Consider the following 200894-nt stretch of genomic DNA (forward strand, 5'->3'; position numbering starts at 1 on the left):
CGGTGGCGGCGGATGCGTGCATTGAGGCGCAGCGCAGTGAGCAGATCGTGAAAGTCGGCCTGCCAGAGCGTCCACATTTTTACGGCTAAGGCCAAATCTACATTTGAAATGCATTAAATGTGGGAGCGGGCTTGCCCGCGAATGCGGTGCATCAGTAAGCGAATCAGGTGACTGACCCACCGCATTCGCGAGCAAGCCCGCTCCCACATAAAGCAAATCCGGGAGCCTCTGAACATGCGTATCGCCTTAGACCCCTACATGTACCGCCATCTGCCCCTTGGCCAGATGGTCGACAAGGCCGCGGAGCTGGGCTACCAGCACATCGAGCTGTCGCCCCGCGAAGACTTCCTGCCGTTCTACAAAGCCGCTCGCGTTGACCGTGCGCGCATCAAGGAATTTCGCAAGGCCTTGAGCGACGCCGGTGTGCACTTGTCATCCCTGCTACCGATGTACCACTGGGCCGCGGCCGACGAAGGCCTGCGCGTCGCCGCCGTGCGCAACTGGAAGCGTGCGATCCAGATCGCCGTGGAAATGGACTGCGAGCTGGTCAACACCGAGTTCACCGGCCAGTCCGACAACCCGCTGGTGTGCGAAAACCAGTTCATGCGCTCCATGGATGAGCTGATCCCGGAGTTCGAGCGCGAAGGCATCAAGCTGGATATCCAGGCGCATCCGTATGACTTCTGTGAGCGCAACAACGAATCGGTGGACATCATTCGCGGCCTCGACCGCGACTGGATCAACTACCTCTACGCCGCGCCGCACACCTTCTTTTATGACGACGGCCAAGGCGATATCGCCTCGATGCTCAAGTACGCCGGTTCTAAGCTCAGCCACTTGATCATTGCCGACACCTATAACCACCGCGCGTCGTCGAACCTGCGCTACATCGTCAACCCGCCGGGCGTTACTGCCACCGTGCATCAGCACCTGGACATCGGTCAGGGCGAGGTCAACTGGGAGGCGTTTTTCGGCACCTTGCGCGAGATCAAGTTCGACGGCATCGCTACGGTTTCGGTGTTTGCCTGGGAAGACCGGCCGGATGAGTCCAACCGGATGATGCTGGAGCGGGTGACCCGCGAGCTGTGCCAATAAGAAATCGATCATTCCAAGGTGGGAGCTGGCTCGCCTGCGATAGCGGTGTTTCAGTGATGGGTTCATTGACTGACACACTGCTTTGGCAGGCAAGCCAGCTCCCACACTTGATTGGGTTTCCAGTTCCAGAAGGAGTGTATGTATGCGAATCGGACTAGTCGGCTACGGCCATGGCGGCCGCTTCTTTCACGCGCCGTTGATTGCAACGCTGCCCGGCGCAACCTTCGTCGGCGTGGTGACGCGTTCCCCGGAGCGCCGCCAGCAACTGGCGACCGATCACCCAGGCCTCAAGGCCTACGACTCCATCGGCCAGATCGTCGAGGCCGGTGTCGACGTGTTGGTGATTTCCACTACCCTCAAAGGCCGCCCGGCCTTGGTATTGGAAGCCATCGAACACGGCGTCGCCGTGGTCAGCGACAAACCCTTCGCCAGCAATGCCGAACAGGCCCAGGCACTGATCACCGCTGCCGAACGCCAGGGCGTGTTGCTCAGCGTCTACCAGAACCGGCGCTGGGATTCGGATTTCCTGACCTTGCGCAAACTGGTCGACACCGGCGCGCTGGGCGAGATCACCCGGTTTGAATCGTGTGTGGAGCGCTACAACCCGCAATCGGTAGGCAATGCCAGCGGCGGCGGCTGGCTGCGTGACCTCGGCAGCCACCTGGTGGACCAGGCACTGCAACTGTTCGGCCCGGTGGATCGGGTGTTCGCGCAATTACACTTCAGCGCGGAATACCCGACGCTGGACCACGGTTTTTTCGTTTCCCTGACCCACGCCAACGGCGTGATTTCCCACCTGTGGGGCAGTGCGCTGCAGAACAGCCAGGCCCCGCGTTTTCGCGTCAGCGGCACCCTGGGGTGTTACACCGTGGACGGGCTTGATGGCCAGGAAGAAGCGCTGATGGCGGGCAAGACGCCGAAAACCGAAGGCGAGCACTGGGGCGCTGAAGAGCACCGACGCTGGGGCTGGTTTGAGCAAGGCGCGGAACGCGAGCGTGTGCCATCGGAGAAAGGCTGCTGGACGCAGTTCTATCGCCAGTTGCACAGTGCCGTGCAAGGGCAGGGAGCGCTGCCGGTCAACGCCTATGACGCACTGGAAACCACCCGTATATTGGACGCCGCACGCCTTAGCAGCGAGCGCCAGCAGGTGGTTTCAACAAAAATAGAATAAAATTCTAAAACAGGTTGATATGGAAATTATTTTCCAATAAAGTCTTTTCCAGGTTGCAAAAAGTACGCTTCGGGCTTGATCCAGGCGACTCAACAAAAACAAGATCAAAAACAACCAGGTACCGTCAGATGAAAATCTTCAACGCTGTACTGCGAGTTTTACGCCCTGCCCAGCAAGCGCCACGCGGTCTGCCCCGCGCCCGGCCGTTTTATTTCTCCTTCCTCAATGTGCTGTGCGTCGAAAACAAAGACGCCCTGGTGTGCTGCATTCCGGGAGCACCGATCGTGCGGCTGCCGACTTCCTCGCTCTGAAAAACGCAACGTCCACAAAACCAACAAGAAATTGGAGACAGACCGTTCATGAAGACCCCGATCCGTTTCACCGCGCTGGCCTTGTCCATGCTGCTTGCCAGCGGTTTTGCCTCGGCTGCCGATATCAAAGTAGGCGTGAGCATGTCCGCCTTCGACGATACCTTTCTGACTTACCTGCGCGAGGACATGGACAAGCAAGCCAAGTCCTACCCCAAGGGCGATGGCGTGCAGCTGCAGTTTGAAGACGCCCGCGCCGACGTGGTCAAGCAACTGAGTCAGGTCGAAAACTTCATCAGCCAGAAAGTCGACGCGATCATCGTCAACCCGGTGGATACCGCGTCGACCAAGAACATCATCAGTGCGGCGACCAAGGCGGGCATTCCGCTGGTGTTCGTCAACCGCCGGCCCGATCAGAAAGACTTGCCTAAAGATGTGGTGGCCGTGACTTCTGACGACGTCGAGGCCGGTCGCCTGCAAATGCAGTACATCGCCGACAAACTCGGTGGCAAAGGCAAGATCGTGATCCTGTTGGGCGACTTGGCCAACAACTCCACCACCAACCGCACCAAAGGCGTGAAAGAGGTCCTGGCCAAGTACCCCGGCATCACCATCGAACAGGAACAGACCGGTACCTGGCTGCGTGACCGCGGCATGACGCTGGTCAACGACTGGCTGACCCAGGGCCGCGAATTCAATGCGGTGCTGGCCAACAACGATGAGATGGCCATCGGCGCCTCCATGGCGCTGAAGTCGGCGGGCACCAAACCGGGCAGCGTGTTGATCGCTGGGGTCGACGGTACGCCGGACGGCTTGAACGCGATTACCAAGGGCGACATGGCCGCGTCAGCGTTCCAGGACGCGAAAGGGCAGGCCGTCGGCTCGGTCGAAGCGGCGCGCAAGATGGCCAGGCACGAGCCGGTCGAGCAGAACGTGATCATTCCGTTCAAGCTGATCACGCCGGACAACGTCAAAGACTTCAAGTAGCCCTTCATAACAACAATAAGCGAGCAGGTCGGCCACGGTCGTCCTGCTGATGGAGTACCCGATATGCTTGCTCAAGCGGTTGTCTCGCAGCCTCCCGGCATCCAGCCCCTGGCGCCGGAAGAACCCTACCTGCTGGAAATCCTCAACATCAGCAAAGGCTTTCCCGGCGTCGTGGCCCTGGCCGATGTGCAACTGCGCGTTCGCCCTGGCTCGGTGCTGGCGCTGATGGGCGAGAACGGTGCAGGCAAGTCGACGCTGATGAAGATTATCGCCGGCATCTACCAGCCCGACGCCGGTGAAATACGTCTGCGCGGCAAGCCGATCGTGTTTGAAACGCCACTGGCGGCGCAAAAGGCCGGGATCGCGATGATCCACCAGGAACTCAACCTGATGCCGCACATGAGCATCGCCGAAAACATCTGGATCGGCCGCGAGCAGCTCAACAGCCTGCACATGGTCAACCACCGCGAAATGCACCGTTGCACCGCCGAGTTGCTGGCGCGTTTGCGCATCAACCTGGACCCTGAAGAACACGTCGGCAACCTGAGCATCGCCGAACGGCAGATGGTCGAGATTGCCAAGGCGGTGTCCTACGACTCCGACATCCTGATCATGGATGAACCGACGTCGGCCATTACCGAAAAGGAAGTGGCCCACCTGTTTTCGATCATTGCCGACCTCAAGTCCCAGGGCAAAGGCATCGTCTATATCACGCATAAAATGAACGAAGTGTTCGCCATCGCCGATGAAGTCGCGGTGTTTCGCGACGGTCATTACATTGGCCTGCAGCGCGCCGACAGCATGAACAGCGACAGCCTGATCTCGATGATGGTCGGCCGTGAACTGAGCCAGTTGTTTCCGGTGCGTGAGACGCCCATCGGCGAGCTGCTGCTGTCGGTGCGCGACTTGCGCCTGGATGGCGTGTTCAAGGGGGTGTCATTCGACCTGCACGCCGGGGAGATCCTCGGCATCGCCGGGTTGATGGGCTCGGGCCGCACTAATGTGGCGGAGACGATTTTCGGCATTACCCCAAGCTCTGGCGGGCAGATCACCCTTGACGGCAAGCCGGTGCGCATCAGCGACCCGCACATGGCCATCGAGAAAGGCTTTGCGCTGTTGACCGAGGACCGCAAGCTCAGCGGCCTGTTCCCGTGCCTGTCGGTGCTGGAAAACATGGAAATGGCGGTGCTGCCGCATTACTCGGGCAACGGTTTTATCCAGCAAAAGGCGTTGCGCGCGTTGTGTGAAGACATGTGCAAGAAGCTGCGGGTGAAAACCCCGTCTCTGGAGCAGTGCATCGACACCTTGTCCGGCGGTAACCAGCAAAAGGCCTTGCTGGCGCGCTGGCTGATGACCAACCCGCGCCTGCTGATTCTCGATGAGCCCACCCGTGGCATCGACGTCGGCGCCAAAGCCGAGATTTATCGCTTGATCTCTTTTCTCGCCAGCGAAGGCATGGCGGTGATCATGATTTCCTCCGAGCTGCCTGAAGTGCTGGGCATGAGCGACCGGGTGATGGTGATGCACGAGGGCGACCTGATGGGCACTCTGGACCGTGCGGAGGCGACGCAGGAAAAAGTCATGCAGCTGGCTTCCGGTATGACCGTAGTCCACTGACGAACAGCAGCGCAGGCCTGCGGTTGGCCTGTGCCACAGAACAAGAAGGTGATCGGCTATGAACGCAATAACAGACAACAAGCCTGCCACGGCACCGGTCAAGCACCGCAGGCGCTTGCCCACCGAGCTGAGCATCTTCCTGGTGCTGATCGGCATCGGGTTGGTATTTGAACTGTTCGGTTGGATCGTGCGCGACCAGAGTTTTCTGATGAACTCCCAGCGTCTGGTGCTGATGATCCTGCAAGTGTCGATCATCGGCCTGCTGGCGATTGGCGTGACGCAGGTGATCATCACCACGGGCATCGACTTGTCCTCAGGCTCAGTGCTGGCGCTGTCGGCGATGATTGCCGCCAGCCTGGCGCAAACTTCGGATTTTTCCCGCGCGGTGTTTCCCAGCCTGACGGATTTGCCGGTGTGGATACCAGTGGCAATGGGCTTGGGGGTCGGGCTGCTTGCAGGGGCGATCAACGGCAGCATTATTGCCGTCACGGGGATCCCGCCATTTATCGCGACACTGGGCATGATGGTCTCGGCCCGCGGCCTGGCGCGTTACTACACCGAAGGCCAGCCGGTGAGTATGCTGTCGGATTCGTACACGGCGATCGGCCATGGCGCGATGCCGGTGATCATCTTTCTGGTGGTGGCGGTGATCTTCCATATCGCGCTGCGCTACACCAAGTACGGCAAGTACACCTACGCCATCGGCGGCAATATGCAGGCGGCGCGCACGTCGGGGATCAACGTCAAACGCCATTTGATCATCGTCTACAGCATCGCCGGGTTGCTCGCGGGCCTGGCTGGCGTCGTCGCCTCGGCACGTGCCGCGACCGGCCAGGCCGGCATGGGCATGTCCTATGAGCTGGATGCGATTGCCGCAGCGGTGATCGGCGGCACCAGCCTGGCGGGCGGGGTGGGGCGCATCACTGGCACCGTGATCGGCGCGTTGATCCTGGGCGTGATGGCCAGCGGGTTTACCTTTGTCGGCGTGGACGCGTACATCCAGGACATCATCAAGGGACTGATCATCGTGATCGCGGTGGTGATCGACCAGTACCGCAATAAGCGCAAGCTCAAACGATAAATGAATTAAGGCTTGGCGCGGAACCCAATGTGGGAGCGGGCTTGCTCGCGAATGCGGTGTATCAGTGCCAGATGTATTGACTGACACTCGGCATTCGCGAGCAAGCCCGCTCCCACATTTGAACCTTCTCCAGCCAGTTTCAACCGTCTGTCTTCTATATAGCTCCACAACACTGAATTTCTTGCTATAAACGCACTCCGATGACCATTCGCCAAGCCCGTCCTGGTGCCTTTGGGGGTTAATTGGGAAAAAATGCCTGTCTTTTCAGTTGCTGAGCCCTCAAGTCGGCCTTAGACTGCCGCCCCTCGTAAATTGAGTGCCGGGTGGCGCTTGAAATGGACGGCGCCTTTCCGAGGCCTGCAGAGGTCTGCCGGAACGCTCCCTTATTCGCCTTAATGCACGTATTTTTTATAGAGAAATCAATGACAAAGGAAAAGTTGCTGGCCATGCCGGCGGATGACTACATGAATGCCGAACAGCACGCTTTTTTCGAGCAGCTGCTGCAAGACATGAAAGTGGAACACCACGAGCGCATTGAACAGAACCGTATCGCCATCGAAAGCCTGGATACCCCGGCTGACCCGGCTGACGCGGCTTCCGTTGAAGAAGAGCGCACCTGGCTGGTCAATGCCATCGATCGCGACCAGCGCATGCTGCCGCAGCTTGAGCGTGCACTGGAACGCATCAAGGAAGACTCCTTTGGCTGGTGCGACGACAGCGGCGAGCCTATCGGCCTCAAGCGCCTGTTGATCAGCCCGACCACCAAGTACTGCATCGAAGCGCAAGAGCGCCACGAGCAGATCGACAAGCATCAGCGTCAAGCCTGATGTGCTGAAGTTGGGCGCTGCTGATGCGGCGCTCAAGAGCAATACCGGTTACGCCCCTGTCTATTGATCTGCTGCAAGCTTCCCACTAACGGCCCATGGATAATGGCCCGATAGTGGCGTTTAATGCAGAAACAATAACGACAAGCAGTGGGGTAACGACGATGGCTGGGGACGGATCTCTGATGGGCGCAGCAGTGCCCGTGCACACGCGGGTGCGCGCGCTGCCCGGCTGGCTGACGCCGCTCTTGCAGAGCACCGCCCTGGTGCTGGTTCTGCTGGGCCTGGCGTTGGCTGGCTTGCCGCTGTACCTGTGCCTGCCGCTGGCCTTGCTGGTGATATGGCTGCCCACCCTTAAAAGTCGAACGCACCGCGTGGCGCCTGCCCCAGTCGCCGATACGATGGGCGAACTGACTCGCGATCTTTCCTACACCACCAGCCATAACGCGCTGTCTGCTGCCGGCGTGGCCTATTCGGTCAAGCAATTGGCGGCCCGTTTGCAATCGCAGTTGAGCGCAGCCAGGCAAATCGTCAGCAGCGCCGAAGTCATGATCGGCACTGAGCAGGTCACCTCCCAACTCAGCCGTCAAGCCTTGGGTGCGGCCAGCCAGGCGCATCAGCACAGTACGCAGGGCCGCGAAGTGCTGGCCGAGTCAATCGCGCGCATGCGCCAGCTCAGCCAGCGTGCCGACGCCAGTCGCCAGTTGATTGAAGCCTTGAGCCTGCGCAGTGAAGAAATCCAGCGCGTTACGCTGGTGATCCAATCGATCGCCAGCCAGACCAACCTGCTCGCCTTGAACGCGGCCATTGAAGCGGCGCGAGCCGGTGAGCATGGGCGCGGATTTGCCGTGGTTGCCGATGAAGTGCGCGGCCTGGCCGGGCGTACTGCTACGGCGACCGATGAGGTTGGAGTGATGGTCGCCGATATCCAGCAACGCACGGCGCAAGTGGTGGAGCAGATTCGACAGTTGTCGGCGGACCTGCACACGGGCGTTGAACAGGTGGAACACGCCGGCGAACAACTGGAGAGCATCGCCAGCCTGGCGGCGGACGTGGAAGGGCAGGTGAATGAAATTGCGCAGGGCACCGATACCAACCGCGCGCAACTCGACAGCCTGTTCCATGCGGTGGAGCAGATGCGCAGCGATCTGACCGTGAGCGACCAGCAAACCCGCCAACTGGCCGACGCCGCCGTGCAAATGGAAGGGCAAGCCGAAACCATCAGTGAGCGCTTGGCAGAAGTCGGCCTGGATGACTATCACCAGCGCATCTACGATTTGGCCCGCGAGGGCGCACACCGCATCGCCGAGCAGTTCGAAGCCGATGTATTGCAAAACCGCATCAGCCTGCAGGACTTGTTTGACCGCAGTTACACGCCCATCCCGAATACCAGCCCGAGCAAGTACCACACGCGTTTTGACCGTTACACCGATCAGGTTTTGCCGGCGATCCAGGAAGCGCTGCTGCCGCGTCATGAGGGATTGGTGTTCGCCATTGCTTGCACGCCTCAGGGTTATGTACCGACACACAACAAGGCGTTTTCCCATCCGCTCACCGGCGACGCCCACGTCGATGCGGTGCAGAACCGCACCAAGCGCAAGTTCGAAGACCGTACCGGCATCCGCTGTGGCAGCCACCAACAAGCAGTGCTATTGCAGACCTATACCCGCGATACCGGCGAGTTGATGCACGACTTGTCGGTGCCGATCATGGTCAACGGACGGCATTGGGGCGGGTTGCGGCTGGGCTATAAACCGGAGGCGGCGAAGCCGGCGCGCTAGCGATTGTTGCTGTTTGTGCAATGGAGCTATTCCGGGGATAGCTTTTTCCAACTGGAGAAAAACCGTAGCATAGCCAACATTGTTAGGTAGCTAACTAATGTGGCGGAGAAGCTCCATGCAAAACAAAGTCGATGTCGCCGTGATGATCGGCAGTGGTGTGCCCGAAACCCTGCGCGCGCTGGGTCAGAAAGCCTGCTGGGTTGTGCTGCTCAATGGCGAGCAACGCGGCACGGCGTTCGCCAGCCGCGAAGAAGCGCAGGAGTGCAGGGCTGCCTGGGAGGCGTTATTACGCCTGGAGCAATCCGACAGCCTGCATTGAGGCTCGTTAGTGGGGTTGATGCAGGCGCTGGTTCAGTTCGTCCACGGGGATAGCCCATTCGGCGTCCTCACGCAGTTCTTCTTTCAGAAACGCCGCTTGTTGCGGCGTCCAGAAAGGCGCATCGATCAGCTTAACGTCTTCAGCCAGCGGGTGCGCATCGATGAATGCGTCGATTGCCTCCGGGGTTGAATCCAGGCCCAATTGTTCAAACAGCGTTTCGAGAGTGGGGATTGGCGCGTCCATTGTGTTCTCCATGCAAGGTGATGGTCGTTGTGCATGTGAGGCGCAGGAGGCGGCAGAGTTCTATCGGATTGTCAGGAATTGAGTGCACCTGAATCCACGGCGGATTTAAGTGCCTTGGCGGCATCTTTTGCCGCCGTTGCAGCGGCATCGACAGTTTTGAACCAACGATCTTTTTCTACCTGGTGTGTTGTGACCGTGGTCAGCGGTGGTTTGGCCCGCATGATGATCACCGCTTGAAACTCACCGTCAACTTCCCTCGCATCGCCATGGATGAAAAATTCGCCAATATCAAATTCCGTCACGTATAGCCTTCCCTTCAAGGTAACTGCACTGATAAAACCTGACCCAATAGGGGCAAACTTCAATGGACGGGCCAGTATGGCAGTTGTTGAGGGGCGGCGGCGCAGTAAACTCATCCAGATGACGAAACGATTCCCGGGTGAAAGGTCAGCGGGTTGGCTTCGAGCTTTTTGGCCAATTCGCAGGCCCGGATGTGGTTGCTGCGAAAGCCTCTGATCCTGCCGCTGGTTACTTCCAGAATATGAAAGAAATCGCGGCCCGCCGGTACAACTTGGTAAAGAACGGAATTGGAGTACCCGTCGGGGCTGTCCAGGCAGTAGTATTGACGCTCCTCTGGACATGATGAACGAGTGCGGGAAGACGTAGCATTGAGTTGACGTGTGTGCATGGCCGGCTCCTGTCGGTCGATCTTGTTTGACTTGCCCGTAGCGTTTTCAGGTGGTTTTGACCCGCGTTGCTGTTTTAGTATTGTCGTCCACAGCGTTGGCCTGGTTCCATGGCCAGGTATTTTGTGATGTGTAAGCTGTCGGAAACTGCGTTTTTTATTGGGTTATTCTCTGAAGCTGATCGGCCTGTATTCTCAGGTCCTTGAACCTGTGATTTCCTGTGGCGCCTGATGACTTGCATAAGGTTCATCGCGCATCTGTGTACTAGTCTTACAGCGCAGCAGCGGGTTCTCTTCAGTTTTTTAATGAATGTGTGATCGAGCCGTTACGGCCGTTTTTTGTGCTGTCCGCTGCGGCGGTCCGTGCTTTTTTGATGTGGGGGCGTTTCCTTGGCAGTCAGTAATCTGGATATGCACGCGTTATTCGTGCTGGGTGATTTGCGCGCAAAGTTGGTCAAGCAGTTTCAATCCCGTTTTGTTTACATCACCGAACAGACGCCGGAAGGCATCTACATTGCCGAAATCGACACCGAAGCGGCGATGGTGGTGGATGACAAGCCGCGCCTGGAGCTCAAGGTCGGCGACCATTTTCGCGCGGCGGTGCTGCCGAGCCGTGAAGGCGGCAAATTCGAATTGAAGTTCCGCGATATCAAGTTGACGGTGTATGGCCTGGGCGATTACGCCTTTGTTTCTTCAGCCGAAGGCCAGGGCATCGTATTCAAGGAAGGCCACAGCGTAATGCTGGTGTTTGCCGCTCACGAACAACTGCAGGAAAACCTCACCAAAACGCTCAAGGCCGTGACCGGCAAGGCCGCCAAGTGGCGCAAGGGTGAACTGGTGACCTTCAAGGCCAGTGAGTAGTCGATAAACCTCGCGTGTATTTCTGCTCTTCCGGAACCTCTACTACAGTTGAGTTGACTTAACTAATCAGAGGCTTCGCGCATTGGCAGCAAAGCCGTCCGCTATGGCTGCGAAAACGCGAGGTGCAAAAGGCATGAAAGGATTGAGAACCCTGTTGGCAGCGTCCCTGACGGCGTTGAGCCTGTCGGTGGCTTCATTGCCGGTATCGGCCGCCCAGGCTCCGGTGCATTTCGCCGACCTGAACTGGGAGAGTGGCAGCCTGATCACCGAGGTGCTGCGCTTTATCGTTGAGAAGGGCTATGACCTGCCCACCGATACCTTGCCCGGCACTACCATCACCCTGGAAACCGCGCTGGCGAAAAACGACATCCAGGTGATTGGCGAAGAGTGGGCCGGCCGCAGCCCGGTGTGGATCAAGGCTGAGGCCGAGGGCAAAGTGGTAGGCCTGGGCGACACGGTCAAGGGCGCCACCGAAGGCTGGTGGGTGCCGGAGTATGTGGTCAAGGGCGACCCTGCCAAGGGCCTCAAGCCTCTGGCGCCAGACCTCAAAAGCGTCACAGACCTGGCGCGTTACAAGGATGTGTTCAAAGACCCGGAATCTCCAGGCAAGGGGCGCTTCCTCAACAGCCCCATCGGCTGGACTTCGGAAGTGGTCAACAAGCAGAAGCTCAAGGCCTACGGCCTGGACGACAGCTACGTGAATTTTCGCAGTGGTTCGGGCGCCGCTCTGGATGCCGAGATTGCGTCATCGATCCGTCGTGGCAAACCGGTGTTGTTCTACTACTGGTCGCCGACGCCGCTGATGGGGCGTTACAAACTGATCCAGCTGGAAGAGCCGCCGTTTGATGCCGATGCCTGGAAGACCCTGACCGACGCGGATAACCCCAACCCGAGGCCCACTCGGTCATTAGCGTCCAAGTTGAGCATTGGCGTATCGACGCCGTTCCAGCAGGCAAACCCGCAGATTGCCGAATTTTTTACCAAGGTTCAGTTTCCCATCGAGCCGCTGAACAAGGCCTTGGCGACCATGAGCGAGAATCATACGGCGCCACGCGAAGTGGCCCAGGCGTTTCTCAAAGAGCATCCTGAAGTGTGGAAGGCGTGGTTGACGGCGGATGTGGCGCAAAAGGTTGAGGCCAGTCTGAAGTAAGCCGACATTCTTTCTATTCGATGCAGATTCAAATGTGGTCTTGTGTGGGAGCCGGGCTTGCCCGCGATGCAGGCACCTCGGTTTATCAGGTAGACCGAGGTGATGCTATCGCAGGCAAGCCAGCTCCCACATTTTTATTGTATTTCAGGCTTAGAACTTGGTTTGAACGGCCACCTCGAAGGTCCTTGGCGATCCTAGGTAATACGCCGGCGACACATGTGCAAACTCCGCATACACCTGATTCGTCAGGTTGCGCACCCGGCCGGTGACCGAGGTGTGTGAGTCCACCTTGTAGCGCAGGAACGTCCCGAACAGCGTGTAGGCCGGTACCGTCAGGGTATTGGCATTGTCCGCATACACCTGCGCGACATACCGCGCATCCACGCCGCCTTGCCAGTCTTGCGTAAAGTCATAAGTCAGCCACACGTTGCCCACGCGCTTGGGTACGTTGGTGGGCGTATTGCCCTTGCGTGAGACCACCGCACCGCTGGCGATTTTTTCGTTGAAGTCATCGTATTCGGCGTCCACCCAGGCGAAATTGCCCTCGGCAAGCAGCGTTGGCGTGATGCGCAATGAGCTGGCCAACTCAATGCCCTTGGAGGACTGCGCGCCCACTGGAATGCTGTTGTTCGGGTCCAGCGGGTCGGTGACGGCAAAATCCTTGCGTTCGATCTTGTAGGCCGCGACGGTGGCCGAGCCGCGACCGTCCAGGTAATCGAACTTGCTGCCCACTTCCCACTGTTTGCCGGTCGACACGTCGAACACTTGGGTGGTGGTCGACGGCTGCTCGGCCGCGGTGCTGTATTGCACATACACATTGGCCGATGGGATGAACTGGTAAGTCAGGCCCACGCGACCGGTCACCGGCTCCCAACTGCGCTTGAAGTGACGTGGGTTGGTGGCCGTCACCGTTCTGTGGTTGGTAACGTCCAGGTCGATAGCGTCGTAGCGCAGGCCGGTCAGCAGCGAGAGTTTGTCGGTGAGGCCCAGACGGTTTTCGGCGAACAGTGCCTTGGTGGTGACCGCATTGGTTTTGTCCTTGACGAAGCCCGGCCGGGTGCCCGGTATATCGTAGAAGTGCCCCGGGGTGTAATGGTTCGGGTCCACGCTACTGTTACCCGGCACGTTCAGTGGGTTGTTGGTGGTACTGTTGACCTTGTACTCGAAGCCGCCGGACCAGGTGGTCGACAAACCGAAGAACGTATCGTCGTGGCGCAGTTCGAACTGGTTGCCGTTCTGTTCGCCCTGATGACGCACCTGGTAGGCCGTTGAACGGTTCACCGCGCTGTTGTCGGCGTTGTATTGGTAGGTCTCCAGGTTGCGGTAGTCGCGCTGGCTGTCCAAGTGATAGAGCGTGTTCTTCAGTGTGGTGTTGTCATTGATCCGATAATCAATGATCGAACGCGCCCAGATCGTGCGCTGCTCGTAACGACCATCGGCAACGTTGTAGTTGTTGAACCGGTTGTGCCGGTCGATTTTCAACTCACCCGCCTTGGGGTTGAGCACCGGCGTGCCCCAGTACGGGCTGTCCTCATGTTCATCCTGATATTCCAGCGCCAAGGTGTGGGACAGGTTGGGCGTCAGGTCGCTGAGCAGGGAAAACGCCACACTCCAGGCATCCCGCTGGTCGCGGTCGATATAGCTGTGGTTGGTGTTGCGGCTCACGTCCAGACGCGCGTAATGCTGCACCTCGGCACCCGGTTCCGTCAGCGCATGGTTGACGCCAAAAGCCATGCCGGCGGTGTCGTAGCTGCCGTAGGTGAGCTGGCCTTCTGCCGCTTGCTCCTCGCGGGTCGCCAGCTTGGTCACATAGTTCAGCGAACCGCCCACGGAGCCGGCACCATTGATCAAGGAGGAGGGGCCGCCGACCAGTTCGACGCGGTCATAGATCCACGCATCCACCGGCCGGGCCAAGCCGGTGGCGACGTTGATGCCGTTGAACATCTGAGTGATCTGGCTGCTGGTGAATCCACGGTAGGACACAAACCCGCCAAACCCCGGCGGCGCGCTGGCGTTGACGCCAGGCAAGGTGTTGGCCGCATCGCGGAAGGTCTTGGCGCCATGGCGCTCAATGTCGTTGCGAGTCGCAATGGCCACCGACGCCGGGGTTTCCCGCACGCTTAAGCCCAGCCGCGACGCCATGCCACTGGATTGATCCAGAGCCAGGCCCGGCTCAGCGGTTTGCTCACCATCAATGGTGGTGGGGGCCAACTCAAGCGCCCAGCCACAGACAGGCAGGCAGCCGAACAGGCCCGCCAACAGGGGTAAATGTTTCATGGTTGAATCCTGAAAAACTTGGCTTGAAAACAACGCACAGCCGCGCGTATTCCCCAACGGGAACGGAGGCCGGTGCAGATCGGAAAGCGAAGGGATCAGGCGAAAGCGGGCGGCGCGCGCGGGTTGGCCGCAGGCCAGGTGAAGCGGGCAGGGATGTCAGCGGCAAGCACCACCGCCGGTGGTGGCGCATGGGGTTGTGGCAACACCGCCACATTCAGGCTGGAACTCAGTGCCGGTCCCATACCGCCGGTCGAACACAGCGGGCAACCAAACGCCTTCGACAGCGTCGGCAGGTTCTCATCCGTGGAGTTGCTCTGCTTGGGCGCCTGGGTACGCGGGTCCACCGTACAGAACTGGCCGCCGATGCCGTTGAGCTGCATTCCCAGCATCTGCCCATGCCCAATACTGCACGCGAACACATTGAACAGGACGCAGCAGTAGAGCATCCAGGCAATGAGTGAGCGGTCGGCACGGGCGATTTTCATGGGGCGGCACTTTACCATCAGCCGCCGACGAAATGCCTACAAAAAATCTCAGGGCGACTATCATCATTCGCACATTTCAGGGAGCGCCCGCCATGAGCTTTGTCATCGCGCGATGGATCGTCGGGGTTTTTACCTGCATCAGCATGGTGCACTTGTACTGGGCCGCCGGCGGCAAACTCGGCAGCCTTGCCGCCATCCCCCAACTGCCCGGCGAATTCGCCCACGGGCCGCGGCCAGCGTTCAAGCCCTCCGCACTGGGGACATTTTTGGTTGCGATGGGGTTGGTGGCGATTGCGCTGCTCGTCTGCCTGCGGGCCGGGCTGTATTTCTCGCCGGTGTCCCATGGCGCGCTGCAGTGGGGGATCAGCGCGATTGCCGTGGTGATGTTTGCCAGGGCGATTGGCGATTCGGAGTTGGTGGGGTTTTTCAAAAAGGTGGGTGGGTCGAGGTTTGCTAGGTTGGATACGTATTTTTATTCGCCGTTGTGTTTGGTGTTGGGGGTGGGGTTGTTGGTGGTGGCGTGGGGGTGAGGGTGGGGCTGTGCGATGCTGAATGTAGCTAATTCGCCTCAGTTTTTATCTTTTTTAGCTCCAAAATTAAGAGTTGATGAAGCAATAAACGTCTTCAGCGTTTATTTTTGCAGGTGTTATTTTGTTCAGCGCTGTAATGACTTCGTTTTTATATTTGATCAAAAAATGAAAGCTGGGCTGCTGCGTGTGTTTCGCTATCGTAAAACCTACACAGAATTATGGATGGATGTGTTTTTAATAATCGTGGATTTTACAGCGGTGATACAGGTTTCAAAAATTGTCATACTGGTCCAATGATTACATCTTTCGGAACGGGATTTTTGAAGCAATAAAACAACGTCTTGCGGGGCTTCCAGAACCGGATGGTCTATTTTGCTCGGCGCGGTCGGTCGATTTTTAATAATAGAGTAAACCTTTCTTGCTTCATTTTTTTGAAAAAGCCTCCGCTTTTAAGTTCGTTGGGTAAACTTTTCTTCAATAGATGCTCTTCAGCTTTTGAGTTGAATTTCACTCCGTCTATCGATCACCACCCTTGCTGAATAGGCCAATGTTTTGAAAGCCTTTCTGCATCCTCGCGCCAAGAAAACCAAACACTAATGAAGTCGTGATCAATCAAAGTCATCGTACGGAAAACTGGGTCGTTTGTCTGGTCTCTACCTTCCCATGGTTTGACTTGAGGCTCGTCTATGTAGGCCGTTTTATTTCTATCCATTGAATAAGTGTGGGGGTTGTAGCCAACGTTCAATTGTGCCTGACGTGACGGTTTTGTTTTTTCTTGCGTGAAACCGGCAGCGGCTTTTAGTTTTTTATGTTAGAAAAAGAAAAACAATCCTGTGTTTCTATTAATTGCTAATGCATTTAATCTGATTATTTTATTTAACGTTTTTGAGTTTTTAGGTTTTAAATGAGTTTTCAGTATTTGCAGGCTTTCCTTTAGCTCCTGCGGAGTGGTTATGGCTTCATCCTCATATTCATCGATTATCTTTCCAGTGGTGTTGTTTATTTTTTCTAATGCGCGAGACTCTAAAAGTTGTTGGTATTCTTCTTCTGTAAGCGACGTGCTCTCAAGTAGATGGTCTGGGCAGTCGTTTATGTCTAGCAGTCTCATTGCTTCGATCGTGAGTGGCACACAGATTGTTTTCATTTTATTGGTGTCTTATTGGCGTGGATTGCGTCATTGTAAACTGAGGGGGCAGGCAGAGATGAATGCTTACCTTTGGGTTCAATAAAGGTTGATTTTGATTTTTGCAATGAGAAATGGTATCCGTTTTATTTCTGCGGCCTACGCTTAATACCTCTCTGTGAGGAAGGTTTGTTATTTGTAAGTCTCTTACTCTGGAGCGGGTCAGCCCAGTTCTGCCACATATTTTGATCTTCGCCTTTATATTTTTTGGGCAAGCAGGCAGGGGAGATCGGGTATGTCAAGGCCGACACCAAAGAGGCAGAATCATTTTATATAGCTCAGCTGTGTATGTAAGTGTAGACGTCTCTTTGCTGAATCTCTTTGATTTCCATCCTGCTAATTACATCGTTTAGGATGGGCAAATGCTCTGAGTGAAAAATAATCTGAGCTACTCCGTGTGTTTCTGCATCATGGAATCTGAAAGCTAGTAGGGTTCGGTCTGCCAATATTAGCTTGAAATCATCTGATGTTGATAAGTGGCTCAGATCGCTAAGTTTATTCCAAACGTCGCTGGGCTCGCTATTTTTTTTCTGCATGAGTGTCACAGTATAACGATAGCTAGTGAGTGTGGCCGGGTCTATCTGATCAGGTTTTGAACTCAAGTGCTCTATTCCAGAATAAATTGAAGTGGCTTCATTTTTTTTAAATATGTCTTTGGGGCTTGACGATTTCGCAAAACGTTTTAAAGCCAGATATTCCTGGGTTTTGCTTTCGTACGGGAATCCCATGGTGTACCAAATTGAGATTGTTGGCCATTCCGATGTCAGTGCGGATGCAAGTTCGCACCATGTTTTCCAAACGCTTTCAAAGTCCTGGTTTAGCAGGGAAATTGTCGAAAATTCGTGATCGTTGGTCGCGTATACTTGACCCCATGGGTGAATGCCGACTTCTTGGATGAAAACGGTTTTCATTAGTCATTTCTTAAAGTATGTGTGAGAGTCATCGCCGATTTTTAGTGGGACTTTACGATGGTTGATAGTTGTTTCAGTATTGAAGTGGGGTGCATGATTACCTTTATTGTGCCCAAGGGAATGTTCGCGAATCTCAATTTTTCGTTCGAGTAATTTAAATTCATATACACGTCCTTGTATATAGCGATTTTGATCGGTAAGTGTCTCTCGATAAACGCGTGCCGGATGCTGGTTTTTAGGGATTCCGCCAATTTCTTTCGCCCTTCTGAATGCTCCATTTCGGGAGAGTTTACTGTCGGCCCCTGTCGGCGTTTCTGGCTCTCGCTCGTTAACCCTAGCTGTGTAGGATGGCTCCTCGATTTTATGGGTAGATTTACATCCGTTTCCACCAGGGCACCGATTTAATCCCAGCGGATCTACCCACCCTATCGGGTTGGGCACGTACTGGTAAGCATTGATCCCACCCGCCAGCTTCACCGGGTCGGGCGTCAGGTAACGACCAATATCTGGATTGTAGTAGCGATGGCGGTTGTAGTGCAGTCCGCTTTCCGGGTCGAAGTATTGGCCTTGGAAACGTAACGGGTTGCCGATTTTTTCGATGTCGAGGCGGCTGATCTGGCCGTAGGCACGGTAATGCGCGGACCAGACGATTTCGCCGTCGGGGGCGGTGAGTTCTTGCGGGGTGCCGAGGTGGTCGAGTTGGTAGTGGAAGGGCTGGGTGTCTTGAGGGCCGAAGCCTTCCAGCAGAACTAACGGGCGGAAACTGTCCGGCTCGTAAATGTAACTGCGATGACGATCCGCGTGATGTTCCGCAATCAGCTTGTCGCCTTGCCAGAAAAACTCGGTGGTTATGCCTTCGACGGTTTTGCTGATACGCCGACCAAACGGGTCATAGCGATAGCTGGCCGTTTGTCCGTTCGGTTGGGTGATGCCGATCAGCCGATGCTGGCAGTCGTAGCGATACTCGGTGACGAGTTGGTGGCCTTTACCGCGCCGTTGACGGATCAGGTTGCCGAACGCGTCATAGTCATAATGATGATCGCCCTGAATCACCAACCGATTTCCCGCCACGATGTCCGGGCCGGCGCGGTCTTGCATCAGCAGGTTGCCGGCCGGGTCGTGGCCGAAGCGCTCCTGCTGGTCTTGCGAGTGATCGGCGCGGGTGAGGCGGGCGAGGGGGTCGTAGTGGTAGTGGTGTTCGCCTTTACGGGTGTCGAGCAGGCGGGTGAGGTTGCCGGCTTTGTCGTAGTCGTAGTGGCGGCGGTAGAGCTTGTGTTCCTCTTGGGTCACTGCATGCGCGTGCAGACGGTTTTGCTCGTCGTAGTCGTAGTGGCTGAGGAGTTCGCCTTGCTGGCGTTGGCGTTCTTTTCCGGTTTTGAACAGGTGTGAAGTGAGGGTTTTGCCATTTAGCTCGACGGTGGCGAGGTGGCCGCTTTTGTCGTGGTTGAAGGTGAGGCGGTTGTTGTCCGGCAGGCGCAGGTTCTTCAGTTGGCCGCAGGCGTCGTAGCCGTAGCGCAGGGTGCCCCAGCCTTGGTGGTCGGCGGTGAGGCGGTTTTGGCTGTCGTATTCGTAGGCGAGCGCCCAGTGGCCGTCGTCGACGCTGAGGAGGTTGCCTTGGCGGTCGTAGGCGTATTCAACAACGTTGCCATCTGGGAGAGTTTTTCGTACGAGGCGGCCGGAAGGGTCTCGCTCGTAGCGGGTGATTAGCTGACTGCCATCGTCGCCGTGTTCGGTTTTCTCCAGCAGGTTGCCGTTGAGGTCGTAGACGTACGCCGTACGCTGGCCGTCAAAACCGGTTTCCTGCTTGATCAACCCGTTGGGGTGGTAGTCGAGTTGGTAGGTTTCACCGACTTCGTTTTCGATCTCGGTCAGCAGCAACCGGGTGTTGTCGTAGCGGTAGTTGACCTGGGTGCCGTCAGAATTAATGCGGCGGCTGATGAGGTGCAGGCCGTCGGCGTATTCGTAGCGGGTGACGTGGCCTAATCCGTCACGTTCAGAGGTGATTTTTCCGTACGGGTTGTAGCTGTATTCTCGCGTCGCCCCATCGGGCTGGGTCAGCTTTAACAGGCGCCCGGCTGCATCCCGCTGATACTGAGTCAGCGCGCCATGCTCATCCTCACGCGCCGTCTGCCGACCAACATCGTCATATCGATACCGCTTAACCCCGCCATTCGGCAGTTGTTCTTCAACAAGCTGCCCACGCTCATTCCAAACCAGCCGATGACAGCCGTTATCCGGATACCAAACCCCAACCAGTTGCCCGTGTTTGTTGTAGGTGTAGTCCGTAACATAGCCGTCAGGATCTGTCTGACGCGTAATGTCGCCCTGATCATTACGCTCATACTTCCAAACCGCCTCTCCCCGCCGCAACCCGTACGAACCCGTTATCGTGCTCGTAGGCAGTCGGCTCATCCTCCCCCGGAAACAGCGCCACCAAGCGTCCCGCGTCGTCGTACTGATACGCCGTCACCGCTCCCAGCGGGTCCTGCTCAACCGTCAGCCGGCCCTTGTCGTCATAGGATTTGAAGTGTTCAGCGCCATCGGGATCAACCCGCTGCACCAGCCGCGCCCGTTGGTCATGGACATACACTTCCTGGCTGCCATCAACGTTGTGAACCGTGACCCTGCCGCCGTCCTCCCACACATACCGCGTGTCCATCTGCGAAAAACTGGCCCAGTGCCGAACACATCGCGCCGCCTTACCAGCTCGTTCCCACTCCCAAAAGAAACTCGCCCCACCGGCCAGCTGCCGTTCAAGAATGACGTGCTGCTCGTCGTACCGATAAACCTCGCTTTCACCTACGGCATTGGTCGCCGAAACCAGTCGCCCAGCGTCGTCATAGGCGTAGGAAACGACGTTCTGCTCCGTCACCCAGTCGTAGGGCTCACGGCCTTTGGCGCGATGAACCTGATAGTCCACCGCCACAATGCGGCCCAGTTCGTAACGCAAAAACAAACAACGGCCGACACCGTTATCCAGCCGCTCAATCCGCCCCAAACGATCACGAGAAATGCGCAACCGGTTGTCATACGCATCGCTGATCGCTGTCAGCTGACCGTCGCGAAAGTGATAAAAACGTGATGCCTGAGCCAACACCAGCTCATCAGGCAGGGCACCCAAGTAGATCGCCGCTTCGGCCAAGCTGTTGGTAATCGCAGGCCGAGAAACGGAAGGCAACGGAAACTCAGTACTGCGATTCTCATGATCCGTCCAAACCACCGAATCACCCGCAACCACCAACCGCTGCGCCAGCGCATGACTCCAACCAAACCCCAACCCACAATCCACTTCCGCCGCACTGGTGCGGTACAACCGCGTCCACTCAAACGGCAAAATCCCGTCCAGCGCGCCATCGGTAAGGGTCAGCAATTCTTCCCCGGTGACCATCGACACCGGGCAGCCATGGGTGGCGGTTTTATCCGCAGGCGCCGCCGCATCTCCACGGGGATTCTTCGCAGCCGCAGGCACATCATCCACATGTTCTTTCTGCTTCAGCACCGCGTTCTGCCGTGCCCGCCAGCGCATCTGCATCGTGCCTTGCTTCAGCCCACCGACTACGCCGCGAACTGCCACGGCCTTGTAGCGATCCACCGCCTGCATGAACTTGGTCAGAGTCCCAAGCAGGCCGCGCACAAAGCCAACTGCGGCATCGAGAACCTGTGCGCCATACTTGACCAACCGCAAGCTCAGGTACGCCACACCCGCCGCCGGCAGCGCGATCATCAACACCGTGCCAATCACCAGATCGATAAGCAGCGACACCACAAACCCCGCCGCCGCCTCGGCAATATCGCCCGGTGGCAACGCGTCCAGCCACAGCATCGCCGTGCGCACCATCAGGTACAGCGCCGCCTCGTCACTGGCCAGCAACATGGCCTTTTCCATGACCTGCGGCGCATCGGTGGCCAACTGCGCCAACTTGGCGGCCTCGGCACCCAGTTGCTCGCCGAACTTCATGGGGTCTGCAAGAATCGCCTGGACCAGCTTGATGCTGTCCCAGACCTCCTTGATTGCCGCCCAACTGCCCGCGAGCACGCCGCTGCCAATCGCGCTGGCGGTGGATTGCTGCCAAGACGGTTTGAAGCCGTTCCATTGCTCGCGCAGCCATTGCTCCAGGTCCGCCGTCAGCCCGGCGTAGGAGGCAAACAACGCGTCTACCTGCTGCGTGGAAACGCCGCCTTGTACCCGCACTTGATAGCGCCCACCGGCCACGCAGGTGTGGGAGGCCTTGCCATGTTCATCCAGCATGACTCGCGTAGAACTGCCGTCTTCCAGGCGAATCACCTCAACCGGGATTTCGCCGATCGGCACGTCGTACACCGACTCGAACTTGCTCTCGATCTTCAGCTCGCCACCCGCTGGGCAGCGCGCAACGGTGGAAAAATCCGCATCGGAAATGCTGAAGGAACGTTGCGAATCCCCCACCCGCAATACCCGATCCATCCCCAGCAACGACGGCATGTCCGCCGCATGGCTGACCGAGTCCATCGCCCGCGCATACCAGGCGCCCATCTGCTGGCGATACTCCGCCAGGCTCTGATGGAAGCCATTGAGCTCATGTTCGATAAAGGCAATGTGGGCGGCGTGGGTCATCCGTGACGTCTCGGCAAAAGGGCAAGGCGTCGGAGCATGCCGCAGGAAAAAGCGCCTGGATGAACGGCTGGAAAAATCAGAAAGGGATGACTTTAAGCGGGTAAAAACCGCGAAGAACTACCCCGAAGGCCTACACAAAAAAGCGACCTGGCTCATTGCGTAAAACCTCAGCAAATAAAAACCACTCTCATTCTTGCCCGATTTTCCGACATGGCCGTCATGGTTAATAGAACCTCTATTACGCAGGATTTCCCATGTCGCGCCTTGCTCGTCCCTTGCATCCACTGGCCCTGTCAGTGGCGTTTGCCTTTGCCGCCGTGCCATTGCTGAGCGTCCAGTGCTCGTTCGCAGAAGAAAGCAGCAGCGCGTTGCGCGGTTTCTCGATTCCCGCCGGTGACCTCAGCCAGGCCCTCAACAGCCTGGCCGAACAGGCCGGCCTGGTATTGGCATTCGATGCAAGTTTGACTCGCGGCAAGCGCAGCAACGGTTTGAACGGGCAGTACGACACCGACGTGGCGCTGACTCAGTTGCTTGCCGGCAGCGGATTGCAGGCGCTGAAGATCTCCGCCGACCGCTACCGCCTGGAAGCCATACCGGATAACGGCGGCGCCATGGAGTTGCAGGCCACCACCATCAGCGGCGCCTACCACAGCGAAAGCCCTACCGGGTCAGTCGCCGGTTATGTGGCCACCCGCAGCCTGTCGGGCACCAAGACCGACACCGCGCTGATCGAAACCCCGCAGTCGATCTCCGTGGTCACCAAGGACCAGATGCGCGCGCAGAACGCCGAAAGCCTCAACCAGATCCTGCGCTACAGCGCCGCCGTGGTTCCGGAAACCCGTGGCGCCACGGCCTCGCGTCTCGACCAGTTGACCATCCGCGGTTTCGCCCCGGCCACTTACCTCGATGGCCTGCGCATGCCGTCGAGTCGTGACGCGTTGCCGCAAAAAGACGCCTTTGACCTGGAGCGCGTCGAAGTGCTGCGCGGCCCGGCGTCGGTGCTGTACGGGCAGGGCACGCCGAGCGGGGTGATCAACATGGTCACCAAGCGTCCGTTGGACACGCCGTTTCATGAAGTCGGCGTCGAGTACGGCACCTTCAACAAGAAGCGCACCACCTTCGACCTCAGCGGCCCGCTGGATGATCAGGGCGTGTATTCCTACCGAGTAGCGGGGTTGTTCGATGATGCCGATGGCCAGGTCGAACACACCGAAACCCGTCGCCAGTCGCTGTCCAGCGCCTTCACCTGGCGCCCGGACGAGGACACCTCGCTGACCCTGCTCGGGCATTTCCAGAAGGACCCCAAAGGCGCGTCCTACGGTTCTATTCCCGCTTGGGGCTCGGTGTTGCGCAGCCCCACCGGGCGCAAGATCGACGTGGATTTCTACGACGGCGAAAAGAACTTCGAGAAGAGCGACCGCGAGTACTACTCCGTCGGGTACGCCTTCGAGCATCACTTCAACGATGTCTGGACTGTGCGCCAGAACGCGCGTTACCTGCGCGCCGAAGGCATCTACCGCAGCATTTACAACAGCAACCTGCAGGCCGATTACCGCACGTCCAACCGCTCGACCATCGCCACCGATGTCGACATGGACGCCTACACCCTCGACAACCAGGTGCAGGCCAAATTCGACACGGGGCCGTTGCAGCACACATTGCTGATGGGCCTCGACTACCAGAACACCCGCACCGACACCAAGGCCGGTTACGGCAAGGGGCCGAACCTCGACATCTTCGACCCGGTATACGGCGCGCCTGTGGTCACGCCGGCGTTCGCCACCGACGCAACCTCTCGCAGCGAGCAAACCGGGGCGTACCTGCAAGAGCAAATGAAGTGGGACAAATGGGTGCTGTTGCTCGGTGGTCGTTATGACTGGGCCAGCACCGACAGCACCACCAAAACCATCAGCTCCGGCGCCAAGAGCAAGTCGTCCCTGGACAGCAAGGCGTTTACCGGCCGTGTCGGCGTGGTCTATCTGTTCGACAACGGCCTGGCGCCGTATGCCAGCTATGCGGAGTCGTTCAACCCGCAATCGGGCACCGGTTATGGCGGGTCGGTGTTCAAGCCGACCGAAGGCAAACAGTATGAAATCGGCATCAAGTACCAGCCACCGGGCAGCAACAGCTTTATCACCGCAGCGATTTTCGACCTGCGCCAGAGCAACGTGCCGACCCTGGACCCGGACCCGAGCCATCTGTGTGGCAACGGCCGTTGCAGCGTCCAGGACGGCGAGCAGCAGTCACGTGGCTTTGAACTGGAAGGCAAGGCCAGCCTCAACGATAACCTCGACATCACTGCGGCCTACGCCTACCTGGACAACCGCGCGAGCAAGTCCAACAGCACCGTGCAGTACGCGCCGCTCACTGATAAAGGCATAGGTCCGGCGATTCCGGTTGAGGGCACCACCACCTACGGTGTACCGCGCCACACCGCCTCGGCGTGGGCCGACTACACCTTCCACGACGGCCAGCTCAAGGGCTTCGGCGTCGGCGCGGGGGCGCGCTATGTCGGCTCGTCCTGGGGCGATACCGCCAACACCCTGAAAGTGCCGGGCTACACCTTGGTTGATGCGGCGGTGCACTACGACATCCCGAATATCGCCAACCCCATGGACAACCTGCGCCTGGCGCTGAACGCAACTAACCTGGCGAACAAGGAATACGTGGCGTCCTGTTATTCCTATTCGTGGTGCTGGTATGGCTCGCAGCGTACAGTGCAGGCGAGCGCGACCTATCAATGGTGAACGGCAGATAAGGCAATTTAATGGCCCCCTTGTAACAAAATTCTCGCCAGAATCACTTTTATTTTCAGGTGGTTAGGTGAGGAAGCAAATGCGCACTGTTGGAATCATGCTGATCGCCTGCTCGTTGGCGGGCGGCGCAGCTGCCGTGCAGGCACGGGAGCTGCGCGAGGGTGACAAGTACATGTGCAGTTGGGGCGCCGGCACTGCCGCCAGGGCCCAGGAACTCAAACTGTCGGGCGTGTCGCTGTATGCCGCACGGCAAAAAATCCAGACCATCACGTTCAGCAAGTCATGGATGCGCATGATGGCCATGGGCATCACCGAGCAGACCTACGACAGCCGTTCCCGGCTCAAGCCCGAGGCGATTCGTCAGAGCTTTTATCAGGATTGCCTGCGCTATAAGGTGGCGCGTAAATAACCCGTTAACCTGCACCGGCCAGTGCAAAATCTGCGTCAGCCTGTCCAACTTTGCCCTGGCACGCCTCGTCATACTGGCGCCAGGCAAACCAAGAGGCGCAGGCCATGACTGATTATGTAATTACTCCTGAACCCACCCCATCCCTGGCCATCCGTGGCAGCGCGGCACGTTTTCCGCTGCGCCGCGTGTTCTGCGTGGGCCGCAACTACAGCGAACATGCCCGCGAGATGGGGCATGATCCGGATCGCGAGCCGCCGTTCTTCTTCATGAAACCGGCTGACGCGGTGGTGCCGGCCGAGGGCGTGATTGCCTATCCGCCGCTGACCGCCGATCTTCACCATGAAGTGGAGCTGGTGGTGGCCATCGCAAAGGGCGGGGTAAACATCACTCCCGAGGATGCGTTTTCCCACATCTGGGGTTACGGCGTCGGCATCGACCTGACCCGCCGCGACCTGCAGGCCCAGGCGAAAAAGCTCTCACGCCCGTGGGAATGGGCCAAGGCCTTTGATGAGTCGGCGCCCAGCACTGCGTTGCAGCCCGTGAGTGCGGTGGGGCACCCGTCTACCGGCAAAATCTGGCTGAAGGTCAATGGCGAACAGCGCCAGGTAGGCGACCTGGCCGACTTGATCTGGTCGGTCAGTGAAGTGATCAGCTATGCCTCGCAATCCGTCGCACTCAAGGCCGGTGACCTGATCTTTACCGGCACCCCTGCCGGCGTTGGCGCGCTGCAGCCGGGCGATGTGGTTACTGCCGGCATCGACGGCGTTGGCGAGCTGAGCTTCACCCTCAGCCAGGGTTGAGGCTACAGTGGTGCCCAGGCCACCCGAGATTTCGTTATGCCAGGCACCCGCGTCACCACTTATGGCATGGAACAACGCAGCGACCGTCCCGACTTTTATATCCGCGACAAGCGCGGGCGGGCGGCGCTGACCAGTCCGCATCGGCATGAATATTTCCAGATCCAGATCAACCTGGGCGGCGACACCGTGCAGCATATCGGCGGCGCGGTGCGGCCGTTTCCGCACAAGGCGCTGGCGTTTATCCTGCCCCATCGCCTGCATGTGATTCCCCATCCCGAAGACGGCGAGTTCATGCTGATCAACTTCAGCCAGGCGTTTTTTCTGCCGCAGCTGACCTGCGACCCGCTGGACCTGGAGGACATTCCCATCGGCCAAGCCCCGGAGTTGTCGCCGTTTCGTTTTCAGGAGCAGTTGGATTTCATCCTCAACGACGCGGCCTTCGACGACGTGAAATCCTGGCTGGCGCACATGCGCACTCTGGACGCCCAGCGCACCTTCGGCGCCCGTGAGCGGTTGAAAGGCTATCTCTTCCAACTGATCGGTCTGGTCTGCGAGCAGTACGCCGAACCGCTGCAGGCATTTGCCGCCAATAACGCGACCCGGCGCGGGCGCAAGGACGCCCTGGCGCGGGTGCAAGGCTACATTCGCGAGCATCTGCACGAGCCAACCCTCAACCTGACTGAGGCTGCGGCCGCTGCCTTCCTCTCGCCCAACTACCTCACGCATTTGTTGCGCAAGGAAACCGGCAAACCCTTTTCGCAACTGGTGCTTGATCGCCGCATGCAATTGGCGCGCACCTTGTTGCTCAACAGCGCGCAAATGATCGGCGTGATCGCCCAGCGCTGCGGGTTTACCGATGAGGCGTACTTTTCGCGCTGCTTTCGCAAGGCGCATGGCATGGCGCCGGGGCAGTATCGCCGCCAGCAGCAGGCGAATGCGGTGTAGATAAAGCGCGTGCTTGTCGGTGGCGCTCGACAGCGCTCACATACACCCGCAGGCTGGCTTTTTACAAATCCACGACAATGCTTATGTTTCTATGTGCATACAATTGCGCCCTTCAACAGGAGGCCCGTATGCAAATTCCGATACGCGTGGCGACGCCGGACGATATCGACACGCTCTTCGCTATTCGCACCTCGGTGGTGCAAAACCATTTGAGCCGCGAACAGATGACCGCGCTGGGGATTACCCCGCAGGTGCTGGCAGACAGCATTCGTGAAGCGCCCTGTGTGTGGATCGCCGAGGTTGAGGGCCGGCCTGTCGCCTTTTCCATGGTCGACCGGGCCGCAGGCGAGGTGTTTGCGATGTTTGTACTGCCCGCTACGAAGGCCTGGGCTTGGGCCGCCGCTGATGGCGGTGGCTGAAGCGGCACTGTTTGAACAGCATGAACGGTTGTTTTTGATCACCGATGGCCGCGATGAAATCCGTGCCAACGGGTTTTACCAGCGGCTGGGCTGGTCGATGGTTGCTCGGGTCGAGGGCGACGACGTCCGGTACGAGAAGAGCAGGGTGCCTTAGTGTCATGAACCCAACGGAACCCCCAGCGTCCTACGGCTTTCGCTACTTTGCGATCGGGGTTCTGTGCGTCGCGGTATTACTGGGTGGCTATTTCATGTGGCTCAATGCCCAGGTCGACCGGGCGCGCGTCGAGGCGGCCGAGCGGTTGGCACTTTGCAGGCAGGTAGAGCGTGTCGCCAGCGCGGCGTCGTCCAACAGCCTGGAACTTCGCGATACATGCCGGCAATTAAACGGGCAATCATCCAACAGTGTTGCACCTCTATGATTCATAACCCTTTTTAATATAAGGAGATAGAGGCGTAACTTGCACCAAACAGTGGCATTTATAATCCCGTCCTCCTTAAAAAATGTGTGGTTATTGAATGACTTACGGCGTTTTCAATCCGACGAAAGGATTAAAATCATCTTGTTACAGGTTTTTACAATCGGTACTATAGCCGGGCGTTCACCTCCCACGGTTTATGCACTTTTAAATCCCAAGTTTCCATCAGCTACTTGGGATTTTTTTTGCCCGGAATTTGACTGTGGAGTCAAAGTTCATCGTCGGCAAACTCTGCCCGCATACGCCCGTTATGTTTGGCCTTGTACAGCAACTTATCGACTGACTCGACAAACTCGAGCAGGTTGCTGTTGCGCGTCACCAGATGAGTGCCAACGCCCAGGCTCAGGGTCAGCAGTTTGGAAACCGCTGAAAAGCCATGTTCGATCTGTTGTTGGCAGATCAGGTGCAGGCAGCGTCGCGCCACTTGCCTGGCCGACGCCGCGTCAGTCTCCGGCAGCAGCCACACAAACTCCTCGCCGCCGATCCGCGCAATGAAATCCCGTGGACGGTTAGCCGCCAGCGACAAGGTGCGCGCTACCTGGCGCAAGGCTTCGTCGCCTTTGATGTGGCCGTAGTGGTCGTTGTACTGCTTGAAAAAATCGATATCGAGGATGATCAACGACAGCGGCAACTGGCTGCGCTGGGCGCTTGCCCATTCGCGCTCCAGCACGGTGTCGAACATGCGGCGATTGGCAATGCCGGTGAGGCCGTCCTGGAAGGAATATTCCTCCAGTTGTTTTTGCAGGCGAATCAAGTGTTCTTCGGTCTTCTTGCGCTCGCTGATATCGAACATGAAGCCGATCAACGCTTCGACTTCATCGCCCTTGCGCACCACATGCACCACATCGCGAATCCACACGTAGTCTCCGTTTACCGTCAGCGCGCGGTAATCGGCCTCGTGGTCAACGCCGGCGCGCGATTGCGATACGCAAAAGTTCACCACGTACTCACGGTCGTCCGGGTGCATGCGCTCGACCCAGTCGTCCACGCTGACCCAGCTTTGCGGGGTCCAGCCCAGCAACGCTTCGATCTGCGGACCGATGTAAGTGAACGTCATGGTCTGCCAATCGATGCGCCAGGGAATGGCCTTGGTCGACTCCAGCAGCGTTTTGTATACATCACTGTCGGGCAGTCTTGGGGGATCGATGCTCATGGCGGGCTGCTCTGGATGATGGCAAAGAGCCAAGAGCGTCTTGTGAACGCCGTGTAGAGTCAAGCGCTTGCCCAGGCAGCGGACGAGAGGTCGCGTGCTGGGTTTTTGGCGCCAGGGCGCCAGCGTCCACAAGGCAAAATGCGGCTCAGGTATCACTTTTGAATTAATTGTTCAGTGCTCGGCAAAAGCTTATCTATGCTGGATGCAACACACCTACAGGGTAGAACCCAAGGACGGGGGCTTGTCATGATGTCGATCATCGAACTCAACCGCATCATGGCCTCGGGCTTCCTGCCGCTTGTGTGTGAGTGCAGCCTCAACAGCGACGGCTCGCTGCGCATCAGCGTATTTGAACCGGCGTCCGGGCGTGTCGACCTGTTGCTGACCCGGGTGTCGCCCCAAGGTCTGGACAGCGTCCGTTCCATCGCAAACCTGATTGGCGAACTGCGCACCGAGATCAAGGCCGGGCGCCGTGGCTTTGCGGCAGTCGGTTAGCTGTTCACGGTGCTGCTGGGCGTGGACACAGCGCCGTAGTAGCGCCAGCAGCAATGCCGGTGTTCCGGCAGGATGACACAGCCGCTGAGGCTGGCGATCAGCAGGGCGGCGACAAGCAGAGTCAGGCGACGAGACATGGTTATTTCCTCATGGTGTGCATTGCGTTACACCTTGAACGCCGCCACTTGCGCAAATCCGTCGCCACGCTTTCAAACATTTCATCAAGCGCCGCCATCCCCTGAGTAATACTCGCCTTAACCAGCGTCGAGAAAAATTTTGTCGTTATCGCGACGGATTTTTCCTACCCCGCCGTTCAACCCATCAGCAGCGAACATTTTCGTCCGCCGTATGAAGGAGTTGCCATGAATCCACTGGCCAAATTGCGCTATGCCTTGCTGGTTCCGCTGGCGTTTGCCGCGCTTGTCAGCCCCCCGACCTTTGCCCAAACCGAAGTGATCATCCGCCAGGCGCCACCGGCGGAGCGTGTTGAAGTGATTCCCGCCGAACGCCCAGGCTTTGTCTGGGACCGTGGCCACTGGCAATGGATGCACGGCGCGTATGCCTGGGTGCCGGGCCACTGGCAGGAGGTGGTGCGCAATGCCCGTTGGGAACCTGGGCACTGGGAATCCCGTGGCCCGAACTGGTACTGGCGCGAAGGCCACTGGATCCGCTGAACCCTGAACCTTAGCCAGTGCATTGAGAACTGCCCGATTGAAAGACACTGATCCGGACGTTGAGCTACTGGCGCGTATCAGCAACAACGAGCCTGCTGCCGTCAACGAAATGGTGACGCGCAAGCTTCCGCGTTTGCTCGCGCTCGCCAGTCGGATCCTCGGGGATGCCGACGAGGCCAAGGACGTGGCCCAGGAAAGTTTCCTGCGCATCTGGCGCCAGGCGGCCAGCTGGCGGCCTGGCGAAGCGCGTTTCGACACCTGGCTGCACCGCGTGGCACTCAACCTGTGCCACGACCGGTTGCGTCGGCGCAAGGAGCGCCCGTTGAACGAAGACGAGGTGCTGGAACTGGCGGACAGCGCGCCGGCCCTTGATGAACAGTTGGAAACGGCCGACCGCAGTGCAAGGATGGCCGCCGCGTTGGCGACCTTGCCCGAGCGGCAGCGCGAAGCCATCGTGTTGCAGTACTACCAGGAGCTGTCGAATATCGACGCCGCGGCCCTGATGAACATCAGCGTCGAGGCACTGGAGAGCCTGCTGTCGCGGGCCCGACGCCAGTTGCGCAGTCAACTTGCCGACACACCCGGGCTCGCCCGCCCAGGAAGGGGAAAACCATGAAACCTGAACGATTTGCGCACCTGGCTGACGCCTACGGGGCCAGCCTGCACCGTTGGCCTCTGGCTGAGCAGGCGCCCGCCCAGGCGCTGCTCGACAGCGGCAATGTCCACGCCCGCGAGGCATTGCGTGAGGCCAGCTGGCTGGATGGGCAGTTGGACAGCCATCAGTTGGCATTCGCCGACCCGGCGCTGGCGCGCCAGATCCGTGAGTCTGCACCGCGACGGGCGTCGTTCTGGTCGCGTTACGCCCACTGGCTGTCGCCCGCAGGCCTGGTGGGCGCGGGCATTGCCGGCATCGCCGCCGGGGTGCTGGTGGCGTCGCTGAGCGTGCCGTTGCCGATGCTGTCATCCGACGTGCTGCCCAGCGTCTTCGATCAGGGCGATGCCGACGTCGTCTTCACCGTCAACGCCGAGGAAACCGAGCAATGACCCCAAAATCCCTTAAACCGTGGTTGCTTGTCTCGGTGCTGCTCAACGTGTTTTTGATCGGCGGCGTGGGTGGCGGCCTCTACCACTGGATGGCCACGCCCCGGCCTGCCGAAGCGGTGGTCAACCAGCACGGTTTGCGCCAGGCGATGATCAAATTGCCGCCAGAGCGACGCAAGGAATTGCGCCAGTTACTGCGCCAGAACCGTGCCGACAGCCAACCGCTGATCATGGCCGGTCGCGAAGCGCGGCTGGGCGTGATCAAACAGCTGGAAGCGCCGACCCTTGATCGCGAAGTGCTGGTGACGGAGCTGGCCAAGGCGCGCGAGGCCGACGCCGCGCTGCGGGCCTTGGTGGACACGACACTGGCGCAGTTCGCGAGCAATCTGCCCCAGGATGAACGGCAGAAACTGGTGGAGGCGTTGTACCAGCGCGGGCAGGCCAAAAGCCGCGAGAAACTTCCCCAGGTCGCGGGGAATAAACCGCGCTCTTGAGCTGTTATGCACTCACGATCACCCTCGAGAGTTGCATATGCCGGCTGCTAAAAAGAAACAAGCCTTTGGATTTTCCTGTGGGGCGGCCTCGTTGCTGTGCGCCGCCGTGGAACTGGGCGGCACCTTGCCCGCAGGCCTGACGGCGACTGACGCCCTGCGCACCAACATGTGTGAAGTCGAGCTGTACAAGATCACGTCCGGCGCCATTACGGGCGGAGTGGTCAAGCCTTTCGACCCGACCAAGGCGGGTTACTCTTACCCGCATAACGTGGCGTTGGCGGCGCGCTCGCTGGGGTTGAATGTGACGATCTACATGGATGGGTTTCTGGCCACGGCGCTGTCGGTGCTCTACCCGCAGTGCGAGGAGCAATGCATCAAGGCCGGGTTTCCGGTGATTCATGGCAAACCTCCGACGTTGGCGGCGAACCGGCGTGCGTTGATCGTGGTGACGACGTTTTTGATTGGCCTGCACTATGTGATGGAGCGGCCGGGCGGTGGGTACATGGACCCGAATGATGGTGAGGATTTTGCCGACTTCAAGGCCATGAATGGGGTGTCCAAGGCGTATGGGCAGACCGGGATTACCTTGGTGTTAGAGCGGGAAGTGGTGGTTTAGCGTTCACGGTCCTGTGCAGATCCAGTGGGGGAGCCGTCGAGCTTTAGCGAGGCCGCGAAGGCGCCAGTGCGGGCACAACAACCCGAGTGTCGGTCACCTTTTTGGGGCCGAGTCTCGATCAAAAGCAAAGCACCGCGCCCTGATGGGTTACAACAAAAGCGCTTCTTCGCTGTGCGGCGGCGGGTTGCAAGTTACCTGACGGTAGGGAAACCCAATGTGGGAGCGGGCTTGCCCGCGAAGACGGTGGGTCGGGTACGAATTCATTGACTGACATGCCGTCTTCGCGAGCAAGCCCGCTCCCACAACTTTCACCGCGCAAGGCTCTCAGGCTAACCGGCCCATCTTTCGAAGATGCCCTATTTGGCGACTCGCGCGCGGTTTCGGTAGCGCATGCGGCCGCTGCCGCGTTCGTCAAATCCTTTGTCGAACGGCAGAAAGCGAATGGCGTGGTGAAGCGAGGTTGGCTGGACAGCGTGCAGAGCGCGGAATTACAAGCGGCGCAGGAAGGATTTGACGATGTGGCGGGTGGCGTCGGTGGTGTCCAGTTCGTCCAGCGCGGCATAGGCGTGCCAGCGGCAATCGACGATCTCGTTGCAAGGTCGTGCCTCGGCGATATTCACCACCGAGGCTTCGAACACGTGGTGCACGGTGTCGCGGGCCTTCACTTCCTGCAAGTACAGCAAGCCGTCCACGTTCAATCCGGTTTCTTCTTCGAGCTCGCGTTCGGCCGCGCCGACCGGGCGCTCGTCACGCTCGACCTTGCCGCCGGGCAATGCCCATTTCGATCTGGCCTTGCGCACGAAGAGGATATGCCCCTCGTGTTCGCAAATGACCGTGGCCCTTATTTTCATCGTGTGTGCCCCCGCAGCGGGATGAATGTCATAAAAGTGTAATGCAATTGTCATGCTAAGTGCTTATGGCGCGCACGGGTGGGGATGTGGATACTGACCGATTGATGAAAACGGACGAGGAGAACAGATGACTACCGTACGTTGGGGCATGATCGGTTGTGGCAGTGTCACTGAATTGAAGAGTGGACCCGCTTTCTACAAAGCACCAGATTCGGCACTGGTGGCCGTGATGGGGCGTCGCGAGGAGGCGGTGCGCGATTATGCGGCACGCCACGGCATTGCGCGCTTTTATACCGACGCTCAGGCACTGATCGACGACCCTGAAGTGGACGCGGTGTACATCGCTACACCGCCTGACAGCCACCTTGAATACAGCCTGATGGTGGCGGCCGCCGGCAAACATTGCTGTGTCGAGAAACCCATGGCCCTCAACGCCGAGCAAAGCGCGTTGATGCAGCGCACCTTCGAACGCGCCGGGTTGCACTTGTTTGTTTCCTACTACCGCCGCTCGCTGCCGCGCTTTGAGCAGGTGCGCGACTGGCTGCGAGACGGGCGCATCGGTGAATTGCGCCAAGTGATCTGGACCTTGAGCAAACCACCGGCCGCCGCGGACGCCAGCGCCGCCAATTGGCGTACCGACCCGGCTGTTGCCGGTGGCGGCTACTTTGCCGACCTCGCCAGCCACGGGTTTGATTTGTTTCAGTTTCTGGCCGGCGATATCGTCGAAGTCACCGGGTTTACCGCCCGACAAGCCGGGGAATATGCCGCCGAAGATGCGGTGACGGCCTGCTGGACCTTCGGTTCCGGCGCGCTGGGCATGGGCTGCTGGAACTTCGTTGCGGACCGCCGCGAAGACCGCGTAGAGCTGATCGGCAGCCGCGGCCGCATCACCTTTGCCGTGTTCGAAGACCAGCCATTGCGCCTTGAAGGCGAAGTCGACGAAGTGCTCGAAGTACCTTGCCATGCGCATATCCAGTGGCACCATGTGCTGGCGATGAACGCCCACATTCGTGGCGAGGCCGAGCATCCTTCGCTGGCGATCGAGGCGTTGAAGACCGATCGGGTTCTGGACAAGGTACTGCAGCGCAATCCCAACCGCCCCGAGTAACCGTCCTGCGGTGCGCGGCGCCTATGTTTTCAAGGAACAGATGGATGAACTACAAGACAGCCTGGATAGCGCTGTGGCTGGTGCTGGCCAGCATGGTGGCGCAAGCGGCGCCACGCGAGCAGAGGCCCGCGGGAGATTTTGATTTTTACCTGCTGTCACTGTCGTGGTCGCCGACGTTTTGCCTCACGCACGCGGACAACCAACAATGCTCCGGCAAGGGCTATGGGTTTGTCTTGCATGGGCTATGGCCGCAATACGCCAAAGGCGGGTGGCCTGCATCGTGTGACCCGCAATCGCGGTTGTCGGCGCAGGAACTGGCCAAGGGCGCTTTGATATTCCCCACGCGCACGCTGCTTAAACATGAATGGTCCAGGCACGGCACGTGCAGCGGTCTGGATGCGTCGCGCTATCTGGACGCGACGGATGCGGCGCTGGCGACAGTGCAGATTCCGCCGCAGTTGCAGCCGTTCAATGTGCCCAACTACCTGGAAGCGCGCGACATCGAACACCTGTTTCGCCAGAGCAACCCGGCCATGGGCGACCATGGCATGGCTGTGATCTGCAAGGGCAAGGTGTTGTCCGAAGTGCGCGTGTGCCTGACCAAGGAATTGCGCTTTGCCGGTTGCCCCGCAAGCGTCAAGACTCAGTGCCGCAGCGGCGATATTCGGGTCCCGGTGCAGCGCTGATCAGGCGCCCGAGTGCATCGAAATGGCTGCAGGCGTGGTACTCGACGCCCCGGCGCGGTCCGCCAGGTAACGCGCCGGTGGCTGGCCCACGGCTTTGCGGAACATGGTGATAAAACCGCTGGCGTTTTCATAGCCCAGGTCCAGCGCCACGCGCTGCACGCTTTCACCCTTGGCCAGGCGTTGCAGGGACAGGATCACATGCAACTGCCTGCGCCAGCGACCGAAGCTCAAGCCCAGCTCCTCCAACAGCAAGCGCGTCATGCTGCGCTCGCTCATGCCGATGCGCACGGCCCATTGGCTGAGGGTGGCCTTGTCGCTGGGGGCGGCCAGCAAACTCTCCGCCAGGCGTCGCAGCCTCGGGTCCTGGGGCATGGGCAAATGCAGGGCTTCGACCGGTGCCTGGGCCAGTTCATCGAGCAGCGTGTTGATCAAACGTCCCTGGGCGCCGTCTTCGTCATACAGCTGCGGGAAACTCACCGCCTTGCCGATCAACTCATGCAACAGGCCCGACACAGCCAGGGTGCAGCATTGCGCGGGCAGGGCGCCGCTGACGTCGGGGTCGATCAACAGGCAATACACCTCGGCCTCACCTGAACCCCTCGCGGCGTGCGGCAGGCCACCGGGAATCCACAGCGCGCACTGGGGCGGCACGATCCAGATACCGGCCTCGATCTGACAGTGAATCACCCCGCGCAGGGTGTACATCAGTTGGCCTTTGCGATGTGAATGCGGCGTGTGCTCCCAGCGTTCGCTGGTGCTGCTGGCACTCACGGCCACCACCGCACGCGGGAATACGTCGGCATCCTTGGACATCGAGGGATGATGCAGATCGAGGCGGTGGTGCTTCATATTCGGTTCGCAGCTTGGCTGAATTGCGAAACAGTCTGGCTATTCTGTGCAATGCCGTCCAGTGGCGTGGTCACTATAGTGAGATCTACTCTCATTCAGGAGCTGTGCCATGCGACTCGACAGTACAACGTTCCCCGTGGTGAAAATCGTCTTCGACGCGCCCAACGAAAGCGGCCCGGAAGATGCCTTTGTGGTCTTTGAAGGGTTGTTGGCCAGAGAGCAGGCCTTCTTGCTGCTGCACGAAAAATCCGTGGACGAAAACGCCCACGAGCACTCTCACGAGGAGCGCAGGCAAGCCTCGATTTGGATGAAGAAAAACAAACGGGCGCTGCGCACCTTCGTCAAAGGCATGATCCAGATAGAACCCAGTGCCGCCCAACGCCTGGCCCTCAAGCCATTTGCCGCGATGTTCGGCAAAGCCTGGGGCTACCCACTGCTGGTCGTAGAGTCCAAGGACCAGGCATGGGCGCTGGCGCGGGATGTGCTGGATGAGCAGATATCCGACGTGGCGCACTTTTGACGTGTGCTCATTGAAAACGGTGGGGGCGGCTTGCTCGCGAAGGCGGTGGGTCAGCTACACCTTCAGTGACTGACACTGCGCCTTCGCGAGCAAGCCCGCTCCCACATTATTCGGTGGCGCCCTTTGGTTCAGGCACACCGTTCGGCCTACTGTGCTGGATGAGCCGGTTTCCAACGTCGCGCACTTTCCAGGTGTACGCAGTCAAAACGGTGGGAGCTGGCTTGCCTGCGACAGCGGTGGGTCAGCAACATTGATGTCAGCTGACACGCCCTCATCGCAGGCAAGCCAGCTCCCACATTATTCGGTGGCGCCCTTTGGTTCAGGCACACCGTTCGGCCTACGGTGATAGATGAACCCGCTTCCAACGTCGCGCACTTTCTAGGTGTACGCAGTCAAAACTGTGGGAGCTGGCTTGCCTGCGATAGCGGTGGGTCAGCTACACCTTCAGTGATTGACACTGCGCCTTCGCGAGCAAGCCCGCTCCCACATTATTCGGTGGCGCCCTTTGGTTCACGCACACCGTTCGGCCTACGGTGATGGATGAACCCGTTCAAACGTCGCGCACTTTCTAGGTGTACGCAGTAAAAACGGTGGGAGCGGGCTTGCTCGCGAATGCGGCGGGTCAGCGACACACCCGGTGACTGACACTGCGCCTTCGCGAGCAAGCCCGCTCCCACATTATTCGGTGGCGCCCTTTGGTTCACGCACACCGTTCGGCCTACTGTGCTGGATGAGCCAGTCTCCAACGTCGCGCACTTTCTAGGTGTACGCAGTTAAAACTGTGGGAGCGGGCTTGCTCGCGAATGCGGCGGGTCAGCGACACACCCAGTGACTGACACTGCGCCTTCGCGAGCAAGCCCGCTCCTGGACTGTTTTGGCGGCGCCCATCAATCCACACAAATCGCCCGGCCCAGCTTGCCTTTCTCCACCGTCGCCGAGCAGCCGAAGTGGCTGTTATCCACCTGGCACGTACCCGCTACAGGGCCGTTGCCCGATTGCGTGGTCACACTGGTCTGACACTCACCCTCGCACTGGCTCGAATCGGTGCACGCCTTGCCCGCGTCCCTGTACGGCGTGATGCACTTCCAGCTCTGCAACTTGCCGACCTGCCTCATCGTGCCACCGCCCGCCAGGCAGGTGGATGCGGCGGAATCCTGCGCCGGCGCAGCGGTGGGCGAGTGGGTCGAGCAGGCCGATACCAGCAACAGGGCGGCCAAGCCAATCATCAATTTCATGCAAAAGTCCTCGTGGAGTAAGCGCAGCGGCGCAGTGTACGGGCTATTGGACTCCTTTGATTGACGAGCGATCCCTACCTGGAAGTTGACCCATGCACACCCTATGAAAACGCTGTATTGCCCTGCTGGACTTCACGTTCTCTAGTGCGCCACCTGAGCGGCGCGTTTCAGGTATCCTGCGCGCCCCGTTTATCACTGATTCAAAGAAACAATGACCGGACAAGACATGCAGGCGCTGCTCGAGTCGATCCTCGACGAAGTTCGTCCACTGATCGGCCAGGGCAAAGTCGCCGACTACATCCCCGCACTGGCCGATGTGCCCGCCAATCAACTCGGTATCGCCGTGTACGGCAACGACGGCTCGGCGTACTGCGCCGGTGATGCCGACACGTTGTTCTCGGTGCAGAGCATTTCCAAGGTGTTCAGCCTGGTGCAGGCCATCGATCACGGCGGCGAAACCATCTGGGAACGCTTGGGCCACGAACCGTCGGGGCAACCGTTCAATTCCATGGTGCAGCTGGAATTCGAACGCGGCCGCCCACGCAACCCGTTCATCAACGCCGGCGCGCTGGTGATCTGCGACATCAACCAGTCGCGCTTTGCCGTGCCGATCCTGTCGATGCGCGACTTCGTGCGGCGCCTGTCGGGCAACCCGCAGATCCTGGTCAACAGCGTCGTCGCCGACTCCGAAGCCCAACACGGTGCACGCAACGCGGCCATGGCCTACCTGATGAAAGCCTTCGGCAACTTCCACAACGACGTGGACGCAGTGCTGCACAGCTACTTCAATTACTGCGCGTTGCAAATGAGCTGCCTGGACCTGGCCAGGGGCTTCAGTTTTCTCGCCAACGAGGGCGTGAGTGCCCACAGCGGCGAGCAGATTTTGACTGCGCGTCAGACCAAGCAAGTCAACTCGATCATGGCCACCAGCGGACTGTATGACGAGGCGGGCAATTTTGCCTATCGCGTGGGTTTACCGGGCAAGAGCGGGGTAGGTGGCGGGATTGTCGCGGTGGTGCCGGGCCAGTTCACCGTGTGCGTGTGGTCGCCGGAGTTGAATGCGGCGGGCAATTCGCTGGCCGGGATGAAGGCGTTGGAGTTGTTGAGTGAGCGGATTGGGTGGTCGGTGTTTTGAGGGCCTGGGGATTCAGGGTTGATGCCCTGAAATCCCCCTGCTGGTTAGGCGTTGCGCGGCTTGACGAACAAATCGAGCATCAAGAACAACGCCCCGGCCGTAATCGCGATATCGGCAATATTGAACACACCGGTATGCGTCGGCCCCACGTTCAGCACCATGTAATCCACCACATGCCCGTCGCGAAAAACACGGTCGATCAAGTTGGCGATACCACCCAGGGCAATCGCGTAAAGCGGCAAGACTTTACGCAATGGCTGGCTCCAGTTGGACAGCGACCACACCATCGCCCAGGCAACCACGATGGCCACGCCGACGATAAAGATCAGTTGTTTGACCTGCGGCGGCAACGCGGCGCCCAGGCTGAGGAAGGCGCCGGGGTTGAGGCTCAGTTCCAGCGCCAGGTTGATCGGGTTAGAGCCGATTTTGAAGCTGTTGGCGTGCAGTGAAACCAGGGCCAGCAGTTTGACCAGTTGGTCCACGGCAATAAAGGCCTGGCCGGCGAGGAGGGCGAAGGTGCGGCCTCGCAGTAGGGGCGACGTGCTCAAGCGGTAACTTCCTGTTTTGGGCTTTCGATAGAGCGCCCGAAGATAGCTCAGGCGCTCTACCTCGTCTATCTCAAGCCGTCGAGTGGGCCATGTTCAGGGCTTTGTCCAACAGCAACTGGACACCTTCGAGCTTTCGGCAGATGCCTAGCGCGACATCGCGTTGGGAGCCGTCGATTTCAAAGGCCATAGGGTTGGCAATATCACAGATGGACGCCAGGTCCCGGGCGGCGTTGACTAGCAAGGTTTCGGTACCTAGGTTGGCACGCACGGTGAAGAGGCCTTCGTCGGGTTCCGGGATGGGTTTGCCGGAATTGAGGTAGTGATTGATCGCGCGGTAGGCCACTTCATGCAGGGTGCTGGTGTCGAAGTCTTGCTGGCCTGGGAGATTGGGGCTGTCTTTAATCATGGTGAAACTCCAAGGGAAATGGAGCTGCCACGGTTCGCGGTCAAACGAATTAGGGTGGCAGCTATACGCGGGTTGACCGACCGGTCCCAAGGAGCCCGGCATACCCGAAGGTATCCCGCGTACAGCTGCCGCGACACGATACAGCGGACGTAAAAAGAACGCCTGATTCGATGTGGCACAGGTGCACTTGAGGGGCGGACGGTCAAATCCGGTCACTGAATTGGCAGCGACGATGAGAGGTTAATCAGCCCTTTTCCGAGCCATAACCTGAAACCCTTGTCGGAAACTTCCCAGAGTCGCAAGCCCGGCAAGTGTTGGTGTTTCACCTTCGAGCTGGGAGCTAAGCGCGGTCTTCACACCCTGCGAAAACCCTGTGGCAAGGGAGTAAACTCCCTCGCCACACGTGTTCACCACGCCTTTACACACCACCGCGTCCAGCCCACCTCTAACAGCATCAGCACGCCGACGCCCAGCAATTGGGCGTGCGCTGGCCGCACACTACGAATGCCCAGCGCGGCAGGCAGGCGGGCGGTGATGCTCAGGCGGTTTCGTCCTTTAGGCTTGAGAGGCGAAGTGTTGCGGTTTGAGATTTCGTGGGACGTCATGCACGAATTCTTTCGCACATACTGAGTGGGTTAGCCAATCGATGATTGAGCTCTTGACTGGCTAAGCTAACGGAGTTTGCGGGTTCGGTAACCTGTGAGAGCTGACAGTTTTTAGACTGTTTCGGCCGTCAGCGGATGTTCAATCTGTCCAGCAAGCTATACCAAACCACACCGATGCCTGTTTAGAGCTACTGTATCCCATGCAACAACGCAGTCAGACATCGATTCGATGGAGCAGGTAGGAAAAAAGCATTTTGTCTTCAGTTAAAACTGAATGAAGCCCGTGGCCCTTCACATTCTTCAGGCGTTGCTCGACAATGCGCGCTCTGTTCCGGAGTAGTTCAGCGGTAGAACACTCGGCTCTGGACCGGGTGGGCGCTGGTTCGAATCCAGCCTCCGGACCCATCACATTACACTGCAATCTGGACATCGCTCCGGATCACATGGAGTGACTGGCATGCACGCAGGATATGCAGTCTTCCAACTGTCGAAAGCGCTGCTCGCGCACGATTTGAGTGGCGGCTCAATCGCGCGCTTTAACGCCCGCAGACGTATCTCACGCTGGCAACAGGTCATTGAGAACCTGCTACAAGGCGCAGTCGAGTATGGCTCGCGCACACCGATTGCGCAGATGCCCGCCTGGGTTACCCTGGAAGTCGTTACGGGCGGCTTTGCGACCGGCAATTTTTTGGCCGGTGGCGAGTTGACGGCGTACGAGCGTGAACTCGCCGCCTCTATTCCGGGTATTCGCCCAGGCTTTGAACGGCTCGATATCAATGCCTGGCATCTCACAGATGACGGCCTTGAGGCCCTGCATTCACGTTTAGCCCGCTGTGATTATGCGGTCGATGTGCCGGAAGAGGCCGCGTTATTGACTGTCGCCTGGCTAGTCGGGCAGCAGCGCACCGAGCAAGCGCGTGCGCTGATAGACGTGATTGGGCCGTTCTTTGACCGGCTGCGTTTCTTTCCGTCGTTCTCTACGCAGCTGCCGGTTTCAGCCGCGCAGGTTCACATCGTGGACGCTGGCCAGATCAAGCAGTTGCTTACAACCTTGCAGCCTCAGGCTCAGATGGTTGTGCAGAAACAGACGATCGAAACGCGTTTGCCGCTTTATGATTCAGCTGTTTCGCATTTCCTCCTGACCTATGAGGCTGGTTGGCCGTGCCGTTATTACCCACGTCAGTGGCACGAGCAGGCAGCCGAGTTAGCGGCGCATTTCAACAGGCTCAGTATCGACAGGCGCTCTTCGAGTCGCGTGGAGGAACTGTTTTCTTTACTTGGGCAATGCTCGCGCGACTTGCAATCGCTCACTGGGCGTCAAGTCGGTCGCATACGGCAAATCGTCGATGATTTTGTGCGCAAGCATGGCGAGCCGGGTTCAGCCGCTCACCGTGCGTCGCGTGCGAATCAACGTAGTCAGGTGGCGGGGCCGGAGCATCACCTCATTGCCCGTATTGTGGCGAAGCGTCTTTCAAACTATCCCGAGCAAGGCGGTCTCGCGGATTTTGCTGAGTTGGAAGCGCCGATCACCGCTGAGGAGGCATCGGCATTTGGGCAAGGCGAGGGCATTGCCATTCCTCCGGCGGTCCAGCGCCGCCTTCAGCGATGCCGGAGTGGGACGATCAGCGAATTGATCGAGCATGGGCTGATTACTTCAGGCGATACCGTTGCGCGGTTGCTGCCCGCGATGACCGCGCAACTGAGTAGCTACGGGCTGCGCGATGAAGCGCTAAGGATGGTATACGCCTCGACCTATCGCGCGTTCTGCCGGCGGCGGTCGTTATTACTGTTGAACCTTCAACGTCAGGTTGGCCTCAGTGAGTTGCCTTGGGTTGCCGTCATTGAAGGCGACCGACAGTCCGGTGCTGCGGTGGCACAAGCGGCCCAACAGGCGCTGGTTGAGTCATCGGCGTTGACGCTTTCTGCCTTCCCCTACGCCATCTTGCCGAACAAGCTTCTCCAGGAATTTTCAGCGCTGGCGGACACTGCGGCACTGGACCTGCCCTTAGTGGAGGAGGTCGCTGCCGATATCTTCATGGGTGAGTTTTCCGATAAGTTTGCCGATGCCGCCAGGCGAACAGGCCCGGTGCTGGCAGGCTCCCTTTATGCACGTTATTACGCCATTGATACCGATGAGCTGGCGAGCCTTGTTACCCGAGGGCGACGACGTGCGCGAGTGGCAAGCGATGCCTTCGCGAAGTTGTGCGCAAAGCGTGCAGGAGCTGAGCTGGACACGTGGCACCCGGCAACCAATGGCACCATTCTTGAGCAACAGCAAATTTTAACCACGCAAAACCTCGCGTTACTGTTTGAAGAACTTGGGTTGAAGGTTTTGCTGCAGCCGAGACTGGGCAGCATGGTGCAGGCGTGTTTTGAGTGGATCTGCAAACGGCATCAGATGCGGATTGAGCACCATCATGCTCGGTTGATAATGCTCAAAAATACCGCTTATGCGTGGCGCCAGATGGTGTTCTACCTGACGATGCTTGATGATCCTGCGCGCACAGATGCCCTGGCGTCTGTCGAAGCGTACTTCGCCACTCAGCCGTTGGCTTTTCGAGGACGATTCCTGCCGCTCATGAGCGGTTTGCGCAAGGCTTTCGCCGGCGAAGTGTTGCCTCAGCAGGCTCCAGCGGAAGATGGCGCGAGAGTCTTTCTGGGATGGACAACCACGCGGCATTGGTTGCTACCGCCGCATGACTCCACTTCAAACCGGGCGGTTGAGCAGTAGTGACGCTGAGGATTCAAGTGTGGGAGCTGGCTTGCCTGCGATAGCGGTCGCGCGGTGATGGATGTGTTGGCTGACCCACCGCCATCGCAGGCAAGCCAGCTCCCACATTTAGATCCTTACTGTTCTGCGAATATCTATTTACACCCACAAAAAATGCGCCCCTGAGGGGGCATTTTTTTGTTCGGTCAACTACCGCCTATTCAGGCAATCGCATCCCACGCACGGTCACCGTTCTCGTCTTTGATCCGAGTCGGCAAGCCCATCACGTCCAGCGCTTTGAGGAACGGCTCGGCCGGCAGTTCCTCGACGTTGGCCATGTGCTTCACGTCCCACTCGCCACGTGCTACCAGCAGCGCAGCGGCCACTGGTGGCACGCCTGCGGTGTAGGAAATGCCCTGGCTGTCCGTTTCAGCAAAGGCTTCTTCGTGATCGGCCACGTTGTAGATGAACATCTCACGCGGCTGGCCATCTTTGGTGCCTTTGACCAGGTCGCCGATGCAGGTCTTGCCGGTGTAGCCAGGGGCGAGCGAAGACGGGTCGGGCAGTACGGCCTTGACCAGTTTCAACGGCACCACTTCCAGGCCTTCGGCGGTGGTGACCGGTTTTTCGGAGAGCAGGCCGAGGTTTTTCAGAACGGTGAACACGTTGATGTAGTGTTCGCCGAAGCTCATCCAGAAACGCACGTTGGGCACGTCGAGGTTTTTCGACAGCGAGTGCACTTCATCGTGGCCGGTCAGGTACAGGTTTTGCGAACCGACTACCGGCAGGTCGTCGGTGCGTTTGACTTCGAACATGGTGTTGCTGGTCCACTGGCTGTTCTGCCAGCTCCACACCTGCCCGGTGAATTCGCGGAAGTTGATTTCCGGGTCGAAGTTGGTGGCAAAGTATTTGCCATGGCTGCCGGCATTGACGTCGAGAATGTCGATCGAATCAATGCGGTCGAAATGCTGTTGCTGCGCCAGCGCGGCGTACGCGTTGACGACACCCGGGTCGAAGCCCACGCCAAGAATGGCGGTGATGTTCTTCTGTTTGCACTCTTCCAGGTGGTTCCATTCGTAGTTGCCGTACCACGGCGGGGTCTCGCAGATCTTGCCCGGCTCTTCGTGGATGGCGGTGTCCAGGTAAGCAACGCCGGTATCGATGCAGGCGCGCAGCACCGACATGTTGAGGAAGGCGGAACCTACGTTGATGACGATCTGCGAGTCGGTCTCGCGGATCAGGGCCTTGGTCGCTTCCACGTCCAGGGCGTTCAGCGCGAAGGCTTGGATGTCGGCGGGAACCTTGAGGCTACCCTTGGCCTTGACGCTGTCGATGATGGCCTGGCATTTGGAGATGTTGCGCGACGCGATAGCAATACGACCGAGTTCGTCGTTGTGCTGCGCGCACTTGTGGGCCACCACCTTGGCGACACCTCCTGCACCAATGATAAGAACGTTCTTTTTCAATTGCTTTATCTCTCCTTTATCCGCCAGCTTACGAAAGGCTGGACAGGTAGTCGTCGTAACCAAATTCACGAACCACCTCGACGGTACCGTCGAGTTGTTTCACTACGATGGACGGCATTTTCAGGCCGTTGAACCAGTTTTTCTTGACCATGGTGTAGCCCGCGGTGTCGATGAACGACAGCCGATCGCCGATGGCCAGCGGACGATCAAATTGGTATTCGCCGAAGATGTCCCCGGCCAGGCAGGATTTGCCGCACACCATGACGGTGTGTTCACCCTCGCTTGGCGCCAGCTTGGCGTTGAGGCGATAGATCAGCAGGTCCAGCAGGTGGGCTTCGATGGAGCTGTCGACCACGGCGAGGTTTTTGCCGTTGTAGAGCGTGTCGAGCACGGTGACTTCCAGCGAAGCACTGTTGGTGATCGCCGCTTCTCCCGGCTCCAGGTAGACCTGCACGCCGTACTTCTCGGAGAACGCCTTCAAACGGGCGCAGAACGCGTCGATGGCATAGCCTTCGCCGGTGAAGTGGATGCCGCCGCCGAGGCTGACCCACTTGACCTTGTGCAGCAGCGCGCCGAAGCGTTCTTCGATGGTGCCCAGCATCTTGTCGAACAGGCTGAAATCGCCGTTCTCGCAGTTGTTGTGGAACATGAAACCGGAGATCTGCTCGATCACGCCTTCGATCTTCACCGGGTCCCATTCCCCCAAACGGCTGAACGGGCGCGCCGGGTCGGCCAGCAGGTAGTCGGAGCTGCTCACCTGTGGGTTGACGCGCAGACCACGGGTCTTGCCTTCGCTGCGCTCGGCAAAGCGCTGCAGCTGGCTGATGGAGTTGAAGATGATCTTGTCGCAGTTATCCAGCATCTCTTCGATTTCATCGTCGGCCCAGGCCACGCTGTAGGCGTGCGCCTCGCCTTCGAACTTCTGGCGACCCAGCTTGAGCTCATACAGCGACGACGAGGTGGTGCCGTCCATGTATTGCTGCATCAGGTCGAACACCGACCAGGTGGCAAAGCATTTGAGCGCCAGCAGAGCCTTGGCGCCGGACTGCTCGCGCACGTAAGCAATCTTCTGCATGTTCACCAGAAGTTTCTGTTTATCGATGAGGTAGTACGGCGTTTTGATCATTTTTGAGAGCCTGCGGCGGTGCCTGCCAAAAAAGGACACGCATTGTGCCCGCACTTGGATCAGATCGAAAGGTTAGCGGGCGGATTTTGCTGCGCCGATTTTTCAAGCATACCCGCGCAGTATGACTATCTGTGGCTATACACCGATCTGATGTGGGAGGGGGCTTGCCCCCGATTGCGGTGTGTCAGCCAGCCTTTTCTTTGTTGACCCACCGCTATCGGAGGCAAGCCCCTTCCCACATTGACCACGGGGGCGCTGCCATCAAACCGTCATCTTGGCACCACGCTACTGCCATATTCCCTCGTTACTGTCCTCGCCAATGAGATCGATCTCAAGCGAGTGAGCATGACTGACCTGAAAGACGTTGCGCAGCTGGCCGGGGTATCCCGCGCCACTGCCGCCCGCACCTTTGCTTCCCCCGACCAAGTGCGCCCGGCCACCCGTGAGCAGGTGTTCGCCGCCGCCCGCGAGCTGGGCTTTCGACCGAACCTGCTCGGCCGCCAACTGCGCCTGCAAACCACCCAGCTGATTGGCGTGGTGGTGCCCAACCTGCTCAACCCGGTGTTTGCCGAACAGCTCCAGGCCATGGAGCGTGCCGCGCGGCTGCGCGGCTACAGCCTGTTGCTGGCGACCACCGACTACAGCAGCGAACGCGAAAGCATCGTTGTGGAAGAGTTGCTACGCCAACGCGTCGACGGGTTGGTGCTGACGGTCACCGACGCCGAAAGCAATAGCGTGCTCAACAGCCTCGCCAGCGAACAAACGCCGTTCGTGCTGGCTTATCACCAACCCAGCAACCCCAGCTACAGCGCCGTGTCGGTCGACAACCGCGCGGGCATGGCCCTGGCCACGCGTTATTTGCTCGATGCGGGGCACCGGCGCATCAGCATGGTCGCCGGCCCCGCGTTGCAGTCCGACCGCGCGCGCCTGCGCTACGCCGGCTATTGCGACGCGATGCGCGAGTACGGGCTTGAAAGCCGCGCAGTGATTGAAATGCCGGCCCACACCCAGGCCGCCTTCGCGGCGATCGAGCCGTTCCTCCAAGGCCCCCAGGCGCCGACTGCGCTGGTGTGTTCCAACGATTTCCTCGCGATCAGCCTGATCGCCGAGCTGCGCCGCAACGCCTGGAATGTGCCCGAGCAACTCTCGGTGATGGGCTTTGACGGCATCGCTCTCGGCACCCAGATGCACCCGACGCTGTGCAGCGTGGTGCAGCCCATCGGCCTGCTGGCCAGCACGGTGATTGACCAATTGCTGGCGCAGATCGCCGGTAACGCCCCGATTTCCCATTGCCTGCCGTGCCATATCCGGCCTGGCGACAGCACTCAACCCCTTGAGGAGACACCCGATGCGCGCGTTCAGTAAAACCCTGGCAACCGTGCTGCTGTGCGGCATGGCCAGCCTTGCCCAGGCGGCCGACACCGCGATTTGCTACAACTGCCCACCCGACTGGGCCGATTGGGGCAGCCAACTCCAGGCCATCGCCGCCACTACCGGCGTGCAGGTGCCGCTGGACAACAAGAACTCCGGCCAGTCGCTGGCGCAGTTGGTGGCGGAGAAAGCCGCGCCGGTGGCCGACGTGGTGTATTACGGCGTGACCTTCGGCTTGCAGGCGCAAAAAGCCGACGTGGTCGGCACCTACAAGCCCAAAGGCTGGGAGCAGATTCCAGCCGGCCTGAAAGACCCGACCGGCCACTGGTTTGCGATTCACTCCGGCACTTTGGGCATCATGGTCAACGTCGATGCACTGGGCGGCTTGCCCGTGCCGCAAAGCTGGGCCGACCTGCTCAAACCTGAGTACAAAGGCATGGTCGGTTACCTCGACCCATCCAGCGCGTTCGTCGGCTACGTCTCTGCCGTGGCGATCAACCGCGCGTTGGGCGGCGATCTGGATAACTTTGCCCCGGCCATCGACTATTTCCAGAAACTCGCCAAAAACGCACCCATCGTGCCCAAGCAAACCGCCTATGCGCGGGTGCTGTCCGGTGAGCTGCCGATTCTGGTGGACTACGACTTCAACGCCTACCGCGCGCGTTACAAGGACAACGCCAACGTTGCCTTCGTGATCCCCAAAGAAGGCAGCATCAGCGTGCCGTACGTGATGAGCCTGGTGGCCAATGCGCCGCACCGCGCCAACGCTGAAAAGGTCCTCGATTTCGTGCTCTCCGATGCAGGCCAGGCACTCTGGGCCAAGGCCTACCTGCGCCCGGTGCGCCCAATGAAAATGCCGGCCGACGTCGCCGCGCAGTTCCTGCCCGACAGCGACTACGCCCGCGCTGGCGTGGTGGACTACGAAAAAATGGCCGCTGTGCAGGAAGCCTTCGCCGCCCGTTACCTGAACGAGGTCAAGTAAGTGGCCGCATCGGCAAAAGATGCCGCCTGGGCACTGGCCCCGGCCTTGGCGGTGCTGTTCGCGTTCTGGCTGTTGCCGCTGGCGCACCTGATGGTGCTCGGCACCGAGAGCCGCGACAGCAACGGCAGCGGCTATTGGCAGGTGCTCAGCAGCGCGCAGTACCTGGACAGCCTGGCGCAGACCTGTGTGCTGGCCGTGATTGTGACGCTCACGGCGTTACTGATCGGCGGCATCAGCGGCGTGTTTCTCGCACGTCAGCAGTTCTTCGGGCGTTCGGCATTGGTGGCATTGCTCACCTTTCCATTGGCGTTTCCCGGCGTGGTGGTGGGCTTTCTGGTGATCCTGCTGGCCGGACGCCAAGGCCTGTTTGCGGCCCTGGGCCTGCAACTGGCCGGTGAGCGCTGGATTTTTGCGTACTCGCTGGCGGGGCTGTTTGTCGGCTACCTGTACTTCTCGATCCCGCGGGTGATCCTCACGGTAATGGCCGCGTGCGAAAGCCTCGACCGCAGCCTGGAGGAGGCCGCGCACTCACTGGGCGCCGGGCACTGGCGCGTGGTGTGCGACGTGATCGTGCCGGGGCTGGCGCCTGCGCTGGCCTCCTGCGGGGCGATCTGCTTTGCCACGTCAATGGGCGCGTTCGGCACGGCCTTTACCTTGGGCACGCGGCTGAACGTCACCCCGGTGGCGATCTACAACGTGTTCACCAACTACGCCAACTTTGCCGTCGCCGCCGCGCTGTCGGTGGTACTCGGTGCAGTGACCTGGGCGGTGTTGCTGCTCACGCGTCGCCTGGTGAAAAACGCGGGGACGGTCCTGTGAAGCGCTCATCGCTGTTTGTGATGCAACTGCTGTTTACCCTGCTGGTGTGCGCCTTCATGTTGGTGCCGGTGCTGATGTCATTGCTGGCCGGGCTGACGCGTAATTTCTTCGTCGGCCTGTCCAGCGGCTTGACCTTCGACTGGCTGGTGCAGGTGTGGCAGGCCTATTCGCCCACGGTGTGGCTGTCGCTGCAGTTGGCCCTGGCCTGTGCACTGTGCGTCTGCGTGATCGGCGTGCCGGCGGCCTATGCCTTGGTGCGCATGAGCAACCGCTTCAGCCGCGCCTTCGAAGAGCTGATGGTGCTGCCGGTGGCGATGCCGGGTTTGGCCAGTGCGTTGGCGTTGCTGTTGACCTACGGCCAGTTCGGCAGCTTCCGCAGCAGTTGGCTGTTCATCCTGGTCGGCCATGTGTTGTTCACCTTGCCGTTCCTGGTGCGCCCGGTAATGGCGGTGATGCAACGTCAGCAACTGCCGGTGTTGGAGGAGGCCGCCGCCAGCCTCGGCGCGGGGCCGATCAAGCGCTTTTTCAGCGTGGTCGTGCCCAATTGCCGGGCGGGCATTCTGGCCGGCGTGCTGATGGTGGTCACCCTGAGCCTGGGTGAGTTCAACCTGACCTGGATGCTGCACACGCCGATGACCAAGACGCTGCCGGTGGGGTTGGCCGACAGCTACGCCTCGGCGCGTCTGGAAATCGCCAGCGCCTACACCCTTATCTTTTTGCTGATGATCGTGCCGCTGCTGATTGCGTTGCAGGCCATCAGTGCTCGTTTGTCCCGTGGAGAGCGTCGATGACCGCTATCACTATCCGCCTGCAAGGCTGTCGCAAGGCATTCGCCGACGGCACCGTGGCCGTGCATGACCTGAACCTGAGCGTCGAAGGCGGCGAAACCCTGGCAATTCTCGGCCCCTCCGGCTGTGGCAAAACCACGACTCTGCGCCTGATTGCCGGCCTGGAACGCCCGGACGTCGGCCAGGTGTTTTTCGGCGATCAGGATGTCACCCGCCTGCCCATCGAGCGCCGTGATGTGGGCATGGTGTTTCAGAATTACGCGCTGTTTCCCAACCTGGATGTGGCCGGCAATATCGTCTACGGCTTGAAGATTCGCGGCATGTCGGCGCCTGAGCGCAACAAGCGCTGCGAGGAACTGTTGGAACTGATGGGCTTGCAGCACCACGGCAAACGCAGCATCCATGAACTGTCGGGCGGCCAGCGTCAGCGTGTGGCCTTGGCCCGCGCCCTGGCGCCGCGTCCCAACGTGCTGTTGTTGGATGAGCCGCTGGCGGCCCTGGATGCGCAATTGCGCGAGCGCCTGCGCAGCGAGCTGGATCAACTGCTGCGCGGGCTTGGCATCACCTCGGTGTTCGTCACCCACGACCAGGGCGAAGCCATGGCCCTGGGCGACCGCATTCTGGTGATGGAGCAGGGGCGTATCGCGCAACTGGCCAGCCCACGGGAGATCTACCAGCAGCCGGCCAATGCGTTTGTCGCAGGCTTCGTCGGCAACCTCAATGCCTTCTCTGTGCTGGCGCGGACTGCCCACGGCCTCAAAGTCTGCGGCGGCGAACTGCCGTGGCACGGCGCCGGTTTACCGAGCACCGTGTACTGCCGGCCCGAACACCTGCGCGTGATGGAAGACGAAGGCCACCTGCACGGCCATCTGGTCGCGCAGTTCTTCCAGGGCGCACAAAGCCGCCTGCTGGTGGATGTGGGCGGCCCGCAACCGCTGCTGGTGGACAGCAGCGACAACCAACTGCACCGCGTCGGCGCGCCGATTGCCCTGGCGATTGCGCCGCACATGGTGTTCACCCTGAATGCGTGAGAGCTTATTTTGAACCGTCCGTTTCTTGTTGCGCAGATCAGCGACCTGCACCTTAAAGCCGGTAACCGCCTGACCTATGGCGTGGTCGATACCCTGGGCGCACTGCGCCGCGCCGTCGACCACCTGAACGCCCGCTACCCTCGGCCCGATATCGTGGTGATCAGCGGCGACCTGGTGGATTTTGGCCGCGCCGATGAATACGCCGTGCTGCACCCGGAGTTGGCACGCCTGCACATGCCGTACTACCTGGTGCCCGGCAACCACGACACGCGCGGGCCGTTACTGGATGCGTTCGGCGATCACGCTTATCTGCCGACGTCGGCAGATGGCCCGCTGGATTGGGTCGTGGATGAGCATCCGCTGCGCTTGATCGGCCTGGACTCGACCATTCCCGGTGGTCACGGCGGCCAACTGCTCGACAGCCAATTGCAGTGGCTCGACGCGCAATTGGCACTGCGCCCCGAGGCGCCGACCTTGCTGATCCTGCATCACCCGCCGTTTAGCAGCGGCATCGGCCATATGGACCGCGAGCCCTTTGGCAACGCCGCCGCCCTGGAGCGCGTCGTCGCTCGTCACCCACAAGTGGAGCGCCTGTTGTGCGGGCATTTGCACCGCCCGATGCAGCGGCGTTTTGGCGGCAGCCTGAGTTGCGTGTGCCCTGGCACGTCGCACCAGATCGTGCTCGACCTGCAAGACGCCGCGCCTGCGCATTTCAACCTGGAACCGGCAGGCTTTGTGCTGCACCGCTGGGATGCACAGCACGGGCTGATCAGCCACAACGGCGTGTTCGGGGACTACCCGGGGCCGTATCCGTTTTATGACGCTCATGGATTGATTGACTGAGGTTTTACGGAGGTCCACTTCACTCAACTAAGCACTTGAATATTCGTTAACGCGGCGGCCAACCCAAGTTGGCCGCGTGCATCCTGCTGCCCTTTTTACGCGCCCGGAACCTGGATTCCGCGCCGGAGTTCGTCCTGATGAAAGCCACTTTGAATGTACTGAGCGTATTGACCGGCGGCCTGGGCATTGCCCTGAGCCCCCTGGCCTCGGCTGATTTCTTGAGTGACAGCACAGCCAACTTGAACATGCGCAACTTCTACTTCAATAACGATAACCGCGACGGCGCCGCCGCACCGTCAAAGACCGAAGAATGGGGCCAGGCGTTTATCCTCAACTACCAGTCGGGCTTTACCGACGGCACTGTCGGTTTTGGTCTGGACGCCGTCGGCATGCTCGGTGTGACCCTCGACAGCGGCGCTGGCCGCCACGTGGGCAGCTCGATGATCCCCACCGATGACGGCAGGGCAGCCGACAGCTGGGCGCGCGGTGGTGCGACAGCCAAGGCGCGCTTCGCCAAGACCGAACTGCGCTACGGCTACCTGCGCCCGAACCTGCCGATCCTGGTGAGCAACGATGGCCGCCTGTTGCCGCAATCCTTCGAGGGCGCGCAGGTCACCAGCAAAGACATCGACAACCTGACGCTGATTGGCGGCCAGCTGCAGCACACCACCGGCCGTGGCTCCAGCGACCGCAGTGGCCTGGCGGCCGCGGGTGGCACGCAAGAGAGCAATAAATTCAACTATGCAGGTTTCGACTACCAAGTGAACAAGGACCTGCTGGTCCAGTATTACTACGCCAACCTCGAAGACTATTACCAACAGCACTTTGCCGGGTTGATCCATGTAGTGCCGTTGGGCGACTACGGCTCATTGAAAACCGACCTGCGTTATTTCAACACCACCTCCGACGGCAAGAACAGCACTGCGGCCGGGCGTGCCGAAGGGTATAAGTTCGGCGGCTATACCCAGAACGGCAACGGCGAAATCGACAACAACACCTGGAGCGCCGCGTTTATCTACTCGCTGGGCCCGCACGCGATCACCGCGGGTTACCAGCGAGTCTCCGATGACAGTAACTTCGCTCAACTCAACCAGGGTGGCCTGGTCAACAAAGGCGAGGGCGGTTCGAGCCTGTACCTTTACACCGACCGCACCGTGCAAACCTTCATCCAGGCCGGCGAACGCACCGCCTTTGCGCAATACGCCTACGACTTTGTCGCGCTGGGCCTGCCTGGCCTGAAGGCGTCGGTGATGTATTTGAAAGGCGACCATATCCTCACCACCGCCGGCAACACGGCCAGTGAATGGGAACGGGACATCTCCCTGGATTACGTGGTGCAAAGCGGCACGTTCAAAAACGTCGGGTTTGGCTGGCGCAACGGCGTGTCGCGCAGTGAAGTGGCGCGCGACCAGGATCAGAATCGGGTGTTTGTGAGTTATTCGATTCCGTTGCTGTAAGGGCGCGATGCGCGGTGCCTCATGGCGATTTTGAGGCCCGCGCTTTCAGCGCGATCAGCGACGTTACATGCGTCGCGTGGTCGTTATCGATGCGTTGAAAACCGCAGCGCAGATAGAACTGCGCGGCTTGCGGCGTATCGGTAGTGAGCCGGGCTTCCTGAAAGTGCGCCGCCGCGTGCTCCAATAGCCGTTTGACCAGGGCTTTGCCAATTGCCTGCCCGCGCAGGCTGGGCGCGATGTACACCCGGCGTAGCCGACCGACTCCGGGGCCTGCGTAGGGGTCACAGGACACACCGCCGACGCCAATCAACTGGCCGTGACGAAACACGCCGAAAAGGCATTCACCCGGCTGATCAAACCGATTCGTACGGTTGTCCCATTCGCTGATAAGCCGCGTCAGGAACCTGAACCCTTCGGCGACAGCCTGCGCCCGCAGCGCGTGGATCTGCTCGGGAAGCTCTTCCAGTTTGCGTATCGCAACGTCTTCGCGGGCGAGGGTCACACAGACGCCCCGCACAACCACGCAGCTTTGGATTCTATGCAGCTGTGCGCCTGCTTGTGCGCAGTAAAAGGGCTATCGAGGGTGCCGACTGCGATGGACATCCATTCTGGAAACCGTCCACGGGCGTCAGACCAGAACAGCGATGATCCACACCGCGAGCAGAATTGGCGAGTGACGCCTGCTGAAGACTCATAGCTTCGAAGCACATCCTCAGCGGCGTTGATATTGACGGCTGACCGAGGGGCGCTGGCATACGTGGCGAATGCCGCGCCGTGCGCTTTCTGGCATTTTTTGCAGTGGCAGTGGGTGACCGCTTTCAAAGGGGTCGACACCTGATAACTGATAGCGCCGCATAGGCAACTGCTTTGGGTCACTGCATCCATGGTTGTGTGTCTCCCAGTAAGTACCGCCACAGTTTATTCCAGCGCGCAACGCCCAGGGTGAATGAGTTTTGGGGGCGAGCGGGGCGCTTGTGGCAAACCGACATTGAGTGGCGAGCAGGCCTCTTGTGGCGAGCGGGCTTGCCCCGCGTTGGGGGGCGAAGCCGCCCTGAACCCGGCTGGCGCGATGTGCCTGAATGGGTGCGGCGCTCTTAGTGGGGCTGCTGCGCAGACCAACGCGGGGCAAGCCCGCTCGCTACAGGAAGCCCACTCAACACAGCAAGCCACAGTGGTTCATCAGTGTCGCTCACGACACCCGATTCCGGCCTGCGCCCTTGGCCTCATACAATTGCATGTCCGCCCGCTTGAGCAGCCCCAGGGAATCGCGGTCCGAGGGCTGCGCGATGCTCACACCAATACTCACCGTAACCTGGCCCACTGTCGGGAAGTTTGCCGCCGCCACGGCCGCACGGATTTTTTCGGCAACCACGTCGGGGCTGTCCGGCTCTTCGACCTCCGGCAGCAATACTGCAAATTCTTCACCGCCGTATCGCGCGACAAAGTCGGTGGCGCGCGTGGTGCTCTCGATCAGCGCCGCCAGTTGGCACAGCACGTCATCGCCGACGGCGTGACCGTAGGTGTCGTTGACGCGCTTGAAATAGTCGGCGTCGATCAGCAGCAAGGCAAAGGTGCGGCCGGTGCGTTGGAACAACAGGCTGCTCTCGGCGAGTTTTTCGTCGAAACGGCGGCGGTTGTAAACGCCGGTCAGTGCGTCGTGCGTGGCCAGTTTCAGCAGGTCGGCATTGGCCTGGGTGAGGGCGGCAGTGCGCTGGGTGACGGTGGCTTCCAGCGAAGCATTGGCTTCCTGCAGTTCGCGCTCCTTGGTCAGCAAGGATTGGGTCATGCTGCTGATGGAGCGGCCCAGTTGGGCGATTTCCAGCACCGGATGCTCCTGGGGGAAGACGGCGCCGGGCTGCTGGTCTTGCACCTGTTTGGCGGACCTGGCCAGGCGCTCGATGGGGCGGCTGAGTGACGAGGCGAGGTAGTAAGCGGCCAGCACAAAGATGAACGCCGCGAGCACACCCAGCATGAGTAATTTGTACAGCAGGTTGTGCGCCGGTTGCAGTGCGACGTCCAAAGGTTGTCGCACCATGATGTACCAGTTCATTTTCGCATTGGACGGGCTTGGCACCGCCACCGATGCCGTGACGTAGCCGTTGCCGGTGAACCAGCCAGCGGGCGTGTGCAGTTGGTCCAGCGGCATTTGTTCGCCCGCGAGCAATTCCGGGTAAAGCACCTTGCCGTCAATGTCGACGATCAACGCCTCGATCTGTGGAATGGCATCCTTTTGCATCACGGCGGAATCGACGATCTGGGTGACCCAGCTCCAGTGGGCATGGGCGCCCAGCACGCCAATCGTGTCACCCTGGGCATTGCGTATCGGTGCGGCGAAATCGATAAAGCGCAGTGGCTCACCGTCCGCCGCTCCCGACAGCAGCTTGGCGAGCAACACCGCTTCGTGGGGATCTCCGGTGTACTCGGCGCGCATGCCGGCCTGAAACCAAGGCCGCTGCTGCACTGATTGATTGACCAGCAAGCCGTTGACCGCCTGGCGCACGCGCCCGTCAGCATCGGCCACGCCCATCCATGCATACTCCGCGCGCGATTGGGTGCGCAGTTCCATCAGCGTCAGAATATCCGGCGCGGTCAGGTCGCCCTTGCGCATGATCGGTGCCTTGCTCAGCAGCGACACTTCCAGTTGCCGCTCGCGCAGTTGCACGGCCAACAGCGCGGCCGTCGAGCGCGCCGTGCTGAGCAGCGAGTTGCCGCTGGCCTGCTTCATCTGCTCAGTGGCGATATCGCCAACATAGAGGCCCACGCTCAGGAGTGTGACCAGTGATAAACCGGCAAACCATAGGGTCAGGTGACTGCGCAGGCTGGCTTTGATCATGGGGGCTCATTTGAGTGCTTATTTTGAGCCATGGTATGCGTTATGGATGGGCTACGGCCAGCAGCAGGCGCGCTTATGTGTTGGTCTTCAATTTGGTCCACAGCCGGGTGGCCAGCCGCGCTATCGCCGGGGGCAGGTCTTCGACGATAAACAGGCTGTCCATCACGCTTTTCGGCGGGTAGATCGCCAGGTCCTGTTTCACGGCCGGCGTGAGGAACTCATCTGCCGCACTGTTGGGGTTGGCGTAGTGGATGCTGTTGCTGATGTTGGCGATCACCTTGGGCTCGAGCAGGTAATTCATATAGGCGTAGGCGTTCTTTTCGTGCGGCGCGGCCTTGGGCATCACCACCATGTCCAGCCACAGCGTCGAGCCTTCCTGCGGGATCGAGTAGGCAATCTCGATACCGTTTTTGGCTTCTTTCGCGCTCGCGGCCGCCTGCACCACGTCGCCATTGAAACCGATCACCGCGCAGATATTGCCGTTGGCCAAGTCACTGATGTACTTGGACGCGTGGAAGTACTGGATGTAAGGGCGGATTTTCAACAGGGCCTGTTCGGCCTGTTTATAGTCGGCCGGCTCATGGCTGTGATGGGGCAGGCCCAGGTAATTGAGGGTGATGGGCAGGATCTGCGTCGGGTTGTCGATGATCGCCACGCCGCAGGTGCTGAGTTTTTTGATCGTGTCTTCATCAAAGAACATCTTCCAGGACCGGGTGACGTCGGTGCTGCCAAAGAGTGCCTTGATCTTCTCGACGTTATAACCGATGCCCGCCGTGCCCCACATATAGGGAAAGCCGTACTGGTTGCCCGGGTCGTTGACCTCAAGCTTCTTCATCAGCAGCGGGTCGAGGTTTTTCCAGTTCGGCAACTGGCTGCGGTCGAGCTTCTGGATCGCGCCCGCCTTGATCAGCCGCGACAGAAAGTGGTTTGAAGGGCTGACCACGTCGTAGCCGGTGTTGCCGGTCATCAACTTGGATTCGAGCACTTCGTTGCTGTCATGGATGTCGTAAGTGGGCGTGATGCCGGTGGCCTGAGTAAAGCGTGTGAGGGTGTCGTCGGCGATATAGCCGTTCCAGTTGGAGATATTCACCTCTTCAGCGGCATAGCCGGCCGCCGAAAACGCACCGAGCATTACCGCCACGGACCATTGCTTGATGTGCATTGCATTCACCTTTGTTGTTGTCAGATTTCAGATCGGGCACGCACCGCTTCGATGCGCATGCGCAGCAGGGCGCCGAGGTCGAACAGCGGGCGCGGCGGCAACCAACCGGGCTGCGCACGCTGGATCACCGATTGCAGCAGCGGCGATTGGTGACCCGAGGCCCACTCCGCCATCAACCGCCCCCACAGCGTGCCGCGCGCGACGCCGGAACCGTTGCAGCCGGCGATGGCGTACAGGTTGTCTTGGACCTTGGCGAAGTACGGCTGGCCGGACCGCGACGCACTGAGGTGGCCGGTCCAGGTGTAATGGATGTCCTGTTCGGTGAGCCACGGGAAGCGCCGTTGCAAACCCAGCACATGGCGCTGGCGGCGCTGCAGCAAGTCGGCGTTGGACAAGTCGCGGGTGCGGTACTCGGCGGTGTTGCGAATCATCACGCGCCGGTCCGGCGTGAGCCGCACGGTGGCACCCAGTGGCCGCGTCGACAGCACGCCCCAGGGCGCGGCGGCGCATTCTTTTTCTGTGAGTGGGCGGGTGAGGCTGGCACTCAGTTCCATGGGGAACGTGGCGCTTTGGTCCAGCCCGACACGCGGGATAAACGCATTCAGGCACACCAGCACGTGTCGCGCTTCAATACTGCCCGCACGGCTGGTCGCGCGCAGGGCGCCGTTGCCCGTGCGCTCAAGGCCGGTGATGTCAGTGTTTTCAAACAGGCTGACCGAGGCTGGCAACGCGGCCAGCAAGCCCTTCACGTACTTGGCCGGTTGCAGCAGGGCGTTGCCGTTGCCGCACCAGATGCCGGCCTGGTAATGCGCGGTGCCGAGTTTCTGGCGCAGCGCCTCGCCTTGCAGACATTGCGCAGAGGCGCCCAGGGCGAGCAGGGTGGCGAGTGTGTGGTCGACGTGATCGAGCTTGTCGGCGTCATGCACGGCGAAGAAGTAGCCGTCGTCGCGAAAATCGCAGTCGATGCCATGGCCTGCGATGCGTTGGCGCACCTCGTTACTCGCCGCGCGTGAGATCGCGGTGTCCACTTCAAAACCCTCGAAGCCTGCGGTGCCCAGCAACTCGCTTTCGGCCGGGTGTTCGTGCGCCACCACAAACCCCGAGTTTCGCGCGGAGGCGCCCTGGGCCGCGTACTGCCGGTCAACAATCACGATGCGCGCTTCGGGGTGCAGGGTTGCCAGGCTATGGGCGGCGCAGAGCCCGGTGATGCCGGCGCCAATCACCAGCCAGTCGGCCTGTTGTGTGCCGGTCAAGGTGCTACGAGCGGGCAGGGGTTCGGTTTGGGCTATCCAGCCACAGATATTGTCCACGTGTGCCTCAGCTGCATGCGTTGTTCGCATGAATGATTTAAGTCGATGGCTGGAATCTATAGGGGCTTGGGTGATACAACCAACGTTATAAAATCATCCAGCTATTCGGAATTCGCATGGATAAGCTTCGTCACGTGCCATCGCTGCAGGGCCTGCAGGCGTTGGTGGAAGTCAGCGACAGCGCCAGTTTCACCCAGGCTGCGCAGACGCTGTGCCTGACCCAGAGCGCTGTCAGTCGCCAGATCCAGCAATTGGAGAGCCATTTCGGCGTGGCCCTGTTCACACGCACCAGCCGCAGCCTGCGGCTGACAGCCGAAGGCGAGCAGGTGCTGATTTACGCGCGCAGTATGTTGGCGCAACTCAAAGTGCTGGAGGACCGCATTTCGCCGCACACACGCCCGTTTCGCATCCGCCTGCACGTGTCGCTGGCCGTGCGCTGGCTGCTGCCAAAGCTGAGTGATTTCTACCGGTTGCACCCGGACATTTCCCTGGCCATCGAGACGGTTGCCACCGAAGGGGTCGAGCCGGCCGACGACAGCGATGCCTACATTCAGTACCTGCCCACGCCGCCCACTGATCCGGCGTGCCTGACGCTGTTCCACGAACAGCTGGTGCCGGTGTGTGCACCTCAAGTTGGCCCGTTATCAACCTTTACAGACCTGCGGCACGTGGCGCTGCTGCACCGTTCAGTCGACCGGCAGGACTGGCGCGTATGGTTGGCCGCCAACGGCGCCGGCACGCTGGACGACTACCGGCACATCCCCTTCAACCTTGACGAGTTGGCGCTTGACGCCGCCGCGCGCGGTCTGGGCATGGCAATGACTGACTTGACCCTGGCGGCCGAATCCATCGAGCGCGGTGTGCTGGTTGTGCCGTTGGGCGAACCGTTGGTGACGGGCGGCGTTTACGCGCTGTGCGTGCAACCGCAGGCGGCGTCCCACGCAGGCTGCGACGTGGTCATGGCGTGGTTCGCCCACCAGGCGCAACGCTGAACCACAAACGTACAAGATCCAGCGCAAACCGCCTCAGTAGACTCGCCGGACTTCTTCTACTGCAGGTTTCTCCATGGACATTTTCCTCTACGCCTTCAGCGTCATGTACAGCCCCGGCCCTGTGAACCTGATGGGGCTGAATGCCGGGCTCACCGGTAAATTCCGTCGCTCCAGCGGGTTCTACCTCGGCGTGGGCTGCGCGATGCTGTTGATGTTCGTGCTGTTTGGCTACACCGGCGAGGCGATCATTTCTCAGGCGGCGCTGCCGTATATCTCGCTGGTCGGCGGCGTGTACACGCTGTACCTCGCCTACCAGGTGTTCACTGCCCGCACGGTGGTTGAAGAATCTTCAAGCACGCCGGGCAAGGCCCTCACGTTCTGGAATGGCCTGGTGATTCAGTTGCTCAACCCCAAGGGCATCGTGGCGGTCTTGCCGATTACCAGCGTGATGCTGCCGGCGGCGCATATCACCGGGGCGTCCATTGCCGGGGTTTCGGCGTTGCTGGGGCTGGGCGCGGTCGGCGCGCCGTGGATTTACGCCTTGCTGGGCGCGGTGTTGGGGCGGCGGATCAACGGCGCGTCGGCGTTCACCGTATTCAACCGGTGCATGGGCCTGGCGTTGGCCGGTTGTGCGTATTTCATGTTTCACGCGTTCTATATTCACCTGATTTCAACATGAGCGGATCTTGTGATCATCTGGAATATAATGAGTTTGTCTCACGATGAGTGGGTGTCGACAATGGCTGCCATCAAATATCGACATTGGAGTTGTAAGTCATGGCAGTCGCTCATTCCCTGGGATTTCCGCGCATTGGACGCGATCGTGAACTGAAAAAAGCGCAGGAAGCGTTCTGGAAGGGCGAACTCGACGAAGCCGGCCTGCGCGCCGTTGGCCGTGGCTTGCGCAAAACTCACTGGGCGTTGCAGAAGCAAGCCGGCATCGAGCTGTTGCCGGCCGGTGATTTCGCCTGGTACGACCAGGTCCTGACTCATTCATTGATGTTCGGCGTGATCCCTGAGCGCTTTCGCCCGGCCGACGGCCACGCCACATTGCACACGCTGTTCGGCATGGCCCGTGGCGTCAGCGACAACTGCTGCGGCGGTGCCCACGCCCAGGAAATGACCAAGTGGTTCGATACCAACTACCACTATCTGGTGCCTGAGTTCAGTGCTGACCAGCAATTCCACCTGGGTTGGGAGCAGCTGTTTGAAGAGGTCAAGGAAGCCCGTGACCTGGGCCACAACGTCAAGCCGGTCGTCATCGGCCCGCTGACCTACTTGTGGTTGGGCAAGGCCAAGGGTGTCGACTTCGACAAGCTTGACCTGCTTGACCGCCTGCTGCCGCTGTACGGCCAGATCTTCCAGCGCCTGGCTGAGCTGGGCGTTGAATGGGTGCAGATCGACGAGCCGATCCTGGTTCTGGACTTGCCACAAGACTGGAAAAACGCCTTTGAGCGCGCCTACAACCAGATCCAGCGCGACCCGCTGAAAAAGCTCGTGGCCACCTACTTCGGTGGTCTGGAAGAAAACCTCGGCCTGGCCGCCAACCTGCCGGTCGATGGTTTGCACATCGATCTGGTGCGTGCACCGGAGCAGTACCCGACCATTCTTGATCGCCTGCCGGCTTACAAAGTGTTGTCCCTGGGCGTGGTCAATGGCCGCAACGTCTGGCGCTGCGACCTGGAAAAGGCCCTGGCGACCTTGCAGCACGCACATGAAAAGTTGGGTGATCGCCTGTGGGTGGCGCCGTCCTGCTCATTGCTGCACAGCCCGGTCGACCTGGACCGTGAAGACACGCTGGATGCCGAGTTGAAAAGCTGGCTGGCCTTCGCGGTGCAGAAGTGCGCGGAAGTAACGGTGCTGGCCCAGGCCGTCAACGCACCGCAGGCGCCGAATGTACGTGCCGCGTTGGCGCAGAGCCGCGCCGTGCAAGTGGCCCGCGCGGCTTCAACGCGAATTCACAAGCCTGCCGTACAAGCCCGCGTGGCGGCGATTACCGCCAAGGACAGTCAGCGCCAGTCGCGGTTTGCCCAGCGTATCGAGCAGCAACGTGCCGGCCTGAACCTGCCGCTGTTGCCGACCACCACCATCGGTTCGTTCCCGCAAACCGCCTCGATCCGCCTGGCGCGCCAGTCGTACAAAGCCGGCAAGTTGAGCGAAGCCGAGTACGTCGAAGCGATGCACAGCGAGATCAGGCACGCCGTGCAAGTGCAGGAAAACCTCGGCCTGGACGTGCTGGTGCACGGCGAAGCCGAACGAAACGACATGGTCGAGTACTTCGCCGAACAACTCGACGGCTACGTGTTCACCCGCTTTGGTTGGGTACAGAGCTACGGTTCGCGCTGCGTGAAACCGGCGGTGATCTTCGGCGACCTGAGCCGCCCGAACGCCATGACCGTGGAGTGGATCCGCTACGCCCAAGGCCTGACCAGCAAGGTGATGAAGGGTATGCTGACCGGCCCGGTGACCATGCTGATGTGGTCGTTTGCGCGCGAAGACGTCAGCCGCGAAGTGCAGGCGCGTCAACTGGCGCTGGCGATTCGTGACGAAGTGGTTGACCTGGAGGCGGCCGGCATCAAGATCGTGCAGATCGACGAAGCGGCGTTCCGTGAAGGCTTGCCGTTGCGCCGGGCGCAGTGGCAACACTACCTGGATTGGGCCACCGAAGCGTTCCGCCTGTGTGCCTGCGGCGTGCGTGACGAAACCCAGATCCACACGCACATGTGCTACAGCGAGTTCAACGATGTGATCGAGTCCATCGCGGCAATGGACGCCGACGTGATCACCATTGAGACGTCGCGCTCGGACATGGAACTGCTGGATGCGTTCGAAGCGTTCGCGTACCCCAATGACATCGGCCCCGGCGTCTACGACATCCATTCGCCCCGCGTGCCGGATGCGTCGCAAATGGCCCACTTGCTGCGCAAGGCCGCCCAGCGGATTCCGGCCGAGCGCCTATGGGTCAACCCGGATTGCGGTTTGAAAACCCGGGGCTGGCCGGAGACAGAAGCGGCGTTGGTTCATATGGTCACCGCGGCGCGTCAACTGCGGGCTGAACTGGCGTAACGCGATTTACAAATGGGGGAGGGGCTTGCCCGCGATTGCAGTGTGTCAGTCCCGAATGTGGCTGACCTGCATCCCAGCCTGCTGCGTATGCCTGCTATGGCGAGCCTGTTCGCCATAGCAGCTTCTCGACGTCAGGCGAGCCGGTCGAAGCCCTTCAAGCGGTACAGCAACACCGACGCCGCCCAGCTGGCGACGAAAATCCCGATGATGATGTAGCCGAGCATTCCGAAGCTGTCGTTCAGGTTGCCGATAAAGCCCCAGAAATCACCCTTGAGCTCCAGCTGGTCGGCAATCAGCCCCAGCGCCTCGATGCTGCCGATGATCACTGCCACGACCACCGAGACCAAGGTAATGCTCATGTTGTAGTAGAGCTTGCGCAGCGGCTTCATGTACGCCCAGCCATAGGCACCCAGCATCAAATGGCCGTCCAGCGTGTCCACCAGCGACATGCCGGCGCTGAACAGCAGCGGGAACACCATGATCGACCACGGCGATAAGCCCTGCGCCGCCTGCGTGGCGGAAATGCCCAGCAGGGCGATTTCGGTGGCGGTGTCAAACCCCAGGCCAAACAGAAAACCCAGCGGGTACAGGTGCCAACTGCGGCTGATCAGGCGAAACAGTGGGCGGAAGATTCGCGCCATGAAACCGCGGTCGGCCAGCAGCAGGTCAAAATCTTCTTCGACGTAAGCGCCGCCTTCGCGCACGTGGCGCCAGGCCTTGTAGATCGACCGCAGGATCACCAAATTCATCAGCGCGATCACCAGCAAAAAGACCGCTGACACGGACGTGCCGATCACACCGCCAACCGCCTTGAACGCCTCGACATGTGCGGCGGTAAGGGCCACGCCAATCGAGGCCAGCACCACCACCGACGAATGCCCCAGAGAGAAAAAGAACCCCACCGCCACCGGGCGTTTGTGCTCTTGCATCAGCTTGCGGGTGGCGTTGTCGATGGCGGCGATATGGTCGGCGTCCACCGCGTGACGCAGGCCGAAACTGTAGGCGAGCAGGGCAGTGCCCAATAACACGGGGTGCTGATGAAACGCCACCAGCGCCCAGAGCCAGGCGCCGACGTTAATGGCGATCAAAATACCGTAGATGCCAAACAGCTTGGTGCGAACGTGGCTATTGGAATCACTGAAAACCTGGGCAAGACGGTGGATCATCCGGTAAACCCTTTATGCGATGGCACGACCGCTGCGAAGCAGGAGCGGCTCCAGAGGGGAAACTTAATGGATTCTGCCGGCGTCAATGATGAAATCTGCAGGCCAATGGGAGGTAATGATGTCGAACATGAACGGGCAACCGGCCGAAGCGGTGATCGAGTTCTGGAAACAGGCGGGCCCCAAGCGCTGGTTTACCAAGGACGATGCGTTTGACGCGGCCTTTCGCGACACCTTTTATGCCACGCATATGCAAGCGGCCCGGCGCGAACTGGAAGGCTGGCTGGATTCGGCGCATGGCGCGCTGGCCTTGCTGATCCTGCTGGATCAATACCCGCGCAATGCCTTTCGTGGCACCGCGCACATGTTCGCCACCGACCCGCTGGCGCGTTTGTACGCGCGGCGGATGGTCGACGCTGGCCTGGACCAGTTGATCGAGCCCGAGCTGCGGGCGTTTTGTTACTTGCCGTTCGAGCATTCGGAAGACCCGGCCGATCAGCAGCGCTCGTTGGTATTGAACCAGCAGCTGGATGCCAGCACCTACCATTGGGCCAAAGAGCACGCCGCGATCATCGAACGGTTTGGGCGCTTTGCGCACCGTAACGAGGTGTTGGCCAGGGTCACCACGGCGCAAGAGCGTGAGTTTCTCGATAACGGCGGTTTTGCCGGCTAAGCCTGTGTCAGGTTTTCCTTGGCGCGGGCCGGGCGCAAGCGCCGCAGGCCCTTGAGGTCAACGGCCCAGCGCAATGCTTCAGTGGCCGACGGGCGCGGGCCCTGGGTGATCGCGTGTTCATCCGTGGTGAGTGCGCCGAGGTAACCTTGGGCACCGCCGCGCTCGCTCCAGTAGTGGGTGTGGCTGAGCCACGAGCGTGCGAGCCAGCCTTTGCGCGAGCCCACGGTCACCGGCAAATCCAGCACGCCTGCGCCCATCACCGGGCTGACCGGGCCCGCGACGATGTCGCCAAACAGGCCATAGGGCGCGGGAAAATAGAGGTTGGTCCAGCGCGTCACTGCGAATACTGCCGCGTGGTGCAAATACTGGGGCGTGAAGGGTTTCTGGCCGAGCATCACCGGATGACGCGCATGGTAGCCGTAACCCTTTTCGTCCTGAGTGGGCGGGCAGGCGGGGGCTTCGCGGCGCTCCATGCGTTTTTTGAAATCACTGACGCTGCGCCCCAGCAACAGGCTCGCGTGGGCCATCGGGCTGCCGACGGTTACCAGATCGGTGATGCGCCACGGGTTGCCCAGGCCGCGCTGCTCGATAAAGGCTTCGGTCTGCTGCTCGCGAAATTTCAAAATGCTGCCCAGGCTGCCGTCAAGCGCGGCGCCGGCGTTGGGCAGCGTGTCCTTGATCACCGGTTGCAGCGCTTCGTGATTGGCGTACCGGCTGGCGAGTTCGCGGTTGCTGGGGATGACTTGGGTGAGCTGATCGTGATGTTCGTGCCACAGATAACCGACGATGTCGTAGGCGATCACGCTGCCCAAACTGTGGCCGACCACGATGATGCGGTCGTAATCGCCTTTATTGTGCAGGGCACGCAGCAACGCCACGCCGTCGGCGCGGATCTGCTCGCGCACCACCACGTTCTGCGGGTTGGGGCTGAGGTAACGGGCGGCGTCGCCCAGGTAGGACAGGGCCGAGTAACGCAGCGCCAGGCCGATAGCGCCGAGCAGCAACGGCACCAGCGCGAACGGGTTGTCGCTGTGATCGAACTGGCCCCAGGCCGTGGCAAGGGTGCCGGTAGCGACCAGCAGCAACAGCAGCATCACCGTCCAGCGCGTGGTGCGCCAGATCGGTACGATGGCGTCGGGAATATCGCGGCGCGGGCGCTTGAAGATGTCCCAGAGCCAACTGAGCAGGTGGCCGACTTTGGTGCCTTGCATCTTGTGGGCCCAGTAATACTCGTAAAAATCCGTGCTGGTGCGGCCGGACGACTTCAAGACACGCAGGTCGAAATTGCGTGACAGCCGATCCGGCTTGCTCCAGTAGAAGGGCGTGCCGTCGGGCGTGTCGGCGGGAATCATGGCATCCACAAAGCCATGCAGGGTGTCCATCGGGCGCTGCTCGCCGATGCCGTGAATGACGACAACTGCTTGTTTCATAAGCTGATCTTTCCTTGAAAGCTTCGAATGGCGGGGCGTTTTCGCAGACTAGCGAATCGATACGATATTGCCACTATCGTGGCTATTCCCGCCAGGAATGCCCCCATAAAAAACCGCCATTGTCTTTATGGCGCCGCATCTCGTAGCGTGGGTCTTCACCCAAGGAGACCTGCCATGCACCCGCGCCCGTTACGCCTCTATGTGGATTCCCAGTTCACCAGCCCCTACGCGATGTCGGTGTTTGTCACCCTGCGCGAAAAAGGCCTGGCGTTCGACATGCTCACCCTGGACCTGGACACCGCGCAAAACCAGACGGCGGACTTTATCCAGCTGTCGCTGACCCAGCGTGTGCCGACGTTGGTGGAAGGCGAGTTTGCCCTGTCGGAATCTTGCGCGATCAGCGAGTACCTGGAACAGGTCTATCCCGAAACGCCGGCGTACCCGGCTGACCCACAGCAGCGGGCGAGGGCGCGGCAGGTTCAGGCGTGGTTGCGCAGTGATTTGCTTGCGATCCGTCAGGAGCGCTCGACGCTGGTGGTGTTTTACGGGCAGAAGATGCCGCCGTTGTCGCCCGCCGCCGAAGCCGCCGTGCGCAAGTTGTTCAGTGCGACGCAGGCGCTGTTGGCCGGCAACCCACCGTACCTGTTTGGTGAGTGGTCGATTGCCGACCTCGACCTGGCGGTGATGCTCAATCGCTTGATCCTCAACGGTGACAGTGTGCCAGCCGAATGGGTCGACTATGCGCAACGCCAATGGCAGCGGCCGTCGGTGCAGGCATGGGTCAACCTGCAACGCCCACCGCTCTAAGGGATTACATCCATTCCTGGGCCACGCGCCGGTCGAGGTCTTCCCAGTCCGCCATGCCCAGCACTCGGGTGGTGTTCAAGCCCCGCAGGTAGCCGCGCAATTGCTGGGCGCTGGCGTGACGCTGGTCGGCGTCGGCGGCCTCATCCTGCAGCACGTCTTCATAATCGACCAGGTAATCGGCGACCCGCTCGCGAAACTCCGGCAGTACGGCTTCGCGGATGCGGTCGAAGGTTTTCTGGTGGGGCTTCATGGCGTGGTCCTTATAGTTTTATAGAGATCGGGAGACGCGACACTATCGGTTCAAATGATAGTCACCATCAAGCATCGCAAGTTCTGTTTTTATGCCAAGAGCGCAGAATCAGCGCATCGAGACGCTGATCAAGGAAATGCGCGATGAGGACGATTATCCAACTGGGTTTAATGATGCTGATGTTCGGCAGTGTGGTCCTGACCAGCACGGCATTTGCTGATAACTGCGTACGGGCCATTTGCTGCCACTCGTCGGTAGCGTAGACTCCCTGCAGCGCGCGCAGTCGGTGGGTGTGTTGTACAGCGAAAACACCCGCGACAACCTCAGTTACCTTGAACGCTACCACGCCATGGCCATGAACGGCGCCAGGGACGCCCTTGACGGGCGTATCCGCGAGGCGTTCGTCAACAGCTCCGACCCGGAACTGGCGATTGATTGGCTGATGAGTTCATTGCAGGGCACGTTTCGCATCGTCACGGTCTACAGCAGCCTGGATGAGCTGGTGCAGGCTCACCCGGATGTGGTGGTGATGCTCGATACCCATAACCAATTGCTGACCCAGCGTAACGATCAGGTTGAGGCGCGTTTTGTGGCGCGGTTCTATGACGCCGACCTGCAATACATCGCCAAGGCTGAAGGCTCGGTGCACAAACAGGTGCCGTCGGTATGGGTGCATGACAAGGCGGCCCCGGAAATTGCCGCGCAGATTGAACAACAGCGTGATGTACAGCTCGATGCCTTGAAGCAGTTTGATGCGTCGCTAAAGGCCTTGGTCCGCGCGGGATGACGCGCGGATCGTTGTGAACCCTATTGGTTATTTTCAGGAATGTTTATGCGCTCTTTTTTCGTCCCGGCCCTGGCTTTCGCTTCGTTGTTGCTGACCGGTTGTATCACTGCTCCCAACGCTCCAAGCTTGACCCTGCAAACCGATAAAACCCCTGAAGGCTATGTGCAATGCGTTGTGCCCAAGCTTGAAAAGCGCGGCATCACCTCGACGGTGACGCAGAACGCGCGCCACGCCAAGGTGGTGTTGACCAGCAAGATTGCAGCCGATGATGTGCTGGAGGCCTACAAGTCCCAGGACGGCACCAAGGTGTTCGTGTACGAACGCAAGCCACTGGCGTCGGCGATCAAACCGTCGCGGCTGGAGCTGGCGGCGCAGGACTGCAAATAATCCAGGCACGCCTGAGGGTGTGAATGTGTGGGAGCGGGCTTGCTCGCGAAGGCGGCGTATCAGTCGATACATTTATTGACTGCTGCACTGCTTCGCGAGCAAGCCCGCTCCCACATTTGCGATAGGCCTGGGCTAGGGTTTGGCTTCGCTGCTGAAGATGTTCACGGTCTTGACCAACCCCTTGGCCGCCAACGCCACCAACTCACCGCCTTTCTCCACCGTCGCCAGCGCTGGGTCCGAACCCATGCGCCCGTCGGGGAAGCGGGCGCGGAAGTCCAGCGCTTCGCGGATCGGCCCGGTATTGGCGATTTGCGGAGAATACTCGGCGGACTTTATCGATTGCGGGTACGCCCACTGCGTCACCGCTATTTCTGACGGCGTGGCATGGCTGCCGTGGCCCACCGGGAATTGGCGTTGAGCCAAATCGTGCACGCCTTCCAGGTCCCACCAGTTCACCAGCTTGAGCGCGAAGCCGGCGGGGCGGCGGGCAAAACTGGCTTCGGCGTACAGCTCGGAAAACGCCGCTTCAATGGTGGCGATATTGCCGCCGTGGCCATTCAGGAACAGGATCTTCTCGAAACCGTGCCCGGCCAGCGAGCGCACCCAGTCGCCAATGGCGGCGATAAAGGTGGAAGGGCGCAGGGAGATGGTGCCGGGAAAACCCAGGTGGTGCTGGGCCATGCCGATATTGAAGGTCGGGCCGATCAGGATGTCGGCGTTCTTCTGCGCCTCGTGGGCGATGATCTCGGGGCACATCCAGTCGGTGCCCAGCAGGCCGGTAGGGCCGTGTTGTTCGTTGGATCCGATGGGAATCACCACCGTGCGGCTGCGTTCCAGAAACTGCCCGATCTCGATCCAGGTGGATGTATGTAGAAGCATGCGGCGCTCTCTTTATCTGTGGGACAGGCTAACCACCACGGATTGTACGACTACTCGCCACTTGTTGGGGCTTGCAGTTCAGATACGTCGATGACTTCAACCAGCGCTGGTCCGGGTACCAGGAAAACATGAACTGCCCATCCTTGAGTTTATCCACCACCTGGCGCGCCACTTGCGGGCGCACCGCCGGGCAACCCTGGCTGCGGCCGATGCGGCCTTCGCGCTTGCTCCACGCCGGGTTGACGTAGTCCGCGGCATGAATCACCAGCGCGCGGTCGCGGGCCTGGTCATTGAAACCGGGCTCCAGGCCGTCCATGCGCAACGAGTAGCCATGGGCGCCCAGGTAACTTTCCTGGGTGCGGAACAAGCCCAGGCTGGACTGATGACTGCCTTCGAGATTGGAAAATTGCGTGGCGAAGTTTTCCCCGGACTTGGCACCGTGGGCCACCAGGTCGCGCAACACGAGGGTCTTTTTGCGCAAATCGAAAATCCATAACCGACGGGCGGTCGAGGGTTGGGAGTAGTCAATAACCGCTAGGCGCTCTGACTGTTCCTCGCCGTTATTGACGGCGCACTGCACCGCGCTCAGGGCGCTTTTGAGCACGGCGGGATTGAGTTCTGGAGCCGAGCGCGCCAGGCTGCTATACAAGTTAGGAGGATTCCCATTGGCGGCGAGCGCAAAATTGCTCAACGTTGCCAGGGTGACGGTGATCAAACCGAAGCGACACATAAAAGTCAGCATCTACAAAGCGTCCCCCGCTGTGGATTGGAGCCAAGTCAATTGTTCAAAAAACACGCATGTTACTTGAGCATTTGCCTGCTCGTTGCACCACTGGTCGCGACGGCTGATGAGCTGCCGATGGGCGCCGTGCCGGTTATTTCCGCAAGCCCGGTGCAACAGGCCCTCGCGCAGTTGCCCAGTGTGTGCCCCAGCCTCGCCCCGCAGATCGACGCCGCAGCCCTTGCGCGCCTGCAGGCGTTCTATCAGCAGCAGGGTGATGGGCCGCTGTGGTCCGCCGAAGATCGCCGCCAAGCCTTGCACACCCAATTGCTGATGCTGGCCGACGACGGCCTGGACCCCAGCCACTATAGCCTGCCCCCGGCAGATGCCACGGCCAACGTGCTGTGCAGCGACATCGACACCAGCCGCCAGTACCTGCAAGCCCTGCAGGATTTGCACTACGGGCGCCTGCAGCAATCGCGCTTCGAACCGTTGTGGCATTCCCAGCCACCCGCCCGCGACCCGAATACCGAAGTGCTGGCCTTCGCCGCCGCCGGCCTGCAAGACATGGCGCAAGCCTTTGACCAGGCGCGGCCCAGCGCCGATCTGTACCGCAGCCTGCGCAATGCCTATGCCTCCGTGCGCCTGCAACCGTTGCCACATTGGGACCCGGTTGCCAGCGGGCCACTCTTGCGTCCCGGTATGGAAGACCCGCGCGTGCCGGAACTGGCGCGGCGCCTGCACAGCGGTGGCTACCTGGCCAAGGTGCCCAGTGGCACTGGCAAGCAATACCGCGACGAGCTGGTCAAGGCAGTCAAGGCCTTCCAGGCCAGCCACTCGTTACAGGCCGACGGTGTGATCGGCGCCGGCACCGTGGCCGAACTCAACATCAGCCCGGCGATGCGCCGCGACCAACTGCGTATCAACCTGGAGCGCTTTCGCTGGCTCGCCCAGGACCTTGAGCCTGAAGGCGTGCTGGTCAACGTCGCCGCCGCGCAATTGAGCGTTTACCAGAGCGGTATTCCGGTGTGGCAAACCCGCCTGCAAGTCGGGCGCGCGGAGCGTCAGACGCCACTGCTCAAGTCGCGCATCACGCGGCTGACGCTGAACCCCACCTGGACCATCCCGCCCACCATCATGCGCGAGGACAAGCTCCCGGCTATCCGTCTGAACCCCGAGTACCTGCGCCAGCAAAACCTGCAAGTGCTTGACGCCCAGGGTCGCCCCTTGGCGCCCGATCAGGTCGATTGGTCGCGCCCCGGCAACATTCTCCTGCGCCAGGAGGCCGGCCCGCGTAACCCGCTGGGCAAGATCGTGATGCGCTTTCCCAACCCGTACTCGGTGTACCTGCACGACACACCAAGCCAACCGTTGTTCACCAAAGGCCCGCGGGCGTTCAGTTCGGGGTGTGTGAGGGTGGAACAGCCGTTGCTGCTGCGCGACTTGCTGGTGAGCCCGGCCGAACGCACTCGCACCGATGAACTGCTGGCTACCGGCGTGACCCATGAATTCAGGCTCGCCACACCGGTGCCGGTGTTGCTGGGGTACTGGACGGTAGAAGTCGATCGCCAGGGCGGCCTGGTCTACGCACCGGATATTTATGGGCGTGATCCGGTATTGATGAAGGCGATGGGCGCCGTGCTGTAGTAATGCCACCTACGCAGGGCGAGGGCGCTTGCTCTGCTGGTACAGCGCCACCGTCACATCTTCAGCGTCCACCGGGCGCCAGCGCGCTTGCCACGGGTTTGATGTGCGCCATGATCAACGCTACCGCCTGATCCGCTGTCACGCGGGCGGTATCGATCGTCAGCGGCCTTGGGTCCCAGGCCTCATATTCATGCGCCGATACGGACCGCCAGTCGGGCGGAGTCAGGCCGGGAATATCCCCCGCACGCAGTTCGACACGGCGCTGATGTTCTCGCTCATCAGAGCAAATCACCTGGATATCAACCCACTCGACGCCTGCTTGAATCGCCACCGCTTTCCATGCCTCGCGGCTTTCCCTGACCGGGTTTACACCGTCTGCGACGACGGTGTGCCCCAAGCGCAAATTGCTCAACGCCAGCGCATTGGCCACGCCGTAGCCGCTGGCGCCTACACCTTGCGCCAACACGCCCGCATCCCGAAGCGCCTGTTCGATCACATCAATACGCAGATAGGCGGCACCGGTCTGGCGCGCCAGCTGGCTGGCAATCGTGGTCTTGCCGGTGCCGGGCAGGCCGCTGAATACAACAAGCATGGTCAATCCCTTGAAAGAGCAACCCGGCCAGTCTAGCCGCGCTTACGGCAAATAGCAGGCACTGATCCAATCGGCCGCGTGGGCGGCCAATTGCGTTGCCACAGGCAGGTAGCGCTTGTCCAGTTGCGCCGCCAGCCAGAACAGCGTGGCGCTGCTTTTGGGGTCCCAGGTGCCGCTGTAGCCGGCTTCGCCCACCCCGGCGCGGTCCCTGTCGAATTGCACGTGGGTGTGCACGAACTCCTGATGGCTGCGTTGGCCGTTGGCATACGGCACCAGCCAATCCAGGGCCGCCCCCAGGGACGCGCCGTTGGCCTTGAGGTTCAGCCAGTCGCCGCCGTAGGGTTTGGCCGCCAGGGCAGCTTGCACCAGAGGCTCAAGGTCGTAGACCACGTAGTGCAGGGCATCGCGGTCGTGAAAATCGGTGACCGAGCCATCGGGCAACACATTGTCGGCGATCTGCTGTTTGAACGCCTGGTGGGCCTGCTCGAGCATCGTCCGGTCGCCCAGTGCAGCGGCGGCCGCCGTGATCAACTTGACGCGATGGCTTTGCCAGTTGTTGGTCTGGGTGCCTTTGTTCTGGCCATGGAACTGCTGGATACGCGCGAGGTAGCCATTGCCCAGATCACTGATCAAGCGACGGCTGGTTGCGCGGGTTTCCAGGCGCAGGTTATCGGCAGTCAGCGCATAGGCACTGATCAGCATCTCGAGGTTGGTTTCGTCGATCGGGTTGAAGTCCGGTTGATACACATCGGCCCACGCGCCAAGGTAGTCGTCGACTTGCCTGAGGTAACGCGGGTCGCCGCTCAACCGCCACGCCAGCGCGGCCTGGCGCATCACCGGCCAGTCTTTTTCGGCGGCAATGCTTTGCTCGCGAATGCCGTGGTGGGGCAGTGTGCCTTCAGTGTGCACATGGGCCAGGGGGTTGGGGCGGTCAGCCAGGTGCCGTTCTGCGGCAGCGAGCAGCGCCGTGGCCGTCGGCTTCGAGGCGCTCGGCTGGCACAGGCTGGGAGGTTGAGCGGCCGCCAGAGTCGCGTGGGAAAACGCGAGCAGCAGTGCGGTCAAAGCGAAGCGGGTTTTTTTCATGGCGGGCTCTGCCGGATCAGAACGCCCACACGCTAACATGCGGACGAATCGGTCTGGATGAAACTCCCGTATGCTCACCCTCCAATCGCGCTCACCCACCGGACAGCCCATGACCTTGCCCTTTGTGAAGATGCATGCCCCATGGCGACGATTTCATCATCATCGACCGCCGTGGCCAGGAAGACCCGATCACCGCGCAAGTCGCCCGCCGTCTGGGCGATCGCCATACCGGCATCGGTTTCAATCAACTGGCGGTGATCCTCGACGGCGTCGACGCTGCCGCGCGTATCAAATTCTGGAACCCCAACGGCACGCCGCTGCAAACCTGCGGCAGTGCCACGCGAGGTGTCGCCGACCGCTTGATGCACGAAGCCGGCACCGATTCGATCGTGCTGCGCACCGACCGTGGCCTGCTGACGTGCGTACGCGCAGCGGGCCAGCAGGTGGCGGTGGACATGGGGGCGCCGTCGTTGGAGTGGTCGTCAGTGCCGCTGGCCGTCGCCATGCAGACTCTTGTCTTGCCGATCAAGGGCGATCCGGCGGCGTGCAGCATGGGCAACCCGCACTGTACGTTTTTTGTCGATGACCTCGCCGCCATCGACGTGGCAGCCGCAGGTCCGGCGCTGGAAACCCATGCGCTGTTCCCGGCCAGGACCAATGTGCATTTCGTGCAGGTGCTGGACCGCGCGCATATTCGTCTGCGTATCTGGGAGCGCGGTGGCGGCGTGCCGCTGGGTTCCGGTTCGTGTTGTTGCGGCGCGGTGGTCAACGGGATCCGGCGCGGCCTGCTGGATGACACGGTGCAGGTGCAGTGCGACGGCGGCACGGTCACGGTGCAGTGGGACGGGCAGGGCGGTGTGGTATTGACCGGCAGCGTGCAGCCGATCATGCAGGGCACGGCCTACGTGTGAGCGTGTCAATAAGGTAAAGTCGGCGCCTTCAGGACGAAACTCAGGTATCAAACATGATGGCGATTCTGCGGCAATCCGTGTTGAGTCTAGTGGCGCTGATGTTCATCGGCCTGCTGAGCGCTGCCCAGGCACAGACCTCGCCCATCGGCGTCGCCCTCGACCAGCGCGTGATCGACCTCACCAATACCCTCGACGCCAGCTTCACCACGCGCCTCAAAGACCAACTCGCCGCCCTTGAACAGCGCAAAGGCGCGCAAGTCGCGGTACTGCTGGTGCCCACTACCGGCGGCGCGAGTATCGAGGATTACGCCAATCAACTGTTCCGCGCCTGGAAACTGGGGCGCAAGGACGTCAACGACGGCATCTTGTTGGTGGTGGCCAAAGACGACCGCCAGGTACGCATCGAGGTGGGCTATGGCCTGGAAGGCACGGTCACCGATCTGTTGGCCCATCGCATCATCGAAGAGCACATCACGCCGGCGTTTCGCCAGGGCGACTACGCGGGCGGCGTGCAACAAGCGGTGAATGACTTGACTGTGCTAGTGGACGGCGGCGACCTGCCTGAGCAGGCCGCGCCGCAGGTTGATCCGCAGATCATCGCGGTTCTGCTGGCGTTTATCGCTGGCGCCATCGGCGGTGTGTTCATCGCTGCCGGCAAGCTGCACTGGCGCCGAGCGCTGATCGCCACCGTCGCGGTCACGGTGTTACTGACGATTTACGCCGGCGGCCATGAGTGGCCGCTGTACCTGCTGGTACTTCCGCTGACCCTGCTGATCGGCGGCGCCACGTTCGGTGCCCTGTGGCTGGCGCGCGCGGTGTTTTACTGCGTGGTGGGCGCGCTGGCGTATATCGTCGGGTTGCTGGTGGTGGACCACTTTGTGGCGGTCAACTTCGTACACTGGCTGGCGTTGCCGTTTGGCGGCGCGTTGGTGCTGGCGCTGTACGTGGGGTTGTTCTTCGTCATCCGCGAGTCCTGGAAGACCAAACCACGCTTTTTTCTCGCGCGTGCGCTGGCCGTCGCGGCGGTTTATGTGGCGGTCGGTTTTATGCTTGGGCACGGCTACCAGGGCTGGATCCTGGCGATACCGGCGGCCTCGGTCGTGGCGTTCATTGTCTTTATCCAGAGCATTTCCGATGGCGGCTCGGGGTCGGGAGGAGGGTCCGGCTCGAGTTCCGGCAGCTCCGGTTCCAGCTCCAGCAGCAGCTCGTCCGGTGGCGGCGGTTCCAGTGGCGGCGGCGGTGCGTCGGGCAGTTGGTAAGCCGTTAGCGCGGCGTGTAGCCCACCCAGCCCTTGGCGTAGAACAGCTTCACGCCTTCGAAGCCGGCTTGGCTGATCAAGGCAGCGTCCTCCTCGGGAAACAGCACCGGCAATTGTGCGCTGATCGTCGTTATCACCCGCTCGGCATCTGCCGCCGGCACGCCGGAGTCCACGGCAAACGCGGCGTAGCGTCGCAACCAGCGGGCCTTTTCCTGCGCTGCCTGCGGGAAACTGTGGTGCGCCACGACCAGTGGCGCGCCCGGCAACAACCGTTGCCACAGCGCCTCGAGCGTTTGCAGGCGCTGCTCGGCCGGGATGAAATGCAAGGTCAGCAAACACGTCGCCCCATCGGGCAAACGGGATGTGTCCAGCGGCTGAAAGACGTGTCCCTTGATCAGCAGCGGCACCAGCGAAGCCTTGAGCAACGCCAGGTCGTAACTGGAGCGGCCGACAGAAATTTGCCCTGCACGGTTTCGTAGGAATCGTAGGTGTCGTAGATCACCTTGATGCCCGTCGCCCTTTTCAAAGTCGGCCAAGGTGGTGTCGCCGATATAGTCCGCCCAGTTGTAGATGCGCACGGTATTGGCCGGGTCGTCGGCGGCCTGGCTCACGGGCATCGAGGCAAGCAATACGGCGCTGAACAGGGCGATAAAGGCTCTATGCATGGCGGACCCACCTTGAGTTGTGCGTGTTATCAGGTTCGGGGACTGATTGCACTGTCAGGCAGGTGGAGGGTGGGCGCCATACCCCGTGCGGGTAGGGATAACTCAGGGCAGGACGATGTAGTCGTTCTGTTGCACGATCGGCCTGTGCGAACCTTGCACCAGGTGCAGGTAGCGACCGTCGACCAGGTCGATGGGCAGGCAGTCGTCAATATCCATCACGCCGTCGGTATGGGCCTGGGACCAATGGCGCAACATCTGCTGTTTCCCCTTGCTCATCGCATCCTTTTTGTCGCGGGCGACCGCCAATAAATAGTGGTGGGCTTCGCCAAAAGCGTTGGCTTCGTAGCCGCCCAGGTTGATGAAGTACAGATGGTGCGCGTCGGCAGCAGGGGCCAAGTGGCTGAGTTCAACTTTCCAGCCATCGACGCCATCCACCGCCATCCAGGAGTCGATGTGCACACCCTTGGGGCTGCCGAACCAAGCATCGCGCAATTGCGGGTAGGTGTCTTGCAGTGTGTCCGCTACAGCGAACACCACATCGTGAACTTCAATTCTGGCCCGCGGGTGCTTGCCCCCGAGCATCACGACAAACAGCATTGCAGGTCCTTCCTGGCGACTTTTCAGAGGGCAACCATACTTCGATTGAACCCTTTTGTCCGCCCAATGCCACATTGTTAATCCGCGAACTCATCAGGAGGTTGTCATGCGCACCATCGATCTGGCCGGCGTTCCCGTCCCTGTCATCGGCCAAGGGACCTGGCGCATGGGCGAAAACCCGGATCGGCGCAGCGCCGAAGTCGCCGCGTTGCAGTTGGGTATCGACGAGGGCATGACCCTGATCGATACCGCCGAAATGTATGGCGAAGGCGGAGCCGAGGAAGTGGTCGGCGAAGCCATTCGCGGTAAACGTGATCAGGTCTTCCTCGTCAGCAAGGTCTATCCGCACAATGCCAGTCACAAGGGCGTGCCCCGTGCCTGCGAAGCCAGCCTGCAGCGCCTGGGTACTGATTACATCGACCTGTATCTGTTGCACTGGCGGGGCCAGTATCCCCTCGAAGAAACCGTCGAAGCCTTCGAATCATTACGTCAGGCCGGCAAGATCGGCCGTTGGGGCGTCTCCAATTTTGACGTGGCAGACCTGCAGGAACTTGCGTCCCCGGCGTGTGCAACCAACCAGGTGCTCTACAACATCGAAGAGCGCGGTATCGAATTCGACTTGCTGCCATGGTGGCAACAGCACCATTTGCCGTTGATGGCTTACTGCCCGATCGCCCAGGGGTGTGAGCTGTTGTCCAGTCCGACGCTCAAGCAGATTGCCCGTCGCCATGAGGTTACGCCCGCCCAGGTATCCCTTGCCTGGGTGTTGCGTCAGGACGGCGTGATTGCAATCCCCAAGGCTGTGACGCCCGAACATGTGCGGCTGAATGCCGGTGCTGCGAATCTCAAGCTCGATGAGCACGATCTGGACGCGATCGACCGTGTGTTCGGCGCACCCAAGCGCAAGCATCCGCTGGCAATGGTCTAGCCGACCAAGCAGGAGCGGCGCCGTCCCTGGTGGCCGCTTCTGCCTGAGCCGATGTTAGCCGGCTACTGGGCTACGCCAGTCGTCCGAGCCTGACGTGCCGGCGACTTCATGGGTCCAGACGATCTTGCGGTAAGTGAAATACACATCCTCCAAATGGGTGAAATGAGCGTTGTCCGGGTCCTGGCAGTTGGGCATCCGCGATTGAATGTCCACGATGGTTGCGCCTTCCAGTTCGGTGGTGAAGTAATGCTCCTGGGTACCAGCCGAGGAGGTACGGAACCATTCCAGGCGACATGACACTTCTTCACCCGTGGTCAGTGCGCTGAATAGCAACGGTGAGGACTTGTCGAAGACCTTGCTGACCATCAGCGGCTTGTGAACCCGTTGGCCGGTCGGCTGGCCCGATTGCGGGTCGCGGGGAATGATCACCTGGTGGGCAAACGCCTGCACGAGGATCTGATCCTCATGACCTTCCTGATAAATATTGCCTACCGAGTCCTGAGTAAATGTGCCTGCCGTGATCAAGCCTTGCTTGACACCGGTGATAGTGAGGTACGCGGGTGTTGGCATGACTGGTTTCCTTGCCTGATTGAGTAGGTAGTCCCGACGGCGTGTTTGCCGGCGGGCAATTGCCTATAACAAAAAGCGTGCCTGAAATGACGAGAGTCAATGAAATAAAGGGGCGCGGAGTGTTGTTGGTTTAAATATATAAAAGTTGTCGTCGGTTGGTGCCGATTTTAGTGTGGATGCTTGCGCGAGTGTGCGCAGTTAGTTGCTCATGCTGTTTTATTAAATGAATGCACGGATGCGCAGGGTATTTGGCTTTATTAAACTGCGTGAAGTGTGCAAATAGCTGCGCAGGCCTGTTTTTATTGGCTTTGTAGGAAATTGCTTAAGTGCGGGCTGACCGCTTGAGGATTGATTCGTGTATGGCTAAGGTTCGCCTACTTCGTCACGTGCTGAACGAAGATTAATTGGCCTTCTAATGCGTATATTGATTGCGATTAGTTTGTCGCTCCTGCCTTGAATAGTTATGTGCGGCCCGGAATGGTTTATTCAGACACGCTCTACGCTTATCACCTTGAACTTGCACGCTTACCCTGCTCGTCAGAGGGTTTTGCCGGCTGTGATATGCGCTTTTCGAGTGAGTATGAAGCTCTGGAGTCCGAACTCGGCAAAGCACATTCGATACACGGTGCAGGCTTGCCGGACTGGCAGCGCGTCAGCGAGCTCGGCGAGCGGGTTTTGCGTGAGCACTCCAAGGATCTGCGCGTCGCCGTCTGGTTGACCTGGGCGTTGCACCAGCGCGATTCATTCCCCGGGCTTCTGGCGGGCCTCGGTGTACTGCTTCATCTGTGCAAGCACCACTGGGCGATTGTCTACCCTGCTAAATCACGTACGCGTATTGCCGCGTTGGGTTGGCTGGTGTTGCGGCTTGACCCCCTGTTCACCAAGCATCTCTCGCTTACTGATCAAGTGCCATTGTTTCAGGCGCTCCTGGAGCACCTGGAAAGCCTCGACGAGCTGTGGCGTGAACACCTGGGGGACGACGCGCCCTTGTTGTTACCGATCCGCAGGCAACTGTCAGAGCGTTTGGCGCTTGCCCTGCAGGGCGGTTCCGAGCCGCGTGGTGTTGCGGGTGCCATCGCTCAGGTCAAGCAGGTGGCGACGCAGCTGTTGAGGCCTGAACAGCCGGTCAACAACGAAAAAGACGCGCAAAAACTGTTGCGGGCATTGCAGGAGCAGGCTCGGCCACTGTGCGCCTGGTGGTTGCGCCAGAGTGCCACTGATCTGCGTGCCTTGCGCCTGAGCCGCACCCTGGCCTGGCTTGCGATCACCAACTATCCCGACGCCAACAGTGAGCGGATAACCGCTTTGCGTGGGCTTCCTCACGACAAACTCAAACGCTACCAGAGCCGTCTCACCCAAGGTCTTCACGCCGATCTTTTGCTTGAGCTTGAAGCGAGCCTGGCCGGTGCATTGTTCTGGTTTGATGGGTTGCGTATGGCCTGGGAGTGCCTCCAAGCCCTGCAGGCAGAGTGGGCCATGACCGAGCTGGAGATGAATTTTGCGTTGTTGTTGCAGCGCCTGCCGAGCCTGGCGGAGTTCAGGTTTGATGACGGCACCCCATTTGCCGACCCCGCGACGTGCGATTGGATAACGCTCCACGTCCTTCGCCACGTCCATAAAGCCGAACCTTTAAACGCCGCCGTTGATACCGGAAACGAGCCCTGGGAGGTGGCCTTGCAGGCCGTTATGTCCAGGCTGCGCAAGGAGGGTCTGAAGGCGGCAATTGCCACGCTCAAAGAAGGACTTCACGCCGCCCGCGGTGACCGGACCCGCTTCCATTGGCGATTGGCGCTGGCCCGATTATGCATACGAGCGGGCAAACACGAACTGGGCAGGATCCAGCTCGAACAACTGGACCTTGAATTACAACAGGCGGGCCTGGAGCGCTGGGAGCCAGAACTGGCCTTTCACGTCTCCCGGCTCCTGTATCGCTGTTACGACCTTTTGCCACAAGACCATGCCGTGCGCGAACGCAAGGAAGTCACCCATCGCAGGTTGTGCCACTTCGATCTTGAAGCGGTACTTGATTAGGCTCGCGAGCCCACCGAAAAAGGAGAAACACCATGCTCAAAGACGGTTCGGTAGCACCCAAGGAACGTATCAATATCACCTTCAAACCTGCCATTGGCGGTGTGCAGGAGGAAGTCGAACTGCCACTGAAGTTGCTGGTGCTGGGGGATTTCAGCCAGCGCGAAGATCCGCGCAAGCTTGAGGATCGAAAGCCCATTGGTATCGACAAAAACACCCTTGACGAGGTGTTGGCCAAACAAGCGCTGAGCTTGACATTGAGCGTCCCGAATCGATTGCAGGAGGAGGGTGGCATCGAGGAACTGTCCGTCGAGGTTCGGATTAACGCGATGAAGGACTTCAACCCCGCAAACCTGGTTGAACAAATACCCGAATTGCAAAAGTTGATGGCATTGCGTGAAGCGTTGATGGCACTCAAGGGCCCGCTGGGTAACACACCAAGCTTTCGCAAAGCCATTGAGCAGGCGCTGGCCGACGACGAGTCTCGTGCGCGCGTACTCGCCGAGCTGGGGCTGAGCGGCCCGACCACCTGAACTTTTCAGTAAAAGGACACTGACACCATGACGACCACCCAACAAAACCTGCAGCCTGCCCAAGCTACCGGCGAGTACAGCATCCTCGACACTATCATCGCCCAGACACTATTGAGCGCCGACGACGAGGCCTACGGCATTGCCAAGCGCGGCGTGTCGGCCTTCATCGAAGAGTTGCTCAAACCCCATAACAGCGCTGAGCCAGTGAAGAAACGCCTGGTCGACCGGATGATCGCCGAGATTGATACCAAGCTCAGCCAGCAAATGGACGAGATTCTTCATCATCCGGATTTCCAGGCGCTGGAGGCTTCCTGGAGGGGCCTGCAGTTGCTGATCGACCGCACCAATTTTCGAGAAAACATCAAGATCGAGCTGCTGAATGTCTCGCGTCAGGACCTGCTGGATGACTTTGAAGACTCGCCGGAAATTACCCAGTCCGGGCTGTACAAGCATATCTACAGCGCCGAGTACGGACAATTTGGTGGCCAGCCGGTGGGCGCGATCATCGCCAATTACTTCCTTTCACCCAGTGCGCCTGATGTGAAGTTGATGCAATACGCTTCAAGCGTTGCCTGCATGGCCCACGCACCCTTTATCGCTGCTGCGGGGCCGGCCTTTTTCGGGTTGGAAAGCTTTACTGGATTACCTGACCTCAAGGATCTCAGGGACCATTTCGAAGGTCCGCAGTTTGCCAAATGGCAAAGTTTTCGTCAGAGCGAAGACGCCCGCTATATCGGCCTCACCGTGCCGCGCTTTCTACTGCGAACCCCTTACGATCCGATTGATTGCCCCGTTAAAACCTTTGCCTATCAAGAGAACGTGGTGAACAGCCACGAGCACTACCTCTGGGGCAACACTGCCTATGCCTTTGCCACGCGCCTGACTGAAAGTTTTGCGCGCTTTCGCTGGTGCCCGAACATTATCGGCCCGCAAAGTGGCGGCGCGGTAGAAGACTTGCCATTGCATCATTTTCAGAGCATGGGCGAGATCGAAACCAAGATTCCTACAGAGGTACTGGTTTCGGACCGGCGCGAATACGAACTGGCGCAAGAAGGGTTTATTGCCTTGACCATGCGCAAGGGCAGTGACAACGCGGCGTTCTTTTCGGCCAGCTCCGTCCAGAAACCCAAAACCTTCGGCATCAGTGAAGAGGGCAAGGCAGCCGAACTTAATTACCGGCTCGGCACCCAGTTGCCCTACATGATGGTGGTCAACCGTCTGGCGCACTACCTCAAGGTCTTGCAGCGCGAGCAACTGGGCTCCTGGAAAGAACGCACGGACCTGGAGCTGGAACTCAACAAGTGGATTCGCCAATACGTGGCCGATCAGGAAAACCCCAGTGCCGAAGTGCGCGGTCGCCGGCCATTGCGGGCAGCCCGCATTGTTGTCAGTGATGTCGACGGAGAGCCGGGCTGGTATCGGGTCAACCTGAGCGTGCGCCCTCATTTCAAGTACATGGGGGCTGACTTCACGTTGTCCCTGGTCGGCAAGCTCGATAAAGAATGAGCAGAAGCCGGCGGATGCCCCCTAACGTAAGCCTTTTCGAACGCCTCGAAGGCGATGCATCAACCCAGCGGTGCAGTGTGGCGTCCGTCGCCGCACACCTGGGGAAAATGCTCAGCACCCGGGCAGGCAGTGTTCAGACACTTCCCGACTATGGTTTGCCCGATCTCAATGACATGCGGCTTAGTCTGCACGAGTCCTTGATCCGCTCACGCGCCTTGATCGAGCGATTCATCCGTGCCTACGAACCGCGACTGGCAAATGTACAAGTCAAAGTGCTGCCGCGTGCTACTGATCCTCTGGCCCTGGCGTTCGCGATCGAAGCTGCGCTGATCGTTAACGGTATTACACAGCCCGTTGTGTTCCATGCGCGCCTGGTGGATGGCGGGCGGGTTGAGGTCTGCGCCGATGGGCTTTAACCGTTACTTCCAAAGCGAGCTCAGCGCCCTGCGGCAACTCGGGCGGCGTTTCGCCGAGCGTAATCCCGCACTGGCGCCGTTTCTGGCTGAAAGCGGCCAGGACCCGGATGTTGAGCGATTGCTGGAGGGGTTTGCGTTCCTGACCGGTCGCCTGCGCCAGAAGCTCGACGACGAGCTGCCTGAGCTGACGCATTCCTTGATGCATTTGCTGTGGCCCAATTACATGCGGCCAATACCCGCCTTCAGCATCCTGCAATTTGACCCGTTGAGCCGTGCTGGCCCCGCCGTTCGGGTTGCCCGTGATACGGCGGTAGAAAGTGTTCTGATCCAAGGTGAGCGGTGTCGCTTCAGGACGTGCTACACCACGGATGTCATGCCACTGCAACTCACAAGTCTGGACTACAAGTGCCAGGGTGACGGGGCATGGTTGGATTTGCATGTGGACATGAGTGTCGAGGGTAATTTCAGCCAGTTAACCTTTGACTCACTGCGACTGCACCTGTCGGGTGACCGCTATATAAGCCAGGGGCTCTATCTCAGTTTGCTGCGACGTCTGGAGGGCATCCACTTGCTGTTGTTGGATGGCGAAGGGTTGCCGGTCACGGGTAACGATGGGCAACCCATGACGCTGCGGCTGGGCGCCAACCAAGTCAAGCCGGTGGGGTTTTCGCAAGACGAGGCGTTGATACCGTATCCAGAAAATACCTTTCGCGGTTACCGCCATCTGCAGGAGTATTTCGCCTTTCCCGAGAAGTACCTGTTTGTCGATATCGAGGGGCTGAGTGTCCTGCATACACTTGCTCCTGAGCGGCTCGGCCAGGCCCGCGGCATGGTGCTGCGCTTCGAACTGCGCACACACGGACACGAACTGCCACAGCCCACGCTGGACAACGTGAAGTTGTATTGCACGCCCATTGCCAACTTGTTCAAACATGATGCCGTCCCCATTCGCCTGAATGGAAAAGAGGACGAGTACCTTCTGGTGCCGGGGGAATATACCCCGGGCAATGCCGCTGTGTTTTCCGTCGACAGTGTCACTGGCTGGCGCCCTGGCGGGTTGGGTTACCAGGCCTATGTGCCGTTCGAATCCTTTGAGCATGACTGGGACGTTGATCGGTCTACAGCGCCGGCCAGCTACAGCATTCGCCAGCGCTCTTCGCCGCAGCATGGGGGGCTCGACACCTGGATGGGGTTTGGCAGTCGCGAAGGTAAAGGCCAGGAAACGTTGTCGATCGAAATGACGTGCACCAACTGCAACCTGCCTCGGCAATTGCAACCAGGCGACATCAACCAACCCTGCGAGCAGGCACCGGAATCACTGACGTTTCGAAACATCACGGCGCCGACGGCGAGCTTCGCGCCGCCGCTGGACCAGGATTTCCTGTGGAAGCTGATCAGCAATATGTCGCTCAACTATCTGTCGTTGACCGATATCAACGCCTTGAAGGTGATTCTCGAAACCTATGACCTGCCGCGCTATCACGATCGGCAGGCGCAAAAGGTCAGTCAGACAAGACTCGGTGCGCTGCAGTCCATTCGCCATGAGCCGGTTGACCGACTGCACCGTGGGTTACCCATTCGCGGCCTACGTGTGGAATTGACAGTCGACCTCCAGGGGTTTCTCGGTCAGGGCGATCTGTTTGTGTTCGCATCGGTCCTCAATGAGTTCTTTGCGCTCTACGCCAGCCTCAACTCTTATCACGAGTTACGAGTCATCAGCACACAAGGAGACGTGTACCTATGGCCATCCCGCATGGGGCAACAGCCCCTGCTTTGAATGCGCTCTGTTGCGGCATTCGTGAGTACACACTGTTCCAGGCAATTGAGCAGGTGATTGAGCGATTGCGCGAAGCTCATCCGCTGATGGACGAAGACGCGCTGTACGACCTGTTGGAATTTCAGGCCAATCCAGGTCTGGGGTTTGCCGGCCACGATATCGATCGCGTGGCGTTCTTTATGGAGCACGGGCAATTACGCGCTCGCCTGCGGCTCAACATATTGGGTTTGGTCGGAGCCGGGTCGCCGCTGCCAGCGTTTTATGCAGAGCAGGCGTTTGCCGAGCTGTCCGGTGGCAACCCCACTCGCGACTTCCTCGACATATTCCACCACCGACTGCATCGGCTGATGTGGCCGATCTGGCGTAAATATCGCTATCGAGCGTGTTTCCAGACTGGCGCGAGCGATGCGTTTTCGGAGCAGATGTTTGCGCTGATCGGCTTGGGCGGCAACGCGATACGAGGTAGCGCGCAATTGGACTGCAAACGCCTGTTGCCTTACCTGGGGCTGTTGAGTATGCGCGTGCATTCTGCCGCCTTGATCGAAGCCGTACTGCGCTACTACTTCAAGCATGCCCCGGTGTTCATCGAACAATGGGTTGAGCGCCGCGTGGAGGTTGCCGATTTTCAGCGTAATTGCCTCGGTATCACCCGCTGCGATCTCGGTGAAAACCTGGTGCTGGGGCATCAGGTCAGCGACCGCAGCGCAAAGTTCAGGGTGCATGTCCTGGCGCTGAGCTGGCAGCAGTTTCACGCGTTCTTGCCCACGGGGAAGGGCTACCAGCCCCTGTGTTCACTGGTGCGTTTAACCATGCGAGACCCGTTGGAGTACGACCTGCGCCTGGTGCTTGCCGCCGGTGAAATCAGAGCCCTGCATATCGGTGCGCGCAATGTCTGTCGCCTGGGCTGGACCAGTTGGTTGGACCATGAGCAAGCCGATGGCGTGGTCACGTTTGCTGGCAACTTTCATTAGGGACGGATGATTATGATCAATGTGGACCTGCAACAGCTTATACGTACGCTGACACCCCCGGTACGTCGCGACCTGGAGCGCTCTTCGGAACGCTGTGTAACCCGCGGTGGCCGTGAAGTGCTCGTCGAAGACTTGCTGCTTGCCTTGCTTGAGCAGCCCGGCGGGCTGCTGGCCAAGGCCTTGGCCGACGCTGACGTGCCGATGAGCGCGCTGCAAGCAACGTTGCAGCCAAGAAGTGAGCAAAGCGCAACCCGCAATCCGGTCTTCTCTCAGGCGCTGGTGCATTGGTTGCAACAAGCGTTGATGGTTGCCCATCTCGAGCTGGGGCAACGCTCTGTGGATGAGGGCGCCCTGCTGCTGGCGCTGTTGCGTCATCCGCTGGAGTACGCCGGTGCTGGCTATCAGGCCGTGTTGGCCCGCCTGGATGCAGAGCGTTTACGGGATTTTCTCGCGAGCCAGGCACCTGAGGCCGAGCCGTTGGCGACAGAATCGTTGTTGCAGCGTTTTACCCATGACCTCACAGGCCAGGCACGTGAAGGCCTGATTGATCCGGTGCTGTGTCGCGACGGGGAAATTCGGCAACTGATCGACATCCTTGTGCGACGCCGCAAGAACAACCCGATCCTGGTCGGGGAGGCCGGGGTAGGAAAAACCGCAATTGTCGAAGGCCTTGCGCTGAAAATTGTCGCTGCGCAGGTGCCCGATGCCCTCAAGGCGGTTCGCGTACTGACCCTGGACATGGGGCTCCTGCAAGCGGGTGCCAGCCTCAAGGGCGAGTTCGAGCGACGGCTTAAAGGCGTGATTGATGAAGTCAACGCCTCGCCGCAGGCCGTGATCCTGTTTATCGACGAAGCCCATACGCTGGTCGGCGCGGGAGGCCCGGCAGGCGGTACTGACGCGGCCAATCTGCTTAAGCCTGCGTTGGCTCGAGGCGCTCTGCGCACGATTGCGGCCACCACCTGGTCGGAATACAAGCAATACATCGAGAAAGACCCGGCGTTGGCGCGACGTTTCCAGCCAGTGCTGGTCGGTGAGCCGAGCGTCGAGGAAGCCGTGTCGATCCTGCGCGGCCTGGTTCCGGTTTATGAGGCAAGCCATGGTGTCTACGTCCGCGATGATGCCGTCGTAGCGGCGGCACACCTGAGCGCTCGTTATCTGGCGGGCCGCCAGCTGCCGGACAAGGCCGTGGATGTGCTGGACACCGCCTGCGCACGAGTGCGCACGCGTCAGGCAATGCCCCCGGGGGCGCTGCAGAACCTGCACACGGAAAGGGCTGAAGGCAGGCGGCAACATGAGGCGTTAAGCCGGGACGCCGAGGCGGGGCTGCCGGTGGACGCTCAAGCACTGCAAGCGCTGAGCCGACGCTTGGACGCCATCGAGCAGGAATGTCAGGTATTGGAGCAGCAGCGGATTCAACAGGCTGGCCAGTCATCGGACAAACTTGAGGTGTGCCCGCGTTTGATCGCCGAGGTCGTCAGTGCCTGGACCGGAATTCCGGTTGAGCAGTTGGCGCTTGAGCCCAACGCAAAGGTATTGAGTCTTGCCGCTGCCCTGCGCACGCGCATCCTGGGGCAGGAGCATGCCGTGCAGGTGCTTGATCGTGCCTTGCGAGCGGTTGCTGCGGGCCTGAACAACGCGGATGCGCCGGTGGGTGTGTTTCTGCTGGTGGGCCCCAGTGGCGTCGGCAAAACCGAAACAGCATTGGCATTGGCGCAGCTTTTGTATGGCGGTGAGCGATTCGTAACCACCATCAATATGTCGGAATACCAGGAGAAGCACGCACTGTCCCGTTTGATCGGTGCGCCGCCGGGGTACGTCGGTTATGGCGAAGGTGGAGTTCTGACCGAGGCTGTGCGCCAACGGCCTTATTCAGTGGTACTGCTCGACGAGGTCGAGAAAGCCGACCCCGAGGTGTTGAACCTGTTTTACCAGGTCTTTGACAAGGGCCGCGCCAACGATGGCGAAGGCAGAGAAATAGATTTTCGCAACACGCTGATCCTGATGACTTCCAACCTTGGCAGCGACTGCATCAACGCGCTCTGTGAAACCGGTCGGCGGCCTGAGGCCCAGGTGTTGCAGGATGCTATACAGCCCGTGTTACGTAGCCACTTCAAACCGGCGCTGTTGGCCCGGATGCGTGTCGTGCCGTATTACCCGATTGCCGGTCCAGTCCTGCATGAGGTGGTAAGGCTCAAACTGGCGCGCCTCGGTGAGCGATTGCATCGGCGCAAGTTGGCCCTGACGTGTTCACCTGAGTTGATCGCGCACATGGCCGAGCGCTGCGCCAACCGTGACAGTGGTGCGCGGTACATCGATCAATGGATCGAGCGCTACTTGCTGCCGCAAATGGTTGATCGCGTTCTGAGTGCCATGGCCACGGATGAAGCATTGTCGTGGGTGCATGCAGGGTTGAATGCCAATGGCCTGCCAAGCTGTGAGTTCGGCCAATGACGAACGATCTGTTCACCCAAGTGGCCGAACCGCTGGTGTATGCCGCAGCCTTGCTGGACGGCTTCATCCGCGTGAGCCAGGAAAATGATCCGACGACGTTGCCAGGCCTATGTGCTGTGAGCGCTGCGCACCTGAGCCACTGTGAGCTCGCTCAGCTGTATCTGGTTGATGAAGTGACCGACCAATTCGAGCTTATTGCTCAACATTTGTCTGAGGCGCTGCCGGGCGGCGAACCGACTTCACGTCCGGTGGTGCAAAACCAGCAGCTGTTGCACTACGTCCTGAGAAAGCGTTGTTGCCTGGGCCTCGATGACGTGGGAAGCAGCCTCTATGACAGCGGCTTTTTACCAGCGACGCAGGCACCTTGGCGGGCGCTGTTGTGTGTTCCGCTGTTCAACCGCACCAATGCGGTCACAGGTGTACTCCTGTGCGCGAGCTGGCGGGCGACGCCACTGATGGGTTACGCGCCCTCGCTGGGGCAACTTGGCGGTTTCGCCGTGAACCAACTGCTTATGTTGCGTCGCATGCAACCTGCGTCAGTCATTAGCCGTTCATCGCGCGGTGGGTCGACCGCGGGGGCCTATGGCTTGATCGGCAACAGCACCGCGATGGAAGAAACTTGCCACCTGATCGGCAAAGTCCTGCAGACCTCTTATACGGTGCTGTTGCGTGGCGAGACCGGCACCGGTAAAGAGGTCGTGGCGCGGGCGATTCACACGGCCGGGCCACGCAGTGCGCAGCCTTTCGTGGTGCAAAATTGCGCTGCGTTTCCAGAAGGTTTGCTCGAAAGCGAACTGTTTGGCTACCGCAAAGGTGCATTCACCGGTGCCGAGCGCAACTATGCGGGGCTGTTCGACGCCGCGCATGGCGGTACCTTGCTGCTGGATGAAATCGGCGACATGCCGCTGTCATTGCAGGCCAAGTTGCTGCGGGTATTGCAGGAGGGCGAGATCCGCCCGTTGGGCGCCAGCGTCGCGCACAAGGTTGACGTGCGCATCATCGCCGCGACCCACCGCGACCTCGCTGCGATGGTGGCGCAAGGCAGTTTTCGTGAAGACCTCTATTACCGGATTGCACAGTTCCCCATTCAATTGCCTGCCTTGCGTGAACGCGATGGCGATGTGTTGCAGCTGGCGCGGCACTTTGCCGACAAGGCGTGTGCCGCGCTGGGTCGGGCGCCTGTCGACTGGTCCAATACGGCCCTCGATCAACTGTCGAGCCACGGCTTTCCCGGCAATGTCCGCGAGCTCAAGTGTCTGGTGGAGCGCGCAGTGCTGCTGTGTGACGACGGTGTGATTCTGTCGGCGCATTTGTCGTTACCACTGGCCTCGGATGCAACCGACGCCGTTGATGTGACGCTACGCCAGCGCATGGAGCGGGTGGAACGCGTATTTCTGATTGATTGCCTGCACAAGAACCGGGGCAATCGAACCCGCACTGCCCGTGAACTGGGAGTTGCTCGGCGCACGCTGCTCTATCGTCTCGCGCGCCTGAACATTCCTTTCGACGATGCCAGAGGCGAGGGCTGAATGTTGCTTTTCTGCATTGCCCTGCCTGACCGACGCCTGTGCCGAATCGAGCTGGGCAACCTTATCTCAGTAGGAGAAACCTGATGCCTGATCGTCCGTGGCAAGCCGTTGTGCTTGTGTTGTGTCTGCTGAGTGGCTGCAGCGCCAATTACGTGTTTGACGACGCTGATTACCGCCCGCTGGGTGAGCCCAGGGCGATCACTCGTGGCCAGTGAAAGGGGAGAGGCTGATCATGCAACTTATGCTTGAGCTTTTGGGTACCGAGGACGGAAGCCGTGCACCCACGGCGCGCAGGCTTTTTTCCGCTGCAGGCGGCGTGATCGGTCGTGGTGCCGGGTGTGACTGGGTGATTCCGGACGCCAGCCGTCTGCTCTCCAGTCACCATGGTTTGGTCGCCTATCGTGAGGGCCAATACCTGTTGACGGATATCAGCAGCAACGGTATCGGCGTAGCCGGCAGCGCCGAACGTCTGCGCAAGGGGCAGGCGCGATTGATCAGTGACGGCGACGTTTTTCAACTGGGAACCTTGTTGATTCAGGCGAAACTTGTGGCGTCGATGCAGCCTTGCGGTGAGCAATGGGACGCCAACACAGGACTGATTCCCGATGATGCATACCTGGCGTTGGACCCTATTCAAGCGCTCGATGTCGAGCAGCAGCGTCAGACCACGTCGCAGGACCTGGAGGCATTGGCAGATGGGGGCGACACCTCGGGTCCGTGGGCCGACGATCGGGTAACCAACAGGGATCATCTGGCGTTACCCCGGCGAGCTGTACCCGCTCAGGAAGCCGTCTCGATTCGCTCCGATGCGATGCCTGCAGCAGGCAGCGACGTTTTTTGGGAGCAGTTTGCGACAGCACTGGGTATTAGCCTGGAAACCCTTGATGCGACGGGTCGCGAGGCGTTGGCGATCAGAGCAGCGCGCCTGCTGCGTATGGAGGTAGAGGGGCTGCAACAAAGTCTGCGGACTTGTGAAGAGCTCAAAAACGAGATGAGTCTGCCGCTTTTCGAGACGCTGCAAAGGCGCCGGAGCCCTCTTAGAGACAGCGTCGAAACCGACGCTGTAATGGCGATGCTGCTAGGCACGGAGGATCTTGGCCAGTTGCCGGCCGAACACGCCATCACCCAGGCCCACCGGGATATGCAAGTTCATCAGGTTGCGTTGCTGGCGGCCTGCCGCAATGCACTGCGCACTACGCGCAGCGCCTTTGCCCCGGGTCATCTGCTGACATGCTTCGAATACCAGGGGCAACGGCGCCGACTTTTCACCGACGGAGGGTATTGGCGGGCTTATCAGCGTCACTACCAGCGTTTGCTCGAGGATGAGCAGTTCACCGATCGTCTGCCAGGCAGTGACTTCGCCAAGGCTTACGAAGAGCAGGTTCGCTTGATCTCAACCTTGCACGTCGATTATCCAGGATGAACATTATGTCTCGAGCCGCGCTTGCAACCACGCTGCTTTTGCTCGGCCTGTTGGCCGGCTGCAGCAGCGTGTCGCCGTTTTCTACCTTGACCAAGCTGGACATGGCGCTGGCCGCCAGTGAGCAAGTCAACCCCGACCTTCACGGCAGGCCATCTCCGGTAGTAGTGCACTTGATCGAGTTGCGGCACGCCGTGGCATTTGAGAATGCCGACTTCTTCAGTCTGTACAGCAATGCCGAGCAATCGCTGCCCAAGGACTGGCTGCGCAGTGAGGAACTTGAACTGCGCCCGGGTGAGCGGCTGGCGCTCAAGCTCGGGCTCGAACCAGGCACGCGCTTCTTGGGCGTGCTGGCGGCGTATCGAGATCTGCCCCATGTTCAATGGCGGTGGGTCGTGCCCATTACTCCGCAGCAGTTAACGCGTGCCGATCTTGTGCTGGACCAGACGGGTATCCGCGTTTCTTCGTCCATGCATGGCCAGGAGTCCGAGTGATATGCAGGTTCATAAAGTCATCTGGCAGGAAGGCATGCTGTTACGGCCGCAGCATCTGCAGCACAACGATCGCTATTACCACCAGCAGCTCAATCGGACGCGCTTGCTGGGGGCTGATGCGTGGGGGTTTCTGACGCTGGAAGTCGATTTGCAATACCTCAATTTCGGCAAGGTGGTGGTCAACCAGGCCAGTGGCGTATTGCCGGACGGTAGTCTGTTCGAGTTGGGCGGGACGATGGAACCGCTGGTCTTGCAGGTGCCCGCCAACGCCGGCAAACAGGCGATTTATCTCGCGCTGCCGCTGGATACCGGCAATCAGACCGAGGTTCGCCGCCAGCAGCAGACCGACGTCCTGGCTCGCTATCTGGCGTGTGACATCGAGGTGGGGGATTCGAATGCCGGTGTCGACTCCCGGTGTCACATCAGTTGCGCGCGTCCTGACCTGCGTCTGTTGCTGGGCGACCCTCCGAGCGAGCAGAGTTTCGTCAAACTCAAGATTGCCCAGGTGCTGGAGTCGACCGATGAAGGCGGCGTGAGCCTGGATACCGACTTCATTCCCTCCTTCATTTTTCTGCAGGGCCACGGGTACTTGCCGTCGTGCCTCAAGGAAGTGATCAGCCTGCTCTCCAGTCGCGGGGATGCCATTGCAGCACGTATTCGGGGTGAAGGCACCGCCGCAGGCACGGAAATCGGCGACTTTCTGATGCTGCAATTGATCAATCGCACCGAGTTGGAATTGCGTCACTGGCTGAGCCAGACCCACGTGCGCCCGCAAGCTTTGTTCCTGGCATTACTGTCGCTGTTCGGTGAGTTATCTACGTTCGCCAACGACAGCAAACGTGCGCACCTGGATGTGCGTTATCGACATGACGACCAGGGAGAAAGTTTTCGCGGGTTGATGGAGGGCGTGCGTGGCGTGCTGTCAATGGTGCTTGAGCAACACGCCATCGAGTTGACGCTGCAGCAACGCCAATACGGGGTGTTGGTATGCCCGGTGAGCGACCTGAAATTGCTCGGCACTGCGACGTTTATTCTGGCGGCCACTGCTCAGTGTGATTCGGAGGAATTGCGCCATCGCCTGCCTTCGCATTTGAAGGTCGGGCCGGTGGAGCGCATACGCGAGCTGGTCAACTTGCACTTGGCGGGAATCAAGGTCAAGCCATTGCCTGTGGCGCCACGGCAGATTCCGTTTCATGCCGGCAAAACCTATTTCATGCTGGATCTGAGTGCCCGCGACATCACGCAGCTGGAGCAGTCGGGTGGTTTCGCCTTCCATGTAGGCGGTGAATTTACAGCGCTCGAACTCAACTTCTGGGCCATCAGGAACTGAACACAATGGACAGTGAATACCTGCAGGATGAAAAGACTGTTTTGCTCGACCATCAGGGCCGTGGGCCGGGAAACGGCCCGATAACGGATTTCCCTGCGCCGCCGCGCTTTGAGCAGTTGGAAGATCGAATGATCTACGCCGCCCATGAGCGAGGAACCCCGCGCTTCAAGATGGGGTTCAACCCTCTCGTTGAGGCCGCATGGGCGTTGTTGTCGCAAGTGGTTCAGCTCAAGAGCGCCTCTGGCCGCGAAAGCTTGGGCACGGTCAACGACAGGATGGTATTGGCGATCACTCAGTTTGAAGCCCGCGCCTTGCACAGTGGTGTCGAGAGCAGCCAGGTGATGTCGGCACGTTATGTGTTGTGCAGCGTCGTCGATGAAGCCGTGGTGACCACGGCGTGGGGCAGCCGCAGTGACTGGTCGAAGATGAGCCTGCTGAGCCGCTTTCACAACGAAACCTTCGGTGGGGAGAAGGTCTTCCAACTGTTGGAGCGGCTGTCCCGCGACCCGGTCAAGCACCTGGCGATGCTGGAGCTGATGTACCTGTGCCTCTCCATCGGGTTCGAAGGCAAATACCGAATCATGGAGCGAGGTGTCAGCCAACTTGAAGCCGTGCGCGATGCCTTGTACCGACAGATCAGGCACGTGCGAGGCGAGCCACTGTCGGCGCCTTTGCAGCCCACGCGAGCAGGGCGTGCGCGACGTAAACGATTACCCGTCATCCCGGTGACTTGGGTCGCAGTCTTTACCCTGGCCTGTTTGTTGGCGATGTACACAGGATTTGCCTGGCGGCTGGGTGAAGAAGCCACGCGGGCGCTGCCACCCTTTCAATTTTCGGCGTCGGAACTGACTCAGACGCCCTTGTAAACGCTGGGAGCAATGAATGAACGCATTCTTCAAGAGCGCGCGCACCGTGCTGGGCACGATTTGGGTCTGGAGCTTGTTGCTGGTACTTTCCTGCGCGGTGTTGGTGTGGTGTTTCGGTCCGCTGCTGGCCGTGGATGATCACCGCTTCTGGCAAGGCGCGAGTGCTCGCCTGGTCACTATCAGCGTGTTGTTTCTGCTGTGGGGGCTGGCGATGGTCCTTGCCGGCATACGCCGGGCAGCTGAGCTCAAGAGATCTGAACGCCTGGCACGCCATGAGCAACTGGGATGGATTGAGGACGAACAGCGACAGGTACGCGGTCGCTTCAAAGAGGCCGTCCACCGCTTGAAAACCTCGCCGCGGTACGCAGGGCACAATCAGCGATGGCGTAATAACTTGCCCTGGTACCTGTTGATCGGCGAGCCGGGCAGTGGCAAGACGCGGCTGTTGGCGGCGGCGGGCTTACAGCTGCCATTTGATCGCGTAGACGCGATGGCGGTGGCAGGCACGGCTCATGCTGAATGGCATTTCGCTGGCGAAGGCGTACTTATCGATACCCCCGGTCGTTACCTGACGCAACCTGACAGCACGCTAGACGCCGCCGGCTGGTCAATGCTGTTGCGTCTGCTCAGGCAGCGGCGCCGAGTGCGCCCGCTTAATGGCGTGGTGGTGGCCTTGTCGGTTGAAACATTGTTGGGCCGTAATGAGCATGATCTGGACCTGCAGGCTCGCCAAGTGCACTCACGCCTGCAGGAGGTTCAGCAAACGTTGCACGTGGACGTTCCCATCTATCTGGTGTTGACCCAGTCTGACCGCGTGCCGGGGTTTGCCGAGTTCTTTGATGCGCCTCAGGGAGAAGAGGCAGAAAGCGTGCTTGGCCAGCCACTCGATGTTGGCAAGGGCGGCGTTGACATCGCACAGGTGCGCCGTGCGTTCGACGAGCTGCTACAGCGTTTAAGCGGTGAACTGATCACACGATTGCATCAGGAGCGCAATGTCGAGCGCCGTGGCCCTATGCTCGACTTCCCCCAGCAGGCGGCCCAACTCGGCGAGCGGTTGTGCCTGTTCGTGGAGTCGGCTTTTTCCGCGCATCGTTATCAGCGCATCAGCGGGTTGCGGGGTTTCTATCTGACCTGCGTCGGCGACAGGCACAGTCATTTCGTGCAGGGCCTGTTCAGTCGGGTGATCTTTGCCGAGGCAGACCTCGCCGGTCTGCAGACCCCGGAGCAACGGCGCATCCATTTGCGCCAGGGATTACTGGCCATGGCCGTTGTGCTGGTTCTCGGGAGCGCAGGCTGGCTGTGGACGCACAGCTACACCGTCAATCAGCAGCGCCTGGCGCAAGTGGCTGCACTGGCGATGCAACCCGCACCCGCTGCGCAGAGTGCTGACGACACCCTCACACTGCTGGCGCTGTTGGATGCCCGCTGGGCGGCAACGCAGGTTTTCCCTGCAACAGAAGACGCGCGGTTTGTTGAGCGCGCCGGCCTTTATCAGGGTGAATTGAGCCGTCCACCCTTGACCCACGCGTATCAGCTGGCCGTGCAGCAGCTGTTGCTGGACCGGCTAACGATAGTGCTTGAGGAGCAAGTACGCACCAGCCTTGGCAATCGTGAGCGACTGCTGGAAAACCTGCGCGCCTACCTGATGCTCAATCTGCGCGAGCGCCGGGATACCGGGTGGTTGGCGCAGCACATGGCAGACCATTGGTCTGCGCGTTATCCAGGTGATGCGTCGCTGCACAAACGCCTGAATGAACACTTGGCGCGGCTGCTTGAGCAACCGTTCACTGCGTCGCTCGATGAAGCCCTCGTGGCGAAGGCTCGCGAAGAGTTGCGGGGTGAGTCCCTGGCAGATGTGGTTTACCGGGTGTTGCGCGAGCAATCACGCAACCTCGAGCCTTTGCGGCTTGCCGAGGGCAGGGTATTCGCGGGTATTGATCCGCCTATTCCCGGGTTTTACACCAAAAGGTATTGGCAGTACTTCGAGGCACAGGGGCCGCGGCTGGTGAATGCCATCGCGCAGGACAACTGGGTATTGGGGGAGGGCGCCGACCTCAGTGCCATGGACTTGCGGCGGCTGATGATTGAGCTGCAGCAGCGCTATTTCAGCGAATATGCCGATACCTGGAGTGCCGCCCTTGGCCGCGTCAGCCTGCAACACAGTGACAGTTTGAGGCAGGATGCCGAACAGCTCGCGGGCTTGACGTCTGCGCAGTCGCCGCTGATGCAATTGTTGCTGCTGTTGCGAGAAAACACGCGTTTGCTGCCCGGTCATGACGCTTTGGCCAACGTACCCGTTCAGACGGGAGCGTTGGGGGTAATCGCTCAGACGGCCGTGGCTGAAGGGGCGAAAGCGGTCCTTCCAGACTCTGCCCGGCGAGCGTTGCAACGACGCTTTGAGCCACTGCACCAGTTGCTCGACGAGCAGCACAACCCGGGCGTCGAGTTGACGCAGGCATTGCGCCTGCTCGACGAGCTGCACCTGCAACTGGCTGCGCTCAACCGCGAGAGCTCGCCCGAGCAGGCAGCTTTTCAACGGGTAAAGCGGCGAATGGAAGGGCAGCAGGATGTGCTCGGCACTCTGCGTGACGCCGCTGCACGGTTACCGCTGCCGCTCGCAGGCTGGTTTGAAGGGATGGCTGACAACAGCTGGCGGCACCTGTTGGACGGGGCCTATGCGCACGTCAATCAGCGCTATCACAGTGAAGTGTATGGACTGTATGCCAAGGCGATCCGCCAGCGTTACCCGTTCGATGCTCATGCGAGCAGCGATGTTGCCCTTAATGATTTTCAAGAGTTCTTCAAACCCCAGGGCGTCATGGCGCGCTTTTATGAAAACTACCTGCGGCCTTTCGTCAGCGTTGACGGCAACCGTTACAGGTTGCGTGGTCTGGATGGCAATGGCTTGCCGGTTTCGCGTTCGGTGCTGGATCAACTGACGAAAGCCGAGGTTATCCGCCAGGTGTTTTTCACTGAGCCACAGGGTGAGGTGTCGGTTCGATTTACCGTGGCGCCCTACAGCCTGGATCAGTCGGTCAGTCGGGCGACCCTGCGCTTTGGCGATAAGCAGCTGGAATACCGCCATGGTCCCATCGTGCCCATGGTGTTTGACTGGCCGATGGAGGCCGACAACGGTCGCAGCAGCCTGGTATTGGAACGGGGCACGGAGCAACGCCCCCTGGGTATCGAGAAAGATACCGGCGCCTGGTCGTTGTTCAGGTTTTTTGACTTGATGCAGCGAGAGCCGGCGACCGGCAGGCATGCGCTGATATTCAAGGCCGACCTTGCCGGGCTGCGGGCCAATTACTTGCTGACCAGTCAGCGTACGCCCAGCCCGTTTGACATGGAGGCGTGGCGCACTTTCCGCCTGCCTGAGCAACTGTGAGCAACCAGCCTATTGAGTGGCGCAGTGCCGGGCGCACACAGCAGGGGCAGGCCCGGCCGCGTAACGAAGATGCGTTCCTGGACGGTTCGCGACATGGCTGTTGGGCCGTGGCGGATGGCATGGGCGGTCACCAGGGCGGTGATGTGGCTAGCCAATGGGTGATCCGCAGTCTCGCTTCATTGTCTGCCACAGGTGACCTTAATCAGCGCGTCAACGCGGCTCGGCAACGTTTGCAACAGGTCAGCCAACAGTTGGCGAAGGCGGGTAACCGGTCTGACGCGCGCGGCGATGTCACGATGGGCAGTACGGTGGTGGCATTGCTGCTCGAGCAGGGGCGCGCCGCCTGTGTGTGGGCAGGGGACAGTCGATGTTATCTGTGGCGCGAACAAAGGCTTTACCAATTATCGCGTGATCATTCACTGCAGCAGCGCCTCATGGATGAGCGCCAATTGAGTGTGGCGCAAGCTCGAGCCCACCCGGAGGCCAGGGCATTGACCCGGGCCATCGGTGCACGAACGCCGCTGCAGCTTGAGGTGCTGGAACTCAGCACCCGGCCAGGGGACGTATTTCTGCTGGCCAGCGATGGGTTGTATCAGGCGCTCAGTCACGCAGACCTGGGACTTGCGTTGAGCGTGGGAACGCCGCAGCAGGTGCTGGAGTGTTTATTTGCGACGGTATTGCGCAGGCCCGCGCGGGATGATTTGACCGCCGTGGTGGTACAGCCATGAATGACACATCAATGGCGCCCTGCCTACTCGCCGGGCGTTATCACCTCGAACGCGAGTTGGGCAGGGGCGGGATGGGCGTGGTTTATCGCGCTCGTGACTTGTTGCACGAGCAATTTGGCGCGTCCTGCTCCAGCGTGGCAATCAAGCTGCTGGGCGAGACTGTGTCTGAGTGCCCGGACGCGCATGTGCTGCTGTACAGCGAGTTTTCCCTGACCCGCAGCCTGCGCCACGACGGTGTGGTGCGGGCATTTTCGTTCGAGGTTGATACAACCAGCCAGGCCGCGTTTTTCACGATGGAACTGATGCATGGCATCACGCTGGACCGGCTGCTGCCCGAGTGCCCCACTGGGTTGCCCTGGCGAGAACTGCAACCGATGGTCTTACAGCTTTTGGATGCATTGGTTTACATCCATCAGCAAAACGTACTGCACGGCGATATCAAGCCTGCCAATGTCATGGTCAGCGAAGAAGGTGTGCGGTTGTTCGATTTCGGCCTGGGCCATGGGCAGGTGCCGGGGGCGGCGGGGTTGCCGAGTTTGAATCGCGACCGTTTTAACGCGTGGACACCCGCGTACGTTGCCCCGGAATTACTCGCCGGCGGGGCGCTGAGCACCGCCGCCGACCTGTATGGCGTGGCCTGCGTAGTGTACGAGCTGGCCCATGGCCAACGCCTGGATGGGCGTCAGCCCATGCACACCTTGGTTCGGCCTCGGCAACTGCCCAAGCGCTGCTGGCCAGCCTTGCGCTCGGCCCTGGCGGTTGACCCTGAACGCCGACAGCTGAGCGTCGCCGAGTTACGCGAAGCGATAGCCAACCAGCCTCGACGCGGGTGGCTGTAACCCAATACTCAATGGGCCAGGCCATGCAGTTGGCAGTAGTCGGCCCAGCTCAACCCGGCCATTTGTGCAACTTCCTTGTGCACTTCAAGGCGCTGGGCTTCGAAGGCCTCGGGTGAATCGGCCGTCAACTTGAGTGTCAGCTCCCAGGCAAACAGGTTCTGTCGTTCAGCTTCGGCTTCGAAGGCTTCATGCAGGCGTTCGGCGCGATACTGCTCCAGGGTTTCGCGCTTGGCCTGAGCAGCCAGCGGGTTCAGGGTGTCCAGCTGCGTGGCCACCTCTGGATGTTCGGTCAAGAATCTGTCTAGGGCGCGCTGGTGGTTATCGCCGGGTTGGGACAAGGTAAAACTCCTGGGGGCTCGGGCGCCGGTAGCGGGCCTGTGGTGAGGGGTTCAGCGGCGCAGGTATTTGCGTAAGCGGCGGCTTAGGCGATTTCGTATCGGCTCAAGCAGGAAAAATAACACGTAGGCACCCAGCATCACCGCCAGATCCAAGTCCAGCCAGGTTTCTTCGACGGGCCCGGTGAGGCGCTCGATCACATTTCTGGCCATGAACAGCAAGGTGACGCCCACTACCCACAGCAGGGCGTTGAACATCAGTGGACGCAGGTTGTGGGACAGCTTGTATTGCATCTTGAACAGTTCTCCTTGATGTCGGGCTCCTTTTCCTACGGGAGCCAAAACACGCCGATAGTACATTTTGAGGGAGGCTCATGACGTGGCGCAGATCATGGTGCCCGATGATGGATGTTGCTCAGGTGCCCGGGTTTTCGAGCAGGTAGCGTGCCAGGGCCGCATAGGCCGGCAAGGTGACACCGTCGTTCGCGGCATTGGCCGCAACCGGATGGGAAGCAAAGCGCACAATCACCATCTCGGCCGCAGGGTCGATGTAGATACTCTGGCCGTGGACGCCGCGGGCCATGTAGGCGCCATCGGGGTTATGACTGACCCACCACATGGCACGATAACTCCATCCTTTGAGTTGACTATAGCCTGCCTTGGCAAAAGCCTCTTTATCGCCGCCCTGGCGAATATCCTTGACCACGCTTTCAGGCACGATCTGCTGGCCATTGAAGCGGCCGCCATTGCGCAGCATTTCACCGAAACGGGCCATGTCCCGCAGCCCGGCGTTCAAGCCGCCACCGGCGAACGGTGTGCCGATGGAGTCCACGGTGAAATAGGCGTCCTGTTCACTGCCCAGCCGGCTCCAGATGCGCTCGCTGAGCAGTTGCGCGACGTTGCGCCCGGTGACGCGTGCGATCACCCAACCAAGCACGTCGGTATTCACCGTCTTGTAGCCAAATGCCTGCCCGTGTTCACCGCGTTGCCGCACCGTCTGCAGAAACTCGAAATAACTCCGCGGCCCGGTGTAGTCCTTGGGTTTGGGCAGCGGATTGCCGGCCTGTGCATGGGCCCAGACGTGCGCGTTGGGGTCGGCATAGTCTTCGCTGTAATCCAGGGCCGTGGTCATGTCCAGGACCTGGCGCAGTGTGGCGCTGCCAAACGCGGACTGGCCCAGTTCGGGCACATAGTCGGCGATTTTCCTACGCGCATCGAGGGTGCCGTCAGCCACCAGCATCGCGCCCAGTGTGCCTATCACCGATTTGGTGACGGACATGGCCGCGTGTTGCCCATCGTCCGTCAACACGCCGAAGTAGCGCTCGTACACGACGTTCCCACGGTGCAATACCACGATGCCATCGGTGTAGGTGGCATCCAGTGCCTGGCGCCACGTCAGCGGTTGGCTGGCGCCGGTAGGCACGACGGGCAGCGCATCGATTCGTGGGTCGAGCTGCCGGGGCAGAGGCAAGGGCGCGCCGAGCCCACGGGGAACATTGAGCGTGGGCATCAGTTGGCGAAAGTTCGCCACGCTCCAGCGCATCGCCGGGAAGCGAAAATAGCTGCCATCGTCAAAACGCACGGTGCGGTCCGGTGGCGGTGGGGCGCCGACCATCCATTTGAGGCGAGCAGGATCACTGGCCTGGGCGTCAGGAAAATCTGTAACGCTGGCGTAGACGGCGACGCTTGAAAAAACCAGCAATACAAAAGTCAGCGGCAGGGTGGGTCGCATCGGCAGGCACCTAGATGTCGTATAAAGCGGACGGAGCAAGGCCTGGGCTCGAGTCCGTTCGAGAATTAAGCTGCAAAGGATGAGCTTAATCACCCTGACCGACAAGGATCAGGGAGGTTAAATTAATTCTGAATAATTGCTGGTGTCACGGCAAAAGCCTTTCGCTCCCGGTCTCTGGCCGTGTAGCGTTGCAAGGGATATCGAGGCTGCCGACCACGGCAGAGGGCGATGGGCAGAGGGACGGGTCATGGCGAAAACGCTGTTCAAACTTTTCCTCACTCAGCGCCTTGCGGCCTTGGCCAGCACGGAGTCGTTACGCGCCATCCGTGAAGGCCTGTTGTGGATTTTGCCGTGTTTGCTGGTGTCGGCCGGTTTCCTGATTCTTTCTGAATGCGCCAGGGTGCTGGGGTTTGATCCGCAGGTGGTGGCCTTGTTGTCGGGGCTGCATAACCAGATCAGCTCGGTGATCCCGCTATTGGTGGCCGCCTCCATTGGTTACATGCTGGCGATCCAGTATCGCCTGCCGCAATTGCCGGTGGCGTTCCAGTGCCTGGCGCATGTGGTGGTCGCCACGTTCGTCTTGCGCGATTACCCGCGGGCGTCGGCGACGTTTGTACTGTTTATCGCCATCGCCTCGCCGTTGCTGAATGTACCGGCAGTGGCCTGGCTGCATCGCTTTCGCTGGACGCGTCTGGTCAACGAAGACCTGGTGGGCCATAACCTGCGGGGCGCCATCAACATGGTGGTGCCGGGGGCTATCACTGCGCTGTCGTTGGTGGTGGTGTTGTCGTTGCTGTTGCAGATACCTTCCGTGGCGCAGCTGCAAGGGCCGCAGGTGCTCGATGCGCTGCAATCGCCGTATGGCAGCGGCTTGTTTGTGACCCTGATGAATTCCCTGCTGTGGTTTTTTGGCATCCACGGCGTGTATGCCCTGCAGCCGCTGTTCGATGTGCTGGACCAGGCTGTGCTGCTCAATGGCGCTGCGCTGGGGGCAGGTGAGCCGATCAAATACGCGCTCAACAGTGGCCTGCTGGGGTGTTTCGCGTTTATTGGTGGGTCGGGCGGTGCACTGAGCTTGTTACTGGCGATCCTGCTGTTTTCCAGGAGCCAGTCCATGCGCCTGCTGGCGATGGCCAGTCTGCCTTTATCGCTATTTAATGTCAGCGAAGTGCTGCTGTTCGGCTTGCCGATCATTCTCAATCCGCGCTTGTTCGTTCCGTTTTTACTGGTGCCGGCATTCAACGCCATGCTGGCGCTGACGGCGGTACACCTGGGCTGGGTATCACCGGCTGTGGCCAGCGTACCGTTTACAGCACCGGTGTTGCTCAACGCCTACCTCAGTACCCACGGCGACATGGCGGCCGTGGTGCTGCAGGTGGCGCTGCTGGGCATCGGCACGCTGGTGTATGCGCCTTATGTGCGCGCAATTCATCGTCAGTCCAGCGACGCCAGCACGGTGTACCTCAAGTCGCTGGACATGACCTTTCGCGGCCTGGAGGAGAAGGGCCGGCTGCTGGAACTGGACCCGGTGCTGGCGTCCCAGAAGGCGCTGGCACGCCAGGCCGTCGAACTGAGCCGTATCCAGCAGATCAGCGATTATGAGTTCTACCTCGAATTCCAGCCTCAGGTCTCCACCCGCACCGGGTTATGCACCGGCTGCGAAGCACTGATGCGCGCCCGCGACAGCCAGGGCACGGTGCACTCGCCGTGGGAGTTTCTGCAGTGGCTGGCGCAGGCGCGGTTGATGCCTGACGTGGATGTCTGGGTAGCCTCCCAGGCCGTGCGCCAGTACCAGCATTGGAAGAAAGTCGGCTTTGCTCTGCCGATGACCATCAATATTTCCAGTGCCACCCTGACGAATGCTGCCTATGGCGAGCGTCTGGTGGAAATTCTTGCCCAGGCCCATGGGCAAGTGTCGGTAGAGATCACCGAAGATGCGTTGGTGCGCGATGTTCCGGCCACGCGCCAGACGATCCAGAAATTGCAGGCGATGGGCGCCAAGGTCTATATCGATGACTTCGGCACCGGCTTTTCCGCGTTGAGCTATCTGCACCAGTTTCCGGTGGACTTCATCAAGATCGACCGCAGCTTTGTGGTGGCCCAGCACGACCCCCAAGGTGCCCGTGTGCTGACCGGCATGCTGCGTTTTTGCGAGGCGCTGAACCTGGGGGTGGTGGTCGAAGGCGTGGAGACCGCCGAGCAACTGGCCTTCCTCAATACCGGCACCGAGCTGTTTGTTCAGGGCTGGTATTTCAGCAAGGCGCTGCCCGCCGATCAGCTGGAGCGCTTTGTGCGCGAGCGTGCGGCCACTCGGATTTAAGCTGGCGTGGCGGTGAACTCACGCTGCGTCTGCTCGATTTCTTCGACCAGCTTGTCGATTTGCGCCAGCCGCGCGCGGTTGTCGTGGTCCCAGGGGTGAAAGCCCGGTTTGAAGTAGTGCAGCCATGGCCGCAGCATGCGCGGGAACACGCCCTTGGGCCCGTAGAGAAACTTGAGCATGCGCCAGAAGCCCTTCACGTGCCCTCCGGCCTTGCGGTCGGCAATCAGCAGGCGCAGGTGGAAATCCAGCACTACCAGCCAGAAGAACACCGTGGTGGTCAGCATGGTGCCGGTGCGCAGCAGGTAGCGCCCAGGCCCGGGTTGGATCACGGTGTTCCACACATCGAACGCCACGGCTTTGTGTTCGGTTTCTTCGAGGGCGTGCCAGTACCACATTTGTTGGTAGCCCTTGAGTGACTCGCCAAAGCGCGTGGGGTCGCTGAGCAGAATTTCCGCGAGCATTGCCGTGTAGTGTTCGAGGGCGATGGTCACCGCCAGGTTGAACGATGGTGGCAGGTGTTTCTTTTGCAGGTCGAGCATGAATTTGAGGCGCCGGTCCAGTGTGTGCGCCGGTAGGCCGGCAGCTTGCATCAGGTCGTTATAGGCCACGTGCTCGCGGCTGTGCATGGCTTCCTGGCCGATGAACCCCTGGATTTCCTTTTTCAACTCCGGATCGTCGATGCGTTGGCGGTAGTGGCGCACGCTGTCCATGAAAAACAGTTCGCCCTGGGGAAACAACAGCGACAGTGCGTTGAAGAAGTGCGTGACGAACGGGCCTTGTTCATGCCAGTTTTTGATGCGCTCGGCGGGCAAGGCAAAACGGATATCGCGACGGATGGGCAGCATCATGGGTGCTCCTGTTCAGAGACGAGGTTCGTCGTTGGTTTCAAACACCGGCGTGCGCTGTTTGGGCGCCATGCGCTTGCTGGCAAACACCACCAGGGCTTGATAAGCGGCGGGCAGGCAACGGGCGAGCAGGTCGAGGAAATACGCGTCGCGGCCGATCAGCACGCGGCGTTTGTTGTGGCGCACGCCCTGCAGGATGACCTTGGCGGCCTGGTCGGCGTCGGTAATGAAGAGCTTTTCGAAGTCGGCGCGGGCCTGTTGCTCGTTGTGGATCAGAAAACCGGTCATGTTCGCGTCGATGCGGCTGCTGCGGCAGATATCCGTACGGATTCCGCCGGGGTGTACACAGGTGGCGGACACCCCGCAGCGTTGCAGATCGAGTTCCTGGCGCAGCGATTCGGTAAAGCCGCGCACCGCAAACTTGCTCGCGTTGTAGCCACTCATGCCGGGCTGGGCAAACAGGCCGAACACGCTGGAGGTGTTGACCACGTGTCCGTCGCCGCTGGCTTTGAGGTGCGGCAAAAACGCCTTGGTGCCGTGCACCACGCCCCAGAAGTTGATGCCAATGATCCACTCCAGGTCTGCGTAGTCCACACCTTCGACGGTGCTCGACAGCGCCACGCCGGCATTGTTGAAAATCAGGTTGACCTGGCCGTGGTCGGTCACGCAGCGTGCGGCCCAGTCGTGCATGGCCTGGCGATCGGACACATCCAGCACGTGGGTGGTGATCGTCACCGGTGACAGCGTCGAGGTCTTGATCAGCGCCAAGGTCTGTTCCAAACCCTGGCTGTTCTTGTCCGCGAGCGCCAGGTGGCAGCCTTCGCGTGCCAGCGCCAGGGCCAATGCGCGACCCATGCCGGACGCCGCGCCAGTGATTGCCGCCACGCGGCCGTTGAATGACTTCATGACAGGCTGCCTTCTGCGGTGGAGTGGGGCGCCGAAACCGGGCGGGGTGTCGAGGTGGGCAACAGCTCGGTGACATAGTCCTTGAGCGCGAAGTGCCGGATATCACGTTTGAAACGCCAGGTTGAACCGGGCCACAACGTGGTGTTTTTGCCGGTGCGCGGGTCGAGGTACCAGCTCTGGCAGCCGCCGGTGTTCCAGATGGTGCGCTTGAGCCGGGCTTGCAGCTGCTGGTTATAGGCCAGCTCCACCGTGGGTTTGACCTCGACCGTGGCAATGCGCTGGCGCTGCATTTGCGTAATGGCATCCAGGATGTAAGTGACCTGGGCCTCGATCATCAGAATCATCGAGTTATGCCCAAGGCCGGTGTTCGGTCCGACGATCAAAAACAGGTTGGGGTAGCCCGGCACGGTGGTGCCCTTGTACGCGTGGGCGCCGTCGCGCCAGGCATCCATCAGGTCGATGCCGTCGCGCCCGATGATGCAATCGCGGGGCAGCGGGTCGGTGGCCTGGAAACCGGTGCCGAAGATCAGGCAATCGGCCGGGTGCTTGATGCCGTCCGCCGTGACCACGCCGTCCGCTTCGATGCGCAGCACCTTGTCGCTGACCACCTCGACATTGCTGCGCGACAGCGCCGGGTAATAGTCATTGGAGATCAGCACGCGCTTACAGCCGATGGTGTAGTCCGGGGTGAGGGTCTTGCGCAGGGAAGGGCGCGCCACTTGTTTGCGCAGGTGGCGCAGGGCGATTTTCTGCACCATTTTCATCAACCTCGGGTGCAGGGCAAACCCCACCACACGACCTTCCAGCGCCCAGTAGAAAGCGCCGCGCACCAGGCGTTGAGTGAAGGGCAGGTGCTTGAAGGCCCAGCGCTCGACGCGGGAGATTTCGCGGTCCGGCTTGGGCATGATCCACGGCGGCGTGCGCTGGAACAGGTCCAGATGCGCCACCTGCGGCGCGATCTGTGGGACGAACTGAATGGCACTGGCGCCGGTGCCGATCACCGCCACGCGTTTGCCCTTCAATGAATACGCGTGGTCCCACTGCTGGGAGTGGAAGCGCTTGCCCTTGAAGCTGTCCAGCCCCGCAATATCCGGCAACGCCGGGCGTGACAGCCCGCCCATGCCCGACACCAGCACCCGCGCGCTGACCTTGCGGCCGTCGCTGAAGCTCAGTTGCCAGCGTTGCTGCTGTTCATCGAACACCGCACGTTCAAGGCCCATGCCGAAGCGAAGGTAGGGCGCCAGCTTGAAACGCTGCGCGCAGTGTTCAAGGTAGGCGCGGATCTCCGCCTGCGGTGCGAACTGCCGCGTCCAGTTTGGGTTGGGCGCAAACGAAAACGAGTACACATGGGACTGCACATCGCAGGCGCAGCCTGGGTAATGGTTGTCCCGCCAGGTGCCGCCGAGGGTCTCGGCCTGCTCGGCGATAAAGAAGTCGGTGATCCCGGCTTCCTTGAGTTTGATCGCCATGCACAGGCCGGCAAAACCGGAACCGATGATGGCGATGTCGATTGAATCGCTGTGGGCATTCATGGCGTGTCCCTCGTGGGCATCGATGTGCTCCTGTTTTTGTTGTGTCTTTTAGATAGAACACCATTGCAAAGAAAAAATGAATTAATTATTTTAAAAAAGATTTTAAATAATCTACCTGAAAATTTCGCCTACGCTAGGACCTTGTTCCGCATGTGCGACTTGTCCGACGGACGAGCACGGTATGCATGAAGTTTAGGTCCAGGGTGTGGACGATGGCTGAGGCCTTGATCAATACCGGTCAGGTCGCCAGCGGCAGGGAAGCAGAGGACCGAGCTATGGCTGTTGAATGGGTTGTCGCTGCGGGTGTGTTAGGGGTGGCGAGCGCGCTGTTGTGGGGCTTCAGTGCCTGGATGACGCGGCGTATAGAAGCCGCTGTTCCGATCAATGGGCGCTTCGTCGAGGTCGATGGCGAGCGCTTTCATTATGTCGAGGAGGGTGCAGGCCCGCCGCTGGTGATGATTCACGGGCTGATGGGCAGCAGTCGCAACCTGACCTATGCCTTGTCCGCCCAGTTGCGTGAGCGTTTTCGCGTGATCACGCTGGACCGCCCGGGTTCGGGCTATTCGACCCGGCAAACCGGTACCGCTGCAGACCTGCCGGCTCAGGCTCGGCAAATCGCGGCCTTCATCAAAACGCTGGACCTGGATAAACCGCTGGTGCTGGGGCATTCCCTCGGCGGGGCGATTTCGCTGGCGCTGGCGCTTGACCATCCCCACGCGGTGTCCGGGCTGATCCTGGTGGCGCCGCTGACGCATCCCCAACGTATGTTGCCGCCGGTGTTCCTGTCCCTGGCGGTGCGCCCGGCCTGGTTGCGACGGTGGATGTCCCACACCCTGACCGTGCCCGTCGGCCTGCTGACCAGAGGCGCGGTGGTGAAGGGCGTGTTCGCCCCCGACGCTGCGCCGTCAGACTTCGCCACGCGAGGAGGCGGGCTGCTGGGGATGCGTCCAGACAACTTCTACGCGGCCTCCACCGAGATCAATACGGTTAACGACCACCTGCCGGACATGGTCAAGCGCTACCCGCAACTGACCCTGCCAATCGGCCTGATCTATGGCGCGCGCGACAACGTGCTGGACTTCCAGAAGCACGGACAGGCCCTGGCCAGCAAAGTGCCCGGGCTGAAGATGCAGGTGGTGGAGGGCCGCGGCCATATGCTGCCAATTACCGCCACAGAGCGCGTGGCCGCGCTGGTGGAGCAGGTGGCCAAGCGCGTTCGCCCACCGCAAAGCGCCACCGTGCTGCACCCGCCATTTGCCTTGGCGAGCAAATAATGGTGTTAACCCGACTCGCGGTACAACGGCGTCGATGCCTGCTTTAGACACCTGACCAAACGGCTGAAAAACAGACTGGTCAGTCACGTCAAAAAGCCTTCGAGAAACTAGTTGACGACCTAACGATTCCGCGCTATTTATTTAAAAAAATTATTTCAATGTGTAATTTGAAACAATTTTTGAAGTGCCTAAGAGCGAATAAAATAATGAAAAAAACGCCTTTTATCGCATCTCCAAGCCGTCGCGTCCGGAGGCTGCCATGAATCAGACTCTGGTCACTTCTACCGTCTGGACCGACGGCAAACGTCATTTGTGGTGGCTGGGCATCATGCCTCTGGCGACTCCATTGCTCTCCGGCGCCCTGGCCATTACCACGGGCGTGCAGCAATTGTGGTGGGTCGGCGTGCTGGTGATCTTCGGCTTGATCCCATTGATCGACGGCCTGCTCGGTGAAGACGTCAGCAACCCGCCAGAATCCGCCGTCAGCCACCTTGAATCGCAAAGCTACTACCGCTGGATCGTCTACACCGGCGTGGTGTTCGTGCTCACCTCGGTGGTGGTGACCGGCTGGCTGGCCGCCGGTGGCATCGACTGGATCATCAGCGGCGGCCTGCTCAACGCCACGGCTAGCCTTGATCCGTCGAGCTGGCTGGCGAAGACCGCTGCGTTTATTACCGCGCGCACCCAGTTGCACGGTGAGATCACCTGGTTCACCTACCTGGGCATGGCGCTGTCCACCGGCGCCGCCACCGGCATTGCAATCAACACCGCGCATGAGCTGGGGCACAAGCCCAAGCCACTGGAGGTGTTCCTGGCCAAGGTCACCCTGGCGCCGACCTTCTACGGGCACTTCTACACCGAACACAACCGTGGCCATCACGTACGCGTGGCCACACCGGAAGACCCGGCCAGCTCACGTCTGGGTGAGAGTTTCTGGGCGTTCCTGCCGCGCTCGGTGTGGTTCAGCGCGGTGTCGGCCTGGAACCTGGAACGCGAACGCCTGCGCAAACTCGGCCTGCCGGCACTGCACTGGAAAAACGCCGTACTCGGCGCGTGGATGTACAGCGTGGTGTTGTGGGGCGCGATGATTGCCTGGCTCGGCGCGGCTGTGATTCCTTTCCTGATCATTCAGGGCATCTACGGGTTCTCGTTGCTGGAAGTAGTTAACTACGTCGAGCATTACGGGCTTAAACGCCAGAAGTTGCCCAACGGTCGTTATGAACGTTGCTCGCCGCGGCACTCGTGGAACAGTAACCGTATTGTCACCAATATCTTTCTGTTTCAACTGCAACGGCATTCCGATCACCACGCCAACCCCACCCGCAGTTATCAGTCATTGCGCCACTTTGATGAATCGCCGCAACTTCCTTATGGTTACGCGAGCATGATTGTCTGGGCCTATGTGCCGTACTTGTGGCGACGTCGCATGGACCATCGCGTGTTGAATCATTACGCCGGCGATATCACCTTGACCAATCTTCAACCGTCACAACGTTTGAAGTACCTGGAGAAGTACAGCAACAGCGCCAAGCCGTTTTGAGGTGAATTAAAAACAGCCGTGGGTTAACTCGGGATCTGTGCATCGCGCCGGTTTTTATCGCCCAGGGTTTATCGGTTTTATGCCAAGAAAGTTGTTTGACCCTACAACAATAACTTCAAGGGAAGGACGTTCATGATGCACAGCCCTGCCACGTTCACCGCGCATATCATACTGGCCGCACTGGGCCTGATCGTTTACCACCAGGCCCAAGCCGCACGCATCGAGCCGGCCGGCAGCGCCTTTACGGCCCAGGGCCCGATCAGCTTTTCCAAGGGTGCGCTGATCAGCGCCGATTGCACCATCAAGGTGGCCGGCAAGGTCGCGGCCGATGGTTCATCGGTGAATGTCGATAAAGTTGAATTCGACGGCGGCCTTAAATGCAGCCGCGTCGAGGCCACCAACTTACCCTGGGTGTTAGTTGCCAAAGACACCAAAAGCGGCTCCATGTCGAAGATCAGCGTCGATGTTCACGCCTTCGGCCTGGGCGGCAAGTGCGGGCCTTCTACGGCCGATGGAACGTGGGACAACGCCACCCGAAAGTTGGAGGCCACCAATGTGCCGATCGGCGAAGACTGCACGATAAAAACGGTGTCGATCACGATGCCGCCGACCTTCAAAGTGGTCGAATAAACAGATTAAAAAGATGCAGCGGTAATTGAATTGAGATTTGGCTGGAAAGGGAAGTTCTGCAGTTTCACCGTGACCTCTCGATCATGGCCATTACCCCTGGCGAAATGACTCGCCATAACATGTGAGGAAAAACAATGAAAAGCTTGAAGACCCTCGTTTGTGCAACTTCTTTTGCTCTGTGCTTTGGCGCCGCCTCGATGGCCAGTGCGGCGTCTATCACCCCGGACGGTCCGTTCACGACCAACCCCGGCACCATCGTTGTGAAGTCGCCCTCGTCGTTCGGTGCAGCCGTCACCTGCGGCATCACTTTTAGCGGCAACGTCAGCGGTGGCGTGGCCTCCATCAACGGTGCTTCGCTGACCGGCGGCGGTCTCTGCGCCTTGCCGACGCTGACCAACCTGCCTTGGGTGCTGACCGCTGCAACCAGCACCACCGGCACCGTGACCAACGTCGGCTACAAGATCACCTCGCTGCCTTCCACCAACTGCGGTCCTACCCCTATCGCTGTGGCGTGGACTGCGGCCAGCAAAACCCTGTCGGCCAGCAATCAATCGCTGAGTGGCAACTGCACCGTGGTGTCCCTAAGTGTTGTGGCGCCAACGCTGACGGTTAACCCGTAAGCGCGTGACTCCAAAGGGCTGATCACCCGTTGAAAGGCCGGTGCCTCGCATGAGGCGCCGGCTGCGGGAAAACCACCGGCGGAGCCGGTTGGGTACGGTACTTATTGTCTGGGGAACATGACAATGCAAAGCCTTAAAAAAACAGCCCTCCTGGGTTCGATGTTATTCACCCTGGGCGCTGTCTCGTCCATTGCAGGCGCAGCCACCTTTGCCCCGGCGGGCGCTGCATTTACCGCCTCGGGCTCAATCGCCACCGCGGTAAAGCTGCTGGTGTTTACCCCGGTGCCATGCACGATGACACTCAGTGGCCAAGTCGCGGCGGACGGCTCAAGCGCAACGATCACCGGTGCCACGTTCACCGGTAATGCGCTGTGTGGTATTTCCGGCCCGTTGAACTTGCCGTGGACACTGGTGCCGACAAATGCCACCACCGCAACGCTTTCTGGCTTTACCGAAAAATTTCCGTATGACAGCTGCCTGACGCCAAGTGTGCTGACCACACAATGGAGTGCCGCCGATGGCACGTTCAGCATTGCCAGCCCACACACGGTGAACGCCACCTGCAGGGTCACGGCTTTCAACTTCAAGCCTTCACCTGCCCTCACGATTAACCCTTGAAGACATCAACGCGTTAGCGCGTGGGCGCGCACAACGTGAAACGCGTCCCTGAATGAACGAACAGAAAGACGAGACGGCTGGGCCGGCTCAGTGTGATAACAATAAGGAGTGCCTCATGAATAATAAAAAACAACAGGTACAGGCGTTACTGGGGTTGGCGTTGATGGGCGGGCTGATGGTAGCCGTGCCTGTGCAAGCCGGCGGTTTTTCCACGCCGACGTATGGCGCACCGGGCTGGGGGCGGGCGTTCGGTGGTGGTTCGTTGTTCAAGAACGACCCGAGTTCGGCGTTCAACAACCCGGCGGCAATGGCTTTTGTTGACCATAACGTTGCACAAATGACCGTCGATTACGCGCGGATCAAGATCAAGTACAAAGGCCAGGCCAATGATTACCAGGGCAACCCGGTATCCAATACACCGTTTAACCCCGACGGTACTTTCGACCCCGCGCTGACCACGGTGAACAACAACGACGGCGGCCAGGGTGGGTTCACTGCATGGCTCCCAACCGGGTTCATGGTGATGCCGCTGGGTGATCGGTTTTCGTTCGGTCTGGCCCAAGTCGTACCGCAGGGCATGCGCACCACCTGGAACGAAGACTCAAAGTTGCGTGACTTTGCAGTGGACACCAAGATTGAAACGGTAGGGTTGACCGGGTCCTTGTCATTCAAGGTGCGCGATGACCTATCCATCGGTGCCGGGATGATCGTTCAGCACAGTAAAGGCTTCGTCAGCCAGAATATCGATTTGCTCGCCGCCGCTGCCAACTCCAAGTCTGAATTGGGCGGTATTCCGTTCCCGGCAGGCCTGGGCACGTCGCTGATTCGAGTCAAAGTCGATAATACGTCGGTGGGTTGGTTCACGGGGGTGGTCTGGAAACCCACCGAGCAAGACAGCCTCGGCCTCAATTACCACGCCAAAATCAAGAACAAGATGGAGGGCAAGTACAATATTCGCGCCGACGCCTTCTCGTATCAGCTGATGACGGGCCCGAGCCCATTCGGCGGTACCGGGACTATCCCGGAAGTGGCCTATCCGGGGCTGAAATTGATGCCCGACGGCGCCAATGCCAGCACTCAACTGGACATCCCGGCAACTGCGGGCCTGGACTGGGTGCACCAGTTCAATGATCGCCTGACCATGGGTGTGAGTGCGGTGTGGACCCAATGGTCATCCTTCAAGGACCTGACCCTCAAGTCCGACGGCAACACGATCGTTTCCATCCCCTACAACTACCGCGACTCCTGGATGTACTCCATTGGTGGCGATTTCAAAGCGACCGATGAGCTGACATTGCGTGCCGGTGTGGCGTCCGACCAGACGCCGACCCGCAACTCTACACGCGACCCGCGGATTCCGGACGGTGACCGGTACTTCCTGTCGCTGGGTGCGGGTTACGACGTCAAGGCGATTCCGGGCTTGACGCTGGATCTGGCGTATTCCCATCAGTTCGTGCAGGAGGTCAATCTCAAGACCAAGAACGTGGACCGCTTGGGCGCCGCGAGCCTGGACGGTAAGGCAGAATCATCCGGTGACGTAGTGGCTGTTTCGGCAACCTATGCCTTTTAAGGCCGTCACGCAGCGTTGAGGACAGGGGCGGCAAGCGCATCTTGGCGCCCTTGTTCAGAGGCTCGAAGCGGGGTTCGCGCTCGCGACGTGTGCAGCAGCGCATTTTTTGATTCAACAGGCTGACGGGCTCAGCCTGGTTTTTTTTAGCCTTGGCATTAAATAAAAATTTCAAAACAAAATTTGAATTTGTCTTTTCAAGTTTGTAGTGTGGCTTTACGCCGTCACTCATTTCGAGCGACCTGCGCATCGCCCATGCCCTGATTAGGTAGAGGTCTCCCCATGGTTATCTGGTTATTAGTGGGTGTCGCAGCAGCGATTGCCCTGGCGTATCGACAAGCCGCCGCCGCGCTGTGGCTGGGCGTTGGCCTGATCTGGCTGGCGCTTGGTTACCTGTTCAACGTGGTGGCCGGTCTGGGCACCAGCGTTGCGGCGCTGCTGGTGGTGGTGCCCGCGCTGCTGCTGACGCTCAAGCCCTTGCGGCGCGCGCTGTTGACCAGCAAGGCCTTGGGCCTGTTTCGTACGATCATGCCCGCCATGTCCGACACCGAACGCGCCGCCATCGAATCCGGCACGGTGTGGTGGGACGCCGAGCTGTTCAGCGGCAAACCCAACTGGGATCGCCTGCTCAAGGCTGCGCCGGCCAGCCTCAGCGCCGAAGAACAAGCCTTCCTCGACAACGAAGTCGAAACCCTCTGCGACATCGCCAACGACTGGGAAACCACCCAGATCTGGCAGGACATGTCCCCCGAAGGCTGGCAGTACACCAAGGACGCCGGTTTTCTGGGCATGATCATTCCCAAGCAATACGGCGGCAAAGGTTTCTCCCACTATGCGCACTCCCAGGTGGTGATGAAGCTGTCGACACGCTGCTCGGCGGCGGCGATTTCGGTGATGGTCCCCAATTCCCTGGGCCCGGCTGAACTGCTGCTGCATTACGGCACCGACGCCCAACGCAATTACTACTTGCCGCGCCTGGCGCGAGGCGAAGACATCCCGTGCTTTGCCCTGACCAGCCCGTATGCGGGCTCTGATGCCGGCGCAATTCCAGACCTGGGCATCGTCTGCAAAGGCCTGCACGAGGGCGAGCAAGTGCTGGGTTTCAAAGTGACCTGGGACAAGCGATACATCACCCTTGGCCCCGTCGCGACGGTGCTGGGCCTGGCGTTTCGCGCCGAAGACCCGGAGGGTTTGCTGGGCAAGGCGGGCTCACTGGGGATCACCTGCGCGTTGATCCCAACGTCTCACCCAGGCGTCAACAGCGGTCGTCGTCACTGGCCTCTGAATGCGGTATTCCAGAACGGTCCGACTACCGGCAAGGATGTCTTCATTCCCCTGGAATGGGTGATCGGCGGCCGCGCACAGGTCGGCAACGGCTGGCGCATGCTGATGGAATGCCTGGCAGCCGGGCGGGCGATTTCCCTGCCGTCGGCCAACGTCGGCCTGGGCAAAGTCGCGGTACGCGGCACCAGCGCCTACGCGGCCATGCGCAAGCAGTTCGGCCTGCCCATCGGCAAGTTCGAAGGCGTGCAGGCGCCGCTGGCGCGCATGGCCGGGCATTTGTATGCCTGCGACGCGGTGCGCAAGGTCTCGGTGGCGTCGCTGGATGCCGGCGAAAAACCCTCGGTGATCTCGGCCATTGCCAAGTACCACGTCACCGAGCGCGCGCGGATCATCGTCAACGACGGCATGGACATCGTCGCCGGCAAAGGCATCTGCATGGGCCCCAACAACTTCCTGGCCCGTGCCTACCAGCAAAGCCCGATTGCGATCACCGTGGAGGGTGCGAACATCATGACCCGCTGCCTGATCATCTTTGGTCAGGGGCTGATTCGCTGCCATCCGTATGTGTTCCGCGAAATGGAAGCCGCGCGTAACCCGGACCAGCGCCAGGCACTGGAAGCCTTCGACCGCGCGATATTCGGCCATGTGAGCTTTGTCGTCGCCAATGCCGTACGCGCCGGGGTGCATTCGCTGACCGGCGGGCGGCTGCTTTCTGCACCGGCCAAGACCGAGCCGGCGCTGGCGTCCTACTACCGCCAGGCCAATCGGCTGTCGGTGGTGCTGGCGTTGATCTCGGATGTGTCCATGGGCGTGCTCGGTGGTGCGCTCAAACGCAAGGAAAGTATCACCGGGCGTCTGGGCGATATTCTGTCGCAGTTGTACATCCTGTCCTGCGTGCTCAAACGCTTTGAGGACGACGGTCGGCCCCAGGCAGACCTGCCGCTGGTGCACTGGGCCGCCCAGGATGCGCTGTTACGTGCGCATGAAGCGCTGGCCGAAGTGCTCGATAACTACCCCTCGAACGCCGCTGCGGCAGTGGTGCGGGGCTTGAGTTTTCCGTTCGGTATTCCCCTGCGCAAACCGTCGGATCGCTTGCTGGCCCAAGTGGCTGAGGTGGTGCAGACGCCAGGCGAAACCCGCGACCGCCTGTTGGCCAATTCCTACATCCCGCGCCCGGAAATCGACAAGCTGGCCTACGGCGAATTGGCCTTGCGCCTGTTGCCGCAGGTGGAGCTGATCGACGCTCGCCTCAAGTCGGCGGTCAAGCAAGGCCTGATCGAACCGATGCCGATTTCCGCCACCGCGTTCAGCGCCTGGCGCGTCAAGGCGCGGGCGCTGGACCTGATCAGCGACGAGGAAGACACCTTGCTCGGCCGCTATGTGGAATACGCCGACCACGGCATCCAGGTCGATGACTTCCCGCAGGACTTTGGTTTGCTTGAGGCGTTACAGCAGCGCAAACAAGCGTTGGAGCCGAGCGCCAAACGTCGCACACCCCAAAGCGAAAACGCCTCGGTCAACTAGGAGAAACACGATCAAGGTGGGAGCTGGCGTGCCTGCGATGGCATCACCTCGGTGCCTGTGAACGACCGAGTCGTCTGCAGCGCAGGCACGCCAGCGCCCACCGGCATCGGGTTTATAAAGCCAGTGTGTGTTGTGAGTGAATGCTTACTATGAGTGACAGCTACCTTTCCTTCGTCAACTCCCCGTGGGGCGGGCGCCTCGCCCGGGCCATCGGCCTGCCGCAGCCGTTGCCGTTGCAGCGCCATCGCAGCGGCCAGCAGGGCTTGGTCAACCCGGTCATCGTCGCCGGGGCAGGGCGGTTATCCACAAAGGTGCAGCAGATTTTTGCCGCCACCGACACCGTCGCGGCCACGCCAGCGACGCTCCGGGCGCCGTCCACGGTCAAGGTGCAGGGCGCGGTGTTCGATGCCACGGCGGTGCTCGATTTGCAGCAGCTCGACGAGCTCTATGTATTCTTCCACGCCAATGCCAAGCGCCTCAGTCAGCATGGCCGCGTGGTGGTGCTGGGCACTGCGCCCGAACATTGCCGGGACTTGCCCCAGGCCATCGCCCAACGCGCCCTCGAAGGCCTGGTGCGCTCGCTGGCAAAAGAACTGCGCCGGGCGATCACCGTGCAATTGGTCTACGTGGCGCCGGGCGCCGAAGACGCCCTGGACAGCAGCCTGCGGTTTCTTCTGTCGCGCCGTTCGGCCTATGTGTCCGGGCAGGTCGTGCGCCTCGAAAAACCGGTGGATGGCGAGGTTGCCGTCAACTGGGATAAGCCCTTTGCCGGGCGCCGCGCATTGGTCACTGGCGCCTCGCGTGGGATCGGTTTGGCCATCGCCCAGGTGCTGGCCCGCGACGGCGCCCACGTGGTGTGCGTGGACGTGCCCCAAGCCCATGCAGCGCTGCAGCAGGCCGCCGCCGGTGTCAACGGCTCAGCCTTGCCGCTGGACATCACCGCCCCCGACTCGGCCGCGCTGTTGCAGGCGCACGTCGAACAGTACGGCGCTTTCGATGTGGTGGTGCACAACGCCGGCATCACCCGCGACAAGACCATTGCCAAAATGACCGAGACGGCCTGGCGCAGTGTGCTGGCGGTCAACCTGGAAGCGCCGTTGCAGTTGAGCAGTGCGTTGCTGCACCACCAAGGGTTGAACCCGGGCGGGCGCATTGTGTGCGTGTCGTCGATCTCCGGCATTGCCGGCAACCTGGGGCAAAGCAATTACGCCACCTCCAAGGCGGGTGTGATTGGCTTGGTGCACGGCCTGGCGCCGTTGGCGGCAGCGCAACAGGTCACGGTCAATGCCGTGGCGCCCGGTTTTATCGAGACGCAGATGACGGCCAGGATTCCACTGATGATCCGCGAGGCGGGGCGGCGCATGAACTCGATGTCCCAAGGCGGACAGCCGATTGATGTGGCCGAGACCATTGCCTGGCTGGCGCACCCGGCGTCCGGCGGGGTCAACGGCCAAGTCGTACGCGTGTGCGGCCAAAGCCTGCTGGGAGCCTGAACCATGGACTACGTGACGCAGATCATCGACCCGCCACCGTCGCGCACCCAGCTGTTGCTCGATGGCGTGCGCGCGCTGCGCAAACCCAAGCTTGAGGGTGCGCCGTTGCTGCCCAGGGAATGCCTGGTGCGTTCGGCGGTGGCGCTGTCGGCCGGCGCTGTCGCCGCGTATGGCCACGCCTGTGGTTTCCGGCGCGAGCAGGGTGTGCCGCTGTCCTATCCGCACGTGCTGGCGTTCCCGTTGCACCTGATGCTGCTCACACGGCCGAGCTTTCCGTATCCGGCTAGCGGCATGGTGCACCTGGCCAATCGCATTCATCAGCACCAGCGCTTGCACGAAGGCCAGGCGTTGCGCCTGCAAGTGTGGTGCGAGCGGTGGGTGGCGCACCCCAAAGGCCAGGCGCTGAGTATCGCCACGCGGGTCTACAGCGCCGACGCGCTGGTGTGGCAGAGCGACAGCCTGTACCTGCGCCGTGACGTGAAAGCCCCGGTCGGCGAGCCGTGGGAAGACGCGCTGACGTTGCAGGAAGACTGGCTGTTGTGCAGCCAACGCTGGGCAGTGCCGGCCGACCTGGGCCGACGTTTTGCCAAGGTGTCAGGGGACTTCAACCCGATTCACACCTCGGTGATCGGCGCCAGAATCTTCGGCTTTCGCCGCGCCATCGCCCATGGCATGTGGACCCTGGGCCGCGCACTCGCCGCTCAGCAACCGCCGGGCGGCCTGGAACACGCCCAGGCGCATTGCGACTTCAAACTGCCGATCTTCCTGCCCGGCCAGGTCACCCTGTGGAATCGCCCCGTGACCGGCCCGCGCCGTGAGTTCGAAGTGCGCAATGCGGCTGGCGATAAACCGCATATGCGTGGGCTTTTTGTCTGGAATGAGAACCGTCAATGAGTGACTACAGCTTCAACCCGGCCCCGACACGACGCGTGGCGATTATCGGCGGCAACCGTATCCCGTTCGCCCGCTCCAACAGCGTGTACGCCCACGACAGCAATCAGGACTTGCTGGTTGCCGCCCTGCAAGGCCTGATTGACCGCTACAACCTGCACGGCCAGCGTCTGGGCGAGTTTGCCGCGGGAGCGGTGATCAAGCATTCGCGCGATTTCAACCTGGCGCGCGAGTCGCTGCTGTCGACCACATTGTCGCCCCAGACCCCCGCGTATGATGTGCAACAAGCCTGCGGCACGGGCCTTGAAGCGGCGTTGCTGGTGGCGAATAAAATCGCCCTGGGCCAGATCGACGTCGGCATTGCCGGCGGCTGCGACACCACATCGGACGCGCCCATCGGCATCAACGAATCCCTGCGCCACACCTTGCTCGCCGCCAACCGCGCCAAGGGCATGGGCGATAAGCTCAAGGCGTTGCTGAAGGTGCGCCCCTCGATGTTGTTCAAGCCGTTGCTGCCGCGCAATGGCGAGCCACGCACTGGCCTGTCGATGGGTGAGCACTGTGAAGCAATGGCCAAGCGCTGGCAGATCAAGCGGCTGGCCCAGGATGAGTTGACCCTGACCAGCCACCAGCGCCTGGATGCCGCTTACACCCGTGGTTTTTTCGACGATCTGATCAGCCCTTATCGCGGCCTTGCGCGCGATAACAACCTGCGGGCTGACGCCAGCCTTGCGAAACTCGCCGGGCTATCCCCAGCCTACGACCGCCACAACGGCACGCTCACGGCGGGCAACTCCACGCCGCTGACCGATGGCGCTTCGGTGGTGCTGTTGGCCAGTGAGGCCTGGGCTGCCGAACACGGCTTGCCGGTGCTGGCTTACCTGCGTACCGGCGAAACTGCGGCGGTGAATTTTGTCGACGGCACCGAAGGCCTGTTGATGGCCCCGGCCTATGCCGTTCCACGCATGCTCAAGCGTGAAGGCCTGAGCTTTGCCGACTTTGACTTCTTCGAGATCCACGAAGCGTTTGCCGCCCAGGTGCTGTGCACGCTCAAGGCCTGGGAAGACGCCGATTACTGCCGTGAGCGCCTGGGCCTGGACGCACCGCTGGGCGCCATCGACCGCAGCAAAATCAACGTCAACGGTGGTTCGCTTGGCTGCGGCCACCCGTTCGCCGCCACCGGTGGCCGGCAGTTGGCGGCGTTGGCCAAAACCATCCATGACAACGGTGGCGGGCGCGGCTTGATTTCGATCTGCGCGGCGGGCGGGCTGGGTGTTACGGCCATCGTCGAAAAGTAGCGCTATAAAAACAACAACAAGGAGACTGCCATGAACGCTGTAAGCCTGGAACGTACCGAACGGATCTGGTTGAACGCTTACCTGCCCGGCGTGCCGGCGGACATCGAGGCCGGTATCGAGGACTACCCGTCGCTGCGCGAGGTATTCCTTGAGCACCTGGAGAAATTTCGCGAGCGCGTCGCCTACGTCAGCATCGGCACCGAAATGACCTATGCCGACTGGCAGGTGCAAGGCATCGCGTTTGCCGCTTGGCTGCAGGGCCAGGGCGTGAAGAAGGGCGACCGCGTGGCCTTGATGATGCCCAACTGCTTGCAGTACCCGATCTGCCTGTTGGGTACCATCCTGGCCGGCGCGGTGGTGGTCAACGTCAACCCGCTGTACACCTCCCATGAGCTCAAGCATCTGCTCAAGGACAGCGGCGCCGAGACCGTGGTGATCTTCGAAAACTTCGCCCACACCCTGGAAAAGGTCGTGGCCGGCAGCAGCGTCAAGCGCGTAGTGGTGGCGGCCATTGGCGACTTGCTGGGTGCCTTCAAGGGCGCGGCGATGAATTTCATTTTGCGCAGTGTGCAAAAGCAGGTGCCCGCTTTTAACCTGCCAGGCGCGGTGCGCTTCAATCGGGTGCTGAAACAGGGGCGGGTGTTGAATCACTTTCCGGTGGCCATGAACCTCGACGACTTGGCCTTTTTGCAATACACCGGCGGCACCACCGGGGACGCCAAGGGTGTGATGCTCAGCCACCGCAATATCATCGCCAACCTGTTGCAGGCCAAGGCCTGGGTCGGCGATCAACTGGACCAGGACCAGCAGGAAACCAACGTCACCTTGCTGCCGCTGTACCACATCTTTTCGTTGACGGTGAACTGCCTGATGTTCATGTGCCTGGGCGGGCGCAACATCCTGATCGCCAACCCGCGTGATGTGAAACGCGTGCAGATGATCCTGCGCAAGGAGCGCTTCAACGGCATTGCCGGGGTCAACACGCTGTTTAATGGTTTGCTCGAAAACAAGGCGTTCTGCGCGCGCGACTTTTCCGCCCTGCGCATGGTGATCGCCGGCGGCATGGCCACGCACACGGCGGTGGCCAAGCGCTGGAAGGAAGTCACCGGGCTGCCGATTATCGAGGGCTATGGCCTCACCGAGTGCTCGCCGGTGGTGAGCATCAGCCCGATCAATATCGCCCGCATGCGCGAGATGGAATTCACCGGCAGCATTGGCGTGCCGCTGCCTTCAACCTGGGTGCGTTTTATCCGCGAGGACGGTGAGCTGGCCGACACCGGTGAGCAAGGCGAACTGCAAGTGCGCGGTCCGCAGGTGATGCAGGGTTACTGGAAGCGGCCCAAGGAAACCGCCGAGGTGCTGGATGCCGAGGGCTGGCTGTCGACCGGTGATATCGGTGTGATGGACGAGCGCGGCTATATCCGCCTGGTGGACCGCAAGAAAGACATGATTCTGGTCTCGGGCTTCAATGTGTACCCGAATGAAATCGAAGACGTGGTGGCCATGCACCCGGGCGTGGGTGAGGTGGCGGCGGTCGGCGTGGAAGATGGCGTCACCGGGGAAAGGGTGAAGATCATCGTGGTGCGCAAGGACCCGAACCTTACGCAAGAGCAGATCCTCGCCCATTGCCGCGAATACCTGACGGGGTACAAAGTGCCGCGGTATGTGGAGTTCCGCACCAGCGAGTTGCCCAAGACCACCGTGGGCAAAGTGCTGCGCCGCGCCTTGCGCTGATTCGAAGGTAACGACGGTCCAAATGTGGGAGCGGGCTTGCTCGCGAATGCAGTGTGTCAGTTTGCACATGTGGCACTGGCCCACCGCCATCGCGGGCAAGCCCGCTCCCACGGGGATTGGGTTTACACAGCAAGCTGCGTTGGATGAACACGGTCAATGTGGGAGCGGGCTTGCCCGCGAATGCTGTCTGTCAGATTGCACCTTTGGCACTGACCCACCGCTTTCGCGAGCAAGCCCGCTCCCACAGGGGATCAGTGTTTCCAGGCCGCTGGATTGACCAGGTTTTTCGGGCGTTCGCCCGACAGCGCCGCCAGTAGGTTGTCCACCGCACACTTGGCCATCGCTTCGCGGGTTTCATGGGTCGCCGAGCCGATGTGCGGTGTGGCCACCACGTTGTTCAAACGCAACAGGGGCGAATCGTGGTTCAACGGCTCACGCTCGAACACGTCCAGGCCCGCTGCCCGAATGGTGCGTTGCTGCAGCGCCTGAACCAGCGCCACCTCGTCCACTACTTTGCCGCGCGAGATGTTGATAAAGATCGTCTCCGGGCCCATCAGCGCGAACTCTTGAGCGCCGATCAGCTTTTCGGTTTCGGCGGTCAGTGGCAAGGTCAGGCAGACAAAGTCAGCTTCCTTGAGCAAATCCACCAGGCTGCGGTACTGCGCGCCGAAGCGTTCTTCCACCAACGGCTTGGGCGAGTGGCTGTGGTAGATCACCGGCATGCCAAACCCAAAATGCCCGCGTTGGGCCAGGGCTTCGCCGATGCGGCCCATGCCGATGATGCCGAGGGTTTTGCCATGCACGTCGGTGCCGAAATGGGACGGGCCGATGTTCTTGCTCCATTGGCCGGCACGCACCATGTCGGCCAGCTCCACCACCCGGCGCGCGGTGGCCAGGATCAGCGCAAAACCGGTATCGGCGGTGGTTTCGGTGAGCACGTCCGGCGTGTTGCTGAGCAGGATGCCGCGCTGGGTCAGGTAGTCGATGTCGTAGTTGTCGACCCCCACCGAGACGCTGGCCACCGCTTCAAGGTGTGGCGCCAGGTCGAGCAGCTTGGCGTCCAGGCGCAGGCTCGCACCCAGCAGGCCTTGGGCGCGGGGCAAGGCCTCGCGCAGCTTGGCCAGGCCAGGTTCGTCGAGCGCTTCGATCAGCGTGACGTCGGCCTGCTCCTGCAGGCGGGCCATCAAGGGCGCGGAGAGTTTCTTGTATAAAACGACAGACTTTTTCATCGGGTTTTCACCTTCAATCCAAGGGTCGGCATCGGCGCGCGTTCACGGTCGCTGGCGCCGGGCTTGAGGAAAATCGTCAGCACCACCGACAGCATCAGCGCACCGCTCATCAGCAGGTACGAAGCGCCGGGCGAACCGGTGGTGCTGTTGAGGTAACCCACCAGGTACGAACCGCCGAACGAGCCCAGCGCGCCCATGCTGTTGATCAGCGCCATGGCGCCGCCGGCGACGTTGGCCGGCAGGATCTCCGGCACGATGGCAAAAAACGGCCCGTAAGGCGCATACATGCACGCGCCGGCGATGACCAGCAGGCTGTAGGACCACCAGAAGTGTTCGGCGCCCAGTGCGTAGGAGGCGTAGAACGCAATGGAGGCAATCAGCAGGGGTGGCCACACAAAACGTTTACGTTTTTGCAGTTTGTCCGAGCCCCAGGACACCGCGAGCATGCCGATCACCGCCGCCAGGTAAGGCAACGCCGACAGCCAGCCGGCTTCGACCATGTCCATTTGCAGGCCGGCCTTGAGGATCGACGGCAGCCACAGCACAAAGCCGTAAACGCCGATGCTCCAGCAGAAAAACTGCAGCGCCAGGATGATCACTTTGGGCGAGCGGAAGGCCTCGGCGTAGTTCTTAACCGCCTTGATCCCGACTTGTTCGGCGGCCAGCGCACTTTCGAGGTCTTTTTTGTGCTGCTCACTCAGCCACGTGGCGTCGGCGGGTTTTTCATCCGCCAGCTTCCACCAGATAAACGCCCAGATCACCGCCGGTATGCCTTCGATGATAAACATCCAACGCCAGCTGAAATGCTGCACCAGGTAGCCCGACACCACTGACATCCACAGCATGGTCACCGGGTTGCCGAGGATCAGGAAGGTGTTGGCGCGCGAGCGTTCGGCACGCGTGAACCAGTGGCACAGGTACACCAGCATCGCGGGCATCACGGCGGCTTCGACCACCCCGAGCATGAAGCGAATGGCGATCAGCATATAGGCGTTGGACACCACGCCGGTCAGGGTGGCAAGGCCGCCCCAGAGGATCAGGCTGACAAAAATCAGCTTTTTAACGCTGCGCTTTTGCGCGTAGATCGCCCCCGGCACCTGGAAGAAAAAGTAGCCGAGGAAGAACAGCGCGCCCAGCAGCGAGGACATGCCGGGGGTGATCATCAGGTCTTCGGCCATCCCGGAGGCGGCGGCGAAGCCGTAGTTGGCGCGGTCCAGGTACGCCAGGCTGTAGGTGATAAACACGATAGGCATGATGTACCACCAGCGGCGGGTGGCGAGTTTCAAGGTATCCATGGAGTTGCTCCTGAGCTTGTTGTAGTTGTGGCAACAGGGTGTACGTCATGCAACGGATCGAGTGGGTAACTCCGAACGAGTGGGCAAGCCTTCCATGTCGCCGCGGCTCTGCACGGCGCGGCTGCCGATCCAGTTACCGCGCTGTACCGCTTCGGGGAAGCTGAGGTTTTCCAGCAGTGCGCTGATCATGCCGACGGCAAAACCATCGCCGGCGCCGACGGTGTCGACGACTTTTTCCACCGGCACGGCGGCAACGAAGCCCTGGTCCATCTGGGTGCGGTAATAGGCGCCGTCCGGCCCAAGCTTGATGGCCACGGCCTCGGCGCCCTGGTCGAGGTAGAACGCGGCGATGTCGGCCGGGTCTTCGAAGCCTGTGAGCAAGCGACCTTCGCTCAAACCCGGCAAGACCCAATCGGCCATGGCGGCAAGGGCGTTGATTTCGGCGATCATCTGCGCCTGGCTGGCCCATAACGATGGGCGCAGGTTCGGGTCGAACGACACGCTGTGCCCGGCTTTGCGCATCTGCGTCATCAGCTCGCGGGACAGCTCACGGGTGGCCTCGGACAACGCCGGCGGAATACCGGTGGCGTGCAGGTGACGCGCTTGCAGCAGCGTGGGGCTGATGGCGGCGATGGACAGGTGGCTGGCCGCCGAGCCTTTGCGAAAGTACTCGACTTGAGGGTCTGCGCCGGCTTCTTCGCGGGACTTGAACTGAAAACCGGTGGGGTGCAAGGGATCGACCGCCACATGCTGGCAATCCAGGCCTTCCTTTTTCAGGGTGTCGACCACAAAACGCCCGAGGGAATCATTCCCCACCCGGCTTAGCCACGCCACATTGAACCCCAGGCGCGACAGGCCAATGGCGACATTGCTGTCGGCGCCGGCAATGCGTTTGTGGAACTGCGCTACCTGGGCCAGATCGCCGGTCTGCTCGGCGACAAACATCGCCATGGTTTCACCAAACGACAGGATATCGATCTTAGACATGGGCATTCTCCGCACGGGGTTGGCCAAGGATGGCGAGGGCGGCGACCTGTTGCGCGGTGACCTCGGTCAGGTCATCGCCTTGCAACGGGAATTCCACGGCCCGGGTAATACCTTGAGTCATATGCTTGAGCAGTCGTTCCCACAGATGCAGGTCGGTGGCGCCGGGCGGCAGGGCCACCAGCTTGCCGTCCTGGCGCCGGGCCACGGCCTTGCAGTGCAGGTAATCCACGTGACGACCGAGCAAGCGCGCCGCGGTGAGGGCGGACTGGTCTTGCCATTGCCAGTTGCCGATGTCGAACGTCATCTTGACGGGCAGGCCCAGGCGCTCGACCTCGGTGAAGAACCGCTGCATCGGCTCGATCCGTCCGCCGTGCAGGGTCTGGTCGTTTTCCACCAGCAGTTTGACCGGGTGTCGGTTGAGCAGGGCGTGCAGGCTTTGCAGGTCGTTGGTGTCGGTGAAGTAGCCGAGGGAGACTTTCAACCAGCGCGCGCCGAATGCCTGGGCGCGGTCCAGGGTGTCATTCATCTCGGCGTTGGGCTGCGCGCGGCCGGCGACCCACAGTTCCAGCGGCGAGGAGTACACCGATTCCAGGCCATGCGCGGCGGCAGCCTGGGCGAGTGTGGCCGGGTGCTCGGTGGTCAGCAGTTCTTCACGCCATTCGATGCGTTGGGCGCCGGCAGCGCTCAGTACGTCGACAAAACTCAGTTGGCCCTGTTGGCGAACACGCTCGGCGCCGTAGCTGGAAAGGCTGATGGAGACGGGGTATTTGTGCATTGTTGTTTACCTCTGAAACCGGTTTCATTTTTATACGCAAAACAAATGTGGGAGCGGGCTTGCCTGCGATGGCGGTGTGTCAGGCGATTACGGCTTCGCCGGGTAAACCGTCGTCGCAGGCAAGCCAGCGCCCACAAGGGATTGTGTGGAACCACGGATGATTAATTCCGGCAAAAAATCCAGGGTGCGCGTCGGCGCATCATCGCCGCGCAGGCGCTTGAGCAAGCAGTCAAAGGCACTGGCGCCAATCGCTTCAGTAGGCTGGGCGAGGGCGGTAATGCCATTGCCCACCAGCGGGTACCAGTCCAGATCATCCAGGGCGATCAGGCCGACATCCTCAAACAGCCGGCAGCCTGAAGCCTTGAGCGCGCGGGTACAGGCCAGCGCGGCAATACCGTTGGCGCAGAACAGCGCTTTCGGGCCGGGCGTGGCAAGGAAGGCCTGCAGGCGGCTTTGCAACGCGTCGTCCAGCTCCAGCACCGCGCCGGTCAGCCCTGGGCGGCTGGCGATCTCGGCCTTGAAACTGGCCTGGCGCTCCAGGCGTGAGCTGGTGCCATCGGCGGCTTCGCTGACCAGCAACACGTCGCGATAACCCTGCTGTTGCAAGTGTTCGACGGCGATGCGTACCGCTGCGGCGTTGTTTAGCCCCACCAGGTCGCTGTGCAGTGGCTCGACCTTGCGGTCCACCAGCACCAGCGGCATTTCCTGCTGCAGTTCCAGCAGTTGGTCAAGGTGATGGCCGAGGGTGTTCACGATCAGCCCTTCGATGTTGTACGAGCGCAGGGCGGCCAGGTGCTGGCGCTCCTGCTCGTCATCGCGGTCGGTGTTGCACACCACCAGGCTGTAGCCGTGCTTGCGGCAGGCGGTTTCGACGCCATGCATCACGGCAATGGAATAGGGGTTGCGGATATCGGCCACCAGCATGCCGATCAAGCGTGTGCGCCCACGTTTCAAGCCACGGGCCATCTGGTTGGGGCGGTAGCCAAGTTCGCGGATGGCCTGTTCGATACGCAGCGCAATGGCGTCGGAGAGCAGGGCGCGGTCATCACCGATAAAGCGCGACACACTGGCTTTGGACACGCCGGCGCGCTCGGCAACATCAAGCATGGTCACGCGGCTGCGCTGGGCGGCGGAAAATGGAGTCACGATAACGGGCCTTTCTTATTGGAATTAGCCGTTTCAGTGCCTGAGAGAAGCTCTGAAACCGGTTTCATAAAATGCCAGGTGGCGCCTTTCGTCAAGGAATATTTAGAAATAGGCGCGTGCACAGCGCTGAAAAAAACGACGAGTGGATGGGCCTACCTGTTAGTTCTGACAGTATCCGTGTGCAGGCTTTAGGCGTTTAATTTTTCCATGGCAGGCACGAAGGCATTGCTCTCGTGACTCGCCATGCTGAAACTTTTCCTGAGGCCGGAACATGTCGACTATCCGAAAGCCCTACACGCGTTCCCGGCTTTTAATCAAGCAGGCCGTCATAGGCGACGGCTTGGATCCCGCTACGGTTCCAGGTGTTATGACCGCCGATGGCAGAGGGGTCGTGCCACTGCAACTGTTGCTCAGCCCGTTGAAGGTGCGTATTCCCGCGTGGGAGCCGATGCCAACGCCCGCCATCCCGGGTGACCCGGCTGACCCGGTGCATACGTGTGAACTTTGGTGGGAGAGCGATGATGGCATCAGGCTTCTCGACCGGTTTCTGATCGGGCCGCCACCGCCGGACATTCCGGCCTTTTTCGAGCGTGAAATCAGCATGCTCAACCTGCGCAGCCGCAGTCGAGTCGCGCGCCTTTACTACACCGTTCGCAATGTCGGCGGGCAGAGCACCAGTTTGCCAGTGACGATCACAATCGACCTGGAACCGCCAAAATTGATCGCGCCGACGGACATGGCACGCTTTGTCGTACCGCCAGAGCCGGCGATCAACGCGCAGTATCTGACAGACCATCAGCCCACGGCGTTTTACATTCCGGTCTACAACGTCGCGGCGCCCAATGACCGTATTGAATTCTTTTTATCCAATTCGCCCGCGCCTCCGTTGAAGCTGGCGGACGGCGGCTCGCTGGTAAATTTCAGCACCACGCCACCCACGGCAACCTTGAACTCGGATGCGTTTCGCGACCTGAACAATGGCCCCGGGTACCTGTTCTATCGGATCTATGACGAGGCCGGTAATTTCAGCACGTTGAGCAGCGGGCTGCCCTTTGTGCTGTCCCTGGGGCTGCCAGCCCCGAGCATTCGTCCGCCGATCTACAACGACGAGTTGATCAAGCGCAATGACGCTCGCGTCGATGAAGGCGGCGGCGTGTTTGTGCGCATAGACAGCTACCCGGGATGGTCCGCAGCTGCCCGGCATGAAGTGATTGTGTATTGGGATGACCGACCCACTACGCGCCGGTTGGTGTCGCAACTGCCGTTTGACGTGGACATCCCCTGGACGGTTCTGCGGGGGCCGAGTCCGGTGCTGGCGGCGCAGACCGTACCGGTACGCTACGAAATCTATGGGCTCAACCCTGTGCCGACGTCGTCCAAGTCTCTTTCCGTCAATGTGAACCTGACGATCGCCGGCCAGGATCACCCCAATGCACCGGCATTGCTGAACCCGACGTTGGCGCCGGTGGAAATTGTGGGCCGCACAGGCATCAACACGCTGGTTGATGCAGACCGAGGTTACCCGGTTCGCGTGCGAGTGCGGCTGTTTGATACGCCCCGTGTGGGCGACTCGCTGAGCCTGTACTGGAACGGGGCAGGCCCGGTGGCCACCTATGCTGTGGGCGCCGCTGATAGTGCCGGTAGCTGGGTGTTTTTCAGCGATGTGCCGTGGTCCGTGATCAGCGGCGCCACTGCCGCGGTGTACGCGGTGCATTACACCACCACCAACGGCTTTAACGAGCAACGCGCCCCCGTTACCAATGTGAATACCCAGCTTGTCCCACTGCCTGCACCGCTTATACAACACACGCTGACCAATGGTTACTTGACCTGCAGTTCGCAAACCAACCCGGTTAACGGGGTGCCGTGGTCAATGTTGAAAGATGGCGTGCGTTGGTTAATAACACCCAACCCCGCGCTACGGGTGGGCGACATGCTCAAGTTCGTGTGGCAAGGCTTCAATGAGAATAACTGGAGCACTATAAATACAAGCGTTGTAGTCAGTCGATCACTGTTATGGGAGCCCGCACATACAGTGGCCGGCGCAATCATTGTTCTGAATTCGTTTGACGCGACGCTATTGCCGGTGCGCAAGTACGGATCGGCAACCGGCAGTTATGAAGTCTGGCGTGACGGTGTGAAAGTTGGCGACTCACTCCCGGGACGAGTCAGAGTTGATTTGACTTACGGTACAGGTCGTTATTGTTCTGCAAATGGAATTGTGTCGGGTTGAATCATCGGTGTGTGTGTCAGGTGTACACAAGGTATTTGGTTGTTTGCAGTAAAGCTTCGTGGTTGAAAAACAAGATTTATTCAATTGGCGAAGAGCATTGCTAGTCTTAGCCGTTTAACTGTCCGGAGCAAGATAATGGAACTTACAAATAGACAAATCATAGATGCTTTTGTACCCAGGGCGCCCTCCGATTACACACCCGAAAGATTTCAACTGGGCGCGTTTGCTGACCAAGTGATCGGATACACGGGGTTGCTGACGCGTGCGGCTTCAAAAGGACAGTCCACCAATTTGAATATTCCCCTGTGGGACGGCGCCAGTACCGACCCCGCGGCGATGGATGTATTAACGGTCGAGATTGCTCCGTACCTGGATCTGAGTGGTTTGGATGTCGATGCCGAAGATGCCTATTTCGGCTCCAGCAGCACCCGGTTTCAACGCCGACTGACCAGTCAACCCGATCCAGTGCCGGTGGCAATACCGCAAGCCTATCGTCCCCCGGGTGTGTATTTGGTCAGGTATCGGGTGCTCATTGCCGACTCGGGCGTCGATAACTTTTCAGTCCCGCAGCTGCTGGTCGTCGATGAGACGTCGCCCTATGACCGTCCCCGCATCAACCCGCCGGAACCCTCGTTGCCGGTGGGCCTGGTCGGGCCTCTGGACCTTGCCTATATTCAGAGTCAGCCAAACCAGACGGCGCTGTTACCGATTCCCTACGACGCGCAAAACGGCCTGTCCGATGGCGATTACATCGAAATGTTTTTCGGCTCTTCGGATAAGCCTTACGCATTTGCGCCGCCTAACCCGGAAACAAAGTTCCGGGTTGATCCGGCCGTGCCCCTGACTCTTCCGTTGCCGGCAAGTGTTGTCGCGGCTGAACGCCGGGGCAACTTCAGTCTGCGCTATCGCCTGTTCGACGTGGCCGGCAACCCGTCCGAGCTCTCGTACAGCCTGGATTTGGCGGACCTGGCACAGGCGCCATTGCCCACCGAATTTTCTGCGCCAACTGTTGTACTGGCAGTGCCCGGTGACGGCTTGATTGATCGTGCTGATGTATTGTCCGGAGGCGGCGTACGAGTGCTGGTTCCCAGCTACACGAATGCGCTGCGCCCCACAGATGAAATCGTCGTCGCGCTGAGCTCAACGTTCGCCTCAATCCAGGTCACGGTGCCACTGGGCACCACTGCATTCCCGGTGCCGGCTCTGTTCACTGCGGCCAATATGGATACGCTGTACGGGCCTCAAACACCCGGCAAGAACCGGGTGCCGGTGACGGCTTCGTACGTCGTGCGTCGCGGCGCCATCACCCATCCGACGCCGCCGTTGGAAACACCGTTCGATCTGGACCTGTCTATCGTGGGGCCTGTGGGGCCGGTGATCGTCGGGCCTGGCAACTTGAATCCCAACCTGTTGCCCGTGGTGGTCCAAGCGATGCGCGCCGGGGGCACATTCGGGCCTGACAACCATTTGGAGGTTGATGACGTAAATCTGGCGGCAAGGGCTCGAATTCCATTGTGGACGACGCCTGCATTGCCGGCCGCATCACTGCCGTTCACGGTGACCTTGAATTATGGTGGCCGTCTGCAAGCGCAGAATATCGTGACCCTGCCTGCCAGTGGGTTCGTGGATTTCACCATTCCCTTCAGTGATATCAGAGCGTTGGGCGGCCCTACGCAGTTGGCGTCTTACACCATCACGTCGGCGGCCAGTGCAAACCCAAGTGTGTCGGTCAATACAACGGTGATCGTCGACTCTGTCATCTTGCGAATGGAAGCACCGAGAGTCCTTAATAATACCGGTACGCTGAACTGCGATACGCTGAGGCCAATTAACAGCGGCAGACTCATCATCCATATTCCAGGCTCGGATTATTTGAGCGCGGGTCAACTTATAAACGTGACGTTCGTCGGGTTCCAGAATAATACCCAGACACCCCCGTCCGTGGTCACGGAATCTAGAACGTTTACAGTGCCCGATGCCACGGCTGCCAACATTGGGTGGGACCTTACATTCGACGTAAGTTCCACGGTCTTGTTTAACCCGATCAACGCCAACCGGTCATTGTTGACCCAAGGCTCGGCAACGGTAACCTTCGATACTCAATATCTGGGGCAAACAGTGCCTTCGCTTCCCGCCAATTATCGGGTGCGGGGTTTCCGTCCGGGCACGGGAAGTTCCAACTATTGCGCCGGCGGCGTTGTGCCCGCTTAGTTTAAAACATTGGGGTAGTTACCAGAGAGGGGCAGAACCCTCTTTGGTATTCCTGGCTTATATTGAATTTTTTAAAGGCGTAGAGGGCACCACCACCCCACAGCAGTTGTTGATTTTTATCGGATTGATTGGGAGAAATCCTACAGATTTTAAGCGAGTGCTCGTCAATCATGGCGCCGCTTAATGGGCTGGGTCCCACGAGATTTAGAACCCGCCCTATTGTTTCGTGCAGGAACTAGAGGTTCATTATATGTCGGCAGTATTTAACTTCAAACCAACACCCTTGAGCCTTGCGTTGTCAGCCCCGGCCGTCACGTTAATGTTCCTGGTTACTCCCACTGCGCAAGCGCAAACACAAGTCATTTTGCCCAATACGTCGATATCGGCCGCTACGCCGCTTGATAACTATGTACTGTCTGGCGGATCAAGCCTGATTGCGCACGGTGCGACGACCCGGCAGATTCAAATGGTTAACGCAGGTTTGACGCTGGAGCCGGGCAGCAAAACGTTAGATATTGAAGCCCGACTGCAATCGAAAGTGGTCGTTGATAACTCTCAGGTGACGGCGCGCCCCACGATCACCCAGGCCATTTCGGTCGCGGGTAACAGCAGTGCCTTAATCACCAATAACAGTACGGTCACCAACGCCACGGGTTGGGGGGTGAGTGTCACGCGCACGACAGGCGGCACGGATGGTTCATCCCTAACGGTCAAAGACAGCAGTGTTATCGGTGCTACCCGCGGTATTTCGGCCGCCGGCTACGGCATGGTGAACCTGGACAATGCCCGCGTAGACGCTACGGCTGCGACAGGTGTCGGTTTGGTGCTGCTTAATGCCGACGCTGTAGCGCGCAATAACAGCCGTATTACTGGCGGGGTGAACGGCGTCAATATGCGCATGGAGGGGGACCTGACGCGGACCAACTCCTTGATCCTGGATAATTCCGTGGTCCAGGGCAAAAGCGGTTCAGCCATCCTGGTCAATCCGCCGCTCACCAACAGCACCAAGGCTGATATCCAGGTTCTTAATGGTTCGAACCTGCTCAGCGGTAATGGCGTGCTGCTTCAAGTGGACAATAACTCCAGCGCCAACCTGTTCGTCGACAACAGCCAGTTGATCGGCGACGTGGTCATTGGCGCGGGTAGCGCGGGCATGGTGCAACTCAACAACAATGCCTCGCTGACCGGCCAGTTGCGCAATGTCGAGCAACTCGACGTCAACAGCAACGCCCAATGGGTGCTGGTGGGTGACAGCCAGGTCAATACCCTGAAAATGGGCGGCGGCAACGTAGTCTTTGGCGCCCCGGGCCAATTCTTTCAACTGAACACCCATAACCTGACCGGTAACGGCACGTTCAAAATGCACACCAACTTCAACACCGGCGAGACCGACCTGTTGAATGTCAATGGCAACGCCGAAGGTAATCACCAACTGTTGATTGGCGCCAGTGGCTCGGAGTTGGCCACCGGTGAGGCCATCAAAGTGGTACACACCGAAAGCGGCGGCGCGAGGTTCGGGCTGGTGGGCGATACCGTCGATGTCGGCGCTTTCGAATATGGGCTCAAGCAGGAAGGGACCGATTGGTACCTGGATACCGAGAAAAAGGGCACCAGTACCAGCGCCAAGGCGGTGCTGGCATTGGCCAACGCTGCACCTGCGGTACTGGTGGGTGAGTCGAGCATATTGCGCACCCGCATGGGCGAAGTCCGCTTTGGCCAAGGCAAGAGCCAGGGCCTGTGGATGCGCGGCTACGGCAACAAGATTGACGTGGCGGCCAACAGCAACGGCGTGGGCTACTCACAGAACCAGACCGGCCTGACCATCGGTGCCGACACGGCGCTGGATGCGGGTGACGGCCAGTGGACGCTCGGTGTCATGGGCGGTTACAGCAACTCAACCCTGGGCCTGAGCCGTGGCAGCAGCGGTATGGTCAACAGCTACTACCTGGGTACCTATGCAACCTGGCTGGATGAAGAAAGCGGCGTGTACGTGGATCTGGTGGGCAAGGTCAACAAACTCAAAGGCCAAAGCCAGGTCAACATGAGCGACGGCCAACGTGCCAAAGGCAAATACACGCAAGACGCGGTGAGCGCATCTGCCGAGGTGGGCAAAAACATCAAGCTCGACGATGAGGGCCTGTATGTTGAACCGTTTGCCCAGTTGTCCGTCGCCGCCATTGGTGGCGCCAACTACACCATGGACAACGGCCTGAAGGCAAAGAGCGATCGTGCCACGTCAGCCATCGGCAAGGTGGGTGTCACCCTGGGCAAAAATGTCCAGCTGGACAGCGGCAGCATTCTGCAGCCGTACCTGCGGACGGCGGCGGCGCGTGATTTCAGCCCGGACAACCGGGTGTACATCAACGATCAGAGGTTTAATAACAACCTCTCGGGCGCGAGCGTCGAGGTAGCGGGCGGCATGGCTGTTTCGTTGTCGAAAAACCTTAGCCTGCATGCCGAAGTCAGTCACAGCAAAGGCAAGGCATACGACATGCCTTGGGGCGCAACCGCAGGTTTGCAGTACGCCTTCTAAAGTACATGTGCACGAAATAGGGGAAGCCTCGGCTTCCCCTTTTTTTGCCCGTCTGATCAGCACGCTGGGCCTAACTGAACAACCCTGCGGCAATGTTGATCGAAAAACCCAGAATCGCCGTATTGAACAGAAAACCGATCAACGACTGGCCCAGCACCACTTTGCGCAGACCGCGCGTGGCCACGCCCACATCGGCTGTTTGCACCGCCACGCCGATGGTGAACGAGAAGTACAGGAAGTCCCAGTAGTTGGGGTTGCGCAACCCTTCGGCAAAACGCAACGCCGGCTCCTCGCCCTCCCAGGTGTAGAAAAGGCGTGCGTAGTGCACGCTGAAAATCACCCCGATCAGCAACCATGAGCCGACCACGGTCATGCCGGTAAAGCCGTAATGCAGCAGGCGCGCCGTGCTGTCGAGGTCTTTGCTGCCCACCAGGTTCACCGTGATGGTCGCAAGGCTGGCAATCGCCGCGATGCACACCATGAACAGCACCAGCCTGGCGTGTTCGTCTTCGATCTCGGCGATGCGTTTTACGTCGTCGGCGCGAGCACGGGTCGCCAGCCACAGCATCAGCAGCAGGTAGGTCCAGACGCCGGCGTTCCAGCCGATGAGGATTTTGCTGATCAGCGTATCGGCAGGCGCCAGAATGCCCACGGCAAGACCGAGTACGGCGGCGGATGAAAGGCGAGGGTGGGTGCGGGCGAGGAAGGCCATAGGTGCTCACAACAAGAGAGGTTGTGAGCACCATAGCGCATTTTCGGACGGGTTATGGACGCTTGCGCACCCACTTCATGACGACCACAAAGAACACCGGCACAAACACCACTGCCAGTGTTGCGGTGATCATCCCGCCGATCACCCCGGTGCCAATGGCTTGCTGGCTGGCGGAGCTGGCGCCGGTGGCAATCGCCAGCGGCACCACGCCGAGGATAAACGCCAGCGACGTCATGATGATCGGCCGCAGGCGCAGGCGCGCGGCTTTCAAGGTGGCGTCGATCAGGTCCTCGCCTTGCTCATACAAATCCTTGGCAAATTCGATGATCAGGATGGCGTTCTTTGCCGACAAGCCGATGATGGTGATCAAGCCGACCTTGAAAAACACATCGTTAGGCATGCCGCGCAAACTGACCGCCAATACCGCGCCGAGCACGCCCAGCGGCACCACCAGCAACACCGAGGTCGGGATCGACCAACTTTCATACAGCGCCGCCAGGCACAGGAACACGATCAACAGCGACAGGCCCAACAGCAACGGCGCCTGGGAACCGGACAGACGCTCCTGCAGCGACAAACCGGTCCATTCCTGGCCCAGCCCTGCGGGCAATTGGCTGACCAGGCGCTGGATTTCTTCCATGGCCTCACCCGTGCTGTGCCCTGGCGCCGCTTCGCCGCTGATGGCGATGGCGGGGTAGCCGTTGTAGCGGGTCAGCTGCGCAGGGCCCTGGGTCCATTTGGCTTCGACAAATGCCGATAACGGCACCATCTTGCCGGCGTTGTTGCGCACATTGATCTTCAACAAATCCGCCACCTGGCTGCGCTGATCGCCTTCGGCCTGCACCACCACCCGTTGCATACGGCCCTGGTTGGGGAAGTCGTTGATGTAGGCCGAGCCGATGGCTGAAGACAACACATTACCGACGTCAGCGAAGGAAACCCCCAGTGCATTGGCCTGCTTGCGGTCTACTTCCAACTGCACTTGTGGCGCCTCGGCCAGGGCGCTTTCACGCACATTGGCCAGGATCGGGTTTTTCTCGGCGGCCGCCAGCAGCTCAGTACGCGCTGCCATCAAGGCGGCATGGCCGACACCGCCACGGTCCTGCAACCGGAACTCGAAACCGCTCGAGGTGCCCAGGCCGTCTACCGGCGGCGGCAGGATCGCATAGGCAATCGCATCCTTGAGCTCGCTGAACGCGGCGTTGGCGCGGTCGGCAATTGCCGCCGCCGAATCGTCGCTGCTGCGTTTGGACCAGTCCTTGAGCGTGGTAAATGCCAGCGCCGCGTTCTGCCCGGAGCCAGAGAAACTGAAGCCCATGATCATGGTGGTATCGCCCACCCCTGGCTCCTGGGCGTTATGCGCCTCGATCTGCTCGGCTACCTGCACCGTGCGGTTCTTGCTCGCGCCCGGTGGCAGCTGGATATCGGTGATGGTGTAACCCTGATCTTCCACCGGCAGGAACGAGGAGGGCAGGCGGCTGAACATCCAGCCCAGGCCCACCAGCAGCACCAGATAGATCAGCAGGTAACGACCACTGCGTTTGAGGGCGTAGGCCACCCAGCCTTCATAACGGTCGGTGAGGCGTTCAAAACGCGTGTTGAACCAACCAAAGAAACCGCCCTTGGCGTGGTGCTCGCCCTTGGCAATCGGCTTGAGCAAAGTGGCGCACAGGGCGGGGGTCAGGGTCAAAGCCAGAAACGCCGAGAACAGAATCGAGGTGGCCATCGACAGCGAAAACTGCTGGTAAATCACGCCCACCGAGCCCGGCATAAAGGCCATCGGCAGGAACACCGCGACCAGCACCAAAGTGATGCCGACGATGGCCCCGGTGATCTGGCCCATGGCTTTACGCGTGGCCTCCTTGGGCGACAGGCCCTCGGTGGCCATGATGCGCTCGACGTTTTCGACCACCACAATCGCATCGTCCACCAGAATGCCGATGGCCAACACCATGCCGAACATGGTCAGCACGTTGATCGAAAACCCCAGCAACAGCATGGTCGCGAAAGTGCCCATCAGCGCGATCGGCACCACCAGCGTCGGGATCAGCGTGTAGCGCACGTTCTGCAGGAACAGGAACATCACCGCAAACACCAGCGCCATGGCTTCGAGCAAGGTGTAAATCACTTTAGTGATCGAGACTTTGACGAAGGGCGAGGTGTCGTACGGAATCTTGTACTCCACATTGGCCGGGAAGTAGCGCGACAGCTCATCCATCTTCGCCCGTACCAGCGTCGCGGTGTTCAGCGCGTTGGCGCCCGGCGACAGCTGCACACTGACAGCGGTGGACGGCTTGCCGTTCAGGCGTGTGGAAAACTGATATTCCTGGCTGCCGATTTCCACCCGCGCCACATCGCCGATGCGCACGGTGGAGCCGTCCGGGTTGGCCTTGAGCACGATGTCGGCGAACTCCGCCGGCGTCGACAGCTGGCCTTTGACCAGAATGGCGGCGGTGATTTCCTGGGTGTGGGTGCCCGGCAAATCCCCGATGCTGCCCGCCGAGACCTGCGCGTTCTGCGCACTGATCGCGGCGTTGACGTCGGCCGGCGTAAGGTTGAAGCCAATCAGCTTCTGCGGGTCGATCCAGATACGCATCGCGCGCTCGGCGCCATACAGCTGCGCCTTGCCCACGCCCTCGATGCGCTTGAGCTCGTTCATCACGTTGCGCGCCAGGTAATCGCTGAGCGCCACGTCATCGAGCTTGCCGTCGCTGGAGGTCAATGTCACCAGCAGCAGGAAACCGGCGGAGACTTTCTCCACCTGCAACCCTTGCTGGGTCACGGCTTGCGGCAGGCGCGGTTCTACTGCCTTCAGACGGTTTTGCACATCGACCTGGGCCATTTCCGGGTCGGTGCCCGGCTGGAACGTCGCGGTGATAGTCGCCGAGCCCAGGCTGCTCTGGGATTCGAAATACAGCAGGTGATCGGCACCGTTGAGTTCCTGCTCGATCAGGCTGACCACGCTTTCGTCCAGGGTCTGGGCCGAGGCGCCCGGGTACACCGCATAGATTTCCACCTTCGGCGGCGCGACGTTGGGGTACTGGGCCACCGGCAACTGCGGAATGGCGAGCGCGCCGGCCAGCAGGATAAACAGGGCGACCACCCAGGCGAAGATCGGGCGGTCAATGAAGAACTGCGGCATTGTCAGGTATTCCTTTGCTTAGCGGACCGAGGCCTGGGCATTCGGCGCGGGGCCCTCGTCCACTTCGACTTTTTCACCGGGGCGTGCGTGTTGCAGGCCCTCGACGATGATGCGGTCACCGGGTTTGAGGCCGTTGCTGACGATCCAGCGATCCTCGATCACCGCGCCCAGCTCCACCGGTTGCTGGCTGACGACCTGTTCGGCGTCCAGCAAGAGCACCATCGGGATGCCGGCGCTGTCACGGGTAATGGCGCGCTGCGGCACGCTGATGCCCTGTTTGTCCACTGCCTGTTCCAGGCGCACGCGTACAAAGCTGCCGGGCAATAGGTCGAGGTCCGGGTTGGGGAACTCGCTGCGCAGGATGATCTGCCCGGTGCCGGGGTCGACGCTGATTTCGGCAAACAGCAATTTGCCCGGCAGCGGGTACAGGCTGCCGTCGTCCTCGATCAGCGTGGCCTTGGCCTGGTCCTGGCCGACCTGCTTCAAGCTGCCGGCACGGAAGGCCCGGCGCAGGTCGTTCAACTCGCGGGTGGACTGGGTCAGGTCAGCGTGGATCGGGTCCAGTTGCTGGATGATCGCCAGCGGCGTGGCTTCGTTTTGCCCGACCAGCGCGCCCTCGGTGACCAGCGCGCGGCCGATGCGCCCGGAGATCGGCGCGGTCACGGTGGCGTAGCCCAGGTTGAGTTTGGCGCGCTCGACGGCGGCTTTGTTGGCGGCGACTTCGGCATTGGTCTGGCGCACGGCGGCGCGGGCATTGTCGTAATCCTGGCCGCTGATGGCGTTGCCTTCGACCAACTGGCTGTAGCGCTGCTCCTGCAGACGCGCCTGGAAAGCGTTGGCCTGCGCCTTGCTCAGGTTGGCCTGGGCGCTGTCCAGGTCGGCTTTGAACGGGGCGGGGTCGATGCGAAACAACACGTCGCCCTGTTTCACGTCGTGACCTTCCTTGAACACGCGCTGCATGACCACACCGGCCACCCGTGCGCGCACTTCGGCAATGCGCGGCGCGGCGATCCGCCCGCTCAGTTCACTGCTGATCGAGAGAGGCTTGGCTTGCAGGGTCTCGATGCGGACTTTGGCCAGCGGCATTTGCGGCGCCTCGTCCGCCGACTGGCCACACGCGCTCAGGGCGAGCGCCAGGGCCAGCAGGCAAAACGGCGCAAACAGATTCTTCGACATGCTCATATCCCAATATTGACTGGCGCATCCTAAAGACACCTGCGCCGTGGTGCTGTGAAGCTGTGTAGCTCGTCTGTGAAGAAATGTAAGGCGCGACCCATAGTCGCCTGAGGGCGTATATCCTTGCACAATCCTGCAAACAGCAAAGATCAAATGTGGGAGGGGGCTTGCCCCCGATGGCGGTGGATTAGCCAATCAATCTAGCCACTGAACCACCGCTTTCGCGAGCAAACCCGCTCCCACATTGGGTTTCTGTACACCTGATGAACTGCATTATTTGGAAACACCATGCCCAACATCCTCCTGGTGGAAGACGACGCCGCACTCTCCGAGCTGATTGCCAGCTACCTGGAGCGCAATGGCTACCATGTCAGTGTGCTCAGCCGTGGCGACCACGTACGCGAACGCGCGCGCCTCAACCCGCCGGACCTGGTGATCCTCGACCTGATGTTGCCCGGCCTCGATGGCCTGCAGGTGTGCCGCTTGCTGCGCGCAGACTCGGCGGGCTTGCCGATCCTGATGCTGACTGCGCGCGACGACAGTCACGACCAGGTGCTGGGCCTGGAAATGGGCGCCGACGACTATGTCACCAAGCCGTGCGAGCCACGCGTGCTGCTCGCCCGTGTGCGCACTTTGCTGCGCCGCAGCAGCCTGTCCGAACCTCAGATGGCCAACGACCAGATCGTCATGGGCAACCTGTGCATCGACCTGTCGGAGCGCACCGTGACCTGGCGCGAGCAGGCCGTGGAACTGTCCAGCGGTGAATACAACCTGCTGGTGGTGCTGGCCCGGCACGCCGGTGAAGTGCTCAGCCGCGACCAGATCCTGCAGCGCCTGCGCGGTATCGAGTTCAACGGCACCGACCGCTCGGTGGACGTGGCCATCTCCAAGCTGCGCCGCAAGTTCGACGATCACGCGGGCGAGGCGCGCAAGATCAAGACTGTGTGGGGCAAGGGCTACCTGTTCAGCCGTTCCGAGTGGGAATGCTGATCCATGTTTCGTGTCCTGCTGCGCCTCTACCTGATCACCATCATCACCTTCAGTGCGGCAATCTTTCTGATTCCGCGGTTGGTGATCCAGCTGTTTGAACACCGCTACATGGACTACAACGTTGAGCAGACCCGTGGCCTGCAGACGCTCATCGTCAAACAATACCTGCGCGCGCCGGTCGAGCGCTGGTCCCAGGTGACCGAGCAATTGGGCCGCGACTTCGCGCCGCTGAAAGTCAAACTGCTGTTGCGCCAGGACGCCAGCTACACGCCTGCAGAAGAAAAGTTGCTGGAGCAGGGCAAGCCGGTGATCCGCCTCGGCGAATGGGGCTGGATGGAAGAAATCAGTTCGCCGGTCAACCAGCAGTTTGCGGTCAAGCTGACGATTCCCCCCGACCCGATGGACATGAACTTGCTGTACTGGTCGATGAACGTGCTGATCGGCGCCGCGCTGCTGGCTTGCCTGCTGTTTTGGCTGCGCCCGCACTGGCGTGACCTGGAGCGCCTGAAAAGCACCGCCGCACAACTGGGCAAAGGCAACCTGGGCGAGCGCACGCATATTCCGCCCAGTTCCAACATTGGCAGCCTGGCATCGGTGTTCGACACCATGGCCGACGATATCGAGCGCCTGCTCAATCAGCAGCGCGACCTGCTCAATGCGGTCTCCCATGAACTGCGCACGCCGCTGACCCGCCTGGATTTCGGCCTGGCGCTGGCGTTGTCCGAAGACTTGCCCCACGCCAGCCGCGAGCGCCTGCAAAGCCTGGTGGCGCACATTCGTGAGCTGGACGAGCTGGTGCTGGAATTGCTGTCGTACAGCCGCCTGCAAAACCCGGCGCAACTGCCGGAGCGAGTGGACGTGGTGCTCGACGAGTTTGTCGACAGCGTGCTGGGCAGCGTCGATGACGAATTGGAAAACCCCGAGATTGTCATCGATGTGGCGCTCGATTGCGCGGTGGAGCGCTTCCGCCTCGACCCGCGTCTCACCGCCCGCGCGCTGCAAAACTTGTTGCGCAATGCCACGCGCTATTGCGACAGGCGCATCCAGGTGGGCGTCAAGGTGTGTGCCAAAGGCTGTGAAATCTGCGTGGATGACGATGGCATCGGCATACCGGTAGACCAGCGCGAGCGGATCTTCGAACCCTTCTACCGCCTGGACCGCAGCCGCGACCGCGCCACGGGTGGCTTCGGCCTCGGCCTGGCCATCAGCCGGCGTGCGATGGAGGCCCAGGGCGGCACGTTGACGGCCCAGGCATCACCCTTGGGCGGGGCACGGTTTCGCCTGTGGTTGCCCAGCGTCAGCTGATCAGAGCACCTTGACGGCGCGGCCGATCGCCTGGATCGGCCCGGTGGGTTTGCCGGTCGGCGAGCCATTCGGGTCTTCCAGGGTCAACTCGAACAATTGGTTGGGCGCCAGTGGCGGCAGTTTGTCCAGCGGCACCGACAGCGTTTGCCCTGGCTCGACCAACCCCAGCGACACCGGGCCTTGCCAGCCATCCGCCTTGGTCCAGAATTGCAGCGCCTTGTCGGCAGGCACTTGCATCACACCCAATGGAATCAACTGGATCTGCTGAGTATTGCTGGCCTGGATCACCCACCCCGGAGCCTGGCTTTGCGGCGCCACCAACACCACCACAAAGGTGGGTTCAGCAGTGGGCGGGCGGGTCAGCAGCAGCGTCGCCAGGACCAACGTCGCCACCAGCCCCGCGCCGGCCAAACCACGCCAGAGCGCCAGCAGGTTCCACCACGGTGTTTGGCGGTCGGTGCGGGTGCCGGCAGGCGTGACGGTGCGCTCGATGCGCCGCCACAGCTGGGCAGAAGGGGGCACAGGTTCGGCCAATGCGGTCAGCGGCAAAAGGCGCTGCTCCCATGCGTCCACCGCCGCGCGCAACGCGGCATCCTCGGATAAACGCTGCTCAACCTCGGCGCGTTGCGCCGCGGGCAGGGTGCCCAGCACGTATTCGCCAGCCAGTTCGTCCAGAGGGTTGCTCATGCCATGCACTCCCGCAGCGTAGCGAGGCTGCGTTTGATCCAGGCTTTGACGGTCCCCAGCGGGGTGTCCAGTTTCTGTGCGATTTGGCTGTGGGAATAGCCGTCGACATAGGCATGCAGGATGCACGCGCGACGGGCCGGATCGAGCTGCTCCAGGCAGGCGTGGACCTGCCCCGAGCGCGAAGCGAATTCAAAGGTGTCGGGTGTGGCGATGTGCTCGTGCGCGTCGCCCAGGGGTAATTCCCGGTAGTGATTGCGCACGGCATTGAGCGCCAGGTGCCGGGTCACGCTGAACACCCAGCCGCGCGCCGCGCCACGGTTGGGGTCGAAACTGCCGGCGCCACGCCAGATCTTGATAAACGCGTCATGCACGATGTCTTCGGCCAGGGACTTGTCCCTGGCAATGCGAAAGGCCACGCCGAGCAAACGGCTGCTGTCCTGCTCATAGAGCTGGCGCAAGGCACGTTGATCCCCACGGGCGCAGGCCAGCAGACAGGCTTCGTAATCAAAATCGGCGTCAGGCAAGGCCACGTGTGTCCACCACTGTCATAACAATCGCCACCGCACTGCAGGGCGCCGGCGTGCCGGCGAAAAAGGGCACGGGCGCAGCGTATAACCCAGGTGCCCTGCGTCATCGTTGACGACCCTCGCCGGCAAGCCGGCCCTTACAGGGGCAGCGTAGCTGAGTTTGTTCTCAGTTGGCCGCCCAGAAGATGTAGTCGGCCTGGTACTTCACCACTGCCTGGGTGCCTTTGTTGGCCGCGCTGCACTCGGTGCTCGGCGCCACGCCACCCTTGAGGGCCACGCGCTGGATATAACTCACACCGCTCATTGCGCCTTTGCCTTCGGCCGGGTTGGCCTTGACCAGTTGATACGGCAGGTTGCCAGCACCGGAGGGCGCCACGGCCAACTGCGTGCCGGTGACTTTCGAACCGTCCTGGGCTTGCCATGTAGCGGGTGGGCCGAAATAGGTGCCCACTGGCTTGCCGCTGCGGTCATTCAACACCGCCTTGGGACCGACAAACGTCCACTCGGTCTGGCCCGCGGCGTTAGCTTTGTCGCGGCATTCGTAGGTGATTTCGCCGACGCCTGTGGTCTCCAGCGCCACCTTGTGCCCATCCGGCACCTTGATGCTGTCGGGCAAGCCGGTCTGGGCGAAAACCGTTGGCGCAGCGGCCAGCAGGGCGGTCAGGCAGAACAGTGCTTTAGCGTTCATGGGTGGTTCTCCATTGAGTAAAACAGCGGGGTCACTGTAAGCACTACCCAGGCCGCGCTCGATTGGATGCAGTGATTAGAAAATAAATGCGCAAGGGCGCACACTGTGCCCCCGTTTTACCCGAGGAGAGATTGGCAATGACTGGTGTTCACACGTCTGCTCAACAAGGTTTCTCTACCCAGGCCGTCACTTACGCCCAAGGCCGGCCCGACTATCCGCGACAACTCACCGGCTGGCTCACTGATGCGCTGCACATCGATGCGCAATCGACGGTAATCGACCTCGGCGCCGGTACCGGCAAGTTCACCCGTTTGCTCAGCACCCTGGCGCCCACGCTGGTGGCGGTCGAACCGGTCGAAGCGATGGGCGCGCAGCTCAATAAACTGTTGCCCGATGTGCGCCTGGTCAATGGCACGGCCGAATCCATTCCCCTGGAAACCGCCGTCGCCGATGCGGTGGTCTGTGCGCAGGCGTTCCATTGGTTTTCTACCGAAGCCGCGCTGGCAGAAATCCACCGCGTGCTCAAACCCGATGGGCGCCTGGGGTTGGTGTGGAATGTGCGCGATGAATCGGTGGATTGGGTCGCCGCCATCACCGACATCATCACCCCCTATGAAGGCGACACGCCGCGCTTTCATTCAGGCCGCTGGCGCGAAGCCTTCACCGGCGAATATTTTTCTGCGCCCCACATGACCTGCTTTGCCTATCAGCATGTCGGCAGCCCTGGGGAGGTGATCATGGATCGCTTCCTGTCGGTGAGCTTTATCGCGGCGCTGCCCGCCGCCGAAAAAGCCAGCGTGACTGCGCAATTGCAGGCGCTGATCGACACGCATCCTGCCTTGCGAGGGCGTGACACCGTGGCTTTTCCGTATCAGACGCAAGCTTACGTCTGTCATCGGCTGACACAAAAGGCATAAAGTCAGATCATATTGATATAAGTCGTTATAAGAAAAATCGCTATCCTGCGGCCAGAAATTTATAAGGCCGCGGGTAGCTGTATGGATGTGGGTAATTTTGGTTTTGTCATCGCTGGCCTGGTGGTTGGTTTTATCGTTGGCATGACCGGTGTCGGCGGAGGGTCTTTGATGACCCCGATCCTGTTGTGGTTCGGCATCAACCCGGCGACCGCCGTGGGCACTGACTTGTTGTACGCGGCCATCACCAAGTCAGGTGGCGTGCTGGTGCACAGCAAGAACAGGAATATCGACTGGACCATCACCGGTTGGCTGACCTTGGGCAGTGTGCCTGCGGTGCTGCTGACCCTGTGGTTCCTTGCCAGTTTGCATACCGACCCCAGCGCCATGAACGCGGTGATCAAGCAGGCGCTTGGTGGGGTGTTGCTGCTGACGGCGCTGGCGATTCTGTTCAAGAAAAGCCTGCTGGCTTTTGCGCAGCGTCATGCGGGTGATGACTATCACATGAGCCCGCGCAATTTGAACGTGTTGACGGTGGTGACCGGTGCGATCCTTGGCACCATGGTTGCTCTGACGTCCATCGGGGCGGGTGCGCTTGGTACCGTGGCGCTCTTTATTCTGTACCCGTTTCTGGCGACGCGTCGGTTGGTGGGTACCGAGATTGCCCATGCCGTGCCGCTGACCTTGGTCGCCGGGCTGGGGCACGCGAGCATGGGTAATATGGATTGGCATTTGCTGGGCTTTTTGCTGATGGGGTCGTTGCCGGGGATTTACCTGGGGAGTCACATGACCGGTAAGGTTCCTGATGGTGTGTTGCGGCCTTGTCTGGCGGTTATGTTGATGACTATTGGCTATAAGTTGGCGTTCTGATGTTTTCGGGGGGTTGGGTGGGTGAGTACATATCCGTTGCTGCGGTCACGGCGGCTGGCGGTTCCGCTCTTACAGCGGGTCACTTTTGGCAAACGCCCCAAAAGTAACCAAAAGGTCTTTGCCCCACCACTCGGCCCCTCGCTTGGGCTCGGTGTGCCCTCACTCCGGCTTGAATCCGTGGGCCGCCGCGACGGGCCATCCTTGGCCCAACGCGGCTAACCCGGCGTCCTGCCGGGTTACCCACGCATTCAAGCCTGCGTTCGGCCAGCGTGGTTGACGGGGCCTGTCAGATCAAGATCAAAAGCAGATCAAGATCAAAAGCAGATCAAGATCAAAAGCAGATCAAGATCAAAAGCAAAGCACGGCGGCCTGAAAGCCGACCTGAGTGGTTGAAGCAAAAGCGGATCAAGAGCACAGCAACACACTTCTATCTGATGCACAGAGATCCAAATGTGGGAGCGGGCTTGCTCGCGAATGCGGTGGGTCAGTTAGCTCATGTGTAGCTGACACACCGCCTTCGCGAGCAAGCCCGCTCCCACAGTTTGACCGAGTACAGACCGCCAGCACCGCACTGCTTTTGCTTTTCTGTGGGAGCTGGCTTGCCTGCGATGCAGGCACCTCGGTCTATCAGGCACAACCAGCCGATGCCATCGCAGGCAAGCCAGCTCCCACCTTTGATTGAGTTCAGCCTCCAAGATCAGGTCGGCTGTCAGGCCGCCTCGCTTGCGCTTTTGATCTAACCACTCAGGTCGGCTACTAGGCCGCCGTGCTTTGCTTTTGACTTTGATCTTAGGCGCCCCGTTAAACCACGCTGGCCGAACGCAGGTTTGAATCCGTGGGTAACCCGGCAGGACGCCGGGTTAGCCGTGTTGGGCCATGGATGGCCCGTCACGGCGGCCCACGGATTCAAGCCTTCGTTCGGGCACACCGAGCCTAAGCGAGGTGCCGAGTGGTGGGGCAAGAGCCCTTTGGTTACTTTGGGGCTTTTCCAAAGTGACCCGCCGTAAGGGCGGAACCCATACCCGCCATCACCCAAAAAACGGATATACACCCCAACCCTTAGCGATCAAAAAAGCCTACCCCCTGGCCGGCCCATTCCCGATCTGCCACACAAACGGGGGCTCAGTCCCGTTAATCACCCAGTCCCCGACAATCCGCGCCTTGTAGATCACCGGATTATGCGACGACACCGTCCGGGCATTCCGCCAGTGGCGATCGAGCGCTTTACCCTGGCGCACATCCGACGCCCCCAGCGCATTGAACAACTCCGTAGTGGCCCGCTGTACCAGCGCCGACACCACCACCTGCGCCGTCGCCGATTCAATCTCGGCTGCCACATTCGCCTCCCGCTCGGCCACCTCATCCCCCGCAAACCGCGCCAGGTACGCCTGTTGCGCCGGCACCGCCGCCTTCAACGCACTGGCCTCGGCGGCATACACCAGCGCCGCCACCTCACCCACCACTTGTTGAACCTGCGCATCCTGGCTGACATGCGCGGCATTGCCGTGGCTGTAGATACGCTTGCGACTGCGCACCTGATGAGCCACGTCGCTCAGTGCCGCACGACCAATCCCGGCCAGGCTCGCCAGCAACACCAACTGATAAAACGCGGTCTGGTACTTGAACCGAGTGGCAAAGTCGATGACGTTTTCCGCGTCCACCACGGCATCGGTAAAACGGCTGGTGCCGCTGCCGGTGGTGCGCTGGCCAAAGCCATCCCAGTCATCGCTTTGCACCACGCCAGGCTGGCGCGTGCGGGTGGCGGCGATCACATCGGCGCCGGTATCGCTGCGCTGGGCGTACACGTCGATCCAGTCGGAGAAAAGGCTGCCGGTGCTGTAGAACTTTTCACCGTTGAGTTTCCATTTATCGCCGTCGGGGCTCACTTGAGTGACCACCTCGCCAATGGCCACGTTGCCGATTTCGGTCCAGGCGCAGCCGACGATGTCGCCGTCGACAAAGCGCTTGAACCACAGGTCGCGGCCAGCGCTGGGTGGCGCATTCAGACGGTCCTCGGCGAAGGCGAAATGCCCGCGCAACGCCTGGGGCACATTCGAGTCGGCAGCGGCCAGCTCGATCAGCAACTCGAACAACTGCGGCAGCGACGCGCCACCGCCGCCGTATTCCGCCGGCACCCGCACTGCGCCAAAGCCGGCCTGCTTGAGCCATTGGATCGGTTCATAGGGCAGGGCGCGGGTCTGTTCGCGCGCTACCGCACCCGCGGCAATGCGCTCGAATATCGGCCGAAAACGCGCGGCCAACGTGGGGTAATCGGCACCCGTGGACAGCGGGTTGATGACGTGTTGCTCGGTCATGGGGGCAGCTCCTTGGCAGTATCAGTCCTTGGGGGATTGCACAGTTCGTGCCGATGGCGGCAGCCCGTGTTTGCGGGGAAGGCGGGCCATTCACTGTTGCTCCGGCAACAGCGGATCGACAAACCGGTGTGATCCATGACATTGACAGCTCAGCCCTGCGAGATTGGCATTTTTACCGCGACGCCCATGGCCAGGGCGTTTGCACCGGCCTGGCACGCTTGCTGCTCTAGCCCTGGAACATCCCTTCGTGCGAGGTACTGCCAGATGAGTCAGCAAGCCGTGAAATTTGCCTATTGGGTGCCCAACGTCAGCGGTGGGCTGGTGGTCAGCAAGATCGAGCAACGCACCCATTGGGGCATCGACTACAACCGCAAACTGGCGCAGTTGGCCGAAGCGGCCGGTTTTGAATACGGCCTCACGCAAATTCGCTTCACCGCCGGCTACGGCGCCGAAAACCAGCATGAATCCGTAGCCTTCAGCCATGCGCTGCTGGCGGCGACCACCACGCTCAAGGTGATCGCCGCCATCTTGCCCGGCCCGTGGCAACCGGCATTGGCGGCCAAGCAACTGGCGACGATCGACCAGCTCACCAATGGCCGTATCGCGGTGAACATCGTCAGTGGCTGGTTCAAGGGCGAGTTCCAGGCCATCGGCGAACACTGGCTGGAACACGATGAGCGTTATCGCCGTTCCGAAGAGTTCATCCGCGCGTTAAAAGGCATCTGGACCCAGGACGACTTCACCTTCAAGGGCGACTTCTACCGCTTCAACAATTACACCCTCAAGCCCAAGCCCCTTGGCCAACCGGAAGTGTTCCAGGGCGGCAGCTCGCGCGCCGCGCGGGACATGGCGGCGCGCGTGTCGGACTGGTATTTCACCAACGGCAACACCCCGCAAGGCATCAAGGCTCAGGTCGATGACATCCGCGCCAAGGCGGCGGCGAATAACCATTCGGTCAAAGTCGGCGTAAACGCCTTTGTGATCGCCCGCGACACCGAAGAAGAAGCCCGCGCGGTGCTCGCCGAAATCATCGACAAAGCCGACCCGGAGGCCGTGAATGCCTTTGGTGACGCGGCCAGGCAGGCCGGCAAAGCCTCACCGGAAGGCGAGGGCAACTGGGCCAAATCCAGTTTCGAAGACCTGGTGCAGTACAACGACGGCTTCAAGACAGACCTGATCGGCACGCCGCAGCAGATTGCCGAGCGCATCGTCGCGCTCAAGGCCGTGGGCGTGGACCTGGTGCTGGCCGGCTTCCTGCACTTCCAGGAGGAAGTCGAATACTTCGGCAAACGCGTGTTGCCGCTGGTGCGTGAGCTGGAAGCCAAGGCCGGGATCAAGCAAGTGGCTTGAAGAGCACCACCGCCGCGCGCAACTTGTTATTGCCAAAGCGGCACATGCGTTCGAACTCCCCATGACTGACCGGCAAGTGCTGGCAGTCCAGGGGCTGGCGGTGCTGGCTGTGGTCCACATCCGGGTCGTGCAGGTAGACAAAGTCGTCGTCGCAATCGGTGACCATCACCCAGTGCGGCGACTTGGAGCGGGTGAGGCGGTAGCTGCTGATCAACACCAGCGGCTGCCCGCCATCGCGCAATACCTGCGGCAAATCCAACGCGCCGCCGAGCACCTGCTCGACGTCGCTGCCGGCCAGTTCTTCTTCAAATGCTTCGTGCACCAGGCGCATGACGTCCTTTTTATGTTGGTCGCGCACGCCGTCCAGAAACAGCGGGCCGCGCACATTCACCTGCATGCGCACGCGAAAGCCCCGGCGCCACGCTGCCAGAGCCAAGCCTTGCGGGCTGCAGCCGCCGTGGCCGGCGGTCATGAACACGGTGGTCGCTTCACGCCAGATTTGCAGTTCTTCGCGCCGGCCGGCCACGCGCGTCGGCACCAGTGCGCCCATGGCCATCAGCAGGCACGCGGCGCCACAGGTGAAGTCGGTGGTTTGCTGGTAATACGGCACGTTTTGCGGGCGCGCGTCCTGGTGCTGGACGATGCGTTTTTCCAGGCGCAGGGCCGGTGCATGGTCTTCGTAATAGTCATTGATCAGCGCGAAGCGCCGGTAGCCATTGCGCTCGTACAAGGCGAGGGCGCCGGGGTTGTCGGTGCGCACTTCCAGGCGCAGGTAGGCGCAATCATGCGCCACGGCGCAGGCTTCGATGCGCGCCAGCAACTGCTTGCCCAGGCCCATGCCGCGCGCATGTTCGGCAATGGCGATGGAGTACAGGCGAGCCAGTGAGGTGCCGCGATGGAACAGCACCAAGGCGTAACCGAGCAAAACGCTGTCATTTTCGGCGACGAGCAACTGGCCATGAGCGCGGCTGATCATCCACTGGAAACTGCGCGGCGAAAGCCGGTCGGTGGTGAAACAGTGCTGTTCCAGTGCCACCAATTCGGGCACGTCAGCGGGGGTTGCAACGCGAAAGGAAAGAGCCATATGACCGCCGTAAAAGTTGCGTAACGAAACGGGACTTCTCTAAAAGATCGTGCTTAATAGAAAAGGTCGAGTTCTCTAAAGCGGATCAAATATTATGTCGGCGGTACAAAGTCATTGGCGTGAAGTATCCGAGCAAACCGTCGCGGCGACAATAACTTCCAACGGTTATTTTTCCGCACCTCTCAAGGGTTCCAGTCAAGTCGTGATCATTGTCGAACGCAAGGAAGATTGGGCTTCTTATTTCCCCAGCGAAGACATCGTCACCGCTCAGGAATACCTGGAGCAAACCCGCGAGAGCGAGACGGGCAAGCGCGTGCAGGTGATCAACCTGTGCCGCAGCTACAAGTACCTGGGGCATGGTTATTACTGCTCGCTGTTGGCCGAGGCGCGCGGGCACAAGGTGATTCCGTCGGTGCGCACCATCAGTGAACTGACGAAAAAGTCGCTGTATGGCCTGTCGCTGGATGACCTGGATAAAACCCTCGATAAAGCCTTGAGTCATCACCTCTACAGCAACACCGAAGGCTTTACCCTGACACTTTATTTTGGCCGGACCAATATAGAGCCGTTGCAGGAGTTGGCCCGTCAGTTGTTTGAAACCTTCCCGTGCCCGATTCTGTTAGTTGAGTTTCGCAAGAACAACGGCTGGCACATCGAAGGGGTCAAATCCGGCGTGTTGCACAAGTTGCGTGATGACCAGGAAGACCAGTTTGCCCACGCCCTCGACAACTTCAGCCGCAAGATCTGGCGCCAACCGCGTTCACGCAGGCTGGCCCGTTACGACCTGGCAATCCTGCACGATCCGCAGGAGCAATTGCCGCCCTCCAATGCCCGCGCCCTGGAAAACTTCGTGCGGGTCGGCAAGGGCCTGGGCATCGATGTGGAACTGATCGAGCGCAAGGATTACTCGCGCCTCGCCGAGTACGACGCCTTGCTGATCCGCGAGACCACCAGCGTCGATAATCACACCTACCGCTTCGCCAAGAAGGCCGAGAGCGAAGGCCTGGTGGTGATGGACGACCCGGCGTCGATTCTGCGCTGCACCAACAAGGTCTACCTCACCGACCTGCTCAACAGCCACCAACTGGGCATGCCGGCCACCGAGATTCTGTACAAGGAGCGACCGGAAGATTTCGAGCGGGTGGGCGAGCGCCTGGGCTTCCCGCTGGTGTTGAAGATCCCCGACGGCTGTTTTTCGCGCGGTGTGATCAAGGTGGAAAGCCAGGAGGCTTTGCTCAAGGCCACCGCTGAGTTGTTCGAGCATTCGGTGCTGTTGCTGGCCCAGGAATTTTTCTACACCGAGTACGACTGGCGCATCGGTGTACTCAACCGCAAGCCGATCTTTGCCTGCCAGTACTTCATGTCCAAGGGCCATTGGCAGATTTACAACCACAAGGCTATCGGCCAGGACATCAACGGCGAATGCCGCACACTGGCGGTCCACGAAGCACCCAAGGCGGTGGTAGAGCTGGCGGTGAAGACTGCCAACCTGATCGGCGACGGCCTTTACGGTGTTGACCTCAAGCAGTCCGGCGACAAGGTGGTGGTGATCGAGGTCAACGACAACCCCAACATGGATGCCGGTATCGAAGACGCCTACCTGCAAGACGACCTATACGCCCTGGTGCTGGAGGAGTTCGTGCGGCGCCTGGAGTTGAAGCGCCAGGGCCAGGTGTGGTGACGCGCGATGATCCAGCGCTTTGAATTGACCGGTGGGAAGTTGTGCGGCGCGGGAAGTGATGATGCGCCGATCATGTTGTTCAACAACCCGGACCTGGCCGAACGCGAATGGCTGCGCGACCACCACAAGCTGGATGAACATGCCCTGGCCTCGGCCCTTGACCCGGATGAAGTGTCACGCATCGAATTTCATCCCGACAACCTGTTCCTGATCTGGAAACGCCCGGAAAACTACTCCGGCGGCGGCAACCTGGTGTTTGAGGTGTCGTCGTGCGGCTTGTTGTTTTCGCAGGATCGCCTGCTGGTGATAGCCACCGATGAAACCCCGCTGTCCGGGCTCGGCGCGCGCCGGCCGCTGCACACGCCGTTGGATGTGCTGCTGGATTTGTTGCTCAACAACATCCACCACTACCTGGGCCACCTCAAGGTGATCAAGCTGGTTGCGCGCGAATTGCAGCAACAGTTCAACGCGTCGATGAGCAACCATCACCTGATGCAGATGTTCAGCCTCAGCGAAAGCCTGATCTACTACATCAATGCGCTGCACAGCAACGGCGCGGTGTTGTCGCGGTTGCGTAATCACGCTGAAAAAGAGCATTTCAGTGCTGAGATCCTGGGGTTGATCGATGACCTGATCATCGAGAACCACCAGTGCTACAAGCAGGCAGAGATCTACTCCAATGTGTTTTCCGGGCTGATCGATGCGCGCGGTAACCTGATGAACAACAGCATGAACAACCTGCTGCGCAAGTTGACCCTGATTAACGTGGTGTTCCTGCCGCTTAACCTGATTGCCAGTGTGGGTGGCATGTCGGAATTCAGCATGATGACGGCGGGTACACCGTGGTGGGTGTCGTACCCGCTGCTGATGGCCGCGATGGCGTTGGGGGCGGGCTTGATGGTGCTGGGGCTGAAGCGAATCGCGGGCGGGGCAAGTGTGGTGTGAGTACACAGCCGTTGCTGCGCTTAGGCCCGTTTGGTAGTGCGCCTTACCCACGCTCCGGGCCCGCGTTGCACGCCGAATCACCCTGGTGTAATCAGATCTAAAAATGTGGGAGCTGGCTTGCTCGCGAAGGCGGTGGGTCAGTTACAAATGAGCTGACTGTTCCACCGCCTTCGCGAGCAAGCCCGCTCCCACAAGTTGACCGAATTCAGCCTCCACCACCCGCAGTGCTTGGCTTTTCTGTGGGAGCTGGCTTAGCGGCGATGCAGGCACCTCGGGCCATCAGGTAAACAGGGTTGATGCCATCGCAGGCAAGCCAGCTCCCACATTTGATTGGGTTCAGCTTCCAAATCAGGCCGCCTTGGCTTTGCTTGTGATCTAACCACTTAACTGCTGTTACCCCAAAAATGGAGAGGCCCCAGCACCAGTCGCCACACCTACATCTACACTTCTCAATCAGGCACCTGCAAGGTAAGCACCTCAAACCCGTCGGCCGTCACCGCCACGGTGTGCTCCCACTGCGCCGACAGGCTGTTGTCCTTGGTCACCACCGTCCAGCCATCTTTCAAGTCGCGCACCTTGGCGCTGCCCTGGTTAAGCATCGGCTCGATGGTAAACACCATGCCTTCACGCAGTTCCAGGCCGGTGCCGGGGCGGCCGAAGTGGAGGATTTGCGGTTCTTCATGCATCTGGCGGCCGATACCATGGCCGCAGTATTCGCGCACCACGCTGTAGCCGTTAGCCTGCGCATGGCTCTGGATCGCATGGCCGATATCACCCAGGCGCGCACCCGGCCTGACTTGGCGAATGCCGGCCCACATGGCCTCAAAGGTCTGTTCCACCAGGCGCCGCGCCTTGGGCGCCACGGTGCCGATCATGTACATCTTGCTGGCGTCAGCGATAAAACCGCCTTTTTCCAAGGTGATGTCGATGTTGATGATGTCGCCGTCCTTGAGAATATCCTTGGCGCTGGGCATGCCATGGCACACCACCTCGTTGATCGAGGTGTTGATGCAGAAGGGATAGTCATATTGCCCAAGGCTTGCCGGGCGGGCGTTGAGGTCGTTACGAATGAACGCCTCGACGGCGCTGTCCAGCTCCAGGGTGGAGCGGCCGGCGGCGACAAAGCCGTCAAGCATGTCGAAAACCTTGGCCAGCAGGCGTCCGGATTCACGCATTACTGCCAGTTGGGCGGCCGTCTTGATCATCAGCTGCGCCCCCGGATCAGGTCGGGCTTGTCCAGCAACAGCTTGTTGATCAGCTCGTTGTAGGGCAGGTGCGGGTTGAGTTCGGCGAGCAGGCCGATCTTGATCCAGAACTCGGCCTGGGCGTTGATGGAGCGGTCCATGGCAGCGCTGGCCAGGCGGAGTTGTTCGTGCAATTGGTCGGTGATCTTGACGATGCCCATGACGTTCACTGTGTTGTATTGATATACAAAGCGTATACGTTTCGTATGCTTTCCGTAAACCCCTGCTGGATAATCGGTGGTTGGGCATTGACGTGGCCGGTGAGTGGCGGTTAATTTCGTGACATGACATTTCAAGCCTTCCGCAGCCAGCCAAGCATTATTACCGCCATTCCTCATTTGGCGGGATAGCACACGGCTGCACCCCAACCCGCCCTTGAGGCGGGTTTTGTTTTTCCGTCTCGGGGCCCTGTAAAAAAGCCAGGAGACACCCCATGAGCATGTGCCCCGCCCCCCACACCGCTGATACGGCATTGCTTGAACACTATGTGAAAAAGATTCTCGCCGCCCCGGTCTATGACCTGGCAGTGCGCACGCCCTTGCAAGCGGCACCGGCACTCTCGGCCTTGCTGGGCAATCAGGTGTTGCTCAAGCGCGAAGACCTGCAGCCGACTTTTTCTTTCAAAATCCGCGGGGCGTACAACAAGTTGGTGCAGCTGACGCAGGCGCAGAAGGCGCGGGGCGTGGTGACGGCGTCGGCGGGCAACCACGCCCAAGGTGTAGCGCTGGCGGCGCGCGAACTGGGGATCAAGGCAAGCATTGTGATGCCCTGCACCACGCCTGAGTTGAAGGTGCTCGGCGTTCGCTCCCGAGGCGCCGAGGCGGTGCTGCACGGCGAGAGCTTTCCGTTTGCCCTGGCGCATGCGCTGCAATTGGCCGAGACCTCGGGTTGCACCTTTGTTTCGCCATTCGATGACCCGGACGTGATCGCCGGCCAGGGCACCGTGGCGATGGAAATTCTGCGCCAGCAACAGGGCGCGCTGGACGCGATCTTCGTGCCGGTGGGCGGTGGCGGTCTGATCGCCGGGATCGCGGCGTATGTCAAATACCTGCGGCCTCAGGTGCGCATCGTCGGTGTCGAACCTGAAGGTTCCAGCTGCCTGTTGGCGGCGCTGCGCGCGGGCGAGCGTGTGGTGTTGCCCAGCGTTGACGGGTTTGCCGACGGCACGGCTGTGGCGCAGATCGGCGCGTATGGCTTTGAAATCTGCCGCGACTGGGTGGACGAAGTCATCACTGTCAGCAACGACCAGCTGTGCAGTGCGATCAAGTTGATCTATGACGATACGCGCTCCATCACCGAGCCATCCGGCGCGCTGGCGGTAGCGGGCATCCGCCAGTACGTGGCGCAAAACTCCGTGCGTGGGCAAACCCTGGTGGCGGTGAATTCCGGGGCAAATATCAACTTTGATAGTTTGCGACATGTTGCAGAAAGAGTCGCAGCGCAAGGTTCAACTTAGTGCATAACCGTTTAATCAACGCTGTTCGCCGAGGATTTGCGCTGAGTTTTCAGAGTTATATAAACCCGCGTGCCGCTTATGAGGAAAAGTTACAACGAGAACGGTTTTTGCCGAGTACGCTGGTGATTGTAAGCGTCTTCCAGGGTCGGTAAGACGTGGCAGGCACGCGCCTGCCGCACACATAACAATCTGTTGGCAGTCTCATGAAAGGAGAGGTTGGCCATGCTTTCGGAATTAGAACTTCGCAGTATTATTGAAGGAAGTTTCCTGCCTAAACGGTGCGAATGCACCAAAGCCGAAGATGCTTCGTTGACGATCAAAGTCTATGACGACCGTGACCGCGACCGGGTGGATTTGGAAGTAAAAGGTATCAACGCTGACAAACTCGACAGCAGTCGAGCCATTTGCAACCTGATCAGCGGCTTGCGCGAAGACCTCAAACACACCCATTCAACCGCTCTGCAAAGAGTGGGAGGGCGCGGCTAATCATCAGCCGTTGTTGCGAGGTTGAGTCACTGGGGAACTGCGGGCCTGGTAGATGCCAGGCCCAATACGGTTCTGCTGCCAGTGTGAAGGATCAATTCTGGAAATCGCAGGCTTCGGACATTTTCCGGTAGCCGACGTCTTCGACTTTGCCCGCAGTATCGACGAACTTGATATCGGCGTTGATGACTTTGCAAACGTTGGTGTCGGTTTCATGCATTGCAATCACCGTTTTAACGTTCATGGGCATGCCGTACTGGTAGGGCACCGGTTTGGTCGCAGTGGCTTGTGTGTCGGCCTGGGCCAGGCCCGAGACGGATGCCAGCGCCAATGCGCCGCCAAGCATCAAAGTGCGCAGTTTCATGGTAGTTCTCCGCAAGTGGGTACACCTTCACTCTCGGCTCGCGGGATTAACCATCGATTAATTTTGCCTTGGCTGACAAAACCTTCATCTATCAACCTTGAGGTGTTGGCTGACAAACAGCCCAACACATTAGATGTGCCCGCCACCCGTCTCGGCCAGCAGGCTTTGCTCGCGCTGCCGCTCTTGCAGGGGCGGCGTGCGTTCTGACAGCAGGCCACCAAAGACGTGGCCTGCTGTGATGGGTAATCAGCCCAACTGAGCGCGGTATGGCAGGTCCGGCCCGGTCTTGCCGCACGTCAGGGCGGCGGCGCGAATGGCGAAGCCGAGCATGCTGTCGATCTGCTCGCGCGAAAGCTGTTGCAGGCCCTCTACCGAATCAAGCTGCTGCTCGGTCAGCCAGGCAATCAATGCCGCCTGGAAGGTGTCACCGGCACCCACGGTATCGGCCATCACCACCTTGACCGCCGGTGCAGACCAACTGCCGTGCTGGCGACTGAACACCGTTGCGCCGTCGCCGCCTCGGGTGAGAAACACCAGTTGGCAGCGGTGCTGCAACCAGCCTTGCAGCACGCTTTCCGGCGACTGGTCGGGGTAGAGCAGGTGCAGGTCTTCGTCGCTGACTTTGATCAGGTCGGCATGCTTGACCAACTCGCCCACGCGATCACGCCACAATTGGATATCCGGCTGCGGGTTCAGCCGCACGTTGGGGTCCAGGCTGATCAGGCGTTTGCCGCTTTCGCGCTTGACCAGGTGCAGCAGCGTGTCGCCGATGGGTTGTACCACCAGCGAAAACGAACCGATGTGCAGCCCGCGAATTTCATGGCCCAGCGTGGGCAAGTGCACCACCCGCAACTGGCGATCGGCGCAGCCTTCGCCGCGAAAGCTGTACTGCGGTGAGCCATTGGCGCCCACAGCCACCATCGCCAGGGTGGTCGGCGCGGGAAATTCGACCAGAAATTGCTCGCTGACGCCCTCGTCCTTGAGCACGTGCAGCAAGCGCTGGCCGAGAAAATCATTGGACAACCCGCCGAACAACGCGGAGTCGATGCCCAGACGGCGCAAGCCCACGGCCACGTTGAACGGCGAGCCGCCGGCAATTGCCTTGTAATTGACCTTGGACGCCTGACCGCTGGCATCCTCCTCGCTGAAAAAATCAAACAGCGCTTCGCCACACACCAGATACATAGTCGTTCGCTCTTAAAGGGTTGCCACGAGTTGTTGATAGCGCTCGTAAGCGTGTTGGTAGGCACTGACACTGGTCGCCACCGGCAGCGTGCGGCTGGCCGGGTCGACGCTTACGCATTTGTCGCACAAGCTGGCCAGGGACTCGCCGGACTGGCTCCACGCCGCCTGGATCGCCGCGCCCAGGGCGGCGGCTTCGCTTTGTTCGGTGCAGACGACTTCGGTGTTCATGATATCGGCGACCATCTGGCGCCACACCGGGCTTTTTGAACCGCCGCCGATCAGGCGGATGCGCAGGCTTTGCAGGCCGGTCTGGCGCAGCAGGTCCAGGCCATAACGCAGGCCAAAGGTGGTGCCCTCGACCACCGCACGGCAGAGGTTGGCGCGCGTCAGGTTGGTCATGGTCAAGCCGTGCACGCTGCCGGTGGCGTGGGGCAGGGCGGGCACGCGTTCGCCATTCAGAAAGGGCAGCATGCTGACGCCGTCGGCGCCAATCGGTGCCTGGGCGACCAGGGCGTTGAAGGCGGCCAGGTCGAGGTCGAACAGTTCGCGAATCACGCCGGTGGCGTTGGTCAGGTTCATCGTGCAAATCAATGGCAACCAGCCGCCGCTGGAGGAGCAGAAAGTCGCCACCGACGCTTGGGGACTCACAGTCGGCTGATCGGCAAACGCATACACGGTGCCCGACGAACCCAGGCTCATAGTAATCACGCCCGGTGCGATGTTGCCGGTGCCGATGGCGCCCATCATGTTGTCGCCGCCGCCACTGGAGACGCGGGCGTTGGGGTTGATGCCCAGGCGTTCGGCGATGGCTGGCAGGATCGTGCCCACGCTTTGATGCGCCTCGATCAGTTCAGGCAAAGCAGCTTGCAGGCGGCCGCTGGGGTCGATGTGCTGAAGCAGCGCCACGTCCCATTCGCGCGTGCGCACGTTGAAATAGCCGGTGCCCGACGCATCGCCGAATTCTGCGACGGCGCGGCCGGTGAGCCAGAAGTTGAGGTAATCGTGGGGCAGCAAGATATGCGCGATGCGTGCGAACACGTCCGGGTGCTGCTCGCGGGTCCATAGCAGTTTGGACACGGTGTAACCCGGTGCAATCGCCACGCCGAGGCGTTCCAGGGAGCCGCTTTCGCCACCCAGGTGTTGCAACAGGCGGTCGTTTTCGGGTGTGGTTTCGGTGTCGCACCACAGTTTGGCCGGGCGCAGCACTTGGCCCTGGTCATCCAGCAGCACCAGCCCGTGCTGCTGGCCGGAAACGCCGATGCCGAGGATGTCCTGGCCGTCCACGCCGGCCTGTTGCAAGGCGCGGTGCGTGGCTTCGGTAAAGGCGTCCAGCCATTCCTGGGTATGTTGTTCGCGCCGGCCATTGGCGCCGCTGATCAGCGTGTGCGCGGCGGCGCCCAGGCCCAGTACCTTGCCGCTGGTGGCGTCGAGGACGATGGCTTTGGTGCCTTGGGTGCCGCAGTCGATGCCAAGGTAAAGGTTTTGCTGGGTCATGGTGGAGTGCTCAGCAGTGTGGTTTTTTGGATTGAAAACCCGATCAAATGTGGGAGGGGGCTTGCCCCCGAAAGCAGTGGGTCAGTGAAGGGTATTTGACTGATACACCGCCATCGGGGGCAAGCCCCCTCTCACATTGTTAAGCCGATTTCTTCAAAAGGTTTTGCAGGGTTTGGGTAACGCCCTTGTCGCGCAGGCTTGCATAGCACCGCTCAAACGCTGCCACAAACTCGGGAGAATTGGGAATGGCCTTGCCAAAAATCTCCTCCACACCCAACAATCGCTGGCTGATCAACGCATCATCACTCACCAAATCCTGGCAAAACTGCGCACGTGGATCCGGGATCGTGTAGCTCACCCCATTCTCATCCACACCTTTCAAATACAGCGCCCAGGCCGCGACCACCAGCGCCGCGCGGTCAGTCTCACGCCCATCGGCAATCAAGCGATTGATCGTGGGCACGGTGAACTTGGGAAACTTCGACGAACCGTCCGAACACACCCGCTCCAACTGGTCGGCAATCGCCTGATTGGAGAAGCGATCCACCAGGGTCTGCTTGTATTCGGCGAGGTCGATGCCCGGCACCGGCGCCAGGTTTGGCGTGACGTCCAGGTCCATGTAGGCGCGCATGTAAGCGACAAACACCGGGTCGTTCATGGTCTCGTGCACAAACCGGTAACCCTTGAGAAAACCCAGGTACGTCAGGGCCAGGTGGCTGCCATTGAGCAGGCCAATCTTCATCTCTTCGTAGGGTGTGACGTCATCGGTGAACTGTACGCCGACCTTTTCCCAGGCCGGGCGTCCATTGACGAACTTGTCTTCCAGCACCCACTGCACAAAGGGTTCGCACACCACCGGCCAGGCATCGTCGATGCCATGCTCGTCATGCAGCTGCAAGCGGTGGGCGGTGCTGGTCATCGGCGTGATGCGGTCGACCATGGCGTTCGGGAAGCTCACGTTGGCCTTGATCCAATCGTGCAGCTCGGCGTTGTGCAGGGCAGCGAAAGCCAGCAGCGCTTTGCGCGTGACGGCGCCGTTGTGCGGCAGGTTATCGCAGGACATGACGGTAAACGCCGGCACACCGGCCGCGCGGCGTTGGGTAAGCGCCGCGCAGATAAAGCCGAACACGGTTTTCGGCGATTTGGGGTGCGCCAGGTCATGCTGGATCTGCGGCAGGTGGGCCATGAACTCGCCGTTGCTGTCGTCGATGCAGTAGCCGCCTTCGGTGATGGTCAACGAAACGATGCGAATCTGCGGGTCGGCGAGCTTGTCGATCAACGCCTGGGCGCCGTCTTCGGCCAGCAGCATGTCGCTGATCGAGCCGATCACGCGCACTTCGGTGTCGTCGGTGTCGCCCAGTTCATAGAGGGTGAACAGGTAATCCTGGCCAGCCAGGTCATCGCGAGCCTTGCGGTCTTCGGCGCGCAGGCCGACCCCGCAGATGCTCCAGTCAAGGCCCTCGCCCGTGTTCATCAGGGCATCGGTGTAATACGCCTGGTGCGCGCGGTGGAAACCGCCGACGCCGATATGCGCGATGCCCTGCGTGGTGCTGGCAATCGCATAGGACGGGATCTTCACTTGCGGCGCCAGTTGGGTCAGGTTCTGCTTATTCAGTTTCATCACAAATCTCGCGAAATCAGGCGGCAGCGCGCAGTGGACGGGCCACGGCCACGCCGTCGGTGTCGAACAGATGGCAGTGCGCCGGGTCCAGGTGCAGCTGCAGGGTCTCGCCATACTGGCTGGCCATGTCGCCACGAATCCGCATGGTCAGCGGCTCGCCGTTGGCGGTGATCACGTGGCAGAAGGTGTCGCTGCCCAGGCGTTCGCCGACATCGGCGGTGACGGTCAGCGTGGTTTGGCCGGGCGAGGCGATTTCCAGATGCTCCGGACGAATGCCCAAGGTCACCGCGCTGCCGACGCTCAGGGTGGCGCCGCTCAATGGCAGGCTGATGGTGGTGCCGGCGTCCAGTTGCACCTCGCAGCCCTGGCCTTCGACCCGGGTGACTTTGCCCTTGAGAAAGCCCATTTTCGGCGTGCCCAGAAAGCCTGCCACAAACAGGTTGGCCGGCTGGTGGTACAGCTCCAGCGGCGAGCCGACCTGTTCAATGCGGCCGCTGTTGAGCACCACCACTTTGTCGGCCAGGGTCATGGCTTCGACCTGGTCGTGGGTCACGTAAATCATGGTCGCCTGCAGCTCTTTATGCAGGCGCGCCAGTTCCAGGCGCATCTGCACGCGCAGGGCGGCGTCGAGGTTGGACAGCGGTTCATCGAACAGGAAGATCTTCGGGTTACGCACAATCGCGCGGCCGATGGCCACACGCTGACGCTGGCCGCCGGACAACTGTTTGGGCTTGCGCTCCAGCAGCGGGCCGAGCTCGAGAATGCGCGCCGCTTCGCTGACCTTGCTTTCCACCAGCTTCTTGTCGACGCCGGCCAGGTCCAGGGCAAACGACATGTTCTTGCGCACGCTCATGTGCGGGTACAGCGCGTAGGTCTGGAACACCATCGCCAGGTCGCGCTTGGCCGGGGTGACTTCGGTGATGTCGCGGCCATCCAGTTCGATGGTGCCTTCGGTGACTTCTTCAAGGCCGGCAATCAGGCGCAGCAGGGTGGATTTGCCGCAGCCCGACGGGCCAACGAACACCACGAATTCCTTGTCGTTCACTTCCAGGTCGATGCCCTTGATGATGGAAAAGCCTTCAAAGCCTTTTTGCAGATTCTTGATTTTCAGGTTGGCCATGGGATGGGCCTCCACTTGGAATTTTTATAAGAAACCGTTACTTGACGGCGCCGAAGGACAACCCGCGCACCAGCTGTTTCTGGCTGATCCAGCCGAAAATCAGGATCGGCGCACAGGCCAGGGTCGACACGGCGGACAATTTGGCCCAGAACAAGCCTTCGGGGCTGGAGTAGGAGGCGATCAGCGCGGTCAGCGGTGCGGCATTCGAGGAGGTCAGGTTCAACGACCAGAACGCCTCGTTCCAGCACAGGATCAGCGACAGCAATACCGTGGAAGCCAGGCCGCCCTTGGCAATCGGCAGCAGCACGCGGACCATTTCCTGCCACAGCGTGGCGCCATCCAGGCGCGCGGCTTCGAGGATGTCCTTGGGGATGTCTTTGAAGTAGGTGTAAACCATCCACACCACAATCGGCAGGTTGATCAGGGTGTAGATGATGATCAGCGCGATGCGCGTGTCCAGCAGGCCAAAGCTCTTGGCCAGCAGGTAGATCGGCATCAGCACGCCCACCGGCGGCAGCATCTTGGTGGACAGCATCCACAGCAGCGTGCCCTTGGTGCGCTGGGTTTCGTAGAACGCCATGGAGTAGGCGGCCGGTACCGAAATCAGCAGGCACAAGGCCGTGGCGCTGAACGAAATCACCACTGAGTTCCAGGCGTAGGCGAAGTAGTTGCTGCGCTCGTTGATGTGCAGGTAATTCTCCAGCGTCGGCGTGAAGATGAACTGCGGCGGGGTGGCGAACGCGTCGATTTCGGTCTTGAAGCTGGTCAGCACCATCCAGAAGATCGGGAAGAAAATCAGGATCGCGATGGCCCAGGCCAGGGTGCCGAGCAACAGGCTTTGCAGGCGGCGGGATTGTTGAAGCGTCATGGCGCGGCCCTCAAGGCTTGTCAGTCAGGTTTTTGCCGATCATCCGCACCAGGATGATCGCCGCGATGTTAGCGATGACCACGGCAATCAAGCCGCCGGCCGAGGCCATGCCCACGTCGAACTGCACCAGCGCCTGGTTGTAGATCAGGTAGGCGAGGTTGGTCGAGGCGTAACCCGGACCACCGTTGGTGGTGGTGAAGATTTCGGCAAACACCGAGAGCAGGAAGATGGTTTCGATCATCACCACCACGGCAATCGGGCGCGCCAGGTGGGGCAGGGTCAGGTGCCAGAAGATCGCGATGGCGCCGGCACCGTCCAGGCGTGCGGCTTCCTTTTGTTCCTGGTCCAGGGACTGCATGGCGGTCATCAGCAGCAGGATGGCGAAGGGCAGCCATTGCCACGACACGATGATGATGATCGACAGCAACGGGTAGTGTGCCAGCCAGTCCACGGGCTCGGCACCGAACAGCTTCCACACGGCGGCGAGAATCCCCGACACCGGGTGAAAAATCAGGTTCTTCCAGATCAGCGCACCGACGGTGGGCATGATGAAGAACGGTGAAATCAACATCACCCGCACCACGCCACGGCCGAAAAACTCACTGGCCTCGAGCAGGGCGCTGATCAACACGCCGAACACCACGCTGATCAACAGCACGCTGCCCACCAGCAGCAAGGTATTGGTGGCGCCGGGCAGGAAGCCCGAATCGGTGATGAAGTAGGTGAAGTTTTCCAGGCCCACGAATTGGTTTTCGCCGGGGTAGAGCAGGTTGTAGCGGATCAGCGAAAAGTACAGGGTCATGCCCAGCGGCACGATCATCCACAGCAGCAGCAAGGCCACCGAGGGGCTGACAAGGAACCAGCCGGGGTTGGCCAGGCGGCTTTTGCGCGGCTTTTCAGGCGCGGCGGTTTGCACTTTGGCAGTGGTGGTATTCATAGGATCAGAACCAGTCAGGTACATGCAAAACTAGAGTCGAAGCGCGGTCAATGTGGGCGCTGGCTTGTGTGGGAGCTGGCTTGCCTGCGATGGCATCAACTCGGTTTAAACACAAAGACCGAGGTGTCTGTATCGCAGGCAAGCCAGCTCCCACATGAAAGCAGCGCCTACATAAAGCCGTTCCCACATTGACAGGGATGAACCCGGCTTATTTGGGATAGCCCGCCCGCTTCATTTCACGCTCGGTGGTGGTCTGCGCGGCGGTCAAGGCTTGATCCACCGTTTGCTGACCGGTCAGCGCGCCCGAGAAGAACTTGCCGACCTGGGTACCAATGGCCTGGAATTCAGGAATGGTCACCAACTGGATGCCGATATACGGCACCGGCTTGAGGGTCGGTTTGGTCGGGTCGGCGACTTTCAGCGATTCCAGCGTTACCTTGGCAAACGGCGCGGCCTTCATGTATTCGTCGCTGTAGGTCGACTTGCGCGTGCCTGGCGGTACGTTGGCAATGCCGTCGGTCTTGGCCACGAGCTGGCTGTATTCCTTGGACGTTGCCCAACTGGTGAAGACCTTGGCCGCGTCCTTGGCTTTGGAGCTGGTGGGAATCGCCAGGCTCCAGGAGTACAGCCACGACGTGCCCTTGTCGGTCGTCTCGTGCGGGGCAAAGGTGAAGCCCACGTGATCGGAGACCTTGCTCTGAGTCTTGTCGGTGACAAACGAGCCGGCCACGCTGGCATCGACCCAAATCGCGCACTTGCCGCTGTTGAACAGCGCCAGGTTTTCGTTGAAACCGTTGCTGGATGCACCCGGCGGGCCGGATTTCTTCATGTTGTCGACGTAGAAGTTCAGCGCGTCCTTCCACTCGGGACCGTTGAATTCGGGTTGCCACTTCTCATCGAACCAGCGCGCGCCGTAGCCGTTGGCCAGGGTCGTGATCAGCGCCATGTTCTCACCCCAACCGGCTTTGCCGCGCAGGCACAGGCCGTACTGCTCTTTGGTCTTGTCGGTGAGTTTGGCCGCGAATTCGCCGATCTGGGTCCAGGTCGGGTGCTCGGGCATGGTCAGCCCGGCGTCCTTGAACAGGTCGGTGCGGTAGTAGGTGATTGAGCTTTCGGCGTAGAACGGCAGGGCGTACAGCGAGCCCTTGACGGACAAACCGTCACGCACTGAAGGGAAAACATCGTCGAGGTCGTAGGATGCCGGCAGATCTTTCATCGGCTCCAGCCAGCCCTTGGCGCCCCAGAGTGCGGCTTCGTACATGCCAATGGTCAACACGTCGAACTGTCCGCCCTGGGTGGCGATGTCGGTGGTCAGGCGTTGGCGCAGCACGTTTTCTTCGAGCACCACCCAGTTCAACTTGATGTCCGGATGCTCGGTCTCGAAGGTCTTCGAGAGTTTTTGCATGCGGATCATGTCGCTGTTGTTGACGGTGGCAATGGTCAGGGTTTGCGCGCCAAAACTGACGGCGCTGAGGGTCATGCATACAGTCATGCAAGAACAGGCAAGCAGCGTTTTTGCTGTGAACTTCATCGCGCACTCCATTTCTGCGCCCAGGGGCTACAGAAGGACAGTTATTGTTGTTGTGTCTTCCTACGAACAGTCAGGAAGAGTGTGCGTTGATTACAGCCTTCAAATGGGGTTATGACAAATCCTTGGGCGCACTTGGACTGATACTTTTTTGCACTCATCAGCCAGGTTGCTGAAACAGTTAAGCCAGGTTTTGTTCCGTCAGCCGCTGCACCGCCAGGCGCCGGTAGTGGGAGGGCGTCATGCCCTTGAGCTGCTGAAAGCGCCGATTGAAGTTGGAGATGTTGTTGAAACCCGACTCGAAGCACACGTCGGTCACGGCTTTATCGCCGTCTGCCAGCAATTCGCAGGACTTGCTGATGCGCAACCGGTTTACGAACTCGATAAACGTGCGCCCCGTGGCCTGTTTGAATACGCGGGAAAAATACGTCGGCTTCATCCCCAGGTATTCCGCGACTTCCTCCAGCGATAACTCGCGGGCGTAGTGGGCGAAAATGTAGTCCACCGCGCGGTTGGTGCGGTCGATGCTGTGCTCATCCGCCAGTTGCGGCGTGGTCACGCCAGACAATAATTGGTAGTGCTCACACGCACTCAGCACTTCCAGCAAGATAAAAAAGTGCCCCAGGCGCGCCATGCCCTGGGCGTCTTCGATGCGCTGCATCAACGTCATGGCCTGGGCGATGGTTTTTTTGCAGCGGAACTCGATGCCGTATTGCGCGCGCTCAAGCAACGGCGCGAGGCTCTTGAGCTCGGTAAAGATCTGACTGCCGCCCTCGAACAGCTCATCGGTAAAGTTGACCAGCATGTCGCGCTTGGGCACGACCTCGTCTTCCTCCACCTGGCTGATCCAGTTGTGGGGCAGGTTGGGGCCGGTGAGGAACAGGCTTTCCGGATAAAAATTGCCGATGTAATCGCCGATAAACACCTTGCCGGAGCTGGCGACAATCAAGTGCAGCTCGTATTCCTTGTGGAAATGCCAGCGCACCAGCGGGCACGGGAAGCCGTGCTGGCGATAGATGATGGACAGACCGTTGTGATCGTCCATCAGCTCGTAGGAAGGGTCGGTGATTCGCGTTGCTCGGGTCATGCTGCCGTCGCTTTATTGTGGTTGCTGCCAGGGATAATGCCCCCTTGCGCGCGACCTCGCCAGCCTCGATGGTTAGACGCTGCGGTTTTTGGCCTCGATCCACTGGGACATGTACTGCGTACTTTTATGCGCATGGTGGCGCAGCATGCTGCCGGTGAAGTTGTCCCGGCGATGGGCCGCGAGCCGGAGGCGGCACTGCTCCAGGCATTGCACCAGCGCCGGGCCGTGCAGGGCCTGGTCGTAGCGGCGGGCAAGCAGGCGGCGGCCATCCTCCTGGGCCTGGGTCCACCGTTCGCGGTCCTGGTACAGCGCCACGGCGGCGGCAGCCAGTGCCGGCGCGCTGTGTTCGATCGCACCCGGCCACGGTTGCTCATCACCCATGCCCTCGGCACCGATGGGCGTGGTGACATTCGGCGTGCCGCAGAGCATTGCGTCCATCAGCTTGCCCTTGATCCCGGCGCCGAAGCGCAGCGGTGCCAGGCAGATACGCGCGGCGCTCATGACTTGCAGGGCGTCTTCGGCCCAGTTCATCACATGAAACCCCTGCGCCGGGTTGTGCAATGCCGTGGCCTTGGGCGGGGTGTAGGAACCGTAGATATGTAACTGCGCGCCTGGTAATTGCTGACGGATCAGCGGCCACAGGCTGCTCTTCATCCATAACACCGCATCCCAGTTGGGCGCATGGCGGAAATTGCCAATGCTCAGGAAGTGCGCGCGGTCCTCGAACGGTGCGAAGGGTTCGGTCGGCGGTTCCAGCATCAACGGGCACCCGTGGAGCAGGGCGGCGGGCACTTTGAACTGTTCGGTGAGCAGGCGGATTTCCACGTCGGAGATCACCAGGCTGATATCACAGCGGTAAATCGCCGCGATTTCGCGCTTGGCCAGGTCGGTGTCGGCCATCCGCCGGAATTCTTCCTTTAACGCTGGATTGAACAGCGCACTGAAGTCATCGCTCTCGGGGTGGGCCTTGAGGTGGTCCTTGAAACGCTGGTGGCGAGCGTCACGCAGGCTTTGCAAATCGGACGTTTCCAGCACGCGCAGGGCGTTGGGGCAGCATTTCTCCACGCGCCAGCCGAATTGCTCTTCCATCATGAAACGGTCGAATACCACGATATCCGGGGCCAGCTCGCGAATAAAATCATCGAAACTGCTGTTATTGAGTTCGATGGCGCATTCGGTGATGCCCAGCGCCGGCAAGTCGGCCTTGTGCTCGCCCACGGTTGCCGGGCTGCTGAACGTGATGTCCCAGCCCTGGTCCAGGAAGCTCTGCAATATCTGCATCATGTGCCCGCCGGCGGCCGAGGAGCGTGGTTCCGGCCAGACATAACCAATGACCAGGACTTTGGTGGCGGGCTGATTCATCAACAACGGATTCCTTGAAGGGCGGGCGAAAAGCGCGCAATTAAACCATAGCCGTTGTTAAGCGGGCGCCCGCATGACAATTTACGCCCGGCCATAGGTAGCTTCGCCCGTTTGTGGTTAACTTCTGCGTCTCGAATTCGTTTCAATAAACCCAGCATAAGGATTCTCTTCATGGCTCAAGTCACCCATCGTGGTAACCCAATCAAGGTTGAAGGCGAGCTGCCGCAAACCGGTACCCAGGCCCCCGATTTCATCCTGACTGCCGGCGACCTGTCGGACGCATCCCTGGCCACATTCGCCGGCAAGCGCAAAGTACTCAACATCTTCCCAAGTGTTGACACCCCAACCTGCGCCACTTCGGTACGCAAGTTCAACGCTCAGGCCAACGACCTGAACAATGCCGTGGTGCTGTGCATTTCCAGCGATCTGCCGTTTGCCCAGGCCCGTTTCTGCGGCACTGAAGGCCTGGAAAACGTGAAGAACCTGTCGGATTTCCGCGACCCGGGCTTCGCCGTTGACTACGGTGTGTCGATTGTCGAAGGCGCGCTGCGCGGCCTGACCGCCCGTGCCGTTGTGGTACTGGACGAAAACAACAACGTGCTGCACAGCGAGTTGGTCAGCGAAATCGGCCAAGAGCCGAACTACGAAGCCGCCCTGGCTGTTTTGAAGTAACTGTTTCAGCGCATTACTGTCTTTTCGCAGTAACACGCTTGATAGATGATTGCGGCCTGGCCTAGTCCAGGCCGTTTTCATTTAGAGTCAGCGGCTTAGCTAAATAGCCCATAAACTAAGGCCAGAAGTTAAAAGTTGTAATCCAAGGTAAATAGCCGGTAAAGGCGCTTTTCTTAATGCGCCTCAGTGCTTATCTTTCAGCCTCCCAAAGTAGAAGCTCTCGCGCCCAATGGTTGATCACTCCATGCAATCCTCCCCCCGCAACTCCCGCCGCTGGCTGTTCGGCCTGCCCGTGCTGCTGGTTATCGCCGTCCTGTGCTGGAAGTTCTGGCCCGGCAGCCACAAGGATGCCGGCGAGAAAAAACCGGCCGGGCATGCCGGCAAGTCGGGGATGATGCGCCCGGGCTTCGGGGGTTCCACCGGCCCGATTCCCGTGCGCGTGGCGCCGGCGGTGCTGGGTGAGTTCCCGGTGTACTACAAGGCATTGGGCACGGTCACCGCGCTCAATACCATTAACGTACGCAGCCGGGTGGGCGGTGAGCTGGTGAAGATTGCCTTTGAAGAAGGGCAGATGGTCAAGGCTGGCGACCTGCTGGCGGAAATCGACCCGCGCAGCTACCAGAATGCCTTGCTGCAGGCCCAGGGCACGCTGTTGCAGAACCAGGCGCAGTTGAAAAACGCCCAGGTTGATGTCCAGCGTTACCGCGACCTGTATGCCCAGGACAGTATCGCCAAGCAGACCCTGGACACCGCCGAAGCGCTGGTCCTGCAATATCAGGGCACGGTCAAGACCAATCAGGGCGCAGTGGACGACGCCAAGCTCAACCTCGAATTCACCAAGATCCGCGCGCCTATCGGTGGCCGTGTGGGCTTGCGCCAGGTCGACGTGGGCAACCTGGTGGCGGCCAACGACACGACCTTCCTGGCGGTGATCACCCAGACGCAGCCGATCAGTGTGGTCTTCACCCTGCCGGAAAACACCCTGGACACCGTCCTTGCCCGTTACCACGCCGGCAACAAGCTGCCGGTGGAGGCCTGGGACCGTGGCGACGCCAAAAAACAGGCCGTGGGTGTGCTGCAAAGCCTGGACAACCAGATCGACGTGACCACCGGTACCCTGAAATTCAAGGGCCGTTTCGATAACAAGGACCAGGCGCTGTTCCCCAACCAGTTCGTCAACGTGCACCTGCTCGCCGACACCCTGCACAACGTGGTGCTGGCGCCGTCTGCCGCGATTCAGTTTGGCAACAACGGCACCTTCGTCTACAAGCTCGACGGCGACAAGAAGGTCAAGGTCCAGCCACTGGTGGTCGGCGATACCGATGGCGACAACACCGTGATCAAGGAAGGCCTGGCGGCCGGCGACCGTGTGGTGATGGAAGGCACCGACCGCTTGAAGGATGGCAGCGAAATCGAAGTGGTCAACGACAGCAGCGATGTGCCGACCACCCCGACCGAGCACCTGCAAGGCAAGCCTGCGGCAAAAGGGGAGACCGGCGCTAACGCCGGCAAGGCGCAAAAGGTCGGTTCATGAACCTGTCGCGGCTGTTTATCCTTCGCCCGGTTGCCACCACGCTGAGCATGCTGGCCATTGTCCTGGCCGGCATCATTTCCTATCGCTTGCTGCCGGTGTCGGCCTTGCCCCAGGTGGATTACCCGACCATCCGGGTGATGACCCTGTACCCCGGCGCCAGCCCCGATGTGATGACCAGCGCGGTCACCGCGCCGCTTGAGCGCCAGTTCGGGCAAATGCCCGGCCTGACCCAAATGGCGTCCACCAGCTCGGGCGGTGCGTCGGTGCTGACCTTGCGTTTCAACCTCGACATCAATATGGACGTCGCCGAGCAACAGGTGCAGGCCGCGATCAACGCCGCGACCAACCTGCTGCCCAAGGATTTGCCGGCACCGCCGGTGTACAACAAGGTCAACCCCGCGGACACCCCGGTGCTGACCCTGGCGATTACCTCCAAGACCATGCTGCTGCCCAAGCTCAACGACTTGGTGGATACGCGCATGGCGCAAAAGATTGCCCAGATCAGTGGCGTCGGCATGGTCAGCATCGCCGGCGGCCAACGCCAGGCCGTGCGCATCAAGGTCAACCCCGAGGCCCTGGCCGCCAATGGCTTGAACCTGTCGGACGTGCGCACGCTGATCGCCGCGTCCAACGTCAACCAGCCTAAAGGCAACTTCGACGGCCCGACGCGGGTGTCGATGCTGGACGCCAACGACCAGTTGGTCTCGCCCCAGCAATACGCCGAATTGATCCTGGCCTACAACAATGGCGCACCCCTGCGCCTCAAGGATGTGGCACAGATCGTCGACGGCGCCGAAAACGAGCGCCTTGCCGCCTGGGCCAACGAAAACCAGGCCGTGCTGCTGAATATCCAGCGCCAGCCGGGCGCCAACGTGATTGAGGTCGTCGACCGTATCAAGGCGTTGCTGCCGAGCATCACCGACAACCTGCCGGCCGGCCTGGACGTGACGGTGCTCACCGACCGTACCCAGACCATCCGCGCCTCGGTCACCGATGTGCAACATGAATTGCTGATCGCCATTGCCTTGGTGGTGATGGTGACGTTTCTGTTTTTACGCCGTGTCAGCGCCACGATCATTCCGTCCATCGCCGTGCCGCTGTCGCTGATCGGCACCTTTGGCGTGATGTACCTGGCGGGCTTCTCCGTCAACAACCTCACGCTGATGGCCCTGACCATCGCCACCGGTTTTGTGGTGGACGATGCCATCGTGATGCTGGAGAACATCTCGCGCTATATCGAGGAGGGCGAGACGCCGCTCAATGCTGCGCTCAAGGGCGCCAAGCAGATCGGCTTCACCCTGATTTCCCTGACCCTGTCGCTGATCGCGGTGTTGATCCCGCTGTTGTTCATGGCTGACGTGGTGGGGCGGCTGTTCCGCGAGTTCGCGATCACCCTGGCGGTGGCGATCCTGATTTCCCTGGTGGTCTCGCTGACGCTGACGCCGATGATGTGCGCGCGGCTGCTCAAGCGCGAACCCAAGGAAGAAGAACAGGGCCGTTTCTACAAGGCCAGCGGCGCCTGGATCGACTGGCTGATCGAAGCCTACGGGCGCAAGTTGCAGTGGGTGCTCAGGCACCAGCCGCTGACCTTGCTGGTGGCCATCGCCACCCTGGGCCTGACGGTGGTGCTGTACCTGGTGGTGCCCAAGGGCTTCTTCCCGGTGCAGGACACCGGGGTCATCCAGGGTATTTCCGAAGCACCACAGTCGATTTCGTTTGCCGCGATGAGCCAGCGCCAGCAAGAGCTGGCCAAGGTGATCCTGGCTGATCCAGCGGTGGAAAGCCTGTCGTCCTATATTGGTGTGGATGGCGATAACGCCACCCTCAACAGCGGGCGCCTGTTGATCAACCTCAAGGCGCACGGCCAGCGCGACTTGAGTGCGGCCCAGGTGATCACACGGCTGCAGCCGGAAATCGACAAACTGGTGGGCATTCGCCTGTTCATGCAGCCGGTGCAGGACCTGACGATCGAAGACCGCGTCAGCCGCACCCAGTACCAATTCAGCATGTCGTCGCCCGACGCCGACCTGCTGGCGCTGTGGAGCGACAAGCTGGTACACGCCCTCAGCCAGTTGCCGGAGCTTACCGACGTCGCCAGCGACCTGCAGGACAAAGGCCTGCAGGTGTTCCTGGTGATCGACCGCGACGCCGCTTCGCGCCTGGGCGTCAGCGTATCGACCATCACCGACGCACTGTACGACGCCTTCGGCCAGCGGCAGATTTCCACCATTTATACGCAGGCCAGCCAGTACCGCGTGGTCTTGCAGGCCCAATCCGGTGAAACCCTCGGCCCGGCGGCGCTGAACCAGATCCACGTGAAGACCGCCGACGGCGGCCAGGTGCGCCTGTCGAGCCTGGCCCACGTGGAGCAGCGCCAGGCGCAGTTGGCGATCGCGCACATCGGCCAGTTCCCGGCGGTGATGATGTCGTTCAACCTGGCCCCCGGCGTCGCGCTGGGCAAAGGTGTGGAGCTGATCAACCAGACCCAGAAAGACATTGGCATGCCAGTGGGGGTGCAGACCCAGTTCCAGGGCGCGGCCCAGGCCTTCGAAGCGTCGCTGTCGAGCACCTTGCTGCTGATCCTGGCGGCGGTGGTCACCATGTACATCGTGCTGGGCGTGCTCTACGAGAGCTACATCCACCCGATCACTATCCTCTCGACCTTGCCGTCGGCAGCGGTGGGGGCCTTGCTGGCATTGCTGCTCAGCGGCAATGACCTGGGCATGATCGCGATCATCGGCATCATCCTGCTGATCGGTATCGTGAAAAAGAACGCGATCATGATGATCGACTTCGCCCTCGACGCCGAGCGTAACCAGGGCCTGGACCCGCAGACCGCGATCTACCAGGCGGCGCTGCTGCGTTTCCGGCCGATCCTGATGACCACCCTGGCCGCCCTGTTCGGTGCGGTGCCGTTGATGCTCGCCACCGGCTCCGGCGCCGAGCTGCGCCAGCCCCTGGGCCTGGTGATGGTCGGCGGCTTGCTGGTGAGCCAGGTATTGACCCTGTTCACCACGCCGGTGATCTACCTGTACTTCGACCGCCTTGGCCGCCGCTGGCGCAAAGAGCCGCAAAGCCTGGAGCCGGTTGAGTCATGAACCTGTCCGGACCGTTCATTCGCCGGCCGGTAGCGACCATGCTGCTGAGCCTGGCGATCATGTTGCTCGGCGGCGTCAGCTTCAACTTGCTGCCGGTGTCGCCGTTGCCGCAGATCGACTTCCCGGTGATCGTGGTCTCGGCCAGTTTGCCCGGGGCCAGCCCCGAGGTGATGGCGTCCACCGTGGCCACGCCGCTGGAGCGCTCGTTCGGCGCGATTGCCGGCATCACCACCATGAGCAGTTCGTCGAGCCAGGGCTCGACGCGGGTGATCCTCGCCTTTGACTCCGACCGGGATATCAACGGCGCGGCGCGCGAAGTGCAGGCGGCCATCAACGCCTCGCGCAACCTGCTGCCCAGCGGTATGCGCAGCATGCCGACCTACAAGAAGATCAACCCCTCCCAGGCGCCGATCATGGTGCTGTCGCTGACCTCCGACGTGCTGCAAAAGGGCGAGTTGTACGACCTGGCCTCGACCATTCTTTCGCAAAGCCTGTCGCAGGTGCCGGGTGTGGGTGAAGTGCAGATCGGCGGCAGCTCCCTGCCGGCGGTGCGCATCGAGCTGGAACCCAAGGCCCTCGACCAGTACGGCGTGGCCCTGGACGACGTGCGCAACACCATCGCCAATGCCAACCAGCGCCGGCCCAAGGGCTCGCTGGAAGACAGCGAGCGCAACTGGCAGATCCAGGCCAACGACCAACTGGAAAAGGCCAAGGATTACGAGCCGCTGCTGATTCGCTACCAGAACGGCGCGGCCTTGCGCCTGGGCGACGTGGCAAAAATCAGCGACGGTGTGGAAGACCGCTACAACAGCGGCTTCTTCAACAATGATTCGGCGGTGCTGCTGGTGATCAACCGCCAGTCCGGCGCCAACATCATCGAGACGGTTCGGCAGATCAAGGCCCAGCTGCCGGCGTTGCAGGCGGTGTTGCCGTCCAGCGTCAAGCTCAACCTGGCCATGGACCGTTCCCCGGTGATCACCGCGACCCTGCATGAAGCCGAGATGACCTTGCTGATTGCCGTGGCCCTGGTGGTGCTGGTGGTGTACCTGTTCCTGGGCAATTTCCGTGCTTCGTTGATCCCGACCCTGGCGGTGCCGGTGTCGTTGGTGGGCACCTTTGCGGTGATGTACCTGTTCGGCTTCTCGCTGAACAACTTCTCGCTGATGGCGCTGATTCTGGCCACGGGCCTGGTGGTGGACGATGCCATCGTGGTGCTGGAGAACATTTCCCGGCACATCGACGACGGCGTGCCGCCGATGAAGGCGGCGTATCTGGGCGCGCAGGAAGTCGGCTTTACCTTGTTGTCGATGAACGTGTCGCTGGTGGCCGTGTTCCTGTCCATCCTGTTTATGGGCGGTATCGTCACCAACCTGTTCCGAGAGTTTTCCATCACCTTGTCGGCGGCGATCATCGTCTCGCTGATCGTCTCGCTGACCTTGACCCCGATGCTCTGCGCGCGTTGGCTCAAACCGCACATCAAAGGGCATATGAGCGGTTTGCAGCGCTGGAGCCACAGGATCAACGAGCGCATGGTGGCGGTGTATGCCACCAGCCTGGACTGGGTACTGCGTCACCGACGCCTGACCCTGCTGAGCCTGTTGCTCACCGTGGGCGTGAACATCGCGCTGTACGTGGTGGTGCCGAAAACCTTTATGCCGCAGCAGGACACCGGTCAGTTGATCGGCTTTGTGCGCGGCGACGACGGGCTGTCGTTCAACGTGATGCAGCCGAAGATGGAGACCTTTCGCAAGGCGGTCCTCAAGGACCCGGCAGTGCTCAGCGTGGCCGGCTTTATCGGCGGCAACAACGGCACCAACAACGCGGTGATGCTGGTGCGCCTCAAGCCTATCGCCGAGCGCAAGATCTCGGCCCAGGCGGTGATCGAGCGTATTCGCAAGGAAGTACCGCTGGTGCCGGGCGGGCGCTTGTTCCTGATGGCCGACCAGGACCTGCAATTTGGCGGCAGTCGCGACCAGACCAGCGCGCAGTATTCCTACATCCTGCAAAGTGGTGACCTGGCCGCGTTGCGCCTGTGGTACCCGAAAGTGGTCGCCGCGTTGCGCGAGCTGCCGGAGCTGACCGCCATCGACGCCCGTGAAGGCCGTGGTGCAGCGCAGGTAACGCTGGTGGTCGACCGTGACCAGGCCAAGCGCTTGGGCATCGACATGAGCATGGTCACGGCGGTGCTGAACAATGCCTACAGCCAACGGCAGATTTCCACCATCTACGACAGCCTCAACCAGTACCAGGTGGTGATGGAGGTCAACCCGAAATACGCCCAGGACCCGATCACCCTGAACCAGATGCAGGTGATCACCTCCACCGGTGCGCGGGTGCCGTTATCGACCATTGCCCACTACGAGAACAGCCTGGCCGACGACCGGGTCAGCCACGAAGGCCAGTTCGCCTCGGAAAACATCGCGTTTGATATGTCGCCCGGGGTAACGGTGGAGCAGGGCACCGCTGCCATCGAGCGCGCGATTGCCAAGGTCGGCTTGCCCGAAGACGTGATCGCCAAGATGGCCGGCACCGCCGACGCGTTTGCGGCGACCCAGAAGGGCCAGCCGTTCATGATCCTCGGCGCGCTGGTGGCGGTTTATCTGGTGTTGGGCATTCTGTATGAAAGCTACATTCACCCGCTCACCATCCTCTCGACCTTGCCGTCGGCCGGTGTCGGCGCGTTGCTCTCGATCTACTTGCTGGGCGGCGAGTTCAGCCTGATCTCATTGCTGGGGTTGTTCCTGTTGATCGGGGTGGTGAAGAAGAACGCGATCCTGATGATCGACCTGGCCCTGCAGTTGGAGCGCCATGACGGCATGAGCCCGTTGGAATCGATCCGCAGTGCCTGCCTGTTGCGCCTGCGCCCGATCCTGATGACCACGCTGGCCGCCATCCTCGGCGCCTTGCCATTGCTGCTCGGCTCCGGCGATGGCGCGGAAATGCGCCAGCCGCTGGGCCTGACGATTATCGGCGGCCTGGTGTTCAGCCAGATCCTGACCCTTTACACCACCCCGGTGGTTTACCTCTATCTTGACCGCGCGCGCCATCGCTTCAACGCCTGGCGCGGCGTGCGTACCGATGCTGCCTTGGACACTGCGCTATGAGCGATTCAACCTTGACCCAATTGGCCATGAGCATGCCCCGTGGTTTGCGCGTTGCCAGCCTCCTGCTGTGCGGCGCATTGCTCAGCGCTTGCGCCATCGGGCCTGACTACAAACGCCCGGATGTCATCGAGCCGGTGCAGTTCAAAGAAGCCCAGGGCTGGAGCCAGGCCACGCCCAGCGATTCGCTGGCGCGGGGCGCCTGGTGGGAGCTGTACGGCGACCCCCAACTGAATGACCTGGTGACGCGCCTGAACAACGCCAACCAGACCGTGGCCCAGGCCGAAGCACGTTTCCGTCAGGCCCAGGCCCAGGTGCGCAGCGCGCGCGGTGCGTTCTTTCCAACGGTAGACCTGAGTGCCGGAAAAACCCGCGCGAGCCAGGGTACCGGCAGCAGTAACGCCAGCCTGAGCAGTTCCAGCAGCGGTATCCGCGACACCCTCAACGCGCAACTGGGCGTGAGTTGGGAAGCGGATGTGTGGGGCAAATTGCGCCGCGGTCTGGAAGCCAATGAAGCCACGGCCGAGGCCAGCTCGGCGGATTTGGCGGCGATGCGCTTGAGCCAGCAATCGGAGCTGGTGCAGGACTACTTGCAACTGCGTGTCATGGATGAACAGACGCGGTTGTTGCAAGCCACGCTGGACACGTATCAGCGTTCGCTGCAAATGACCGAAAACCAATACCGCGCCGGTGTGTCCGGCAAGGATGCGATCGCTCAGGCGCAAACTCAGCTCAAGACCACCCAGGCCAGCCTGATCGACTTGATCTGGCAGCGGGCCCAGTTGGAAAACGCCATCGCGGTGTTGATCGGCGAGGCACCGGCCAACTTCAACCTGGCGGTGAGCAAAGATATTCCAGCGTTGCCGCAGATTCCCGTGAGCCTGCCGTCGCAACTGTTGGAGCGCCGTCCGGACATTGCCTCGGCTGAGCGCGCGGTGATCGCTGCAAACGCAAATATCGGTGTGGCCAAGGCGGCTTATTATCCGGATTTGACCTTGAGTCTGGCGGGCGGCTATTCCAGCAGCACCTACGCCGACTGGATCAGCTTGCCGAACCGCTTCTGGTCGGTGGGGCCGAAGTTGGCGATGACGTTGTTCGACGGTGGGCAGCGTTCGGCGGAGGTTGATCGCAGCGTGGCCTCGTATGACGAGACGGTAGCCAAGTATCGCCAGACGGTGCTGGATGGTTTTCGCGAGGTGGAAAACTACATGGTGCAGTTGAAGGTGCTGGAGGACGAGGCGGTCGTCAGCAATGAAGCGCTGGAAGCTGCGCGCGAATCGCTGCGGTTGACGCAGAATCAGTACAAGGCCGGGTTGATTGCGTATCTGGATGTCGTCACGGTGCAGGCTACGGCCCTGAGCAATGAGCGGACTGTACTGACGTTGTTGCAGACGCGGTTGGTGGCCAGTGTGCAGTTGATTGCGGCGCTGGGCGGTGGATGGGATGGGCAGGTAGCGTTCAAGGAGTGATTGAGCAACTGTCCGTTGCTGCCATCTGCAGGTGGGAGGCGGCAAGCCCCTCCCGGAGCCGAAGACGTCGATACAGACGCAACTTCAACCCCCGAGCACCGCAATGTTAAGCCAGTAGATTGACGTCAAAACGCCACTAGTGGCCCCATGATAATTAATCAACGCGCCCCTAATTATTCTCGCTACAATCGCCCGCTTTGCCACTTGGCACGGGCGCTCCAGGCCCGTCAGTTCTGAGAAATTCCATGCTGATCGGTAGCTATTCCCCCTCCCTGGTCGTGATTTCCCTGTTCGTCGCGATCCTGGCGTCCTACACCGCGCTGGACCTTGCCGGCCGTCTTGCGACCGCCCGGGGCCGCGCCGTGTATGTGTGGATGACGGGCGGCGCATTGGCGATGGGCGTAGGCGTGTGGTCCATGCACTTCATCGGCATGTTGGCCTTGCGCCTTCCGTTTGCCCTCGGGTTTGAACTGGGCATCACCGCGCTGTCCCTGCTGATCGCCGTGTTGTCCAGCGGCTTTGCCTTATGGCTGGTCAGCCAGCCACGCCTGCCTGCGTGGCAACTGGCGTTCGGTGCGCTGATCATGGGCGCGGGCATCAGCAGCATGCACTACACCGGCATGGCCGCGATGCGCATGACGCCGGGCATCGACTACGACCCAACCCTGTTCGGCGCCTCATTGTTGATCGCGGTCGTCGCGTCCGGCGCTGCGCTGTGGATCGCCTTCAACTTGCGTCGCAGCACGCCTTACGTACGCCTGGCACGCGGTGGCGCAGCCGTGGTGATGGGCATTGCAATCGTGGGCATGCACTACACCGGCATGGCCGCCGCGCGCTTTGATGACAACAGCTTCTGCGGCGCCGCACTGACGGGCCTGAGTGGCACGGGCCTGGACAACCTGGTGCTGGTGACCACGCTGGCGGTGTTGATCATCGCGTTGCTGACTTCGTTGCTTGACGCTCGCCTGGAGGCGCGCACCGCCGTACTTGCCGACTCCCTCACCCTGGCCAACCAGGAACTGACGCACCTTGCCCTGCACGACATGCTCACCGGCCTGCCCAATCGCACGTTGCTCGCCGACCGTATTCAGCAAGCCATTCAGGCGGTGAAGGAGCAGGGCGGTTGCTTTGCCCTGATGTTTATCGACCTGGATGGGTTCAAACCGGTCAACGATGCGTTTGGTCACCACATGGGTGACCAGTTGTTGCGCGAGGTGGGCCTGCGCTTGCGCGAAGACCTGCGCGGCCATGACACGTTGGCCCGTATCGGCGGGGATGAGTTTGTGTTGCTGGTGCAATTGACGCAGCCGGACGACGCCGTCGGCCTCGCCGAACGTCAGGTCGGGCTGATCAACCGTGCCTTCAAGGTTGCCGAGCATGAACTGCAAATCTCCGCCAGCATCGGTATCGCGCTGTTTCCGGGCAATGGCAGTAACCCGCAGGAGTTGTTGATGAACGCCGACGCCGCCATGTACCACGCCAAGGGCATGGGCAAGAACGGCTACAGTTTCTTCGATGTGTCGATGAACACCAACGCGCGCAAGCAGTTGCAGTTATTGCAGGACCTGCGCAACGCCCTCGAGCACGAGCAATTTTGTCTGTATTACCAGCCCAAGTTCGATGCGGTGAGCGGCATCCCGGTCGGCGCCGAAGCCTTGCTGCGCTGGGAGCATCCGCAGCAGGGGCTGTTGTTGCCTGCGACGTTTATCGACCTGGCGGAAAAGACCGGCTTGATTATTCCTATCGGCGAGTGGGTATTGAACGAAGCCTGTCGTCAGATGCGTCTGTGGTATGCGCAGGGCTATGAAGACTGGCGCATTGCGGTAAACCTGTCGGCCTTGCAGTTTTGCCATGCCGGGCTGGTCAAGAGTGTTGCCGCAGCCCTCGACCGTCACCAGTTGCCGGCCAATAGCCTGACCCTGGAAATTACCGAAACCACTGCCATGAGTGACGCCGACGCGAGCATGACGGTGTTGCAGCAGTTGTCGGACATGGGCGTTGACCTGTCCATCGATGACTTCGGCACCGGCTATTCGAGCCTGATGTACCTCAAGCGTCTGCCCGCCAATGAGCTGAAGATCGATCGCGGGTTTGTCCGCGACCTGGAACACGACAGCGACGATGCCGCCATCGTTTCGGCCATCGTCGCCCTCGGTCAGGCCCTGGGGCTGCGGATTGTCGCCGAGGGCGTGGAGACCGATGTGCAGCAGAGTTTCCTCACCCGCCTGGGGTGCAACTCGCTGCAAGGCTATCTGCTGGGGCATCCCTTGCCGGCTGACGGTTTCATGGCCGATATCCAGCGTGCCGAATAGGCGGTAGCGCCTGACAAAAGCCGTGCGTGACGAGTATTCTTGGCCCCAACCCTAAACATCAGGTTGAGTCAGGAGACCGCACGCATGGACAAAGTCGTCATCATCACTGGGGGCAGCCGCGGCATCGGTGCCGAGACGGCATTGCTGGCCGCTCGCGAGGGTTACCGCATCTGCATCAACTATCAGTCCGACGAAAACGCCGCCCATAGCGTGCTCGAACAGGTTCGCGCCCTCGGCGCCCAGGCGATTGCAGTGCGTGCGGACGTCAGCATCGAAGATGAAGTGGTTGCGCTGTTCGGTCGCGTGGATGCCGAGCTGGGCCGCGTCACCGCACTGGTGAACAACGCCGGCACCGTGGGGCATAAGTCGCGGGTCGACGAGATATCCGAATTCCGCATCCTCAAGATCATGAAAACCAACGTGCTCGGGCCGATCCTGTGCGCCAAGCATGCGGTGCTGCGCATGTCGCCAAGGCATGGCGGGCAGGGTGGCAGTATCGTCAACGTGTCGTCAGTGGCGGCGCGCCTGGGTTCGCCGGGTGAATACGTCGACTATGCCGCCTCCAAGGGAGCGCTGGACACCTTCACACTGGGGCTGTCGAAAGAAGTTGCCGGTGAAGGGATCCGCGTTAACGCCGTGCGGCCCGGCTATATCTTTACCGACTTCCACGCCCTGAGTGGCGACCCGGACCGGGTCAGCAAACTTGAATCCGGCATTCCGATGGCCCGTGGCGGGCGCCCGGACGAAGTGGCCGAGGCGATTATCTGGTTGCTGTCGGACAAGGCCTCGTACACCACCGGCACCTTCCTGGACCTGGGCGGCGGTCGCTGATCACCGCTGTTGGCCGGCTGTTGAGTGAGGCACCCAAGGGGCGCCTCACGGTGACGTTCAGGGCAGCTTGATCTGATACGCCGCCAACTGGGCCTTGTGTTGCGCCTCCACCGAGCTTGGGTCGACGCGTTTGGCGAACTGGGTCAAGTCGCGTCGAGCGTTTTCCTTGTCGCCCAGTCGGTCGTAAGCCAGCGCTCGCTGGTAGTAGGCCCACGCGTAGTCAGGCTGTTTGATCAGTCCGGCGCTGTAGGCTTCGGCGGCTTCGCGGTACTGGCCGAGGTCGTAGAGCGCCAGGCCCAAATGATAGAACGTCGGCATGTTGAACCCGGCGCCTTTGCCATTCTCACCCAGGCCGGCATCCAGATTGGACTGCACCAGTTCGAGGGCTTTTTGCGGGTTGCCATTGAGGCGGTACAGGTAGCTCAGTTCCAGGGTCGCGCGCGGTTCGGGGTGCGGGTTGGTGGCGATGGATTTTTCGCGTGCGCTGATGGCTTGCGGATACTGCTTGAGGTTTGTGTAGGCCACTGACTGCAACAGGTACACGGTGCTCTTGATTTTGGGCGGCAGGGTGTTCTTCGTCAGGCACAGCTCTAACTCTTGAATCACCTGCTGATTTTGCTCGGCTCTCATGGCCTTGCTGGTGTTGACGCAATGCTGCAGGTTGAGTTCGGCGGGGGTTGGCTGGTGCGCGCAACCGGTGACAACTGCGGCAATGGCCAGCAGGGCGAAACCACGAATAGAGGCGTTAGGCATGCTTGGTCAGTCCAGCAGATTGGCGTTGAGGTCGGGGCGATAGACTTGCAGCAGGGCAGGCGTGACGGTGCCTTGCAAGGAGCAGAAGATCTTCGTACGCCCCTCGGTCGGACCTTTTTCCAGGCTCAGCGTACGCTCTACAAAGCCAAAGGGCGTGGCCACGCCCGGTCCCGCCAAACCTTCGGTGCGCCATTGGCCGATCGGGTCGCCTACCCGGCGAATATCGGCGCGGCTGACACTGCCTCGTTCTGCTACCAGGCGTGCGTGGTCGGCGATCAAAGGCTTGAGGCGCTCGGCAACATCGCTCACCGAACCTTCGGCGACGAATCCCCAGAACAGCAAATTGCCGACATTGGGCAGCGACATGGCTTCATTGTGATACCCCACAAGGCGCACGCCGTTGACCACCAGCGGTTGCTCAAAGGCCTGATAGCGACCACCTTCCTGCAGTGGGTTCATGACCACTGGAGCGCTGACATTGCCCTGTTTGGCCACGCGCAGGGTGCCGGCGGGCAGGGAAGCGGTGTTGAGGGTTTCGAAAAAGCGTGCGTCACAGCGGGAGAAATCGCTGAACAGCTGATCAGAGGTGGCGGCAGTGGTTTGGCCCTGGGCCTGGCTGGCAAGCGCCAGCAAGCAAAGGGCGGATAACAGTGGGCGAAGCATCGGCGTCATCCATGAGCGTTGAGGGGCGGCGAGTGTAACAAGGCTGAAACGTCTTCGCTAACCGGAGGGGCGTTGCCCGACGGTCTGGCTGCGGCGAGCCTGTTCAAAACGAGCGCACGATCCGCCCCAGCGTTTCCATCGCTTTCTCCGACGCCTCGGTCCACGGGCTGCCGTAATTCAAGCGGATGCAATTTCTGAAGCGCTGGGTCGCCGAGAAAATCGGCCCCGGCGCAATGCTGATGCCTTGGGCCAGGGCCATCTGGAATAACTTCAGCGAGTCGGTTTGCTCCGGCAGTTCGAGCCACAAAAAATACCCGCCAGCCGGCTGGCTGACCCGTGTCTGGGCCGGGAAATAGCGGGCGATGGCCGCCAGCATCGCGCTTTGCTGTTCTTCCAGGGCATAGCGCAACTTGCGCAAATGGCGGTCATAACCGCCGTGTTGCAGGTAGTCGGCAATCGCCGCCTGCGCCGGCATTGATGGGCACAACGAGGTCATCAGCTTCAAGCGCTCGACCTTCTGCGCATAGCGTCCGGCGGCCACCCAGCCAACGCGGTAACCCGGGGCCAGGCTTTTGGCAAAGGAGCCGCAGTGCATCACCAGGCCTTCAGTGTCGAAGGCCTTGGCCGGTTTGGGCGCTTGTTGCCCGTAATACAACTCGGCGTACACGTCGTCTTCGATCAGCGGCACCTGGTGACTACGCAGCAGTTCCACCAACGCCTGCTTTTTGGCCTCCGGCAGCGTTGCGCCCATCGGGTTCTGGAAGCTGGTCATGGTCCAGCAGGCCTTGATCGGGCAGCGCTCAAGGCTTTGCGCCAAGGCGTTGAGGTCGATGCCGTCGCGTGGGTGCACCGGAATTTCCACGGCCTTGAGCTTCAGACGTTCGAGCACCTGCAGGCAGGCATAAAACGCCGGCGCTTCGATGGCTACCAGATCGCCCGGCTCGGTCACGGCCTGCAGGCACAGGTTCAGGGCTTCGAGTGCGCCGTTGGTGATCAGCAACTCTTCCATCGGCAGCATCAGGCCGCCGACCATGTAACGCAGGGCAATTTGCCTGCGCAGCTGCGGGTTGCCCGGTGACATGTCGGTCACGACCAGGCGTGGGTCCATTTCGCGGCTGGCACTGGCCAGCGAACGTGCCAGGCGTGGCAAAGGGAACAGCATCGGGCTGGGAAAGGCCGAACCGAAGGGGACGGTATTGGGGTCTTTGATGGAGTCCAGTACCGAAAACACCAGTTCACTCACATCGACTTCGGTGGATTCGTGCACATGTTCGCTCACCACCGGCTCGGAAAACGGGCTCGGTGCATGGGTGTTGACGAAGTAACCGGAACGCGGCCGCGCGCGGATCAGCCCACGGCGTTCGAGCAGGTAATACGCCTGGAACACCGTGGACGGGCTGACGCCGTAGGTCTGGCTAGCATAGCGCACCGACGGCACGCGCTGGCCGGGCCCGAGCACGCCGGAGCGGATCAGTTCTGCGATGTCATCGGCGAATTTTTCGTAGCGTTTCATGAAGACCTTAAAAACAGTTTTCTCATTATGAACACAGGGCAAACAGTGGCTGCGGGCCTGTGTCGGTTAGACCTTAGCGGTTCATCGGCGCCACAAAGCGGCTGTCGGCCGCACTGTAGATCCACGGCTCATCCACGTCTGTCACCTTGAACCGCAGGGTCTGTGAACTGCTCGCCGGCTTGTCGGCCAACAATGCCACCGACACCGGCACATCGCTGATTTCCCCCGGCGCCAGGCTGAGCTCGGTCTTGCCTTGCAGCACGAAACCCTCGGCGTCCACCAACGCCAGGCGATAGTCCTGGCGCTGCTGGGTTTTGTTGATGACCTTGAGGCTGTAAATGTTTTCGATCAAACCCTGGCTGTTTTCGCGAAACATGCCGCGGTCCTTGGTGACGTCGAGCGACACCATCGGCCGTCCTACCAGGGCCACCACCAGTGCGGCGATCATCACCAGCAGCACGGCACTGTAGCCGATCAGTCGCGGCCGAAGCAGGTGGGTTTTGCCGCCCTGCAGTTGATGCTCGGAGGTATAGCTCACCAGGCCGCGGGCATAGCCCATTTTGTCCATGATTGAATCGCAGGCGTCGATGCAGGCCGCGCAGCCGATGCACTCCATCTGCAAGCCGTCGCGGATATCAATGCCGGTGGGGCACACCTGCACGCACAGCTGGCAGTCGATGCAGTCACCCAGGCCGACGTCGGCGGGCGTCACGTCTCGTTTGCGCGGGCCGCGGTGTTCTCCACGCGCCGCATCGTATGAAATGGTCAGGGTGTCCTTGTCGAACATCACGCTCTGGAAGCGCGCATAGGGGCACATGTGCATGCACACCGCTTCACGCAGCCAGCCGGCATTGATGTACGTGGCCGCGGTGAAAAACAGCACCCAGAACAGGCTGACGCCGCCCATTTGCCACGTCAGCAGCTCCAAGGCCAAAGGGCGGATGGGCGTGAAGTAGCCGACAAACGTCAGCCCGGTCAACACGCTGATGCCCAGCCACAAGGTATGTTTGGCCGAGCGCCGCGCCAGCTTGTTCAGGCTCCATGGCGCTGCGTGGAGCTTGATGCGCTGGTTACGTTCGCCTTCGGTGACCTTTTCACACCACATGAACAGCCAGGTAAACGAGCTTTGCGGGCAGGTGTAGCCGCACCACACCCGGCCTGCGAACACGGTGATGGCAAACAGGCCAAAGGCGCAGATGATCAGCAGCGCCGACAACAGGATGAAGTCCTGGGGCCAGAAGGTTGCGCCGAAGATGTGGAATTTGCTCTCGGCCAGGTCCCACAGCACGGCCTGGCGCCCACCCCAGTTCAGCCATACGGTGCCGAAAAAGGCCAGGAACAGCACCGCGGCGCCGACTATGCGCAAGGTACGAAACAGGCCGGTAAAGCTGCGGGTATGGATCAGGTTGTCGCTGGATTTGGCCTTCACCTTCTTTGGGTGTATGGGCTCAAAGGTTTCCACGGTTGGGATTCTTTCGCTCATGGTCGTTCGCTCATCAGCCTCCATCAGGCGGATGAACTATGGACTCCGCTCTGTGTGCATAACAGACTCAGCTAGAGCGATAAAAAGCGGATCAGATGGGGTTTTTCTACAAGGCTGTGGCCGGTCGCTGCACTCCGTGGCGCTAGGAGTGCAGCGCCAATCAGCGCACATTGATACAGATCAATCAAATCACCGAATCACTGTCGGTCGCCTTCAAGTGTTTGCGTCCATCCACGGCGCCGGCGACGGTCAAGGCATCGGCTTCGGCCTCGGTGATGTAGATCCTGTCGTTATCCAGCGTCACAAAAGACATGGCTTTGAGGCTGTCGGTACTGACCGTCACCTCGGGCGCAGGCAGGCTGCGCTCCTGGCCGTTTTCATCGACCTTGAAGTAGCACGTCTGGTTATCGATACGTACAGGCATGGTGATCTCCTTTTCCATTGGCGGGTGATCATTAGGGTTCACCCGGTTGCCCGGCGTTCCAGGCAACTGACTGGCGGTCGCCGTTGTCCATGCTAAACCCATAATCACAAAGGACCGCTTTCCATGGATGCCTGGTGGAGCGAAGTGTGGCAAACCCTGCAAGCCGAATTTGCCGACATCGGCGATGCGAAACAACTCACCCAGATCACCGTGCGCTTGCTGATCGCCGCGCTGCTGGGCGGTATTCTCGGGTTCGAACGGGAACAGAAGGGCAAGGCGGCCGGTGTACGCACCCACATGCTGGTGGCGTTGGGCGCCGCGCTGTTTGTATTGGTGCCGCAGACGTCCGGCAGCCAGGCGGATGCGATGAGCCGGGTGCTTCAGGGCGTGATTGCCGGCATCGGATTTCTCGGCGCCGGTACCATTCTCAAAGGCAAGGAAGATGAGCAGGGCCAGCACGTCAAAGGCCTGACCACCGCTGCCGGCCTGTGGATGACTGCGGCTATCGGGGTTGCCGCCGGCATGGGCCGCGAATCGACAGCGGTGCTCAGTACCTTGCTGGCCTTGGCGGTATTCAGCGTGATGCCCCGGATCGTCAGGGCGTTCGAGAATGACGATGACCGCCGATCAGGTGAGTAGATCGTTTTCTTTGACCTGGCCAAATATCTTTGCAACCAGCGCAGGCTCCCCCTGGTTGCCGGCAATCACCAGCACGCTGGCGTTGTGCGCACGCGAGTATTTCAACTGCATCTCACCACTGGCGCCGGATAACTGGTTGACCCAGTGCAGCGGTTTATTCAGTTGCCGGCGAATGCCGGTGACGTCCAGCTTGTCCCGGTCGGTGACAAAGTGCCTGATTTCACACGGGTGCTCGAGCGTGGACTCAAGCGTGTTAGTAAAACTGTAGGTCTTGGGGTGGTTTTTACAGTCGGACTCGTAGTGGTCCCGTCGCTGCCAATCTTCAAGATGCGCATATTGCAGCGGCTCGGTCACCTTCCGGACCTGAGTGGCAATGTCGCAGAGGTGTTTGCTCTTGACCTGCAGGCTACGCATATAGTCCTGAATGCTTGTCAGGGGCGCGTGTTCCTGGCGGGAGAACGCGCGGACCATATCAAAGCGACTGCTCGGTGAGGCTTTCATCAAACTGGCTTTCAACGCGAACAGCGCCGCCTCCACATAGCTGCGATAGGCGCCGACCTGCTCGGTTTCAATGGGGCTCAAGACCGTGTCAAGCGAACCTTTGTTGAGTTGGGTTTCGATCCTGGCGAGGATCTTGATGCAGGACGTTGCGTTGGGGCCGCTCAACAGGCACTTGAGGTTGTCGGGGGTCAACAGCCTGTCGATGGTGTTGAAGGTGTCTTTTGACTCGCTGGACTCAGGGTCGCGCATCAGGCGCTCAACGGTTTTGCGGTCCAGCTGGTCGCAGAGTTGCTTGAGTTGTTTTTCCAGCGCCGCCTGGTCGGCGGGTGCGGCACCATCTGCACGCATCGGCTCGCGGGTGGTGTTTGGCGCCGACCGGAGCAGGGCGTCCAGCGCTTGAGCAGACACGCTCACGGGTGATGGCGGCATGGGGTGAGAATGAAGGTGGCCTGAGATGAGTTCGGCGCGGGCGCGAGACGGCTGCTGGATGGTCGACATGATGAATCCTCAAAAACCAATCGGACGAGCGCTGGGGCCAGGGGCCTGGAAATGAAGTCAGCGCAAAATCAGTATGAGAACGATCACATCAGTTGGAATTAGGGCTTTGCCTTTCAAGTGAGTGGGAATTTTCTGCATCAACGCCTGCTCGCGAGTCACGGTTCAACGGCCAGTACTGCGTCGGCAGTACCCGCCGTGCCTTGCGAGCGGACGCTGAACCTATAAGGACCTCGTCACAGAATGGCCGGCGGCTCGCTCGTTGGCGGTTCCTGCACCGGCGGTGGATCGTTTTCAGGGGGTTCCTGTTCAGGGATCGGCTTCGGCTCAGCGGGCGGTAACGTTGGGTCGTCGATGTTCGGATCGGGTGTTTCAGCCGGAATTGGGATATTCATCGGTGTGGCCTCCTTTGTGCTTTGCTCTTGCGGTGGACATCCGCCTGGGGGAATTGATTCCCCGCCCAATGGCGACATATCCACCTGAACTTTTCACCTGACGCCAGGCTCGGACCTATTACGGCCCTGCTCAGGGAGAGCGTTGCCATATCAGAATTCGGATCAAGCAAAGAGCGTCCACAGGGCGTAAGGGGAAGATGCTCGATGACTGCTGAAACACTGGCTCCAGACGATTCCATTTTGCCGCTGTCCCAGGCGTTGTTATTGCCCAGGATCGCTATCGAAAGTACCGCGCCCGTGATCGACGGCGGCGAGTTTGCCGTGAAGGCCGTGGTCGGCCAGCGCATCAATGTCACCAGCAAGGTCTTTGCTGATGGCCACGACAAGCTTGCCGTACTGATCCGCTGGCGCCCGTTGCAGGACGAAAGCTGGCACAGCGTAGTAATGACCGACGTCGGCAACAATGGCTGGGAAGGCGCGTTCACCGTGACGCAGCAAGGCCCCCACCAATATTGCATCGAAGCCTGGATCGATACCTTTGCCAGCTTCTGTTATGAGCTGCGCAAAAAGCACGAGGCCGGCGTGCCAGTCAGCCTTGAGCTGCAGGAAGGTCGCAGCCTGGTGTTGCAGGCCGCCGAGCGCAGTGACAACGAGCTGCGCGATCGCTTGATGCTGTTGCACCACGAACTGTCCGGTTTGCTGGAAACCGAGCAGGTCGCGCAGTTTCTGCACGAAGACAGTGCACACCTGATGACCCAGGCCGACCACCGTGCCTATTTGAGCGTCAGCCCAGTCTATCCGGTGGATGTCGAGCGCACAGCGGCGCAGTTTGCCAGCTGGTACGAGCTGTTTCCGCGCTCGATCACCGACGATCCTGCCCGCCACGGCACGTTCAACGACGTGCACTCTCGGCTGTCGATGATCCATGACATGGGCTTTGACGTGCTGTACTTCCCGCCGATCCATCCCATCGGGCGCAGCCATCGCAAAGGCAAGAACAACTCCCTGACCGCCGGCCCCGATGATCCCGGCAGCCCGTACGCGATTGGCAGCGAGGAGGGCGGCCATGAAGCCATCCACCCGCAACTGGGCAGCCGCGATGACTTTCGTCGGTTGGTCAAGGCCGCCGCCGACCATGGCCTGGAAATCGCTCTGGACTTCGCCATCCAGTGTTCCCAGGACCACCCGTGGCTCAAGCAGCACCCGGGCTGGTTCAACTGGCGCCCGGACGGCACGATCAAATACGCCGAGAACCCGCCGAAGAAATACCAGGACATCGTCAACGTCGACTTCTATGCCGCCGATGCGATTCCGAGCCTGTGGACTGAGTTGCGTGACGTCGTGCTGGGCTGGGTGGAAGAGGGCGTGAAGACCTTTCGGGTCGACAACCCTCACACCAAACCGCTGCCCTTCTGGCAATGGCTGATCAGCGACGTGCGCGGCAAACACCCTGACGTGATCTTCCTCGCCGAAGCGTTCACCACGCCTGCAATGATGGCGCGCCTGGGCAAGGTCGGTTATTCGCAGAGTTACACCTACTTTACCTGGCGCAATACCAAGGCCGAGTTGAGCGAGTACTTCGCGCAATTGAACGAATCGCCCTGGCGCGAGTGCTACCGACCGAATTTCTTCGTCAACACGCCGGACATCAACCCCGGCTTCCTGCACGAATCCGGGCGGCCGGGTTTCTTGATCCGCGCCGCACTGGCCACCATGGGCTCGGGCCTGTGGGGCATGTATTCGGGGTTCGAGTTGTGCGAAGCCGCGCCGGTGCCGGGCAAGGAAGAGTACCTGGATTCAGAGAAGTACGAGATCCGCCCGCGCGATTTCACGGCGCCCGGCAACATCATTGCCGAGATCGCGCAGCTCAATCGTATCCGCCGGCAGAACCCCGCGTTGCAAACGCACCTGGGGTTGAAGCTCTACAACGCCTGGAACGACAACATCCTGTACTTCGGCAAGCGCAGTGAAGACGGCAGCAATTTCATCCTCGTCGCGGTGAACCTCGACCCGTTCAATGCCCAGGAAGCCCATTTCGAGTTGCCACTTTGGGAGCTGGGCTTGCCGGACGACGCCCAGACCCAAGGCGAAGACTTGATGAACGGGCACCGCTGGACCTGGTATGGCAAGACTCAGTGGACGCGGCTGGAGCCGCAAATGCCGTTTGGAATTTGGAGAATCACCACCTCCTGAAACCAGCCAGTCACCTGCAGGCGTCGACACACGGCGCCTGCAGGGAGCGTGTTCCACCAGTTGGTTTTTTCAGAATTTTCAGGAGTTTCCAATGGCGAAGAAACCCAAGGCTGCCACCTTTATCAAAGACCCGCTCTGGTACAAGGACGCGGTGATTTATCAGGTTCACGTCAAATCCTATTTCGACTCCAACAACGACGGCATCGGTGATTTTCCCGGGCTGATCGCCAAGCTCGATTACATCGCCGACCTGGGCGTGAACACCATCTGGCTCTTGCCGTTCTACCCCTCGCCACGCCGCGACGACGGCTATGACATTGCCGAGTACCGTGGCGTGCACAGCGACTACGGGACCATGGCCGACGCCAAGCGGTTTATTGCCGAAGCCCACCAACGCGGCCTGCGGGTCATCACCGAACTGGTGATCAACCACACCTCGGACCAGCATCCCTGGTTCCAGCGTGCGCGCAAGGCCAAGCCGGGTTCGGCCGCGCGCGACTTTTACGTGTGGTCCGATGACGACCAGAAATACGACGGCACCCGCATCATCTTTCTCGACACCGAAAAATCCAACTGGACTTGGGACCCGGTCGCCGGACAGTACTTCTGGCACCGTTTCTATTCCCACCAGCCGGACCTCAACTTCGACAACCCGCAGGTGATGAAGGCGGTGCTGTCGGTGATGCGTTATTGGCTGGACATGGGCATCGACGGCCTGCGCCTGGACGCCATTCCGTACCTGATCGAACGCGACGGTACCAATAACGAAAACCTCCCGGAAACCCACGACGTCCTCAAGCAGATCCGTGCCGAGATCGACGCGCATTATCCCGACCGCATGCTGCTCGCTGAAGCCAACCAATGGCCGGAAGACACGCAGTTGTACTTCGGTGACAAGAAGGGTGACGACGGCGATGAATGCCACATGGCATTCCACTTCCCGTTGATGCCGCGCATGTACATGGCGCTGGCCCAGGAAGATCGCTTCCCCATTACCGATATTTTGCGCCAGACCCCGGAGATTCCCGCCAACTGCCAGTGGGCGATCTTCTTGCGCAACCACGATGAATTGACCCTGGAAATGGTCACCGACAAAGAACGCGACTACCTGTGGAATTACTACGCCGCCGACCGTCGCGCGCGGATCAACCTGGGTATTCGTCGACGCCTGGCGCCGCTGATGGAGCGTGATCGCCGCCGTGTCGAACTGCTCAATAGCCTGCTGTTGTCGATGCCGGGCACGCCGACCCTGTATTACGGCGATGAGATCGGCATGGGCGATAACATCTACCTGGGCGACCGCGACGGCGTGCGTACGCCGATGCAGTGGTCCATCGACCGTAACGGCGGCTTTTCCCGCGCCGACCCGGCAAGCCTGGTGCTGCCGCCGATCATGGACCCGCTTTACGGCTACCAGTCGGTCAACGTCGAAACCCAGGCTCAGGACCCGCACTCGTTGCTGAACTGGACCCGGCGCATGCTTGCGGTGCGTAAGCAATCCAAGGCCTTCGGCCGTGGCAGCCTGAAAATGCTCTCGCCGAGCAACCGCCGCATCCTGGCCTACACCCGTGAATTCACCGGCGAAGACGGCCGCACGGAAATCATCCTGTGCGTGGCTAACGTGTCACGCAGTGCCCAGGCCGCCGAACTGGACTTGTCGGCGTTCGCCGGCATGGTGCCGGTGGAGATGCTCGGCGGGAATGCCTTCCCACCCATTGGCCAGCTCAATTTCCTGCTGACCCTGGCGCCTTACGGTTTCTACTGGTTTGTGCTGGCGGCGGAAAACCAGATGCCGAGCTGGCATGTGGAACCGGCGCAGAGCATCCCGGACTTCACCACCCTGGTATTGAAAAAACGCATGGAAGAACTGCTCGAAGAACCGTGCCGCAGCACGCTGGAACAAACCTCGTTGCCCACCTGGTTGCCCAAGCGGCGCTGGTTTGCCGGCAAGGACACGGCCATCGACAGTGTGCGCATTGCCTACGGCGTGCGCTTTGGCGACCCGCAGCACCCGGTGCTGCTCAGCGAAATCGAGGTGAGCAGCGCCGGCCAGGTCAGCCGCTATCAACTGCCATTCGGCTTTCTGGGCGAAGACCAGTTCACCAGCGCGTTGCCGCAGCAATTGGCACTCGCCCGTGTACGCCGTGCGCGTCAGGTCGGCCTGGTAACCGACGCCTTCAGCCTTGAGCATTTTATTCGCGCGGTGATCCATGGCCTGCAAGCCGGCACCGTGCTGAACACCGGCGAAGGTGACTTGCGCTTTGAGGCCACGCCGCATCTGGCCAAGCTGCAACTGGGCGACGAATCGCAGGTGCGCTACCTGTCCGCCGAACAGTCCAACAGTTCGGTGGTCGTGGGCGAGAGCCTGGTGCTCAAGCTCATCCGCAAAGTCAGCGCCGGCGTGCACCCGGAGCTGGAAATGAGCGCTTACCTGACCGAAGCCGGTTACCCCAACATCTCGCCGTTGTTGGGCTCGATGGTGCGTCGTGACGGTGAAGGGCAAGACAACCTGTTGATGATTGCCCAGGGTTACCTCAGCAACCAGGGCGATGCGTGGGCCTGGACGCAAAACAGCCTGGAGCGGGCGATTCGTGACGAGCTGGCCGAAGCCATGTCCGAACAGGAACAGCACTACAACGCCCTTGGCGAACTGCAAGACTTTGCCGGTTTGCTCGGCCAGCGCCTGGGTGAGATGCACGCGGTCTTGGCGGCGACAACCACCAACAAAGACTTCAAACCCGAAGTCACGAGCGTCAAGGACACCCAGGCCTGGGCCAAGGACGTTGGCGCGCAGATCGACCGCGCGCTGCACTTGCTCAAGCTTCATCAAAGTCAATTGAACCCTGCCGATCAGGCGCTGGTCAGTGAATTGCTGACGCAGAAAAAAGCCATCGGCGCGCACGTTCAGGCCCTGGCGAAAGCCACTGTCGGCGGGTTGCGGATTCGGGTTCATGGTGACTTGCACCTGGGCCAGGTACTGGTGGTCAAGGGCGATGCTTACTTGATCGACTTTGAAGGCGAACCGGCGCGTGCGCTGCATGAGCGACGCGGCAAGCACAGCCCTTATAAAGATGTCAGTGGCGTGCTGCGCTCGTTCGATTACGCCGCCGCCATGGCCTTGAATGTGCAAGGTGTGGATCACTCGCCGGAAGCGGACATTGCCCGCAAGCGCGTGACCGACCGGTACTTGAGTGAAGCACGTCAGGCATTTACCCAGGCTTATCATCAGGCGACGTCTACACTGGCGCATGACTGGCAGGATGCCAAAGGCCAAAGCGCTGCGCTGACGTTGTTCAGCCTGGAAAAGGCCGCGTATGAAGTGGCCTACGAAGCGGAAAATCGCCCGACCTGGTTGCCGGTGCCGTTGCAAGGTTTGCACGGTCTGCTCAGCGGGCTAACACCTATATCGAAAACTGCACGCGGTGGGGAGACGTCATGAGCTTTACAAATAAAGAACCGCTGCAACCGAAACTGACTGCAATGCCGGCGTCCAAGGACGTCGAAGCACTGGTACGCGCCGAACACCATGACCCGTTCTCGATTCTCGGGCCACACGATGACGAGCAAGGCGGCCAGTTCATCCGCGCGTTTCTGCCCGAAGCCCTGAGTGTTCAGGTGCTGGCCCGAGACAGCGGTGAGACACTCGGCAACCTGGACGCCAGCCCGGTGCCAGGTTTGTTTGTCGGCCACTTCAAGACGCGCCAGAGCTACCTGCTGAAAATCCAGTGGGCCGGCGGCGAGCAGATCACAGAAGACCCTTACAGTTTCAGCCAGTTGCTGCTCGGTGAAATGGACTTGTACCTGTTTGCCGAAGGCAATCACCGTGACCTGAGCAGTTGCCTCGGCGCGCAAGTGACCAGCGTCGATGGCGTGCAAGGTGTGCGCTTTGCCGTGTGGGCGCCAAACGCCCGGCGCGTGTCGGTAGTGGGTGATTTCAATATCTGGGATGGCCGCCGCCATCCGATGCGGTTGCGTCACCCCTCGGGCGTCTGGGAAATCTTCATCCCGCGCCTGCAACCGGGCGCGGCCTATAAGTACGAGATTCTCGGTGCCCATGGCATTCTGCCGCTCAAGGCCGACCCGATGGCGCTGGCGACCCAGCTGCCGCCTGACACCGCCTCGAAAGTCGCCGCGCCGTTGCAGGTGGACTGGCAAGACCATGAGTGGATGCAGTCGCGCGCCGACAAGCAGAAGCCCTCGGCGCCGCTGTCGATTTACGAGCTGCATGTCGGTTCCTGGCAATGCGAGCTCGACGAGGCCGGTGAAGTCTCTCGCCAGTACGGTTGGCGCGAGCTGGCCGAGCGCTTGGTTCCATATGTGCAGCAATTGGGCTTCACCCACGTTGAGCTGATGCCGATCATGGAGCACCCATTCGGCGGTTCCTGGGGTTATCAGGCGCTGTCGCAGTTTGCCCCGAGTGCGCGCTTTGGCTCGCCGGAAGATTTCGGCTTCTTCGTCAACGCCCTCCATCAGGCCAATATCGGTGTGATCCTTGACTGGGTTCCGGCGCATTTTCCGACCGATACCCACGGTTTGGCCCAGTTCGACGGCACCGCGCTGTACGAATATGCCAACCCGCTGGAAGGCTTCCATCAGGATTGGGACACGCTGATCTACAACCTGGGCCGCACCGAAGTGCACGGGTTCATGCTGGCCTCGGCGCTGCACTGGCTCAAACACTTCCATATCGACGGCCTGCGGGTGGATGCCGTGGCCTCGATGCTGTATCGCGATTATTCGCGCAAAGCCGGCGAGTGGGTGCCTAACCGCCATGGCGGTCGCGAGAACCTGGAAGCCATCGACTTCCTGCGTCATTTGAACGACGTGGTGGCGCTGGAAGCGCCGGGCGCACTGGTGATCGCCGAAGAATCCACCGCGTGGCCGGGTGTGAGCCAAAGCACCCAGCAGGGCGGATTGGGCTTCAACTACAAGTGGAACATGGGCTGGATGCACGATTCGCTGCATTACATCCAGCAAGACCCGGTGTACCGCGCTCACCATCACAACGAGCTGAGTTTTGGCCTGGTGTATGCCTGGTCCGAGCGCTTTATCCTGCCGATCTCCCACGATGAAGTGGTGCACGGCAAGCATTCGCTGATCGACAAGATGCCCGGTGACCGCTGGCAGAAGTTTGCCAACCTGCGTGCTTACCTGAGTTTCATGTGGATGCACCCCGGCAAGAAGCTGCTGTTCATGGGCTGCGAGTTTGGGCAGTGGCGCGAGTGGAACCACGACCAGCAATTGGATTGGTACCTGCTGCAATACCCTGAACACCAGGGCGTGCAGAAACTGGTGGGCGATTTGAACCGCCTGTACCGTGAGGAACCGGCGCTGCATGAGCAGGATGATGCGCCCCAGGGCTTCCAGTGGCTGATCGGCGACGATGCGATCAACAGCGTCTATGCCTGGCTGCGCTGGAGCAAGGACGGCAAAGCGGTGCTGGTCGTCGCTAACTTCACCCCGGTGCCGCGGGAAGCCTACGCCGTCGGCGTGCCGTTTGCCGGGCGCTGGAGCGAGGTGATCAACAGCGATGCCGACATGTACGCCGGTTCCAACTACGGCAACGGCGGGGAAGTATTTACGCAGGATGAGCCACGTCATGGGCAGCCGGTGTCGCTGTCGTTGAATTTGCCGCCATTGGGTGTGCTGATTCTGCGGCCGGAATCGCTTTAAGGTCGCCAAGGTGCCGGATTCGGTTGTCCGCGCTGCTGGCAGGGTGCCACAATGGCGCCTTTGTCGCGGCAGTCGAAGCAGGCGTATTGAATGAACGGCCTAGGGCGTGGGCAGGACCAGGATGGTTTGATAGAAGAGTTGGTGCGAACCGACCGCTTGCATCAACTGTTTCGTCAATCCTTCGCCGCCATTTTTGGCAGTTACCTGGCCGCCGTCATGCTTTGCTGGTTGTGCTGGGACCGCTTTGACCACACCGTCATGCTGGTCTGGTTATCGGTGTTGGCAGTGACCTCGCTGCTGCGCGTGCAGATGTTCATGCAATGGTTTCGCTGCCCGAACAGCGAACGTACACCCGACCGCTGGGAGCGTCGCTACTGGGTGACATTGATGCTGTCGGCGGGTGTGTGGGGCATTGGCGCGCTGGCGGTGATGCCCACCGACGACCGCGTCTCCCAGGTGCTGGTGATGTTGTTCACCGTGGGCATGTCGGTCAGCGCCGTCTCGTGTTATTCCGCCTACCGTTACATGACGCTGGGCTCCATGGTCCTGGTGCTGTTCCCCTGTACGCTGTGGCTGCTGTTCCAGCCTTCCTCGATGCAAGTGGGTGTGGGCGTGGCAGTGCTGGTGTTTTCGACCTTTGTGGCGAGCGCCACGCGCAAATTGGCGGATGCCCTGGAAAAAGCCTTTCGCCTGACCCGGCAGATGGAACGTGCGCACACGATTTCCACGCGCGCCGCCCAGACTGACGAACTGACCGGATTGATGAACCGCCGCGCATTCTTCGAGCATGCCCAAGTGCTGTACGCGCAATGTCGCCATAACCAGCAGCCGCTGTGCGCGCTGATGATGGACATGGATCACTTCAAAGCCATCAATGACACCTACGGTCACCAGGCTGGCGACCAGGTCTTGCGCCAGATTGGCGGGGTGATCAGTGCATCGTTTCGCCAGGCCGATGTGTATGGGCGGCTCGGCGGCGAGGAGTTTGCGGTGTTGTTGCCCAATACTTCGCTGGAAACCGCACGGGCTATCGCCGAGCAACTGATCAAGGCCATCTCTGGCCTCGCCGCCGAACCGGTGCAAGGCTTGACTGCCAGCCTCGGTGTGGCGACGACCCGCAGCCTCGATCAGGACCTGCACAGCCTGATGAACACGGCCGACAAGGCGTTGTATCGCGCCAAGGCCATGGGCCGTAACCAGGTGGCGATCGCGGAGTAGGCGTCAGGCGCGCTGCATCGACTTGGCCAGCACGCGTGCCACTTGGTCCGCGGAGTAGGGCTTGGCCAGGAACTCGACCCCTTCATACCCACTGTCGGCCAATTCTTCGCTGTAGCCGGAGGTCAGCACCACCGGCAGGTCCGGCCGACGCTGGCGCAGCAGTTTGGTCATCGCCACGCCGGTCATGCCCGGCATCACCACATCGGAAAAAATCGCGTCGAAGGCCATCACATCCGGGCCGGCCAGCGCGAGTGCCTGTTCGGCATCGGTGGCCCAAGTGGTCTGGTAACCGAGGTCCTGCAGAATCTGGTTGGCAAAGCGGCCCACTTCGAGGTTGTCTTCGACGATCAGGATATGCCGCTGCGCGGTGTCGTGGACCAGCGAGCGGTCCTGGTGTGGCAGGCTGGCCTGCACCGTCTCGGCTTCTGCTTCGGGCAAGTACAGGGTAAACACGCTGCCTTGGCCAAGGGTGCTGGCGACGTCGACGTTACCGCTCGATTGCTTGGCGAACCCGAACACCTGCGACAGGCCAAGGCCTGTGCCTTTGCCCACCGCCTTAGTGGTAAAGAACGGTTCGAAAATGCGCTCGACGGTGTCGTCGGCAATGCCGCTGCCGGTGTCGGCCAGGGCAATCGCCACAAACGGCTGCTGTACTTGCGCATCGCCACGGATCAGCGGCAACGCTGCCACCGTGGCGACGCTCAGTGTCAGGGTGCCGCGCCCGTCCATGGCGTCGCGGGCATTGAGCGCGATATTGATCAGCGCGGTTTCAAACTGGCTCGGGTCGACGCGCACATAGCAGGGCAGGCGGGGCAGTTCGATCTGCACAGTGATACGCGCGCCGGTCACGCTTTCAAGCATCTCGCCGATGTTCTTGACCCGCTCGCACACATCGAAGACTTCCGGGTTCAATGGTTGGCGGCGGGCGAAGGCGAGCAACTGGCTGGTGAGCTTGCTGGCGCGCTCGACGGTGTCTGAAACCGCGCTCATGTAGCGTGTGCGTCGCTCTTCGGACAGCCCCGGCTGGCGCAGAAAATCCACCGAGGAGCGAATGATCGTCAGCAGGTTGTTGAAGTCATGGGCCACGCCGCCGGTCAACTGGCCGATCGCCTCAAGCTTTTGCGACTGGTGCAACGCCGCTTCAGCCTGGGTCAACGCGGCGGTGCGTTCTTCCACGCGTTGTTCCAGGGTGGCATTCAGTTCGGTGATCGCGGCCAGGCCCTCGCGTACGGCGGCGTCGGCGCGCACACGTTCTATGTGTGCCCAGGAGCGCTCGGTGACTTCGCCCACCAGCGCCAGGTCGTACGGTGACCACAGGCGCGCGAATTTATGGTGCACGGCCATCAATGCAGTCAGGCGCCCATCCTTGATCAACGGAAAGCACACCGTCGCCGTCACGCCCAGCGACTGGTAGGCGGCGGCTTCCTCGGGGCTGAACTCCACGCGGTTGTCATTCACCACAAACGGTTCGCCTGCACGCAGGCACTTTACGGCCTGCTCGCCGAAATCCGCGAGGCTGTAGCGCCCGACAATACTCGGCGAGCCAGGTGCGGCCCAGTTGTCGCGGATGGTAAAGCCGTCTTCGTCGGCTTCCATGTCGGCGTAGGCGCAGATGGACACGCCCATGTGCTCGGCGAGCAGGCGCGTGGTGAGGGTCATGATGGCTTCGGCGTCGGTGGCGTTGGCCACCGCGCTGCCAATCGCATCCAATACGGCCAGGCGTCGGCTGAGGAATACCGTTGCGGTGGTTTCGGTGACGGTATTGAGCATGCCCACGACTGCGCCCAACGGGTCGCGCACAGGGCTGTAGCAAAACGTGAAATACGATTGCTCCGGGCCGTTGCCACGTTCAATCACCAGCGGGAAATTCTCGATATAGGTCGCGTGCCCCTCAAAGGCCGCGTGGGCGATGGGGCTTACTTCATCCCAGACTTCACGCCAGGTTTCACTGAACGGGCGGCCCAACGAGTAGGGTTTATCGCCAAGAATGGGGACAAACGCATCGTTGTAGAGCGTGATCAGGTGTGGCCCCCAACTGATGGACTGGGGGAAGCTTGAGGCAAAGCACAGCGCGACCGTCGTTTTGAGTACGTCGGGCCAGTCTTCCAGCGGACCCAATGGCGTACTCGCCCAATCATGCTGACGCACGCGTTCGGCCATGTCGCTGCTGCCTTGCAGCCAATTCATCATTGGGAGAACACCTTGTTTGCCAGAGTCTTCAGCGCGCCTGAACATTCATGGCACCCAGCTACAGACACGGTTGATCGTTAGCAGTTCAGCGCAATTATCAACGAGATGGCACTTTGATGTCTTATCCATTTGAACAGGTGTGCTTGGGCCGGGTTGGGCGCTTGCCCAACCGCTATTGCGTGCCGAATAAACCGGTCCAGTAGATGCCCGCATCACTCTTGGGGTCCATTGCATAAGCGGCGCCCAACTCGCGAAATTGCGGGTTCATCAGGTTGGCGCAGTGCCCTGGGCTGGCGAGCCAGCCATCCACCACCTTGCGCGGCGTGTCGAGGCCGGCGGCAATGTTCTCGCCGATATTTTTCGCGATATAGCCTGCCAGTTCAGCGCGATCGCCCGGGGTGCGGCCGTCGTGGTCCAGGTGATCGAAGAAGTTGCCGTTGGCCATATTGCGGGTGTGGCTGTTGGCGGCGCTGGCCAGGTCGTCGTTCCACGACACGGGCGTGGTCGCGGCAAATGCCTGGGTGCCGCACTGGCGCGGCTGTTCACGGGCGGCGTTGATCAGGTTGAGCAGCTGCCGGCCTTCGGTCTGCCAATCACCCAAACCACTGGAGAGCAGGGGGCGGGCAAGCACAATGCGCCAGTCCTCGCCGCTGTTGCTCACGCCGATGTCGACAAATTGCGGGTCCAGCACTACGCGGCAGAAACTTTCCCGCACCGCCTTCATGGCCGCCTGGGCATCCTTGGGCCCCGACAGGCTAATGGCTTGCACGTTGACCATCGGGTACGCAGCCCGCGCGAGCGCTTGCTGCAAATCGCCGACATTGGTGGCCGGCAGCACCAGCCGGGTGTCGCTGGCCAGCGGTGGCAGTTCCTGTGAACCCTGGTCACCGCAGCGCTGCACCTGGCTGCGGTACTGGTTGATCTGTTGCACCAACTGACTTTCTTCATTCGCCATCGCGCTGGCGCAGAACGCCAGACTGGCGGCCAGCGTCGTAAAACCCATCATCAATGACAGAACGCGCATGGACGTTACCCTTGAGCTTGAAAGTGCCCATGATGCGCGATGTAACCCGGTCTGGCGCAACGCCTTTTTTGTTTTTTTGCCTCAACGGGTGTTCTGCGCGCCGTTCACGGCGTTGTGGCGGCGCCAGGCGAAGCGGCGTGCGAGGATGATCGGCGCCAGTGCCACGGCAAAGGTCATGTGCAGGCCATTCGCCACGCTTTGCGCGGTTGCGTGGGTTATATCGGGCTGGCCCAGACAAATACTGCGCCCAGGGCCGGGGTGCCGGCTGATCGCCCGCGTGCCCGGACGCTACACCGCCCACCAGCGCGATGGGCTGTACCGCGTTGCGCTGCCGCTGACGCGTGCGTCGTTTACCGTGGCCATGCGCTGGCACCCGCGGCCGGATGCCGACCTGGCCCACCGCGGGTTGCGCGGTTGTTTACGCGAGCTGTGCGGGCAATAAACGCGCAGCAGCAGGTACAATCGCCGCTGCCTTGACGCGAAACCCCAGGAATTTGCATGTTCAGCCTTACCCGCTACACCACGCCGTGCCCCGAGCCGATCACCAGCCAGATCCTGCAGATGGTGGTGGATAACCTCACCGATATCAGCAGCGTCGCGCTGCCGCCCAGCAACCTGCTCTACAACATTTACCAGTACACCACCGGCTTTGAGGTGCACTTGTACCTGCAAGCGCTGGATGGCTCGAAGGGCATCGCCGTTGAGCTGGTGGTGGCGATGGAGGAGGACACGCTGGTCGGCTTTTGCCTCTATCTGCCGGTCAAAGACGACCCTCAAGCCTGCGGTATCGCGTTCATGGCAGTGCAGGCGGGTAGGCGGCGCCAGGGCGTGGCGCGCGCAATGATGCAGGACGTGCTGGCGCGTTATCCCCACGCCGAGTTGGCGTGTGCCGTGGAAAAGGTCCCGGCGTTCACGGCCATGGGCTTTCAGGTACGCGGCGCGCGCGACACGCAGGTGCTGATGAACACGCGCGATTACGGCACTGACGGCCTGATGGGCGTGCTGGACGTGGCGGCGATCTATCGCTCGCTGGAAGTGCGGCAGATTCATACCTACCTGCTGCAAAAACACGGCAAGCGCGCCATGGTGGATGCCGAGAAGCAACGCGACCGCCATCTGGATCAGCTGGCGCGCAAGGTGCGGCTATATGTGGATGAGCACTTGGCGTGAATAGGCCAACCGGTGGCGAGGTCGGTTTCCCTCGCCACCGGTACGCTGCATTGGCCTCACACCTTATGGCTTGGCCAGGTTCCAGTTACCGCCAACGCCGTCACCGGTGATGTCGCCCGGTTTGCTGTCCTTGACCCAGGTGTACAGCGCCTGGCCTTTGTAGGCCCATTGCTTGCTGCCGTCATCGCGGGTAATCACGCTGTAGCCGTCGGCATCTTTCGCCGTGGCCTGGGCAGTAAAAGCGGGCCAGTTGGCCAGGCATTGGCCGTTGCACGCCGATTTGCCGGCGCTGTCTTTGGCGAAGGTGTAAAGGGTCATCCCCTTGCTGTCCACCAGCACTTTGCCCTTGGCGCTGTCGGCCACGTTGGCTGGAGCGGCGAAGGCCGTGGAAGCCGCACAGGCAAACAGGACGGCAGCAGCGAGGGAGAGTTTTTTCAGCATGACGAGCTCCTGGGTGTTTTTGGATTTAGGTACTGGCCTTGTGCTGTATTCACAAGCCGTACTCAGGTAAACACCCGTCGCGACGCTTTATTCCTGCGGCGTGAATAATTATTTACCCGCGGCTGCGATTGACCATGCCCAGGATCGTCGCGAGCAGCTCCTGCTGCGCCTCATCACGGCTGATCTCGCCGCTGGCTGCCGCCTGTGACAACGCCTCCGCCGCGCCGAGCATCGCCCGCAAGCCGGCTTGCGACACGGTGGCGCCGGGTGCAAACGGCGCCAGGGCGTCGCGGCATTTGTCGAGAAAGATCGCCTCGTATTTGCGCTTGAGGGTTTCCAGTTCCGGCGAACTGCTCAACGCGGCAATGACCCCCGGAATTTCCCGCCCCTGCAGCAACACACAATCGACATAGCACGTGGCGATCACCTGCGCGCGATCATCGAGTGTCGCGCCACTGCTGTCGAGGGCTTGGGCAAACAGCTGGTTCTGACGCCCGTCGAAATCTTCGTACAGCGCGGCGAGCAAGCCTGCGCGGGTGACGAAATGGTCATAGACCACCGGCTTGGTGACGCCCGCCAGTTCCGCGAGACGGCCCAGGGTCAGCGCTTCGGTGCCTTCCTCGCGTACCAGTTGCCAGGCCACATCGAGCAATTGGCGGCAGGCTTGACTGCCGCTGGCCACACGTTCGAGATTGCCGACCTCGCCGCCGCCCGTGCCACGCCACCGGCCGACATCCTCGCTGAACAAGCACGCATCGACCGCGCCGACGCGCTGGTTATCGCCTTCCCGATTTATTGGTGGTCGCTGCCAGCCCTGCTCAAAGGCTGGATCGACCGCGTGTTCGTCAACGGCTGGGCCATCGACTACGGTCCCGATACGCCGGTGGTGAAGAAACTGCGGCACTTGCAGGTGCACCTGCTGGCCCTCGGCGCGGCGGATCACAGTGCGTTCGACCGCCACGGGTACACCCAGGCGATGCGCACGCAAATTGACTACGGGATTTTTGATTATTGCGGTGCTCAGGTGGTGACGTCCGCGCTGCTGTTGGAATCCGAGAGCGGGGGTGCGCAAGCGCATTTACAGGCGGCGAAGGTCGTGGGGCAGGGCCTGTTTGAGGACGAAGCCGTGGCCGGGTGATTCAGCCTTCGCGAAACAGGTCGTGGGCATCGAGCAAGCGGTAGGCAATCTCCGGGCGTTTTTCCATGCCGCGACGAATCGCTGCGGGAATTGATTGCCGGGTCTTGCGACACATGCCCGGCAGGTCGTCGATGACGATCTGAATCCCGCGCATGCTCTTAACCTCGGTGTGGCCCGGTGCGACGTGTACGCGGATGCCCAATTGCTCGTACATCCGCTGTTGCATGTGCTCCAGGTCTTGCAGGCTTTTGAGGTCTTCGAGGCGCTCGAGCAGGCGTTTTTCTTCCTGGCGTGTCAGGTGAAGAATGCGCACGTCGGCGTCGGGCGCTTGCAGCAGTTGCTCGCGGTTGCAGACGCAGGCGCCGGGTGGGCAGGGC

The 200894-nt window shown here is 60.6% G+C and carries 174 protein-coding genes, 1 tRNA gene and 5 pseudogenes; 102 read left to right on the forward strand and 78 right to left on the reverse strand.

Going from position 1 to position 200894, the window contains the following annotated elements:
• Positions 1-234: 234 nt before the first annotated feature.
• The 9 genes from AACW30_RS08600 (at position 235) to AACW30_RS08640 (ending at position 9183) form a co-directional block, all read left to right on the forward strand.
• Positions 235-1095, forward strand: a complete 861-nt coding sequence (locus tag AACW30_RS08600) for a sugar phosphate isomerase/epimerase family protein (RefSeq protein WP_200624761.1) — start codon at positions 235-237, stop codon at positions 1093-1095.
• A 142-nt stretch (positions 1096-1237) separates the two neighbouring features.
• Positions 1238-2266 (forward strand): Gfo/Idh/MocA family protein, encoded by a 1029-nt coding sequence (locus tag AACW30_RS08605; protein WP_200624762.1) that lies wholly within the window; start codon positions 1238-1240, stop codon positions 2264-2266.
• 128 nt (positions 2267-2394) lie between these two features.
• On the forward strand, positions 2395-2577 hold the full coding sequence (locus tag AACW30_RS08610; protein WP_119741679.1) for a hypothetical protein: 183 nt from the start codon (positions 2395-2397) through the stop codon (positions 2575-2577).
• A 48-nt stretch (positions 2578-2625) separates the two neighbouring features.
• A complete protein-coding gene (locus AACW30_RS08615; protein WP_169366499.1) occupies positions 2626-3561 on the forward strand; it encodes a sugar ABC transporter substrate-binding protein in 936 nt (311 codons plus the stop codon).
• A gap of 63 nt (positions 3562-3624) precedes the next feature.
• Positions 3625-5178: a sugar ABC transporter ATP-binding protein gene (locus AACW30_RS08620; protein WP_106580283.1), complete on the forward strand. Its 1554-nt coding sequence runs from the start codon at positions 3625-3627 to the stop codon at positions 5176-5178.
• A gap of 58 nt (positions 5179-5236) precedes the next feature.
• Positions 5237-6259, forward strand: a complete 1023-nt coding sequence (locus tag AACW30_RS08625) for an ABC transporter permease (protein ID WP_026013640.1) — start codon at positions 5237-5239, stop codon at positions 6257-6259.
• A 422-nt stretch (positions 6260-6681) separates the two neighbouring features.
• Positions 6682-7086, forward strand: a complete 405-nt coding sequence (locus tag AACW30_RS08630) for a TraR/DksA family transcriptional regulator (RefSeq protein ID WP_010564800.1) — start codon at positions 6682-6684, stop codon at positions 7084-7086.
• A 545-nt stretch (positions 7087-7631) separates the two neighbouring features.
• Positions 7632-8864, forward strand: coding sequence for a methyl-accepting chemotaxis protein (locus AACW30_RS08635; RefSeq protein WP_442793528.1), 1233 nt, complete (start codon positions 7632-7634; stop codon positions 8862-8864).
• Between the two features lie 115 nt (positions 8865-8979).
• The gene (locus AACW30_RS08640; protein WP_119741685.1) at positions 8980-9183 is read left to right on the forward strand and encodes a hypothetical protein; all 204 of its coding nucleotides are present in this window, start codon (positions 8980-8982) and stop codon (positions 9181-9183) included.
• 6 nt (positions 9184-9189) lie between these two features.
• On the opposite strand, the gene AACW30_RS08645 is transcribed toward AACW30_RS08640, so the two are convergent.
• The 3 genes from AACW30_RS08645 to AACW30_RS08655 form a co-directional block, all read right to left on the reverse strand.
• Entirely contained in the window at positions 9190-9426 is a 237-nt protein-coding gene (locus AACW30_RS08645; protein ID WP_106580278.1) for a DUF2789 domain-containing protein, read from the reverse strand.
• Between the two features lie 71 nt (positions 9427-9497).
• Complete coding sequence (locus AACW30_RS08650; protein ID WP_119741687.1) at positions 9498-9728, reverse strand: hypothetical protein; 231 nt, start codon at positions 9726-9728, stop codon at positions 9498-9500.
• Between the two features lie 110 nt (positions 9729-9838).
• Positions 9839-10114, reverse strand: a complete 276-nt coding sequence (locus AACW30_RS08655; protein WP_234452656.1) for a hypothetical protein — start codon at positions 10112-10114, stop codon at positions 9839-9841.
• Positions 10115-10522: 408 nt separating this feature from the next.
• Here AACW30_RS08655 and AACW30_RS08660 point away from each other — a divergent pair, with 408 nt between their 5' ends.
• Entirely contained in the window at positions 10523-10972 is a 450-nt protein-coding gene (locus AACW30_RS08660; RefSeq protein WP_177410138.1) for a hypothetical protein, read from the forward strand.
• A 133-nt stretch (positions 10973-11105) separates the two neighbouring features.
• The gene (locus AACW30_RS08665; protein WP_119741691.1) at positions 11106-12122 is read left to right on the forward strand and encodes an ABC transporter substrate-binding protein; all 1017 of its coding nucleotides are present in this window, start codon (positions 11106-11108) and stop codon (positions 12120-12122) included.
• A gap of 150 nt (positions 12123-12272) precedes the next feature.
• Here AACW30_RS08665 and AACW30_RS08670 read toward each other — a convergent pair whose 3' ends face one another.
• Positions 12273-14399, reverse strand: a complete 2127-nt coding sequence (locus AACW30_RS08670; protein ID WP_200624764.1) for a TonB-dependent receptor — start codon at positions 14397-14399, stop codon at positions 12273-12275.
• A 95-nt stretch (positions 14400-14494) separates the two neighbouring features.
• The gene (locus AACW30_RS08675; protein WP_119741697.1) at positions 14495-14884 is read right to left on the reverse strand and encodes a DUF2946 domain-containing protein; all 390 of its coding nucleotides are present in this window, start codon (positions 14882-14884) and stop codon (positions 14495-14497) included.
• A gap of 92 nt (positions 14885-14976) precedes the next feature.
• Between AACW30_RS08675 and AACW30_RS08680 the strand changes: the two genes are divergently transcribed.
• Positions 14977-15414 carry a DUF3995 domain-containing protein gene (locus AACW30_RS08680; protein WP_094953794.1) on the forward strand — a complete coding sequence of 146 codons (438 nt, stop codon included), beginning with the start codon at positions 14977-14979 and terminating at the stop codon, positions 15412-15414.
• An 811-nt stretch (positions 15415-16225) separates the two neighbouring features.
• Here AACW30_RS08680 and AACW30_RS08685 read toward each other — a convergent pair.
• The 4 genes and pseudogenes from AACW30_RS08685 to AACW30_RS08695 form a co-directional block, all read right to left on the reverse strand.
• Positions 16226-16522, reverse strand: a complete 297-nt coding sequence (locus tag AACW30_RS08685; protein ID WP_234452657.1) for a hypothetical protein — start codon at positions 16520-16522, stop codon at positions 16226-16228.
• A gap of 353 nt (positions 16523-16875) precedes the next feature.
• The gene (locus AACW30_RS08690) at positions 16876-17508 is read right to left on the reverse strand and encodes a hypothetical protein (protein ID WP_119741702.1); all 633 of its coding nucleotides are present in this window, start codon (positions 17506-17508) and stop codon (positions 16876-16878) included.
• A 3-nt stretch (positions 17509-17511) separates the two neighbouring features.
• Complete coding sequence (locus AACW30_RS31505) at positions 17512-17868, reverse strand: HNH/endonuclease VII fold putative polymorphic toxin (RefSeq protein ID WP_442793529.1); 357 nt, start codon at positions 17866-17868, stop codon at positions 17512-17514.
• A gap of 14 nt (positions 17869-17882) precedes the next feature.
• Positions 17883-22102 (reverse strand): annotated as a pseudogene (locus tag AACW30_RS08695) (RHS repeat-associated core domain-containing protein); the annotation flags it as partial.
• A 254-nt stretch (positions 22103-22356) separates the two neighbouring features.
• Between AACW30_RS08695 and AACW30_RS08700 the strand changes: the two are divergent.
• The 6 genes and pseudogenes from AACW30_RS08700 to AACW30_RS08725 all read left to right on the forward strand — a co-directional run bounded on the left by AACW30_RS08700 (position 22357) and on the right by AACW30_RS08725 (position 27850).
• A complete protein-coding gene (locus AACW30_RS08700) occupies positions 22357-24849 on the forward strand; it encodes a TonB-dependent siderophore receptor (RefSeq protein WP_200624765.1) in 2493 nt (830 codons plus the stop codon).
• Between the two features lie 88 nt (positions 24850-24937).
• Positions 24938-25267, forward strand: coding sequence for a hypothetical protein (locus AACW30_RS08705; RefSeq protein ID WP_106577772.1), 330 nt, complete (start codon positions 24938-24940; stop codon positions 25265-25267).
• A gap of 104 nt (positions 25268-25371) precedes the next feature.
• Positions 25372-26067, forward strand: coding sequence for a fumarylacetoacetate hydrolase family protein (locus tag AACW30_RS08710; protein ID WP_200624766.1), 696 nt, complete (start codon positions 25372-25374; stop codon positions 26065-26067).
• Between the two features lie 36 nt (positions 26068-26103).
• Positions 26104-27012: a helix-turn-helix transcriptional regulator gene (locus AACW30_RS08715; RefSeq protein WP_200624767.1), complete on the forward strand. Its 909-nt coding sequence runs from the start codon at positions 26104-26106 to the stop codon at positions 27010-27012.
• A 128-nt stretch (positions 27013-27140) separates the two neighbouring features.
• Positions 27141-27585: pseudogene (locus AACW30_RS08720) on the forward strand (GNAT family N-acetyltransferase).
• Positions 27586-27589: 4 nt separating this feature from the next.
• The gene (locus AACW30_RS08725) at positions 27590-27850 is read left to right on the forward strand and encodes a hypothetical protein (protein ID WP_200624768.1); all 261 of its coding nucleotides are present in this window, start codon (positions 27590-27592) and stop codon (positions 27848-27850) included.
• Positions 27851-28115: 265 nt separating this feature from the next.
• On the opposite strand, the gene AACW30_RS08730 is transcribed toward AACW30_RS08725, so the two are convergent.
• Positions 28116-29060: a sensor domain-containing diguanylate cyclase gene (locus tag AACW30_RS08730; protein ID WP_200624769.1), complete on the reverse strand. Its 945-nt coding sequence runs from the start codon at positions 29058-29060 to the stop codon at positions 28116-28118.
• A 246-nt stretch (positions 29061-29306) separates the two neighbouring features.
• Between AACW30_RS08730 and AACW30_RS08735 the strand changes: the two genes are divergently transcribed.
• Positions 29307-29555, forward strand: coding sequence for a DUF1652 domain-containing protein (locus tag AACW30_RS08735; RefSeq protein WP_106577778.1), 249 nt, complete (start codon positions 29307-29309; stop codon positions 29553-29555).
• Here AACW30_RS08735 and AACW30_RS08740 read toward each other — a convergent pair.
• The gene (locus tag AACW30_RS08740; protein ID WP_179677705.1) at positions 29552-29692 is read right to left on the reverse strand and encodes a hypothetical protein; all 141 of its coding nucleotides are present in this window, start codon (positions 29690-29692) and stop codon (positions 29552-29554) included. The genes AACW30_RS08735 and AACW30_RS08740 overlap by 4 nt on opposite strands.
• Before the next feature lie 225 nt (positions 29693-29917).
• Here AACW30_RS08740 and AACW30_RS08745 point away from each other — a divergent pair, with 225 nt between their 5' ends.
• The 5 genes from AACW30_RS08745 to AACW30_RS08765 are packed head-to-tail and all read left to right on the forward strand — an operon-like array spanning position 29918 to position 32380.
• Entirely contained in the window at positions 29918-30229 is a 312-nt protein-coding gene (locus AACW30_RS08745) for a YXWGXW repeat-containing protein (protein ID WP_200624770.1), read from the forward strand.
• Between the two features lie 37 nt (positions 30230-30266).
• Positions 30267-30845, forward strand: coding sequence for an RNA polymerase sigma factor (locus AACW30_RS08750; protein ID WP_200624771.1), 579 nt, complete (start codon positions 30267-30269; stop codon positions 30843-30845).
• Positions 30842-31273, forward strand: a complete 432-nt coding sequence (locus AACW30_RS08755; RefSeq protein WP_200624772.1) for a hypothetical protein — start codon at positions 30842-30844, stop codon at positions 31271-31273. Before AACW30_RS08750 ends, AACW30_RS08755 begins: the two co-directional genes overlap by 4 nt.
• Positions 31270-31764, forward strand: a complete 495-nt coding sequence (locus AACW30_RS08760; protein WP_106577782.1) for a periplasmic heavy metal sensor — start codon at positions 31270-31272, stop codon at positions 31762-31764. The genes AACW30_RS08755 and AACW30_RS08760 overlap by 4 nt, the downstream gene beginning before the upstream one ends.
• A 37-nt stretch (positions 31765-31801) precedes the next feature.
• Positions 31802-32380, forward strand: a complete 579-nt coding sequence (locus tag AACW30_RS08765) for a hypothetical protein (RefSeq protein WP_119741720.1) — start codon at positions 31802-31804, stop codon at positions 32378-32380.
• A 488-nt stretch (positions 32381-32868) separates the two neighbouring features.
• On the opposite strand, the gene AACW30_RS08770 is transcribed toward AACW30_RS08765, so the two are convergent.
• The gene (locus tag AACW30_RS08770) at positions 32869-33231 is read right to left on the reverse strand and encodes an NUDIX hydrolase (protein ID WP_106577784.1); all 363 of its coding nucleotides are present in this window, start codon (positions 33229-33231) and stop codon (positions 32869-32871) included.
• Between the two features lie 127 nt (positions 33232-33358).
• Here AACW30_RS08770 and AACW30_RS08775 point away from each other — a divergent pair, with 127 nt between their 5' ends.
• Together AACW30_RS08775 and AACW30_RS08780 are read left to right on the forward strand one after the other, a co-directional pair.
• Complete coding sequence (locus AACW30_RS08775) at positions 33359-34339, forward strand: Gfo/Idh/MocA family protein (RefSeq protein ID WP_200624773.1); 981 nt, start codon at positions 33359-33361, stop codon at positions 34337-34339.
• A gap of 44 nt (positions 34340-34383) precedes the next feature.
• Complete coding sequence (locus AACW30_RS08780) at positions 34384-35025, forward strand: ribonuclease T2 family protein (protein ID WP_200624774.1); 642 nt, start codon at positions 34384-34386, stop codon at positions 35023-35025.
• Here AACW30_RS08780 and AACW30_RS08785 read toward each other — a convergent pair whose 3' ends face one another.
• The gene (locus AACW30_RS08785) at positions 35026-35874 is read right to left on the reverse strand and encodes an AraC family transcriptional regulator (RefSeq protein WP_200624775.1); all 849 of its coding nucleotides are present in this window, start codon (positions 35872-35874) and stop codon (positions 35026-35028) included.
• 109 nt (positions 35875-35983) lie between these two features.
• Between AACW30_RS08785 and AACW30_RS08790 the strand changes: the two genes are divergently transcribed.
• Positions 35984-36394: a hypothetical protein gene (locus AACW30_RS08790; RefSeq protein ID WP_200624776.1), complete on the forward strand. Its 411-nt coding sequence runs from the start codon at positions 35984-35986 to the stop codon at positions 36392-36394.
• Positions 36395-37281: 887 nt separating this feature from the next.
• Here the strand turns inward: AACW30_RS08790 and AACW30_RS08795 are convergent.
• Positions 37282-37629, reverse strand: a complete 348-nt coding sequence (locus AACW30_RS08795; RefSeq protein WP_119741734.1) for a hypothetical protein — start codon at positions 37627-37629, stop codon at positions 37282-37284.
• Between the two features lie 226 nt (positions 37630-37855).
• Between AACW30_RS08795 and glsB the strand changes: the two genes are divergently transcribed.
• Positions 37856-38764 carry a glutaminase B gene (glsB, locus tag AACW30_RS08800; protein WP_200624853.1) on the forward strand — a complete coding sequence of 303 codons (909 nt, stop codon included), beginning with the start codon at positions 37856-37858 and terminating at the stop codon, positions 38762-38764.
• A 44-nt stretch (positions 38765-38808) separates the two neighbouring features.
• On the opposite strand, the gene AACW30_RS08805 is transcribed toward glsB, so the two are convergent.
• The 3 genes from AACW30_RS08805 to AACW30_RS08815 form a co-directional block, all read right to left on the reverse strand.
• On the reverse strand, positions 38809-39312 hold the full coding sequence (locus AACW30_RS08805; RefSeq protein WP_200624777.1) for a signal peptidase II: 504 nt from the start codon (positions 39310-39312) through the stop codon (positions 38809-38811).
• Positions 39313-39382: 70 nt separating this feature from the next.
• Positions 39383-39718, reverse strand: a complete 336-nt coding sequence (locus tag AACW30_RS08810; RefSeq protein ID WP_200624778.1) for a DUF6124 family protein — start codon at positions 39716-39718, stop codon at positions 39383-39385.
• 407 nt (positions 39719-40125) lie between these two features.
• Positions 40126-40323, reverse strand: a complete 198-nt coding sequence (locus tag AACW30_RS08815) for a hypothetical protein (RefSeq protein ID WP_200624779.1) — start codon at positions 40321-40323, stop codon at positions 40126-40128.
• A 330-nt stretch (positions 40324-40653) separates the two neighbouring features.
• On the opposite strand from AACW30_RS08815, the gene AACW30_RS08820 reads away from it, so the two are divergent.
• Positions 40654-40728, forward strand: a tRNA-Gln gene (locus AACW30_RS08820).
• 52 nt (positions 40729-40780) lie between these two features.
• Entirely contained in the window at positions 40781-43054 is a 2274-nt protein-coding gene (locus AACW30_RS08825) for a hypothetical protein (protein ID WP_200624780.1), read from the forward strand.
• 200 nt (positions 43055-43254) lie between these two features.
• Here AACW30_RS08825 and AACW30_RS08830 read toward each other — a convergent pair whose 3' ends face one another.
• Together AACW30_RS08830 and AACW30_RS08835 are read right to left on the reverse strand one after the other, a co-directional pair.
• On the reverse strand, positions 43255-44499 hold the full coding sequence (locus AACW30_RS08830) for a saccharopine dehydrogenase family protein (RefSeq protein WP_200624781.1): 1245 nt from the start codon (positions 44497-44499) through the stop codon (positions 43255-43257).
• A 28-nt stretch (positions 44500-44527) separates the two neighbouring features.
• Entirely contained in the window at positions 44528-45625 is a 1098-nt protein-coding gene (locus AACW30_RS08835) for a carboxynorspermidine decarboxylase (RefSeq protein WP_124417196.1), read from the reverse strand.
• Between the two features lie 345 nt (positions 45626-45970).
• Here AACW30_RS08835 and AACW30_RS08840 point away from each other — a divergent pair, with 345 nt between their 5' ends.
• The 7 genes from AACW30_RS08840 to AACW30_RS08870 all read left to right on the forward strand — a co-directional run bounded on the left by AACW30_RS08840 (position 45971) and on the right by AACW30_RS08870 (position 52916).
• Positions 45971-46990: a LacI family DNA-binding transcriptional regulator gene (locus AACW30_RS08840; RefSeq protein ID WP_200624782.1), complete on the forward strand. Its 1020-nt coding sequence runs from the start codon at positions 45971-45973 to the stop codon at positions 46988-46990.
• Positions 46974-47978: an ABC transporter substrate-binding protein gene (locus AACW30_RS08845; RefSeq protein ID WP_119741746.1), complete on the forward strand. Its 1005-nt coding sequence runs from the start codon at positions 46974-46976 to the stop codon at positions 47976-47978. Before AACW30_RS08840 ends, AACW30_RS08845 begins: the two co-directional genes overlap by 17 nt.
• Positions 47979-48797 carry an ABC transporter permease gene (locus AACW30_RS08850; protein ID WP_200624783.1) on the forward strand — a complete coding sequence of 273 codons (819 nt, stop codon included), beginning with the start codon at positions 47979-47981 and terminating at the stop codon, positions 48795-48797.
• Positions 48794-49588 (forward strand): ABC transporter permease, encoded by a 795-nt coding sequence (locus AACW30_RS08855; protein WP_200624784.1) that lies wholly within the window; start codon positions 48794-48796, stop codon positions 49586-49588. Before AACW30_RS08850 ends, AACW30_RS08855 begins: the two co-directional genes overlap by 4 nt.
• Positions 49585-50616 (forward strand): ABC transporter ATP-binding protein, encoded by a 1032-nt coding sequence (locus AACW30_RS08860; RefSeq protein ID WP_200624785.1) that lies wholly within the window; start codon positions 49585-49587, stop codon positions 50614-50616. Before AACW30_RS08855 ends, AACW30_RS08860 begins: the two co-directional genes overlap by 4 nt.
• A gap of 9 nt (positions 50617-50625) precedes the next feature.
• Positions 50626-51459, forward strand: coding sequence for a phosphodiesterase (locus tag AACW30_RS08865; protein ID WP_124417199.1), 834 nt, complete (start codon positions 50626-50628; stop codon positions 51457-51459).
• A 137-nt stretch (positions 51460-51596) separates the two neighbouring features.
• Positions 51597-52916, forward strand: a complete 1320-nt coding sequence (locus AACW30_RS08870) for an OprD family porin (RefSeq protein WP_200624786.1) — start codon at positions 51597-51599, stop codon at positions 52914-52916.
• Between the two features lie 19 nt (positions 52917-52935).
• Here the strand turns inward: AACW30_RS08870 and AACW30_RS08875 are convergent, their stop codons facing one another.
• The 5 genes from AACW30_RS08875 to AACW30_RS08895 form a co-directional block, all read right to left on the reverse strand.
• The gene (locus AACW30_RS08875) at positions 52936-53418 is read right to left on the reverse strand and encodes a GNAT family N-acetyltransferase (RefSeq protein ID WP_200624787.1); all 483 of its coding nucleotides are present in this window, start codon (positions 53416-53418) and stop codon (positions 52936-52938) included.
• Positions 53415-53801, reverse strand: a complete 387-nt coding sequence (locus AACW30_RS08880; protein ID WP_200624788.1) for a GFA family protein — start codon at positions 53799-53801, stop codon at positions 53415-53417. Before AACW30_RS08880 ends, AACW30_RS08875 begins: the two co-directional genes overlap by 4 nt.
• A gap of 304 nt (positions 53802-54105) precedes the next feature.
• Positions 54106-55749, reverse strand: coding sequence for a sensor domain-containing diguanylate cyclase (locus AACW30_RS08885; protein WP_200624789.1), 1644 nt, complete (start codon positions 55747-55749; stop codon positions 54106-54108).
• A gap of 73 nt (positions 55750-55822) precedes the next feature.
• Positions 55823-56911 (reverse strand): polyamine ABC transporter substrate-binding protein, encoded by a 1089-nt coding sequence (locus tag AACW30_RS08890; RefSeq protein ID WP_119741770.1) that lies wholly within the window; start codon positions 56909-56911, stop codon positions 55823-55825.
• 20 nt (positions 56912-56931) lie between these two features.
• The gene (locus AACW30_RS08895; RefSeq protein WP_200624790.1) at positions 56932-58221 is read right to left on the reverse strand and encodes an NAD(P)/FAD-dependent oxidoreductase; all 1290 of its coding nucleotides are present in this window, start codon (positions 58219-58221) and stop codon (positions 56932-56934) included.
• 116 nt (positions 58222-58337) lie between these two features.
• Between AACW30_RS08895 and AACW30_RS08900 the strand changes: the two genes are divergently transcribed.
• From AACW30_RS08900 to metE, 3 genes are all read left to right on the forward strand, one after another.
• The gene (locus AACW30_RS08900; protein WP_200624791.1) at positions 58338-59213 is read left to right on the forward strand and encodes a LysR family transcriptional regulator; all 876 of its coding nucleotides are present in this window, start codon (positions 58338-58340) and stop codon (positions 59211-59213) included.
• Between the two features lie 73 nt (positions 59214-59286).
• Entirely contained in the window at positions 59287-59892 is a 606-nt protein-coding gene (locus AACW30_RS08905; protein ID WP_179677696.1) for a LysE family translocator, read from the forward strand.
• A gap of 98 nt (positions 59893-59990) precedes the next feature.
• Positions 59991-62279, forward strand: a complete 2289-nt coding sequence (gene metE / locus AACW30_RS08910) for a 5-methyltetrahydropteroyltriglutamate--homocysteine S-methyltransferase (protein ID WP_200624792.1) — start codon at positions 59991-59993, stop codon at positions 62277-62279.
• Between the two features lie 131 nt (positions 62280-62410).
• Here metE and AACW30_RS08915 read toward each other — a convergent pair whose 3' ends face one another.
• Positions 62411-63445 (reverse strand): HoxN/HupN/NixA family nickel/cobalt transporter, encoded by a 1035-nt coding sequence (locus AACW30_RS08915; RefSeq protein ID WP_179607554.1) that lies wholly within the window; start codon positions 63443-63445, stop codon positions 62411-62413.
• 127 nt (positions 63446-63572) lie between these two features.
• Between AACW30_RS08915 and AACW30_RS08920 the strand changes: the two genes are divergently transcribed.
• Positions 63573-64115, forward strand: a complete 543-nt coding sequence (locus tag AACW30_RS08920; RefSeq protein ID WP_372239302.1) for a DUF924 family protein — start codon at positions 63573-63575, stop codon at positions 64113-64115.
• Here AACW30_RS08920 and AACW30_RS08925 read toward each other — a convergent pair.
• Positions 64112-65545 carry a hypothetical protein gene (locus AACW30_RS08925; protein ID WP_200624793.1) on the reverse strand — a complete coding sequence of 478 codons (1434 nt, stop codon included), beginning with the start codon at positions 65543-65545 and terminating at the stop codon, positions 64112-64114. The genes AACW30_RS08920 and AACW30_RS08925 overlap by 4 nt on opposite strands.
• Positions 65546-65719: 174 nt before the next feature.
• On the opposite strand from AACW30_RS08925, the gene yfcF reads away from it, so the two are divergent.
• Complete coding sequence (gene yfcF / locus AACW30_RS08930; protein ID WP_200624794.1) at positions 65720-66352, forward strand: glutathione transferase; 633 nt, start codon at positions 65720-65722, stop codon at positions 66350-66352.
• 4 nt (positions 66353-66356) lie between these two features.
• On the opposite strand, the gene AACW30_RS08935 is transcribed toward yfcF, so the two are convergent.
• Positions 66357-66602, reverse strand: coding sequence for a hypothetical protein (locus AACW30_RS08935; protein WP_200624795.1), 246 nt, complete (start codon positions 66600-66602; stop codon positions 66357-66359).
• Positions 66603-66745: 143 nt separating this feature from the next.
• Here AACW30_RS08935 and AACW30_RS08940 point away from each other — a divergent pair.
• A pseudogene (locus tag AACW30_RS08940) lies at positions 66746-67389 on the forward strand (ATPase).
• Positions 67390-67434: 45 nt separating this feature from the next.
• Positions 67435-67776, forward strand: a complete 342-nt coding sequence (locus tag AACW30_RS08945) for a hypothetical protein (protein ID WP_119741788.1) — start codon at positions 67435-67437, stop codon at positions 67774-67776.
• 132 nt (positions 67777-67908) lie between these two features.
• On the opposite strand, the gene AACW30_RS08950 is transcribed toward AACW30_RS08945, so the two are convergent.
• On the reverse strand, positions 67909-68655 hold the full coding sequence (locus tag AACW30_RS08950; RefSeq protein WP_200624796.1) for a creatininase family protein: 747 nt from the start codon (positions 68653-68655) through the stop codon (positions 67909-67911).
• Positions 68656-68683: 28 nt separating this feature from the next.
• Complete coding sequence (locus AACW30_RS08955; protein WP_106577815.1) at positions 68684-69397, reverse strand: murein L,D-transpeptidase catalytic domain family protein; 714 nt, start codon at positions 69395-69397, stop codon at positions 68684-68686.
• A 39-nt stretch (positions 69398-69436) separates the two neighbouring features.
• Between AACW30_RS08955 and AACW30_RS08960 the strand changes: the two genes are divergently transcribed.
• Positions 69437-71023 (forward strand): L,D-transpeptidase family protein, encoded by a 1587-nt coding sequence (locus AACW30_RS08960; protein WP_179607565.1) that lies wholly within the window; start codon positions 69437-69439, stop codon positions 71021-71023.
• 61 nt (positions 71024-71084) lie between these two features.
• Here AACW30_RS08960 and AACW30_RS08965 read toward each other — a convergent pair whose 3' ends face one another.
• Both AACW30_RS08965 and AACW30_RS08970 read right to left on the reverse strand, forming a co-directional pair.
• Positions 71085-71615 carry an AAA family ATPase gene (locus AACW30_RS08965; protein WP_200624797.1) on the reverse strand — a complete coding sequence of 177 codons (531 nt, stop codon included), beginning with the start codon at positions 71613-71615 and terminating at the stop codon, positions 71085-71087.
• 42 nt (positions 71616-71657) lie between these two features.
• Positions 71658-72698, reverse strand: coding sequence for an alginate lyase family protein (locus tag AACW30_RS08970; RefSeq protein WP_200624798.1), 1041 nt, complete (start codon positions 72696-72698; stop codon positions 71658-71660).
• Positions 72699-72807: 109 nt separating this feature from the next.
• Between AACW30_RS08970 and dapF the strand changes: the two are divergent.
• Both dapF and AACW30_RS08980 read left to right on the forward strand, forming a co-directional pair.
• A pseudogene (gene dapF / locus AACW30_RS08975) lies at positions 72808-73609 on the forward strand (diaminopimelate epimerase).
• A gap of 53 nt (positions 73610-73662) precedes the next feature.
• Positions 73663-74868 (forward strand): TPM domain-containing protein, encoded by a 1206-nt coding sequence (locus AACW30_RS08980; protein WP_200624799.1) that lies wholly within the window; start codon positions 73663-73665, stop codon positions 74866-74868.
• A 349-nt stretch (positions 74869-75217) separates the two neighbouring features.
• Here AACW30_RS08980 and AACW30_RS08985 read toward each other — a convergent pair.
• Positions 75218-75532, reverse strand: a pseudogene (locus AACW30_RS08985) (spermidine/putrescine ABC transporter substrate-binding protein PotF); the annotation flags it as partial.
• A gap of 102 nt (positions 75533-75634) precedes the next feature.
• Positions 75635-76129 (reverse strand): DUF1543 domain-containing protein, encoded by a 495-nt coding sequence (locus AACW30_RS08990; protein ID WP_200624800.1) that lies wholly within the window; start codon positions 76127-76129, stop codon positions 75635-75637.
• A 106-nt stretch (positions 76130-76235) separates the two neighbouring features.
• Here AACW30_RS08990 and AACW30_RS08995 point away from each other — a divergent pair, with 106 nt between their 5' ends.
• The gene (locus AACW30_RS08995) at positions 76236-77057 is read left to right on the forward strand and encodes an aldo/keto reductase (protein ID WP_200624801.1); all 822 of its coding nucleotides are present in this window, start codon (positions 76236-76238) and stop codon (positions 77055-77057) included.
• Between the two features lie 54 nt (positions 77058-77111).
• On the opposite strand, the gene AACW30_RS09000 is transcribed toward AACW30_RS08995, so the two are convergent.
• A complete protein-coding gene (locus tag AACW30_RS09000; protein ID WP_106577823.1) occupies positions 77112-77627 on the reverse strand; it encodes an Hcp family type VI secretion system effector in 516 nt (171 codons plus the stop codon).
• A 477-nt stretch (positions 77628-78104) separates the two neighbouring features.
• Here AACW30_RS09000 and tssA point away from each other — a divergent pair, with 477 nt between their 5' ends.
• The 16 genes from tssA to AACW30_RS09080 all read left to right on the forward strand — a co-directional run bounded on the left by tssA (position 78105) and on the right by AACW30_RS09080 (position 97900).
• Positions 78105-79658, forward strand: coding sequence for a type VI secretion system protein TssA (tssA, locus tag AACW30_RS09005; RefSeq protein ID WP_200624802.1), 1554 nt, complete (start codon positions 78105-78107; stop codon positions 79656-79658).
• A 32-nt stretch (positions 79659-79690) separates the two neighbouring features.
• Complete coding sequence (tssB, locus tag AACW30_RS09010) at positions 79691-80188, forward strand: type VI secretion system contractile sheath small subunit (protein ID WP_106577825.1); 498 nt, start codon at positions 79691-79693, stop codon at positions 80186-80188.
• Between the two features lie 27 nt (positions 80189-80215).
• Positions 80216-81694 carry a type VI secretion system contractile sheath large subunit gene (gene tssC, locus AACW30_RS09015; protein WP_200624803.1) on the forward strand — a complete coding sequence of 493 codons (1479 nt, stop codon included), beginning with the start codon at positions 80216-80218 and terminating at the stop codon, positions 81692-81694.
• Positions 81695-81708: 14 nt separating this feature from the next.
• Positions 81709-82110 (forward strand): type VI secretion system baseplate subunit TssE, encoded by a 402-nt coding sequence (gene tssE / locus AACW30_RS09020; protein WP_106577827.1) that lies wholly within the window; start codon positions 81709-81711, stop codon positions 82108-82110.
• Entirely contained in the window at positions 82100-83887 is a 1788-nt protein-coding gene (gene tssF, locus AACW30_RS09025; protein WP_200624804.1) for a type VI secretion system baseplate subunit TssF, read from the forward strand. Before tssE ends, tssF begins: the two co-directional genes overlap by 11 nt.
• Positions 83851-84858 carry a type VI secretion system baseplate subunit TssG gene (tssG, locus tag AACW30_RS09030; protein WP_200624805.1) on the forward strand — a complete coding sequence of 336 codons (1008 nt, stop codon included), beginning with the start codon at positions 83851-83853 and terminating at the stop codon, positions 84856-84858. The genes tssF and tssG overlap by 37 nt, the downstream gene beginning before the upstream one ends.
• Before the next feature lie 12 nt (positions 84859-84870).
• Entirely contained in the window at positions 84871-87309 is a 2439-nt protein-coding gene (locus AACW30_RS09035; RefSeq protein ID WP_200624806.1) for an AAA family ATPase, read from the forward strand.
• Positions 87306-88838: a sigma-54 interaction domain-containing protein gene (locus tag AACW30_RS09040; protein ID WP_200624807.1), complete on the forward strand. Its 1533-nt coding sequence runs from the start codon at positions 87306-87308 to the stop codon at positions 88836-88838. The genes AACW30_RS09035 and AACW30_RS09040 overlap by 4 nt, the downstream gene beginning before the upstream one ends.
• A gap of 83 nt (positions 88839-88921) precedes the next feature.
• Positions 88922-89053 (forward strand): type VI secretion protein, encoded by a 132-nt coding sequence (locus AACW30_RS09045; protein ID WP_124417219.1) that lies wholly within the window; start codon positions 88922-88924, stop codon positions 89051-89053.
• A gap of 17 nt (positions 89054-89070) precedes the next feature.
• Complete coding sequence (gene tagH, locus AACW30_RS09050) at positions 89071-90261, forward strand: type VI secretion system-associated FHA domain protein TagH (protein WP_200624808.1); 1191 nt, start codon at positions 89071-89073, stop codon at positions 90259-90261.
• 5 nt (positions 90262-90266) lie between these two features.
• Complete coding sequence (tssJ, locus tag AACW30_RS09055; protein ID WP_106577833.1) at positions 90267-90752, forward strand: type VI secretion system lipoprotein TssJ; 486 nt, start codon at positions 90267-90269, stop codon at positions 90750-90752.
• A 1-nt stretch (position 90753) separates the two neighbouring features.
• The gene (tssK, locus tag AACW30_RS09060; RefSeq protein ID WP_119741820.1) at positions 90754-92082 is read left to right on the forward strand and encodes a type VI secretion system baseplate subunit TssK; all 1329 of its coding nucleotides are present in this window, start codon (positions 90754-90756) and stop codon (positions 92080-92082) included.
• Between the two features lie 5 nt (positions 92083-92087).
• A complete protein-coding gene (gene icmH, locus AACW30_RS09065) occupies positions 92088-92948 on the forward strand; it encodes a type IVB secretion system protein IcmH/DotU (protein WP_200624809.1) in 861 nt (286 codons plus the stop codon).
• Between the two features lie 16 nt (positions 92949-92964).
• Positions 92965-96333 carry a type VI secretion system membrane subunit TssM gene (gene tssM, locus AACW30_RS09070; protein WP_200624810.1) on the forward strand — a complete coding sequence of 1123 codons (3369 nt, stop codon included), beginning with the start codon at positions 92965-92967 and terminating at the stop codon, positions 96331-96333.
• A complete protein-coding gene (locus AACW30_RS09075) occupies positions 96330-97061 on the forward strand; it encodes a PP2C family protein-serine/threonine phosphatase (RefSeq protein ID WP_200624811.1) in 732 nt (243 codons plus the stop codon). The genes tssM and AACW30_RS09075 overlap by 4 nt, the downstream gene beginning before the upstream one ends.
• Positions 97058-97900 (forward strand): serine/threonine-protein kinase, encoded by an 843-nt coding sequence (locus AACW30_RS09080; protein WP_200624812.1) that lies wholly within the window; start codon positions 97058-97060, stop codon positions 97898-97900. The genes AACW30_RS09075 and AACW30_RS09080 overlap by 4 nt, the downstream gene beginning before the upstream one ends.
• An 8-nt stretch (positions 97901-97908) precedes the next feature.
• Here the strand turns inward: AACW30_RS09080 and AACW30_RS09085 are convergent, their stop codons facing one another.
• From AACW30_RS09085 to AACW30_RS09095, 3 genes are all read right to left on the reverse strand, one after another.
• Positions 97909-98238 (reverse strand): DUF6388 family protein, encoded by a 330-nt coding sequence (locus AACW30_RS09085; protein ID WP_106577839.1) that lies wholly within the window; start codon positions 98236-98238, stop codon positions 97909-97911.
• A gap of 51 nt (positions 98239-98289) precedes the next feature.
• On the reverse strand, positions 98290-98529 hold the full coding sequence (locus AACW30_RS09090) for a hypothetical protein (RefSeq protein WP_106577840.1): 240 nt from the start codon (positions 98527-98529) through the stop codon (positions 98290-98292).
• Positions 98530-98650: 121 nt separating this feature from the next.
• Positions 98651-99967 (reverse strand): serine hydrolase domain-containing protein, encoded by a 1317-nt coding sequence (locus tag AACW30_RS09095; protein WP_200624813.1) that lies wholly within the window; start codon positions 99965-99967, stop codon positions 98651-98653.
• 247 nt (positions 99968-100214) lie between these two features.
• Here AACW30_RS09095 and AACW30_RS09100 point away from each other — a divergent pair, with 247 nt between their 5' ends.
• Entirely contained in the window at positions 100215-102287 is a 2073-nt protein-coding gene (locus AACW30_RS09100) for an EAL domain-containing protein (RefSeq protein WP_200624814.1), read from the forward strand.
• On the opposite strand, the gene AACW30_RS09105 is transcribed toward AACW30_RS09100, so the two are convergent.
• Genes AACW30_RS09105 through AACW30_RS09115 form a run of 3 tightly spaced genes read right to left on the reverse strand, consistent with a single transcriptional unit; the run spans position 102284 to position 105570 of the window.
• Positions 102284-103132 carry a metal-dependent hydrolase gene (locus tag AACW30_RS09105; RefSeq protein ID WP_200624854.1) on the reverse strand — a complete coding sequence of 283 codons (849 nt, stop codon included), beginning with the start codon at positions 103130-103132 and terminating at the stop codon, positions 102284-102286. The two genes, AACW30_RS09100 and AACW30_RS09105, sit on opposite strands and share 4 nt — an antisense overlap.
• A 15-nt stretch (positions 103133-103147) precedes the next feature.
• Positions 103148-104038, reverse strand: a complete 891-nt coding sequence (locus AACW30_RS09110; protein ID WP_200624815.1) for an SDR family NAD(P)-dependent oxidoreductase — start codon at positions 104036-104038, stop codon at positions 103148-103150.
• A complete protein-coding gene (locus AACW30_RS09115) occupies positions 104035-105570 on the reverse strand; it encodes a flavin-containing monooxygenase (protein ID WP_200624816.1) in 1536 nt (511 codons plus the stop codon). The genes AACW30_RS09110 and AACW30_RS09115 overlap by 4 nt, the downstream gene beginning before the upstream one ends.
• Positions 105571-105845: 275 nt before the next feature.
• Between AACW30_RS09115 and AACW30_RS09120 the strand changes: the two genes are divergently transcribed.
• From AACW30_RS09120 to praB, 4 genes are all read left to right on the forward strand, one after another.
• The gene (locus tag AACW30_RS09120) at positions 105846-106844 is read left to right on the forward strand and encodes an alpha/beta fold hydrolase (protein ID WP_200624817.1); all 999 of its coding nucleotides are present in this window, start codon (positions 105846-105848) and stop codon (positions 106842-106844) included.
• A gap of 259 nt (positions 106845-107103) precedes the next feature.
• Positions 107104-108384: an alkane 1-monooxygenase gene (locus tag AACW30_RS09125; protein ID WP_200624818.1), complete on the forward strand. Its 1281-nt coding sequence runs from the start codon at positions 107104-107106 to the stop codon at positions 108382-108384.
• 135 nt (positions 108385-108519) lie between these two features.
• Complete coding sequence (gene praA / locus AACW30_RS09130; RefSeq protein WP_106577846.1) at positions 108520-109014, forward strand: alkane oxidation protein activator PraA; 495 nt, start codon at positions 108520-108522, stop codon at positions 109012-109014.
• 134 nt (positions 109015-109148) lie between these two features.
• The gene (gene praB / locus AACW30_RS09135) at positions 109149-109634 is read left to right on the forward strand and encodes an alkane oxidation protein activator PraB (RefSeq protein ID WP_106577847.1); all 486 of its coding nucleotides are present in this window, start codon (positions 109149-109151) and stop codon (positions 109632-109634) included.
• Positions 109635-109735: 101 nt separating this feature from the next.
• Here the strand turns inward: praB and AACW30_RS09140 are convergent, their stop codons facing one another.
• Complete coding sequence (locus AACW30_RS09140; RefSeq protein WP_124417231.1) at positions 109736-110221, reverse strand: hypothetical protein; 486 nt, start codon at positions 110219-110221, stop codon at positions 109736-109738.
• Between the two features lie 146 nt (positions 110222-110367).
• On the opposite strand from AACW30_RS09140, the gene AACW30_RS09145 reads away from it, so the two are divergent.
• The 6 genes from AACW30_RS09145 to AACW30_RS09170 all read left to right on the forward strand — a co-directional run bounded on the left by AACW30_RS09145 (position 110368) and on the right by AACW30_RS09170 (position 120043).
• Entirely contained in the window at positions 110368-111822 is a 1455-nt protein-coding gene (locus tag AACW30_RS09145; protein WP_124417232.1) for an outer membrane protein transport protein, read from the forward strand.
• A 279-nt stretch (positions 111823-112101) separates the two neighbouring features.
• Positions 112102-114627 (forward strand): acyl-CoA dehydrogenase, encoded by a 2526-nt coding sequence (locus AACW30_RS09150; RefSeq protein WP_200624819.1) that lies wholly within the window; start codon positions 112102-112104, stop codon positions 114625-114627.
• A gap of 149 nt (positions 114628-114776) precedes the next feature.
• A complete protein-coding gene (locus AACW30_RS09155) occupies positions 114777-116120 on the forward strand; it encodes a 3-oxoacyl-ACP reductase (protein WP_200624820.1) in 1344 nt (447 codons plus the stop codon).
• Positions 116121-116123: 3 nt separating this feature from the next.
• Positions 116124-117014, forward strand: coding sequence for a MaoC family dehydratase (locus AACW30_RS09160; protein ID WP_200624821.1), 891 nt, complete (start codon positions 116124-116126; stop codon positions 117012-117014).
• Positions 117011-118309: an acetyl-CoA C-acetyltransferase gene (locus AACW30_RS09165; RefSeq protein ID WP_200624822.1), complete on the forward strand. Its 1299-nt coding sequence runs from the start codon at positions 117011-117013 to the stop codon at positions 118307-118309. The genes AACW30_RS09160 and AACW30_RS09165 overlap by 4 nt, the downstream gene beginning before the upstream one ends.
• Positions 118310-118339: 30 nt before the next feature.
• A complete protein-coding gene (locus AACW30_RS09170) occupies positions 118340-120043 on the forward strand; it encodes an AMP-binding protein (RefSeq protein WP_106577854.1) in 1704 nt (567 codons plus the stop codon).
• 251 nt (positions 120044-120294) lie between these two features.
• Here AACW30_RS09170 and AACW30_RS09175 read toward each other — a convergent pair whose 3' ends face one another.
• The 5 genes from AACW30_RS09175 to AACW30_RS09195 form a co-directional block, all read right to left on the reverse strand.
• Positions 120295-121272 (reverse strand): 2-hydroxyacid dehydrogenase, encoded by a 978-nt coding sequence (locus AACW30_RS09175; RefSeq protein ID WP_200624823.1) that lies wholly within the window; start codon positions 121270-121272, stop codon positions 120295-120297.
• Positions 121269-122567, reverse strand: coding sequence for an MFS transporter (locus AACW30_RS09180; protein ID WP_124417239.1), 1299 nt, complete (start codon positions 122565-122567; stop codon positions 121269-121271). Before AACW30_RS09180 ends, AACW30_RS09175 begins: the two co-directional genes overlap by 4 nt.
• A 45-nt stretch (positions 122568-122612) precedes the next feature.
• Positions 122613-123554 carry a sugar kinase gene (locus AACW30_RS09185; protein WP_200624824.1) on the reverse strand — a complete coding sequence of 314 codons (942 nt, stop codon included), beginning with the start codon at positions 123552-123554 and terminating at the stop codon, positions 122613-122615.
• Positions 123547-124329 carry a sugar phosphate isomerase/epimerase family protein gene (locus tag AACW30_RS09190; RefSeq protein WP_200624825.1) on the reverse strand — a complete coding sequence of 261 codons (783 nt, stop codon included), beginning with the start codon at positions 124327-124329 and terminating at the stop codon, positions 123547-123549. The genes AACW30_RS09185 and AACW30_RS09190 overlap by 8 nt, the downstream gene beginning before the upstream one ends.
• Positions 124330-124416: 87 nt before the next feature.
• The gene (locus AACW30_RS09195; protein ID WP_325167572.1) at positions 124417-125475 is read right to left on the reverse strand and encodes a LacI family DNA-binding transcriptional regulator; all 1059 of its coding nucleotides are present in this window, start codon (positions 125473-125475) and stop codon (positions 124417-124419) included.
• Positions 125476-125746: 271 nt separating this feature from the next.
• Between AACW30_RS09195 and AACW30_RS09200 the strand changes: the two genes are divergently transcribed.
• From AACW30_RS09200 to AACW30_RS09210, 3 genes are all read left to right on the forward strand, one after another.
• On the forward strand, positions 125747-127708 hold the full coding sequence (locus AACW30_RS09200; RefSeq protein WP_234452658.1) for a hypothetical protein: 1962 nt from the start codon (positions 125747-125749) through the stop codon (positions 127706-127708).
• A gap of 135 nt (positions 127709-127843) precedes the next feature.
• Complete coding sequence (locus tag AACW30_RS09205) at positions 127844-129919, forward strand: hypothetical protein (RefSeq protein WP_234452659.1); 2076 nt, start codon at positions 127844-127846, stop codon at positions 129917-129919.
• 766 nt (positions 129920-130685) lie between these two features.
• On the forward strand, positions 130686-132452 hold the full coding sequence (locus AACW30_RS09210) for an autotransporter outer membrane beta-barrel domain-containing protein (protein ID WP_200624858.1): 1767 nt from the start codon (positions 130686-130688) through the stop codon (positions 132450-132452).
• Between the two features lie 70 nt (positions 132453-132522).
• On the opposite strand, the gene AACW30_RS09215 is transcribed toward AACW30_RS09210, so the two are convergent.
• From AACW30_RS09215 to AACW30_RS09225, 3 genes are read right to left on the reverse strand one after another with little or no spacing between them, the layout of a single operon-like run.
• On the reverse strand, positions 132523-133164 hold the full coding sequence (locus AACW30_RS09215; RefSeq protein WP_200624826.1) for a DUF1345 domain-containing protein: 642 nt from the start codon (positions 133162-133164) through the stop codon (positions 132523-132525).
• A gap of 52 nt (positions 133165-133216) precedes the next feature.
• Positions 133217-136306 carry an efflux RND transporter permease subunit gene (locus AACW30_RS09220; RefSeq protein WP_119741864.1) on the reverse strand — a complete coding sequence of 1030 codons (3090 nt, stop codon included), beginning with the start codon at positions 136304-136306 and terminating at the stop codon, positions 133217-133219.
• 18 nt (positions 136307-136324) lie between these two features.
• Positions 136325-137482, reverse strand: coding sequence for an efflux RND transporter periplasmic adaptor subunit (locus AACW30_RS09225; protein ID WP_200624827.1), 1158 nt, complete (start codon positions 137480-137482; stop codon positions 136325-136327).
• A 288-nt stretch (positions 137483-137770) separates the two neighbouring features.
• On the opposite strand from AACW30_RS09225, the gene AACW30_RS09230 reads away from it, so the two are divergent.
• Both AACW30_RS09230 and AACW30_RS09235 read left to right on the forward strand, forming a co-directional pair.
• Positions 137771-138472 carry a response regulator transcription factor gene (locus tag AACW30_RS09230; RefSeq protein ID WP_106577862.1) on the forward strand — a complete coding sequence of 234 codons (702 nt, stop codon included), beginning with the start codon at positions 137771-137773 and terminating at the stop codon, positions 138470-138472.
• Between the two features lie 3 nt (positions 138473-138475).
• Complete coding sequence (locus AACW30_RS09235) at positions 138476-139777, forward strand: ATP-binding protein (RefSeq protein WP_106577863.1); 1302 nt, start codon at positions 138476-138478, stop codon at positions 139775-139777.
• On the opposite strand, the gene AACW30_RS09240 is transcribed toward AACW30_RS09235, so the two are convergent.
• From AACW30_RS09240 to AACW30_RS09250, 3 genes are all read right to left on the reverse strand, one after another.
• Positions 139778-140464: an anti-sigma factor gene (locus tag AACW30_RS09240; protein WP_200624828.1), complete on the reverse strand. Its 687-nt coding sequence runs from the start codon at positions 140462-140464 to the stop codon at positions 139778-139780. It abuts the gene before it with no gap.
• Positions 140461-140988: a sigma-70 family RNA polymerase sigma factor gene (locus tag AACW30_RS09245; RefSeq protein WP_200624859.1), complete on the reverse strand. Its 528-nt coding sequence runs from the start codon at positions 140986-140988 to the stop codon at positions 140461-140463. The genes AACW30_RS09240 and AACW30_RS09245 overlap by 4 nt, the downstream gene beginning before the upstream one ends.
• Positions 140989-141157: 169 nt before the next feature.
• On the reverse strand, positions 141158-141679 hold the full coding sequence (locus AACW30_RS09250; RefSeq protein ID WP_119741868.1) for a DUF3455 domain-containing protein: 522 nt from the start codon (positions 141677-141679) through the stop codon (positions 141158-141160).
• 137 nt (positions 141680-141816) lie between these two features.
• Here AACW30_RS09250 and AACW30_RS09255 point away from each other — a divergent pair, with 137 nt between their 5' ends.
• Complete coding sequence (locus AACW30_RS09255; RefSeq protein ID WP_169366557.1) at positions 141817-142596, forward strand: class I SAM-dependent methyltransferase; 780 nt, start codon at positions 141817-141819, stop codon at positions 142594-142596.
• Between the two features lie 81 nt (positions 142597-142677).
• Positions 142678-143463 (forward strand): sulfite exporter TauE/SafE family protein, encoded by a 786-nt coding sequence (locus tag AACW30_RS09260; protein WP_169366558.1) that lies wholly within the window; start codon positions 142678-142680, stop codon positions 143461-143463.
• A 1076-nt stretch (positions 143464-144539) separates the two neighbouring features.
• Here the strand turns inward: AACW30_RS09260 and AACW30_RS09265 are convergent.
• Positions 144540-145778, reverse strand: a complete 1239-nt coding sequence (locus AACW30_RS09265) for an acyl-CoA dehydrogenase family protein (protein ID WP_169366559.1) — start codon at positions 145776-145778, stop codon at positions 144540-144542.
• A gap of 264 nt (positions 145779-146042) precedes the next feature.
• Between AACW30_RS09265 and sfnG the strand changes: the two genes are divergently transcribed.
• Positions 146043-147128, forward strand: coding sequence for a dimethylsulfone monooxygenase SfnG (sfnG, locus tag AACW30_RS09270; RefSeq protein ID WP_200624829.1), 1086 nt, complete (start codon positions 146043-146045; stop codon positions 147126-147128).
• Here the strand turns inward: sfnG and AACW30_RS09275 are convergent.
• Positions 147112-148212, reverse strand: coding sequence for a GNAT family N-acetyltransferase/peptidase C39 family protein (locus tag AACW30_RS09275; RefSeq protein WP_200624830.1), 1101 nt, complete (start codon positions 148210-148212; stop codon positions 147112-147114). The two genes, sfnG and AACW30_RS09275, sit on opposite strands and share 17 nt — an antisense overlap.
• 94 nt (positions 148213-148306) lie before the next feature.
• Between AACW30_RS09275 and AACW30_RS09280 the strand changes: the two genes are divergently transcribed.
• Positions 148307-149893 carry a RimK family protein gene (locus AACW30_RS09280; RefSeq protein ID WP_124417250.1) on the forward strand — a complete coding sequence of 529 codons (1587 nt, stop codon included), beginning with the start codon at positions 148307-148309 and terminating at the stop codon, positions 149891-149893.
• A gap of 6 nt (positions 149894-149899) precedes the next feature.
• Entirely contained in the window at positions 149900-150838 is a 939-nt protein-coding gene (locus AACW30_RS09285) for a magnesium transporter CorA family protein (RefSeq protein WP_169366562.1), read from the forward strand.
• A 449-nt stretch (positions 150839-151287) separates the two neighbouring features.
• Here AACW30_RS09285 and map read toward each other — a convergent pair whose 3' ends face one another.
• Both map and AACW30_RS09295 read right to left on the reverse strand, forming a co-directional pair.
• On the reverse strand, positions 151288-152043 hold the full coding sequence (map, locus tag AACW30_RS09290) for a type I methionyl aminopeptidase (RefSeq protein WP_106577873.1): 756 nt from the start codon (positions 152041-152043) through the stop codon (positions 151288-151290).
• Positions 152043-152243, reverse strand: a complete 201-nt coding sequence (locus AACW30_RS09295; RefSeq protein ID WP_003190946.1) for a ParD-like family protein — start codon at positions 152241-152243, stop codon at positions 152043-152045. The genes map and AACW30_RS09295 overlap by 1 nt, the downstream gene beginning before the upstream one ends.
• Before the next feature lie 272 nt (positions 152244-152515).
• On the opposite strand from AACW30_RS09295, the gene ilvA reads away from it, so the two are divergent.
• Complete coding sequence (gene ilvA / locus AACW30_RS09300) at positions 152516-153538, forward strand: threonine ammonia-lyase, biosynthetic (RefSeq protein WP_200624831.1); 1023 nt, start codon at positions 152516-152518, stop codon at positions 153536-153538.
• A gap of 222 nt (positions 153539-153760) precedes the next feature.
• Positions 153761-154024 (forward strand): DUF1652 domain-containing protein, encoded by a 264-nt coding sequence (locus tag AACW30_RS09305; protein ID WP_106577875.1) that lies wholly within the window; start codon positions 153761-153763, stop codon positions 154022-154024.
• 91 nt (positions 154025-154115) lie between these two features.
• On the opposite strand, the gene AACW30_RS09310 is transcribed toward AACW30_RS09305, so the two are convergent.
• The 10 genes from AACW30_RS09310 to AACW30_RS09355 form a co-directional block, all read right to left on the reverse strand.
• On the reverse strand, positions 154116-154385 hold the full coding sequence (locus AACW30_RS09310) for a DUF2790 domain-containing protein (protein ID WP_124417253.1): 270 nt from the start codon (positions 154383-154385) through the stop codon (positions 154116-154118).
• 246 nt (positions 154386-154631) lie between these two features.
• Positions 154632-155570 (reverse strand): carbohydrate kinase family protein, encoded by a 939-nt coding sequence (locus AACW30_RS09315; RefSeq protein WP_124417254.1) that lies wholly within the window; start codon positions 155568-155570, stop codon positions 154632-154634.
• A gap of 12 nt (positions 155571-155582) precedes the next feature.
• Positions 155583-157064 carry a xylulokinase gene (gene xylB, locus AACW30_RS09320; protein WP_200624832.1) on the reverse strand — a complete coding sequence of 494 codons (1482 nt, stop codon included), beginning with the start codon at positions 157062-157064 and terminating at the stop codon, positions 155583-155585.
• Positions 157065-157203: 139 nt separating this feature from the next.
• Entirely contained in the window at positions 157204-158685 is a 1482-nt protein-coding gene (locus tag AACW30_RS09325; protein WP_200624833.1) for a mannitol dehydrogenase family protein, read from the reverse strand.
• A gap of 16 nt (positions 158686-158701) precedes the next feature.
• Positions 158702-159805 carry an ABC transporter ATP-binding protein gene (locus tag AACW30_RS09330; protein WP_179607644.1) on the reverse strand — a complete coding sequence of 368 codons (1104 nt, stop codon included), beginning with the start codon at positions 159803-159805 and terminating at the stop codon, positions 158702-158704.
• A 37-nt stretch (positions 159806-159842) separates the two neighbouring features.
• Positions 159843-160673, reverse strand: coding sequence for a carbohydrate ABC transporter permease (locus AACW30_RS09335; protein ID WP_016968929.1), 831 nt, complete (start codon positions 160671-160673; stop codon positions 159843-159845).
• A 10-nt stretch (positions 160674-160683) separates the two neighbouring features.
• Positions 160684-161610 (reverse strand): carbohydrate ABC transporter permease, encoded by a 927-nt coding sequence (locus tag AACW30_RS09340; protein ID WP_106577881.1) that lies wholly within the window; start codon positions 161608-161610, stop codon positions 160684-160686.
• Between the two features lie 208 nt (positions 161611-161818).
• A complete protein-coding gene (locus AACW30_RS09345) occupies positions 161819-163102 on the reverse strand; it encodes an ABC transporter substrate-binding protein (protein WP_371924143.1) in 1284 nt (427 codons plus the stop codon).
• 217 nt (positions 163103-163319) lie between these two features.
• Positions 163320-164225, reverse strand: coding sequence for an AraC family transcriptional regulator (locus AACW30_RS09350; RefSeq protein WP_106577883.1), 906 nt, complete (start codon positions 164223-164225; stop codon positions 163320-163322).
• 72 nt (positions 164226-164297) lie between these two features.
• Positions 164298-165587, reverse strand: a complete 1290-nt coding sequence (locus AACW30_RS09355; RefSeq protein ID WP_200624834.1) for a glycosyltransferase — start codon at positions 165585-165587, stop codon at positions 164298-164300.
• A 171-nt stretch (positions 165588-165758) separates the two neighbouring features.
• Between AACW30_RS09355 and tpx the strand changes: the two genes are divergently transcribed.
• The 7 genes from tpx to AACW30_RS09390 all read left to right on the forward strand — a co-directional run bounded on the left by tpx (position 165759) and on the right by AACW30_RS09390 (position 178604).
• Positions 165759-166259, forward strand: coding sequence for a thiol peroxidase (tpx, locus tag AACW30_RS09360; RefSeq protein WP_200624835.1), 501 nt, complete (start codon positions 165759-165761; stop codon positions 166257-166259).
• A gap of 229 nt (positions 166260-166488) precedes the next feature.
• A complete protein-coding gene (locus AACW30_RS09365; RefSeq protein ID WP_200624836.1) occupies positions 166489-167793 on the forward strand; it encodes an MdtA/MuxA family multidrug efflux RND transporter periplasmic adaptor subunit in 1305 nt (434 codons plus the stop codon).
• Positions 167790-170891, forward strand: coding sequence for an MdtB/MuxB family multidrug efflux RND transporter permease subunit (locus AACW30_RS09370; RefSeq protein WP_106577887.1), 3102 nt, complete (start codon positions 167790-167792; stop codon positions 170889-170891). The genes AACW30_RS09365 and AACW30_RS09370 overlap by 4 nt, the downstream gene beginning before the upstream one ends.
• Positions 170888-173995, forward strand: coding sequence for an efflux RND transporter permease subunit (locus AACW30_RS09375; protein WP_119741899.1), 3108 nt, complete (start codon positions 170888-170890; stop codon positions 173993-173995). Before AACW30_RS09370 ends, AACW30_RS09375 begins: the two co-directional genes overlap by 4 nt.
• A complete protein-coding gene (locus AACW30_RS09380) occupies positions 173992-175461 on the forward strand; it encodes an efflux transporter outer membrane subunit (protein WP_200624837.1) in 1470 nt (489 codons plus the stop codon). The genes AACW30_RS09375 and AACW30_RS09380 overlap by 4 nt, the downstream gene beginning before the upstream one ends.
• 245 nt (positions 175462-175706) lie before the next feature.
• A complete protein-coding gene (locus AACW30_RS09385; protein WP_200624838.1) occupies positions 175707-177773 on the forward strand; it encodes a putative bifunctional diguanylate cyclase/phosphodiesterase in 2067 nt (688 codons plus the stop codon).
• An 84-nt stretch (positions 177774-177857) separates the two neighbouring features.
• Positions 177858-178604: an SDR family oxidoreductase gene (locus AACW30_RS09390; RefSeq protein ID WP_200624839.1), complete on the forward strand. Its 747-nt coding sequence runs from the start codon at positions 177858-177860 to the stop codon at positions 178602-178604.
• A gap of 57 nt (positions 178605-178661) precedes the next feature.
• Here the strand turns inward: AACW30_RS09390 and AACW30_RS09395 are convergent, their stop codons facing one another.
• From AACW30_RS09395 to AACW30_RS09415, 5 genes are all read right to left on the reverse strand, one after another.
• Positions 178662-179357, reverse strand: coding sequence for a tetratricopeptide repeat protein (locus AACW30_RS09395; protein WP_200624840.1), 696 nt, complete (start codon positions 179355-179357; stop codon positions 178662-178664).
• 6 nt (positions 179358-179363) lie between these two features.
• On the reverse strand, positions 179364-180020 hold the full coding sequence (locus AACW30_RS09400) for a hypothetical protein (protein WP_234452661.1): 657 nt from the start codon (positions 180018-180020) through the stop codon (positions 179364-179366).
• A 103-nt stretch (positions 180021-180123) separates the two neighbouring features.
• Positions 180124-181533, reverse strand: coding sequence for a GntR family transcriptional regulator MpaR (gene mapR, locus AACW30_RS09405; protein ID WP_200624842.1), 1410 nt, complete (start codon positions 181531-181533; stop codon positions 180124-180126).
• A 73-nt stretch (positions 181534-181606) separates the two neighbouring features.
• On the reverse strand, positions 181607-183016 hold the full coding sequence (gene ccoG / locus AACW30_RS09410; protein ID WP_200624843.1) for a cytochrome c oxidase accessory protein CcoG: 1410 nt from the start codon (positions 183014-183016) through the stop codon (positions 181607-181609).
• A gap of 184 nt (positions 183017-183200) precedes the next feature.
• Positions 183201-183440, reverse strand: a complete 240-nt coding sequence (locus AACW30_RS09415) for a DUF3203 family protein (RefSeq protein ID WP_119742811.1) — start codon at positions 183438-183440, stop codon at positions 183201-183203.
• 123 nt (positions 183441-183563) lie between these two features.
• On the opposite strand from AACW30_RS09415, the gene AACW30_RS09420 reads away from it, so the two are divergent.
• Positions 183564-184079 carry an MgtC/SapB family protein gene (locus AACW30_RS09420; protein ID WP_200624844.1) on the forward strand — a complete coding sequence of 172 codons (516 nt, stop codon included), beginning with the start codon at positions 183564-183566 and terminating at the stop codon, positions 184077-184079.
• On the opposite strand, the gene AACW30_RS09425 is transcribed toward AACW30_RS09420, so the two are convergent.
• Positions 184068-185078, reverse strand: a complete 1011-nt coding sequence (locus tag AACW30_RS09425) for a M10 family metallopeptidase C-terminal domain-containing protein (protein WP_200624845.1) — start codon at positions 185076-185078, stop codon at positions 184068-184070. The genes AACW30_RS09420 and AACW30_RS09425 overlap by 12 nt on opposite strands.
• 233 nt (positions 185079-185311) lie before the next feature.
• Positions 185312-185470 (reverse strand): hypothetical protein, encoded by a 159-nt coding sequence (locus AACW30_RS09430; protein ID WP_164487928.1) that lies wholly within the window; start codon positions 185468-185470, stop codon positions 185312-185314.
• Positions 185471-185674: 204 nt separating this feature from the next.
• Between AACW30_RS09430 and AACW30_RS09435 the strand changes: the two genes are divergently transcribed.
• From AACW30_RS09435 to AACW30_RS09450, 4 genes are all read left to right on the forward strand, one after another.
• Positions 185675-187663 carry an alpha-1,4-glucan--maltose-1-phosphate maltosyltransferase gene (locus AACW30_RS09435; RefSeq protein ID WP_200624846.1) on the forward strand — a complete coding sequence of 663 codons (1989 nt, stop codon included), beginning with the start codon at positions 185675-185677 and terminating at the stop codon, positions 187661-187663.
• Between the two features lie 91 nt (positions 187664-187754).
• A complete protein-coding gene (gene treS, locus AACW30_RS09440) occupies positions 187755-191102 on the forward strand; it encodes a maltose alpha-D-glucosyltransferase (protein ID WP_200624847.1) in 3348 nt (1115 codons plus the stop codon).
• Complete coding sequence (glgB, locus tag AACW30_RS09445; protein ID WP_106577900.1) at positions 191099-193336, forward strand: 1,4-alpha-glucan branching protein GlgB; 2238 nt, start codon at positions 191099-191101, stop codon at positions 193334-193336. Before treS ends, glgB begins: the two co-directional genes overlap by 4 nt.
• A 90-nt stretch (positions 193337-193426) precedes the next feature.
• Positions 193427-194554 carry a GGDEF domain-containing protein gene (locus tag AACW30_RS09450; RefSeq protein WP_106577901.1) on the forward strand — a complete coding sequence of 376 codons (1128 nt, stop codon included), beginning with the start codon at positions 193427-193429 and terminating at the stop codon, positions 194552-194554.
• Positions 194555-194557: 3 nt separating this feature from the next.
• Here AACW30_RS09450 and AACW30_RS09455 read toward each other — a convergent pair whose 3' ends face one another.
• A complete protein-coding gene (locus AACW30_RS09455) occupies positions 194558-196744 on the reverse strand; it encodes a response regulator (protein WP_200624848.1) in 2187 nt (728 codons plus the stop codon).
• Positions 196745-196916: 172 nt separating this feature from the next.
• The gene (locus tag AACW30_RS09460) at positions 196917-197768 is read right to left on the reverse strand and encodes a CAP domain-containing protein (protein WP_119741924.1); all 852 of its coding nucleotides are present in this window, start codon (positions 197766-197768) and stop codon (positions 196917-196919) included.
• Positions 197769-198045: 277 nt separating this feature from the next.
• On the opposite strand from AACW30_RS09460, the gene AACW30_RS09465 reads away from it, so the two are divergent.
• Both AACW30_RS09465 and AACW30_RS09470 read left to right on the forward strand, forming a co-directional pair.
• Complete coding sequence (locus AACW30_RS09465) at positions 198046-198210, forward strand: hypothetical protein (RefSeq protein WP_372239304.1); 165 nt, start codon at positions 198046-198048, stop codon at positions 198208-198210.
• A gap of 56 nt (positions 198211-198266) precedes the next feature.
• The gene (locus AACW30_RS09470) at positions 198267-198938 is read left to right on the forward strand and encodes a GNAT family N-acetyltransferase (protein WP_200624849.1); all 672 of its coding nucleotides are present in this window, start codon (positions 198267-198269) and stop codon (positions 198936-198938) included.
• A 63-nt stretch (positions 198939-199001) separates the two neighbouring features.
• Here AACW30_RS09470 and AACW30_RS09475 read toward each other — a convergent pair whose 3' ends face one another.
• On the reverse strand, positions 199002-199379 hold the full coding sequence (locus AACW30_RS09475; RefSeq protein WP_106577905.1) for a COG4315 family predicted lipoprotein: 378 nt from the start codon (positions 199377-199379) through the stop codon (positions 199002-199004).
• Positions 199380-199491: 112 nt separating this feature from the next.
• Positions 199492-200061 (reverse strand): TetR/AcrR family transcriptional regulator, encoded by a 570-nt coding sequence (locus AACW30_RS09480; protein WP_325167575.1) that lies wholly within the window; start codon positions 200059-200061, stop codon positions 199492-199494.
• Here AACW30_RS09480 and AACW30_RS09485 point away from each other — a divergent pair.
• Entirely contained in the window at positions 200011-200517 is a 507-nt protein-coding gene (locus AACW30_RS09485; protein ID WP_234452662.1) for an NAD(P)H-dependent oxidoreductase, read from the forward strand. The genes AACW30_RS09480 and AACW30_RS09485 overlap by 51 nt on opposite strands.
• A gap of 1 nt (position 200518) precedes the next feature.
• Here AACW30_RS09485 and AACW30_RS09490 read toward each other — a convergent pair.
• Positions 200519-200894 (reverse strand): hypothetical protein (locus AACW30_RS09490; protein WP_200624852.1); only part of this gene is annotated, 376 nt, incomplete at its 5' end.

This window comes from Pseudomonas sp. MF6747, from assembly GCF_963890955.1.
In the GTDB taxonomy this organism is placed as follows: Bacteria; Pseudomonadota; Gammaproteobacteria; order Pseudomonadales; family Pseudomonadaceae; genus Aquipseudomonas.

What these genes read in the sequence shown, in the direction of transcription:
- AACW30_RS09315 (WP_124417254.1), bottom strand. Translation starts at nt 155,570, where the DNA reads ATGTATCTGGTGTGTGGCGAAGCGCTGTTTGATTTTTTCAGCGAGGAG.
- AACW30_RS09340 (WP_106577881.1), bottom strand. Translation starts at nt 161,610, where the DNA reads ATGAATACCACCACTGCCAAAGTGCAAACCGCCGCGCCTGAAAAGCCG.
- tssG (WP_200624805.1), top strand. Translation starts at nt 83,851, where the DNA reads ATGGCCATCCCGCATGGGGCAACAGCCCCTGCTTTGAATGCGCTCTGT.
- AACW30_RS09385 (WP_200624838.1), top strand. Translation starts at nt 175,707, where the DNA reads ATGCTGATCGGTAGCTATTCCCCCTCCCTGGTCGTGATTTCCCTGTTC.
- AACW30_RS08775 (WP_200624773.1), top strand. Translation starts at nt 33,359, where the DNA reads ATGACTACCGTACGTTGGGGCATGATCGGTTGTGGCAGTGTCACTGAA.
- AACW30_RS09265 (WP_169366559.1), bottom strand. Translation starts at nt 145,778, where the DNA reads ATGACCGAGCAACACGTCATCAACCCGCTGTCCACGGGTGCCGATTAC.
- AACW30_RS09305 (WP_106577875.1), top strand. Translation starts at nt 153,761, where the DNA reads ATGCTTTCGGAATTAGAACTTCGCAGTATTATTGAAGGAAGTTTCCTG.
- AACW30_RS08605 (WP_200624762.1), top strand. Translation starts at nt 1,238, where the DNA reads ATGCGAATCGGACTAGTCGGCTACGGCCATGGCGGCCGCTTCTTTCAC.
- tssA (WP_200624802.1), top strand. Translation starts at nt 78,105, where the DNA reads ATGGTTTATTCAGACACGCTCTACGCTTATCACCTTGAACTTGCACGC.
- AACW30_RS09390 (WP_200624839.1), top strand. Translation starts at nt 177,858, where the DNA reads ATGGACAAAGTCGTCATCATCACTGGGGGCAGCCGCGGCATCGGTGCC.
- yfcF (WP_200624794.1), top strand. Translation starts at nt 65,720, where the DNA reads ATGCACCCGCGCCCGTTACGCCTCTATGTGGATTCCCAGTTCACCAGC.
- AACW30_RS09120 (WP_200624817.1), top strand. Translation starts at nt 105,846, where the DNA reads ATGGCTGTTGAATGGGTTGTCGCTGCGGGTGTGTTAGGGGTGGCGAGC.
- AACW30_RS09430 (WP_164487928.1), bottom strand. Translation starts at nt 185,470, where the DNA reads ATGAATATCCCAATTCCGGCTGAAACACCCGATCCGAACATCGACGAC.
- AACW30_RS08955 (WP_106577815.1), bottom strand. Translation starts at nt 69,397, where the DNA reads ATGCTGACTTTTATGTGTCGCTTCGGTTTGATCACCGTCACCCTGGCA.
- AACW30_RS09115 (WP_200624816.1), bottom strand. Translation starts at nt 105,570, where the DNA reads ATGAATGCCCACAGCGATTCAATCGACATCGCCATCATCGGTTCCGGT.
- AACW30_RS08755 (WP_200624772.1), top strand. Translation starts at nt 30,842, where the DNA reads ATGAAACCTGAACGATTTGCGCACCTGGCTGACGCCTACGGGGCCAGC.
- AACW30_RS08705 (WP_106577772.1), top strand. Translation starts at nt 24,938, where the DNA reads ATGCGCACTGTTGGAATCATGCTGATCGCCTGCTCGTTGGCGGGCGGC.
- AACW30_RS08670 (WP_200624764.1), bottom strand. Translation starts at nt 14,399, where the DNA reads ATGAAACATTTACCCCTGTTGGCGGGCCTGTTCGGCTGCCTGCCTGTC.
- AACW30_RS09080 (WP_200624812.1), top strand. Translation starts at nt 97,058, where the DNA reads ATGAATGACACATCAATGGCGCCCTGCCTACTCGCCGGGCGTTATCAC.
- tssB (WP_106577825.1), top strand. Translation starts at nt 79,691, where the DNA reads ATGCTCAAAGACGGTTCGGTAGCACCCAAGGAACGTATCAATATCACC.
- icmH (WP_200624809.1), top strand. Translation starts at nt 92,088, where the DNA reads ATGGACAGTGAATACCTGCAGGATGAAAAGACTGTTTTGCTCGACCAT.
- AACW30_RS09230 (WP_106577862.1), top strand. Translation starts at nt 137,771, where the DNA reads ATGCCCAACATCCTCCTGGTGGAAGACGACGCCGCACTCTCCGAGCTG.
- glsB (WP_200624853.1), top strand. Translation starts at nt 37,856, where the DNA reads ATGCAGGCGCTGCTCGAGTCGATCCTCGACGAAGTTCGTCCACTGATC.
- AACW30_RS08990 (WP_200624800.1), bottom strand. Translation starts at nt 76,129, where the DNA reads ATGCTGTTTGTCGTGATGCTCGGGGGCAAGCACCCGCGGGCCAGAATT.
- AACW30_RS09475 (WP_106577905.1), bottom strand. Translation starts at nt 199,379, where the DNA reads ATGCTGAAAAAACTCTCCCTCGCTGCTGCCGTCCTGTTTGCCTGTGCG.
- AACW30_RS08945 (WP_119741788.1), top strand. Translation starts at nt 67,435, where the DNA reads ATGCGCTCTTTTTTCGTCCCGGCCCTGGCTTTCGCTTCGTTGTTGCTG.
- AACW30_RS09350 (WP_106577883.1), bottom strand. Translation starts at nt 164,225, where the DNA reads ATGACCCGAGCAACGCGAATCACCGACCCTTCCTACGAGCTGATGGAC.
- tssK (WP_119741820.1), top strand. Translation starts at nt 90,754, where the DNA reads ATGCAGGTTCATAAAGTCATCTGGCAGGAAGGCATGCTGTTACGGCCG.
- AACW30_RS08935 (WP_200624795.1), bottom strand. Translation starts at nt 66,602, where the DNA reads ATGAAGCCCCACCAGAAAACCTTCGACCGCATCCGCGAAGCCGTACTG.
- AACW30_RS08995 (WP_200624801.1), top strand. Translation starts at nt 76,236, where the DNA reads ATGCGCACCATCGATCTGGCCGGCGTTCCCGTCCCTGTCATCGGCCAA.
- AACW30_RS08835 (WP_124417196.1), bottom strand. Translation starts at nt 45,625, where the DNA reads ATGATCAAAACGCCGTACTACCTCATCGATAAACAGAAACTTCTGGTG.
- praB (WP_106577847.1), top strand. Translation starts at nt 109,149, where the DNA reads ATGAAAAGCTTGAAGACCCTCGTTTGTGCAACTTCTTTTGCTCTGTGC.
- AACW30_RS08730 (WP_200624769.1), bottom strand. Translation starts at nt 29,060, where the DNA reads ATGAGCATCGATCCCCCAAGACTGCCCGACAGTGATGTATACAAAACG.
- AACW30_RS09345 (WP_371924143.1), bottom strand. Translation starts at nt 163,102, where the DNA reads ATGACTGTATGCATGACCCTCAGCGCCGTCAGTTTTGGCGCGCAAACC.
- AACW30_RS09310 (WP_124417253.1), bottom strand. Translation starts at nt 154,385, where the DNA reads ATGAAACTGCGCACTTTGATGCTTGGCGGCGCATTGGCGCTGGCATCC.
- AACW30_RS08685 (WP_234452657.1), bottom strand. Translation starts at nt 16,522, where the DNA reads ATGAGACTGCTAGACATAAACGACTGCCCAGACCATCTACTTGAGAGC.
- AACW30_RS08785 (WP_200624775.1), bottom strand. Translation starts at nt 35,874, where the DNA reads ATGAAGCACCACCGCCTCGATCTGCATCATCCCTCGATGTCCAAGGAT.
- AACW30_RS08965 (WP_200624797.1), bottom strand. Translation starts at nt 71,615, where the DNA reads ATGCTTGTTGTATTCAGCGGCCTGCCCGGCACCGGCAAGACCACGATT.
- AACW30_RS08915 (WP_179607554.1), bottom strand. Translation starts at nt 63,445, where the DNA reads ATGATCCACCGTCTTGCCCAGGTTTTCAGTGATTCCAATAGCCACGTT.
- AACW30_RS09190 (WP_200624825.1), bottom strand. Translation starts at nt 124,329, where the DNA reads ATGCACAAATACCCCGTCTCCATCAGCCTTTCCAGCTACGGCGCCGAG.
- AACW30_RS09205 (WP_234452659.1), top strand. Translation starts at nt 127,844, where the DNA reads ATGGAACTTACAAATAGACAAATCATAGATGCTTTTGTACCCAGGGCG.
- AACW30_RS09365 (WP_200624836.1), top strand. Translation starts at nt 166,489, where the DNA reads ATGGTTGATCACTCCATGCAATCCTCCCCCCGCAACTCCCGCCGCTGG.
- tssC (WP_200624803.1), top strand. Translation starts at nt 80,216, where the DNA reads ATGACGACCACCCAACAAAACCTGCAGCCTGCCCAAGCTACCGGCGAG.
- AACW30_RS08900 (WP_200624791.1), top strand. Translation starts at nt 58,338, where the DNA reads ATGGATAAGCTTCGTCACGTGCCATCGCTGCAGGGCCTGCAGGCGTTG.
- AACW30_RS09160 (WP_200624821.1), top strand. Translation starts at nt 116,124, where the DNA reads ATGGACTACGTGACGCAGATCATCGACCCGCCACCGTCGCGCACCCAG.
- glgB (WP_106577900.1), top strand. Translation starts at nt 191,099, where the DNA reads ATGAGCTTTACAAATAAAGAACCGCTGCAACCGAAACTGACTGCAATG.
- AACW30_RS08740 (WP_179677705.1), bottom strand. Translation starts at nt 29,692, where the DNA reads ATGTCTCGTCGCCTGACTCTGCTTGTCGCCGCCCTGCTGATCGCCAGC.
- AACW30_RS08770 (WP_106577784.1), bottom strand. Translation starts at nt 33,231, where the DNA reads ATGAAAATAAGGGCCACGGTCATTTGCGAACACGAGGGGCATATCCTC.
- AACW30_RS09250 (WP_119741868.1), bottom strand. Translation starts at nt 141,679, where the DNA reads ATGAACGCTAAAGCACTGTTCTGCCTGACCGCCCTGCTGGCCGCTGCG.
- AACW30_RS09240 (WP_200624828.1), bottom strand. Translation starts at nt 140,464, where the DNA reads ATGAGCAACCCTCTGGACGAACTGGCTGGCGAATACGTGCTGGGCACC.
- sfnG (WP_200624829.1), top strand. Translation starts at nt 146,043, where the DNA reads ATGAGTCAGCAAGCCGTGAAATTTGCCTATTGGGTGCCCAACGTCAGC.
- AACW30_RS08715 (WP_200624767.1), top strand. Translation starts at nt 26,104, where the DNA reads ATGCCAGGCACCCGCGTCACCACTTATGGCATGGAACAACGCAGCGAC.
- AACW30_RS09235 (WP_106577863.1), top strand. Translation starts at nt 138,476, where the DNA reads ATGTTTCGTGTCCTGCTGCGCCTCTACCTGATCACCATCATCACCTTC.
- AACW30_RS09035 (WP_200624806.1), top strand. Translation starts at nt 84,871, where the DNA reads ATGATCAATGTGGACCTGCAACAGCTTATACGTACGCTGACACCCCCG.
- AACW30_RS08660 (WP_177410138.1), top strand. Translation starts at nt 10,523, where the DNA reads ATGCACGCGTTATTCGTGCTGGGTGATTTGCGCGCAAAGTTGGTCAAG.
- AACW30_RS08845 (WP_119741746.1), top strand. Translation starts at nt 46,974, where the DNA reads ATGCGCGCGTTCAGTAAAACCCTGGCAACCGTGCTGCTGTGCGGCATG.
- AACW30_RS08635 (WP_442793528.1), top strand. Translation starts at nt 7,632, where the DNA reads ATGATCGGCACTGAGCAGGTCACCTCCCAACTCAGCCGTCAAGCCTTG.
- AACW30_RS08885 (WP_200624789.1), bottom strand. Translation starts at nt 55,749, where the DNA reads ATGATCAAAGCCAGCCTGCGCAGTCACCTGACCCTATGGTTTGCCGGT.
- AACW30_RS08825 (WP_200624780.1), top strand. Translation starts at nt 40,781, where the DNA reads ATGCACGCAGGATATGCAGTCTTCCAACTGTCGAAAGCGCTGCTCGCG.
- AACW30_RS09185 (WP_200624824.1), bottom strand. Translation starts at nt 123,554, where the DNA reads ATGTCTAAGATCGATATCCTGTCGTTTGGTGAAACCATGGCGATGTTT.
- AACW30_RS08925 (WP_200624793.1), bottom strand. Translation starts at nt 65,545, where the DNA reads ATGAAACAAGCAGTTGTCGTCATTCACGGCATCGGCGAGCAGCGCCCG.
- AACW30_RS09435 (WP_200624846.1), top strand. Translation starts at nt 185,675, where the DNA reads ATGACTGCTGAAACACTGGCTCCAGACGATTCCATTTTGCCGCTGTCC.
- AACW30_RS09330 (WP_179607644.1), bottom strand. Translation starts at nt 159,805, where the DNA reads ATGGCCAACCTGAAAATCAAGAATCTGCAAAAAGGCTTTGAAGGCTTT.
- AACW30_RS08600 (WP_200624761.1), top strand. Translation starts at nt 235, where the DNA reads ATGCGTATCGCCTTAGACCCCTACATGTACCGCCATCTGCCCCTTGGC.
- AACW30_RS08870 (WP_200624786.1), top strand. Translation starts at nt 51,597, where the DNA reads ATGAAAGCCACTTTGAATGTACTGAGCGTATTGACCGGCGGCCTGGGC.
- AACW30_RS09370 (WP_106577887.1), top strand. Translation starts at nt 167,790, where the DNA reads ATGAACCTGTCGCGGCTGTTTATCCTTCGCCCGGTTGCCACCACGCTG.
- tssM (WP_200624810.1), top strand. Translation starts at nt 92,965, where the DNA reads ATGAACGCATTCTTCAAGAGCGCGCGCACCGTGCTGGGCACGATTTGG.
- ccoG (WP_200624843.1), bottom strand. Translation starts at nt 183,016, where the DNA reads ATGAGCGAAAGAATCCCAACCGTGGAAACCTTTGAGCCCATACACCCA.
- AACW30_RS08640 (WP_119741685.1), top strand. Translation starts at nt 8,980, where the DNA reads ATGCAAAACAAAGTCGATGTCGCCGTGATGATCGGCAGTGGTGTGCCC.
- AACW30_RS08980 (WP_200624799.1), top strand. Translation starts at nt 73,663, where the DNA reads ATGATGGCGATTCTGCGGCAATCCGTGTTGAGTCTAGTGGCGCTGATG.
- AACW30_RS08860 (WP_200624785.1), top strand. Translation starts at nt 49,585, where the DNA reads ATGACCGCTATCACTATCCGCCTGCAAGGCTGTCGCAAGGCATTCGCC.
- AACW30_RS08790 (WP_200624776.1), top strand. Translation starts at nt 35,984, where the DNA reads ATGCGACTCGACAGTACAACGTTCCCCGTGGTGAAAATCGTCTTCGAC.
- AACW30_RS08645 (WP_106580278.1), bottom strand. Translation starts at nt 9,426, where the DNA reads ATGGACGCGCCAATCCCCACTCTCGAAACGCTGTTTGAACAATTGGGC.
- tssJ (WP_106577833.1), top strand. Translation starts at nt 90,267, where the DNA reads ATGTCTCGAGCCGCGCTTGCAACCACGCTGCTTTTGCTCGGCCTGTTG.
- AACW30_RS08840 (WP_200624782.1), top strand. Translation starts at nt 45,971, where the DNA reads ATGACTGACCTGAAAGACGTTGCGCAGCTGGCCGGGGTATCCCGCGCC.
- tssF (WP_200624804.1), top strand. Translation starts at nt 82,100, where the DNA reads ATGGGCTTTAACCGTTACTTCCAAAGCGAGCTCAGCGCCCTGCGGCAA.
- AACW30_RS09210 (WP_200624858.1), top strand. Translation starts at nt 130,686, where the DNA reads ATGGTGAACCTGGACAATGCCCGCGTAGACGCTACGGCTGCGACAGGT.
- AACW30_RS08690 (WP_119741702.1), bottom strand. Translation starts at nt 17,508, where the DNA reads ATGAAAACCGTTTTCATCCAAGAAGTCGGCATTCACCCATGGGGTCAA.
- AACW30_RS08745 (WP_200624770.1), top strand. Translation starts at nt 29,918, where the DNA reads ATGAATCCACTGGCCAAATTGCGCTATGCCTTGCTGGTTCCGCTGGCG.
- AACW30_RS09295 (WP_003190946.1), bottom strand. Translation starts at nt 152,243, where the DNA reads ATGGGCATCGTCAAGATCACCGACCAATTGCACGAACAACTCCGCCTG.
- AACW30_RS09200 (WP_234452658.1), top strand. Translation starts at nt 125,747, where the DNA reads ATGTCGACTATCCGAAAGCCCTACACGCGTTCCCGGCTTTTAATCAAG.
- AACW30_RS08815 (WP_200624779.1), bottom strand. Translation starts at nt 40,323, where the DNA reads ATGACGTCCCACGAAATCTCAAACCGCAACACTTCGCCTCTCAAGCCT.
- ilvA (WP_200624831.1), top strand. Translation starts at nt 152,516, where the DNA reads ATGAGCATGTGCCCCGCCCCCCACACCGCTGATACGGCATTGCTTGAA.
- AACW30_RS09180 (WP_124417239.1), bottom strand. Translation starts at nt 122,567, where the DNA reads ATGGATACCTTGAAACTCGCCACCCGCCGCTGGTGGTACATCATGCCT.
- AACW30_RS09335 (WP_016968929.1), bottom strand. Translation starts at nt 160,673, where the DNA reads ATGACGCTTCAACAATCCCGCCGCCTGCAAAGCCTGTTGCTCGGCACC.
- AACW30_RS09105 (WP_200624854.1), bottom strand. Translation starts at nt 103,132, where the DNA reads ATGCTGCCCATCCGTCGCGATATCCGTTTTGCCTTGCCCGCCGAGCGC.
- AACW30_RS09455 (WP_200624848.1), bottom strand. Translation starts at nt 196,744, where the DNA reads ATGATGAATTGGCTGCAAGGCAGCAGCGACATGGCCGAACGCGTGCGT.
- AACW30_RS08890 (WP_119741770.1), bottom strand. Translation starts at nt 56,911, where the DNA reads ATGCACATCAAGCAATGGTCCGTGGCGGTAATGCTCGGTGCGTTTTCG.
- AACW30_RS08710 (WP_200624766.1), top strand. Translation starts at nt 25,372, where the DNA reads ATGACTGATTATGTAATTACTCCTGAACCCACCCCATCCCTGGCCATC.
- AACW30_RS09470 (WP_200624849.1), top strand. Translation starts at nt 198,267, where the DNA reads ATGTTCAGCCTTACCCGCTACACCACGCCGTGCCCCGAGCCGATCACC.
- AACW30_RS09100 (WP_200624814.1), top strand. Translation starts at nt 100,215, where the DNA reads ATGGCGAAAACGCTGTTCAAACTTTTCCTCACTCAGCGCCTTGCGGCC.
- AACW30_RS09425 (WP_200624845.1), bottom strand. Translation starts at nt 185,078, where the DNA reads ATGTCGACCATCCAGCAGCCGTCTCGCGCCCGCGCCGAACTCATCTCA.
- AACW30_RS09110 (WP_200624815.1), bottom strand. Translation starts at nt 104,038, where the DNA reads ATGAAGTCATTCAACGGCCGCGTGGCGGCAATCACTGGCGCGGCGTCC.
- AACW30_RS08810 (WP_200624778.1), bottom strand. Translation starts at nt 39,718, where the DNA reads ATGATTAAAGACAGCCCCAATCTCCCAGGCCAGCAAGACTTCGACACC.
- AACW30_RS08880 (WP_200624788.1), bottom strand. Translation starts at nt 53,801, where the DNA reads ATGGATGCAGTGACCCAAAGCAGTTGCCTATGCGGCGCTATCAGTTAT.
- AACW30_RS09255 (WP_169366557.1), top strand. Translation starts at nt 141,817, where the DNA reads ATGACTGGTGTTCACACGTCTGCTCAACAAGGTTTCTCTACCCAGGCC.
- map (WP_106577873.1), bottom strand. Translation starts at nt 152,043, where the DNA reads ATGATCAAGACGGCCGCCCAACTGGCAGTAATGCGTGAATCCGGACGC.
- AACW30_RS09325 (WP_200624833.1), bottom strand. Translation starts at nt 158,685, where the DNA reads ATGAAACTGAATAAGCAGAACCTGACCCAACTGGCGCCGCAAGTGAAG.
- AACW30_RS08920 (WP_372239302.1), top strand. Translation starts at nt 63,573, where the DNA reads ATGAACGGGCAACCGGCCGAAGCGGTGATCGAGTTCTGGAAACAGGCG.
- AACW30_RS08680 (WP_094953794.1), top strand. Translation starts at nt 14,977, where the DNA reads ATGAGCTTTGTCATCGCGCGATGGATCGTCGGGGTTTTTACCTGCATC.
- tagH (WP_200624808.1), top strand. Translation starts at nt 89,071, where the DNA reads ATGCAACTTATGCTTGAGCTTTTGGGTACCGAGGACGGAAGCCGTGCA.
- AACW30_RS09165 (WP_200624822.1), top strand. Translation starts at nt 117,011, where the DNA reads ATGAGTGACTACAGCTTCAACCCGGCCCCGACACGACGCGTGGCGATT.
- AACW30_RS08630 (WP_010564800.1), top strand. Translation starts at nt 6,682, where the DNA reads ATGACAAAGGAAAAGTTGCTGGCCATGCCGGCGGATGACTACATGAAT.
- AACW30_RS08780 (WP_200624774.1), top strand. Translation starts at nt 34,384, where the DNA reads ATGAACTACAAGACAGCCTGGATAGCGCTGTGGCTGGTGCTGGCCAGC.
- AACW30_RS08675 (WP_119741697.1), bottom strand. Translation starts at nt 14,884, where the DNA reads ATGAAAATCGCCCGTGCCGACCGCTCACTCATTGCCTGGATGCTCTAC.
- AACW30_RS09215 (WP_200624826.1), bottom strand. Translation starts at nt 133,164, where the DNA reads ATGGCCTTCCTCGCCCGCACCCACCCTCGCCTTTCATCCGCCGCCGTA.
- AACW30_RS09225 (WP_200624827.1), bottom strand. Translation starts at nt 137,482, where the DNA reads ATGTCGAAGAATCTGTTTGCGCCGTTTTGCCTGCTGGCCCTGGCGCTC.
- AACW30_RS08905 (WP_179677696.1), top strand. Translation starts at nt 59,287, where the DNA reads ATGGACATTTTCCTCTACGCCTTCAGCGTCATGTACAGCCCCGGCCCT.
- AACW30_RS08735 (WP_106577778.1), top strand. Translation starts at nt 29,307, where the DNA reads ATGATGTCGATCATCGAACTCAACCGCATCATGGCCTCGGGCTTCCTG.
- AACW30_RS08725 (WP_200624768.1), top strand. Translation starts at nt 27,590, where the DNA reads ATGAACCCAACGGAACCCCCAGCGTCCTACGGCTTTCGCTACTTTGCG.
- AACW30_RS09380 (WP_200624837.1), top strand. Translation starts at nt 173,992, where the DNA reads ATGAGCGATTCAACCTTGACCCAATTGGCCATGAGCATGCCCCGTGGT.
- AACW30_RS09395 (WP_200624840.1), bottom strand. Translation starts at nt 179,357, where the DNA reads ATGCCTAACGCCTCTATTCGTGGTTTCGCCCTGCTGGCCATTGCCGCA.
- mapR (WP_200624842.1), bottom strand. Translation starts at nt 181,533, where the DNA reads ATGAAACGCTACGAAAAATTCGCCGATGACATCGCAGAACTGATCCGC.
- AACW30_RS09285 (WP_169366562.1), top strand. Translation starts at nt 149,900, where the DNA reads ATGATCCAGCGCTTTGAATTGACCGGTGGGAAGTTGTGCGGCGCGGGA.
- AACW30_RS09460 (WP_119741924.1), bottom strand. Translation starts at nt 197,768, where the DNA reads ATGCGCGTTCTGTCATTGATGATGGGTTTTACGACGCTGGCCGCCAGT.
- tpx (WP_200624835.1), top strand. Translation starts at nt 165,759, where the DNA reads ATGGCTCAAGTCACCCATCGTGGTAACCCAATCAAGGTTGAAGGCGAG.
- AACW30_RS08700 (WP_200624765.1), top strand. Translation starts at nt 22,357, where the DNA reads ATGTCGCGCCTTGCTCGTCCCTTGCATCCACTGGCCCTGTCAGTGGCG.
- AACW30_RS08620 (WP_106580283.1), top strand. Translation starts at nt 3,625, where the DNA reads ATGCTTGCTCAAGCGGTTGTCTCGCAGCCTCCCGGCATCCAGCCCCTG.
- AACW30_RS08970 (WP_200624798.1), bottom strand. Translation starts at nt 72,698, where the DNA reads ATGAAAAAAACCCGCTTCGCTTTGACCGCACTGCTGCTCGCGTTTTCC.
- AACW30_RS09260 (WP_169366558.1), top strand. Translation starts at nt 142,678, where the DNA reads ATGGATGTGGGTAATTTTGGTTTTGTCATCGCTGGCCTGGTGGTTGGT.
- AACW30_RS09045 (WP_124417219.1), top strand. Translation starts at nt 88,922, where the DNA reads ATGCCTGATCGTCCGTGGCAAGCCGTTGTGCTTGTGTTGTGTCTGCTG.
- AACW30_RS09175 (WP_200624823.1), bottom strand. Translation starts at nt 121,272, where the DNA reads ATGAAAAAGTCTGTCGTTTTATACAAGAAACTCTCCGCGCCCTTGATG.
- xylB (WP_200624832.1), bottom strand. Translation starts at nt 157,064, where the DNA reads ATGACCCAGCAAAACCTTTACCTTGGCATCGACTGCGGCACCCAAGGC.
- AACW30_RS09170 (WP_106577854.1), top strand. Translation starts at nt 118,340, where the DNA reads ATGAACGCTGTAAGCCTGGAACGTACCGAACGGATCTGGTTGAACGCT.
- AACW30_RS08610 (WP_119741679.1), top strand. Translation starts at nt 2,395, where the DNA reads ATGAAAATCTTCAACGCTGTACTGCGAGTTTTACGCCCTGCCCAGCAA.
- metE (WP_200624792.1), top strand. Translation starts at nt 59,991, where the DNA reads ATGGCAGTCGCTCATTCCCTGGGATTTCCGCGCATTGGACGCGATCGT.
- AACW30_RS09375 (WP_119741899.1), top strand. Translation starts at nt 170,888, where the DNA reads ATGAACCTGTCCGGACCGTTCATTCGCCGGCCGGTAGCGACCATGCTG.
- AACW30_RS08615 (WP_169366499.1), top strand. Translation starts at nt 2,626, where the DNA reads ATGAAGACCCCGATCCGTTTCACCGCGCTGGCCTTGTCCATGCTGCTT.
- AACW30_RS09400 (WP_234452661.1), bottom strand. Translation starts at nt 180,020, where the DNA reads ATGCTTCGCCCACTGTTATCCGCCCTTTGCTTGCTGGCGCTTGCCAGC.
- AACW30_RS09145 (WP_124417232.1), top strand. Translation starts at nt 110,368, where the DNA reads ATGAATAATAAAAAACAACAGGTACAGGCGTTACTGGGGTTGGCGTTG.
- AACW30_RS08665 (WP_119741691.1), top strand. Translation starts at nt 11,106, where the DNA reads ATGAAAGGATTGAGAACCCTGTTGGCAGCGTCCCTGACGGCGTTGAGC.
- AACW30_RS09420 (WP_200624844.1), top strand. Translation starts at nt 183,564, where the DNA reads ATGGATGCCTGGTGGAGCGAAGTGTGGCAAACCCTGCAAGCCGAATTT.
- AACW30_RS09415 (WP_119742811.1), bottom strand. Translation starts at nt 183,440, where the DNA reads ATGCCTGTACGTATCGATAACCAGACGTGCTACTTCAAGGTCGATGAA.
- AACW30_RS08760 (WP_106577782.1), top strand. Translation starts at nt 31,270, where the DNA reads ATGACCCCAAAATCCCTTAAACCGTGGTTGCTTGTCTCGGTGCTGCTC.
- AACW30_RS08655 (WP_234452656.1), bottom strand. Translation starts at nt 10,114, where the DNA reads ATGCACACACGTCAACTCAATGCTACGTCTTCCCGCACTCGTTCATCA.
- AACW30_RS09280 (WP_124417250.1), top strand. Translation starts at nt 148,307, where the DNA reads ATGTCGGCGGTACAAAGTCATTGGCGTGAAGTATCCGAGCAAACCGTC.
- AACW30_RS09150 (WP_200624819.1), top strand. Translation starts at nt 112,102, where the DNA reads ATGGTTATCTGGTTATTAGTGGGTGTCGCAGCAGCGATTGCCCTGGCG.
- AACW30_RS09155 (WP_200624820.1), top strand. Translation starts at nt 114,777, where the DNA reads ATGAGTGACAGCTACCTTTCCTTCGTCAACTCCCCGTGGGGCGGGCGC.
- treS (WP_200624847.1), top strand. Translation starts at nt 187,755, where the DNA reads ATGGCGAAGAAACCCAAGGCTGCCACCTTTATCAAAGACCCGCTCTGG.
- AACW30_RS09275 (WP_200624830.1), bottom strand. Translation starts at nt 148,212, where the DNA reads ATGGCTCTTTCCTTTCGCGTTGCAACCCCCGCTGACGTGCCCGAATTG.
- AACW30_RS08795 (WP_119741734.1), bottom strand. Translation starts at nt 37,629, where the DNA reads ATGAAATTGATGATTGGCTTGGCCGCCCTGTTGCTGGTATCGGCCTGC.
- praA (WP_106577846.1), top strand. Translation starts at nt 108,520, where the DNA reads ATGCACAGCCCTGCCACGTTCACCGCGCATATCATACTGGCCGCACTG.
- tssE (WP_106577827.1), top strand. Translation starts at nt 81,709, where the DNA reads ATGCCCCCTAACGTAAGCCTTTTCGAACGCCTCGAAGGCGATGCATCA.
- AACW30_RS08950 (WP_200624796.1), bottom strand. Translation starts at nt 68,655, where the DNA reads ATGCTTCTACATACATCCACCTGGATCGAGATCGGGCAGTTTCTGGAA.
- AACW30_RS09355 (WP_200624834.1), bottom strand. Translation starts at nt 165,587, where the DNA reads ATGAATCAGCCCGCCACCAAAGTCCTGGTCATTGGTTATGTCTGGCCG.
- AACW30_RS09220 (WP_119741864.1), bottom strand. Translation starts at nt 136,306, where the DNA reads ATGCCGCAGTTCTTCATTGACCGCCCGATCTTCGCCTGGGTGGTCGCC.
- AACW30_RS09450 (WP_106577901.1), top strand. Translation starts at nt 193,427, where the DNA reads ATGAACGGCCTAGGGCGTGGGCAGGACCAGGATGGTTTGATAGAAGAG.
- AACW30_RS09000 (WP_106577823.1), bottom strand. Translation starts at nt 77,627, where the DNA reads ATGCCAACACCCGCGTACCTCACTATCACCGGTGTCAAGCAAGGCTTG.
- AACW30_RS08765 (WP_119741720.1), top strand. Translation starts at nt 31,802, where the DNA reads ATGCCGGCTGCTAAAAAGAAACAAGCCTTTGGATTTTCCTGTGGGGCG.
- AACW30_RS09125 (WP_200624818.1), top strand. Translation starts at nt 107,104, where the DNA reads ATGAATCAGACTCTGGTCACTTCTACCGTCTGGACCGACGGCAAACGT.
- AACW30_RS08625 (WP_026013640.1), top strand. Translation starts at nt 5,237, where the DNA reads ATGAACGCAATAACAGACAACAAGCCTGCCACGGCACCGGTCAAGCAC.
- AACW30_RS09040 (WP_200624807.1), top strand. Translation starts at nt 87,306, where the DNA reads ATGACGAACGATCTGTTCACCCAAGTGGCCGAACCGCTGGTGTATGCC.
- AACW30_RS09095 (WP_200624813.1), bottom strand. Translation starts at nt 99,967, where the DNA reads ATGCGACCCACCCTGCCGCTGACTTTTGTATTGCTGGTTTTTTCAAGC.
- AACW30_RS09090 (WP_106577840.1), bottom strand. Translation starts at nt 98,529, where the DNA reads ATGCAATACAAGCTGTCCCACAACCTGCGTCCACTGATGTTCAACGCC.